Raw genomic sequence first — 226,283 nt, 5'->3', positions numbered from 1 at the left:
GCAGGGGGGACCCTGTGGGAGAGTAGGACGCCGCCGAACAATTTTTAGTGAAAGCCCCTCCCGGGGATACCGGGAGGGGCTTTCCGCATTTCCGGGCAGATCCGGGATCGGGCCGGCGGGCGAGGACGCGGACAGGGCCGGCGGTGTTGGATGTCCGGGACACCGTGAAATCCGTGGACTTGGAGTCTGTGATGCTCAGCTACCCTCTTGCGTCCGGCGCGGAGCTGCGTGCCCTGGAGCCCTGGCGGGCTGCGGAGTTCTTCGCGTTCATAGTGCGGGCGCGCGAGCATCTGGCGCCCTGGATCCCGTGGGCCACCAGCATCACTGACGTGGACGGCGCGCGGCGCTGGCTGAAGCACTGCGCCGAGGAGCAGGCACGGGACGAGGGCCGGATCTACGGCATCTGGCTGGACGGGGAGTTGGTGGGCGGGGTGGTGTTCCAGGCCTTCAGGGCGCGGGCCGGGGTCTGCGAAGTGGGGGCCTGGCTGGCACCGGAGGCGGAGGGACGGGGGCTGGTGACGGCGGGGGTGCGGCGGATGGTCGAGTGGGCCTTCGAGGAGCGGGGGATGGCTCGGGTGGAGTGGCGTACCGAGCCGGCGAACCTGAGGAGCATCGCGGTGGCCAGGCGGCTGGGAATGACCCGCGAGGGGTTGTTGCGGCAGGTGTTCCGCTTCCACGACGGCCGGCGGGACCTGGAGATGTGGTCGCTGCTGGACTCGGAGTACCGGACGCCGTCGGTCGGTGGAGTCGCGGTGTAGCCCGGGGTACTCGTCCCCGGGCGGTCCTCCTCGACCGGTCTACAGCCGTCCGGCGGCCTTGAGCGCCAGATAGGCGTCGGCGAGGGCCGGGGGGAGGGCGGTCGGCGGGGCGTCCAGGACGGTGACGCCGTGCCGGGGCAGGCGCTCCGCGGTGCGGCGGCGATCGGCGCGGGTCTGTTCAGCGGCGGCCGCGTGGTACACGTCCCGGACGGTGCCGCGGGCGGCGGCCAGCTCGTCCAGGCGGGGGTCGGCGACGGAGGCCAGTACGACCTCGTGACGCCGGGTCAGCAGCGGGAGATGGGGCAGCAGCCCCTCCTCGACCGGGCGGGCGTCGAGGCCGGTGAGCAGCACGATCAATGAGCGGTGCGGGGCCATCCGCAGCGCGGTCGCGGTGAGCGCGCGCATGTCGGTCTCGAGCAGTGCGGGTTCGAGGCAGGCCATGGCGTTGGTGAAGGCGGGCAGGATCTCGTTCGGGGAGCGGCCGACGACGCTGCCGCGCCGGCGCAGGTCGTGGGCGAGCAGGTCGACACGGTCGCCGGCCCGGGTGGCGAGGGCGGTGAGCAGCAGGGCGGCGTCGAGGGCGGCGTCCAGCCGGGGGGCGTCGCCGACGCGTCCTGCGGAGGTGCGGCCGGTGTCGAGGATGATCAGGATGTGCCGGTCGCGTTCGGGTCGCCAGGTGCGAACGGCGACCGTGTTGCGGCGGGCGCTGGCCCGCCAGTCGATGGAGCGGACGTCGTCGCCGGGCAGGTACTCGCGCAGCGAGTCGAACTCTGTGCCCTGACCGCGTGCCAGTACCGAGGTGCGGCCGTCGAGTTCGCGCAGCCGGGCGAGCCGGGAGGGCAGGTGCTTGCGGCTGGTGAAGGGCGGCAGGGCGCGGATCGTCCAGGGGACGTGGTGGGAGCCCTGGCGTCCGGCGAGGCCGAGCGGCCCGAGGGAGCGTACGGTCACCCGGTGGGCGTGGTGGTCGCCGCGGCGGGTGGGGGCGAGCCGGGTGGTGAGGCGGCGGCGTTCCCCGGCCGGGATGGTGAGGGTGTGCCGGGAGCCCTGGACGGCGGTGCCGGGCTGCCAGGCGGACGGCGGCCAGGCGTCGCGGAGTTGGGCCCGCAGCCGGCGCCCGGACGGGTTGGTGACGGTCAGTTCGACGGTGGCGCCCTCGCCGAGCCGGACGGCGGTGTCGCCGCTCCGGTCGAACCGCAGGGTGCGGACCGGAGCGGCGAGCGCCAGGTCGGCCAGGACGCCGAGGAGTACGGGCAGGGTGACCGCGCCGATTCCCGCCCAGGAGGGCAGCAGCAGGCCCACGACGAGCGCGCCGAGCGCGGCGAGCAGGGCGGTGCGGCCGGTCAGGGCCATGAAGCGAACTCCCTTGGTGATGCCAGTAGGTGACGGACGTCAGCGCGGTGCGGGGGTCTGGGCGAGGACGGCCTGGATGACCGAGTCGGCGGTGACGCCCTCCATCTCGGCCTCGGCGCGCAGCTGGATGCGGTGCCGCAGGGTGGGCAGGGCGAGGGCCTTGACGTCGTCGGGGGTGACGTAGTCGCGGCCGGCCAGCCAGGCCCAGGCGCGGGAGGTGTTCAGCAGGGCGGTGGCGCCGCGCGGGGAGACGCCGATGGAGAGCGAGGGGGACTGCCGGGTGGCCCGGCAGATGTCCACGATGTAGGCGAGTACCTCGGGCGAGACGGTGAGCTTCGCGATCTGCGCCTGAGCGGCGGCGAGGTCGGCGGGGCCGGCGACCGGGCGGATGCCGGCGGCGGCCAGGTCGCGGGGATCGAAGCCGGCCGCGTGCTTGCTGAGGACCTGGAACTCCTGGTCGCGGTCGGGTAGCGGGAGGACCAGCTTGAGCAGGAAGCGGTCCAGCTGGGCCTCGGGGAGGGGGTAGGTGCCCTCGTACTCGACCGGGTTCTGGGTGGCGGCGACCAGGAACGGGGTGGGCAGGCGGCGCGGTTCGCCGTCCACGGTGACCTGTCGCTCCTCCATGGCCTCCAGCAGGGAGGACTGGGTCTTGGGCGGAGTGCGGTTGATCTCGTCCGCGAGCAGCAGGTTGGTGAAGACCGGTCCCGGCTGGAAGGAGAACTCGGCGGTGCGGGCGTCGTAGACCAGCGAGCCGGTGACGTCGCCGGGCATCAGGTCCGGGGTGAACTGGATCCGCTTGGTCTCCAGGCTGAGTGCGGTGGACAGGGTGCGGACCAGCAGGGTCTTGGCCACCCCGGGGACGCCTTCGAGCAGTACGTGGCCGCCGCAGAGCAAGGCGACGACCAGCCCGGTGACGGCGGCGTCCTGGCCGACCACTGCCTTGGCGATCTCGGTGCGCAGGGCGGTGAGCGCGGCGCGCGGGTCGTCGGGGCTGTCGGCCGGGGCTGCCGGGGTCGTGGAGACCTGTTCGGTCACGGCTGTCGTACCTGCCTTTCCAGGGCGTCGAGGGCGTCGATGAACCGCACCAGGGCGGCGTCGTCGGTGGGTGGGGTGCCGTACAGCAGCTCGTGGACCTCGGCGGCGTTGTGGCCGCAGCGGTCGGCGACGGCGGCACAGAGTGCGACGGGGTCGGCCTCCCCCGCGGTGAGCGGTACGCCCAGCACCGGGGCGAGCCGGTGCCGGGTGGCCTGGCGCAGGGCGTCGGCGGCGCGGCCGCGGGCCCTGGCGCGTTGGTAGAGGCGGGCCCGGCCCTCGGTGGTCTCGGAGGCGCGGACAACCGCGGGGAGGTTCTCGGTGACCACAGGTCCCAGGCGGCGGCCGCGCCAGAAGGCGGCGAGCATTGCGGCGAGGGCGAGTTGGAGTCCGGCCCAGCTCCAGCCCTCGGGGATGTAGTCGGTGAGCGTGCGCTGAGCCCGGGCGGGTGCGCCGGAGGCCGGGGCGGTGTAGTCGGGGAGGTACCAGACGAGTTGCCGGTGGGAGCCGAGCAGGCCCAGACCGAGGGCGGCGTTGCCGTCCTCGGCGAGGCGTTCGTTGCTCAGCAGGCGTCCGGAGCCGAGGACGACGAGTTCGCGGAAGCCGGGGTCGGTGTGCCGGACCAGCGGGTAGCCGCCGGACCTGGGGTAGCAACCGGTGTCGTCGGCGCCGGGCTGGTAGAGCAGGCCGCCGAGCTCGGCGTGGCCGGCCAGTACGGCCTCGGGGAGGCGGCACTCAGCGGGGACGCCGGTGGAGCCGGCGCTCTTCGGGATGCCGCCCGGGGTGGTGGCCACGGTGATGCCGGGCGCGAAGACGGAAAGTGACGGGGCCTCGGGGGAGATCAGCACCAAGCGGCTGTCGCTGCCGCGGCGGACCTGGGCCAGTCGGCGCAGCTGGGTGAGGGACAGCAGGTCGGGTTCGGGGAGGACCACGGTGCTGCCGGGTTCGGCGAGCGCGGCGGCCAGGGCCTCCTCGGTGTCCACCGTACGGGTCGTCAGGCCCTGGTTCTCCAGCAGGTGGACGACGGCGCGGGCGCCGTCCCGGTCGGGGGAGCGCGGGTCCAGTGGTGGGTACTGCGGCGAGCCGCCGAGACCGGCGACCAGCAGGCCGACGAGCAGCAGCAGAACGGCGAAGAGCAGGAACCAGCGTGAGCGGAGCCATAGTTGGCGACGGGTCGGGGAGATGCTGGTGGCGGGCTCGGGGCGGGTGGCGGTGAGCGTCATGCGGTGCCTCCGCCGGTCGGGGCGGCCGTCGGCGCGGGGGCCGGCGCGGCGGTCGGGGTGAGGACGGGCGTGGTCCGCTGCAGGGCCCGGTCGAGGTCGAGCAGCGACTGGTAGGCGGCCTGGTCGGCGATCCTGTCCCCGTAGGCGATGTCGTCGAAGGCGTGGGCGGCGGCGGTGAGCGCGGCGGCGTGGTCGGGCAGCGCGCGGCCCGCTTCGGCGGCGGCCTCGTCGGCGGTGCGCCCGGGGCGGACGTCGAGGACGGTGCGCTCCTCCATGGCCCGGACCAGGGCGCGCATCTGCTCCCGGACTGCGGCGGACCACTCGCCCGCGGCGGCGTGCGCGGCGGCGGCGCTGCGGTGCTGGGCGGCGGTGCGTGGTCCGTCGGCGGCGAACAGGGCCGCGGCGCTGTGGGCCTGGCGGCGGGGGGCGCCCAGGCGCCACCACAGGGCGGCGCCGATCAGCGCGGCCACCACCAGGAAGAAGACCAGGCCGGTGACACCGTTGCCGCCCATCGAGCCGAGGCTGGACAGGGCGCGGTCGAGCTGGTCCTGGATCCAGGTCATCAGCCGCTGGACCAGGCTCGGGTCGTGCTGGTGGTAGACGGGGTTGAGGAGTTCCCGGCGGGCGTCGTCGCGGGCCGGATTGCGCGGGACGGTGACCGGGGCGCCGCCCGCGAGCAGCGCCCCATCCCCCCAGAAGGCCATCTTCGTCAGATCCTCTGCGGTCCGCCCGGAGCGGTCGAGCCCTGCGGGCCGGTCGGAGCGGTGCCGCCGAACTCCGGCACGCCGGCGGCGCGGGCCAGTCCGATGTCCAGGGCCTCGCGGCGGATCCGCTGGTCGATGTAGAGCAGGACGTTGACGGCGGCCAGCACCGGGATGGTGATGGTGGCGACCAGGGTGCCGCCGACGGCGACGCTGGCCAGCATCGCGGGCGGCCCGCCGGCCAGTTGGCCGAACGGGCTGCCGGCCGAGGTCGGGTCATCGGGGCTCAGGACCATGCCGATGACGATGAACGGCATCGCGATCACCGAGCTGAGGATGCCGACCACGATCTGGCTGAGCAGGGTGATGCCGAAGACCCGCCACCAGGAGCCCTTGACGAGCCGTCGGGAGCGCGCGAGGGCGGTCCTCACGCCCTGCTTCTCCAGCATCAGGGCGGGGGCCGAGAAGTTGAGCTGGATACCGAGCCAGAGCGCGACCGGGACGGCCGCCAGGATCGGCAGGAAGGTGAGCGCGACCAGCTCCGGGCCGGGGTCGCCGGCGATCAGCACGGCTATCAGCGGCGCGCAGGCCACCAGGAAGACCCCGCCGATGATCAGACTGGTCAGGAAGGTCACTCCGGCCAGCTTCAGCAGCTGCGGCCTGGCGTCCCCCCACACCTCGCCCAGGGTGGTCGGGCGGCCCAGGACGGCCTTGCTGACCACCATGGTGAGCAGGCCGGCCGCGATGATGCCCAGTACGAAGTTCACCGGGTAGGTGGCGAACAGGGCGACGACCGGGCCCGCGGTGTGCGGGCTCTCGTACGCCCACCAGCGGGCGAGCGCGGAGAGGGTCTGCTCCACGGCGGCGACGCCGAAGGAGAGGCCGAGGGCCGTGCGCCAGTGGCGGCGCACGGTGGTGACGGCGCCGTCCAGGATCTCGCCGAAGGCGAGGGGGCGCAGCGGGATGACTCCGGGCTTGGGGCTCGGCGGCGCGCCCCAGCCGGGGTGGAATCCGCCGGGGCCCGGTTGCCCGTTCCAGCCGGGCTGTCCGCCCCAGCCGGGGTGCCCGTTCCAGCCGGGCTGGGGGCCCGGCGCCGTGCCGTAGCCGTGGTGCGGGCCCGGGGCGCTCCAGCCCTGCGGCGGCGCGTCCTGCGGCCCGCTCCGGGGCGTGTCCGGCCCGGGGGCGGGTGCCGGCGGCCCGGCGGCCTCACGGGGCGCTGCGCCCTCCGGGGCCGGTGTCGAGGGGGTTGCCGACGGCCCGGCGGCCTCACGGGGTGGCTCGGGCGAGCCGGGCGGTGCCCAGCCCGGGTTGTCGGTCATCAACGCTCCTCGTGGCGGCTCTACGGAACATCGCGGGCGCTCGTGGTGATCGCCGAGTGGTGCCCTTGTGCCGCCCATCGTGCCATGGTGGTGCGACGGGCCCCAGAGGTGTTCCCATTGCTGATCGGCAGCGGCTCGAGCAACCAGGCCGAGCTGCGAACTTTGCGACGTTATGACCGAGTTGGCAGTATGCTCCACGCCGAAATGGCACGGCTGTGCGGCAGGTCACAATCCCGTAATGAGAGGATGGACGCATGAAGGGACGCGTCCTCGTCGTTGATGACGACACCGCACTGGCCGAGATGCTCGGCATCGTGCTGCGTGGTGAGGGTTTTGAACCGTTTTTCGTCGCGGATGGGGACAAGGCGCTAGCCGTGTTCCGGGAGACCAAGCCCGATCTGGTGCTCCTCGACCTGATGCTGCCCGGCCGGGACGGCATCGACGTCTGCCGGCAGATCCGTTCGGAGTCCGGCGTGCCGATCGTCATGCTGACGGCGAAGACCGACACGGTGGACGTCGTGGTGGGCCTGGAGTCCGGCGCCGACGACTACGTCACCAAGCCGTTCAAGCCCAAGGAGCTGGTGGCCCGGGTGCGTGCCCGGCTCCGCCGCGCCGAGGAGCCCACCCCCGAGCAGCTGACCATCGGCGACCTGGTGATCGACGTGGCCGGCCACTCGGTCAAGCGGGAGGGCCGGGGCATCCCGCTGACCCCGCTGGAGTTCGACCTGCTGGTCGCGCTCGCCCGCAAGCCGTGGCAGGTGTTCACCCGCGAGGTGCTGCTGGAGCAGGTCTGGGGCTACCGGCACGCCGCCGACACCCGGCTGGTCAACGTCCATGTGCAGCGTCTGCGCTCCAAGATCGAGAAGGACCCCGAGCGGCCCGAGATCGTGGTGACCGTGCGTGGCGTCGGATACAAGGCCGGGCCCAGCTGACGTGACGTACGACGCTGACGACACCCCGTCGGGCTCCGCCGCCGACGGGGATGCCGCTGTCCGCGGGGCCGTGCTGAGCTCGACCGTCCAGGGCCGCGGGCCCAAGCGCGGTCCCGTGGCCCTGCTGGCGCTGGTGGCGCGTCAGTTCCGCCGCCCGCTGCACCGCCTGGCGGCGCTGTACCGCCGGTCCATCCAGGTCCGGGTGGTCGCGACGACCCTGCTGCTCTCGCTGGCCGTGGTGCTGGTGCTGGGCGTGGTGGTGGTGGCCCAGGTCCGCACCGGGCTGTTGGACGCCAAGAAGCACTCGGCCAAGGGCCAGGCCATCGGTGGCTTCCAGATCGAGCAGGAGAAGATCAACGAGGCCATCAACCAGCAGGCGAAGGCCGGGAGCGGCGGCGGCGAGTCGAACGCCGACGAGCTCAGCACCTGGCTGATCAAGCAGGTCTCCGACCTCGCCAGCGGCGGCAGCGGCGTCTACTCGGTGGTCGCCCTGGTGCCGAACAGCGACAAGGAGGAGACCGCCCCGAGCGCCGGCCTGCGCGGTGCCTGGTACTCCGGCAACATCCTGCCAAGCAGCATCCCCGACCAGCTGCGCAAGGACGTGGCCGGCGATCCCTCCGTCGCGCACGAGAAGGTCACCGACATCCAGCGGGGCGACGGCGGCCCGGTCTACCGCGAGCCCGGCCTGGTCATCGGCAAGCAGTTCACCGGTCCGGACGGCCTGCCCTACCAGCTGTACTACGTGTTCTCCTTCGGCCAGGAGACCAAGACCCTCGGCCTGGTCACCGGCACCCTGGCGACCGCCGGTGTGTTCGTGGTGATCCTGCTCGGCGGGATCGCCTGGCTGGTCGTCCGCCAGGTCGTCACCCCGGTCCGGATGGCCGCCGGGATCTCCGAGCGGGTCGCCGCCGGGCACCTGGAGGAGCGGATGAAGGTGACCGGGACGGACGACATCGCCCGTCTCGGTGACTCCTTCAACCGGATGGCCAACGGCCTGCAGGCGCAGATCCGCCAGCTGGAGGAGCTCTCCCGGGTGCAGCGGCGCTTCGTCTCGGACGTCTCGCACGAGCTGCGCACCCCGCTGACCACGGTCCGGATGGCCGCCGACCTGATCTACGACAGCCGCGAGGACCTGGATCCGATGGCGGCCCGGTCCGCCGAACTGCTCCAGGACCAGCTGGACCGCTTCGAGTCGCTGCTCGCCGACCTGCTGGAGATCAGCCGGTTCGACGCCGGGGCCGCGATCCTGGACGCCGAGCCGGTGGACCTGCGCGACATCGTGACCCGGGTGGTGGAGGCCGCCGACCCGCTGGCCCAGGCCAAGGGGAGCGCGGTGATCATCCGGGGCGCCGAGGACCCGGTGGTCGCCGAGGTGGACTCCCGGCGGATCGAGCGCATCCTGCGCAACCTGGTGGTCAACGCGCTGGAGCACGGCGAGGGCCGGGACGTGGTGGTGCGGCTCGGCTCGGCCGAGGGCGCGGTCGCGATCGGCGTCCGGGACTACGGCATCGGGCTCAAGCCGGGTGAGGCGTCCCGGGTCTTCCACCGGTTCTGGCGGGCGGACCCGTCCCGGGTGCGCACCACCGGCGGTACCGGCCTCGGTCTGTCGATCGCGGTCGAGGACGCCCATCTGCACGGCGGCTGGCTCCAGGCCTGGGGCGAGCCGGGCGGCGGCTCGCACTTCCGGCTCACACTGCCCCGCACCAGGGACGGCGAGGTCGGCCGGGCGCCGTTCCGCCTGGAGCCCGAGGACTCACGCCACAACCTCGGCCTGGGCACCCGGGGCGCCCCGTACCGGCGGACCCGTCCGGCGGGTGCGACCGCGCTGACCGCGGCGGAGGAGGGCGCCGTTGCCGCTCCCGCCGCACCGGAGGCGCCGGAGGGCGGCGGGAACGGTCCGGGCGGCGGCCTGGGCGGGATGCTGAACCTTGGCCCGGGGCTGGGCAAGCTGCCCTCGGCCCCGGTCGCGGACCCTTCCGACGTCCGCGCGGCCGCGTCGGGGTACGGTGCCACCGGCGCTCACGTGGTGGTGGACCGGCCGCTGGTCCGTCCGGCGGCGCCGGAGGCCGCGGAGGACACGGCGGGCGGCGAGCCTGCGGACGGCGCCGCGGTGGATGACGCCGCCACGGGCGGTGGAGCGGCTGGGCAGGGTGCCGACAGGGACGGTGCCGCGGACGGAGACACGGAGGGGGCGCGGCATGCCAGGAACGGACGGCAGGACGGCTGAGGCGCGCCTCGGGTCCACCGCCGCACGGGCCGCTGCCGGTGTGGCCGGGCGCGTGGACACCGGCGCCGGGCCGGGTACCGGGCGCGGCCGGATACCGGGCCGTCGGGGCGCCCGCGGGCTCGGCTGGTCGGTGACGGCCGGGCTGGCCGCGACGGTGCTCACCGGCTGCGTGTCGATGCCCGCCGACGGGCCGTCCGAGCGGGTGGAGGTACTGCAGGCGGCCGGGGCGGAGAACCTCCAGGTCCGGGTCTTCCCCGTGCCGCCGCACCCGGGCGAGGACCTGGCCAACCTGCTGACCGGCTTCCTGGACGCCTCCAGCGCCGACGAGCCCGAGTACACCACCGCCTCCAAGTACCTGAGCGCCGCCGCCCGCAGCCGGCACCGGTGGAACCCGGAGGCGGGCGTGACGGTACTGGTCAAGTCCCCGAGCCGGACGATCACCGAGCCCAAGCCCGACGACGTCAGTATCGACGTCCCGGTGTCCGGGACCAAGACAGGGCAGATCGACGCGGCGCACACCTACCGGTCGGTGGCCAACGAGCCCTACCAGGAGAAGTTCACCTTCGTTAAGGAGAAGGAGGGGCCGGACAAGGGGGAGTGGCGGATCGACCAGCTGCCGGACGGGCTGATCGTGGACCAGACCGGCTTCAGGAACGGTTACCGGGCCGCGCACCGCTACTTCTACACCACCGCCGACTCGTCGGCGGGCGTGCAGCGCCCGGTACTGGTGCCGGACCCGATCTATCTGCGGCGCCGGACCGACCCGCTGACCGCCGCCGCCCGGGCGCTCGCCGACGGGCCCTCGGCCTGGCTCGGCAAGGCGGTCTACTCGGCCTTCAACGGCGCGAAGCTGGTCGGCGACGTCTCGGTGAACGACAGCCGGGTGATCTCGGCCAAGGTGGACGTTCCCGACTTCGGCGGGCAGCCGAAACTCTGTCAGCAGATGGCCAGTCAGCTCTACTTCACGCTGCTCGACCAGCAGGGCAAGGGACAGATCGACCGGCTCGACCTGGGCGGGATCAAGGGCGGCTGCTCGGTGAACGCCGCGCAGGCCCAGGCCGTCGCCCCCGGCAGCCTGGCCGTCGGCGGCTCGCAGAGCACCCCGCAGGCCTACTACCTGTCGGATGCCGGGAAGTTGATGCAGACCCAGAGCGCCGGCGAGGGCGCGCCGGTGCTCGGCGAACTGGGGCAGCCGAAGCCGGGTCAGCCGCAGATCGGCGCCGTCGCGGTGCGGCGGGACGGGGCTGCGGCAGCGGCGATCAGCGTCGACCAGCGGCAGCTCTTCGTGGCCGGCCTCGGCCCGAACGAGAAGCTCGGCAGCCCGGTCCTCACCAGTGCCGCGGCCCGGCCCGACCAGGGCCTCACCTCGCCCAGTTGGGACGGGCGAGGAGATCTGTGGGTGGTCGACCGCAACCCGGCGGGTCCCAAGGTCCTTATGGTGCGCGGACGTTCGGTCGTCCCGGTCTCGGTCGGCGAACTCGGCGGACGCGCCGTGCAGGCGCTCAGGATGTCCTCGGACGGGGTGCGGGTGGCGCTCGTGCTGGTGGACGGTTCCGGCGCGCGGACGCTGATGGTCGGTCTGGTGGCGCACTCGGGCACGTCGACCGCACCGGAGGCGCAGATCACCGGACTTCGGCCGGTGGCGCCGCTGCTGAGCGAGATCGCCTCGGTCTCCTGGGCGGACACCGACCAGTTGCTGGTGCTCGGCAAGGAGCCGGGCAAGCTGCAGCAGCTGCACTACGTGGGCACGGACGGCTCGCAGAACACCGACTCTCCGCTGCAGGGCGGCGAGTCGATGATCGCGGTCTCGGCCGCGGAAGTCCGCTCGGGTGACCAGACGCAGGCCCGCCCGGGCGAGCAGACCCTGCCGGTGCTGGCGGTGTCGAAGGACAACGAGATCTACCGGCTCCAGGGCAGCCAGTGGCGCGAGGCCGCGCCGCAGCACCACGGGACCTCGTTCGGCTACCCGGGGTGAGCGACTAGCCCGCCGCGGGTACCGGCCCGGGCGGAACGCCGGCGATACGGGGCCGCGCGCCAGCGCGCTACGGAGGGACGGGGTCTTTCGGGCAACTTCCCGGACCGAGGTCCCGCTCGGCCGGTCGGGTGCCGTGCGGCTCGGGTGGTTCGCCGCGGGCCGTGCGGCCCCCGGCGCCGCCGGGACCATGCCTGGCCGTGCCCGCGCCCGTGCCGGTGCCGCGGATGGTCGCGGCGACGGTCGCCGCGACCAGTGGCGGGCAGCCGGCCGCGTGCAGGGCCCGGGCCGCTTCGGCGAGGCTCGCGCCGGTGGTGACCAGGTCGTCCACCAGGACCGGCCGGCCCCCTGAGAGCCTGGCCGTCAGGCGCGCGGGCACCGTCAGCGCGCCGTGCAGGTTCCGCCGCCGTTCGGCGGCCAAGAGCCCGGACTGGTCGGCCACGGCCCGCCGGTGCCGCAGGACCGGAGCGACCGCAGCCGCGATCCCGGCGCGGCGCAGCTCCCGGGCCGCGGCGCGGGCCAACCGCAGGGTGGGATCGTGCCCGCGGGCCCGGACGGCCCGGCGGGCGGAGGGCATCGGCACCAGCAGCAGGGGCCCGGCGCCCGGCCCCGTCGCGAGCCCGCCCTCCGGGGGCTCGAGCGCGGCGCGGACCGCGGCGGCGAGCGCCTCGCCGAGCGGTCCGGCCAGTGAGAGCGCGCCGCGCTCCTTGTGGGCGAGCAGCAACTGCCGTACCCGGTCCGCGTACGGTGCGGCGGCGTACAGCGGCGGCAGCCCCGGCGGTGGCGGCTGCGGGCCGGCCGGGCGGGCGCGAGCGGTGCGGAGCTCCGCCCGGCAGGAGGCACACAGCGGACTGCATCCGGTGCGGCAGCCCGCGCAGTGGGCGGGGAGCAGCAGGTCCAGCAGCTCGCGCAGGATCCGGAGGGCCGGGTTGGCGGCCGGGGTGGCGGTGGCGATGCGGGCGGTAACGAGATTTGTCACGACTCCTCCCGAGGGGGCTTCCAGGAGCGGAGACTGGGCCTTACGGTGGACGCCCCCGGTGTCGTTGTCCAGCCGTTTACCGATGTTTCACCCGCAAGGGGGTAAACAAGGTAAAGCGGCCGGACCGGCGACACCCCACCGCTACCTTGTTCGACTGGGGAGGCGAAAACCCCTCAGCAGGTGTTCTATAAGGCTCCAAGGGGTTTCAAGCGTTTCTGGTGGGGAGGAAGTGAGGTGAGGGCCAGTCGCGATCGCCGGACCCGGCGAAGCGAGGGGTCGGCGGAAGGACTGGTCCGGCTGGGTCTCAGCCCGATCCGGTGAGCTCTCCGGATCGGCGTCAGCACAAGGGATCGGAGTTCTGCGTGGACATCGTCGTCAAGGGCCGCAAGACCGAGGTGCCCAAGAGGTTCCGCGAGCACGTGGCCGAGAAGCTGGAGAAGGTCCAGAAGTTCGACACCAAGGCGATCAGCCTGGATGTCGAGGTGTCCAAGGAGCACAACCCGCGGCAGGCCGACCGGTCCGACCGGGTGGAGATCACCCTTCGCAGCCGTGGCCCGGTGATCAGGGCCGAGGCCGCCGCCACCGACCCGTGGGCCGCGCTCGACCTGGCCTCGGCGAAGCTCGAGGCGCAGCTGCGCAAGTCCGCTGATCGGCGCCGGGTGCACAAGGGCGGCACCGGTGGCCGTACTCCGGTCAGCGTCTCGGAGGCGACGGCCGCACTGGCGGCGCTCCCCGAGACCGAGCCGGCCGGGAGCGTGACCAACGGCGCGGTCCGCAAGACCATGATGGGATCCCTGGAGGTGGAGGGCGAAGGACCGCTCGTCGTCCGGGAGAAGACGCACCCCGCCGCGCCCATGTCGCTGGATCAGGCGCTGTACGAGATGGAGCTCGTCGGCCACGACTTCTACCTGTTCGTGGACAAGGACAGCGGGATGCCGAGCGTGGTCTACCGCCGGCACGGCTACCACTACGGCGTCATCCACCTGGAGCCCAACGGCTCGGCCGTCGGGGAGATCGGCGGCGTCGGCGGTGCCGGCGGTGCCGGCGGCGCGATCGGTGAACCGGACGAGGAGTGACTCCGGCCGGTAGGCGTTGACCGATGGACCACTGAGCGCACAGCGCCGGTCAACCGCACTCACAGCCGGCTGCGGCTGGGCCCCCGCCGCCGGTACAACGGAACAGATCGACAGTCCGGGTGACCCCGGCGGCGCCCGCCGCCGGGGTCACCCAGCTGGGCGGTCCGGTACCGGAGGGTGACCGTGGGTCGGGTCCGCCGTGGAATGATGGCTCGGACACTGACCGACGAGGGGGGAGGAGCGGATGGGGGAGCACTTCAGGCCCGGTGCGGGGGGAGGCATCGGTGCAGGGCGCAACCGGGAGCGGGCGGGCGAGTTCGCACCGCGGGAGTGCCCGCCGGACCAGGCCGAACCGATCCGGGTCCTGGTGGTCGACGACCATGCGCTGTTCCGCCGCGGCCTGGAGATCGTGCTGGCCGAGGAGGAGGACATCAAGGTCATCGGCGAGGCCGGAGACGGCGCCGAGGCCGTTCTCAAGGCCGCCGATCTGCTGCCCGACATCATTCTGATGGACGTCCGGATGCCCCGGCGCAGCGGGATCGAGGCCTGCACCGCGATCAAGGACGTAGTGCCCAGCGCCAAGATCATCATGCTGACGATAAGCGACGAGGAAGCCGACCTCTACGAGGCGATCAAGGCCGGGGCCACCGGCTATCTGCTCAAGGAGATCTCCACCGACGAGGTCGCCACCGCGATCCGGGCGGTGGCGGACGGCCAGTCGCAGATCAGCCCGTCGATGGCCGCCAAGCTGCTCACCGAGTTCAAGTCGATGATCCAACGGCGTTCGGACGACCGGGAGTTGGTCCCTGCCCCGCGGCTCACCGACCGCGAGCTGGAGGTGCTCAAGCTGGTGGCGACCGGGATGAACAACCGGGAGATCGCCAAGGAGTTGTTCATCAGCGAGAACACCGTGAAGAACCACGTCCGCAACATCCTGGAGAAGCTGCAGCTGCACTCCCGGATGGAGGCCGTGGTCTACGCGATGCGGGAGAAGATCCTCGAAATAGGCTGACCCGCGGCCGTGTTGCGGCGCGCGTCGCCGAGCGCACTCCAGGTCACTGCTCCAGCAGCCGCTCCAGGGCGGGCCGGAGCCTCTCGTCGGCCAGGGTCTCGACCCGGACGGCGTCGCAGCCCACCCACTCGGCGGCCTCGCGAAGCGCCCCGGCCAGCGCCTCGACGTGCTTCGGCGCGTCCAGCGAGACCTGACGGGCCACCAGCGTCCGCCCGGCGCGGGCCGGATCCACCCGCCCGACCAGTCGGCCGCCCGCCAGCAGCGGCATCGCGAAGTACCCGTGCACCCGCTTGTGTCTGGGGGTGTATGCCTCCAGTCGGTGCGCCATGCCGAAGATCCGCTCCGTCCGGGCGCGGTCCCAGATCAGCGAGTCGAAGGGGGAGAGCAGCGTCGTCCGGTGCCGCCCGCGCCCCGCGGCGGAGCCGCTGATCGACCCTTCGCCCGCCAGCGCCGCCGGGTCGGCCCAGGCGGGCGAGTCCCAGCCCGCCACTTCGACCGGCACCAGGCCGGAGTCGGCCAGCACCGAGTCGACCTGGTCGGCCCTGAGCCGGTGGTAGTCCGTCAAGTCGGCCCTGGTGGCAACTCCGAGTGCGGCCCCGGCCTGGGCGACCAGCCGCCGCAGGCACTCCTCGTCAGCGGGCTCCCGCCCGAACAGCTCGGCGGGGACGGCCTGTTCGGCCAGCTCGTAGACCCGTTTCCAGCCGCGTCGCTCGTTGCAGACCACGTCGCCGAAGGCCAGCGCCCGCTCGACCGCGATCTTGGTGTCGGACCAGTCCCACCACTCCGAGGTCTTCTTGGCGCCGCCCAGTTCGGTGGAGGTGAGCGGCCCCTCGGCGCGCAGCCGGTCCAGCACGTGGCGGTACGTCTCGGGCGCCACCTGGTGGCCCCAGAGGTGGCCGCGGTCGCGGTAGCGGCGGCGCCGGAAGGCGAACAGCGGCCATTCCTCCACCGGCAGGATGCAGGCCGCGTGCGACCAGTACTCGAAGGTGCTCCCGGCGCCCCAGTACGCGGACTCGACCGCCCCCCGCCCCACCGCGCCGAGGCGCGCGTACGGAACCAGCTCGTGCGAGCGGGCCAGTACCGAGATGGTGTCCAGCTGTACCGCGCCGAGGTGCCGCAGCACGCCGCGCACACCGGCCCTGCGGTCGGGAGCGCCGAGCAGCCCCTGGGCGCGCAGGGCGATCCGGCGAGCCTGGTCGGCGGAGAGCGTCGCGACGATGGTCATGCCCGCGAGCCTAGGACGCGGCACTGACAACGCCCGCCCCCGGCGGCGATACCCTGAGCGCACCGTACAGAGGGGGAGCAGGACATGGGCTGGCTGTGGGCGGTCATCCCCGCCGTGGTCATCGGCGGTGGCTGGGTCGAGCGGAACCTGCGCTACGTGCTCAGGACCAGGCACAAGCGGAAGTTGGAGCTGTTGCAGGCCACCGAGCGGCAGCGGCGCGAGCTGGAGGCGGCGAAGCGGCCGCCGGAGCCGATCTGCGGCTGCACCCACCACCTCGCCAAGCACGACCGGACCGGCCGCTGCCACGAGGAGGTCGAGGCCCCGGTCGCCTGGGACGCGGAGCGCAAGCCGCTGCGCTACGAGCCGCGGCCGTGCAACTGCCAGCAGTACATCGGCCCGGAGCCGCTCGGCACCGTCTTCGCGGCGGAACTGGTGGATCCCCGTTGAATTCTCATCCGCGTCCTCATCCGCGGCGAACTGCCTTGGCCGGCGCCCCTTTTGTCCACGAGCGGGCGGCTAGGGGGTATTCCTCTCCCGGGTGACACGGGAATAGCGTGCTGACGCACCTCCCACCGGATTGGCCTCCTCGCATACGATGGCCCGTACGGTGGGGTGTCCCGCCTCGCAGTAGTCCAGCGCCGATCCAGGCAAGGAGCCCGCTCTAGTGTCCGTCTTCGACAAGATCCTGCGCGCCGGCGAAGGCAAGATCCTTCGCAAGCTGCAGCGGATTGCTGCCCAGGTCAACTCCATCGAAGAGGACTTCGTCAACCTCACGGACGACGAGCTGCGCGCACTGACCGACGAGTACCGGCAGCGCCTCGCCGACGGCGAGAGCCTGGACGACATCATGCCCGAGGCGTTCGCCACCGTCCGCGAGGCCGCCAAGCGCGTGCTCGGTCAGCGCCACTACGACGTCCAGCTGATGGGTGGCGCGGCCCTGCACTACGGCTACGTCGCCGAGATGCGCACCGGTGAGGGCAAGACCCTGGTCGGCACCCTGCCCGCGTACCTCAACGCGCTGACCGGCAAGGGCGTCCACCTGATCACCACCAACGACTACCTCGCCGAGCGCGACTCGGAGTGGATGGGCCGGGTGCACCGCTTCCTCGGCCTCGAGGTCGGTGTGATCCTCGCCAACATGTCGCCCGCCGAGCGCAAGCGCCAGTACGCGATGGACATCACGTACGGCACCAACAACGAGTTCGGCTTCGACTACCTGCGCGACAACATGGCCTGGTCGAAGGACGAACTCGTCCAGCGCGGCCACAACTTCGCGGTCGTCGACGAGGTCGACTCGATCCTCATCGACGAGGCCCGCACCCCGCTGATCATCTCCGGCCCGGCCGACCAGGCGACCAAGTGGTACGCCGACTTCGCCAAGCTGGTGCTGCGCCTGAAGATCGACCGCGACTACGAGGTCGACGAGAAGAAGCGCACCGTCGGCATCCTGGAGGAGGGCGTCACCCGGGTCGAGGACTACCTCGGCATCGACAACCTCTACGAGTCGGTGAACACCCCGCTGGTCGGCTTCCTGAACAACGCCATCAAGGCCAAGGAGCTCTACAAGCGGGACAAGGACTACGTCGTCATGAACGGCGAAGTCATGATCGTCGACGAGCACACCGGCCGCATCCTGGCCGGCCGCCGCTACAACGAGGGCATGCACCAGGCGATCGAGGCCAAGGAGGGGGTGGAGGTCCAGAACGAGAACCAGACCCTGGCCACCATCACCCTGCAGAACTTCTTCCGCCTGTACGACAAGCTGTCCGGCATGACCGGTACCGCCACCACCGAGGCGGCCGAGTTCCACCAGATCTACAAGCTCGGTGTCGTTCCGATCCCGACCAACAAGACGCCGCTGCGCATCGACCAGCCCGACCTGATCTACAAGTCGGAGCCGGCCAAGTTCGCCGCCGTGGTCGAGGACATCGTCGAGAAGCACGAGAAGGGCCAGCCGGTGCTGGTCGGTACCGTGTCGGTCGAGAAGTCCGAGTACCTGTCCCAGGAGCTGCGCAAGCGCGGTGTCCCGCACGAGGTGCTGAACGCCAAGCACCACGAGCGCGAGGCGCTGATCGTGGCCCAGGCCGGCCGCAAGGGCGCCGTCACCGTCGCCACCAACATGGCCGGTCGCGGTACCGACATCATGCTGGGCGGCAACGCCGAGCACCTCGCGGCGGCCGAGCTGGCCCAGCGCGGTATCACCCCGGACAGCCCGGAGGAGTACGACACGGCCTTCCCGGGTGCGCTGGAGAAGGCCAAGGCGGCCGTCAAGGCCGAGCAGGTCGAGGTCCAGGAGCTCGGCGGCCTCTACGTGCTGGGCACCGAGCGGCACGAGTCCCGCCGGATCGACAACCAGCTGCGCGGCCGCTCCGGCCGTCAGGGCGACCCGGGCGAGTCCCGGTTCTACCTCTCGCTCGGCGACGACCTGATGCGCCTGTTCAAGGCCGGCATGGTCGAGCGCGTGCTCTCGATGGCCAACGTGCCCGAGGACGTGCCGATCGAGTCCAAGATGGTGACCCGCGCGATCGCCTCCGCGCAGACCCAGGTCGAGCAGCAGAACTTCGAGATCCGCAAGAACGTCCTCAAGTACGACGAGGTGCTCAACCGCCAGCGCGAGGTCATCTACGCCGAGCGCCGCCGGGTGCTGGAGGGCGAGGACCTCCAGGAGCAGGTCGGCCACTTCATGGACGACACCGTCGAGGCCTACGTCCACGCCGCGACCGGCGAGGGCTTCGAGGACGACTGGGACCTGGAGAAGCTCTGGGCCGCGCTCAAGCAGCTCTACCCGCTCACCCTCGACCTGGACCAGCTCGAGGAGGAGGCCGGCGGCCCGTCCGAGCTCACCCCCGAGTTCCTCATCCGGGTGCTGCAGGAGGACGTCCAGGCCCAGTACGGTGCCCGCGAGGACCAGCTCGGGTCGGAGATCATGCGTGAGCTGGAGCGCCGGGTGGTGCTCTCGGTCCTCGACCGCCGCTGGCGCGAGCACCTCTACGAGATGGACTACCTGCAGGAGGGCATCGGCCTGCGGGCGATGGCGCAGCGCGACCCGCTGGTCGAGTACCAGCGCGAGGGCTTCGACATGTTCACCGCGATGATGGAGGGCATCAAGGAGGAGTCCGTCGGCTACCTGTTCAACCTGGAGGTCCAGGTCGAGCAGCAGGTCGAGGAGGTCCCGGTCGCCGACCAGGAACAGGCGGAGATCGAGGAGACCGGCGTGATGCTGGACAAGCTCGCCAGGGACTCCGCGCGGCCCGAGATCAAGGCCAAGGGTCTGGAGGCTCCCAAGCCGCAGCGGCTGCACTACACCGCTCCCACCGTGGACGGCGACGAGACGGTGATCGAGGGCGACTTCGACGAGTCCGCGGCCGACTTCGAGGGCGACGGGATGACCCGGGCCGAGCGCCGCAAGGCCGCGAAGGCGGCCAAGGGGCGCCGTCGCAAGGCCTGACGCTTCACCAACGCCGGTTCACCGGGCGCCACCTCCCGCTTGTGCGGGGGTGGCGCCCGGTGGCGTTCGCACCCTGGAGGCTCGGACGGGGTGCTCGGGCGGCCGTGCGTCCCCGGGTGGATCCCGGGCGTTGATCTGCCTTCGGGCGCTCAGCGGGCTTCGACAGCGGCGCACTGCCACTGCTCGGTGCGGCGGTGCTGTTCGAGGCGGAAGGCGACCACGTGGTGCCGGTGCCCGAACTCGACCCGTACGCAGACCTCCAGCGCGCCGGGCGCCGGCGCGGAGTCGTACACCTGGCCGAGCCGGTGGCCGACGACCTGGCCGCGCGGGCGCAGCGGGCCGCTCCTGACCAGGGCGGTGAGCTGCTGGTAGCCGGGGACGGTGGTGTGCCGCTGGAGCTGTCCGGCCGGACGGCGGCCGGTGAGGACCTCCACCAGCCGGTGCGCGAAGCGTGCGGCGAGCTCGCTGTGGCCGCCGCCGTGCGCCGGGGCGCAGGCGGCGCGTGGGTGGCGCGGGCGCCGCGGTTCGCCCGGGACACGCACCGGTGCGGGGGTGTGGAGGGGGGCCGGGGTCGTGGATGGGCCCTTCGAGGCGGCGCCGACGGGGCCGGTCGACACGCTGCCGGTGATCGGGGAGGTGACGGTGGTCGGTGCCGGGGCGGTGCACGTGCGTGGCCGCGGGAGCGGGCGCCGGGAGTGCGGGTGTCCGGCGGCGGTGTGCACCAGGGGGCGTACGCGCGGAGCGCGGAGCGTCGCGAGCTGCGGGACGGCTGCGGGCTCGACCATGGACGGTACCTCCGGCGGATGTCGGTGGGGTGGCTTGGCCTGTCGAAGACCTTGGTACCCGTGCCGCCACGGGGCGGCAATCACCCGTCGGCGCAGCGCCGGGGCCACACAGGGAGTCACCTATCCGGGTGACGTCCCTTGCCGCCCGAGGGCTCCTGGGCCGGGCATCCGGGCCACCGGTTGACGCCAGCGGTAGTTCGGTGGCGCTCGAAGGGGGACGTACGCTGGGTGCCCGATCGCGGCGCGGCCCGGGTGCCGTTCCGGTTGTACCGGTTGGTAGCCGGGAGGATCGGGGAGGACGATCCGGACACCGGAGAGGCGGCAGCGGAATGGTGACTCAGCCCTCGGCCGAGTCGGCGGGGACGGCGGCGGGGTCCGTCAAGGCGACCGGCGCGTCCGCGGCGGCCGCCGCGGCGGGTGCCGGAGCCGGGAGGACCGGGAGCGGCGCCGACGGCGGGGGTGAGCCGGCCCGTGCCGGCAGGGCCGCGGTCGAGCGGGAGCCGGGGCGCGCCGGGGGCAGGGTGGTGAACGGCGCCGCCGTGGACGTGGTCGCGCGGACGGGCGGGGGGCCGGCCGGCCCGGGCGTGGACGGGGTGCGGCGCGGCCTGGTGCTCGGTGGCGGCGGGATGCTGGGCGCGGCATGGACCATCGGGGCGCTGTGCGCGATCGAGGAGAGCACCGGCTGGCAGCCCGGCCGCGCCGAGGTGATCCTCGGGACCTCCGCCGGCTCGATCCTGGGCACGATGCTGGCCGCCGGTGTGCGCGCCGAGGAACTGCGGGACCACCAGCGCGGCCTGCCGATCCGCACCGGTCCGCTGGCCGGAGTGGAGTTCGACTACGACACCGCCGTCGGCGGTGCGCTGCCGCCGCGCCCCCGTCCCGGGATCGGCTCGCCCGGCCTGCTGCGGGACGCCGTCCGGCACCCGCGCGAGTACCCGTTCCTGACCATGGTCTCCGCCGTGGTGCCGACCGGGCGCGGCTCGGTGGCGCCGGTCGGCGAGCTGGTACGCGGGCTGGTGGACGGTGACGGCTGGCCGCGCGGGTCCGGGCTGCGGGTCGCGGCGGTGGACTACCGCACGGGTCGCCGGGTGGTCTTCGGCGATCCGGACGCGCCGGAGGCCGACGTGGCCGAGGCGGTGATGGCCTCCTGTGCGATCCCCGGCTGGTTCGCGCCGGTGGAGGTGGCGGGCAGCCCGTACGTGGACGGCGGCTGCTGGTCGGCCACCAACGCCGACCTGATGGCGGAGCGCGAGCTGGACGAGGTGTACGTGCTGGCGCCGATGGCGCTGCGTCCCGCGTGGGCGGGCTCGGCACGGGTGGACGCGGGCCGCGGGACGGTCGCCGCCCTGCGCGAATGGCGGGCCAGGGACCGGCCGAAGGGCGTCCTGGCGCAGCTGGTCAGCCGCTACCGGCGGACCGTGACCCGGCAGATGCTCCGGGAGGCCCGGCGCCTGCGCGACTCGGGCGTGCGGGTGCGGCTGCTCGCGCCGACCCTGGAGGACCTCGCGGTGATGGGGCCGAACATGATGGATCCGGCGCGCCGGCCGGCGGTGCTGGAGACCGCGCTGCGGACCAGCCGGACGGCCCTCGAGTCCGTACGCTGACGTTCGGTCCGTGCAGGTGTCCGGCTCTCCGCCGCTCGCCCGGCGGGGAAGGCCGGGGTGCGGGCCGTATTCTTGGTGCGCGGTGTTGATCAGCCGTCCGAGGAAACCGAAGAACCGGAGTGCCCCCGATGCGCGTGTACGTGCCCACCACGTTGAACGGTCTGGCGGCGGCGCATCCGGGCGGTGCACTCGACCAGTCGGCGGCGTACGCGGTCACTCCCGCGCTGCGCGAGTGGTACGTCAGCGACGACCTGGAGGAGCTGGAGTACGCGGCGCTCAACCGGGCCGCGCAGGGTTCGCTGCGCCTGCTCGCCGCCGATCCCGAGGCTCCGCGCCGGCGGGTGGTGGTGGCCGTCGAGGTGCCCGATGCGGCGGTGGCGCCGTTTCCCGGCGACGAGTACCAGGACCAGGCCTCGCTCGGCCGGGTGGTGCTGAAGGAACCGGTCCGGCTGGCCAAGGCCGCCGCCGTGCACGCCGATGCCGCCGACACCGAGGTGATCGAGGACGTGACGGCCGCCGCCGAGGCGGTCGAGGCCGCCGACAAGGGCGACGCGGACGCCCAGTTCACCGTGGACGGCGCGGAGGACCACGACCTGCTCTGGTTCGCCACCCAGGAGATCCCGTCCCTGATCGCCTGATCGCCTGATCGCCTGATCGCGTGGCCTCCTGGCCGCCTGCCGGGCGGTCGGGCGGGGACCGGGCGTGCCTGCCTGTCAGGGGGTCCGGCTACCGTTCCCGGGTGCGTACTCACATCATCTGGGACTGGAACGGAACTCTCTTCCACGACATGGAGGCGGTGCTCGAGGCGAGCAACGCCGCCTTCGCCACGATCGGGGTCGCCCCGATGACCCTGCAGCAGTACCGGGACTCGTACGAGGTCCCGGTCCCGCGTTTCTACGAGCGGCTGCTCGGCCGCGCCCCGAGCCAGGCGGAGTGGGACCACCTGGACGGTGTCTTCCACGACCGCTACACGGAGCTGCGCGACCGGTGCGGCCTCACCGACGGCGTGCCGGCGCTACTGCGCGAGTGGCAGGCGGCGGGCAACAGCCAGTCGCTGCTGTCGATGTACGAGCACGAGCAGCTGGTGCCGGTGGTGGACGGCTTCGGGATCACTCCGCACTTCGTCCGGGTGGACGGCCGGGTCGGGGACGCGGGCGGGCGGAAGGCCGGCTTCCTGGTCCGGCATCTGGCGGCGCTGGCCCCCGAGGTCGAGCCGGAGCGCACCGTGCTGATCGGGGACGCGGCGGACGACGCGCTGGCGGCGCTGGAGTCGGGTGCGCACGCGGTGCTGTACACCGGCGGTTCGCACAGCCGGGCCAAGCTGGAGCAGGTCGGAGTGCCGGTGGTGGACACCCTGGCGGAGGCGGTGGAGCTGGCGGCGCGGATCACCGTGTGACGCCATTCGCCGAGCCGGCTCCGCTGCCTCCGGCCACGGGGCGTGCGGTTCCGCATCCGGTTCCGCGCGCCCCCGGACGGGGCTTGCGGGGGAGCGGCGGTTCAGCCGCCGGAAGCGCGGCTCGGGCGCGGCTCGGACCCCTGGAGGCGCGCTGAATCTGACAGCGCCTGACAAGGCGCCAGGTGACTTTGGACAAGATGTCCAGGTGGACTCGGTCTTCCTACGACTTTGTGCCTCGGTGTCCCCTGACACCTTCGTTTGGTGCGGCTAGGCTTTCTGGCGTCGTCGGGTTGGCAATCCAGGCCAATCGACCTCACGTACCCAGATGGAGGGCAAGTCATGCGTGACATGGCCGCCTTTCGTAACCACCCATTAGGGCGGAATCTGGATCATGAGGGAGGATTGCAGACAGACCCGGCGGTGCACACCCGACACCACCGAGTCACGCAACGGCGCGCGACAGGAGCCAGACAGCCATGCAGACCAAGCTGGACGCAGCCAAGGCCGAACTGCTGACCAAGGCAGCAGCAGCCGCTGAGAACAGCCAGGTGGGGGGAGCGGTACAGGGGGAGGGCCTGAGCAACGGTGCTCTGACCGCGTACCTGCACCACTACTACCTCCACACCGCGCCCGAGGACCTGATCGACCGGGACCCGGTCGACGTCTACGGCGCGGCCGCCTCCCACTACCGACTGGGGCTCAAGCGGCCCCAGGGGACCGCCGAGGTCCGGGTGTACACCCCGACCGTCGAAGAGAACGGCTGGTCCTGCGGCCACACCGTGGTCGAGGTGGTCACCGACGACATGCCCTTCCTGGTCGACTCGGTCACCAACGAGCTGACCCGCCAGGACCGCGGCATCCACGTGGTGGTCCACCCGCAGCTGGTGGTCCGGCGTGACATCACCGGCAAGCTGCTGGAGATCCTGGACATCGACGCCTGCGCCCGCAGCCAGGCCGCCGGTGCCGAGTGGCCGGCCGACGCCGTGGTCGAGTCCTGGATGCACATCGAGATCGACCGCGAGACGGACCGCGAGGACCTCCGCTCGATCGAGGCCAACCTGCGCCGCGTCCTGGGCGACGTCCGCGAGGTCGTCGAGGACTGGACCAAGATGCGCGACAGCGCGCTGCGTCTGGCCGACGAGCTCGCCGAGCAGCCCCCGGCCCACCTGGCCGAGCAGGAGGTCGGCGAGGCCTGGGAGCTGATGCGCTGGCTGGCCGACGACCACTTCACCTTCCTCGGCTACCGCGAGTACCTGCTGGCCGAGCACCAGGGCGAGGAGGTGCTGCGGGCGGTCCCCGGCACCGGCCTGGGCATCCTGCGCTCCGACCCGGTCAGCCACGACGCCGACCACCACCCGGTCAGCGAGGCGTTCGGCCGGCTGTCCGCCCCGGTCCGCGCCAAGGCGCACGAGAAGAAGCTGCTGGTGCTGACCAAGGCCAACAGCCGTGCGACCGTGCACCGCCCGGCCTACCTGGACTACGTCGGCGTCAAGAAGTTCGACGCCAACGGCGAGGTCATCGGCGAGCGCCGCTTCCTCGGCCTGTTCTCCTCGGCCGCCTACACCGAGTCGGTCACCCGGATCCCGGTGGTCCGCCGCAAGGTGCAGGAGGTGCTGGCCGACTCCGGCTTCAGCAACGAGAGCCACGACGGCCGCGACCTGCTGCAGATCCTGGAGACCTTCCCCCGGGACGAGATCTTCCAGACCCCGGCCGCGGGCCTGCTCTCCATCGCGTCCAGCGTGCTCTACCTGCAGGAGCGCCGCCGGCTGCGGCTGTTCCTGCGCCAGGACGAGTACGCCCGCTACTTCTCCGCGCTGATCTACCTGCCGCGCGACCGGTACAACACCCGGGTCCGCGAGCGGATCACGGCGATCCTCAAGGACGAGCTCAACGGCGACACGATCGACTACACGATCTACTCGACCGAGTCCGTGCTCACCCGCCTCCACCTGGTGGTCCGGGTCGCCAAGGGCAGCGAGCTGCCCCAGCTCTCCGACACCGACATCGAGCGGATCGAGGCCAAGCTGGTCGAGGCCGCCCGGTTCTGGATGGACGGCCTCCACGACCAGCTGCACCTGGAGCTTGGCGAGGAGAAGGCCGCCGAGCTGGGCCGCAAGTACGCCAACGCCTTCCCCGACGGCTACCGCGCCGACTTCACCGCGCGCACCGCGGTCGCCGACCTCAAGCACATCGAGTCGCTGAGCGGCGAGGGCGACTTCCGGCTCAACCTGTACCAGCCGGTCGGCGCCGGCGACGACGAGCGCCGCTTCAAGATCTACCGGGTCGGCGGCCCGATCTCGCTCACCGAGGTCCTGCCGGTGCTGCAGCACCTGGGCGTCGAGGTGCTGGACGAGCACCCGTACGCGCTCACCCGCGCCGACGGCACCACCGCCTGGGTGGTCGACTTCGGCCTGCGGCTGCGCGAGGTGACCGGCCTCACCGAGGAGGCCCGCGAGCGCTTCCAGGAGACCTTCGCGGCCACCTGGACCGGCCAGGCCGAGAACGACCGCTTCAACGAGCTGGTCATGACCGCCGGGCTGAACTGGCGGCAGGCCATGGTGCTGCGCGCCTACGCCAAGTACCTCCGCCAGGCCGGGAGCACCTTCTCCCAGGACTACATGGAGGACGCGCTCCGCAACAACACCCACACCACCCGGCTGCTGGTCAACCTCTTCGAGGCCCGCCTGAGCCCCGGCCACCAGTCGGGCGCCCGGGAGCTGACCGAGGGCATCCTGGAGGAGCTGGACGGCGCCCTGGACGAGGTCGTCTCGCTGGACGAGGACCGCATCCTGCGCTCCTTCCTCCACCTGATCAAGGCCACCCTGCGGACCAACTTCTTCCAGCACGACGCCGAGGGCAACTGGCACTCGTACGTCTCGATGAAGCTCGACCCCAAGGCCATCCCCGACCTGCCGGCCCCGCGCCCGGCCTTCGAGATCTGGGTCTACTCGCCCCGGGTCGAGGGTGTGCACCTGCGCTTCGGCAAGGTCGCCCGCGGTGGTCTGCGCTGGTCCGACCGGCGCGAGGACTTCCGTACCGAGATCCTCGGCCTGGTCAAGGCCCAGATGGTCAAGAACACCGTGATCGTCCCGGTGGGCGCCAAGGGCGGCTTCGTCGCCAAGCAGCTGCCGGACCCGTCGGTGGACCGCGACGCCTGGCTGGCCGAGGGCATCGCCTCGTACAAGACCTTCATCTCGGCGCTGCTGGACATCACCGACAACCTGAAGGCCGGCAAGGTCGTCCACCCCGCCGACGTGGTCCGCCACGACGAGGACGACACCTACCTGGTCGTCGCCGCCGACAAGGGCACCGCGACCTTCTCCGACATCGCCAACGGTGTCGCCGAGTCGTACGGCTTCTGGCTGGGCGACGCCTTCGCCTCCGGCGGCTCGGCCGGCTACGACCACAAGGGCATGGGCATCACCGCCCGGGGCGCCTGGGAGTCCGTCAAGCGCAACTTCCGCGAGCTGGGCGTGGACACCCAGGCGCAGGACTTCACCGTGGTCGGCATCGGCGACATGTCCGGTGACGTCTTCGGCAACGGCATGCTGCTCAGCGAGCACATCCGCCTGGTCGCCGCCTTCGACCACCGGCACATCTTCCTCGACCCGAACCCGGACGCCGCGACCTCGTACGCCGAGCGCCGCCGGCTGTTCGAGCTGCCGCGCAGCTCCTGGGACGACTACGACAAGTCGCTGATCTCGGCGGGCGGCGGGGTCTTCCCGCGCAGCGCCAAGGCGATCCAGCTGAGCCCGCAGGTGCGCGCGGCACTGGGTGTCGAGGCGGCCAAGCTCACCCCGGCCGACCTGATGAAGGCCATCCTGCAGGCGCCCGTCGACCTGTTCTGGAACGGCGGCATCGGCACCTACGTCAAGGCGGCCGCGGAGAGCAACGCCGAGGTCGGCGACAAGGCCAACGACGCCATCCGGGTCAACGGCTCCCAGGTCCGCGCCCGGGTGATCGGCGAGGGCGGCAACCTCGGCTGCACCCAGCTCGGCCGGGTCGAGTACGCCGCGTCGGGCGGCCCTGAGGGCACCGGTGGCTGGATCAACACCGACGCCATCGACAACTCGGCCGGTGTGGACACCTCGGACCACGAGGTGAACATCAAGATCCTGCTCAACCAGCTGGTGGCCGACGGCGACATGACCGTCAAGCAGCGCAACGCCCTGCTCGCCGAGATGACCGACGAGGTCGGCCACCTGGTCCTGCGCAACAACTACGCGCAGAACGTGGTGCTGGCCAACGCCGTCAAGCAGGCGCACAGCCTGGTCAACGTGCACTCGCGCATGATCAACCGCCTGGAGGCGGACGGCCAGCTCGACCGCGCGCTGGAGTTCCTGCCGACCGAGCGCCAGATCCGTGAGCGCCAGGCGTCCAGCCGCGGGCTCTCCCAGCCCGAGCTGTCCGTACTGCTCGCGTACACCAAGATCGTGCTGGCCGAGGAACTGCTCGCCACCGACCTGCCGGACGACCCGTACTTCCGCACCCTGCTGCAGGAGTACTTCCCGACCGCGCTGCGCACCCGCTTCCCCGAGGCGATCGACAAGCACCCGCTGCGCCGGGAGATCATCACCACGCTGATCGTCAACGACACGATCAACCGCGGTGGCTGCACCTTCGCCTTCCGCCTCCGCGAGGAGACCGGGGCGACCATGGCCGAGATCGTCCGCTCGCACACCGCGGCGCGCGCCGTCTTCGGTCTGGAGACCATCTGGGACGAGGTCGAGGGCCTGGACAACCAGGTGTCGGCCCGGATCCAGACCAAGATGCGGCTGCACTCCCGCCGGCTGGTCGAGCGGGCCACCCGCTGGATGCTCAACAACCGGCGCCAGCCGCTGGACATCGCCGTCACCATCGAGTTCTTCCGCGACGGTGTCGAGCAGGTCTGGAGCAGCCTGCCCAAGCCGCTCCGCGGCGAGGACCTGACCTGGTTCGACTCGGTCTACCAGGAGCTGGCCGAGGCCGGCGTCCCGGAGGGCCTGGCCACCCGGATCGCGGGCCTGTCCTCGGCCTTCCCGACCCTGGACATGGTCGGGGTCGCGGACAGCGCGGGCGCCGAGGTCGCCGAGGTCGCCGAGCTCTACTACGACCTCGCCGACCGCCTGCAGATCAGCCACCTGCTGGACCGGATCATCGACCTGCCGCGTACCGACCGCTGGTCCTCGATGGCCCGCGCGGCCATCCGCGAGGACCTCTTCGCGGCCCACTCCGCGCTGACCGCCGACATCCTGGCGTGCGGCCCCGAGGGCGCCACCCCCGAGCAGCGCTACGAGGCATGGGCCGAGGAGAACGGCACCCTGCTGAGCCGGGCACGCACCACGCTCGACGACATAAGGGGTTCGGACAACTACGAGCTGTCCAGCCTCTCGGTCGCGATGCGGGTGATCCGCACGCTGCTGCGCACGGGCTCGATGCGCTGAGTCTGCCGACGGCCTCACGAGGGCGGTACCGGGTTCTTCCCGGTGCCGCCCTCGCGGGTTTCCGGGGCGGGGCGGATGAGCTGTCAGGGGCGCGGGGAGCGGCGCGGGGCGGAAGGCGGTTGTGCCGCGCTGAACCCGGGTGCGGGAGTTGCAGCCACTCGGGGGCGCGGGGAACGGCGTGACCGGTCCGGTAAAGGAGCTGCAGGGCCTCTCGCGCAGTCCCCCGCGCCCCTGAGGGCTCACGCTCACCCGAGCCTGAGGGCTCACGCTCACCCGAGCCTGAGGGCTCACCCGCGCTTGAGGGCTCACCCGCGCTTGAGGGCTCGCCCGCCCCCCCCCGAGGGGGCGCTGCGCGCCCCGTCAGGGGGCGGCGGCGCGCTGGAGGGCGCTGGCGAGGAGGGCGAGGTCGGTCGGGCCGTTGCCCAGCTCGCGGACCGGTCGGCGGGTCGGCGGAGCGCCGAGCTGTGCCGGGTCGACGGCCACGACGGTCGGCCGGAGGGTCGCGGTGCGCGGGATGCGCCCGCTCACCCTGGCGGCCTGGAAGGCCGCCACCCCGCCGTCGGGCCGCCGCAGGTAGCCCCGGCCGGGGGTGCCTTCGGGGAGGGCGGCGGCATCGCCGAGGTGGATCAGCAGGTCGGAGTCGGCCGGGTCGGCCGTCCGCAGGGCGATCCGCAGCTGGGCCGCCTCGTCGACCTCCGTACCGGCGGTCTCCTCGGGGGAGCCGGTGCTGACCGCCAGGTGCACCCCGAGTCGCCCGCCGCGCCGGGCGACGGCCGCCAGGGCGCGGGCCAGTGGCCGTCCGGCGGGGGAGGTGGGGGCGAGCAGCGCGTCGTAGTCGTCGACCACCACGACCAGCCGGGCGGGTGCCGGCGGCCGGACGTCCGCCCCGGTGAGCGGCCCGGACGCCCGGGAGGTGGCACCGGCGCCCGCCAGGGCGGCCGGACTGACGCCGCCCGCGATGACCAGGGCCGCGCCGGGCGTACCGCCGAGGACGCGGGTGGTGTGCCAGGAGGTGAAGTCGAGGTCGCCGAGGACGGCCTCGCGCCGGTCCAGCTCGTCCAGCAGCCACTCGGCGGTGAGCAGGGCCTGCCGGGGCTCGGCGGCGGCGTCCAGGTGCTCGGTCACATGCGGCAGGTCGGTGCAGCTGCGCAAGCCGGACGGGTCGTCCGGGCCGGTCGAACCGCGTCCCTCGACGACCATGATCCGCAGTCGCTCCGGCCGCTCCGAGACGGCGAGCGAGGCGACCAGCGTGCGCAGTAGCTCGGTCTTGCCGGAGCCCTTGGCCCCGCCGACGATCAGGTGCGGCCCGGTCGTCTCGCCGCCGGTGAAGGACGGCGGACCGGCCAGGTCGGGGTCGGCGAGGTCGATGGTGCAGTGGTCGTCGCGGGTGGTGCCGAGCAGTGCGGTGGCGGTGCCCGGGCTGGCGGGCAGGGCGTCCCAGCGGGCGGAGAGCTTGGCGGGTGTGACGGTGTCCAGCCGCAGCAGGTCGAGCAGGCGCAGCGCGTCCGGCAGCGGGCCGCGGCTGGTCGGGGAGGTCTCGGTGAGCGGGGCGAGGACCCGGGCGAGCCGCTCGGCCCAGGCGGCGGAGACGGCGTCCAGCGAGACGTCCTCGATCACCTCGCGGCCCCCGGCGGCCGGGCGGTGGACGGTGAGCTGGGTGGCGACCTCACCGGTGATGCGTGCGGTGGCGCCGAGGCCCGGCGGCAGCTCGTCGGGGTGCTCGGCCAGGAAGAGCGGGTGGACCGCTCGGCGTCGGGCGAGCAGCAGCTCCAGGGCGCGGCGGGCGGCCGGGCTGCCCGGGTCGCCGTCCACCAGCAGGACGGTGGCGGGCGCCGCGGCGGTGGTGTCCTGGCCGGTGCGGGCGGTGAGTTCGGTGAGACGGGCCTCGGCCTGCTCGGGGCCGAAGCCGACCAGCAGCCGGCAGTCCTGCCCGTGGGCGGGCCGCAGGTGGGGCAGCCACAGGGCCCAGGACCAGTCGGCCGCGGTCTCCTCGGTGCTGAGCAGGACCAGGCTCAGGGCACTCGGCGGGTGCAGGGCGGCGAGCTGGGCGACGGCCGCGCGGGCCAGCCCGAGCAGCCGGGCGCGCGGTCCCGTCAGGCCCAGGCTGCCGGCACCGCGCAGGTCCACCGTGACCGGGACGGAGGGCAGCACGGTGCCCGGGGCCGTACCGGGACCGCCGGGCCGGTCGGCGGTGCCGAGCCGGAGGACGAGCGCGTCGGGGTGGGCCGGGGCGCGCTCCCAGAGCCGCGGGCCGGTGCCGAGCGCGGTGAGCAGTAGCTGGGCCGGGTCGGGCCAGCGCTCGCGCTGGGCGGCGGTCTGCCGCAGCCGGGCGGCGGCGTGCTGCCGGGCGGCGCTGGGCTGCGGATCGGGCGCGGCGGAGCGGCCGAGCGTACGGGAGAGCAGGGCCCGGGCGCGCCCGCCGGGGGAGGGCGGTTCGGGGGCCGGGGGCGCTGCCGGCTCGGCGGGCAGCGGCCTGGTGGGCGGTGCGGGGGCGATCTCGAGGCGGCCCTGCCCGTCCGGTACGGGCTGCCGGGCGGACCCTGACATCTCCCCTAGAGCGGGGTGGGCGGCGGCGCCGGGCCGGGCGACCTGCAGGGTGGACTCGCCGAGCCGGACGAGCCCGTCCTCGGGCAGGTCGGCGGCGGCGCCGCGGAGGAAGTGGCCGTCCACCGTGGTGCCGTTGGTGGAGCCCAGGTCACGGACCGTCACCCGGCCGTCGGGGGCCAGGTGCAGGGCCAGGTGCAGCCGGGAGACGTCGGGGTCGTCCAGTGGTACGTCGGCCTGGCTGGAGCGGCCGACCTGGATCTCCTCGCCGTGCAGCCGGTGCACGCCGCCGGCGTCCGGGCCGCCGACGATCCGCAGCTCGGGCAGGGCCTCGTCGACGGGCTCGTCGGCGTCGGGGTCGGGCTCGTTCAGGGAGAGGACGGTGCCGTCCAGCAGCGGGGGGTGGCCGAGCAGTACCTGGTCGTCGAGGCGCTGGGTGCCCGCGTAGAGGTGCACGTGAGTGGCGGAGCGCGGGCCGCGTACGCCGACCGCGCCCGCGAGGGCGCCCGCGACGGAGCCGAGCGCGGTGCCCGCGGGGGCGGTGACCAGGACGTCGGTGGTGGATCCGGCGGCGGCCGAGCCGCTGCGGGGTCGGAGGACGGTCAGCCGGATCTGCATCTCGCCCGGTCCCTTCTGCTCGTCTAGGCCCTGCCGGTCGACCTCGGGCACGTGATCAGCCGGGCACTGCCCGGAGCCCCGCACCCCGGGTGGTGCCGTCAGTGGAAGATCGACCGGCCGGGGGCTGACCGGGGCCGTACCCTTGCCTGCCGTCACACGTGTGGCGCATGCCATCCTGCCACCAGGGAGGGACAGCGCGCGCCCGGTACCGGATTTGACGATCTTGCGATGATCGCCATGGTGGAGCCGACGGGCAGTCAGGTCAACCTGCCCCCTGTCCCACCCCTAGGGGAGACCCCTGAGCCGTGCCCGGCCCGGTCCGCGGCGCGGTCCGGCGGCTGCCTCGGAAAGCCGAGCGGACGCGGTTAGAGTTTCCGGGAACACGGGCCCGCAGCCCGTCGCGAACGGGCCCCTCCTCGGCCGATGGAGGGCGCGGAGGGAGAGTCACAGGTGCGGCCAGTCGGCAGCAAGTATCTGCTTGAGGAGACCCTCGGGCGCGGGGCCACCGGCACCGTGTGGCGCGCCCAGGTGCGGGAGGACGCCGCGGTACCCGGGATCGAGCCCGGGCGGCCGGTCGCGATCAAGATACTTCGCGAGGAGCTGGCGGCCGACCCGGACGTGGTGATGCGCTTCCTGCGCGAGCGCTCGGTGCTGCTGCGGCTCACCCACCCGAACATCGTCCGGGTGCGCGACCTGGTGGTCGAGGGCGAGCTGCTGGCACTGGTGATGGACCTGGTCGAGGGGCCGGACCTGTTCCGCTACCTGCGGGCCAACGGGCCGTTCAGCCCGGTCGCGGGCGCGCTGCTGATGGCCCAGATCGCCGACGCGCTGGCCGCCAGCCACGCCGACGGCATCGTCCACCGGGACCTCAAGCCGGCCAACGTGCTGCTCGCCACCGTCACCGTGGACGGTGCCGAGCGGATGCACCCGATGCTCACCGACTTCGGCATCGCCCGGCTCGCCGACTCCCCGGGCATCACCCGCAGCCACGAGTTCGTCGGCACCCCCGCGTACGTCGCCCCGGAGTCCGCCGAGGGCCGCCCGCAGACCGCCGCGGTGGACGTCTACGGCGCCGGGATCATGCTGTACGAGCTGGTCACCGGCCGCCCGCCGTTCGAGGGCGACAGTCCGGTGGCGATCCTGGCCGCGCACATGCGCGAGGAGCCGCAGCGCCCGCGCACCATGCCCGAGCCGCTGTGGACGGTGATCGAGCGCTGCCTGCGCAAGAACCCGGCCGAGCGTCCCAGCGCGGTCTCGCTGGCCAACGCCCTTCGGGTGGTCGCCGCCGGGATCGGGGTGCACTCCTCGCCGGCGGCCGTGGACGCTGCGATCGAGGTCGGCGCGCTGCTGCTGCCCGACGCGGCGCTGGCCGCCTCCTTCGCCGCTCCCGACGCTGCCGCCGTCGCCGGGCCCGGCCTCGGTGACGCCGCCCCGACCCAGGTGCTGCCCACCGGCGCGGGCGGCTACGACCCGGCGGCCGCCACCCAGGTCTTCGGCGGGGCGCCCCAGCAGTTCGGGGCGCAGGACCGCACTCAGGTGATGGGCACCCAGCCGGGCGCCGAGGACCGGACCCAGCTGATGGGCACCCAGCCCGGCGGGCCCGCGGACCGGACCGCGGTGATGCCGCCGGTGCCTGGGGCCGGGCCCGCCGCCCCGCCGCAGGCCGAGACGCCGCACCCGTGGCAGACCCAGCTGCGGGCTGCCAGGGACCGCAACCAGCAGACGGAGATCGGCTACTTCGACCCCGAGGAGCTGGCCGCCCCGCAGGTGGCCCCGCCCCCGTACCAGGCACCCCGCCCGGGGCAGCCGCCGTACGGCCCGCCGCAGGGGCGGCAGCGCCCCGGCTACGCCGAGCGGCCGCCCGTCGCCCCGCCGCCGTACCGGGCGAGCCAGGGCGGCCCGGGCGGGCCGCCCTACGGCGGCCCGCAGCCGTACCCGCAGGGCTACCAGCAGCCGAGGCCCCCGCAGGGCTACCAGCAGCCGTACCCGGCGCCCGCGCCCCAGCCCGCGCCTGCCCCCGCGCCCAGCCCGGCCCGGCGTGCCGAGCCCGCGCCGCCGCGCCGGGCCGAGCCGCCGGCTCCCCGGCCGCGCGATCCCCGGCCGCGCGAGCCGCGCGACCCCGAGCCCCGGCGTGAGCCTCCGGCACGCGAGCCGCGCCGCCGCAGCCCGAACAGGATGTACATTCCGGGCCTGGGGTGCCTCAAGGGCTGCCTGATGGTGCTGCTGATCCTCGCCGTGGCGGGGGTGGCGCTGTGGAACTTCACACCGCTCCCGCACTACTGGGACACCGTGCACGGCTGGTACACCAGCGTGAGCGACTGGATCGGCAAGTACACGAAGTAGCTGACGGCCCGGCAGTTCGTGACTCTGTCACTATGTCGACAATTCACGATATTTGTCGTCAACCGGCCTCCCCCGGAGCCCTCCCGGCGTCTCCCGGAGGGCTCCGAGGCGCGTAGGTTGGTCGCTGAGCACCGACCTACCGAGCCCACGGAGCAGCATTGGCACGCAAGATCGGCAGCCGGTACACCGTCCACCAGGTGATCGGCCGGGGTTCCGCGGGGACCGTCTGGCTCGGCGAGGGGCCGGACGGGCCGGTCGCAGTCAAGCTGCTGCGTGAGGACCTGGCGTCCGATCAGGTCCTCGTCGGCCGCTTCGTCCAGGAGCGGGCCGCCCTCACCGGCCTGGACCACCCCCGGGTGGTCGGCGTGCACGACATGGTGGTCGACGGCAGCGACCTGGCCCTGGTGATGGAGCTGGTGCAGGGCACCGACCTGCGCACCCGGCTGGAGCGCGACGGCGTCCTCAGCCCGGAGCGCGCCGTCTCGGTGATCGCCGACGTCGCGGACGGCCTGGCCGCCGCGCACGCGGCCGGGATCGTGCACCGCGACGTCAAGCCGGAGAACGTCCTGCTGGACCTCGCCGCCCCGCCCGCGGCCGGCGGCGCCCCGCGCGCCAAGCTCACCGACTTCGGTATCGCCCGCCTGGTCGACGCCCCGCGCCGCACCCGCGCCACCCGGATCATCGGCACCCCCGACTACCTCGCCCCCGAGATCATCGAGGGCCTGGAACCCCGGGCCGCCGTCGACATCTACGCCCTGGCCACCGTGCTCTACGAGGTCCTGGCGGGCTTCACCCCGTTCGGCGGCGGGCACACCGGGGCGGTGCTGCGCCGGCACGTCACCGAGTCCGTGCCGCCCGTCCCGGGGCTGCCGGACGGCCTCTGGCGGATCATCGCCGAGTGCCTGGCCAAGGCCCCGGCCTCCCGGCTGCGCGCCGCCGAGCTGGCCGAGCGGCTGCGCGAGCAGCTGCCCGCGCTGAGCGGGCTTCCGCCGCTGGCCGTCCCGGCACAGGGCAAGCCGCCCGTCGAGGAGGCGATCACCCTGGGCGAGGCGGTCTACGCCGAGACCGACGCGGGTCCCGGCACCCACCGCCGCCGCCGCGGTCCCGCCGTACCGCTGGTCCCGGGCCCGTCCCCGGACTCCACCCGGGACACCCACACCAGCCTGCGCCGCCCCTCCCCGAACGAGCTGGCCTCGTACGCGGCCGAGTCGGACGCCCAGCGCAGTGCCGCCCCGAGCGCCCCCCGAAAGGGCCGCCGGGCCCTGGTCCGGCGCCGCCGGACGATCGCGGTGCTGATCGCGGTGGTGCTGCTGGTGGCGGGAGCGGCGGCCGCGTTCGCCGCCTTCGCCGGAGGCGGTGGGGGTCGCGGCGGCGGCCGGGCGGGCATGGTGAGCCCGGTGAGGAGCGTTCCGGTGGCCCCGAGCCCCTTGGATGCGCCCTTGATCCCCCGGTTGTAGCCGAGCTTGCCCGCGGAGCCATTAGTCTTGGTTACGTGGCAGCCGTCGATCCTTCCGAAGAGCTCAAGAACCTCGAGTCGACCATGGGGTCGATCGAGGCCGTCCTCGACCTGGACAAGATCCGGGCCGACATCGCACGCCTGGAGGAGGAGGCAGCCGCCCCCGACCTGTGGGACGACGTCGCGAACGCGCAGAAGGTCACCAGCCGGCTCTCCTTCCTGCAGGGAGAGCTGCGCAAGGTGCAGACCCTGCGCGGCCGCGTCGACGACCTGGCCGTGCTGTTCGAGCTGGCCGAGTCCGAGGACGACGCGGACACCCGCGCCGAGGCCGAGGGCGAGCTGGTGGCCGTCAAGAAGGCGGTCGAGGAGCTCGAGGTCCGCACCCTCCTCTCCGGCGAGTACGACGCCCGTGAGGCCCTGGTCAACATCCGCGCCGAGGCCGGTGGCGTGGACGCCGCCGACTTCGCCGAGCAGCTGATGCGCATGTACCTGCGCTGGGCCGAGCGGCACGGCTACTCGACCGAGGTCTACGACACCTCCTACGCGGAGGAGGCCGGCATCAAGTCCGCGACCTTCACCGTGAAGTCCCCGTACGCCTACGGCACCCTCTCGGTCGAGCAGGGCACCCACCGCCTGGTGCGCATCTCGCCGTTCGACAACCAGGGCCGCCGCCAGACCTCCTTCGCCGGTGTCGAGGTCCTGCCGGTCGTGGAGCAGAGCGACCACGTCGACATCGACGAGGGCGATCTGCGGGTGGACGTGTACCGCGCCTCCGGCCCCGGCGGCCAGGGCGTCAACACCACCGACTCGGCGGTCCGGATCACCCACCTGCCGACCGGCATCGTGGTCTCCTGCCAGAACGAGCGCTCGCAGATCCAGAACAAGGCCTCCGCGATGAACGTGCTCCAGGCCAAGCTGCTGGAGCGGCGCCGCCAGGAGGAGAAGGCCGCGATGGACGCGCTCAAGGACGGCGGCAGCTCCTGGGGCAACCAGATGCGCTCGTACGTCCTGCACCCGTACCAGATGGTCAAGGACCTGCGCACCGAGTTCGAGGTCGGCAACCCGCAGGCCGTGCTGGACGGCGACATCGACGGCTTCATCGAGGCCGGTATCCGCTGGCGCAAGCAGCGGGAGACCGCCGCCTCCTGATCGGGAGGACATCGACCCCGACGGACGACCGGCACGGCGTCGGGGCCTGTGGTGTGTGCGGCGCCAGGGTGCCGCAGGTCGAAGCCGTAACGTGACGGGCCCCCGGGTGACCGGGGGCCCTTTCGGCGTCCTGGGGTCTACTGGGCCAGCGCCTGCCTGGCCAGCAGGGCCACCGCGAGCAGCCCGAACAGCAGGGCGATCAGGGTGGCGGGCGTCAGCGCGGCCAGGGGGCCCTGCTCCTGTCGGAGCCGGGCGCGGTTGGCGCGGCACACCGGGCAGCGGCCCTCGCTCACGCGGCCGTTGCAGTTGGCGCATACCAGATGGTCGCAGGTCATGCGATCTCCTCCTTGCTGCTAAGCCAACGCACCGGACGCGGCTTCGGTTCCGCTTCTCTCCACTGTGCCAGGTTCTGGACAGTACGGCCCGTGTGCTGTGAAATCGCTCGCAATTTTTGGGGCAAAACCGGACATTCACCTCAGGCTTCCGGGTGGGGCCTGCGAGTCCTCACGCGGGTCGCGTATGGTCCCAGGCTGAAGGAGGGGCAGACGGCCGCTCCTGCCGACCGAGGAAAGGCGCCACGGGTCGCGCCCTCCGGTCCCTGAGTCTAACGATCGGGTCACGGAGGTTTGACCGGGCCGGACGCCATTCCACCTAGGATGGCCACCGTGATGCAGCCGTGATCAGATTCGACAACGTCTCCAAGACCTATCCGAAGCAGAACCGTCCCGCCCTGTCGGACGTCTCGCTAGAGATCGAGAAGGGCGAGTTCGTCTTCCTGGTCGGCTCCTCGGGGTCGGGCAAGTCCACCTTCCTGCGACTGTGCCTGCGCGAAGAGCGTCCGAGCACCGGCGCGGTGCACGTGATGGGCAAGGACCTCGGCAAGCTGTCCAACTGGAAGGTGCCGCACATGCGGCGCCAACTGGGCACGATCTTCCAGGACTTCCGCCTGCTGCCGAACAAGACCGTCGCGGAGAACGTCGGCTTCGCCCTCGAGGTGATCGGCAAGCCGCGCAGCGCCATCAACAAGGTGGTGCCCGAGGTCCTCGACCTGGTCGGCCTCGGCGGCAAGGAGGACCGGATGCCCGGTGAGCTCTCCGGTGGTGAGCAGCAGCGCGTGGCGATCGCCCGGGCCTTCGTCAACCGTCCGATGCTGCTGATCGCGGACGAGCCCACCGGTAACCTCGACCCGCAGAACTCGGTCGGCATCATGAAGCTGCTGGACCGCATCAACCGCACCGGAACGACCGTCCTGATGGCCACTCACGACCAGGCCATCGTCGACCAGATGCGCAAGCGGGTGATCGAGCTCGACAAGGGGCTGCTGGTCCGCGACCAGGCCCGCGGCGTCTACGGCTACCAGCACTGAGACGCCCCGCCCGCCACGTCGCCCCACCCGCATTGACCCTGGAGTGAGAAAAGCATGCGCGCCCAGTTCGTCCTGTCGGAGATCGGTGTCGGTCTCCGCCGCAACCTGACGATGACCATCGCGGTCGTCGTCAGCGTCGCGCTCTCGCTCGCCCTCGCCGGTGCCAGCCTCCTGGTCAGGGACCAGGTCAACTCGATGAAGGGTTACTGGTACGACAAGGTCGAGGTGAGCATCTACTTCTGTACCAAGTCCGACGCCAAGACCTCCGCCCAGTGCTCGGCCGGTGCCGCCACCGACCAGCAGGTCAAGGACGTCAAGACGCAGCTGGACAAGATGCCGCTGGTGCAGTCGTCCACCTACGAGAGCTCGGCGGAGGCGTACAAGCGCTGGAAGGACACCAACCCGGACAACCCGCTGCTCGCCGCGGTCGGCGCGGACGCGATGCCGCAGTCCTGGCGGGTGAAGCTGAACGACCCGGAGAAGTACGACGTCGTGCAGAGCGCCTTCGCGGGCAAGCCGGGCGTCAAGTCGGTCGAGGACCAGCGCAAGATCCTGGAGAACCTGTTCGGCCTGCTGAACGGCCTTCAGACCGCGGCCTTCGTGATCATGGTGCTGATGCTCTTCGTGGCGCTGCTGCTGATCGTCAACACGGTCCGGGTGTCCGCCTTCAGCCGGCGCCGTGAGACCGGCATCATGCGCCTGGTCGGTGCGTCGAACTTCTACGTCCAGATGCCGTTCATCGCAGAGGCCGCGTTCGCCGCGCTGCTCGGCGCCGTCATGGCGTCCGGGCTGCTGCTGGCCGGGCACTTCTTCGTGCAGAACTTCCTGGCCCAGCGGGTGCAGTTCATCCACTTCATCGGGCTCTCCTCGGTGCTGACGGTGATCCCGCTGCTGGTCGTGGTGGGCATGGGCATGGCCGGCATCGCCGCCTTCATCACCCTGCGGAAGTACCTGAAGGTCTGACCGGGCGTCGACCACGGCCCCGGAACGGCAGCGTGCCGTTCCGGGGCCGTTCCGCGTTCGGCCGCCGCGGCGGGCCGGTGCGCCTAGACTCCGGTGCCATGGCACGAACACCGAGCGGGGTACGGCAAGGCGCCACACTCACCCTGGTGTTCGGCGCCGTGCTACTGGCGGGCGCGGCCACCGGCGCGTGGGGCGAACCGCCCGGGCCGCCCCGGCCGGCCTCGATGGACACCGCGCGCCGGGCCGTCGACCTGACCCCGCAGCAGGCCGAGCAGTTCGCCGCCACCGGGGGCGACCCGTGGGCCGCGTACTACAGCCCGGAGGCGTACCGGGACTTCGTCCAGGGCCGGTACCCGGGGGTGGGCCTGACGGTCGGGCGGCTGCCGGACGGCGGCACCGCCGTCTCCCAGGTGCAGCCCTCCGGTCCGGCCGAGCGGGCCGGGATCGCGGCTGGCGACCGGCTGCTGTCCGTGGACGGCGTGCCGACCGACCGGCTGCCGGTCACCGAGGTGGTGGCCCGGCTGCGCGGCCGGGGCCGCGGCGGCCGTGGGGCGGGCTCCGCCGTCGCGCTCGGTGTACAGCGTCCGGGCGGCCCGGTGCGGCAGCTGGCGCTCCGGCGGCAGTTGCTGGCGGCGCAGGAGGTGGCGGTGGAGCGCCCGCGCCCCGGGGTGGTCAGGGTCGCCGTCCGGGGCTTCACCGACGGCGTGGCCGAGCAGGTGCGGGCGGCCGTCCAAGGCGCCCGCGGCGTGGTGCTGGACCTGCGCGGCAACTCCGGCGGCCTGGTCGAGGAGGCCGCCCGGACCGCCTCGGTCTTCCTGGACGGCGGCCAGGTGGGCTGGTACGAGTCGCGGGGCGAACGGCACGAGCTGACGGCGGCCAGGGGCGGTGACACCGCCACCCCGCTGGTGGTCCTGGTCGACGGCGGCACCATGAGTGCGGCCGAACTGCTCGCGGGCGCCCTGCAGGACCGCTGCCGCGCAGTGCTGGTCGGCTTCCGCACCTTCGGCAAGGGAACGGTCCAGCAGCCCAGCCGGCTCGCCGACGGCTCGGTCCTGGAGCTCACTGTCGGCCGCTACCACACCCCCGCCGGCCGCACCCCGGACGGCACCGGCCTGACTCCCGACGTCCCGCTCCCGGCCGGCGGCACCCCGCAGGACGCGCTGGCGCTGGCCGACACGGTGCTCTCCGGACTGGGCCGGGGTTGAGGGCCTGTCCGGCGGACGTCCCGACCGGGGGCAAAAGGGGCTGCCGAGCGGTCTCGCGAAGTGCGAGAATGTCCGCGCTATGGCAAAGGAAAAGGGACAGAAGCTGATCGCCCAGAACAAGCGGGCGAGGCACGAGTACATGATCCTCGACACCTACGAGTGCGGCCTGGTGCTCACCGGTACCGAGGTGAAGTCGCTGCGCGAGGGTCGTGCCAATCTTGTGGACGGCTACGCGTACATCCAGGGGCACGAGGCATGGATCGACAACGTCTTCATCCCTGAGTACACCCAGGGTACGTGGACGAACCATGCCGCCCGCCGCAAGCGCAAGCTGCTGCTGCACAAGATCGAGATCCGGAAGATCGAGTCCAAGGTGCGGGAGACCGGCCACACCCTGGTGCCGCTCTCCCTCTACTTCAAGGACGGCCGGGTCAAGCTCGAGCTGGCGCTGGCCGTGGGTAAGAAGCTGTACGACAAGCGGCAGACGCTGCGCGAGAAGCAGGACCGCCGAGAGGCCGACCGCGCGGTCGCCGCGGCCCGCCGCCGTCAACGCTGACACGTCCCGGGACTGTCGCAGTTTCGTCCCAAGGGCACCTGCCGGACGGACCCGCGGCGGATCGTAAGTACGATCGCCCGGTGAATGTCTCCCTGCTTCAAGGCTGGCTCCCGGTCACGATGAAGGTCGTGGCCGTGCTGGCGCTGCTGGCGGCGGTCGGCTGGCGCGACTCCCGGTGGCGGCTCCGCCGACTGCCGGTGGCGCTCGGCGTGACCGTGCTGCTCACGGTGCTGGTCGCCCTCGGTGTGCTCTACCTGTCCGGGATCACCGATCCGCTGCCGTTCAGCCTGTGGGTCTGGGCGGGTGTCGCGATCATGGCGCTGACCGTCCTGGTGGTCGGCTGGCGCGGCGGACGCTGGTGGCAGCGCGCCGCGGTGCCGGTGGCCGTCCTGGTCGCGGTCGCCACCGGCGCGAACGTGATCAACCAGGAGACCGGCTACTACCCGACCGTGGGCGATGCCATCGGGGAGCTGACCGACCAGCCGCTGCCGAGCCAGATCACCGTGGACCAGGCGAAGAGCATCACCGGCAAGACCAGCACCGGCCGGATCGTCACGGTGGACATCCCGACCACGGCAAGCAACTTCAACCACCGCCAGGAGCTGGTCTACCTGCCGCCGGCCTGGTTCCGCAGCGCGAGCAGGCCCAAGCTGCCGGTGATCGAGATGATCGGCGGCGAGTTCTCCGCCCCCGACAACTGGATCCGGATCGGCAACGCGGCGCAGACCGCCGACGCGTACGCCAAGAAGCACAAGGGCTTCGCGCCGGTCATGGTCTTCGTGGATCCCAGCGGCGGTTTCAAGGTGGACACCGAGTGCGCCAACGGCCCGGCCGGGAAGGCCCAGGACCACCTGATAAAGGACGTGCCGCCGTACGTCGAGAGCACCTTCGGCACCGCCACCGACCCGCGCAAGTGGGGCGTGGCCGGCTGGTCCATGGGCGGCACCTGCGCCCTCACCATGGCGGTGACCCACCCGGGGGTCTTCGGGCACTTCCTCGACATCTCCGGCGACCTCGGGCCGAACACCGGCAACAAGGAGCAGACCATCGCCAAGCTGTACGGCGGTGACGCCGCGGCCTGGGCCGCCAACGACCCGATGACGGTGCTCGCCCACCACCCGAAGTTCCCGAAGGGTGTCACCGCGGTGCTGATGGCCGGCGACCAGGAGGCCCGGCAGACGACCCAGATGAAGCAGCAGCTGGAACCCGCGCTGCACAAGGCCGGCTATTCGGTCCACCTGACCGTGCTGCCCGGCAAGCACGTCTGGCAGTTCGCCGCCGGCGCCTTCGCGCACGACTTCGCGGTGCTCGCCCAGCAGGTCGGCACCCCCGGCTCCCGGCCGACGGCCGCCACCGCCAACAAGCCGGAGCCGGCGCCGAGCCTGCCGTAATGAGCTGGACCCCTGCCGGTTGCTGCGCGTACCATGGCCCAAGCAACACCGCAGGGGTCCGCTCCTGCGGAGCTGTTTCTCAACAAAACATGGGGATGATCGGTTTCGACAGGGGAAGTCGAAACAGGGGAAGCGAGCCGAGGAACGCGGCAATGATCTCGTTAACCATCTGTCGCAAAAAAATAATCGCCAACTCTAAGCGCGATTCCCAGCAGTTCGCTCTCGCTGCCTGATCAGCGAGTGTGAATGGGTGTCAGCCCGGGGCGTTCCCGACCCGGATCCTGGCATAATCTAGGGAACTCAACCCTCCTCCCGGGCTGCGGGGGAGGCGGGGAAATCAAACAGCAGCTGGGCCTGTTGGCGGCTTGTCCGCGTGACCGCCAGGGCCGAGAAAAGCACAGCGGACTGCGCTCGGAGAAGCCCTGAATCCACTCCACTGGACCCGGGTTCGATTCCCGGCATCTCCACCATCCCATGTGCACATGAGCCGTCCTCCGTTCCGGAGGGCGGCTCTCGTGTTTTCGTTCTCCGTGAGCAGTCGGTCCGACCGGGCCTCCTCGGCGAGCGGCCGGGCGCGACACGGCGGAGCCGGCGGGCGGCCCCGCTCCGGGCGCTCGCGCGGTGTCCCCCGCTCGTACGCCCGACGGCGTCCGAGGGACGTGATCTACTGCGCCTCTGCCGCATATCCCGTTGTGAGGTGGCCTGGCGTAGGATCATCCGTCCGCCTTCTCTCCCGCAGAGCGGCGATCCATCACCCGCAGGACGCACCTCAGGGGGCTCTTTGGGCGCGCACGGCTCAGCCCAGCAGTTCACCGCCGCAACCACCGAGGCCATGCACAGCACCGCCATGCACAGCACCAGCACCGCCGAATCCACTGCCGCCGGCGTCATCGACAACGAGGGCGACACCGTCCGCGACCGTGAGATCGCCGAGGAGCAGCGTCACCTCGACACCGTCTACCACCGTCTCGAGGAGAAGCTGGCCGAGGCCGAGTACATCCTGGAGGACGCCGCGAAGCGGGTCCAGGTCGGCACGCCCGGCGCGCTCGCCGAGCGCGACGCCCAGGTCTACCGCGCCGGAGCCCACCTGCACCGCCTCAACAGCGAGTTCGAGGACTTCCTGTTCGGCCGGGTCGACCTCCAGCAGGCCGACGCGCCCGAGGAGCACGGCATCCCGTCGCAGACCCCGCTGGACCCGGCCGACCCGGCCGTCGCGGAGACCCTGCACATCGGCCGCCTCGGTGTGCTGGATGCCGAGTACGGCCCCTTGGTGATCGACTGGCGGGCCCCCGCCGCCGCGCCGTTCTACCGCGCCACCCCGGTCGAGCCGGGCCGGGTGATCCGCCGCCGGGTGATCCGCTCCAAGGGCCGCAGGGTGATCGGCGTCGAGGACGACCTGCTGCGCCCCGACCTCACCCCCACCCTGGCCGGCCGCGAGCTGGCCGTGGTCGGCGACGGCGCGCTGATGGCCTCGCTCGGCCGGGCCCGCAGCCACTCGATGCGCGACATCGTCTCCTCCATCCAGAAGGAGCAGGACGAGGTCATCCGCGCCGCCGCGGCCGGGGCCACCCTGGTCACCGGCGGCCCGGGCACCGGCAAGACCGCGGTCGCCCTGCACCGCGCCGCCTTCCTGCTCTACCAGGACCGCCGCCGCTACGCCGGGGGCATCCTGGTGGTCAGCCCGACCCCGCTGCTGGTCTCCTACACCGAGGGCGTGCTGCCCGCGCTGGGCGAGGAGGGCCAGGTGGCCATCCGCGCGGTCGGCAGCCTGGTGGACGGCATCGAGGCGGAGCGGTACGACACCCCCGAGGCCGCCCACGTCAAGGGCTCGGCCCGGATGGTGCAACTGCTGCGGCGGGCGGCCCGCGCCGCGCTGGAGCTGGACGCGCCGACCGAGCTGAAGGTCTTCGCCCGGGGCGAGGCGCTGCGGCTGGACGCCGGCCGCCTCAAGGCGGTGCGCGGCAACGTGGTCGGCAGCGGCGGCACCCCGCTCAACCTGCTGCGCCCGCGCGCCCGCCGCCTGCTGCTGGACGCGCTCTGGCAGCAGGCGACCAGGCACCTGCCCAAGCCCGTCAGCCACTTCGAGCGGGAGCAGCGCCAGGAGGAGCGGGAGGCCTTCGACGAGTACGTCTCGGACGAGGCGTCCTTCCTGGACTTCCTGGACGCCTGGTGGCCCGCGCTGACCCCGCGCCGGGTGCTGGCCACGCTCAAGCACAGCCGGCACACCAACCGGATCGCCCGCCGCGCCGTCACCCCGGACGAGGCCAGGCTGCTCGCCGCCTCCTGGCGCCACCTGACCGACCGCGGCGACGGCGCGCTCTCCACCCACGACGCGGCGCTGATCGACGAGCTGCAGCTGCTGCTCGGCGAGCCGGCCCGTCCGAAGGCGCGCGAGGTGGACGCGGTCGACCTGCTGACCGGTCTGGAGGAGGTCACCACCTTCGCCGACCGCACCGGCCGCCAGCGGGATCGGGCGCCGGTCGAGCGCCGCGAGTACGCCCACGTGATCGTGGACGAGGCGCAGGACCTCACCCCGATGCAGTGGCGCATGATCGGCCGTCGCTCCCGGATGGCGACCTGGACGATCGTGGGCGACCCGGCGCAGTCGTCCTGGCCCTACCCCCAGGAGGCGCAGGCCGCGCTGGACGAGGTGCTCGCCGGCAAGCCGCGCCGCCGCCACACCCTGACGGTCAACTACCGCAACCCCGCCGAGATCGCCGAGGTCGCGGCCAAGGTGCTGGCGTTGGCCGCACCGGGGACTCCCTCGCCGAGCGCGGTCCGCTCGACCGGGATCGCGCCGCGGTTCGCCGCCGTGCACGACCCGGCACCGGAGGCGTTCGCCGAGGCCGCCCGGGCCGAGCTGGCCCGGCTGCTGGCCGAGGTGGACGGCACGGTCGCGGTGGTCGTCCCGATGGACCGCCGGGCCGAGGCGGCCCGGTGGGCCGAGGGACTGGGGGACCGGGTGGTGGCGCTGGGCAGCCTGGAGGCCAAGGGCCTGGAGTACGACGCCACGGTGGTGGCCGATCCCACCGGGATCGCCGGCGAGTCGGAGGCCGGTCTGCGGGTGCTGTACGTCGCCCTGACCCGGGCCACCCAGCGCCTCACCGTCCTCTCCGGCCCGGACGACCTCCCGGACTCGGACGGCGTGCCGGCCCTGCTGCACGGTTAGCGGCCCCGGGGCGCGGCTCCCGCGCCCCGGCCCGTCCCCTCTCGGCCGGCCCGCCCGTCCGCGCGGAGTTGACGGCCCGCCAACGACGAAGGCCCCCACCAGTGGTGGGGGCCTTCGCATCACGTAGGTGACACCGACCCGCCATGCTCGCCTCGCGGCAAGTGGTCGCTCGAAGCGACGAAGGTTGGGCCCGGGGGCTTGGATCGAGCCGGTGTCTCGTCCAATGTAACGCATCGCCGGACGAAGGCCAGCCGTCCGCGGCGGTTTTTCCGCGTCCGGGCCCGATGACCGGATAGTCCGTTGTGGGGCCCGTGCAATTAATGACCAATATTTCTGACTACCCACTGGTAGGTGCGACGATCGAGGTCTAGCGTGCGCGGGGCCGACTGCAACGGGATGTTGAAGCCGGGGTCCTGCCGCCAAGCCTCTTGAGTGGATGGAAGAAGGACGTCGATGGCGACGGTGCCAAGTGTCTCGAACTCGATCACGGTGCGTCTGGAGGTCCCGGCCACCGGCAACGCCGTGAGCTCGATCACGACGGCCGTCGAGTCCTCCGGTGGCTCGGTGACCGGTCTGGACGTGACCGCCTCGGGGCTGGAGGCCCTGCGGATCGATGTGACCGTGGCGGCCGCCTCGGTCGCGCACGGCCAGGAGATCGTCGAGAAGCTCCGGACGATCGAGGGTGTCTCGATCGGCAAGGTCTCGGACCGCACCTTCCTGATGCACCTCGGCGGCAAGATCGAGATGTCGTCCAAGCTGCCGATCCGCAACCGTGACGACCTCTCGATGATCTACACCCCGGGTGTCGCCCGGGTCTGCATGGCGATCGCCGAGAACCCCGAGGACGCCCGCCGCCTCACCATCAAGCGCAACAGCGTCGCCGTGGTCACCGACGGCTCCGCGGTGCTGGGCCTGGGCAACATCGGCCCGCAGGCCGCGCTGCCGGTGATGGAGGGCAAGGCGGCCCTGTTCAAGCGTTTCGCGGGCATCGACGCCTGGCCGATCTGCCTGGACACCCAGGACGCCGACCAGATCGTCGAGATCGTCCGTGCGATCGCCCCGGGCTTCGCGGGCATCAACCTGGAGGACATCTCCGCCCCGCGCTGCTTCGAGATCGAGGCCCGGCTGCGCGAGGCCCTGGACATCCCGGTCTTCCACGACGACCAGCACGGCACCGCGATCGTGGTGCTGGCCGCGCTGACCAACGCGCTGCGGGTGGTCGGCAAGGAGATCGGCGACATCCGCGTGGTGATGTCGGGTGCCGGCGCCGCCGGTACCGCGATCCTCAAGCTGCTGCTGGCCGCCGGCGTCGAGCACGCCACCGTGGCGGACGTCCGCGGTGTGGTGCACAGCGGCCGTGACGACCTCAACGACAGCCTGCGCTGGATCGCCGAGCACACCAACCGCTCGGGCCGTACCGGCAGCCTCAAGGAGGCCGTGGCGGGCGCGGACGTGTTCATCGGGGTCTCGGCCCCGAACGTGCTGGACGGCGACGACATCGCCGCCATGGCCGACAACGCGATCGTCTTCGCGCTGGCCAACCCGGACCCGGAGGTCGACCCGGCCGTGGCCCGGCAGAGCGCCGCCGTGGTCGCCACCGGCCGCAGCGACTTCCCGAACCAGATCAACAACGTGCTGGTCTTCCCCGGCGTCTTCCGCGGCCTGCTGGACGCGCAGAGCAAGACGGTCAACACCGACATGATGATCGCCGCCGCCCGGGCGCTGGCCACCACCGTCTTGGACGACCAGCTCAACGCCAACTACATCATCCCCAGCGTGTTCCACCCGGACGTGGCCAAGACCGTGGCCGCCGCCGTCCGGGAGGCGGCGCTGGCCGCCCGCGAGGGCGAGCCGGCCCCGGAGAAGCCCACCCCCGGCATCGTCGGCACGCTCGACACCGCCTCGTTCCCGGCCATCAAGATCTGACCGGAGTGTCGGCCCGGCGTGTCGCACAGCCGGTCAAATGTGCGATTAGCTACCAAAACCTCCCTTACACGCCCCGAACCCTTGCGACACAAGGGGAAGGGGCGTGTTTGGGCTTGTCGGTGCCAGGGCGTACGGTAGCCCTGCACGGGGCGGCGTGTCCGACAAGTACGGAACGTCCCTTCCGGCGTCCCGGCGTGTCGTCCCGACCGCCGCCCGCTCCGGTCCGCCGGAGCCGACGGAGTGTCACAACTCCGTCCGGCGGGCGCTGTTCGGGTCAACCTCGCCGGATCCCGATTGGCTTTCTCAGTGCCGGTCGGGGCAGGATTCGTACCCAGGCAGTGCGGTTTGAGGCGCTTCGGGGTGCAAGCCCGACCCCTGACCAACCCTCGCCTGAACGAGCACAGTGTGCGGACCAGCGGCCCGCCGGGTGCCCCCGGAGGGGGACCGATGGGGCCCCCGCACACGCAACGCGAACAGACCACAGGAGTACACATGAACCGCAGTGAGCTGGTGGCCGCTCTGGCCGACCGTGCCGAGGTGACCCGCAAGGACGCCGACGCCGTGCTGGCCGCCTTCGCCGAGGTCGTCGGTGAGGTTGTTGCCAAGGGTGACGAGAAGGTCACCATCCCCGGCTTCCTGACCTTCGAGCGCACCCACCGTGCCGCCCGTACCGCCCGTAACCCGCAGACCGGTGACCCGATCCAGATCCCCGCGGGCTACAGCGCCAAGGTCAGCGCTGGTTCGAAGCTGAAGGAAGCCGCCAAGGGCAAGTGACGCCGGGCTCCTCGGAGCCGCGTCCAGCACAGACGGCGATGGCCGGTCCCCCCTCGGGGGGACCGGCCATCGGTCGTTGCGGGTGCGGTGATCAGATCGTGGCGAGCTGCTCGGCGGGCAGCTCGACGTGAGCGCCGAGGTCGCGCAGCTTCGCCATGAAGTTCTCGTAACCGCGGTTGATCAGGTCGATGCCGTGCACGGTCGAGGTGCCCTCGGCGGCCAGCGCCGCGATCAGGTACGAGAAGCCGCCGCGCAGGTCCGGGATGACCAGCTCGGACCCGATCAGCTTGGACGGTCCGGAGACCACCGCGGAGTGCTGGAAGTTCCGCGCGCCGAAGCGGCAGGGGGTGGCGCCCAGGCACTCGCGGTAGAGCTGGATGTGCGCGCCCATCTGGTTCAGCGCGCCGGTGAAGCCGAGCCGCGACTCGTACACCGTCTCGTGCACGATGGACAGCCCGGTGGCCTGGGTCAGCGCGACCACCAGCGGCTGCTGCCAGTCGGTCTGGAAGCCGGGGTGCACGTCGGTCTCCAGGGCGATCGCCTTGAGCTCGCCGCCCGGGTGCCAGAAGCGGATGCCCTCGTCGTCCACCTCGAAGGCGCCACCCACCTTGCGGAAGGTGTTGAGGAAGGTCATCATCTCCAGCTGGCGGGCGCCCCGGACGTAGATGTCGCCCTTGGTGGCCAGCGCGGCGCAGGCCCAGGAGGCGGCCTCCAGGCGGTCCGGCAGCGCACGGTGGGTGTAGCCGTCGAGCTCGTCCACGCCGGTGATCAGGATGGTGCGGTCGGTGCCCATCGAGATGATCGCGCCCATCTTCTGCAGCACGCAGATCAGGTCGACGATCTCCGGCTCGATGGCGGCGTTGCGCAGCTCGGTGACACCCTCGGCGAGCACCGCGGTGAGCAGCACCTGCTCGGTCGCGCCGACCGAGGGGAAGGGCAGCTCGATCTTGGTGCCGTGCAGCCGCTGCGGGGCGACCAGGTAGGTGCCCTGCGGGTGCTTCTCGATGGTGGCGCCGAACTGGCGCAGCACGTCGAAGTGGAAGTCCACCGGGCGGCCGCCGATGTCGCAGCCGCCGAGGCCGGGGATGAAGGCGTGGCCGAGGCGGTGCAGCAGCGGGCCGCAGAACAGGATCGGGATCCGCGAGGAGCCGGCGTGCGCGTCGATGTCCGCGACGTTGGCACTCTCCACGTGCGAGGGGTCGAGGATGAGCTCGCCGTCCTCGTCGCCCGTGCGCACCGTCACGCCGTGGAGCTGGAGCAATCCACGCACAACCTTCACATCCCGGATGTCCGGGACATTGCGCAGGCGGCTCGGGCCCTGCCCGAGCAGCGCGGCGACCATGGCCTTGGGCACCAGGTTCTTCGCGCCGCGGATCTGGATCTCGCCCTCCAGCGGGTTGCCGCCGTGGACCAGCAGGACGTCGTCGGTCATCGTTCTCGCAATCACGGGATGCCATGGGAAGGGGCAGGGGCCTGCGGTGGCGCTCTACGGGTGGCAGGCAGGCGCACGGCAACCATGGCTCGATCGAGACAGGGGGCCACCACCACGTAGATGGTAATGGCCGGGCGATTGGTTCCCTTGCGCCCTATTGGTGATCGTGGCCTGTGCGGGCCCCGCATGGCGTCCGAGTTGGTCCGTACGGGTGTTCGGTAGCCGTTGTGGGCTTTCGTGTTGGGCGCCCGCGAAGGCCCCAACTGCGGGATCATGTGGGCATGACACCGGCCCTCTCGCACACCGGCCGACTCCTCGTCGCGACGCCCCTGCTGACCGACCCGAACTTCGCCCGGTCGGTGGTGCTGCTCCTCGACCACGACGCGCAGGGCGCGCTCGGCGTCGTGCTCAACCGGCCGACCCCGATCGAGGTGGGCAGTGTGCTGGACGGCTGGGCGGACCTGGCCGGCCGGCCCCCGGTGGTCTTCCAGGGCGGACCGGTGGCCCTGGACTCGGCACTCGCGGTGGCCGTGGTGCCCGGCGAGCCGGGCCAGGCCGAACCGCTCGGCTGGCGGCGGGTGCACGGGGCGATCGGCCTGGTCGACCTGGAGGCGCCGCCCGAGGTGCTGGCCGGGGAGCTGGGCGCGCTGCGGGTCTTCGCCGGGTACTCCGGCTGGTCGCCGGGGCAGCTGGAGAACGAGGTCGCCGAGGGCGCCTGGCACCTGGTCGACGCCGAGCCCGGGGACATCTCCTGCCCGGAACCCGAGCGGCTCTGGCGCTCGGTGCTGCGCCGCCAGCGCGGCCCGCTGGCGATACTCGCGACCTACCCGGACGACCCGACCCTGAACTGACCCGCCCCCGGGAAGCTGGCCGCCTTCCGAGCCGCCCCCATAGACTAGGCACCTATGAGCACTCTTGAGCCCGAGCGCGGCCTCGGCACCGGCACCCTGGTCGAGCCCGTCCCCCAGGTGTCCAACGGGGACGGAGACCACGAGCGCTTCGCCCACTACGTCCAGAAGGACAAGATCATGGAGAGTGCCCTGTCCGGCACTCCCGTGGTGGCACTGTGCGGCAAGGTCTGGGTACCGGGGCGCGACCCGAAGAAGTACCCGGTCTGCCCGATGTGCAAGGAGATCTTCGACGGGATCGACAAGCCGCAGGGCGACGACCAGCAGTAGGCCGTCCCCGTTGACGCGGTGACCGGGCGGGACCGGTTCCGGTCCGTGCCGGCCGAACCGCGCGGGGCAGGACGGTCCGCACGGCCGGTGTTCCTGCGGATCTCGTCGCTGCCCCGCTGCGTGCTGTCCGTGCCCGGAACGCCGAGGAGTTCCCGCTCGGGCCTGCCACCACCCTGACCGCCGAAGCCGGACCGGCGGACGTCGGGTCCGTGCTGCCCGCTCCCGGCGAGCGGGATCCCGCCGGCTTCGAGCGGCGGATGGCGGCGCACTGCGCGCGACTCGACGCGCTCGGGGTGGAGTGCCGCCCGGGCGACGGGCCCCGTCCCCGGCAGTGCCGCCCCGGCGTGGTCGGCCAACCCCTGGACGGGCCGCCGTCGGCGGTCTGACGGCGATCGGGCCGACTGCCGTGAGCGGGCGCCGGCCTCACCCGGGTCGGCGGCTAGCGCGGAGCGTGCCTGGCCGTGTAGAGGGCGAACGGCTCGATGCCGACCTCGGCGCGCAGCTCGTCCATCCGGTCGGGCTGCTCGCACGGCCACGGGACGGGGGCCCCGTCCACCACCGCGCCGATCTGGGTGCCGTAGATCTGCGGGCGGCCCTCGTTGACCAGGGTGCGGTCGTGCAGGAAGGCGAGATCGCGGGCGTCCGCCAGGCCCTCCTGTACGGCCGCCGTCATCAGTTCGAGGGCCCGCCGCTGGATGTCCGTTCGGCGGTCGGAGTGCTGGGCGATCAGCCAGGCCGCGCGGGCCGCCTCCGGGCCCACCAGGTCGGCCGTGGGCCAGCCGTACGCGTCCATGATCTCGTCCAGCCGCTCGCCGTGGCGGGCGGTCAGCCGCCGCCAGGTCAGCTGCTCGGCCAGGTCGGGGCTGTGGGCGGTGGTGACGGCGGCGTGGTCGGCGGCGGCCATCGCGGTCAGTTCGGCAGCGAGCTCGGCGAGCTCGGCCGGGGCGGGAGGTGTCTGTCGCTGGGTCATCCGGGCTCCTCGGTACGGGGTCGGGTGCCTCCACGCTAGGTCCGCCGAATGCGACCAAGATCATCCCCGGGGACGGTGACACGGGGCGCTCGACTGGGCGAGAATTGATCCACCGGGACGGCCGGTGCCGGAACCCGCCCGGGTGGCAGGACGTCAAGAACTGGTGACCGATCGATCCCGTTCGGACGGCATCGCGGCGGACTCCGGCCGGATTCGTCCGGGAATCGGCCGGCTTGCCCGCGCCGGCCGGGAAATGATCACCACGCTTTGTGTGCCAGAGTTGCCCAAGCCGCACCCATCGCCCGTACCCTACGGGCCAGGCCGCACTGCCGATGGGGCTGAGACCCCGGCCGGAGGCCGCTGGGTGCTTCTCCCGTCCGGAGAAGATCCGGGGGAGGGTCAGGCAGTTTGACGAGCAAGTGGAGCACGGTGGAATCCTGGTGAACCGGACGATCATGCTGCCGGCCTCGGTCGACGAGGCCGTGGAGGCGCTCGCAGTCACCCCCGGCGCGGTGCCGGTGGCCGGGGCCACCGACCTGATGGAGGCGGTCAACGCCGGACGGCTCCGCCCGGCCGCGCTGGTCGGCCTCGGTCGGATCACCGAGCTGCGCGGCTGGCGCTACGAGGACGGCGGCACCGCGGTCCTGGGCGCCGGCCTCACCCACGCCCGGATGGACCGGCCCGACTTCGCCGCGCTCATCCCGGCCCTCGCCGACGCCGCCCGTACCGCAGGACCTCCGCAGGTCCGCAACGTGGGCACGCTCGGCGGCAACATCGCCACCGCCGCGTCCGCCGGCGACACCCTCCCCGTCCTCACCGTGCTGGAGGCGACCGCCACCCTGGCCGGCGCGGGCGGCACCCGCGAGGTCCCGATCAGCCACCTGCTCACCGGACTCGATCCGCTGCGCCCCGGCGAACTGCTCACCTGGGTCCGGGTCCCGCTGCTGCACGCCCCGCAGGTCTTCCTCAAGGCCACCAACCGCAGCGGCCCCGCCCGCGCCGCCGCCTCAGTCGCCCTGGTCCTCGACCCCGCCCGGCGCGCCGTGCGCTGCGCGGTCGGCGCCGTCGCCCCCGTGCCGCTGCGGCCGCTGGAGGCCGAGGCCTGGGTCGCCGGCTGCATCGACTGGGACGCCAGGGGTGCGGAGGGCGTGGTCCCGATCGACCCGGCGGCGGCCGCCGCCTTCGGCGAGTACGTGGCCGCGGCCTGCATCCCCGACGGTGCGCTGGTCGCCGGCCCGGAGGGGGCGGGCGCGGTGGCCGTACGGCTGCGGCGTACCGTATCGGTGCTGGCCCGACGGGCACTGGGAAGGGCGCTGAAGTGACGACGACAGACCCGATCGACTCCGGCTCGGTCGGACCCGACTCCACGGCGGCCGGTGCGGCCGGGGCCGACCCGCTGGACACCGGCGCGACGGTTGCCGCCGCGCTCGATCCGCTGGGCGCCGACCCGCTGGGCGGCGGTGTGCCGACCGGTGCTCCGCTGGGTGTCGACCCGCTCGGCGCGGACCCGCTCGGTCTCGGTGCGATGGAGTACGGCGGCAACGGCCGGCCCTGCGCCTCGTACACCCTGCGCGTCAACGGCTTCGAACGGCCCGTCACCGACGCCTGGATCGGCGAGAGCCTGCTCTACGTGCTGCGTGAGCGCCTCGGTCTGGCCGGGGCCAAGGACGGCTGCGAGCAGGGCGAGTGCGGTGCCTGCTCGGTGCTGGTGGACGGTCAGCTGGTGGCCGGCTGCCTGGTGCCCGCCGCGTTGGCCTCCGACAGCGAGATCGCCACGGTGGAGGGCCTCTCGGCGGGCGGCGCCGCCAGCGACGTACAGCAGGCGCTCGCCGACTCGGGCGCCGTCCAGTGCGGCTACTGCACCCCGGGCCTGGCCATGGCCGTGCACGACCTGCTGCAGCGCAACCACCGGCCCAGCGAGATCGAGGCCCGCCAGGCGCTCTGCGGCAACCTCTGCCGCTGCACCGGCTACCGGGGTGTCCTCGCCGCCGTGCAGGCGGTCGCCGATGCGCGCGGTGCCGAGGAGGAAGTCGCCGAGGAGGAGGCCGCTGCCCCGTCCGAGGCGTCGGTGGCCGCCGAGCCGGAAGGGGCCGCCACCGAGCTGCCCGCCGAGTCAGTCCCGGTCGAGGTCCCGGGCGCGGACGGCGGGCTCGCCCAGGTGACGTCGACGCAGCCGATGCCCGTCCAGCCCGACCCCGCCCAGTCGGCGATTGCCCAGTCGGGGATCGCCCAGCCGGGATTCCAGCCCGGGATCGCCCAGCCCGTCGCCGACCTGCCCGCGCAGACCGGGGAGCTGCCGGTCTACGCCGACGCCGAGGCCTGGGTGGAGGCTGACCCCTGGGTGGAGGCCGATCCCTGGGTGGAGGCCGATCCCTGGGTGGAGGCCGAGGTGCAGTACCCCGTCGAGCCCACCACCGTCGGCAGCGGGACCGGCATCGACTACGGCACCACGACCACCCACCAGACCGGCGTCTACGAGCCGTACCCCGGCTACACCGCCACCCCGGCGCACGGCACGCCGTACGACCCCGGTTACGAGGCCCAGCCCTCGTACCAGGCCCCCTACGACGCGTCGTACGACACCGCCTACGGCCAGAGCCACTACGAGGCCGCCCCGGCCCACGGCACGGCGATGGACGGCCCGCTCTACGAGAACGCGCCCGCCCACGGCACCCCGTACGTCCCGGCTCCCGCGCACGGCACCCCCTTCGCGGAAGGCGCCCCCGTCTACGAGGGCTACGACGGCAGCACCCCCGCCCACGGCATCCGCGAGGACGACCACGCATGAGTTCGCCGACCGACATCTCCTCGCCGACCGACCTGTCCGCGGTCGCCACCGAGGAGCCGAAGGACGCCGAGCCCTTCGGCCTCGGCAGCCCCGCCCTGCGCACCGACGCGCTCCCCAAGGCGCTCGGCATCTACCCCTACGCCGCCGACCTGTGGGCCGAGGGACTGCTCTGGGGCGCCGTGCTGCGCTCGCCGCACCCGCACGCGCGGATCGTCGCCGTCGACACCGCCCCCGCGCTCGCCCTCCCCGGCGTGCACGCCGTGGTCACCGCCGCCGACCTGCCACCGGGCCCCGAGGGCACCCCCGACGGCGCACCGTCCGGACCGGTCACCGCCGACCGGCCGATCCTCGCCTGCGGCGTGGTCCGCCACCACGGCGAGCCGGTTGCCGCCGTCGCCGCCGACCACCCCGACACCGCGCGGCTCGCCGCCGCCTCGATCGTGGTCGAGTACGAGCTGCTGGAAGCGGTCAGCGACCCCGAGCAGTCCTTCAACGTCCCGCCGCTGCACCCGGACGGCAACCTCTTCCGGCACATTCCGCTGCGCACCGGCGACCCGGAGGCCGTCGGCGAGGTCGTCGTCGAGGGCCTCTACCAGGTCGGCCGGCAGGACCCGGCCCCGCTCGGCTCCGAGGCGGGACTCGCCGTACCCCGGCCCGACGGCGGCGTCGAACTCCACCTCTCCTCCACCGACCCGCACGGCGACCGCGACCGCACCGCCGCGTGCCTGGGCATCGAACCCGACCGGGTCCGCCTGGTGGTCACCGGTGTCCCCGGCGCCACCAGCGACCGCGAGGACCTCTCCTTCCAGGTCACCCTGGCACTGCTCGCGCTGCGCACCGGCCGGCCGGTGAAGATGGTCCTCACCCGCGAGGAGTCCTTCCACGCCCACACCAGCCGCCACCCGGCGCTGCTGCGCTACCGCCACCACGCGGACGCCGAAGGCAAGCTGGTCAAGGTCGAGGCGCAGATCCTGCTGGACGGCGGCGCGTACGCCGACGTCTCCGCCGAGGCGCTGGCCGCCGCCGCGGCCTTCTCGGTCGGCCCGTACGTCTGCCCCAACGTCCTCGTGGACGCCTGGGCGGTACGCACCAACAACCCGCCGGCCGGCCGGATGCGCGGCGAGGGCGCCCTGCAGACCTGCTTCGCGTACGAGTCCCAGCTCGACCAGCTCGCCGTGCAACTGGGCATCGACCCGCTGGAGATCCGCCGCCGCAACGCCATGGCCACCGGCGACCCGATGCCCACCGGACAGGCCGTCACCTGCCCGGCCCCGGTCGCCTCCCTGCTCGACGCCATCGCCGAGTCCCCGCTGCCCGCCCTGCCCCTGGACGACCCCGAGGCCGAGTGGCTGCTCCCCGGCGGTCCCGGCGGCGCGGGCGATCCGGCCGCCATCCGGCGCGGCATCGGCTACGCGGTCGGCATGGTGCACATGCTCGGCGCCGAGGGCGAGGACGAGGTCTCCACCGCCACCGTCCGGGTCAGCGGCAACCACGCGACCGTGATCTGCGCGGCGGTCGACGTCGGTCAGGGCTTCGCCACCCTGGCCCGGCAGATCGTGCAGTCGGTGCTGGGCGTCTCCGAGGTCTACGTCGCCCCGGTCGACAGCGACCAGTCGGTCGCCGGACCGTCCGCGCGCGGCCGGCACACCTGGGTCTCCGGCGGCGCGGTGGAGCGGGCCGCCCTGATGGTGCGCCACCAACTGCTCCAGCCGATCGCCGCCAACTTCGGCATGTCGGTCGAACTGCTCACGATCGCCGACGGCAAGATCACCTCCTACGACGGCGTCCTGGGCATGCCCGTCGGCGAGGCCCTGGAGGGCAAGGAGCTCTGGGCCACCGCCCAGTGCCGCCCCCACCCGACCGAACCGCTCAACGAGTCGGGCCAGGGCGACGCCTTCGTCTCCATCGCCTTCTGCGCCATGCGGGCCGTGGTGGACGTCGACATCGAACTGGGCGCGGTCCGGGTCGTCGACGTGACGGTCGCCCAGGACGTGGGCCGCGCCCTGAACCCGCGCCAGATCGAGGACCGCATCGAAGCCGCCGTCGCCCACGGCGTCGGCCTCGCCCTGCTGGAGAACCTCCGCACCGAGAACGGCCGCATCCTCAACGCATCCCTCACCGGCTACCGCCTCCCGACGGCCCTGGACACCCCCGACGTCCGGATCGCCGCACTGCTCGAAGAACGCGACGTCGTCGCCACCTTCGGCGCCAAGGCGGTCAGCGCGGTGCCGGCCGTGGTCGCACCGGCCGCCGTGGCCGCGGCAGTTCGGGCGGCCACCGGACTGCCGGTCGGCCGGCTGCCGATCCTGCCGGAGGACGCGATCGTCGGCTGACGGGGCGGGCCCGCGCGGGACGGCTGACGCCGGGTGCCGACGGGGCCTGCCCGCGTCGGTTCGTCGGGCTCTGGATACGATCGATCGGCTGTCTGCCTGCGCCGGTGATCTGCCGGCCGTGCGGACGGCACGGGTGTTCTGCCGACGGGGGACGGGGAGCGGTGACGCTCAGTAGGGCTGTGCGCGCACTGGGGGCCGTGACGGTGGCCGGGGGGGGGGTCTTCTGGTAGGGGCGCCGGTTGCGAGCGCGGACTACGTCCGCGACGGGCAGTGGGCCAACCAGGAGTTCGACCTGCAGAAGGTCTGGTCGGTCAGCAAGGGTGACGGGGTTGTCGTCGCGCTCGTCGACAGCGGCGTGGACGCGAGCCACCCGGACCTGACCGGCCAGGTGTTGGATGGTTACGACCCGAGTGGCAAGGGGCTCAACGCTCATCCCACGGCCCCCCACGGGACCCAGATGGCCGGTCTGATCGCTGCGCACGGTCACGGCGATGGAGAAGGGGCGGTCGGCCTGGCGCCGGGCGCCAAGATCCTTCCCATCTACCAGGCGAGGGTGCGGGGCATTGATGCCGTCCCCGAAGACATCAAGTGGGCAGTGGACCATCAGGCCAGGGTGGTCAACCTCTCGCTGGGTGGCGCTGAGTACAGAGACCCCAAGCTAGCGGATGCAATTGCCTATGCTGCCGAGAAGGATGTCCTGCTCGTCGTGGCAGCCGGCAACGAAGGTGGGCCAGTGGCCGCGCCGGCGAATCAACCGGGCGTGCTGGCGGTCGGCGCAGTGGACAAGAACAACACCGCGTGGGACATGTCGAACCATGGTCCGGAAGTGATGCTTACCGCCCCGGGTGTCCGTATCGTCAGCACCGGCTCATGTAACGGCAATCAGTACTGCATCGGGGACGGAACCTCTGATGCGACCGCCTACGTGTCCGCAGCCGCTGCGCTGGTCCGGGCCAAGTTTCCGAAGCTGACGGCTGGCCAGGTGGCCAACCGGCTGGTGAAGTCGGCGTATGTCCCATCGTCGCTGCAGGGCGTCAAGTCGCCAGATCAGCACTATGGTTACGGCATCGTCCGCCCGTATGAGGCGCTCACCCAGGACATCCCCGAAGGCCCGGCGCAGGGTCCGCTGGCCAAGCCTGTTGGTGCCGAGGACGCGGGCAGCGGTGGTCAGGCTGCTGGTGCGGCGTCCCCCGGTGTGACGAATCCTGGATCCACTGGGCGGGCGCTGGCTGCCGACTCTTCCTCGCACTCCAAGGCCGTCATTGTCCTTGCGGCTGCTGGCGGCGGCATCGTGTTCCTGATCGCGCTGATCGTGGTGATCGCGACGGTGTCCCGTCGCCGGAACTCCGTTCAGAATCTGGCAGGTCAGGCGCCGTACGTTGCCCAGCAACAGTGCGGCGCCCTACCTGTCTGGCCGCAGCAGGTGCAGCCGCCGTACGGAAGCCAGGCCCCGCCAACGGGCTACCCGCCCCAGCAGTCGCACCAGGGAAACCCGTACTACGGACAGGGCGGGACGCATCCCTAATCCTTCGCATTCCGGGGTCAATTAGGCATGTTGAAGCTGGATCGCCCCGTTGCGCGGGCATGTGACGTGTCGACACCGTCGGCTGTCGGACGGTCCGGCGGTACCAACTTCGGCGTGCAGAAGCGGCGCAGAGGCGCGGGGCCCTGCCCGAGTCGGCAAGTCGGGCGATACGATCGAGCTGCCGTCTGCTTGTACTCACGCCGTGCAGGCGGGCATCGGATGTCTACTGACGGGGTGACGGGGAAGCGATGACGCTCAGCAGGACCATGCGCGCACTCGGCGCCACGACACTGGCCGGTGGCCTTCTTCTGGCGGGCGCGCCTGTTGCTAGTGCGGACTATGTCCGCGATGCGCAGTGGGCGAACCAGGAGTTTGACCTGGCGAAGGTCTGGTCGGTCAGCAGGGGCGATGGTGTCAAGGTTGCACTCATCGACAGCGGTGTGGACGGCAGCCATCCGGACCTGACCGGTCAGATCGTGGATAGCTACGATCCGAGCGGTAAGGGGCTCGCGACCCATCCAACCAATGACCATGGAACCAATATGGCCAGCATGATTGCCGGTCACGGCCATGGTAGCGGGAACTCGGAAGGCGTGGTCGGCTTGGCCCCGGGGGTGAAGCTTCTGTCGATCTACAAGGGGACTGCGACTGGAAATAGCGCCGAGGCCGAGGACATTCGCTGGGCCGTGGATCACGGTGCCAAGGTGATCAATATGTCGATCGGCGGAAGTAGCGAAGGGGCTGGGACAGATGAAGCTGTAGCCTACGCCGCGGCGCACGATGTCCTGATCGTGGCGGCAGCCGGCAACAGTGGCATCACCCCTGTTGAGTATCCAGCGAAGGTGCCTGGCATCCTTGCTGTTGGTGCGACCGATAAGAATCGTACGATCTGGTCGCAGTCGAATTACGGCCCAGAAGTCCTGCTGTCGGCGCCTGGCGTGAGGGTCGCCGGCGCTGGAACCTGCGATGGCGGTCAATATTGCATCGGCGACGGCACCTCCGGTGCTACCGCCTACGTGACTGCTGCTGCTGCCTTGGTTCGCGCCAAGTTTCCTAAACTGACGGCCGGTCAGGTGGCTAATCGGCTGGTGAAGTCGGCCTATGTCCCGCCGTCGCTCCAGGGCGCCGAGTTGCCCGACCCGCACTATGGTTTCGGCATCATCCAGCCGTATGAGGCGCTTACTCAGGACATCCCTGACGGTCCCGCACAGGGTCCGCTTGCCAAGCCTGCGGGTGCCAATGGCGCGGGAGATGGCGGTCAGGCGTCCGATGTGTCGTCCCCTGGCGCAACGGGTCCTGGATTGGCCGGGCCGCAGACCGTCGAGCCGGCGACGCACTCCAAGGCCTCTACCATCATCTTCGCTGCCGGTGGCGGTGTTGTGCTTCTGCTTGTGGTGATCGCGGTGATCGTGGCGGTGTCCCGCAGGCGAAAGTCCGGCCAGACGCAGGCTGGTCAGGTGCAGTACGGCGTTGGTGTTCAGCAGTACGGCACTCCACCTGCTTGGTCGCAGCAGGCGCAGCCACCGTATCCGAACCAGCCTCAGTCGCCCTACGGCAATCCGGTGCCGCCGCCTGGCCATCCTTCCCAGCAGCCGTACCAGGGCAACCCGTATGGACAAGGCGGGAGCGAGCAGCGCTGATGGTGTGTCAGCAGCCTTTGGGTAAGCGATACCATCGAACGCCCTAGCTATCGGCCTGTAGCCCGAGCGCGAGGGCGCCATCACCACCCGCCGGAGCCAGTGCCAGACGGGGAAGCATCAACACTCCAGGGGGAGAGAGGCGTATGTCCGACGGATTCCGTGTCAACACCGATGAGTTGGAGGCGGTGGTCAAGCGATTGCGGGACCTCCAGCAGAACCTCGGCCAGACCGCGAACAAGTCCAAGTACAACACCGTCATCGCACGCTCAGACTACGGTGGAGACTTTCTCGAGGCTCAGAGCCTCTACACGGCGCATGACCGGATGCAGCAATCTCTGGCACAGATGACCGCTGACCTGGAGTCCTTGATCAACGACTTCGGGGACAAGGCGAAGGCGGTGCATGACGGGTACCGCAACGTCGAGGCGCAGCACGCTGCGGACATGCAGAAGCAGCAGGAGGGGCACTGATGGCTGCGGACAACGGACCCAAGACTGACTTCGATTGCTTCAGCTTCAGGAACCTCAAGCACATGCTTGAGATCTCCAATGCGGGGCGGCTCAGGGAGGTCAGCGACCACTGGAAGAGCGTGGAGGCGGAGCTCAGCAGCGCAGCCGCCGACCTGCAGCAGGCGGTACAGCATGCGACTCAGAACTGGGAGGGCTCGGCCTCGCAGGGTTTCGTGAGCCGGGCCAATGACATCCAGACCAGGTTGACGACTACGGCGGCTCACGCCAGCAACACCTCCAATGCGATGAGCTTCGCCGGTACAGCGCTTGAGACGGCTGCCGCGAGCATGAAGGGGCTCCACGAGCCCAGCGCGCTGGAAAGGGGCGTGAAACTCCTCAACGACCTCGGAGACCGCTCTGACGCAGGGTTCAAGGCTGATCTCAAGAGTGGCATGCCGCGCTCTACTGCCCTCCAGAAGCACGCTGACCAACTGTCGGCAGGCGAGGTCGCGCATCAGAACGCGATCGTCGTCATGGAGTACGTGGGTAAGAACTACAACCAGGCGGCCCAGTGGCTGGGGGACGAAAAGGATGGCCGCGAGGGCGGCGAGGGGGGTATCCCGAAGCCACCCTCCAACCCCGCCCCCGTAGGCGTAGCCCCCGAGCCCATGCCCACCCTCCCGAACCCGCACTCGCCGAACCCCGGCGGTCCGGGTGGTCCCGGTTGGACGGGGCCGGGCGGTGGCCCAGGTGCGCACGACCCGGGTATGCCCACTCTGCCGGACCCGAACATCCCCGCTCCGCCGTCCCCTGGGCACCCGGGTGGGCCTGGGCACCCGGGTGGGCCGGGGCCTGGTCTGCCGACCCAGCCGGGCATTCCGAACCTGCCGCCGAACCTGCCGCCGAGCACCGGGATCGACTCGCTTCCGCCCACATCTACCGTGCCTCCGGGTAACGGTGGCGGTCTGCCGGGTGGCGGTCTGCCCGGCGGTGGCCTGCCGGGTGGCGGTCTGCCCGGCGGTGGCCTGCCCGGTGGTGGCGGAGGCGGCGGTGGTGGTTACACCGGCGGTCTGCCGGGCAGTCTCGGCGGCGGAAGTCTCGGGACCATCCCGACCGGTGGTGGCCGTGCCGGTGGCGGTACGGCCGGCGGTCTGGGTGCCGGGTCGGGCGCGGGCCGCGGTGCGGCCGGCGGCGCCGGCGGCTCGGGCGCAGGGGGTGCGGCCGGTGGTGCCGGCGGGACCCAGGGCCGTCCCGGCATGCCCGGTATGGGCGGAGCGCACGCCGGCGGTGCCGGCGGTGCCGGCGGCAAGGGCGCGGGCGGCGGCAAGAGCGGCCCGGGTCTGGTCCGTCGGGCCGGCGGTACGGTGGGCGGCGCCCGTTCGGGTAGCGCGAGCGGCCGGAGCTTCACCGAGGGCGGTTCGGGCCTGGGCAAGGCGCGTGCCAACGGCCAGCAGGGCGCGGCCGGAGCCCACGGGGGTCCCGGCAGTGCGGCGGCCAACAAGAAGAAGGGCAAGAACGGCAACCGCCCGGACTACCTCGTCGAGGACGAGGACACCTGGCGTACCGGAGGAGCGGCCAACCCGCCGGTCATCGAGTAGCCGTCGTCCGTAGGGCCGAACCGTGGGGCGTTCTCCAGTCGGGGGAACGCCCCACGGGCGTTTCCGGCGAGAGGCGAGGAATCGATGCGGGCCGCTGTCCGAGATGGAGCGAGAAAACCTTTGCGCGGGGAAGGGGAAATGCCGAACGGCCGACCGGCATGAAATTCCGGTCGGCAATTCGGAAAGGAGGCCATGACGGGGATCGAACCCGTGTAAACCGCTTTGCAGGCGGTTCCCTAAGCCACTCGGGCACACGGCCGTGAACAGCGGCGGAGCGGACTCCGCAGCCGCAGAGCAGGGGAGGAGCGGCGAACGCTCAGGCCTGACGGCCGAGGCGACAGCGGCCGAGGTGACAACGGCGGCCGAGGCGACAGCAGTCGGGAGCGGCGCAGGGGCGGGGCGTCCGGGTGGTCGCCGTCCTCCTGTTCATGGCCTGCTCCTCTCGCGCCGCGCGGTGTCGCCGGTGGCCTCCGAATCGATCGGAGCGCCCGTCGGTGAATTCATTTTATGAGCAGCGGGGCGGCGGGCGTCAATATCCGAATATGAATTCTGTGTTTCGTCGCGTGCTACCGTCGGGGGCAGGTGAGTTGATCGCCCCGGACGAGGCGCGTCGTACCCGGTATGACAAGACGGCGCAGTAATCGCGGCAGAGCCAGGCCAGGCTCGGCCGTCCACTACTGCGGAGGAGAGTCCGGTCATGGCCTGGGTGGTACTGATCGTCGCCGGTGTGCTGGAAACGGTGTGGGCGGTGGCGCTGGAGGCGTCCAGGGGGTTCTCGCGGCCGGTGCCGGGCCTGGTGTTCGCGCTGGGGCTGGCGCTGAGCATGGGCGGACTGGCGTACGCGATGCGGAGCATCCCGCTCGGGACGGGGTACGCGGTGTGGGTGGGGATCGGCGCGGTCGGTACGGCGCTGTACGGGATGGCGGTCATGGGGGACGCGGTGACGACGGCCCGGGTGAGCTGTCTGGTGCTGATTCTCGGTGGTGTGGTCGGGCTGAAGGTCCTGCACTGACGCCTGCGCCGGCAGTGGCTCTCAGGGTCGGTAGCAGGCCCGATGACCGGCGGTGGGTCCTAGGGTCGACGGGGGAGGGACTCGGGACCGCAGGTCAGGAGTAAATCGGGTGATAGGCACTTACGATGATGGGCATGACCACGGCCCCCACCACCTCCGCGTCCTCGTCCATACCCACCCCGACAGCCGAATCGGACACCGGAGGCGTGCTCAGCGGCCCGTACCGGGCACTGACCCTGGGGATCGTCTCGGTCGTGCTGCTGCTGGCCTTCGAGGCGACGGCGGTGAACACCGCGATGCCGGTGGCGGCCCGTCAGCTCGACGGCCTCGGCCTGTACGCCTTCGCCTTCTCCGGCTACTTCACCAGCACGCTGTTCGCGCTGGTGGTGTCCGGTCAGTGGTGCGACCGCCGGGGGCCGATGGGGCCGCTGTTCTCCGGGATCGCGGTGTTCGGGGCCGGCCTGGTGGTGGCGGGCACGGCGGCCAACATGTGGCTGTTCGTCGCGGGCCGGGCGATCCAGGGGCTCGGCGGCGGGCTGGTGATCGTCGCGCTGTACGTGGTGGTCGGACGGGCGTTTCCCGAGCGGCTGCGGCCCTCGGTGTTCGCGGCGTTCTCGGCGGCCTGGGTGCTGCCCTCCATCCTCGGCCCGGCGGTCTCCGGGGCGGTGACCCAGCAGCTGGGCTGGCGCTGGGTGTTCCTCGCCGTGCCGGTGCTGATCCTGCTGCCGCTGGTGGTGATGGGACCGGCGCTGCGGCGCAGTGAGCGGGCGCAGCGCGAGCTGGAGACGGCGCCGGGCCCGGAGTTCGACCGGCGACGTTCGGCGCTCGCGGCGATGGCCGCGCTCGGGGCGGGCCTGCTGCAGTACGCGGGCCAGCGGCTGGACCTGCCGGCGCTGGTCCCCGCCCTGGCGGGGGCGGGGCTGCTGCTGCCGGCCGTGCTGCGGCTGCTGCCCGCGGGCACGCTGCGGGCGGCGCGCGGACTGCCGACGGTGATCCTGCTGCGCGGGGTGGCGGCGGGGGCGTTCTTCGCGGCGGAGGCCTTCATCCCGCTGATGATGGTGACCCAGCGGGGGCTGAGCCCGACGATGGCCGGGCTGACCCTGACCAGCGGCGGGCTCTCCTGGGCGCTGGGTTCGTGGCTGCAGGGTCGGCCGGGCGTCCAGCGGTACCGGGAGGCGATGATCCGGCTCGGCTTCGTGCTGACGGCCGTGGCGATCGCGAGTGCGGCGCTGGTGCTGGTACCGGCCGTCCCGACCTGGGCGGCGGCCGCGGCCTGGGCCGTCGGCGGGCTGGGCATGGGCCTGACGGTGGCGAGCGTCAGCGTGCTGATGATGAAGCTGTCCGCTCCCGAGGAGGCCGGTGCCAACTCGGCCTCGCTGCAGATGAGCGACGCGCTGGGCAACGTCCTGCTGATCGGCCTGTCCGGGGTGCTCTTCGCCGGCCTGGGCGGCGGCTCGGTGGCGGCGGCCCAGGACTCGCCGGTACCGGCCTCGGCGTTCGCGGTGATCTTCCTGGTGATGACCGGGGTGGCGCTGTTCGGCGCGCTGGTCTCGGGCCGGGTACGGGCCAGGGCCTGAGCAGGCGGGGCGCACCCTGGCGCGAGCCGGCCCCGGGTACGTGGCGTCAGGAGCCCGGGACGGGGACCGCCCGGGGGACGCCGAGGAAGGTCTCCCAGCCGTCGGCCGGCGCCTCGCCCGGGCCGAGCGACTGCGGCTTGCGCAGCACCGCCGGATCCTGCGCCCCCAGCCAGTGCGCCAGCTGACGGAACGGCACCATCCGCACGCCGGGCCGTTCGGCCATTGCCTCGAAGACGTCCTCGGCTCACCCGGCCGGACCAGCGGCCGGACCAGCGGTCGGCCGCGGCTGCGGCCAGGGGTGCCGGGGCGGGCCCGGCCGCGGCGGCCCATAGGATCGGTGGCCCGCGAAACCGCAGGGCCGCCGGAGCGCGGTGGCCCGCGTCCAGCACACCCGGAGGTGCGCCCGTCATGTGGCAGTCGGTACTCGGCGCTTACCGGGAACGGATCGTCGAGGCCGGTCGCCAGCCGCTCTTCCTGCTGCTGCTCGGGCTGATCGGCTCGTTCCTGTTCATCCGCTTCAGCGTCCGGATGATCCGGCGCGGCACCAGCTGGTGGCCGGGCAACGTCACCCCGGGCGGGCTGCACATCCACCACGTGGTGTTCGGCCAGGCGCTTATGCTGGTCTGCGGGGTCGGCGCCTTCACCGTCCGGGGCGACGGCGGGGTGCTGCGCGAGGTGATGGCGACCGGCTTTGGGATCGGCTGCGGCCTGGTGCTGGACGAGTTCGCCCTGGTGCTGCACCTGGAGGACGTCTACTGGAGCGAACAGGGCCGCAAGTCGGTGGACGCGGTGATCATCGCGGTGGCGATGATCGGGCTGCTGCTGTTCGGCGCGCTGCCGCTGGGCGGCTTCTCCGGACACCTGACGCTCGGCCAGCTGGCGCTGGCCGCACTGGTGCTGCTGGTGGTGGTGGTCAGCCTGTTCAAGGGCAAGATCTTCACCGGCCTGCTCGGGGTGATGGTCTGGCCGCTGGCCCTGGTCGGGGCCGTCCGGCTGGCCAGGCCGCGCAGCCCGTGGGCCCGCTGGCGGTACCGCTCGCGGCCCAAGCGGATGGCGCGGGCCGAGCGCCGCGACGCCCGGATCCACCAGCGCCTGGAGGCGGTCAAGCTCTCCTTCTACAACGTGCTGGCCGGCGCGCCCGACGTGGTCGCTGCTCCGCCGGTCGAACCGCCGCTGGCGGAGGCCGCCGCGCCGGTGGCGGAGCCCGCCGTCCCGTACGTGCCGGGACCGGTGCCCGCCTGGCGCGGGCGCTGCGTCGCGTTCGCCGAGTGGTACCTGCGGATCGCCGCCCTGCTCAACCTGGTGACCGGGCTCATCGCGCCGTTCCGCAACCGGGTGCACCGGGCCAACACCGGCGAGTTCTTCACCCCGGTGCTGATGACCGCAGGGTTCACCGCCGCGCTGTTCGCCGGGCTGCTCGCGCTGATGCTGCGCCGCCGCAAGCGGGCCGCGTGGATCGTCGCGACCACCGTGGTCGCCGGGTACGCGGCGCTGATCGCGCTCGCCCTGGCCCTCGCCCCCGAGGACCGCTCGCACCCCTTCAACTGGGGCTCGGCCACCCTCACCGCCGCCGTACTGGCCGCCCTGCTGCTCGGCCGGCCCGCCTGCCGGGTGCGCGGCGAGCGGGGCAACACCGTGTTCGGGCTCGCGGTGCTACTGGTCGGCGGGGCCGCGGTCACCGCGATCGGCGCCGCCCTGGTACGGGTCGGCCACGCCGGGGCGGCACCCGGCTGGGGCGACAGCGCGGTCTACGTACTGCTCCGGCTGGTCACCCTGTCCGGGCTCGTCGAGTACTCCGACCTCGACGTGCCCGGCTGGGTCGCGCTGACCGTCAACGTCCTCGGCGCGGCACTGCTGCTGCTCACCATCCGGGTCTTCTTCCGCTCGCCGCGCAGCCGGGTGCACCTGGAGCCCGAGGACGAGCGGCGGCTGCGCGCCCTGCTGGAGCGGCACGGCGGCCGGGACTCGCTCGGCTACTTCGCACTGCGCCGGGACAAGTCGGTCTGCTGGTCGCCCTCGGGCAAGGCGGCCGTGCTCTACCGGGTGGTCAACGGCGTCGCGCTGGCCTCCGGCGATCCGGTCGGCGACCCGGAGGCCTGGCCGCAGGCGATCGCCCGCTGGCGCGAGGAGGTCCGCGACCACGCCTGGGTGCCCGCGGTGACCGGCGCCGGCGAGCAGGCGGGGATCGTCTACCGGCGGGAGGCGGGCCTGCGGGCACTGGAGTTCGGCGACGAGGCGGTGGTCGAGGTGGAGGGCTTCACCCTGGCCGGCCGCTCGATGCGCACGCTCCGGCAGACCCACCAGCGGGTGGCCAGGGCCGGCTACCGGGCCGTCATCCGCCGCCACCGGGACATCCCGGCCGAGGAGCTCACGGCGCTCGCCAGGCTCGCCGACGCCTGGCGGCACGGTCGGAGCGAGCGCGGCTTCTCGATGGCGCTCGGCCGCCTCGCCGACCCGGCCGACGGCGACTGCCTGCTGATCGAGTGCCGGGACGAGCACGACCGCACCAACGCCCTGCTCAGCTTCGTCCCGTGGGGCGCGCACGGCCTCTCGCTGGACCTGATGCGCCGTGACCGGGAGGCCGACAACGGGCTGGTGGAGTTCATGGTCGCCGAGCTGCTGACCCGCGCGGCGGCGGGCGAGCTGCCCGTCACCCGGGTCTCGCTGAACTTCGCGATGTTCCGGTACGTCTTCGAGTACGGCGCCCGGATCGGCGCGGGCCCGGTGCTGCGGTTCTTCCGCGCCGTGCTGCGCTTCCTCTCCCGCTGGTGGCAGCTGGAGTCGCTCTACCGCGCCAACGCCAAGTACCAGCCCGTCTGGGAACCGCGCTTCCTGCTGTACGAGAAGTCGTCCGAACTGCCCGCCATCGCGCTGGCCAACGCGCTGGCAGAGGGGTTCTTGACCCGGCCCCGGCTGCGCCGCTCGGCCGGCGAGGGACGGGAGTCGCTCGCCCGTTCGGCGCAGGGCGTTCCCGGCGCTTCGACTGACCGTAAGTCAGCACGCTGACCTGCATTCATCACCCGGAACCCGGTCGAACGGCGGGCCCGGATTCCGACCCGTTGCGGATGTCACGCGCCGACCAGGGCGTTTGACTTGGGACAGCGGACCGACGAAGGGGTGAGGTGAGGAGTGGGCGCGCAGCCGGGCAAGAGCCCGTGGCCGGGGACGCTGGCGACGAGTGCCGTGCTGGTGCTCGGCGCCTGGATGATCCACGGCGGCAACGGCCTCCACCTGCCCCCGCTGCCCGGCCTCTCCCAGGGCTTCGGCAGCGCCACTTCGCCCGCGATGCTCGTCCCGCCCCGCCCCCGGGCCGTCCCGACCAGGGTCAGGATCCCGTCGATCGGGGTGGACGCCCCCGTCACCAGCCTCGGCCTGGACGCCGCCGGCCGCCTGCAGGCGCCACCGGCCGGTGAGTCGAATCTGACGGGCTGGTACCGCGACGGTGTCACACCCGGTCAGCGCGGGACGGCGATCGTGGCCGGGCACGTCGACACCAGCCGGGGGCCCGCCGTCTTCTACAACCTCGGCACCCTGCACCGGGGCGACCAGGTGGAGATCACCGGCGCGGACCGGGGCACCGCCTTCTTCCTCGTGGACGCCGTCGAGGTCTACCCCAAGGACGACTTCCCGGACGAGAAGGTCTACGGCCCCGCCCAGGACTCGCAGCTGAGGCTGATCACCTGCGGCGGGGGATTCACCGCGGGCACCGGGTACGACGCAAATGTCGTTGTGTTCGCGCACCTGGTCCGTAGCCTGTCCTAGTTGTCCCGGCGGCGGCCGCCGGCCGTGTCACCGAACGTCGTCCGATCCCATGTCGGCTGATCCCGTGTCAGCCGACTCGACCATGCGAGGAGCACGATGAGCAGCCGGCCGCTGGCGGCGCCGAACCCGCTCGACTGGCCACTGACCCACGGTGCGGTCCTGTTCGCCGTCATGACGGTCGGCATCGCCGCCCTGCTGGGTCTCGGGGTGCCGGGTGGCCGGCGCTGGTGGCGGCGGCGCCTACCGGGTGCCGTGGTGGCGGCGGCGGTGCTCACCGTACTGCTGCAGATAGCCGTGGACGACTGGTGGCAGCCCTTCCCGGAGGAGCTGCCGATCCAGGTGACCGCCTGGATCGGCGTCGGCCTCCTCGCGCTGGCCCTCGCGGTGGCGCGGCTGCTCCCGCCCGGCCCCGGGCGCCGGCGCGGCCGGTTCGGTGTGGTGCTTGCCGCGGTGCTGGTGCTGCTGATGTCCTCCGACCAGGTCAACGGGTTCTTCGAGCAGTACCCGAGCGGCCGGGTGCTGCTGGACTCCTGGTTCGGCCGGGCCCACCCGCTGACCGTCGCCAGCTCGTCCGACACCGTCGCCGCCCCGTCGGGCAGAGCGCTGGCCGAGGTCTGGCGGCGGCCCGAGGGGCTGCCCGCCAAGGGCACCGTCTCGAGCGCGCCGGTCCCCGGCGCGAAGTCCGGCTTCAAAGCCCGCGACGCCTACGTCTACCTGCCGCCCGCCTACCAGGCCGAGCCCAGGCCCCTGCTGCCCGTCCTGGTGCTGATGGCCGGTCAGCCGGGCACACCCGCCGACTGGGTCAACTCCGGCCGGCTCGCCGAACTGCTGGACGACTTCGCCGCCGGGCACGACGGGCTGGCGCCGATCGTGCTGGTCATCGACCAGATCGGCTCGGCCTGGGGCAACCCGCTGTGCATGGACTCCAGGATCGCCAAGTCGCAGACCTACCTCGCCGAGGACGTCCCCGACTGGATCCACACCCACCTGCAGACCGCCACCGGCCGCGGCTCCCTCGCGATCGGCGGGATGTCCCTCGGCGGGACCTGCGCGCTCCAGCTCGCCGTCAACGCACCGCAGGTCTACGGCACCTTCCTGGACATCTCCGGCCAGCAGGAGCCGACGCTCGGCAGCCACGGCAAGACCGTCAAGGCGACCTTCGGCGGTGACGAGGCCGCGTTCGACGCGGTCGACCCGATGCATCTGATGGCCCGCAGGAAGTTCCCCGAGACCGCCGGCGCCTTCGTGGTCGGCGAGGGCGACCGGAAGTACGGGCCGCAGCAGCGCCGGGTCTACGCCGCCGCCGTCGAGGCCGGGATGAGGGCCACCTTCACCGCCATGCCCGGCGGCCACGACTGGAAGGCCTTCCAGGGCGGGCTGGTCCACAACCTCCCCTGGCTCGCCCAGCAGATGGGACTGATCCGATGAGCGCCGCCGCCCTCGAATCCGTCCCGAGGACGCCCGAGGCCGAGCCGGACGGGCGGCGCCGGCTGCGGGTGCTCGGCGCGGCCGTCGCCCGGCTGCGGACCGCGCCGCTCACCGTCGCGCTGCTGGTCGTGATGTGGGCCGTCGGCTGGGCCACCGGCAGTGTCGGCCGGGGTCCGTCCGAGTGGCTGCTCGGCCATGTCGGGGTGGGCCTGGCCAGCCTGAACGACGGCCACTGGTGGGCGCTGGCGGGCTCGCTGCTGTGGTGCTCGGGCATCGGCGCGTACGTGGCGACCAGCGTGATCCTGCTGGTGATCGGGCCCGCCGCCGAGCAGCGGCTCGGCACGGCGGTGACCGCCGCCGTGCTGCTGGCCGGGCAGGTGCTCGGCGCGCTGCTGGGCACCGGCGCCGTCCGTCTGGGCATGGGCGCCGACATCGGCTGGACCCTGGACATCCAGGACCAGCTGGCGATCGGACCGATGACCGGACTGGTCGCGGTCGCCGCCGTGCTCGCGCACCGGCTCACCGTGCTCTGGCGCCGGCGGCTGCGGCTGGTGCTGGTGCTCGTCCCGCTGGTGATGATGCTCTACGTCGGGAACCTGCAGGGTGTGCAGCGGATGGCCGGGGTGCTGGTCGGCTTCGGACTCGGCGTGCTGATGCACCGCCGGCTGCCCGGCCGGGCGCAGCGGGTCTCCCGCACCGAGACCCGGGTGCTGGTCGCGCTCTGTCTGGTCGCCACCGCGCTCGGGCCGCTGGTCGCCTCGCTCTACCAGGACGCCATCGGTCCGTTCAACACCCTCGGCGACCTGTACTTCTCGCACGCCACCACCGGCCGGGACGTGGTCGCCGCCTGCCAGGAGGCCGCCGCCGACTGCGCCCGCGCGCATGCGATGCAGCGCTTCTTCGGCTCCCCGGGCAGGCTGATGGCGGCCCTGGTCCCGGTCCTGCTGGTGGTGCTCGCCGAGGGGCTCCGCCGGGGCCTGCGGGTGGCCTGGTGGATCACCGCGGTGACCGAGCTGCTGTGGATCGGGGTGCTCGGCCGGCTGCTGGCCCTCAACTACGACGACTTCCGGGTCATCGACGGCGTGGCCGACCTGTACGAGCTGATCGGCGAGGCGGTGCTGCTGCCGGTGCTGATGCTGGCGCTGCTGCTGGCCACCCGGCGGCGCTTCGACCAGCAGCTGCCGCGCCGGGACCTGCGCCGGCTGGCCGGAGTGATCGGCGGGGCGCTGCTGCTCAGCGGCGGTGCGTACATCGGGCTCGGCTGGCTGGTCAGGAAGGAGTACGAGCCGACCGCGACCCTGGGGAAGCTGGCGGCGGGCCTGCTCGCCGAGCTGCTGCCGCCCGCGTACGGCGAGCTGCTGCCCGGCTCCCCGATCGCGGCCGGCGACACGGCGCAGACCCTGGAGATCTACTGCGGGCTGCTGTTCTGGACGGTCGCGCTGACCTCGCTGCTGCTGGCCTTCCGCCGCCCGGTGGTGCACGCGGACGCGGCGGACGCGGTGCGCGCCCGGGAGCTGCTCACCCGGTACGGCGGCTCGACGCTCTCCTACATAGCCACCTGGGAGGGCAACCACTACTGGTTCGACCGGGACGGTACGGCCGCCGTCCCGTACCGGGTGATCGCGACGGTGGCGCTCACCACCGGCGACCCGTTCGGCGAGCCGGAGGCCCGGCGGCGCGCGGTGGCCGGGTTCGCCAGGTACTGCGACACCAGGGGCTGGACGCCCTGCTTCTACAGCGTCACCCCCGAGACCGCGGCGGCCGCCGAGGAACTGGGCTGGCGCTCGCTCCAGGTCGCCGAGGACACCGTGGTGCCGCTGCCCGGGCTGGCCTTCACCGGCAAGAAGTGGCAGGACGTGCGCACCTCGCTCAACAAGGCGGCCAAGCAGGGCATCACCGCCGAGTGGTGGCGCTACCAGGACGCGCCGCTCGCCATCACCGACCAGATACGTTCGATCTCCGAGGAGTGGGTCTGTGACAAGGGCCTGCCCGAGATGGGGTTCACCCTCGGTGGGCTGGCGGAGCTGGCCGACCCGGAGGTGCGGTTGCTGATCGCGGTGGACGGCGACCGCACCGTGCACGGGCTCACCAGCTGGATGCCGGTGTACGAGAACGGCGAGACGGTCGGCTGGACCCTGGACTTCATGCGCCGCCGGGCCGAGGCCCGCGGCGGAGCCGCCTATCAACCCTTCCGGGGCGTGATGGAGTTCCTGATCGCCTCCGCCGCGCTCGGCTTCAAGGAGGAGGGCGCCCGTTTCCTCAGCCTCTCCGGGGCCCCGCTGGCCCGCGCCAACCGGGGGGAGCCGCCCACCGCGCTGCAGCGGATGCTGGACTGGATGGGCGGGGTGCTGGAACCGGTGTACGGCTTCCGTTCACTGCTCGCCTTCAAGGCGAAGTTCCAGCCGGAGTACCGGCCGATGTACATGGCCTATCCCGACCCGGCCGCGCTGGCCAGCATCACCCGGGCGATCGGCAAGGCGTACCTGCCGCATCTGACGGCGGCGCAGGGGGTGCGGCTGATGCGCAAGCTCTCCTCGTGAGCCGGACGGCGGGCCGGTTGCGGGAGCTCGCCGAGGGGGCCGTGCACGGGGTGTGACGGGCCCGCGTCAGAGGTCGAAGCGGGGGGAGTACCGGTAGGCTGGGCGGGTTGTCCGCTCGCCGACCAACTGCGGGTCGGAGTCGTGATCATGGCTCTGACCTGCGACGATCCCCCCTTCGGAGACCGTGAGTACTGCCGCCGCTTCAGCCATGGCCCCGCTGTTCTCGGACGCCGAACCGCAGACTTCCGTCCGGGCAGCCGCAACTCCCTCGTCCCACCTGTCCCCGGCCTTCCCCGGCCGTGCCCCCTGGGGTACCGCCGGCAAGCTCCGGGCCTGGCAGCAGGGTGCGCTGGACAAGTACATCGAGAAGCAGCCCCGCGACTTCCTGGCCGTCGCGACCCCGGGCGCAGGCAAGACCACCTTCGCGCTCACCCTGGCGTCCTACCTGCTGCACAACCACCTGGTGCAGCAGGTCACCGTCGTCGCCCCGACCGAACACCTGAAGAAGCAGTGGGCCGAGGCCGCCGCCCGGGTCGGCATCAAGCTCGACCCGGCCTACTCCTCGGGTCCGCTGTCCAAGGAGTACGACGGCATCGTCGTCACCTACGCGGGCGTCGGCGTCAACCCGATGCTGCACCGCAACCGGACCGAGGCCCGCAAGACCCTCGTGATCATGGACGAGATCCACCACGCCGGTGACTCCAAGTCCTGGGGCGAGGCCTGCTCCGAGGCGTTCGAGCCCGCCACCCGCCGGCTTGCGCTGACCGGTACGCCGTTCCGCTCGGACACCAACCCGATCCCGTTCGTCCAGTACGAGGCGGGCGGCGACGGCATCCGCAAGTCGGTCGCCGACTACACCTACGGCTACGGGAACGCGCTCGCCGACCACGTCGTCCGCCCGGTGATCTTCCTCTCCTACAGCGGCAACATGCGCTGGCGCACCAAGTCCGGCGACGAGCTGGAGGCCAGGCTCGGCGAGCCGCTGACCAAGGACCTGATCGCCCAGGCCTGGCGCACCGCGCTCTCCCCGCAGGGCGAGTGGATCCCCGCCGTGCTGCAGGCGGCCGACCGCCGGCTCACCGAGGTGCGCAAGGCGATCCCGGACGCCGGCGGCCTGGTGATCGCCACCGACCAGAACGTGGCCCGCGCCTACGCCAAGATGCTGCGCGAGATCAGCGGCGAGAAGGTGACCCTGGTCCTCTCGGACGAGGCCGAGGCCTCCAAGCGGATCTCCGAGTACTCCGCGGGCGACTCCCGCTGGATGGTCGCGGTCCGGATGGTGTCCGAGGGCGTCGACGTGCCCCGGCTCTGCGTCGGGGTCTACGCCACCTCGATCTCCACCCCGCTGTTCTTCGCACAGGCCGTCGGCCGCTTCGTGCGTGCCCGCAAGCGCGGCGAGACCGCCTCGGTCTTCCTGCCGACCATCCCGATGCTGCTGGGCTTCGCCAACGAGATGGAGCTCCAGCGCGACCACGTGCTCGACCGGCCGAAGAAGGAGGGCGAGGGCCTCTTCGACGAGGAGGACCGCCTGCTCGCCGAGGCCAACCAGGCCAAGGACGGCCCTGATGCGGCCGGCGGTGAGGAGTTCAGCTACGAGGCGCTGGGCTCGGACGCGGTCTTCGACCGGGTGCTCTACAACGCCATGGAATTCGGCATGCAGGCGCACCCGGGCAGCGAGGAGGAGGAGGACTACCTCGGCATCCCCGGTCTGTTGGAGCCCGACCAGGTGCACATGCTGCTGCAGAAGCGCCAGCACCGGCAGATCCAGCGCAGCAAGGGCAGGCCCGCCGAGGAGGCCGACCTGCTCGAACTCCCCGCCGAGGACCGCCCGGTGGTGACCCACCAGGAGCTGCGTGAGCTGCGCAAGGAGTTGAACGCGCTGGTCGCCGCCTGGCACCACCGCACCAACCAGCCGCACGGCACCATCCACAACGAGCTGCGCCGCCAGTGCGGCGGCCCGCTGACCGCGCAGGCGACGGCCAACCAGCTCAAGGCCCGGATCGCCAAGATCCGGGAGTGGGCCAAGTAGCCCGGAGAGCAGGGGCGTTCAGCTCTCGCCGGCCGGGGACCGGAGCAGCAGCTCCAGTCCCCGGCGCAGTCTCTCCGGGCTGAACTCCGCACCGAACGGCACCAGTTGCCCGGTGTCCAGCAGCGCCGAGTGCAGGGCGTTCGCGTCGGCCAGCAGCACCGCCGAGCCGGTGGCGGAGTACAGGTGGAGCTCCACCAGGCCGCCGGGGACCGGGCGGACGTGCACATCGCCGGTGCCGCTCGGTGCGCTGAGCCCGGCCAGCAGCAGATCGCGGGAGACAGCCCAGGTCACCGGGGTGTCGCCGGGTGCCGGGAAGGTGAGCCGGACGACCAGTGGGTCGTCCTCCAGGTAGTCGCACTCCACGTCCAGCGGGAAGCGGGGGCCGAGCGGGCTCTCCAGATCCATCGCGAGCCGGGTGCGCAGGTACCGCCGGGTCGGCGGCCCCGACGGAGAGAGATCTTCCGGTTGCTCGCGAAAACGCATATCGTCCCTCGTCGTTGGAGTTTTCCGGCTGACCGGTTTGTTCGGGTGGCCCTGTCGACCAGACTCCCTCTTTGGTCGAACAGCCGCATCCGCCGACCGTCTGGGACGGAAATCGCCAATTGGGTGGGTGGAAACCATCGGATCGGCGGTGGTCCTCGATGGCGAGTCGATGGTATGGGGGCCTGGTGCGGCGACTGGCGGGTGTGCTGCTGCCCGGACTGGCCGGCGCTGCCGTCCTGGCCGCCTGCGGGCGGCTGTACCGTGACCGGGCCGGCGGGCCGAGCGCCGCACGGCTGGAAGTCGCCTACGAGCAGGGGCGGTTGGCCGAGCGTGAGCGGATCGGCCGGGACGCCCACGACACCGTGGTGCAGGGCCTCGCCGCGATCACGCTGCTGGTCCGTGCCGCCGACCGGGCACTGCCGGTCGGCGCGCCCGGATTCGAACGCGCCAGGGAGCGGCTGGCGGCGGTGCACGACACCGCACTGCTGAGCCTCGGTCAGGCGCAGGACCTGACCGCCGGGGTGGCGCTGAGTCAGTTGGCTGCCGGCGGCCTCGTCCCGGCGCTGACCGGGTACGTGGAGCTGAGCCGGCGCAATCTGGACATCGTGCGCGGACTGCTGGAACTCGGCCCCGCCGGATCGTCCTGCGCCTCGACCCTGCGGGCGCCCGAGCTCCGGCTGCGGATCACCGGCACCGCCCGGCGGCTCGGCCTGGTGGCCGAGAGCGCCGCGCTGCGGCTGGTCCAGGAGGCGGTCGCCAACGCGGTCCGGCACGCCGGCGCGGAGACCGTCACCGTCGAACTCCGCCACCTGCCCGACCGGGTGCGGCTCCTGGTGCGGGACGACGGGGCCGGGCTGCCGGCGGAGCGGAGGCCGGGCCCGGGCCTCGGGCTCGCCGGGCTCGAGGAGCGGATCGGGCGGATCGGCGGGCGGCTGACCCTGGACTCGGTGCCCGGCGGCGGAACCACCGTGGCGGTGGAGTTCCCCGACCGGGAGGCGGGCGATGCCGCCCGGGGGCGCCGGCTTCGGCCGGTCCGGCCGTGGTGGCGGCCTTCTGCCGGGTAGTCAACTCCCCCTGTCATACTGGGGCTCCGGCGAGGTGGTTCGTCTGATCGCGCCCCGTCAGGCCGAGCAGTGCGGCGCGGCGGCGCCAGGACGGGGGGCGGGCTGGTGTCCGGAGAGGTGGTCCGCGTACTGGTGGTCGACGACCACCCGGCGCTGCGGCTCGGGGTCCGGGTGATGCTGGAGGACCAGCCCGACCTGCGGGTGGTCGGCGAGGCCGACGGGGTCGACCAGGCGCTGCGGTTGCTGGCGGGGTCGCCCGCCGAGGACGTCCCCGACGTGGTGCTGCTCGACCTCAACCTCGGGGCGGGGCAGCTGCAGGGCGTGGACCTGGTGCAGCAGCTGGCCGGGCGGGCGGACGCGCCGGCCGTCCTGGTGTTCAGCGCGTACGACGCCGCCCAGGAGGCCTTCGCGGCGCTGGACGCCGGGGCGATGGGCGTCATCGGCAAGGAGGCCGGCGCCGAGGCCCTGGTGTCCGCGGTCCGGGCGGCCGCGCGCGGCGAGTCGGTGCTCGGGCCGGCGGCGGTCGGCCGGCTGCTTCAGCGGATGCGCGGTGCGATCCCGGTGCTCTCCCGGCGGGAGGCCGAGGTGCTGCGGCTGCTGGTGGACGGGCTCTCCAACCGGCAGATCTCGGCCCGGCTGTTCATCAGCGAGGCGACCGCGAAGAGCCACCTCACCAACATCTACGCCAAGTTGGGTGTCGAGAGCCGGGGCGCCGCGGTCGCGGTGGCGCTGCGGGAAGGGTTGCTGCGGGTCGGCTGAACGCACCCGGAGGGGCTGCCGCGGGTCGGCCGGGGGGCTGTCACGGCTACGGGGGCGTCCGGAGTGCGGTGAGGTATCGAACTGGTGATCGATGAGGTCGGGGAGAATGCCCCGATATGTCCCGATCCGAGATGGGAGGTGCCGAGAAAACCTCCCGGATTTTGGACAAACTCTTCCGCACCGGGTCCGCCTTCACTACGTTCTGCCCATCGCTCGCCGACGGTCCACCCAACCCAGGCGGGCGCCGCACGGTCGTGCGCTCGTCGACGATGCCGGCGCACCGCTCAAGCGCGGACACCCATTCCTGCGCGCTACACCTCCACCCTCCCTCCCGGCGCTCCGTCCGGTGCTCCCCTCCCGCCGGGCGCCGTCGGTCACCGCCGCAGAAAGGAATGTGCGCGTGACCACCGAGACCTCCCAGACACTGGACCGCGGCGTACGGGTCCTCAAGCTCCTGGCAGACGCGGAACGCGGGCTGACCGTCACCGAACTGGCCACCCGGCTCGCGGTCAACCGGACCGTGGTCTACCGGCTGCTGGCCACCCTGGAACAGCACGGCCTGGTCCGCCGGGACATCGGCGGCCGGGCCAGGGTCGGCCTCGGCGTGCTCGGACTCGCCCACCGGGTCCACCCGCTGCTGCGCGAGGCCGCCCTGCCCGCGTTGCGCAGCCTCGCCGAGGACCTGGGCGCCACCGCCCACCTCACCCTGGTGGACGGGAACGAGGCGCTGGCCGTCGCGGTCGTCGAACCGAGCTGGACGGACTTCCACGTCGCGTACCGGACCGGCCTGCGGCACTCGCTGGCCGAGAACGCGGCCGGCCGGGCGATCCTTCAGGCGCGTGCCTTCCCGGGGCAGCGCCGCCCCGAGCAGGGCCTCGCCGTCACCCAGGCGGACGAGCAGTCCGGTGCGAGCGGGGTGGCCGCCGCCCTGCTCGGACTGAGCGGGATCGAGGGCAGCGTCGGGGTGGTGATGCTCAGCGGGCTGGTGCCCGAACGGGTCGGACTCCGGGTGGTGGAGGCGGCGACGGAAGTCGCGGACGCGCTCCGGTAGACGACCCGTCTGCGGGGAGGGGAGCGGGTGTGTTTGGATGCCTGTGTGCCTGATGTGAAGCTGCCTGCGGCGCTGACCGCTCCGAGGACCCGCGCCCTTACTCTCTGCGGTGTGCTGGTCGGCGCGCTGCTGGGGACGGCCGCCTTCGCGCCGCTGCCGTTCACCCGGACCATGCCCGGCTCCACCGCGGACGTCCTCGGTGACTTCCAGGACCAGCCGGTCCTGAGCATCACCGGCGCGCCGGTCCGCCCGACCCAGGGCCAGCTGCGGATGGTGACCATCACGGCGACCAGCCCGGGTGAGCGGATCAGCCTCTGGGAGGCGCTCTCCTCTTGGGCGAGCCCCAAGGAGGCGGTGCTGCCGTCCGAGGCGGTCTACCCGCAGCAGAACCCGGTCAAGGCCAACCAGGCGACCCAGCAGGAGATGGCGGAGTCCCAGGACAGCGCGACCGTCGCGGCGCTCGGCTATCTGCACCTGTCACCGGAGAAGGTCAAGGTCAGGGTGGACCTCGGCGACATCGGCGGCCCGAGCGCCGGTCAGCTGCTCGCACTCGGGATCATCGACAAGCTGGCCGGTGACGGCAGCGGCGGCGACCTGTCCGGCGGCAAGGTGATCGCGGGCACCGGCACCATCGACGACCAGGGCAACGTCGGTGCGGTCGGCGGCGTGCCGCTGAAGACCCAGGCCGCGGCCAGGGACGGCGCCACGGTGTTCCTGCTGCCGACGGCCGAGTGCTCGGACGCCAAGGTGAACACCCCGTCCGGTCTGCGGCTGGTCCCGGTCAAGACGCTGTCCGGCGCGGTGGACGCCCTGAAGGCGCTGAAGACCGGCGGGTCCGTCCCCAGCTGCTGAGACCAAGGGCCCGGCTACTCCCGGGCGGCCTGCTCGACCAGCGGCAGGATCCGGTACGGCACCGGGTTCTCCAGCGCGATCGCCGTGGACGCCCGGACGATCCCCTCGAAGTCGACCACCCGGTCGATCACCCGCTGCAGATCGCCGTTGGACCGCGCCACGATCCGGACCAGCATGTCCCCCTGGCCGGTGATGGTGTGCAGCTCCAGCACCTCGGGCACCGAGGCCAGATGTGCCCGTACGTCCACCCCCTGGCCCTGCGAGATCTCCAGTGTGGCGAAGGCCGTCACCGGATAGCCGAGCGCCGCCGGGTCGACCTGCGGACCGAAACCGCCGATCACCCCGCGCGCCTGCAGCCGGTCGAGCCGGGCCTGGACCGTCCCCCGGGCCACCTGCAGACGGCGTGAGCACTCCAGCACCCCGATTCTGGGTTCCTCGCTGAGGAGTCTGATCAACTTTCCGTCGAGCGCGTCGATGGCGTCGTGGGGGGTGTGCACGGCGGGCTCCGTCCGATGGGCAACCTGTCCAGCTGGGGCTGTCATTCTCCGGCGCCGCCGCGCAGCTTGCCCAGGAAGAACCGGAACAGTTGCGCGCCGGCGTGATGGGCGCCACGCTCCCTGCACAGCCCCGTGGCGCGGGCCCCCCACACCGCGCCACGGGGCCGGGGACCGCCGGCGGACCGGGGACAGGGGGAGGCGCTCTTGACCGACGTCTTCGTCCCGGACCGGCGGAGCGACGCCGTCGTACTCGCCGCCATCGGCACCGCCGGGCCCGCCCGGCACGTCCTGGCCGAACGCACCGGCTGAGCGGGCCTGTTCCTGCCCGGCCACGTGCGCCGCCCGTCGAGGTCCTGCCGGCAGGCCGCTCGGTGCACGCCTGACCCGCCGGGGGCGTCCTAGCGCACCACGGTCTGGACGTTCGGCGGGTGCCCGTTCCAGGTGGCGAACACCGAGTTGACCCTGCCTCCCTGGGCGAAGTCCACCCGCAGCCAGCCCTCCTGGCGCCAGACCTGCATCTGCCAGCCCGGTTCCGGGGCCGCCGAGACCAGGTCCGCCCGGTCCGGCCGCATGTCCAGCGCCACCCGCCCGCCCGGGACCAGGTAGCTGCGCACCGAGGTGTCCGCCGGCTGCGAGCTGTGCGCGACACCCGGAGCGGGGGAGGACGGCGACGGGGGCGCGGACGGCGTCGGCGAGGCGGAGTCCGGGCCGGCGGAGCCTGACGCGGCGGCCGTGGGTTCGCCGATGGCCGGCGGCGGAGTCGACGGATCGTCAACAGGCCGTCCGCTGGGCGACGGCAGCGGTACGGCCCGGGGCTCCTCGAAGGCGGCGTCCGCCAGAACGGCGTGCACACCGAGCCAGGACAGCGCCACCGCCGCCGACGTGGCCGCCACCCAGGCGGTGAGTTGCACCAGTCCGTTCCGCATCGCGAGCACATCCTGCCGCATTCCGCCGCCCGGTGGCCCGCCGGCCCGCGAACTCGCCCGGCACTCCCCGGAAGCGGGCCGGTGAACGGCCCCGAGGGCCCCGCCCGGCCGCCGAGGTACAGACCACCACACCCGAATGGCGTACCGTGCAGGCCCATGGCAACAGTGCTCGTGGTCGAGGACGACCCCTTCGTACGCTCCGCCCTGATCCGGCACCTGGCCGACTCCGGCCACGCCGTCCGCAGCGTCGGCACCGCGCTGGAGGCGCTCCGCGAGGTCGCCCAGGTCGGCTGCGACCTGGTCATCCTCGATCTCGGCCTGCCCGACCTGGACGGCAGCGAGGCCCTGAAGATGATCCGCGGGCTCACCGACGTCCCGGTGATCATCTCCACCGCCCGCGACGACGAGGCCGAGATCGTCCGGCTGCTCAACGACGGCGCCGACGACTACCTCGTCAAGCCGTTCTCCGTCGAACACCTGACGGCCCGGATGGCCGCCGTGCTGCGCCGGTTCGGCAACGGCAGCGCACCGGTGGCGCAGGTCCTGCGGGTCGGCGGTCTGGTGGTGGACGTCCAGCGCCGCGAGGCCGCACTCGACGGGCGGCTGCTCGACCTCACCCGCCGCGAGTTCGACCTGCTCGCCTTCCTGGCCGCCAAGCCCGGCGTGGTCGTCCCGCGCAAGGAGATCCTGGCCGAGGTCTGGCGCCAGACGTACGGCGGCGACCAGACCATCGACGTCCACCTCTCCTGGCTGCGCCGCAAGCTCGGCGAGACCGCCTCCCAGCCGCGCTACCTGCACACCGTGCGCGGGGTCGGGGTCCGCCTCGAAGCGCCGTCAGGTGACCCCACGTGACACGGAGCGCCGGCCGGCCGGAGCGCCGCGGGCACTCGCTGCGCCGGGCACTGATCAAGGCGGCCGTCGCCGGGACCACCATGGTCGCCCTCGCCTTCCTGATCCCGCTCGGCCTGATGGTCCAACAGACCGCCAGGGAGCGGGTGTTCACCTCCGCCGAGCGCCAGGCCGCCGCCCTCGCCCCCGCGCTGGCCATCACCACCGACCAGGACTCCATCGCCCGCGCGCTCGCCAGCACCGATGCCGGAGCCCGCGGCCGGGTCGCGGTCCACCTGCCCACCGGGAGCGGCGCCGACGCCGTGGTCGGCACCGCCCGGGCCGACGCCCTCGACGTCTCCACCGCCGCCGGCCGGGCCGATCCTGCGGGCCGGACCTCCGCCGGCGGGCCGGCCCGCTCCTTCACCGTCCACGTCACCGGCGGCTTCGCACTGCTGCAGGCCGTCGCCGTGGAGGGCGGCCGGATCGCGGTGGTCGAGGTGTACGTCGCCGACGGCGACCTCACCCGGGGTGTCGGTACCGCCTGGCTGGTGCTCTCCCTGGTCGCCCTCTCCCTGGTCGCCCTCTCGGTCCTGGTCGCCGACCGGATGGGCGCCCGGATCGTCGCCTCCGCCCGCCGGCTGGCCGCCGCGGCCCGCTCGCTCGGCGGCGGGAACCTCGCGGTGCGCGTCCCCGTCGAGGGCGACCGGGCCGAGGGCACGCCCGAGGAACTCCGCGAGGCCGCCCACGCCTTCAACGCCATGGCCGACCGGGTCGTCCACCTGCTCGCCGCCGAACGCGAGCTCGCCGCCGACCTCTCGCACCGGCTGCGCACCCCGCTCACCGTGCTCCGGCTGAACGTCGCCGGGCTGGGCGAGGGCGATGCCGCCGACGCCACCCGGCACGCGGTGGCCCAACTGGAGCGCGAGGTCGACCAGATCATCCGCTCGACGCGGCGGGCGCCCGACGGCGTACCCGCGGTCGCGGTGGGCTGCGACGCCGCCGAGGTGATCCGCGAGCGGGTCGGGTTCTGGTCCGCGCTCGCCGAGGACGAGGGCCGCAGCTGGCAGTTGGCCGGGGCCGAGGGGGCGGCGCCGGTACCCGTCCAGCGCGGCGACCTCGCCGCCGCCGTGGACGCGATGCTCGGCAACGTGTTCCGGCACACCGCGGTCGGCACCGCCTTCTCGGTGGACGTCCTGGTGACCGAGGCCTCCGTCATCCTCCTGGTCGGGGACGCCGGAGGGGGCTTCGCGGACCCGGTCGCCGCCCTCCGCAGGGGCGAGGGCCAGGGCGGCGAGGGCTCCACCGGCCTCGGCCTCGACATCGTCCGCAAGCTCGCCGAGGGCACCGGCGGCGATCTCGCCCTCGGTCGTTCGGCGGTCCTCGGCGGTGCCGAACTCCGCCTCCGCCTCCGCACCCACCCGGACGGTGACCCGCCGCGGCCCTCCCGCCGCCGCAGACGGGCCTGACCGTCCTTCAGGGTGGCCCGGCCGTACCGATCCCGGGTGCCCCCGCGCTCCTGACGAACCGTCGAGAGGCCGAGTGCCGGGGCGAGTTCCTTAAAGGCGCCCTAACGGAGGCGTTGGAGTGGCTGAGGTGGGCCGATCCGGTGGGAACGCGCCGTTAGCGTCGGCGGGGCCGGGGCCGGGGAGCTCCGGCCGATCTGTCGTCCAGCGGAGGTAAACGGGTCATGGCGTCCCAGCGGAGCCGGCGTTCAGGCAGTCACCGGAGGAGTCGGAAGGGAACGGTCATCGGGGCGTCGGCGCTCGCCGCCGTGGTCGTCGCGGGCGGTGCGATGGTCCTCGCCTCCTCCGCGAGCGCGGCCTCGGTCGGTGCCGCCTACAGCCGGACCAGCACCTGGGAGAGCGGCTACACCGGCCGGTACCTGGTGACCAACCCCGGCGGCAAGGCGCTGGAGGACTGGACGCTCAGCTTCGACCTGCCGTCCGGAGCGAAGATCGACTCGCTCTGGAACGCCACCTTCACGGCGTCCGGGCAGCACGTCACCGTGAAGCCCCAGCCCTGGAGCAGGCGGATCGACCCCGGCAGGACGGTCGAGGTGGGCTTCGTCGTCCAGGGCTCCGGTGCGGCGCAGGCCGAGCCGGCCAACTGCCTGATCGACGACACCTCGTGCACGGCGGGCACCGGCCCGACCCCGGTACCCTCCGGCCGCCCGACCACCACCGCGCCGACGCCCAGCGCCACCCCGACCACGGCCAGGCCCACCCCGACGACCCCGACGCCCACGGCCACACCGACGTCCACGGCCACCGCCACGCCCGCGCCGGCCGGCGGCGCCCGCTTCGCCCCGTACGTGGACACCTCGCTCTACCCGCCCTACGACCTGGTCGCCACGGCCAAGGCCGGCGGGGTGAAGAACTTCAACCTCGCCTTCCTGGTCTCCGGCGGCGGCTGCACCCCCAAGTGGGGCGGGGTCAGTGACCTGTCGGCCGACGCCGTCGCGGCGCAGATCGGCGCGCTGCGCGGGATCGGTGGTGACGTCAGGGCCTCCTTCGGCGGTGCCAACGGCAGCGAACTCGCCACCGTCTGCTCCTCCCCGGCCGAGCTGGCCGCCGCGTACCAGCGGGCGGTGGACGCGTACGGTCTCACCAAGCTGGACTTCGACATCGAGGGCGGCGCGCTCGCCGACACCGCCGCCAACACCCGCCGCGCCCAGGCCGTCGCCCAGCTGCAGCGGACCGCCGCCGCCAAGGGCCGCACCCTGGACGTGTCCTTCACACTGCCCGCGCTGCCCACCGGCTTGACCCAGGACGGCATCAACCTGGTGGCCGACGCGAAGCGCAACGGGGTCGCGATCGCCGCCGTCAACATCATGGCGATGGACTTCGGCGACGGGGTCGCCCCCAACCCGGCCGGGAAGATGGGCACGTACGCGATCGCCGCCGCCACCGCCACCCAGGCGCAGGTCAAGAGCGTGCTCGGCCTCGACGACGGCGCCGCCTGGGCGAAGGTCGCCCTCACCCCGATGATCGGCGTCAACGACGTCGCCACCGAGGTGTTCACGGTCGCCGACGCCAAGCAGCTCGCCGCCTTCGCCGCGGGCAAGCACCTGGCCTGGCTCTCGATGTGGTCCGGCACCCGGGACAAGGCGTGCCCGGGCGGCGCGAAGCCGTACGCTGACGCGACCTGCAGCAGCATCGTCCAGCAGCCGCTGGACTTCGCCCGGGCCCTCGGCGGCTACACCGGCTGAGCCCGCCGCCCGCTCGCCCGTCCGCCGGCCGTACCGGACCGGGGCGTTCCCGCAGCCGGGGGCGCCCCGGGCTCAGTCAGGTAGTGTCGCTAGCTGGTCAACCGGCGGACGGAGCGGAACGTGACAACGGTGCAGGAGCAGCAGCGGGCGCCTCGGCGGCAGCTCGGCCAGAACGGCGCTGCCCCGACGGGACGGCCGCGCGCCCGTACGGTCGGCGCCGCCCTCTCCGCGCCCGTCGACGCCCTGCGCGCGGCCCCGCGGCAGGCGCTGGTCAGGGCGGGCGGTGTGGCGCTGTTCTCACTGCTCGCGTACGCGATCGTCCGGCACTTCGTCGGCACCTCGATGGTGGACATGATCGTCTACCGGGCCGAGGGCTCCGCCGTCGCCCACGGCCAGGACCTGTACGCGTTGCGGGTCACGAAGTGGAACCTGCCCGCGACCTACCCGCCGTTCGCCGCGATGCTCTTCGTGCCGACCGCCTACCTCGGCGTCGGTCTGCTGCGGGTCGCGGTCACCGGCGGCAACCTGATCCTGCTCGCGCTGCTGGCGCACCTGTCCTTCAAGCTGGCCGGCTGGCCGCGCCGTGAGCTGCGGCCGGTCGGGATCGTCCTGGTCACCGGCCTCGGGGTCTGGCTGGAGCCGGTCTTCACCAACCTTCGCTACGGCCAGATCAACCTGGCCCTCGCCTGCCTGATCCTCTGGGACCTGACCCGGCCCGACGGGCGCCGCAGCAAGGGCGTCGCCATCGGCATCGCCGCCGGGATCAAGCTCACCCCCGGCCTGTTCGCCGTCTACCTGCTGATCACCGGCCGGATCCGGGCGGCCTTCGTGGCCGGCCTGACCTTCCTCGGCACCTTCGCGATCGGCGCGGCCGTCCTGCCCGACGCCACCCACGGGTTCTGGACCAAGTACCTCTACGACTCCTCCCGGGTCGGCAAGACCGAGATCGTCGACAACCAGTCGCTCCGCGGCGCCGTGGCCCGGCTGATGCACACCGCCGACCCCGGCACCACCGCCACCGTGATCGCCGGCCTCGCCGGACTCGCCGGACTCGCCATCGCCACCTGGGCGTACCGCAGCGACCGCTGGCTGCCCCGCTCCGAGGCGTGGGGCGTGTGCACCGCCGCCGTCACCGCGGTCCTGGTCTCGCCGATCAGCTGGACCCACCACTGGGTCTGGTGCGTCCCGATGCTGGTGCTGCTCGCCGCGGAGGCGGCGCACGAGCGGTCCCGGCCGGCCGGGATCCGGCGCGCCCGCTGGCGGTGGATCTTCGGTGCGACGCTGTTCGGCTTCTTCTCCTTCGCGATGTGGATCATCCCGCACAAGGGCGACCGGGACCGGTTCATGCCGTACGTCTTCCAGATCCCGGCCGACGTCTATCCGCTGATCGGGCTCGGGTTCCTGGCGGTGTCCGCGCTGCGGGTGCACTCCCGCCGTCGGGCGGCGGGGGCACCGCTGGTGCCGCTGCAGCGGGCCGACAGCGCGCCGACGCACCGGCCGGTGAAGGTCGGCGCGGAAGGCCGCTAGGCGCAGCCCCGCGCCGGCACGGGGCAGCGCACGGCGGACCCGCCCCGCCCCGGGACGCGGGAACCGTGCGAGCGGGCCACCGCCGACCCGGGACAGACGACTGCGTCCGGCTCGCTCTGCCGGAGGCCGAGTACGGCCGGCCGTGCGCTCCCGTGCGCCTGACGGCTTTCAGCAGGCCCCCGCGGCCCGCTGAGGCCCCCGGGAGCGCGCGGAGGCGCCACGGCTGATCACGCGAGCAGCTCGGCGAGGGAGTTGTCAAGGTCGACGGTCGCGAGTTCGGCGCCCGGCGGGACCAGCCGGTGCGCCCGCTCCAGCCACGCCGCCACGGCCGGGAGGGGGGCCTCCAGCAGGGCGTCGCCCGCCGGGGAACTGAGCGCCAGGCACAGTATGCTCTGCCGGCCCGACCGCGTGGGCCACACCCGGACGTCCCCGTGCCCGCACGCCCTGAAGGTCCCCTCGACCAGCAGCTCACGGGCGAACACCCAGGTCACGGGCGCGCCGCTGTCCAGGTGGAAGGTGATGTACACGGCGAACGGGTCGTGACTGTTGTACGACAGCCGGGCCGGGACCGGGATGCTGTGTTCCGCGGAGAGCACCAGGCTGAGCTCGAGCTCCTGCTCGACGACGGTGGCGGACCTGTCCATGACCGGCTTCCTCCCAGGTACGTGGGGCCGCTTCCGGGCCCCTTCACCTGGAGAGAGCACGCCGGGCGTCAGGTCTTACACACTTTTTCGCGGATCTCCCGGGATTTTCCAACTGCCCGCCGTCACGGCGCGAAGGTACTACCCTTTGTGACTGCCTGACGACTGTCCGCCGCACGCGCGGCGGCTCGTCCGCGCCCGCCTGCGCTGCTGCGCCGGTGCCCCAGCGGCACCACCCTGCTCCGCTGTGCTCCCGCCCGCGGCCTGCTCGCCCCGTAACGCTCCTGCCCGCAGTCCTCTGCTTTGCCGTCCCCCGGCGCTGCAACGAAAGAAGAACCACATGACGGACCGGCCCTTCGACGGCGGCGCGGACACCGCCGTCGACCCGACGCCGGGCTACTACCCCGACCCCTCCGTTCCGGGATTCGTCCGCTACTGGGGTGGAACGGCCTGGGTGCCCGGCACCAGCAGACCCGCACCCGAACCGGGCGAGGTCCTGGAGCCCCCGCGCTTCACCGCCCGCCAGACCGCGCCGTCCGCCGGCCGCTACGCACCGCCGCCGGCGCCCGCCCGGGTACCCGCCCCGGCTCCGGCGGCGCCTGCTGCTCCGGCCTCGCCCGCTGCCGGCTCGGCGGGTGCCGTCTCGCCCGTTGCCGCCTCGGTGAGTGAGACGGGGCCGTTGTTCTTCGACCAGACCTCCGGCGGGGCCTCGTTCGTGCTGGCGCCCGAGGCGGAGCAGGAGCTCGAGTCGCGGACGCGGTCGACGGCCGGACCCGTGCCACCCGCGTCACCCGCGCCACCCGCAGCCGCCGCCCCGGAGCCGGTGACGCCGCCAGAGCCGGAGCCCGAGCCGGTCGGTGCGCCGGTCGTGCGGCCCGAGCCGGTTCCGCGGAGCGGGAGCACCGGGGCCGAGGGCCGCCAGGCGGATTCCGAGGCCCGGCGTGACGCGGCGGAACCCGGTGCGGCGCCGCAGCGGGTGTCCTGGGACGCCGTCCCCGCGTGGTCGAAGCCGAGCGAGACGCGCGCCCCCGCGGCCGCTCCGGCCGCGGCACCGAAAACCGCCGCGGCACCCAAATCCGCCGCGGCACCGAAGTCGGCATCGGCAGCGAGGGTTACAGCCCCCGCCCCGGCCCGGAAACCGAAGCCGACGCTCCCCGCGTCGCGCGGTGCCGGCGCCCGGAGGCCGGCGGAGCGCCAGGCGCGCCCGTCCGCTCCGGCGGGTCTGGGTCGCAGGATCGCCGCCCGGCTGTTCGACAGCGCGGTGATCGCGCTGGTCGCGGTGGCCGCCGGGGTGCCGCTGGTCTCCTCGGCCGTCGCCCACGTCCAGGACCGGTTGCAGCACGCCCAGATCGTCGCCAGGGTGACGCACCGCGCGGTGGACGTCTGGCTGCTCGATGCGGTGGTGCTCGGCAAGGCCGGGGTGCTGCTGGGCCTGCTGGCGCTGGTGGGCCTGCTGTACGAGGTGGTCCCGACGGCCCGGAACGGGCAGACCTTGGGCAAGCGGCTGCTGGGGATCAGGGTGGTCCGCGCGGCGGGGCCGTCCGGTCCGCCCGCGCTCGGGCGGTCGCTGCTCCGGTGGGTCGTCAGGCAGCTCTCGGTGGTCACGGTGGTCGGCGCGCTGTCGCCGCTCCTCGACCCGGCCGCGCGGCGCGGCTGGCAGGACCGTGCCGCCCGGACCAGGGTGGTGCGCTCCTGAGGGGTGGTCACCGCTCGAGCCGATGCCGCAAAACGGGCTAAATTTCCCAACATCATAGGAATGCTGATGTTCTACTCGAATCCATGAGCAGCCACGACTCCGCAGGCCAGGAGCCGGAGGGCGGCGGCAAGCCCTCCTTCGACAAGCAGCAGCCCCCGGCGGAGGGCACGCCGGGAGCCCCGTCAGAGCCGTACGGCGAGCCCCGGCAGCCGCCGCCCGGCGCGGGGCCGACCGGCGCGCCCCCGCCGTCGGGCAGTCCGTACGACACCCCGCCGTCGGGCAGCCCGTACGACACCCCGCCGTCGGGCAGCCCGTACGACACCCCGCCGGGCTACGGCGCGCAGTACGGCGCCCCGCCGCCCGGGTACGGAGCGCCGTACCCGCCGGGCCCGGGCGCCGCTCCAGGCCCGGTGCCCGGGATGCCGCCGCTCGGCAGCTGGCCCAACCGGATCGTCGCCAAGCTGATCGACTACATCGGGATCCAGGTCATCGCCGCGCTGATCGTGCTGCCGTTCGCCAGCCTGGGCAGGCAGGACGGCTATGTCGGCGCGACCTGGCTCGGGTACGCGCTGTACCTGGTCTACGAGGGCGTCATGCTGAGCCGTGACGGTCAGACGGTCGGCAAGAAGCTGATGAAGCTGCGGGTCGCGATGCTCATCGACGGGAGCGGCCCGACCGGCGCGGCCGCGTGGACCCGGGCGGCGGTCTTCGTGGTGCCGGCGCTGGTCTGCTGCGGGCTGCTCTGGTGGCCGGTCAACGGTCTGTTCGGGGTGTTCGACAAGCCCTACCGGCAGTGCATCCACGACAAGGCGGCCAAGACGGTGGTCGTCTCGACCGCCTGACGCCTGACGCCGGGACGCTGGGACGCCGGGACGCCGGGACGTCGGGACGCCGGACACGCGGGCCGTGGCGACCGGGACCGGGCCCCGGTCGCCACGGCCCGTCCGTCCAGGGGGCGTCAGCGCTGGCGGGCGTACTCCGGGGCGGTGGGCCGAGCGGCGGGCCGGGGCTCGGGGCGGGGCTGGTCGGATGTCGGGTGGGCGGGCGGGCGCCGCCGTCGGTCGGCGGTCATCAGCAGGGCCGTGACCAGTACGCCGAGCGCCACGGCGACGGCGACCAGAGCCACGATGCCCACCACCCCCGTCGCCCCCGACACCGCGAGCAGCCCCACGGTGGTGGCGACGATGATCAGGGTGCCGAGGCAGAACTGGGCGAGTGTGGGGCGCGGCATGGCGGTCAGTCCTTCGCGCGGGATTCGGTTTCCGACGGTCGTGCAGAAGGTCTACCCCGGGCTTCGGCCCGGTAAGTAGAGCCTAATAAGGCATATGCGGGGCATGCGGGGGCGCATGGGTTCACCGCCGGTTCCGGGCCGTGCTGCCCGAGGCGACGGTTCACCCGGACCAGTACGGGTCCGTCGCCGAGGCGCAGCTGCGGCCGCCGTCACCGCCGCGTCCGAACGGGTGGGTCTCGAAGCCGTCCGCCCCGCCGGTGTCCTCGACATCGGCCACCGAGCTCTCCAGCCGGACGCACCCGGTGGCGGCGTCCAGCCACCACAGCCGCGCCGTGTGGCCGGCGGCCCGCACGACCACCTCCTGGGCGCGGCGCTCGACCGGGTAACCGTGTTCGGTCCAGCTCCGGGCCACCTGGTCGAGCAGGGCGGAGTACCGGGCGGCCGAGACCCGGGTCCTGACCCAGCGGACGCCCTGGAGTTCGGCCCGGCCGGTGCGGTGGCAGCCCTGGGTGCCGCAGAGCCCCGAGAGCGCGGGGAATCCGGTGTACGCCGGGTCGGTCCACTGGACCGGGGGCCGCACGGCCGCCGAGGCCTCGCCGAAGAGGTCCTCCAGCCGGCCGTGTGCGGTGGCGAGCGGCACCACCGGCGCGGGGTCGGGCGAACAGGCGCCGCAGAGCAGCAGCGCGCAGACGGCGAGCAGCGCACTGAGGACGGGCGGCCGAGGCATCCTGCCGGTCGGTGCGCCAGTGCGGGTGCCGCTCGTCCGGGTACGGGGAAAGCGGCGGACCGTCACCGGCCGAGCGTGGGGAGAACAGTGGACCGTCACCGGCTGGGCGCGGGGCAGTCGTTGGAGCGCCACCGGACCGGGAAGGGAAGGCCGGGGGACCGTCACCGGCCCGGCACCCGGGTGATCTGGTCGGGGTGGCCGCCGACGATCCGGCCGATGTTGGGCAGTGAGTCGCCACCCTTCCCGTCCTTGCCGAAGTAGTTGCTGTGGGAGTCGGTCGGCGTGCCGTCGTCGACCTTGAACCGTCGGGCGCCGAACTCCGCGCTCGCCGGATCCTGGCCGAACCACAGCCCGTGCGGGTCCACCTGGTGCCCCGTCACGGCGGCGAAGGGGCTGGTCACCACGGAGCCGCCGATGGCGAGACCGGTGGCGGCGGCATCGGTCCGGGACGGCAGGTGGCTCACCGGGTCCGCCGCCGCGGAGCCGACGTAGACGTGGTCGGCGCCGACGCTCAGCTGCGAGGCATGGTCGGCACCGACACCGGGACTGCCGACCAGGACCACGTCGTCGGCGGGGACGCCGCCGGGGCGCTGCGCCGCCTGGCCGACCAGGAGCGAGCCGTAGCTGTGCCCGATCGCGGTGACATGGGCGGGGGCGTCCCCCTGGTGCGTACTGCGCAGGCCGGACAGGAACCGGTCGTACCCGGCGGCTCCCTCCACCGCGCGGTCCTTGGTGAGGACGGAGCCGCCGTCCCACAGGGGCGCGTCGTAACCGAGCCAGATCATCGAGGCGGTTCCGGTGGCCTCCTCGCCCGCGGCCTGGCGGATCCGCAGGGCGGTGGTCGTGTCGCCGCCGGCCGCACCGGCGAGGGTGCTGTCGAGGCCGGGGACGAGGGCCGAGACGTGCCGGGCGGTGTCGGGGTCTCCCCAGCTCAGGACGGCCCGGCCCTGGCCCTGGTCGCCGAGGCCGATCAGCAGCAGCGGCGGATCGCTGTCCGGCCCGCCGCCGTCCGGGAGTTCGCCGGCCAGGCGCCTGCGGATGGCCTCGAAGCCGTCGAGCTTCCGCTGGTCCGCCGCGGAGAGCGGGGACGGCTTGCGCCGGTACGCGTCGAGGAGCCGGGGCAGCATGATCCGGTTGGCCTGGTCGCGGGCGGCGCTGGGGATGCCGTCGCGGTTGCCGAGCAGTTCGGGGTGCTCCTTGACCAGCCTCTGCTGCTCGGCCGGGGTGAGGCTCCGCCACCAGTCGTGCACCTGGGCGGGCGAGGCGTCGTCGGGCGGCCAGGCCGCGGCGGTGAGCTTCCGGCCGAGGTCGTTGATGCTGTCGAGGCGGGTGGTGGCCGCGCCCCGGTTGATGCCGTAGCCGGACCGCGCGCTCTGAGCCAACTGGTCCAGCAGCGCGGCGATCTGCTGGTCGGCGGCGTCGGCCTCGGCGACGGCGCCGCCGATCCGTGCCGCCAGGGCGTTCACCCGGGCCTGCTGCGGGGCGCCGAGCGCGGCGTAGTCGGGGTCGTGCCGGTCGGCCTCGGTCGGCGGCGGGCAGTCGACCGAGCCGTCGGGGCCGACGGAGAATCCGGCCTGAGCCGCTTCGTCGACGGCCTCCAGCAGCTTGGCCTGGGCCAGTTCGAAGGCATCGGCGGCGTCGCGCAGCAGGATCCCCATCCCCTGCATCGCGGTGTGGGAGCCGTCGAGGCGCTTGTCGGTCCGCTCCAGTGCCTTGGTCGCCGCCTCGGCCGCCGAACCGGTCCAGTTGCCGCCGTGGACGATCCAGCGGACGGCCTCCTTGATGACCTCGTGGTGCGCCGCGTTCGCCCGGCCGAGCTCGTCGTACGCGTCCGCAGCGGGGCCGAGCCCGGACGGACGGGCGTCGCGCAGGGCGGTGAAGTCGACCATCAGCGCGCTCCGTTGGGGGCCGTGGCGCAGGACAGGCTGCCGTGCACGGCAGCATCGGTGGCGGTGTAGTTGTCGGCCGTGGCGATCAGGCTGGCGCCGTTGGCGTCGACCTCGGCGGCCAGCGTGCGGAGGCAGTCCTCCCAGGCCTGGGTGCAGCGGGTGAGGGCCTCCTGGGTGCGCCAGCCGCGAAGCCCGGCGGCCGCCTCGTCGGACGGCCCCTGAATGCGGACGATCTCGGCGGGCATGGCGGCCGCGACCTCCCGGCTCTGCCGGCCGACCTGGGCCAGGCCGTGCGGGTCCACGCTGATGGCGGCGGTCATCGCTCTCCCTCGTGGCCTACCGCCGGTCCGGCAGGCCGCAGTTGGGTCATTTGCCCACCACCTTACTGAGCGTCGATGAGTGGTTGCGCTCGGTCTCCGTCGACGGGGAGGCGTTCCGATACGGTGGTTTCGAGTTGTGTTCAGGTGTTTCTCGGGGGAGTCGAGCCGTGTCCAACAGTGTTGATCCGCCTGCCGGGTGGCCCGCCACCGAGGCCGAGGCGCTGGCCGAGCAGCAGCGGCTGAGGGGGCTGGTCGACGCCGGGCCGTGCGGGCCCGCGCTCGCCGGTCTCTCGCTGGTGGCCGGTGTCGACGTCGCGTACGACGACGAACGGGACGTGGTGGCCGCGGCCGCCGTCCTGCTCGACCGCCACAGTCTGGAGGTGGTGGAGGAGTCCACCGCGGTCGGGCGGATCAGCTTCCCGTACCTCCCGGGGCTGCTGGCCTTCCGCGAACTGCCCACCGTGCTCGCCGCCCTGGCGGGCCTCGGACGCACCCCCGACCTGGTCGTCTGCGACGGCTACGGCCTGGCGCACCCGCGCCGCCTGGGCCTGGCCAGCCACCTCGGGGTGCTCAGCGGCCTGCGGACGATCGGCGTCGCCAAGACCCCGTTCACCTTCACCTACGAGCAGCCCGGCCCCGAGCGGGGCGCGTGGACACCGCTGCACGACGCCGAGAACGGCGAGGAGGTGGGCCGGGCACTCCGCACCCGTCGCGGCGTGAAGCCGGTCTTCGTCTCGGTCGGCCACCGCATCGGCCTCGCCGAAGCCGTCCACCTGACCCTCGAGTTGGCGCCCGCGTACCGCCTGCCCGAAACCACCCGGAAGGCTGACTCGCTGTGCCGCCGGGCGCTGTCCGCGGCCGTGGAACGGTGTTGACGGGTCCATTGACGGACCTGCTGACAGTTCGCTGACGGCATCCCGTGGGCCGGGACGGGGTATGGGGTCTGCGGCGTCCCTGGCGATCGGAACCGGGGCAGTGGTAGACGTCTCGGGTCCCGGTCGTACGGCGGCGTTCTGACGGTCTCTGGCATGTGTTAGACATGAGGGTCAGCGTCGGGGCGCGGTGCGTGACGGACAGGTGTCCGACTGGTGCGAGCGCCGAGGACGCTGGCGGTACGGAAGTTGCCGAGGGTGCACAAGGTGTACGGGGGAGGTACGAGGTCGTGAGCACAGGGACCGGTTCAAGCGGGGGCGCCGGGGCCGGCTACCGCGTGGAGGTGGACAGCCTGCGGGCTTTCGCCACGCAGGTGCGTGGGCTGCTGAGCGAGTTCGAGACGAACGCGGGTGGCAACCGGGCGCACGGGCAGAGTGGGGTCGGGGCCAACGCGTTCGGGGACTTCGCGGAGGCTCAGGCGCTGCACGCCAAGTACGAGGCCATGCGCGACGGTCTGCGCGACGTGCTCAACGTCATGCAGGACGCGATCGACGACGCCCAGCGGAAGGCCGATCTCACCGCCAACAACTACGAGGAGCAGGAGCAGGAGACCTCCCGCAGCCTCAGGGTGAACACCGACGGCTGGTCGGTCGGCGGTACCCCCACGACTGCCACCCCGGCCGGGTACACCTCCAAAGCTGCTTCGACCGGTGCGTCCAAGGCTCCCGCGAGCGGGCCCTCGACGGGCAGCAGTCAGCCGCACCCGACGTGGTAGGCGAGGGCATGTTGACGGTGGCCGAAGCGGTGCAGCGATGGGGATCAGGACGGGGACAGGAGGCGTCCGAGCATGAGTGACGCGAACACGAACTTCAGCGGATACAGCCACGGCGACATGCGGCGCATGGTCCAGTCTATGGACTCCGGTGCGGTCATGGCCGCCAGCGATCCGTGGCGCAAGGCTGCCGCCACTCTCAAGCAGATCCGAACCGCTCTCAACACAGCTGCGGGCGATGCCACGCACTCGTGGGAGGGTGCCACCAGCGACGCCTTCTACAGCAAGATGACGAAGCTGGCCAACAGCGTCAACAACGTTGCCGCCTATGCCAACGATGCCGCGGTCGAGCTTCAGGGGATCTCTGAGGCCATCGACCAGGCCAAGCGCGACATGCCCGAGGAGCCCGACTTCCTGGACAAGGTCGGCGACTCCATCGGCGATGCCGCCAAGTCGATGGTGGGCGAGAAGACTACGCCCATCGCTGACGAGCGGAAGGCGCAGGCTGTTGCAGTTATGGATACGCTGGCGGTTAAGTACCGTGCTAGCACTGCGGCTTTGAAGACACCGCGGACCGGCAATGTTGATGATCCGACGGACATCCCGCCGCCGGGAGACTCGAGTGGTGCTGAGGCCATCAGCGGTTTGTTTGTTGGCGCTGGTCTGGGCCTCGCAAGTGCGGGTAGCACTGCCGAAACTACCCGCCCGAGTGGCCGAGAGTCGGCCTCATGGTCATCCGGTCAAACTGCAACGCCTCCGAAGCCAGTTGTGGCTCCGCCCACCGATCCCGGCGTCTGGGGCGGTACAGCTAATCCGGCTCCTCGCCCGCAACAGCCTGGAAGCCCCGGAGCTGGTACCGGGATTGACGGAGGTGTAGTCGCACCCAAGCCGGGAAAGGTCGGCGGTGGACCGATTGTCACCGGCGGGGGCGGGACCGGTACCACTGGCACCGGCACTCTCCCGGGTACGGGCGCCTGCCCTCCCGTAGTTGGCGGCGGAGGCATTACCGGCAGCTCCAAGGGGGGCTTGACCAGCGGCGGTTCTTCGTTGGGCCGTGGTGGCCTCGGTGCCGGTGGCGGTCGAGGCGCGGTCCGTGCGGGCGGCGCGTTCGGGGCCGAAGGTATGGGTGGCGCCGAGGGCGGAGCCGGTGGGGCTGCGGGTGGCGGCCGCATGGGCCGGGGACTCGGACAGCGTTCCGGCGGGGCAGCGGGTGAGGCCGGGGCCGCTGGTGCCGGGCGCCGCTCGTTCACCGAGGGCGGCTCGGGTCTCGGCCGGGGGCGTGCACAGGCCGGGCAGTCTGGACAGTCTGGTAACGGCAACGGTAACGGCAACGGCGCGCATGGGGCGCCCGGCGCCGGGGGGAAGGGCGCCAAGAAGGAGAAGAAGGGCAAGGACCGTCCCTCCTACCTGGTGGAGGACGAGGAAACCTGGAAGTCGGGGGAGAAGGCCAACCCGAACGTGGTGGAATGATTCTCGCCAGCAGGACAGTCTGACCTGACCGGCCGTCCCGCAGATCGCTTCTGCGGGACGGCCGCTTCGATGAGTGGGGTGACGTGGCTTGACGACCAGCCGACCGATGCGCGGTGTGGCCGCGCTTGCAGCAGGAGCCCTTCTCTGGGGTCTGGGCGCTGCACCGGCCAGTGCGGACAGCATTCGTGACGATCAGTGGGCCCTCGTGAACTACGAGGCCGCGACTAAGGTCTGGCCCATTAGCCAGGGCGAGAATGTAGTGGTCGCTGTCATCGACGGTGGGGTGTCGGCCACCCATCAGGACCTCGTGGGGCAGGTTCTCCCCGGGAGGGACTTCACGGACGGGAAGGGCGACGGAACTGCCGACCAGTATGGTCACGGCACAGGAATGGCTAGTCTTATTGCCGCGCATGGGCACGGGGACGATGCCGGAGTCATCGGTTTGGCGCCCAAAGCAAAAATTCTCCCCGTAAAGATCGGGGTTACGCCTTCCGATGACCCAGTCGCGGCGGATGACACGCTTCCGCAGGCTTTGCGGTATGCGGTTGATCACGGGGCCAAGGTGATCAACATGTCTATCACGGGATTTTCGAGCGCGGAAGATCGTGCAGCCGTCAAGTATGCCACTGACAAGGATGTTGTCCTGGTGAGTGGCGCTGGTAACCTGGGGAATCATGATTCCCCTGTGGGCTACCCAGCGGCATTTCCTGGAGTGGTGGCTGTCGGTGCTATCGACAAGCAGGGAAATATCTGGAACAAGTCGAACCGGGGGCCGGAGGTCACACTGGCGGCCCCGGGCGTGGGAATTCGTTCTGCCGGGAACAAGTCTGCGACTGATTACCGCGCCGCCGATGGAACCTCCGACTCCACGGCCTATGTCTCCGCCATCGCGGCACTTATTCGGTCCAAGTACCCGAACCTGTCGGCAGGACAAGTCATCAACCGCATGATCAAGACCGCGGTGGCGCCGCCCGACGGCTCGAAGGTGCCCAACGACAGCTACGGATACGGGATTGCGTCGCCTTCGAAGGCATTGGCGCCCAACCCGGAGGTCGACAACGGGCCGAAGGAGAACCCGCTGCTGAACCGGGTCGAGTCGCACCCCACTGACGGCGGAGCGTCGTCGGCAGCCCCCTCACCCGGGGCGAGCACAGCCACCGGGCAGCCACAGCCCGCGCCCGAGAAGAAGGACAGCGGTAAGAGCTCGATGGTGCTCTACGCGGGCATCGGTGTTGTCGCGCTGCTGGTGATCGGTGGCGTGGTGCTGCTTGTGGTGCGTCGTGGGCGCGGATCCGGTGGATCCGGCGGCCCTGGGGGCTCGGGTGGACCGGGTGGGCCCGGGGGTTACGCGCCGGCGGGCGGCCAGCCGCCGTACGGCGCCGGTGGGCAGCAGCACCCGCCGTACCAGCAGGTGCCGCCCACGGGTGGTGGTGCACAGCCGCCGCAGTACTACCAGCCGCAGCCGCCGGCCTCGGAGAACCCGTACCGCTGACACACTCGCGCGAAGCATCCGTGGATGCGAACGGCCCTTCGGGCAGGTGATGGCTCGTCTATCACCTGCCCGAAGGGCCGTCACATTTTTCTGTGTTGTCGGGCCGGGTAGACCACCGTTCCGCAGGCCAATGGGTGTGCGACAGCCTCGGTAGGCCATTCGGCCGATACTGTTGCCGAGCCAGGGGGTCAGCTCATCTGCAACTGCCTGGGAACTCCCCCGCCTTGATCCCGGCAACGAACGCCGACCACGCCTCGGGCAGGAAGACCAACGCAGGCCCGTCAGGATCCTTGGAGTCACGCACCGGTACTACGCCGGGGGCGCCGTCAGCAACTTCGACACACTCGTTGTCGGGTCCACTGAATGTGCTCTTCCGCCATATGGCGGTTGATCGATGTAGCGAACCGCTGAGATCCGGCGTCATGTGCCGCACTCCTTGATTGAGTTGATCAGTTCCAGGGACTCCACGGGGGACAGCGCTTTGGTTCGGACGTCATTCCACAAATCGACATACACCTCGACTTCCGGCGCCCGTTCCAACCACATCGAGCCGGACGGGTTGTCCACCAAAACGACATCCAGTGCGGTGTCCGAGGGGAAGCCGAGGAGCACATACGGTCCGGCCATGCTCGCGTGAGCACCGACCCGGAACGGCACGACCTGGACCGTCACGTTGGGCTTCGCCGCCATCCTGGCGAGGTGATCCAGCTGATCACGCATGACGGACGGTCCGCCGACCTGCTGCCGCAGTGCGCCCTCGGCGAGTACCGCCCAGACGCTGAGCGGGTCATCCTCCGTCAAGCGATTCTGGCGCGTGAGACGGACCGAGACGAACTGTTCAATCTCTTCAGGCTGCTTCCAGCGCCGACTGGCCACCGACAGCGCTCGCGCGTAGTCACGAGTCTGAAGCAACGCAGGGACCGTCTGGCTCTGGAACGTACGAACCGACGACGCGACGGCTTCCAGGGCGATGAAGTCGCGGTAGGTGTCGGCCAGGACATCGCCGTACTCGTTCCACCACCCTGTCCGGCGCCGCTTGTTCGCGGCACGCGCCAACTCGGTCAGCCGCGCCGTCGTCGCAGGGTCGTCCACAGCGTAGAGGCGGAGCATTGCGGCGAGGTCCGGTGAACGAACAGGGGTGCGGCCGTTCTCGATACGCGAGATCTTGCCCTTGGTGCAGTCGAGACCCGAGGCCACGTCGGCGGTCGTGAGGCCGGCGTGCTCTCGCATCGTCCGCAGTTCATCGCCCAGCTGACGACCAAGCACAGTCGAGGGAGTGTTCGACGGCTTCTCTCCACCCATGAGACCTCCCGTGAGTCTCCGTCAGTCTGCTACTTGATCGGCAATCCAAGCAACAAGGTTCGGTATTCACCGTTCTCTCGCGCAACGTTGCAAATGATCAAGAGTTGGATGCATGCTACAGAGAGTAGAGAGGCGACGACGCAGAGCGATTAACCGAGCTCGTCGTCCGGGCATCCCCATGCCCGATTCAGGCCGTTGTCAAGGCCGTTGACCGGCTCAGGCTCACGTCCACCACCCATGTCCAGGAGGGGAATCGCCATGCCCGAAGCGCTGGAGAGATCGCCCGTCGCACCCGATGAGTACTCGTGCTGGCTGCCGCGCCACCGAAAGTCGGGAAGCGCCGCCCGGAGACTGCTCCGAGGCTTCCTGGCTGGCCTTGCCGGCGGCGAACTCTACGTGACTGCAGGCGAGTTGGTTCTGACCGAGCTGGTGAACAACGCGGTCCAGCATGCCCGCACGCCGCCGGGCCGACTGCTCATGGTCCGCTTCGAGCTGTGGCCGCGAGAGTTGCGGGTCGAAGTGCATGACGCGAGCACCGCGCGCCCGGCCGTGCAGGCGGCGGGTCCCGATGACGAGCGCGGCCGGGGGCTCTGGCTGGTCGAGCAGCTGACGACCGGCTGGGGTTGCGGCCCGCGCGAGGGCGGAATCGGCAAGCTCGTCTGGGCGGCCATCGCACCGGCGGCCGGGGATGCGGAATGAGCGCGACAGGGCCGGTGGTGGCACACCGTCAGATGGATGCACATGTGCGCTGCGACGTCCGGCCGGGGGATGGAGCGGCGGTTCGTCCCGGCCGCAGTGTCATGGAGGTGGCGCGGTGATCCGTAAGCGCAAGGCGGTCGGGGTCGGTGATGGCGGACCGGTCGTGGTCGAGATCGAGGACGTGTGCGGCCCGGCGACGTTCGAGCGCCTTCCGGACGCCCTGTCGGCACTCTGGGGCTCGCTGCGGTTGCTGCCGCTGGGGGCGGTGCAGGCCGACGCGTTCCGGTACTTCCTCACCCGACCCCAAGCAGCTGATCACGTAGCGGAGTTCATCCGGCGCGACGGCCGGATCGACCTCGCGTTCGCCATGGACGGCCGCTCGCACTACGTGCGGATCCGCCCGGCCGACAAGGCCGAACCCAACTGACCCGACGCGTTCCGAACCGGCTGCGCCCGGCGGGCGGGTGCGGGGAAGTGCAGTCGCTCCGACCGGTCCACACCTCGTGAGCGACCGAGCCACCTCAGCACCTGCCCGGACCAGCCCGCCTGCGGGATCGCACCGCTGCAACTACGACTAGTTCGAACTTCCCTGGCCGTTCGTCCGGCCGGGGCCGTCACTGGGCCGGGTGATCAGTAGCCGCCCGGGAACTCTCCAGCCTTGACCCCGGCGACGAACGCCGACCAAGCGTCTGCCGAGAAGGACAGCGTCGGACCGTCCGGGGCCTTGGAGTCGCGGACAGCCTGACCTTCGCCAACGGTGCGGGCAGTCTCCACGCATTCTCCTCCCTGGCCCGAGTAGGACGACTTCCTGAACGGGGTCACCACGTCGGATCGACTCACTGTTGCTTCTCCTCGCCATCGTCGTGCGGGATGTCCCGGATCGCCTTCGCAAGGAAGGCCGAGGTCTGTTCGGGTGTCCAGGCAGCTGATCCCAGGGCTTCTGGCGCGTAGACATATCCTGATCGCTCTTCAGCAGCTCCTATTGTCACGAAGTTTGTGAAGCCCAACGTGAACCTGCCGCACTGGCGCTGGACGGCCCCTGCCGCGCTCCTGGCCATCCTCGGTGCAACCGTCTGCGCCTCCTGCGCTTCCACAGCGGCCTACGACTGGCGGAGCCTCCCGCGACTCATCTGCGAGAGCCAACCCGCTCCTCCCGTACTGGTCCAGGTGGCTGCCTGGACCAGCCCGCTCCTCGGAGCCCTTGCCGTGATCTGCATCCAGATGCTGCTGCGGACCGCTTCCCGCGTGCAACGACCCGTGCGGCCGTGGCTTGTCGCGAGCCTGACGGTGGTGTTCGCCATCAGCCTGCTGGGTGTCGCGTTGGACGTGGTCACCCTCAACCAGCTGGTCCCGGATTTCCAGACCCGACCCGGATCCACTCTGGGATGTGGGTCCTGATGGGTCGTGAGGCGGAGGTAATGAACCCGGTTCTGTCCCTGACCCCCGCGCAGTGGCGTCGAGTAGCTGTCGCCACGCTCCTGGGCAGCCCTCTCGCGCTCGTCAGCGTGCTCTACGCACGGTGGGCGGATTTTCGTTACGTGGACATCCCCCTGGGCAACTGCCTGGACAGCCCCGGCCTGCCTCTGGCAGCTCGGCTGGCGGCCTGCGGGGGTGGGCTCTCGGGATCGCTGTCGTGATCCTGATCACCGTCCTGCTCCGGAGCGCGACTCGCGGCCCGCGGCCCGTCGAGTCCCTTCTCACTCCGGCGTTGAAGGCAATGCTCTTCGTCAGTCTGGTGTTCCTCCTGGTGGAGGTGTACGACCTGTCCGAACTCCTCGGGCACTTCCACCCCGTGCATCCACGCCGGGACTGCGACCTCTGATGCCGGACTCCGAGACCGCACGGGATCCATAACTGCTGCTCCGCCGTTGACACGCTCACGGATGGCTCAGAATCTGCGGAAGCCAACGGCCCTTCGGATAGGGATGGCTCGTCCATCGCCTAACCGAAGGGCCGACATGTTCTCTGCGTCATCGACGTCGAAGTCGAACTCGAAGCTGAAGAAGCTCACCACCCGCGCGCTGTGCTCCGCGGTACTGCTGGCGACGCCGTTGCTGGCGGCGCAGCCGGCGGCGGCCGAAGGGCCGAAGACTCCGCAGGAGGCCGCGGTCTGCAGGGGGCTGCTGACAACGTTCTTCGGAGGGGCGGCCGGATTCACCCAGCAGAACGTCGGTGCGGTCTGCGCGATTCAGACGGACGCCGACACGAGCGATTGACGGATCGTCGGATGGCGGGCCCCGCTCACTGGGCGGGAGCCCGCCATTCGCCGCGCAGCGCGGCCATGCAGAACACGTCGTAGCGCCGGCCCTCCCACATGTGGGCGTCGCGCAGGTGGCCTTCGAGGACGAACCCGGCCTTCTGGTAAGCGCGGATGGCGCGCAGGTTGAAGGAGTAGACCTCCAACTGGACGCGGTGCAGCCGTACTTGGTCGAAGGCGTAGCCGAGCAGGAGGCGTGCTGCCTCGGTGCCGTAGCCGCGGCCGGCGAGACCGGGGCTGAGGGCGATGCGGAAGGCGGCGGACTCGCTGTCGTGGTCGACGTCGATCAGGGCGAGTTCGCCGAGGTAGTCGCCGGTGGTGCGGTCCTCGATCGCGAGGTCGAGCCGGCCGGGCTGGGTGGCGCGGTCGGCGCACCAGTCGCGGACGAAGTCGAGGGTGAACTCCCGGCGGGTGCCGGTGAGTCGACGGTTCTCCGGGTCAAGGGTGGCCTGCCAGAAGGGTTCCGCGTGCTGAGGGCCCAGGGGTACCAGGCGGACTCGTTCGCCGATCACGGTGGGTTTGTCGTTCAGGGCGTGGTCGTTGATCACTCAGCAGTTCTACTCGGGCCGTCACCGGTCGGCCAAACCGTCTCCGGACGTCCGGTGGCGCGTGACACCATTTCAGACATGTACCTCGAAGAGGGCCGCGTCCTGCGGTGGAACTTCTCCTTCGGCGGGCAGTTGCTCGCGGTGGTCCCGGTGCGGGTCGTGGCGCACGGCGCCGACGGTCTGTGGCTGTGGATGGCGGGCGGATCGCCGGTGTGGGAGGCGGAGTTGCCCGCGGGACGGCACATCCGCGACATCGATCCGGCGCAGTGGCCGCCCGGCGGGTACCGGCTGGTGCCGGGGCGCTGGTACGAGGGCGGTTCACTGATCTTCCAGCCGAGCGGGGCCGGGCACGCGGTGTGGTGGAAGTTCGCGCCGGAGCCCGGGTGTGCCTTCGACGGCTGGTACGTGAACCTGGAGCGCCGTACCCGCCGGGGCGACGACATCGACGTCGCGGACCAGGAGTTGGATCTCACCGTCGCGCCGGACGGTACCTGGCGGTGGAAGGACGAGGAGTCCTTCGCGGCCAAGACCGGCCATCCCGCGTACTGGACCGCGGAGCAGGCCGCGGAGGTGCGGGCGGAGGGGGAGCGGCTGGCGCGCCTGGCCCAGGGCCGGGAGTTCCCGTTCGACGGGAGCCGGTGCGACTACCGGCCGCCCGCCGACTGGGGCAGGCCGCCCCTGCCACCCGCACCGGCACGGCGGCTCTCGGGCACCGCCGTGCCGCCCCAGCGCGGCACCGTGGCCGAGGCGGCGGCCCACGGTGAGCACGACGGTCCGGCCCAGGGGAGGTGAGGGTCGCCGACAGCACCGCCGCACCGCTCAGGCGGCCGCAGCGCCGACGAACCACCCGGTGGTGCGGCGCTCAGGAGTACACGCTGATCTGCGTCCGGTGCCGGCTGGGGCGCTCGATCTGGTCCAGCACCGCGATGGCGTAGTCGGCGTGCGAGATGTGCCCGCCGCCCTCCGGGAAGGCGCGGCCGTCCAGCTGGTACCGCCCGGTGCGTACGCCGTCGTGGCCGAGGTCCATCGGAGGGGTGAGCACCAGCCAGTCCAGGACGGCCGGTGCCCGGGTGGCCAGCAGGTCGAGGGCGAGGGCATGGCCGAGCGAGAAGGTGCGCCACTCGGCGGGGAACTCGGGGCCGTCCATGACCCGGACACCGGGTGCGGTCTCCAGGGTGGCTGCCATGCCGACGCTGACCAGCCGGCCGGCGCCGGCTCGCCCGAGGCCGGCGAGCAGGCCCTCGGTGACGGCACCGTAGAAGTCCTGCGAGGGCACGTCGGCCCGGTACAGCGAGCTGACGGCCGCGCCGTGCCCGGCGGCGGCCTCGGCCACCGCCTCCGCATCGCTGACATCGCAACCCACCACCGTCACCTGAGGACCCGCCAGGTCGGCATGCCGCTCGGGTGAGCGGACCGCGGCGGTGACGGACAGGCCGCGTGCGACGGCCTCGGCGGTGACGGCACGGCCGACCCGGCCGCCCGCGCCGAAAACGACAAGGGTGCTGCTGCTCATGGGGACTCCTACCGGTGAAGGGCGCCGGGCCGCGCCTGGCCCGACGGTAGGACGAGGGGTGCCGGTTACTTCAAGGAAACCGCCGGCTCACCCCGCTGCCTGGAACTGCTGCGCCGGGACAGGCCGTCCGAGTGCCGAGCCGTCCGGCTCGGAGGAGGAATCTCAGCCGACCAGTCCGCCCGGCGCGGTGCGCCGTACCGGCCCGCCGGGTGCCTGCCGGAGGACCCCGCGCGGGGACGCCCGCCGGACGGCCCGCCGACGCGCCGGTCGGTGACCGTGCGTCCCCCATCCGCGCGGCCCGGCGCGACAACAGTGCGACCGGCCGCCCAGACTGAACACCGTCCGGCACCGGACAAACCCTCTCTGCCGTGGCTCTTTCGGGCAGAGCAGGGCCACCGACGATCCGAGCCGATGATCCGACGGACAGCAAGGCATGATCACTCTCCGCACTCGCAGACCGATCACGCCGGACGATCCGCGGTCCTCGGCCCGGCGACTCGGCACCCCGCCGCACACCCGCCACCGGCACCGTCGGGGTTCACACCGGTCTTCGAGACCGCACCGTGTCAGATCGGCGCCCCGGCACACGAGTTCGGCCCCGACCTGCTGCGCCGAGAGGTCGCGGCCGGGCGCTCCGGGGCGACGTCGCAGCGGTCAGCCTCATGACCCGCACCGGCCTTGACGGAACGAGCGGCCGGCTCGGAGGAGTGCTCCGAGCACCCCTTGTCCGATCCGGGCGGCCTGCGCGCCACTGCCGGCCGTCCCGGGGACACCGCTGCGACCCGCCGGACACCGCAGAGCCCCTTCCAAGACCCTTCCCGAGGAGAACACTCCGATCATGCGCACGTCGTTCGTGAACCTGGCCAAGACGCTCTGCGTCGGTCTCGTCTCCACCACCGGGGCGCTCGTCGCGCCCGCCACGGCCCACGCACAGACCACCGTCCCCTGCAACACGGCTGCTCTGGCCGCCGCCATCACGGCAGCCAACGGGGCGACCGGACCGGTGACGCTCACTCTCAAGCCCGGTTGCACCTATGGCCTGACCAGCCCGTTGCCGGACATCCTCGGCGACCTCACCATCAACGCGCGCAACAGCACGATCACGCGCAACTCCGCGACGCCGTTCCGCATCCTCACGGTCAGGAACTCCCTCCGCCTCCGTGACGCCACCATCAGCAACGGCGACGCCGGCGGGGACTTCGGCGGGGGCATCGCCAACTTCGGAACGCTCACCGTCACCAGCAGCCGGATCCGCGACAACCGCGGCAACTTCTCCGGAGGCATCGGCGGGTTCACCGGCACCACGACCACGATCACCGACAGCATGCTCACCGGCAATCACGCAGTGCACAACGGCGGCGCCGTGGCCAACGACGGCAACATGACCATCAACCGCAGCCGGATCATCGACAACTCCGCCGACCAACTGGGCGGTGGCGTCGCCAACGACGGCAGGCTGCGCATCGACGACAGCAACCTCAACGAGAACCAGGCCGGCACCGGCGGCGGCGGGCTCGCGACCTTCGGCAACGTGACGGTCACGATCGTCCGGAGCAATGTCAACAACAACCGGTCCACCACTGCCCCGGGCGGCATCTACAACAACGGCAGTTCCGTGACCCTCACCATGAGCCGGGTCAACGGCAACAGTCCCACCAACTGCCTCGGCAGCCCGACCGCAGTACCAGGCTGCTCTGGCTGACGCCACATCGAGGCTCCGGTGCAGGGCGACTGAGCAAGTCGCCCCTCCAACCGGAGCCTCGTTGCGTCGGCAACCGCCCGACCAGCCGCATCACACCGTCACGACCGGCAACTCCCGGACTTCGAAACACCACTGGCGTTCATGCAAGCACCTTCAACGAGCCCGTCTTTCTCGGCAGCGACGGTACGACCGGCTTCCTACGGACCTGGGCTTGAACGCCACCGACACCACCGCAGTACCGTCAGGTCATGATCGAGCTTGAGCCGCTGACCGCGGACTTCTTCGGACCGCACTGCCCGGTCCCCGCACTGCCCATCACCGGCGGGGCGAAGTGGAGTTGGAAGATCATGCGCTGTCTGGAGGCCGGGCCGCGCCGCTTCTCCGAGCTCAAGGTGCCGCTGCGCGGCATCACGGCCAAGGTGCTGGCCGAGACGCTGCGCGCGATGGAACGCGACGGCGTGCTGACCCGCACAGCCCACGACGAGAACCCGCCGCGCGTGGAGTACGAGCTGACGCCGCTCGGCCGTTCGCTGTTCGGGCCGATGGACGCGGCCTGCGCCTGGGGCCGCGAGCACCTGGCCGACCTGCTGGCGGCCCGTGAGGCGTACGAGCAGGGGGAGCGGGAGGTGGCGTAGGGCGCGGCGACTGGCAGGATCTTGGCGCTGTGCGGCGGTCCGGCCGCTGGCGGAGCCGAGGGCGGCCGGGCCACCCTGGACGCATGATCACTCCTGACACCAAGGACTGGACCTGGGTCCTCCAACGCCCCTGCGCCGACTGCGGGCTGGACACCCCGTCGGTGGCCCGCGAGGACGTCCCCGCGATGGTCCGCGCCAACGCCACCGCCTGGGTGGCCAGGCTCGCCGAGCTTCCCGACGAGCGGTTGCGCCGCCGCCCGCGCCCCGACGTCTGGTCGGACCTGGAGTACGCCTGCCACGTCCGGGACGTGTTCCGGCTCTTCGCCGTCCGGCTCGACCTCATGCTCACCCAGGACGATCCGCTGTTCGCCAACTGGGACCAGGACGAGACCGCCGCCGCCGAGCAGTACGGCAGCCAGGATCCGGGGCTGGTCGCGGTGCAGCTGGCCGAGGCGGCGGAGCGGCTGGCGCAGGCCTTCGAGGCGGTCGCCGGCGAGCAGTGGCAGCGCACCGGCAGCCGCAGCGACGGTGCGCGGTTCACCGTGGAGTCCTTCGCGCGCTACCTGATCCACGACCCGGTGCACCACCTCTTCGACGTCACCGGGACGCGGGTCTGACGCCCACTCGGGCAGTCGGCGTTCTCGGGCGGCCTCAGACGGTCCAGGCGGGGAGCCCGTGCGGCACGGCCTCGGCGAGCACCCGCTCCACCGCGAAGTCGGACCCGTCGCGCACGACGAGCAGGAAGCGGTGCCCGTTGTCGGCCCGGCGCGGTTCGAAGGCGATGTGGGCGAACGGGGCGGTGGCGGTGCTCACCGCGGCCAGCCGCTGCAACTCGCCCTCCACCCGGGCCCATTCCTCGGCCGGGACGTACTGGCGCATGACGGAGTGCCAGACCACCGTCAGCGTGCCCTCCCGGGGCTGGACGTCCGCGAGGAAATCGGCGGCGCCGACCGGGTCGACCCGCGTCGGAGTCGTGCCGGCGAGCCGGAGCGCCCCGTTCAGCCGGGCGGCGCGGGCGGGCTGGTCGGCCCAGACGTAGGCGCGCAGCGCGAGCGCGCCCTCGGCGGAGACGGGGTCGATCGGGGTCGGGTCGCAGCCCCGCCGCTCGGTGACGACGACGGGCGGCTGCTCCTCGTCGAGCCAGGCCGGCGGGGCGCCGCGCCAGGCGCCTGGGAGCAGTACGGGCGAGTCCTCGGGGCCGTACCCGAAGCCGGCGGACTCGTAGCGGAAGCGGTCGGCGAGGAGGTTGAGCCCGGCGCTGGAGCCGAGTTCGAAGAGCCGTACGGGGAGCGGGCGTCCGGCGAGGGTGTGCAGCAGGCCGGTGATCAGCAGGTTGGCGCGGCCGACCTCGTTGGTCTGCGGGGGCCGGGTCATCCAGTCCCTGATCCACGGGAGCTCGGCCGCCACGGTGGTGCGGAAGGCGTCCCAGGCCCGGTCGGTCGCGGCCGGGTCGAACGTGCCGCCGGCGCTCGGGAAGTGCACGGCGAGTTCCGGGGCCCGCCCGGTGAGCACCAGCGCGTGGACGCCGCCGATCAGGCGCAACGCGATCGCGTCGGGGCCGGGTGCGCCCTCGTACCCGGCGATGGCGTCGGCGCACGGGCCGCCGTCCCGGACGTCCTGGGCGGCCCGCCTGAGCAGCGCGGCGTACAGCGGGGAACCCAGCTCCTCACAGGCGTCGGCCTGGAGTCCGATCATCGCGACGGCGTGGTCGATGGACATGCGAAGGTGACTCCTGCCTGCTCGGGACCCGGACAGAGATCATCCTTCGCCTGGTGGGGACCGGTGAGTAGTGGCCGGGCAGGTGATAACGATCACGGCCGCGGGAGCCGGCTCACCAGTCGGCCGCCTCGTGCCGGAAGGCGTGCCGCAGCTGGCTGGCGATGCTCGCGCTGTCGCTGCCGACCACGTCGGCGATCTCGGGGGTGGCCAGGCCGACCACGTAGTGCAGGATGGCGAGATCCTCGTCCATGGCCGCGCTCCGCTGCTCCGGGAGGTCCGGCCGCTCGGAGGCGGTACGGCCGGCCGGGCCGTCGCGGTGCGCGATCTGTTCGGCGACGGTGGTGCGGAGGATCTGCCAGGCCGCCGCGGCGGGATTGGGGCTGCCCAGCACCTCGCGCCACACTCCGGCCAGGGCGCGGAAGGCCTGCTCGACGATCGCCGCCGCCTGGGCCGGCTCGTGGAACCAGACCCGGGCGTAGCTCAGGTACCGCGGGTGGTGCAGCTCCCGGAACGCGGCGAACTCCAGTGGCATGGCGGAGAGTTCGGAGGAGTCGAGCTCGGTGGAGCCGTCCGGACTGCCCAGGCCGGTGGAAGGGACATGACGGTCGGTCACATCGGCCTCGCGATCTGGTCTCGGCGGCAAGGGAGCACCCTGTGCTCACTCTAGGCCCTTGAGTGGCTGCTTTGAGTGACAAGTCCCATCAGATTCCCGGAATGGGCTTGATTGAGCCGCTATTTGACGCTGTGTCAGCCGTGGTGTCGGATGAGTGTACCTGCAAGCGTGTCGCAGCTGGTTGGGATAGGTACAACGGCAGTGGCTGCAAGGGAGTTGGTGTGCCACCGTGGGTCTCATGGAGGCACACGCGGACCACCACCACGGCCCTGGCACCGGCCGCAGCCACACCCACGCAGCCGCCGATCCGCTCACCGGCGGGCCCGCCGGCGGGCGCACCCACAGGCATGATCACGTCGGACGAGGAGACGGCCACGGTCACAGCGGGCACGGTCACGACCACGGTCATGGCGCGCACAGCCACGACCACAGCCGCGACCGCGACCGCGACCGCGACCGCGATCACGACCACAGCCGCGACCACGACCACGATCACGGCCACGCGCCGGAGCGCTCCTGGCGCGGTGCCGTCCACCGGCTGGCGCATCTGGTCAGGCCGCACTCGCACGAGGCCGCCGACCGCCTCGACAGCGCTCTGGAGTCCTCCGCCCGGGGCCTGCGTACGCTCTGGGTCTCGCTGCTGGTCCTCGGGCTGACCGCCGCCGCGCAGGCGGTGATCGTCGGGCTCTCCGGCTCGGTCGCCCTGCTCGGCGACACGGTGCACAACTTCGCCGACGCCCTGACCGCGGTGCCGATCGGACTCGCCTTCCTGCTCGGCCGCCGGGCCGCCAACCGCCGCTACACCTACGGCTACGGCCGGGCCGAGGACCTCGCCGGGGTGGCCGTGGTGCTCGCAGTGCTGGCCTCCTCGGTGCTGGCCGCGGCCACGGCCGTGGACCGGCTGCTGCACCCGCAGCCGGTCACCCACCTGTGGGCGGTCGCCGGGGCGGCGCTGGTCGGCTGCCTGGGCAATGAGTGGGTCGCCCACTACCGGATCCGCACCGGGCGGGCGATCGGCTCGGCCGCCCTGGTCGCGGACGGTGTGCACGCCCGTACGGACGGGTTGACCTCGCTGGCCGTACTGCTCGGCGCGGCGGGCACCGCGGTGGGCTGGCACGCCGCGGACCCGATCGTCGGCCTGGTGATCACCGGTGCGATCCTGCTGGTGCTGCGAACCTCCGTGCGCGAGGTCGGCCGGCGGCTGATGGACGCGGTCGATCCGGTCCTGGTGGACGCGGCGGAGCGGGAGCTGCGGACGGTCGCGGGTGTGCAGGGGGTCGGGGCGCTGCGGATGCGCTGGATCGGGCACTCGCTGCGGGCTGAGGCCGAGGTCGTGGTGGACGGCGGGCTCACGGTGGTCGCCGGACACCAGGTGGCGGAGGCGGCCGAAAGGGCGCTGATCAGGGCGGTTCCCCGGCTGCTGGCCGCCACCGTGCACATCGACCATCCGCCGGTCGGGGTGAAGCCCTGACGGTGGATCATGGTCGGCTCAGGGGCCGGGCAGGGGTGTCACCGATGGCCGCGGAGGTGCGCCGGACGGCAGGCTGACGATCATGAAGATCATCGCCGCCGCCATCGAAGCCGAAGCCGCCGCGACCGGAGCTGAGGCTGCCGAGGCCCGGGCCATCGGCGCCCGCCCCTTCCTCGCCCGCAGGGCGGTGAACGCGCTCGCCGGTGCGGCCGTCACGGTCGCCATAGTGGCGGCCTACGCGCCCGGCTTCGCCCACCCGTAGCCGCCGGCACCTGTCCGGGCGGGCACCGACCGGAGGAGTTGCGGGGGGCGTACCGCTCCGACCGCTGCACCGGGCGGCTCGGCCGGCACCAGGGCGGGAGGGCGCCGGACGACGCCGGGGGCGGCCACCGAGTCGTGGTGCGAAGGCGGTTCGGACTGCTGTGCCGGACGACCCGGCATGGATTTCGAGCTCACCGGCCCGCTGCTGCCCGGGGCCTGCGGCATCGGCGCGGACGCCCCGTCGACCTCCGGCCGAAGCGCTCAGGCAGGTCGGTACGGCTCTCCCCGGAAACCCCCTTCGATCTTGTTCTCGGCGTACGCGGGCGGGTTCACCGCCCCTGTCGCCGAGGACCGGGCCCATTCGTCCGGTCCGCTGGACCCCCGCCTCGGCCTCCCTTCCCCGAGCGGCGACCCGATGGCCTACGACGCCGAGTGCGCCGTCAGGACGTACGACCGGCCGCCGGCCCGTTGACCTGCGGGTCCGCGGTCTGGGCGGGTTCCGCCGCCTGGCGGGCCCGCAGTGCGGCCGCCGCTGCGGCAGCAGAGGCCGCGGCCGCGGCGGTCGAGGCGGCACCGGTGCGGTGCTCGCGTTCGGCGCGGCTCCGGTCGGTGCCTCTGCGCTGGGTCGGGGTGCGCTGGGCCGACTCGGCCCGGCACTGCTCGGTGACGCGCGGCGCGCCGCTTCTGGTGCGGGCCGAGCCCTCGACCGCCTCGCGCGCCGCGAGGTAGGCCTGGACGGCGGCGATGCCGTAGACGGGCTGGATCAGCTGGTGCCCCTTGAAGAAGGGGCGGGCCGGGGCGAAGCCCGCGGCGACCACCAGGTCGCGGATCTCGGCTATCTCCTCCTCGGTGCGAGCGGTGAAGCGGACCTCCCACCCCTTCTTGTACGTGCGGCCGTCCTCGCCGTTGCGGCGGGCCAGGTCTGGCTGGCGGACGTAACCGGGCAGACGGCCGAGACGAAGTTGGGCGGCACGCAGGCCGGCGGACTCATCGCGTGGCATGAGCTGATGGTAGGCAATCCCGGAGGGCGGTCATGACCTCGGGGCAGTGCTTCACCGTATGTCCTTCGTCACTGTCGGTCAGTCGCCGCAGCTCAGCGCGGGGTGTCGGGCGGGCGTCACCGAAGGTCGTAGACGACGAAAAACCGGATGGCACATGTCAACTGCGGTCGAAACCGGCAAGGTGCTGAACGTCCATTACGCCGAATGAGTGAGGGTATGGGGACTTTAGTGCGGGGCAGTCCCGATTTCGCGACGGTTGGGTAACAGTGCGTCAGGTCATGGGTGCAGTGGGCGAGCTGTTGGGGAGGGTGTCGGCATGAGCTACCAGACTCCTCCTTCGCATCCGTCACTCGAAGAGTTGGCGCGCCGTCAGCAGAACGTCATCACGGCCAGTCAGCTGCGCGCCCGGGGAGTGCCGACCAGGTTGGTCAGTGAGCACTGCCGGCGGGGCGGTCCGTGGCAGCGGGTGCTGCCCCGGGTCTACCTGCTGCAGGACGGTGAACCCACGCCCGAGCAGCGGATGTGGGCGGCGCTGCTCTACGCGGCGCAGAACGGCCGCGAGGAGGGCCGCCGCGAGGGTGCGGTGATCACCGGTGCGGCGGCGCTCGCTCTGTACGGCTTCGCCTCGGCGCCCCGGCTGCCCGCGGTCACCGAAGTGGACGTCCTGGTGCCCAGGCAGCGGCGGTTGCGGGACGTCGGGGAGGTGCGGATCCGGCGCACCGAACGGGAGTTGGAGGCGCGTTCGGTGCACGGCCTGGCCTGCGCCCCGGTGGCGCGGGCGGTCGCGGACGCCGTGCGCGAGTGGACGGACGAGGGCGTGTTCGACCGCGGCGAGGCCCGGCCCGAGCTGCTGCGCGACGTGCTCAGAGAGGCCGTCTCGCCAACCCCGGCGACGCCGGGGCTGGTGAGCGGCGAATTCCGCTGCACGCTGCGGGAGTTGGTGGCCGAACTGCAGGAGTCGGACCTGCTGGGGGAGGCCCGGGTGCGGGCGGCGCTGGACGAACTCCTGGCCGTCGAGCGGGAGTCGGTGCTCGACCGGATCGGCGAGTTGGTGGACGAGTGGCTGCTCCCGGTGCCGCTGGCCGGCCCCGAGCTGCGGATGCGCGGCGGTACCTACATCGCGGTGCCCGACCTGTACTGGCCGGCGGTGGCCGTGGCGGTCGAGGTGGATTCCGAGCTGCGCTGCGTCAGCGAGGGCGAGTCCGCCTGGGTCAGGGGCGGGCAGCACCGGATGGAGTACCTGGGGGTGCGGGTGGTCTACGTCTCGGGGGAGCGGGTCCTGCGGGAGCCGGACGCGGTCGGGGCCGAGCTCCGGGAGGCGTTCGTGGCGGGTGGGGTCGATGTGGTGGAACTGCTCGTCATCGAGCGCTGAGGCTGCCGTCGGCGCGGGACCGGCCGGGCGGGGGCCAGGGGTGCAGGGCCCTGCGGCCGACCGTCGGTGCGGCCGGCTCCCGTGGGGCACGGGCTTCTCGCCCGAGGTTCCCGCACTCACTCCCGCAGGGCGGACATCCCCGCCCCGGCCGGGGCGGCCCCGGCAGGCCGAGCGCTGGAGCGGCACCGGGCCGAAGGCCGCGCCGTCAGGCCGCCGGGCCGAGCCCGGCTCCCCGCGCCGCCGGTGGCTCACGCCACGACGACGGGGGTCCCGGTCAGTTCGACGCCTGAGCTGCGGAGTTCGGTGAGGGCGGCCTCGGTGGTGGCGGGGGCGACCCCGGCGGTGAGGTCCAGCAGGACGCGGGTGGCGAAGCCCTCCCGGGCGGCGTCCAGGGCGGTGGCCCGGACGCAGTGGTCGGTGGCGATGCCCACCACGTCCACCTCGGTGACGCCCCGCTCGCGCAGCCAGCCGGCCAGCGTCTCCCCGTTCTCGTTGCTGCCCTCGAAGCCGCTGTAGGCAGCCGAGTGGGCGCCCTTGTCGAAGACCGCCTCGATCGCACCCGAGGTGACCGAGGGCGCGAAGTTGGGGTGGAAGCCGACGCCCTCGGTGCCCGCGACGCAGTGCGCGGGCCAGGAGTCGACGTAGTCGGGCTCGGCGGAGAAGTGCGGGCCCGGGTCGATGTGCCAGTCCCGGGTGGCGACGATGTGCGCGTACCCGGGGGAGGCCTCGGCGATCAGGTCGGTGATCGCGGCGGCCACCTCGGCGCCGCCGGCGACGGCCAGGCTGCCGCCCTCGCAGAAGTCGTTCTGCACATCGACGACGATCAGTGCCCGGTGCATGGGGTGCTTCCTTGGGTGGATTCGGTGGTGCGGCGGCTCGGTGCGGCGGCCCCGGTGTGGCCACTCTAGGGAGTGACGCGCGTAGGCGGAAGCCCGGCGGCAGATGCCCGGCAGGGCGGTGACCCGGCGGCGCGGGGCCGCGGCGCGGCCGGACCGCCACGGCTTCGGCGGCGGCCGCGCAGGCTCTCGCCCGCGCCCACGGGGTGTCAGGAGGTGAGCAGTTCGGTGGCCAGTACCGGCTCGCCCTTGGAGAGCTGGGTGGCCGACAGCGGGAGGGCGGCGCGGGCGCGCTTGTGGCGCTCCCTGGCGGCGGTGAGCGGTTCGCGGCCCACCACCTCGCCGCCGGTCACCAGCGGGACGTGCAGCAGGTGCGGCGCCAGCGCCTCGGGCACCGGCCCGGTCCCGACCACCTCGGCCTCGGCCACTCCGTCCGCGTCGGGCCGCCGGGCGGCCCACTTGCGGCCGCCGACGCTGGTCTTGCCGCCGGCCGAGCGCTTGGCGACCGAGACCAGCGGACCGTCCGGCGTGGTGGCCCGGGCGACCAGCTTGTACACCATCGCGCAGGTCGGGTGCCCGCTGCCGGTGACCAGGCTGGTGCCGACGCCGTAGCCGTCGACGGGGGCGGCGGCGAGTGCGGCGATGGCGTACTCGTCCAGGTCTGAGGTGACGATGATCCGGGTCTTCTCGGCACCCAGCTCGTCCAGTTGGCGGCGGACCCGGTGGGCGAGCAGGGTGAGGTCGCCGGAGTCGATCCGGACGGCGCCGAGGGTCGGCCCGGCCACCTCGACGGCGGTGCGGACCGCCTCGGCCAGGTCGTAGGTGTCCACCAGCAGGGTGGTGCCCCGGCCCATCGACTCGACCTGGGCGGTGAAGGCGTCCCGCTCGCTGTCGTGCAGCAGGGTGAAGGCGTGGGCGGCGGTGCCGGCGGTCGGGATGCCGTAGGTGTAACCGGCCTCCAGGTCGGAGGTGGCGGTGAAACCGGCGATGTACGCGGCACGGGCGGCGGCCACGGCGCCGCTCTCGTGGGCCCGGCGGGCGCCCATCTCGATGCAGGGGCGGTCCCCGGCGGCACTGGTCATCCGGGACGCGGCGGCGGCGATCGCCGAGTCGTGGTTGAGGACCGAGAGGATGACGGTCTCCAGGATGACCGCCTCGGCGAAGCTGCCCTCGACGGTGAGGATCGGCGAGCCCGGGAAGTAGACCTCGCCCTCGGGGTAGCCGTGCACATCGCCGGTGAACCGGTAGTTCGCCAGGTACTCCAGGGTGTCCTCCTCGACGACGCCCTGGTCGCCGAGCCAGTCCAGTTGGGCGCCGGTGAAGCGGAAGTTCTCGATCGCGTCCAGCAGCCGTCCGGTCCCGGCCACCACGCCGTAGCGGCGGCCGTTGGGCAGCCGCCGGGTGAACACCTCGAAGACCGAGCGGCGGTGTGCCGCTCCGCTGCGCAGGGCGGCCTGCAGCATGGTCAGCTCGTAACGGTCGGTGAGCAGCGCAGTGGAGTGGTGCGCGGTGATGGCGTCCATGAGGATGATGCTACTACCACTTAGCGTCAAAGTGACGATTTCTGTCCGGGTGGGGTGACCCGGATTCGCCGGGACCTCCCTCGGATGGAAGCATGAGAGGCGGAAACCGTGTCCTGATGAGGAGTGTCCGCCGTGAGTGTCGCGCCCGTGGAGATCGAGCGCCCGGAGGTAGAAGGCATTCCGGCGGTGGAGCCGGACACCCCTTGGGTGACGATCGTCCACAACGACCCGGTCAACCTGATGAGCTACGTCCAGTACGTCTTCCAGGCCTACTTCGGCTTTCCCAAGGACAAGGCCAGGAAGCTGATGATGGAGGTGCACACCAGGGGCAGGGCGGTGGTCTCCAGCGGCTCCCGCGAGGAGATGGAGCGGGACGTGCAGGCGATGCACGGCTACGGACTGTGGGCGACCCTCCAGCACGATTGACCGCACGCTCCACCTGCCGGGACCTGCGGGCCGCAGGGTCTGCCGACGTCGGCGGGCGGGTCAAGGGGTGCTCCCGGTCGTGGTCGGGAGCGCACCGGAGCGGGGCCTTGCAGCCCCCGCCCGGTGGCTGGGAGGGGAGTGAGCGTCGGCACCGGACAGGATCGCCCGGAGTCGAACGGGCGGTAACGACATACGACGAAGACGGGCTGATAGGGACTCATGGCTGGGTTGTTCGAGAGTGCCGGCGACGGCGGCGCGGTGATCGTGCTGGACGAGCTGGAGGCGTCCATCCTGCGCTCGCTCGAGGTGCAGATGCTGGAACTGATCGGGCCCGGTCCGGGCGAGGGCGGCGGCGACCCGCTGGCGGCGCTGTTCGCCGAAGGGCCGACCGAGGCGCCCGTCGACCCGGCGCTGGCCCGGCTGTTCCCGGACGCGTACGGCGAGCCGGGGGCGGCGGCCGATCTGGAGACCAGGGCGATGGCCGGCGAGTTCCGCCGGTACACCGAGCCGGACCTGCGGACCCGCAAGCGGGACGACGCGCTGAACGTGATCAAGGCGCTGGACGGGCTCGGCGGCGAGGGCGGCGCGGTGGAGGTCGAGGCGGCCGACTGTCGGCACTGGCTGGGCGCGCTGAACGACCTGCGGCTGACCCTGGGCGCCCGGCTGGAAGTCGCCCAGGACGACGAGGACTTCTACGGGCTGCCGGACAGCGATCCGCGCAAGCCGCTGGTGATGGCCTACCTCTGGTTGGGCGGCATCCAGGAGTCGCTGCTCGCCGCGATGGCCGACTGAACGTTAACGACCGGTAACCCCCTGTCCACCTTTTGGACAGGGGGTTATCTCATTTCCGGCGAACTATCGCAGAACCGGACATGCCATGCTCAAATAACGCTCAGATGGGCTCGGTATTCGGGCACACCGTGGTATTTCTCCTTCTTTCCCCCACGAACCAAGGACGGTGGCCATGGCCGATCAGGCGTACGACGAAGTCGTCGATACCGAGCCGGACGAGGAGGGCTACGCCCGCGGGCTGGGCAGCCGCCAGATCCAGATGATCGCCATCGGCGGCGCCATCGGTACCGGCCTCTTCCTCGGCGCGGGCACCGCCATCTCCAAGGCGGGCCCCAGTCTGATCCTGAGCTACGCGGTGGCCGGCCTGGTGATCTTCGCGATCATGCGGGCGCTGGGGGAACTGCTGACCTATCGTCCGGTCTCCGGCAGCTTCGCCGAGTACGCCCGGGAGTTCCTCGGCCCCTTCGCCGGGTACGTCACCGGCTGGACGTACTGGCTGTTCTGGGTGGTCACCGGCATGGCCGAGACCACCGCCGCCGCCGTCTACGTGAGGTACTGGCAGCCCGGAATCCCGCAGTGGGTCAGCGCGCTGGGCTTCCTGGTGGTCCTCTACGCCGCCAACCTGATCTCGGTGAAGGTCTTCGGGGAGATCGAGTTCTGGTTCTCGATGATCAAGGTGACGGCGATCATCGGCATGATCCTGATCGGCATCGGGGTGCTCACCCTCGGCTTCAGCAAGGCGGGTGACACGGCATCGGTCACCCACCTGTGGCGTGACGGCGGCTTCTTCCCCAAGGGCATCGGCTCGACCGTGATGACCCTGCAGATCGTCATGTTCGCCTACCTCGGTGTCGAACTGGTCGGCGTCACCGCGGGGGAGAGCGAGAACCCCGAGAAGACCCTGCCCCGGGCGATCAACACGCTGCCCTGGCGGATCGCGCTGTTCTACATCGGCGCGCTGATCATCATCCTGGCCCTGGTCCCGTGGACCGAGTTCCAGCCCGGCGTCAGCCCGTTCGTGGCCGCCTTCGGCAAGATCGGGATCCCGGCCGCGGCCGGCATCATCAACTTCGTGGTGCTCACCGCGGCGCTCTCCTCCTGCAACTCCGGCATGTACTCCACCGGCCGGATGCTGCGCGACCTCGCCCTGCGCGGCCAGGCCCCCGCGCGGCTGACCCCGCTCAACGCCCGCAAGACCCCGGCCGCCGCGATCACCGTCTCCTGCGCGCTGATGGGTCTGGGGGTGGTGCTCAACTACGTGACCCCGGCCAATGCGTTCGAGTACATCACCTCGGTCGCGACCGTCTGCGGCGTCTGGACCTGGGCGATGATCCTGATCTGCCAGATCCGCTACCACCGGGCCTGGAAGAACGGGCACCTGCCGCCGCCCAGCTTCAAGGCGCCCGGCGGTGTGGTGGCCAGCTGGGCCGCGCTGCTCTTCCTGGCCCTGGTCGTCGTGCTGATCGGCTTCGACCCGGACAACCGGATCTCGCTCTACGTCTTCCCGGGCTGGGCGGTGCTGCTGGTGGTCGGCTACCAGGTGCTCAAGCGCATCCGCCCGGAGGCCGTCCACGCCCAGGCGCACGACCACCTGCACGTCGGGTCCGGCAGCTGAGACGGGGCTCAGATCCGGCGAGGGGGCGTGGCTATCCTGACCGCATGCTGACCATCACCCGAGAGCTGCACGACGCGATCATGGCCCACGCCCGCGCCGACCATCCGGACGAGGCTTGCGGCGTGATCGCCGGACCGGCCGGCAGCGACCGCCCCGAGCGCTTCATCCCGATGCTCAACGCGGCCCGCTCGCCCACGTTCTACGAGTTCGACTCCGGTGACCTGCTGAAGCTCTACCGGGAGATGGACGACCGGGGCGAGGAGCCGGTGGTGGTCTACCACTCGCACACCGCCACCGAGGCCTACCCCTCGCGCACCGACGTCAGCTACGCCTCCGAGCCGAACGCCCACTACGTCCTGGTCTCCACGGCCGAGGGCAACGGCGAGGGCGACCCGTTCGAGTTCCGCTCGTTCCGCATCGTGGACGGCGTGATCACGGAGGAAGGCGTCCAGGTCGTCGACGCCTGACAGCCCGCCTCGACAGGGGCCCGCCGCACCGCCCACGGACGGTGCGGCGGGCCCTTCCGTTTGGGGCGCATCTCAAGTGGAGGAACGGAAACATCCGTATCGCAAGACGGAGATGCCGCTGCCGGGCCGGGAATCTATACGATGAGCCCATGCGTTCCGTCGATGTGAGCAACCAGGCCCCGGGCATCCGCCTCGTGGCGCGCCTGCACATCGACCTGTGCCGGCTCGCCAGTTCGATCTGTCCCCCCGCGGCGGAGCCGCTCATCGACACGACCGCCGACGCCAGCTGACCTCGGCACCGAACCGCCGCCCCACCCGGGGCCACCCCTCCTTGCCGCGAGCCCTGCGGCACCCCGACCGACTCCACAGGAGCGCAGCCATGGCCATCGAGGTCCGCATCCCGACCATCCTCCGCACCTACACCGACGGCGCCAAGGCCGTCGAGGGCACCGGCGGCAACCTCGGTGAGCTCTTCGCCGACCTGGACACCCGCCACACGGGCATCGCCGCACGCCTGCTGGAGGAGACCGGCGAGCTGCGCCGCTTCGTCAACGTCTACCTGAACGACGAGGACGTCCGCTTCCTCAGCGGTGTCACCACGGAGCTCTCCGACGGCGACAGCATCACCATCCTCCCCGCCGTGGCCGGCGGAGCCCGCTGAGCTTCCCCCCGCCCGCCCGACTCACCGCCGCCGGAGGCCCCGTGCGCTACGACAGTCCGCTCGAAGCCGTCGGCAACACGCCGCTGGTCCGCCTGCCCAGGCTCTCCGCCGCCATCCCCGGCAACACGGAAGGCCTGGTCAGCCTCTGGGCCAAGCTGGAGGACCGCAACCCGACAGGCTCGATCAAGGACCGCCCGGCCCTGCACATGATCGAGCGGGCCGAGGCGGCCGGCCGGCTCACCCCCGGCTGCACCATCCTGGAGCCCACCAGCGGCAACACCGGGATCTCGCTCGCCATGGCGGCCAGGCTCAAGGGCTACCGCATGGTCTGCGTGATGCCGGAGAACACCAGCGAGGAACGCCGCGAGCTGCTGCGGATGTGGGGCGCCGAGATCATCTCCTCGCCCGCGGCCGGCGGTTCCAACACCGCCGTGCGGATCGCCAAGGAGATCGCGGCCGAGCACCCCGACTGGGTGATGCTCTACCAGTACGGCAACCCGGACAATGCCGGTGCGCACTACGCCACCACCGGCCCCGAGATCCTCGCCGACCTGCCGACCGTCACCCACTTCGTCGCCGGACTGGGTACCACCGGCACGCTGATGGGCGTCGGCCGCTACCTGCGGGAGAAGGTCCCCGGCATCCGGATCATCGCCGCCGAACCGCGCTACGACGACCTGGTGTACGGGCTGCGCAACCTCGACGAGGGCTTCGTCCCCGAGCTGTACGACGCCGAGGTGCTCTCCACCCGGTTCAGCGTCGGCTCGGCCGATGCGGTGCGCCGTACCCGTGAACTCCTGCAGCAGGAGGGCATCTTCGCGGGTGTCTCCAGCGGCGCGATCCTGCACGCCGCGATCGGCGTCGGCCGCAAGGCGGCGCAGGCGGGCGAACGGGCGGACGTGGTCTTCGTGGTCGCCGACGGCGGCTGGAAGTACCTGTCCACCGGTATCTACACCGCCGCCACCACCGAGGAGGCCGTCGAGGCGCTCCAGGGGCAACTCTGGGCCTGACGGCACGTCGGTCCTGTTGGAGGGCGCGGCACCCGGCGGGTGCCGCGCCCTCCTGGTGCGTGGATCCGTGACATTCCGGAAATTGTCCGTGTCTGACCTCCGGTCGGTCACAGGACGGTGACGGGGCGCGGGTGGTGCGCCGGAGCGCGCGGGCGGGCCGGAAGGGTCTGGTCTCCACGCCCCCCGAGATCGGCCTCGGAGAACCTCGCCCGAAGGTGGTCCACGATGAGCCCGCGCAGCTGTGAACTGTGGTCCTACGCGGAGATCGCCCGGCATATCAACGTCCAGCCCGACAGCGTCCGCAACCTCCGCCGGCACGGACTGCTCCCCGAGCCGGACCTCGTCGACGCGGGCGGCCATCCGCGCTGGTATCCGGAGGGCATCCGGACCTGGGCCCGCAACCGGCCGGGCCGTCGCTGAACGAGCGTGTGTGCGACCCGGGTCGAGGGTCTGTGCGGGCGGCGGCGCGGGCCCGGCCCGTTCTGGTGATTCCAGCCACAGCCCGGCACGGGGACGGGGACAGAGTGCCTCCGCGCCCGTACTCTCGACAGGCGAACACAGCGCTACCGGCAGGTAGTGGCAGCGGATGCGGACCATGACCCAGCGGGGCGGAGGGGCTCGGCATGAAACTGACCGTGGTGGGGTGCTCGGGGAGCTTCCCGTCCGTCGACTCGCCCTGCTCCAGCTACCTGGTCGAGGCCGACGGCTACCGCGCCGTCCTGGATCTCGGCAACGGCGCCCTCGGTGCCCTGCAGAACTACTGCGGACTGTACGAGGTCGACGCGGTCCTGCTCACCCATCTGCACGCGGACCACTGCATCGACCTGTGCGCGTACTGGGTCGCCCGCAACTACCGGGTGGAGGGGTGCCCCGTCGCCATCCCGGTGTACGGCCCGCACGGCACCGCCGAGCGGCTCGCCCGGGCGTACGACATGCCCGAGGAGCCGGGGATGAAGGAGGTCTTCGACTTCCACACCCTGAACTCGGGCAGTTTCCAGCTGGGCCCGCTGCGGGTCACCGCCGTACCCGTGAACCACCCGGTCGAGGCGTACGCCTTCCGGATCGAGCACAACGGCCGCAGCCTGGTCTACTCGGGCGACACCGGGGAGAGCCCCGAACTGGTCGAACTCGCCCGAGGGGCCGACCTCTTCCTCTGCGAGGCCGCGTTCACCCACGGCAAGGAGGAGATCGAGGCCGTCCACCTCAACGGCCGCCAGGCCGGCGAGCACGCCGCGGCCGCCGGGGTGGGACGCCTGGTGCTCACCCACATCCCGCCGTGGACGGACGCCGAGGGCAACCGGAGGGACGCGGCCAAGGAGTACCACGGCCCGATCGAACTGGCCCGCGCCGGCGCGACGTACGAGGTCTGAGCCCCCGCCGGTGCGGGGTGCCCGGTGAACGGACGGACCCCGCCTCGCGTGCGCGGGGCGGGGTCCGTGGCCGGTCGGGGCTGCTGCTCGCCTCCGGGCCCGCTGGCCCGGCGCCGACGCTCTTCGGCTCGGAGCGTCAGGCCTTGGTGACGTCCTCGATCTCCTCCTCGGGCTCGCGGCCCGGGGTGGGGAGGTTGAACTTGGTGATCGCGAAGCGGAACAGCACGTAGTACAGCGCCGCGAAGACCAGGCCGATCGGGATGATCAGCCAGGGCTCGGTGGCCTTGCTCCAGGACAGGCCGTAGTCGATCAGGCCGCCGGAGAAGGTGAACCCGTCGTGGACGCCCAGCGCCCAGGTGATGCCCATCGACAGGGCGGTCAGTACGGCGTGGATCGCGTACAGGACCGGGGCGATGAACATGAAGGAGAACTCGATCGGCTCGGTGACACCGGTGGCGAACGAGGTCAGCGCGAGCGAGATCATCATGCCCAGCACGGCCGGCCGGCGCTCGGGACGGGCGCAGTGCGCGATGGCGATGGCGGCGGCCGGGAGCGCGAACATCATGATCGGGTAGAAGCCCGACATGAACTGACCGGCGCTCGGGTCGCCGGCGAAGAAGCGGGTCAGGTCGCCGTGGACGACGGTGCCGTCCGCCTTGGTGTAGTCACCGGCCTGGAACCAGGCGTAGGAGTTGACGAACTGGTGCATGCCGACCGGGATCAGGGCGCGGTTGATCAGGCCGAACGCACCGGCGCCGACGGCCCCGGCACCGATCAGGGTGTTGTTGAGGCTGCCGATGGCGTCGCCGACCGGCCCCCAGCAGAGGGCGAAGAGCACACCGACGGCGGTGCCGACGAAGGACATGATGATCGGGACCAGTCGGCGGCCGTTGAAGAAGCCGAGCCAGTCGACCAGCCTGACGCGGTGGCACCGCTGCCAGATGACCGCGCTGAGCAGGCCGATGACGATACCGCCGAGCACACCGGGGTTCTGGTAGGTCGCGGCGACCCACTTTCCGCCTGCGATGTGGCCTTCGGTGATCGGGAACGCGGTCAGCACGTTCTTGTAGGTCAGGAAGCCGACCAGGGCGGCGAGCGCGGTGGAGCCGTCCGCCTTCTTGGCGAAGCCGATCGCGATGCCCACGGCGAACAGCAGCGGGAGGTTGTCGAAGACGGCACCGCCGGCGGTGGAGAACACCGCGGCGACCTTGTTCCAGCCGAGGCCGTCCTTGCCGAAGACGTCATCCTGGCCCAGCCGCAGCAGCAGGCCGGCCGCGGGCAGGACAGCGATGGGGAGCTGGAGGCTGCGTCCCATCTTCTGCAGGCCCTGCAGCAGGTTCTGGCCGAACTGCTTGGCGGGGGAGGGGGCCGGTGCCGCGGCGGGCGACGATGCCTGCGCAGTCGTACTCATGGGGGATGGTTCCTAACGACAGGGCGGATCGGACAGGGGGGACGTCCATTGGGGGCCGAACCGCGAACTGGTCTACACCACTAGTGGTGTAGACCAGCTTTGTAGCACGTGCGGACGAGGGGGGAAAGGGTCGAAAGCCGCACCGCCGGGAAGCGCTATGAAATCGAAACCTTGTTGCGGATCAATGATCGCGACCACCCGGGGTGGCCGTGATTTTGGAGAGTTGCGCAACAAAAGCGGCGCCCGTCGCCGAACGATTCGGGCCGGGAATTTCCCCGGCCGCATCAAGGGTCCGCTCAGGCCTTGGCGACGTCCTCGACGTCGGCCTCGCCCTCGCGCCCCGGGGTCCTCAGGTCGAACCCCGTCTTCTGCAGGCCGCCGTAGAGGTCGTGCCACCGCCGGCGCTGCGGGACGGCGGCGCCTGCTGAGCCCATCCTCGCCCTCCAGGAGCGGTGGCGGTCGCGGAACCCTGGGGTTCGGTCCCGCGTTGTGCGAAGTGCACCTAAGATTGGTGTAGACCACTATCGACGGGGTTGACGCGCCGGGCCGCAGGCCCCACTGATCGTTCATTCTCGGGTGAAGATCAGTACCGTGCGCGCCGGAATGCTCCATAAGTGGCCTGACATGGCACACCGGGCAGTCCCGGGTGATGCTGGTCGCGCTGCCCTACGGCGCAACACAGCTGAGCCCGCATCAACTCCGGCAGCCACCCGCCCCGGCCCCCGGCCGGGGAACCCCAGCACCGAGCAGCACGGCACCCGGCAGAGCAGCCGACGCGCCGAGACAGAGGGAGAAAGACATGGCCAGCAAGGCTGAGAAGATCGTCGCCGGCCTCGGCGGGATCGACAACATCGAAGAGGTCGAGGGCTGCATCACCCGCCTGCGCACCGAGGTCGTCAACCCCGAACTCGTCGATGAAGCCGCGCTCAAGGCCGCCGGCGCCCACGGTGTCGTGAAGATGGGCACCGCGATCCAGGTCGTCATCGGCACCGACGCCGACCCGCTCGCCGGTGAGATCGAGGACATGATGTAACCCAGCCCACAGGCTCCAGCCACAAGGCCCGCCGGCCCCACCACCGGCGGGCCTTCGCACGTTCTTCGCACACACCGGGAACGACTACGCTCGGAAGCTATGTCACGCATCGACGGCCGCACCCCCGACCAGCTCCGCCCCATCACCATCGAACGAGGCTGGAGCAAGCACGCCGAAGGCTCCGTCCTCATCACCTACGGCGACACCAAAGTGCTCTGCACCGCCAGCGTCACCGAAGGCGTCCCCCGCTGGCGCAAGGGCACCGGCGAAGGCTGGGTCACCGCCGAATACTCCATGCTCCCCCGCGCCACCAACACCCGCGGCGACCGCGAATCCGTCCGCGGCAAGATCGGCGGCCGCACCCACGAAATCAGCCGCCTGATCGGCCGCTCGCTGCGCGCCGTCGTCGACCACCGCGCCCTCGCCGAGAACACCATCGTCCTCGACTGCGACGTCCTCCAGGCCGACGGCGGCACCCGCACCGCCGCCATCACCGGCGCCTACGTCGCCCTCGTCGACGCCATCTCCTGGGCCCGCGACCGGAAGCTCCTGCGCGCCAAGAGCCAGCCCATCACCGGCGGCGTCTCCGCCGTCAGCGTCGGCATCGTCGGCGGCACCCCCATGCTCGACCTCCAGTACGAGGAAGACGTCCGCGCCGAGACCGACATGAACATCGTCTGCACCTCCGACGGCCGCTTCGTCGAAGTCCAGGGCACCGCCGAAGGCGCCCCCTTCGACCGCGACCTGCTCAACCAGCTCCTCGACCTCGGCACCCTCGGCTGCGCCGAACTCGACCAGATCCAGCGCAAGGCCCTGGAGACCCTGGAGAGCTGACAAACCGCCAGGACCGCCACGGGTTCCGGGAACCGCCGCCGTACCGGCCCACGCTGTACAGGCCCACCCGGAACCCGTAGCGTTCCGCACAGTGGTCCGGACCCGGGAACCGGCCGAACCCACCCGACCGTCCTCCCCTACCGGACCAACCACAGCGCCACCACCGGAGGACCAGCGATGCAGCACAGCATCAACCGCTCCACCACCCTCGCCGCAGCCGCACTCATCCTCCTCCTCCCACTCAGCGCGATCAGCTGCTCCGCAGCCCAGAAAGCACTCGACTGCGGCAACACCGCAGTGAAGATCACCAGCGACGTCGCCGACGCGGGCAGCGCCTACAACAACGCCGACAAGGACCCGCAGGCCGCCGGCAAGGCCCTGCAGAAGCTCAAGCAGGGCCTCGACCAGATCGGCCGCAACTCCAGCGACACCGACCTCGCCAAAGCCGTCGACGACCTCCGCACCCAGGCCGACAAGGCCCAGCAGGCCATCGACAACAAGCAGACACCCGACCTCAAGCCGCTCGGCGACGCGGCCGCCCAACTCACCAAGGTCTGCACCAAGTAGGACCGTCCGGCGACCGGAGCGAACGGCCCGGGCAGGCCAGGTCAGTAGGGTGGACGGCATGACTACCCGACGCCTCGTCCTCGCCACCCGAAACCAGCACAAGGTCTCCGAACTGCGCGCCATCCTCGGCGACGCCGGCCTGGACGTCGAACTCGTCGGCGCCGACGCCTACCCCGAGATCCCCGACGTACCCGAAACCGGCACCACCTTCGCCGAGAACGCCCTCCTCAAGGCACACGCCCTCGCCCGGGCCACCGGACTGCCCGCCGTCGCCGACGACTCCGGCCTCTGCGTGGACGTCCTGAACGGCGCCCCCGGCATCTTCTCCGCCCGCTGGGCCGGAAAGCACGGCGACGACCGCGCCAACCTGGAGCTGCTGCTCGCCCAGCTCTCCGACATCGCCGACCCGCACCGCGGCGCCCACTTCGCCTGCGCCGCCGCACTCGCCCTCCCCGACGGCACCGAGCGCGTGGTCGAGGGGCGGCTGCCCGGCACGCTGCGCACCGCCCCGGCCGGCGACGGCGGCTTCGGCTACGACCCGATCCTCCAGCCCCTCGGCGAGAGCCGCACCTGCGCCGAGCTCACCGCCGATGAGAAGAACGCCATCAGCCACCGAGGCCAGGCCTTCCGCGCGCTGGCGCCGGTGGTCCGCGAGCTGCTGGGCTGACGGGACGTCGACACGACGAAGGCCCACTCCGCGATCACTCGGGAGTGGGCCTTCGATTCCAAGGCTCGTACGGCCGGAGGGATTCGAACCCTCATGGGGAATACCCCACTGGGACCTAAACCCAGCGCGTCTAACCAGCTCCGCCACGGCCGCCCGTACTGCTGACCATCATGCTACTTGGCTCGAAGAACGGATGGCACCTCCATTTCCCTTGAGCCGGACCTTGCCTCGGTTTCCGCCGCACCAGGTCTCCGTGCGGGCATGGCAGTTGGGGCAGAGGAAGCGGAGGTTTTCCGGACGGTTGTCGAGCCAGTCGCCGTTGACGTGATCGATCTGGAGCGTGATCGGCCCGCCCATCCACTCACCGGGATTACCGCAGGAGTTGCACTTGTAAGGCATGCCGATCGATTCCATCGGTCGCCGTAGACGGGGATGGTTGAGCCGGGTGGACCCGGGTGGCAGCAACCGGAGGACGTCGCTGGGCTGCCGCTGTGTCGGCACTCGGGGCGGAAGGTCGGTCGACCGCCGGGTGAAGTGGGAGGTGTCCAGCCCCAGCTTGTGTACGTGAGTGCGGACTTTGCGATGGTTCGCAGAGTTTGTGACGAGCCCGAACCGGCGCATGATCTGCGCGAAGCTGGTGGATTCGGCAACAGCCGTGCGCAGCTTCGCCTCGTCGAAGCCCGTGCTGGTGCGATGCGAGAAGTGAGCGGTGTCAAGCTTCAGTTGCACGATCGCCTGGCCGAGCAGGCGACGGGTGTCGCTGTCCCCGTCGGCTATCCCGAGCAACCTTGCCGCTTCACGCACGCTGCATGCTGCGTGGACAGCCTGTTCGACCTCTTCTCGGGTGAAAGGGAGATCGGGGCTGGTGATTCGTTTCATCTGCGGGAAGTGGCTGACGTCGATGCCCGCCCGGGCAATGCGCCGCCGCAAGTGGGAGAGGGTGCCACTGGCGGGGATGGCGCCCAGCTTCTGCGCGGTCTCGCGCAGGTTGGTCGACTCGGCCACCGCGGTGGCGATGGCCGAGTCGGAGTACTTCACCCAGGGGCTGGTCCGCATGAAGTGGCCGGTGTCGAGATCGAGCGTCTTGGCGACCTTCTGCAGCTGCTTTCGCCTGCCGCCGCTGATCTCGACGCCGAGGTTGCGCATCAGGTCGTTCCAGTTTCGCGAACGCGCGACCTGCGCGGCGACGTTGGTCGGCTCGTAGGTGTCGCTCATCGGGTGCCTCCGCGAGTGGATTGGGCGCCCGTCCCCCACGCGTACAAACGAGCGCCAGGCGAGCGGGTCACGGGCATCCAGAGGATGAGGATGCGACAGCAGTTACCGCATGGACTCGACAACGGTTGGCTGCCAATTGGTACAGACCTATTGACCCCGTGTGGTTCAGATCAAATGCCGTCCCGTCAACTTCGGCGAGTTGACCGGAAGTCAGCTGCGAGGTTTCCCCCGAACCTCCACGCGCGCGCCCCCCACGGGCGTGCCGGCACCCACTCCTGGAGGCCGAGTGTTGATCAGAACCAGGGCGGAGCAGCGCCCACCGCTGCCACCGGTGTGCGGGTGGCGTTCGCGGCCGCGGCGGCGGCCGGGTCGGCTGGGCTGCTGGTGGCCACGCTGGGGCGGTGCCCTCGCAGGCGTCGGCGGCGGTGGACAACCGGTCCTGTCGGCCCGACGGGATGTGTGCCACGCCCGGGGGTTCAACAACGCCACGGGCGGTACAGGGACGGCGGCCCTCTTCGCGCTGATCCGGCGGCTTCGCGAAAAGGGGGGACCGTGCGCCGCCGTACCGCTCCCCGCACCCTTGAACCATCCCCCTGAGCCGCTGCCCGGCCGGGCTGCGTTCTCGCGCCGTCCGGCCGTGCAGCGCGCAGCCGGGTCAGGCCGCGGCGATCTTCAGGTCGCGGAGCAGCTTGGCGACGTGGCCGGTGGCCTTGACGTTGTACAGGGCGTGCTCGACCTTGCCCTGCTCGTCGACGATGACGGTGGAGCGGATCACGCCGACCACGGTCCTGCCGTACATCTGCTTCTCGCCGAACGCGCCGTAGGCCTCCAGCGCCGACTTGTCCGGGTCGGAGAGCAGGGTGACCTTGAGGTCCTCGGTCTCGCGGAACTTGCCGAGCTTCTCCGGCTTGTCGGGCGAGATGCCGATGACGTCGTACCCGGCGCCGGCGAAGACCTCCAGGTTGTCGGTGAAGTCGCAGGCCTGCTTGGTGCAGCCGGGGGTGAGAGCGGCGGGGTAGAAGTAGACGATCACCTTGCGGCCGAGGTGGTCGGCGAGGGATACCTGCTTGCCGTCGGCGTCGGGCAGGGTGAAGGCGGGGGCGGTGTCGCCGGCCTTGAGGCGCTCGCTCACGATGGGGATCTCCTCGTGGATGGACTGGTGGTCGTACCACGGTCAACTTACCTCTCGATGGTGGGTGGGCCGCGCGGATGGCTGGGGCAGCTGACAGACTGGCCTTGACGGACAGGACGAGTGATCAGATAAGGGGTGGCCCGAGTGGGCAAGGCCGGCACTGAGGGCAAGGCGGCGCGGACGACCGCCCAGATCGAGGCCGACATCGAGCGGACCCGCAAGCAGCTCGCGGTGAACCTCGATGAGCTCGCGATGCGTGTTCACCCGAGCACGGTGGCCGCGCAGACCAAGGCGAAGATGCTGGCCTCGGTCGAGCAGAAGGCCGGGCGCGCGTACGTGGCGGCGAACGGTGCCGTGGAGCAGTTGAAGGGGCACTTCACGGACGCGAACGGCCGTCCGCGGCAGGAGCGGATCGTGCCGGCCGCACTGGTGGGTGTCGGGGTGCTGCTGCTGATCGCCTCCGCCCGCAGCAGGCGTAAGCAGGGCTGAGGCCCGTATTCGGGGTCGGCGTGACAGAGGGGGCCGGAGGTTCCGGCCCTTCCCCTCTGCCCGCCTGCTTACCGGGTCAGCGTCACGGTCGCGGCACGCGCCGGGTACCGTCGGGGGCGTGAGCACGAATGCAGAGCAGAGCCAGCGGCACGAGGAGCCCCGTCACGACCGGCTGGGCGAGAAGCTGCCGATCAAGATGTTGCACGACCGGGTGCTGGTGAAGACCGAGGCGGGCGAGGGCGAACGCCGTTCGACCGGCGGAATCCTCATCCCGGCGACCGCCGAGCTGAGCAAGCGGTGCGCATGGGCGGAGGCCGTCGCCGTCGGCCAGAGCGTACGCTCCGTGGAGCCCGGTGACCGGGTGCTCTACGACCCGGAGGACAAGCTGGAGGTCGAGGTGCGCGGCGCCACCTACGTGCTGCTGCGCGAGCGCGACCTGCACGCGGTCGCGGCCACCCGTTTCGGCGACACGGAGGGCTCGACCGGTCTCTACCTGTGATCGGGCGGCAGTTCGCTCGGGCCCTTCCCCGCTGATCGGGGGAGGGCCCGATCTCGTGCTGCCGACGACCGCGGCCCGACCGGGGCGCGGGAAGGCTTGCCGTGGACGGCTGTTCCGGGGCCCGCGTTGTACGGTCGACCGGTGCCGTGCGGCCGGTGTGCGGCCTTGGGCTGCGAGGAGGGAACGATCGTGATCGTCGCGTTCAGTGTCACGCCGTTGGGCATCGGCGAGGACGTCGGGGAGGCGGTTGCCGCGGCCGTCAGGGTGGTGCGGGAGAGCGGTCTGCCGAATCGGACCGACGCGATGTTCACCAGCATCGAAGGGGAGTGGGACGAGGTGATGGACGTGGTCAAGCGGGCGGTGGACGCCGTACGCGAGAGGTCGAACCGGGTCAGCGTGGTGCTCAAGGCGGACATCCGCGACGGGGTGACCGACGGCCTGACCTCCAAGGTCGACAGTCTGGAGCGGTATCTGAGTGGTGATCAGACGCCGGGCGGACGAGCGGGAGGCTGACCCGCCGGACGGGCTGCGGCGACGGCGGGCGGGATTTCCCCGGCTCGATCGTCGGTGGGTTCGTGCTGCTGCAACCGGGTGAAACCAGGACGATTGCGTAACTTCGCGGTGATCGGGGGGCGATGCTGGGGCGGACAGGTAAACCTCTCACGAACGAGGTGGCTTCGTGCGTTCTTCTTCGAAGGCATGGCGTGCTCTGACCGTCCTGGGCATGGCGGTCGCCGCTCTGGCGCCTTTCACCGCGGCTCAGGCCGCACCGGCCGTGGACGTCCGGCAGGGCGGTGAGTTCGAGATCCGGACGTTCGCCGACAAGTGCTTCGACGTGAAGGGGCGCAGCCCGGCGGATGCCACGCCGATCATCCAGTACGCCTGCGATGGCCAGTTCAACCAGCGGTTCAGGATCCTCCCGGTCGGGGGCGGTGAGTACGAGATCCGGACGTTCGCCAACAAGTGCTTCGACGTGAAGGGGCGCAGCCCGGCGGATGCCACGCCGATCATCCAGTACGCCTGCGATGGCCAGTTCAACCAGCGGTTCAGGATCCTGCCGGTCGGGGGCGGTGAGTTCGAGATCCGGACGTTCGCCAACAAGTGCTTCGACGTGAAGGGGCGCAGCCCGGCGGATGCCACGCCGATCATCCAGTACGCCTGCGATGGCCAGTTCAACCAGCGGTTCAGGATCGTGGCGTAGCAGCCGCTCCGTGGCCGGGGACCCGCACTGCCCGCCCGGGCGGTGCGGGTCTCGGCTTGCTGTCCGGCGTTTTCCAGGACATCTCTCCGCCCGACAGCGGGTCCTGCATCCAGATCGCGCGCACCGATTCCCGGCCCGCACGCTCGTAGGCGAGCCGGCCTCCCGGGCGCGGCACGGCGGACGCGCCCGGGAGGCCGGGACTCGGGTTACCGCGCGGCGGGTGCCGGGCGGGGGCGGACGGCGAGCCGGGCCTCGGTGAGGGCGAGGCCGGTGACGGAGGCCAGCAGGACGGCGGTGCCGGCCACGGTCGCGGCGGTGAGGTGCTCGCCGAGCAGGGCGACCGCGATCACGGTGGCGCTGACCGGTTCGATCAGGGCGATCACCGAGGCGGTGGTGGCCCGGACGATCGCGGCGCCGGCGAAGTACAGCGCGTACCCGAGTGCCGTGGGTACGGCGGCGATGTACAGCAGCAGGGCGAGGGTGCGGCCGAGGCCCGCCGAGTGCGGCCACAGCCCCTCGGCGGCGGCCGGCGGGAACAGGCAGAGGGCGCAGACCGCGAAGGAGCGGACGGTGGTGGCGAAGGCGTCACGGGGCCGGCCGGCCCGGCCCTGTGCGCGGGTGTAGAGGGTGATGCAGGCGTAGCCGGCGGCGGAGAGCAGTGCCCAGGCGATCCCGTCGGGGCGGACCTGGCCGCTGCCGCCGCCGAGGGCCAGGACGGCGAGGCCGGTCAGCGCACCGGTCACGGCGACGCTGCCGGTACCGCCGATCCGCTCGCCCATGGTGATCCGGGCGCCGATGGCGATCATGACGGGTGCCGCGCCGAGGGTGACCACGGTGGCCACCGCCAGGCCGGTGCCCTGGACGGCCTCGAAGTAGCCGGCCTGGAAGAGGGTCAGGCCGAGGCCGTTGACCAGGGTGTCGGTGATCCGGTGACGGCGCGGCTGTGGGGTCGTGGCCGACAGGCGGCGGCCCGTGGTCTTGGCGGCGGCCAGCAGCAGCGCCAGGCCGCCGAGGGCCCGCCAGAAGGTGAGGGCCATCGGGCCCAGGCCGCTGCCGTCGAAGCAGAGGGCGGCGGCTGCGCCGGCCGTGCCCCAGGAGGTGGCGGCGACGGTGATGTAGAGCATGCCCCGTCCGGTGGACAGGGCGGGTACGGCAGAAGACACGGGGGTTCTCCCACGGAAGACTTGGCTGTCGGTCGTGTGCTTCCGGCTGCGGGCAGCAACGACCGTCCCGGGGGCTGTGGCGCCCGGGTCGGGTCAGGTCCTCAGTGGCCTGCCGCCCGCTCAGGCGGCAGGAGGTGGCAGAACTCCGCGATGCATGGCGACCACCCTACTCCTCGGTGGATCACCGGTGTTCCCCACCGGATCACCGGCAGGCAAGCCGGCTCCGGGGACGGCCGACGGGCCGGCTCACAGGCCGGGGAGGAGCGGAACGGCGGTGGCGGTCGGCGGGCGGGACGGCCGGCCGGTCGGGAGGCGGGCCGGCGGCGCGGTGGGGCTGGGCGTGGGGGAGGACGCGGGCGCGGGCATGCGGGGGGCGGAGGGCGCGGGTACCGGGGAGCGCGGCCTGCCGGGTGCCGTCCGGGGCGGCGGGGCTTCGGCGGGCTGGTTGTCGCGGTCCAGCTGGAGGTCGAAGTGCTTGACCGGGGTGCCGCGCAGCGCGCCGCCCATGTAGGCGGTCCAGATCGCGGTGGGGAAGGCTCCGCCGTTGATCCGGGCGTAGCCGGCCGTTCCGGCCAGCGGCAGCTTGGCGTGGGTCTTCGGATCCTCGCGGAACAGGCCGACGGCGGCGGCGAGTTCGGGGGTGTAGCCGGCGAACCAGGCGGAGCGGTTGTTGTCGGTGGTGCCGGTCTTCCCGGCGGCCGGGCGGTCGAGGCCCAGGGCGAGGGCGCCGGTGCCGCTGGGGCTGACCACGTCCTCCAGGACGTCGGTGACGGCGTCGGCGGTGCCCCGGGCCACGGCGGCGCGGGCGGGGTGGCCCGGCAGCTTGGGGACCTCGCTGTCGCCGGGCCGCTCCAGCTTGAGGACCGGCCAGGGGGTGATCGCCTGGCCGTGGTTGGCGAACGTCGCGTACGCGGCGGCGAGGTCGATCGCGCTGGGGGTGGCGGTGCCCAGCGTCATCGAGGTGTTGGCCGGGTCCATGCCGGGGACGGTCTCGGGAATGCCCAGTTTCACGGCGGTCCGCCGGACTTCGGCCAGCCCGATGTCCACGCCCAACTGGGCGTAGACCGAGTTGACGGACTTCATCATGGCGTAGCGGAGGGTGACGTCACCGTAGTTGATGTCGTCCTCGTTGGACGGCGCGTAGGCGGTCGGGCCGCCGGTGATCGAGAGGCGGCTGTCGCCGTCGTACAGGGTCTCGGTGGTGATCCGGTGGCCGTACTGGGTGCTGTGGTTGCCCTCCAGTCCGGCGGCCAGGTCGATCGGCTTGAAGGTGGAGCCGACCTGGTTGTCCTGGCGGGTGGCGTCGTTGAAGGGTTGGCCGGCGTAGTCGGGGCCGCCGTAGACGGCGACGATCCGGCCGGTCGCCGGGTCGATCGAGGCTCCGGCGACCCGGACGTGGGTGTCGGCGTCGGGGCGGGCCTTCGGGTCGAGCTGGGCGGTGAGTTCGCTGCGGACGGCGGCCGCGAAGGCGTCCTGCTTGGCCTTGTCGAAGGTGGTGGTGATCTTCCAGCCGCCGGCCTTGAGGCTGGCCGCGCTCAGTACGCCGGTGTTGGTCAGGTAGTCGTCGACGACGCCGACCAGGTAACCGGCCTGGCCGCTCAGGCTCTTGGTGGGCTTCGGGTCGAGTGGCTCGGGGAAGGTGAGCGAGGCGCGTTCGGCGGGGCGCAGGAAGCCCATCGAGACCATGCCGTCCAGGACGTAGTTCCAGCGGGCGACGGCCTTCACGCGGTTGGCGGGGGTGCTGGTCTTGACGTCGTAGGAGCTCGGGGCCTGCAGCAGGGTGGCCAGGTAGGCGCCCTGGGCGAGGGTCAGTTTCGCGGCGTCCACGCCGTAGTAGGCGTGGGCGGCGGTCTGGATGCCGTAGGCGTTGCGACCGAAGTAGCTGGTGTTGAGGTAGCCGGCCAGGATGTCGTCCTTGCTCTGCTGCCGGTCGACCTTGAGCGAGATGAACAGTTCCTTCACCTTGCGGGTGATGGTCTGGTCCTGGGTCAGGTAGAAGTTCTTGACGTACTGCTGGGTGATGGTGGAGCCGCCCTGGGTGCCCTTGCCGCTGGCAGCCATGCTCTGGAGGTTGCGCCAGGCGGCGCGGAGCATGCCTTTGAGGTCGACGCCCTTGTTCCGGTAGAACGAGCGGTCCTCGGCGCAGACCACGGCGTGCTGGATGGCCGGCGGGATCTGGCCGATCGCCACGTCCTGGCGGTTCACCTTGCCGGTGCGGGCCAGCTCGGTGGTGCCGTCGGCGTAGTAGTAGACGGTGCTCTGGGCCACCGCGCGGGCGTTCGGGTCCGGTACGGGGACCAGCAGGTAGAGCGCCACGAAGGCGGCGGTGCCCAGCAGGAGCAGGGAGAGCAGGCCGCCGACGGCGATCCGCCAGGTGGGCAGCAGGCGCCGCAGACGGGGGAGCGCCCGGCGGCGGGCACCGCGGATGGCGCGCCTGGCGCGGCGGCGGTCGCGACGCGAGCCCTCGGCGCGGTCCTCGCCCTCCAGCGAGTCGTGCGGGCTCGGGGGATGTGATGGCGTGCTCCCGGCGACGGGGTGGTCCGGCGGCTCCTTGCTCATGGGTGGATTATGGGCGATTTGGCGCGTAATCAGCTGGTTTTCGGGGCGAATTGGAGTAAGGCATGGCCCTTCGCGCCCCAAAGGGCTTGCGGACGCGGAAAAGCTGCTGCACCGCCTGCGCTGCGGCGCTACGGTGAAAGGTGACAACCGCATAGCGCACCTGAAGAGCCGCCAGCTCCGCCCGCACCCCGCCACCCCCGGGGTCTGCCGGTCGGAGTCGTTCGGCGCTGCGCGCACGCCTGCGCGAGTGCGTGCGGGCAGTCGCAGAGTGCCGTGCCCAGAAAAGTCGACAAGGAGACAATATGGATACCCCGGTGGACATCTACGTACGGCCCAGAGCCGAGAGCGCGGTGCGGGGGCCGGGCCCCGGCCACCCCGAGGAGACCGGGCGGCGCGGTACCGCACGGCTCTACCTGGCCATCGCCAAGGGCGCGTTCCGCCGCTACTCCACCTACCGTGCGGCCACCGTCGCGGGCGCCGTCACCAACACCGTCTTCGGCTTCATCCTCGCCTACACCTTCCTCGCCCTCTGGCAGGCCAGGCCCGGACTCGGCGGCTACGACACCGCCCAGGCCGTCAGCTACATCTGGATCAGCCAGTCCCTGCTGGTCACCGTCGCGGTCTGGGGCGGCGGCTTCCAGGACGAGGTCCAGGAGCGCTTCCGCAGCGGGGACATCGCCGTCGACCTCTACCGCCCGGTGGACTTCCAGGGCTGGTGGCTGGCCACCGACCTCGGCCGGGCCGCCTTCCACCTGTTCGCCCGGGGCGTGCTGCCCACCCTGGCGGGCTCGCTCGCCTTCGACCTCGCGCTGCCCGCCGACCCGCTGGTCTGGGCGGTCTTCCTGCTGGCCGTCCTGCTCGCCGTGGTGGTCAGCTTCGGACTGCGCTTCCTGGTCTCGATCACCGGCTTCTGGCTGCACGACTCGGAGGGCATCCGGGCGGTGATGCTGGTGGTCGCGATGTTCTTCTCGGGCATGCTGCTGCCGATCGGCCTCTTCCCCGGCCGGCTCGGCGAACTCGCCCATGGGCTGCCCTGGGCGGCACTGATCCAGATCCCCACCGACATCCTGCTGGAACGGCGCACCGGCACCGCCCAGCTCACCGGACTCGGCTTCCAGCTGCTGTGGGCCGTCCTGCTGCTCGCCGCCGGCCGCGGAGCCCAGCTGCTGGCGACCCGCAAGGTGGTGGTCCAGGGTGGCTGAACTCCTGCCGGCCGAGAGCAGGCCGGCCCGGCTGCGGTGGGCGCTGCGCTCCTGGCGGCTGGTCGCCGCCATGTGGATCCGCGCCACCATGGCCTACCGGGTCTCGTTCTGCCTGATGCTCGTCGCCAACCTCGCGACCACCTCGCTGGACTTCGTCGTACTGCTGCTGATGTTCCGGCACACCGACCGCCTCGGCGGCTGGTCGCTGCCCGAACTCGGGTTCCTGTACGGGACTTCGGGCCTCGCGCTGGGGCTGGCCAACATGTTCGTCGGCAGTGTGGACGCCCTCGGCGAGCGGATCCGCACCGGCACCCTCGACGTCATGCTGATCCGGCCCGCCCCCGCGCTCGCCCAGCTCTGCGCCGAACGCTTCTCGCTGCGCCGCCTCGGCCGGCCCCTCCAGGCCGCCGCCGTACTCGGCTGGTCGCTCGGCGCCCTGTCGGTGCACTGGACCGCCGACCGGCTGCTGCTGGTGCCGGTACTGCTGCTCTGCGGAACGGTGATCTTCGGTGCCGTCTTCGTCGGCGGCGCCACCCTGCAGTTCTGGTGGGGCGAGGCCAGGGAACTCCAGAACTCGCTGACCTACGGCGGCGCCACCCTGATCCACTACCCGCCGACCATCTTCGCCAAGGAACTCGTCGCCGGCGTCGTCTTCGGCGTACCCCTGGCCTTCGTCAACTGGCTGCCGGCACTGCGCATCCTCGACAAGCCCGACCCGCTCGGCCTGCCCACCGCCTTCCAATACGCCTCCCCCCTCGCCGCCGCGCTCTGCGTCCTCGCCGCCGCGCTGCTCTGGCGGGCCGGACTGCGCGCATACCGCGGCACCGGCAACTGACCCAGCACCGAAAGGAATCCAGATCATGAGCCTGATCGAACTGCGGGACGTCCGGCGCAGCTTCACCATCCGGGCCAAGGCCGGCCGGCTGCGCCGCGAGAAGCGCGAGGTGCACGCCGTGGACGGGCTCACCTTCGGCATCGGCGCCGGCGAGTGCGTCGGCTACATCGGCCCGAACGGGGCCGGCAAGTCCACCACCATCAAGATGCTCACCGGCATCCTGGTCCCCAGCAGCGGACACCTGCGGGTCGCCGGGGTCGACCCCGCCCGGGAACGCGCCAGGCTGGCCAGGCGGATCGGCGTGGTCTTCGGTCAACGCACCACGCTCTGGTGGGACCTACCGCTGCGCGACAGTTACGAACTGGCGCGCCGGATCTACCGGATCCCCGACGCCCGGTACCGGGCCAACCTCGACCGCTGCGTCGAACTGCTGGACCTGGGAAGCCTGTTGGACACGCCGGTGCGCCAGCTCTCGCTCGGGCAGCGGATGCGCGGAGACCTGGCCGCAGCGCTGCTGCACGACCCGCAGGTGCTCTACCTGGACGAGCCGACCATCGGCCTCGACGTGATCAGCAAGGCCCGGGTGCGGGAGTTCCTGCGCGAGGTCAACGCGGAGCGGGGGACCACCGTGCTGCTCACCACCCACGACCTGGTCGACATCGAGCAGCTGTGCGGCCGGGTGATGGTGATCGACCACGGACGGGTGGTCTACGACGGCGGCCTGGACGGGCTGCACGCCGCCGGACAGAGCGAGCGGACCCTGGTGGTCGACCTCGCCGAGGCCGGGCCCGTGATCGAGGTCCCCGGGGTGCGGGTGGTCAGGGTCGAGGGGCCGCGCCAGTGGCTCGCCTTCCCCGCCCAGGCCAGTGCCGCCCCGATCGTCGCCGCGGTCGCCGACCGCTACCCGCTCGTCGACCTGTCGGTGCGGGAGCCCGCGATCGAGGACGTCATCGCCCGGATGTACGCGGAGTCGGCGATCGGCTGATCCCCGCGCGGCACGGCGCGCCGGCCGTGGCGCGGGAGACCGCGCCCGGAAGGCGCCCGTGCCGCGCGGTCCCGCGCGTCCTTGAGCCGTGATGGCGGGCCGTCCGGACTGGCACGCGCGCTCCTGATGCGCCTACGCGCTCTCCTCGCGCCCGGTGAGGCGCCGGGCCGCCGTACGGATGGACTCGCGCAGGCGCATGTCGTCGGCCTCGGTCTCGCCGACCAGCATGCGGCGCAGCTGGGGCGCCGCCGACGACCAGCCGGCGAGCGCGCTGATGATGAACACCAGATCCTGCGGCGGCAACACCGGCTTGAGCGTGCCCTCGCGCTGGGCGGTCTCGAACCGGGCGGCCTTCGCCCGGTAGTGCTCCTTGCGCTGCTCCTCGAAGGGGATCTCGCCCTGGCCGTACTCCAGGCCCTCCCAGAGCAGCAGCCTGAGCAGCTCGGGGTGGGCGGCGTGGTACTCGATCAGCCGGTCGACGTAGGCGTCCGGGTCCTCGGGGTCGACGGGGACGGCGGCGGCGAGGCTGACCAGTGCCTGCTGCAGGACCTGGCCGAAGAGCTGCGCCTTGTCGCCGAAGTAGGCGTAGATGAGTTGCTTGTTGGCCTTGGCCTCGCGGGCGATGCGGTCGATCCGGGCGCCCGCGATGCCGTGGGCGGCGAATTCGGCGGTGGCCGCCGCGAAGATGCGCGCCTTGGTGGCCTCGGGGTCCCTGGTTCCTGCCATGGGAACAGGATAGTCGCCAACCAACTGGTTGGTTGACAGTTGTCGAGCGCCCCTGCCAGGGTTGTAACCAACCAGTTGGTTACAACTTCGCCGCACCTGGAGTCCCCGTGTCCGCGCCCACCGCCTCCCCCTCCCCTTCTGCTTCTCCTTCTGCTTCTCCTTCTCCTTCTCCTTTTCCTTCTGCCTCTGCCCTCGCCCCCGCCGTTGCCGCGTTCTTCGAGGGCTCCCGCTCCGGCGACCCGGACGCCTGGGCGGCGCCCTTCGCCCCGGATGCCGAGTACCACGACCCGGTCGGGACCCCCGTGCTCGCAGGCCGCGCCGCGATCCGGGACCAGTTCGCCGCCGTCCTGCCGCTGTTCGGCCGGTTCGACGGCATCCGTCCCGACCGCGTCCACGGGGGCGGGGACGAGATGGCCGTCACCTGGCGGGGGGCCGGCGAGACGCCCGACGGGCGGCCGGTCGCCTGGGAGGGCGTCAACGTCTTCGCGCTCGGTGCCGACGGCCTCATCGCGCACTGTCGCGCGTACTTCGACCTGGCGTCGGTGCTCGCGCAGCTCGCGCCGGAGGTGTCCGAATGACCACCGCCACCGGGCAGGACGTCCCCCCGCTGCGGACCGCAGGCTCCGAACCCGCCGCAGCTGATCGAGGCCCCGCCGCCGGGCGCGGGTGTCACGGGACGCCGCCCGCCGTTCTGCTGGCGGTCGTGACGCTCTGCACCACGATCACCGTCGCCAACGTCTACCTCGCCCAGCCCCTGCTCGGCCTGATCGCCCGGAGCTTCGGGGCGCCCGCCTCGGCTGCGGGATGGGTCGCCTCGGTGGCCCAACTCGGCTACGCCGCAGGCCTGTTGCTCTTCGCTCCGCTTGGTGACACGGTCCCCAGGCGCAGACTGGTCGGCGGACTGTCCGTCGTCGCCGCCGCCGCCCTGGTCGGCGCCGGAGCCTCTACGGGCCTGCCGGTCCTCGCCGCCGCGGTCTTCGCGGTGTGCGCGGCGACCGTGATCCCGCAGCTGCTGGTACCGCTGATCGCCGAGCGGGCCCCGGCGGCGGACCGGGCCCGCCAGGTGGGGATCGTGGTTTCGGGCCTGTTCACCGGCGTGGTGGCCGCCCGGGTGCTCGGAGGGCTGGCTGGACAGGCGTACGGCTGGCGATCGGTCTACTTCGGCGCGGCGGTGCTGACCCTCATCGTCGGGCTGACCACCGCCGCGCTGCTGCCCCCGGAGGCCAGGGCCCCTCGGCGGAGCTCGCCGCTGCGGGCGATCGCCTCGCTGCCGCGGCTGCTCGCCGGTTCGGCCGAGCTGCGCACCGCCTGCCTGCGGCAGGCCGGGCTCTACGGCGGCTGGAGCGCGGTGTGGACGACACTGGCCCTGCTGCTGACCGGGCCGCGGTACGGGCTCTCCACCGCCGCGGCAGGCATGTTCGGCCTGTTCGGGCTGGCCTCTTCGGTGGTGGCGCCGCTGGCCGGCCGATGGACCGGACGGCTCGGGGCGGCCCGGGTGGTCGCGCTGTCGTACGGGGCCGTGGCGCTCTCCCTGCTGCTGTTCTGGTGGGGCGGGCAGCGGATCGCGGCGCTGTGCGCGGGAGCGGTCCTGGTGCACGCGGGACTGGTGGCCGGCCAGGTCGCCAACCAGACCAGGGCACTCGCGGCGACCGACACCCCGTCCACGGCCAACACCGCCTATGTGGTCGCCGCCTTCGCGGCCGGCGCCACCGCCTCCGCGCTGGCGGGTGCGGCGTTCGGGCGCTGGGGCTGGCCGGGAGTGTGTGCGGTGGCCGTCCTCTGGGTCGTCATGGGTGCGCTGGCACCGCTGGCGGGGGGCCGTCGGGCCCGCTGAGCGGCCGGGTTCGGCGGAACGATCCCGCCAAGGCCGGTCCGGCGGTTCCCGCCAGGGACGAATTGCCGGACCGCCATCGGGTTGTCAGGTGGTGGGCGGCGACCGGGCCGCCCCAAGGCCGTTGGATCCCTTGTGACTTCACGAGAGGCGACGGCCTCCCGAGGGGCGGTGCGGCCGAGCGCACCACCCGACGTCAGCGTGGTGATCGCGGTCTACAACACCATGCCGTACCTCAGCGCCTGCCTGGACCCGTCGGGCGGCCATCGCCCGTATCCCGCCCGAGCTGCCACGGGGGTCATCCCCCTGAGGGCGTCCCCGGTTTGACCCGGATATCGGCGGGGTGGACGGATCCCCTTCGGGGCCTGCGGGGCAGACTGGACGGGTGAGTGTGGATCAGAGGGTCAGGGCGGCCGCCGGGATCAGCTTCACCGCGGCCGACGAGGAGAAACGCCGGGGCGTCCGGCGGATGAAGACCATCGCGACCGGCCTGCTGGCCTTCGCGACAGCGGTGTTCGGCCTGGCGACCTGGGCCCGGGGCGTGGGCGCGGGCGCCTGGTCCGGGTACGTCGCGGCGGCCGCCGAGGCCGGCATGGTCGGCGCCCTGGCTGACTGGTTCGCGGTAACCGCGCTGTTCCGCCGCCCGTTCGGCCTGCCCATCCCGCACACCGCGATCATCCCCACCAAGAAGGACGCCTTCGGCAAGTCCCTGGGCGACTTCGTCGGCGAGAACTTCCTGTCCGGCCATGTGGTGCGCGAGCGGCTCGCCGTGATCGGGATCGCCCGGCGGCTGGGTGAGTGGCTGGCCGCCCCGGGCAGCGCCGAGCGGGTCACCAAGGAGAGCGCGGCCGCCTTGCGCGGCGTACTCGCGGTGCTGCGCGACGAGGACGTCCAGGCGGTGGTGGCCGAGGCCGTGACCAGACGGGCCGCCGCCACCTCGATCGCGGAACCGGCCGGGCGGCTGCTCGGCAAGGTGGTCTCGGACGGCGGCCACCGGGGGATGGTCGACCTGATCGCCGTCCGCGCGCACGACTGGCTGACCGTGCACCACGAGGAGGTGGTGCAGCGGGTCACCCAGCGGACGCCGCTCTGGACGCCCAAGTTCATCGACCACCAGGTCGGCGAACGGGTCTACAAGGAGCTGATGCGCTTCGTCACCGACATCAGGGACGACCCCGAGCACCCGGCCCGGGGCGCGATCGACAACTTCCTCGCCGACTTCGCCACCGAGCTCCAGCACGACCCCGCGATCATCGCCCGGGTCGAGCGGGCCAAGTCCGACCTGCTCGCCCGCCCCGAGGTGCAGGACCTGATCGCCTCCTCCTGGGCGGCCGTCCGTACCCTGGTCCTGAGCGCCGCCGAGGACGAGCACAGCGAGCTGCGCCGCCGGATAGCGGCCGGGCTGCGCTCCTTCGGACACCGCCTCGCCACCGACGCCAGGCTCCAGGCCAAGACCGACGGCTGGCTCCAGGACGCCGCCCAGTACGTGGTGGAGACCTATCGGAGGGAGATCACCTCGCTGATCTCGGAGACCGTGGCCGGCTGGGACGCCGACGAGGCCTCGCGGAAGATCGAGGCCAACGTGGGCCGGGACCTGCAGTTCATCCGGATCAACGGCACGGTGGTCGGTGCGCTGGCCGGTCTGCTGATCCACACCGTGGCGGTGGCGCTGGGCGGTTAGCATGCAGGATCGAACCAATGCGCGAAGAGGAGTGTCCGGTGGTCGAGGGCAAGAGCGGGATCGAGGCGTTCATCGCCGGCATGCCGAAGGCGGAACTGCACGTGCACCACGTCGGTTCGGCCTCGCCCCGGGTGGTCGCGGAACTGGCCACCCGCCACGCGGGGAAGACCAAGGTGCCGACCGACCCGGCGGCGCTCGCCGAGTACTTCACCTTCACCGACTTCGCGCACTTCATCGAGGTCTACCTGAGCGTGGTCGACCTGATCAGGGACGCCGAGGACGTCCGGGCGCTGACCTACGGCGTGGCCGAGGACATGGCCCGCCAGCAGATCCGCTACGCCGAGCTGACCGTCACCCCCTACTCCTCCACCAACCGCGGCATCCCGGACGTCGCCTTCATGGAGGCGATCGAGGACGCCCGGATCACCGCCGAACGCGACCTCGGCGTGGTACTGCGCTGGTGCTTCGACATCCCCGGCGAGGCCGGACTGGCGAGCGCCGAGGAGACCGCCCGGATGGCCGTCGAGCTGGCACCCGAGGGCCTGGTCAGCTTCGGGCTCGGCGGACCGGAGATCGGCGTGCCGCGCCCGCAGTTCAAGCCCTACTTCGACCGGGCCCGGGCGGCCGGCCTGCACAGCGTCCCGCACGCCGGTGAGACCACCGGACCGCAGACGGTCTGGGACGCCATCCGGGTGCTGGGCGCCGAGCGGATCGGCCACGGCACCCAGGCGGTCAAGGACCCGGCGCTGCTGGACCACCTCGGCGAGCACCGCATCCCGCTGGAGGTCTGCCCGACCTCCAACATCGCCACCCGGGCCGTCGATCGGATGGAGGACCACCCGATCAGGCAGATGGTCGACGCGGGCCTGCTCGTCACGGTCAACAGCGACGACCCGCCGATGTTCGGCACCGACCTCAACACCGAGTACGCGGTCGCCGCCCGCCTGCTCGGCTTGGACGAGGCCGGTGTCGCCGCCCTCGCCCGGAACGCCGTCGAGGCGTCCTTCCTGGACGGGAGCGGCAAGGCCCGGCTGGCCGCCGAGATCGACGACTACCTCGCGGGCTGGACCGCCAGGGGCTGACGGGGCCGGCTGCCTCGGTGCAGCCAGGCGCGCTCGGCGACGCTCCACGCGGTGGTGGTGAGCAGGTAGATCCCCGCCGCGAGCGGGACCAGCGCGGCGAACAGCACGGTGCCGAACGAGAGATACGGCATCAGCGCCGCACCGGGCGCCGTCGGATCCGTCACCGACCGCCGGGCGCTCCGGAAGGACAGGAAGCCGACACCGGCCAGGGCCGCGTACAGCAGGCCGAAGACCAGCAACTGGCCCTGGCCGTGCGCGGCGCCCACGTGCAGCCCGAGCGGAACGCCGAACACCGTGTGGTGCAGCAGGTCATCGGGTGTGGTGAACAGCCGGTACATCACCGAGAAGAAGGGGGCCTGTGCCAGGGCCGGCAGGCAGCCCGCGACCGGTGAAACCCGCTCCGCGCGGTACAGCTCGGCCAGCGCGGACTGCAGCTTCTCCGGCTGCGCGGCGTGCTTGCGCCGCAGTTCGGCGATCCTGGGGGCGAGCCGCGCCTGCGCCTTGTGGCCGCGCGCGGCGGCCCGGGCCAACGGGTGCAGCGCGAGGCGTACGCAGAGGGTGAAGACGACGACCGCGAGCGCGGTCGGCAGGAACGCGGCCAGGGCCGCGACGGCGTCGTGGGCCAGGTGTACGGCAGGGTCGAGCAACGCGAAGACGGACATGGTGGTGCGAGCCCTCCGGGGTCTCGTGGGATGAGATGTCGGCGGAGGGCGGCCGCGCGGGCCGTTGTCTGGAGCGGGAGTTACGCGGCCGCCAGGGCCGCACCCGGTGCCCTGGGGCGACGGCGGCCCCGGGCGTCCGGATCACGCTGCGGGAGGAAGGCCGTCGTGAACGCGCGCCTGCGCAGCGCGCCGGAGCGGACCAGCACCGGGGCGCTCGCCCCGAGCAGGCGGCCGGTGGCCAGCACGGCACCGGCGACACCGGCCAGCAGCACCAGAGTGGCGGCGGCCGCGACGGCCGTCAGGGGCGCGGGCCCGAGCAGCAGATCACCCGTCAACACCCGGAGCAGGCCGAGCAGTACGGCGACGAACGGCACGGCGACCTCCTTCGGGGCTGGGACGGCGTTCAGCGCGATCGTACGGGAAGGGCGGGGGCGCGGGGAACCGGGTACGAGGCCGGGCACGTCCGCGGCCGTGTGATCGCCGCGGTTCCCCGCACCCGCCGCTACGGCAGCCGGACGACGTTGCCCGTGGCGGCGGAGGCGCGGGCGGCCTCCAGGACGGCCAGGGTGGTGACGGCGTCCCGGGGGTCGACCGGCGGCGGGGTGCCGTCGGCGAGGGAGGCGGCGACGCCGGCGTAGTAGGCGGGGTAGTCACCCGGGTCGGTGGGGATCGGGGCGGAGGACTCGTCGGTGCCGAGGGTGCCGTACGCGGCGGGGTCGTCCGCGCCCCAGGCCCCACCGTCGTCGGGTCGCCGGCCCGCCCGCAGATCGGTCTCCTGCGGGTCCATACCGAACTTGACGTACCCGGCCGTGTCGCCGAGCACCCGCAGCCGCGGACCGGCGAGCGGGGCCAGCGCACTGGTCCACAGGTGCGAGCGGACGCCGGATGCGTGGGTGAGGGCGAGGAAGGCGTCGTCGTCCACCACCGCGCCGTCCCGCCGGACGTCGATCTCCGCGTACACCGTGTCGATCGGGCCGAACAGGGTGAGGGCCTGGTCCACCAGGTGGCTGCCCAGGTCGTACAGGGTGCCGCCGGCCTCGGCCGGGTCGGCCAGTTCGCGCCAGCCCGCCTTGGGCTTCGGGCGGAACCGCTCGAACCGGGACTCGAAGCGGTGCACCCGGCCCAGCGCGCCCGACTCCACCAGCCGGCGGGCAGTGCGGAAGTCACCGTCCCAGCGGCGGTTCTGGAACACCGAGAGCAGCACCCCGGTCCGGTCCGACAGCTCGCAGAGTTCGCGAGCCTCGGCGGCGGTGGCGGCCAGCGGCTTGTCAACCACGGTCGGCAGGCCGGCCTCCAGCGCGGTCCGGGCCAGCGGGACATGGGTGCGGTTGGGCGAGGCGATCACCACCAGGTCGATCCGGTCCGCCTCGGCGAGCAACTGCTCGGGGGTGTCCAGCGGACGGGCACCCGGGTGCTCCTGCCGCAGCTGGTCCCGGCGCTCGGGGTTGGCGGTGACCACCGCTTCCAGCCGCAGGCCGGGGGTGGCGGCGATCAGTGGGGCGTGGAAGGCGGAGCCGGCCAGACCGTAGCCGATCAGACCGACGCGGAACGGGGGGTGCGACGTGCTGCTGCTCATGCCCCCTACTCAATCACGCGCCCCTCCTGCCGCGGTCTCAGGCAGCGCCCGCCGTCCGTCGCATGGCAGCCGGGCACGCGTCCGCCGGTCCGGGACTCGGCCGCGCCCGGGGCGGGGCAGGGTCCGCGGACCGGCGGAGCGGTCGAACCCGGGTACCGGGCGCGCCGGGGAGGGGGGATCGTGGGCGCGGGCCGGTACCCGGGGGTCGGAGGTGAACCGCCCGGTCGGCGCGGGCGGTTCAGCGGGCGCGCGCTGCCGCGGCGCGGCGACGACGGCCCAGGTGGAGGACGGTGCCGCCGGCCAGCAGGAAGGAGGCCCCGACGGCGGCCATCATGCCGGTCGCCCGGCCGGTGCCGGTCTCGGCGAGCTGCGCGCCGGCGGGCCGGGCGGGGGACTGCGCGGGTACGGCGGCCCGGGCCGGTACGGCGGCGGCCGCCGCGGGCTCGGCCGAACCGTGCTGCGCGGCGTCGTGCACGTGCCGCACACCGCTGTCCGAGGCCGGGACGGCCGCCGTGCCGGCGGTGCTGCCCGAGCCGTCGAAGACCACGTCCGAGCAGGAGTAGAAGGCCTCCGGGCTGTCCGAGCGCTGCCAGATCGCGTAGATCAGCTGACGGCCCTTCTTGCCCGCCGGGACCTTGCCGGGCAGCACGTACTGGCCGTCCGCCAGCTTCGGGTCGGTGATCGTCAGGAAGGGCTTGGACTCCAGGTCGGACCAGCTCAGTGGCCGGGACGGGTCGTAGCCGCTGTTGGTGATGAAGAGCTGGAAGGTGCCCCGGTGCGGTGCGGTGGCACGGAACCGGAAGGTGAAGTCGGCGCCCGAGGTGAGGTTGGTCGCCGGCCAGTCGGCACGCGGCAGGTCGAGACCCGCGAACTCGTTGTCGCCCGCGCTGCACAGGCGGCCGTCCGGGATCAGCTGCCGGTGCCGCCCGGCGGCGTTGCCGATCCGTACGCCGTTCCAGTCGTACATGGCCTGGGTGCCGCCGAGCGCGATGGCGGCCTTGCAGGCGTTTGACTTCGGGTGCTCGGGGCCTTCCAGGTAGCAGCCTTCGACCCGGCTGAGCGGGTTCTGCATCGAGCCGTGCGCGTACGCGGCGCCGGAGCCGAGGGCGCCGGCCAGGGTGCAGCCGGCCAGCGTGAGGGCGGCGGCGGTGGCGGTGGTGCGGCGGACGGACATGGCGGGGGACGCTCCTTCGGGTGGGACGGGACTGCGGGGCTCGGGGAGCCCGGCGTGCTTGGTCGCGACGCACCTTCGGCGGTGCACGAGCGGCGGGGGAACGCTCTGTGTCCGTACGCTATCCGTGCCGCACACGGGAGTTGACGCGGAATCAGTGCGCTTAGGGGTGGCTTAAGCCTCCGTTGAGGCAGCGGGGTGCCGGCCGGGCCGGGTGAAGGCTTCGGATACGGCGGGTGGACAGTGGGGTCCGGCAGGCGGGACGCGCTTCAGTCGGGCATGCGTGCGGATTAGGCTTGAGCCGTTGGGGCAGCCAGTAACACCCCCGATCGCCGGCTGTGCCCGGGCGGTCGGGTTCGCAGTTCCGTACGGCCGGATGACGTCCGTACCACCACGCACGACCTCTGGAGACATGCACGTGGCAGACCGCAAGCCCATCGAGTCCTGGCTGACCGACATGGACGGCGTCCTCATCCACGAAGGCACGCCGATCCCGGGCGCGGAGGAGTTCCTCCGGCGTCTGCGCGAGTCCGGCAAGCCGTTCCTGGTGCTGACCAACAACTCGATCTACACCCCTCGCGACCTCAGCGCCCGGCTCGCCGGGATGGGCCTGGAGGTGCCGGAGGAGTGCATCTGGACCTCCGCGCTGGCGACCGCGAAGTTCCTCAAGGGCCAGCGGCCCGGCGGCACCGCGTACGTCATCGGCGAGGCCGGACTGACCACCGCGCTGTACCAGGCCGGCTATGTGCTGACCGACAACAACCCCGACTACGTGGTGCTCGGCGAGACCCGCACCTACAGCTTCGAGGCGCTCACCAAGGCGATCCGGCTGATAAATGCGGGCGCCCGGTTCATCTGCACCAACCCGGACGAGACCGGCCCGTCCACCGAGGGCGTGCTGCCGGCCACCGGCTCGGTCGCAGCGCTGATCACCAAGGCGACCGGGGTGGAGCCGTACTTCGTGGGCAAGCCCAACCCGCTGATGATGCGGGAGGCGCTGAACACCGCCGGTGCGCACTCGGAGAGTACGGCGATGATCGGCGACCGGATGGACACCGACATCGTGTCGGGCATGGAGGCCGGTCTGGAGACCATTCTGGTGCTCACCGGTCTCACGGCCGCGGAGGATGTCGAGCGGTTCCCGTACCGGCCGGGCCGGGTGGTCGCCTCGGTCGCGGACCTGATCGAACTGATCTGACCGGGCGGATCCTTGTCCTTGCGCCGGCCTCCGGCCGGGGTGTTCCACCGTGAGCTCCCTCGCGCCCCGGGCGGCTTCCCGCCCGGGGCGGGCGTTGTCGGTGGGTCTGTGTAGCGTTCTCGGTGCAAGTGGACGTGCGGTCCGGGCGCGGCCCGGTGGGAGGTTGAGTCGTGACGGAGCTGGCTGAGGTGGCCGTGGGCACGGAATTCGAGGTGCCGGAGTCCTGGCACGAGGCGCTGGCGGGGGAGCTGGAGAAGCCGTACTTCGCGGAGCTGGCGAAGTTCGTGGCGCAGCAGCGGGCCGAGCACCAGGTCTTCCCGCCGAGCGGTCAGGAGTTCTCGGCGCTGGAGGCCACGCCCTACCAGGACGTCCGCGTCCTGGTGCTCGGTCAGGACCCGTACCACGACGACGGCCAGGCGCACGGCATGAGCTTCTCGGTGCTGCCCGGCACCAAGACCCCGCCCTCGTTGCGGAACATCTTCAAGGAGCTGCACGCCGACCTCGGCGTTCCGGCGCCGGACAACGGCTATCTGATGCACTGGGCCGAGCAGGGCGTGCTGCTGCTCAACGCGGTGCTGACGGTCCGCGCCCACGAGGCCAACTCGCACAAGGGCAAGGGCTGGGAGAAGTTCACCGACGCGGTGATCAAGGCGGTCAGCGACCGTGAGCAGCCCTGTGTCTTCGTGCTCTGGGGCAACTACGCCAAGAAGAAGCTGCCGCTGATCGACACCTCGCGGCACGTGGTGGTGCAGGGGGCGCACCCGTCGCCGCTGTCGGCCAAGCTGTTCTTCGGCAGCCGTCCGTTCTCGCAGATCAACGAGGCGCTGGCGGGCTTCGGTTCGGAGCCGATCGACTGGCGGGTGCCGGACCTCGCGTCCGCCTGACGCCGCCGCTCGACAACCCCGACCCCCGCTCGCCGCACACTTGTCGGCGATAGCGCCCCGGTCGGCACCGGCTGTGCGAAGCTGGTGCCGACCGCGAAGGTGGGGAGGGGCAGTCGTGGGGCGCCTGGGGTGGCGAGTGGTTGCGGCGGCCGCACTGGCGGCGCTGTCGGCGGGTGCGGTGGCCGGGTGCGGCGATGTGGCGTCGGGGGGCGCGAAGCCGGCCGCCGGTCCCGGCAGGCTGCTCGGGCAGCAGCCGGGGCAGGCCTTCTACGTCTCCGACCAGAGCTCCGCCGCAATGGAGTTGGCGAAGGTCAAGGGCTCGGACGCGAAGACCCTGACCAGGATCGCCGACCAGCCCTCCGCGCTCTGGCTCGGTGGCCAGGACGCCCGGACCGAGGCCGAGGAGCTGACGATCAAGGCCGCCGCGGCCAGCCGTACCGCCCTGATCGTCGCGTACGACATACCGCACCGCGACTGCGGGCAGTTCTCGGCCGGCGGCGCCGCCGACGCGGCCGCCTACCGGGACTGGATCGCCGCCCTCGCCGCCGGCCTGGCCGACCGGGCCGCCTGGGTGATCCTGGAGCCGGACGCCGTGGCACACACCCTGGACGGCTGCGGGGTGACGGCGGCGGCCGCCGCCGAGCGCTACGACCTGCTGGCGTACGCAGTAGGCGAGTTGAAGAAGCACTCCAAGGTCCGGGTGTACCTGGACGCGGGCAACGCGGGCTGGCTCAAGGACCAGGACCGGCTCGCCGACGCGCTGCGCCGCTCCGGGATCGCCGAGGCCGACGGCTTCTCCGTCAACGTCTCCAACTTCTACACCACCGAGCAGAGTTCGGAGTACGGCGACAAGCTGTCCGGACTGCTCGGCGGCAAGCACTACGTGATCGACACCAGCCGCAACGGCAACGGCCCGCTCGGGGACCGCGACTGGTGCAATCCGGCCGGGCGGGCACTGGGCGAGACGCCGACCACCGGGACCGGGCGGCCGGGGGTGGACGCCTACCTCTGGATCAAGAACCCGGGCGAGTCCGACGGCGACTGCGGCCGGGGCGAGCCCAGGGCAGGCGAGTTCTGGCTCCCGTACGCCCTGGGGCTGGCCCGCAGCTGACCGGGCGGCGGCCGGTCCCAGGGAAGCGGACTGCCCCCGAACCGGCCGCCGTCGAAGGTCAGTCGGTGACCTGGATCCAGCGCGCCACCGAGGGCGTCCCGTTGTGGTCGGTGGCGAAGAGCATGTACCAGCCCGGCGGCAGCAGGTCGGGGTTGCGCGGCAGCGAGAGGGTCATCCCGGTGGCGCCGCGTCCGGTGATGTCCAGGGCGACCGAGCGCTGCTCGACGTCGGTGGCGTGGGTGACCGAGCTCGGCCGGATCAGCTTGGCGGTGGCGATCTGATCCGGGGCCGGGGTGGCCACGGTGATCTCGCTGCCGAGGCTCGCCCGGCCGGGCGCGGCGGTGATCTCGGGCCGCTGCCCGTGGTACAGGTACGCCGGGGAGTAGATCTCGATCCGCTGCTCGAACTCGGCCGGCTGGGTGTCGGCCTTGTCGGCGAACAGCGGGTTGGAGCCGAGCACGACCACCCGGCCGTCGGGGAGCAGCAGGGCCTCGGAGTGGTAGTCCCGGCCGACGGTCGGCGCGGCGGCGGTGCTGAAGGTGTTGCTGTCGGGGTGGTACGTCTGCGCCTTCAGCAGGTCGCTGCGGTGCTTGCCGCGGTAGTCGCTGGAGCCGCCGGTGGTGAAGACGGTGTCGTCGGGCAGGATCACGCTGTTGAGGTAGCGGGTGCCGCCGGCGGGAAGGTCCGGGCCGGGGACGAAGCGCGGCTCGGCTGCGCCCAGGTCGGCGATGCCGGTCCGGGCGGTGGAGGCCGGGGACTCGCCGACCCCGCCGCCGCCCAGCACCATCACCTTCTGCGACTGGGCGGGCGGCAGCAGCACCGAGGAGGAGGTCTCCAGCTGGTCCGGGTCGCGCAGGCCGTCGACGGTCTGGAAGCTGTTGTTCTTCAGGTCCCACAGACCGGGGGTGCGGCCCTTGTCGGCCGGGCCGTAGCCCGCGTTGGAACCGGAGTAGAAGAGCTTGCCGGAGGCGGTAAGGAAGAGCGACGGGTAGGTCGGGAAGTACCGGTCGGGGGCCTTGGACCAGGTGCGGGTCGCCGGGTCGAACAGCTCGTTGTCGTTGCCGCTGAGGATCTGGCCGGTGTCGTCCAGGCCGGAGACCGTGACGACCTTGCCGTCGCCGAGCCCGGTGAGGGTCGGGTACCAGCGGGCGTACGCCATGTCCGGGACCTGCTCGTAGAGTTCGGTGTCCGGGTTGAACTCGTAGGCGCTGCGGATGCCCTGGAAGTCCTGCTTGTCCAGGGTCATCTTGCCGCCCATGCCGTAGAGGTTGCGGGCGTCGGCGCCGGTGAGGCCCTTGATCCGGTACTGGGTCGGGTTCTGGTCGACGTAGGAGCCGCCCTCGGCGACGGCCTCGACGAAGACCTGCCGCTCCCCGGCGGTGACGGTGACTTCGGTCCGGCCGTCCGCGGTCCTGGCGACCGTCTTGGTGGCGGCGGGGACGGTGACCGGGGCGGTGGAGGCGTAGTCGCGGCCGCCCGGGCCGGTGAAGACGGTGCCCTTGGGGAAGGTGCGCGGGGCGTCCGGGTTCTCGTTGCGCACCCGCATGGTGCCGGCGGCCTTCTTGACCGCGCCGTCCAGCTGTTCGTAGCGCAGGGTGCCGCCGGCCACCAGGACCCGGCCGTCGGGGAGCGAGGTGTGTCCGCCGCAGAACATGTCCACGGGGGTGGGTATCAGTTTGTAGGTGCTCTTCACCGGGTCCCAGAGCAGGGTCTTGAAGGTGCCGGCGTCGAAGGCCTGCTGGTCGTTGCCGGAGCCCGCGACGATCAGGATCTTCCCGGTGCGCAGCAGGGTGGCGTGGATCGCGTCGACCCGGAACCGGGTGGGCAGTTCGAGGGTCTGCCAGTGGCCGTACTCGGCCTTGTAGCCGGGCTGGTTGATGACGTACTGGTGGTACTGGTCCCCGGCGAAGCCGAGGACGGCCGGCGCGTTCATGCCGGCGACGACGAGCGCGACGGTGCTGCCCAGCGCGTAGCGCCTGGTCCGGCCGCCGGTGTGGCGGATCTTCATGACGGGTCCCCCCAGGGGAGCTGGTGCGGGTGGTGTGAACGGGCGGAAGGCGCCGGATCAGGCGCGGTCGCGGCGGCGCAGCCGGTCGTACGCCCGGATGAGCATCGGCAGCAGGCTGAAGAACAGCGCGATGCAGGCCCACGTCCGCATGGCGACGTGGTCGTGGCCGGTGAAGAAGGAGGCGGCCACCGAGCCGCCGAAGACCAGCACCCAGAACAGGTGGATGCGGAAGGTGGCCGCCCGGTCGGGGCTGGCGGAGTCGCCCTTCGGGGTGACCACGAAGCGGCTTCTGCGGCGCAGCGCGGCCTGCAGCAGCGAGGCGGCGTAGACGGGCCCGCAGAGCGCGGACATCACCATCCCGGCGACCCCGGAGGACCCGGCCGGTTCGTGCGGGCTGACGTTGTGCTTGCGGTTCCAGGTGTAGAGCAGCACCTGGAGGGCGGCGGCGTCGCTGTAGAGCATCATCCAGATCTCGGAGGAGACGTGCACACCCGAGGCCCCGAAGCCGAGGTAGAGCACGCTGGAGAGGCCGCCGAGCAGCCAGGTGAGCGCCGCCATCGGGTAGAAGCACACCATCAGCGTGTAGTTGAGCAGCCGGCCGGGCGACAGCCGCCAGGCGGCCCGCCAGTACTGGGTGAGGATGGTCTCGTAGGTGCCGCGGCTCCAGCGCAGCTGTTGCGAGAAGAAGTCCGTCCAGGAGGACGGCCCCTCGCCGACGGCCAGCACGTCCGGGGTGTAGACCGACTTCCACCGCGCGCCGGTCGCGGGGTTGCGCCGGCGGTGGAACTCCAGGCCGGTCGCCATGTCCTCGGTGATCGAGTCGTAGAGCCCGCCGATGGACCGCAGGGCCTTGAGCCGTACGGCGTTGTTGGTGCCGACGAACATCGGTGCGCCGTAACGGTTCCCGGCCCGCTGGATCAGCGCGTGGAAGAGGAACTGCTGGCTCTCGGAGAACCTGGTGACGGCCGACGGCGAGCTGCCGTAGTTCCCGTACACCTGCGGGCCGACCACGAACGCGACGTCCGGGTCGCGGAAGTAGCCGAGCATCCGCTCGCAGAAGTCGGGCAGCGGGACGTGGTCGGTGTCCACCGAGACCCAGAAGTCGTAGTCCTCGCCGTGCTCGTCGAGCCAGCTGTTGTAGTTGCCGTGCTTGGTGCGGGCGCGGAAGCGCCCCTTAGGCTGGTTCCACCGCCCGATGCCGTGGCGGCTGAAGTGGTGCACCCCCAACTCGGCGCACAGACTTCGCATTTCGGCATCGTCGCCCTCGTCCAGCAGCCAGACGTCGTAGGGGCCGTCGTGCCGGACGGCGAGTGCGGCGGTCAGGGTCGCCCGGACCGTCTCCGGCGGCTCCTTGCCCGGCACACAGGTGGTGAGGAACGCGACCCGGGTGCCGGTCTGCGCAGCCACCGGGACCGGATCGCGGGCGACGAGGGTGGCGTGCGCGTTGGAGACCACGTTGACCAGCCGGAAGGCCTCGATCAGGGCGATGATCACGATCATCACCTTGTCGGCGGCCGGCAGCCACGGCTGGGTCTCGCCCGGCCGCAGCGGCCAGTGCCCCGGCAGCAGCAGCCAGACCAGCAGGACCGCCTCGACCACGGGCGCGGCGATCAGCAGCAGGGCGGCGCGGATCCGGTGCGGCTCCTCGCTCAGCAGACTGCGGTACTGGACCTGGTACGGCGTCCCGGCGGGCGGCTCGGTCAGCGGGCCGGCGAGGCGGCTGAAGCGCTCGTAGTCGTACGGCGGTTCGATGCGGCCGATCGACCCGGATGAACGGTGGTGTTCCTGGAGTGTCTGGTGAGGCGTGTGGGTCCGGGTGTGCTCCGGTATCGGTGGTTGCGGGTATGCCTCGGTCGTCGGCATGGCGGTGACTCCCCCCGAGGGCCGTGCTGTCGCGGCCCTGTTGCTGCCCCTGAACTAGGTGCCGGCGAGTCCCCCCGGACTCGCCGTCTGGAGCTGCGGTCTCCAGATCGAAGCACGTCTGGCGAACCGCCGAGGCCGCGACGGCTGAAGGGCCGTCACCGCTTCGGCTCGGAACGAGCGCGCCACCCCGCCGGAGGCATGGCCCCGGTGGCCGGTGCTGATTCGGAGTTGTGGCGAATCGGCTTGTCGCCGCAGCCGAGGAGTGGATGTGGTTCGGCGGCTCGTGACTACCTGTCAACTCTCCTCAGTGCCAAGAGTGATCGCAACCAATCCTGGAAGCGACCTTGCCCTGGGAGTGAAGATCTGGCGGAATCGGTACGCTTCGCGGCTGATCGGTGCTAGTGGCGGGCAACCGGGACCGGCCGTGACGCATCGGGGCGGCGGCCGGTGGCACCGGGGGCACGGGAGGCGTCGGGAGCGTCGTGGGGACGACCGGGGGCAGTACGCGCCCGGCGAGGGCTCGGGACCTCGTCCGGTGTGTGCCCGGCGGCCACCTCGACGGTCCAACGGACCGCAACGCCGTACGGGCCACCGGGTATGGCTGACGAACACACAGCCGCTGTCGCCGAAGCGGTGTCCTGCCACATACTGCGGCAGACCGGCCCCGCCTACGGTTCCGGCCAGACCCGCAGCACTCCAGGACCCCGACCGACCCCGGAAGGTGTGTACCGCGTGAGCCCCGAGACCCCCGCACCCGAAGAACTGACCGTCGCCGTGCCCGGCGGAGACCTGGCCGTGGTCCGGTGGCCGGCCACCGTGCCCGGCGCGCCGACCGTGGTGGCGGCCCACGGCACCACCGCCAACGCCCTGGCCTGGGGGCAGGTGGCCCGTCAGCTCGCCGGCCGGGCCACTCTGATCGCCCCCGACCTGCGCGGCCGGGCCGCCAGCCGGACGGTCCGCGCGCCCTACGGTATCGCCCGGCACGCCGACGACCTGTCCGAGCTGATCGGCGCCCTGGGCTTGGGCCGGGTCAGGCTGGCGGGGCACTCGATGGGCGCCTGGGTGGCCGCGCTGACCGCCCTCCGGCACCCGGCGCTGGTGGAACGGCTGCTCCTGGTGGACGGCGCGGTCAGCTTCCCGCTGCCCGTCGGCGCCGACCCGGACGAGGTGATGGCCGCCGTGCTCGGCCCGTCCCTCGCCCGGCTGTCGACGACCTTCCCCGACCGGGAGGCCTACCGCGGCTTCTGGCGCGGCCTGCCGGCCTTCGCCGCCGAGTGGACGGCCGAGAGCGACGCCTTCGCTCAGCGGGACCTGGTCGGTGCGGAGCCCGAACTGCGTTCCTCATGCGTGCCGGAAGCCATCCGGGAGGACAGCCGCCAGGTCATGCTCGACGCCGATGTGACCACCGCGATCCACCGGGTCTCCTGCCCCGTCCGGCTGCTCTGGGCGGAACGCGGGCTGCAGGACGAGCCCCAGGGCCTCTACGACCAGACCCGGCTCGAAGCCGCGGCACTCGATCTGGCCGAGGTCTCGGTCTCGCCGGTCCCGGGGACCAACCACTACACGATCCTGATGGGCCAGGACGGGGCGGCGGTGGTGGCCGAGCATTTGCTGGCGGAGGACGAACCGCGCGGCTGACGCGCGGACCGTACGCGCGGGTTCCGCTTCGCCTGCGCCCGGCGGGCTCAGCCCGCGCCGCTCACCCGGCCGAGCCCAGGAAACTCTCCCAGCCGCCCGCGGGCTCCTTCCCGACGCCCAGCGTCCGCAGCTTGCGCAGGGTGGACTCGTCCTGGACCTCCAGCCACTCCACCAGCTGGCGGAAGGAGACCAGCCGGACCTCGGGCTTGCCCGCGATCGCCTTCAGGGTCTCCTCGACGGCGTCCATGTAGATGCCGCCGTTCCACTGCTCGAAGTGGTTGCCGATGAAGAACGGCGCCCGGTTGGTGGTGTAGGCGCGGTTGAAGCCGGCCAGGTACGCGCCCTTGGCCTGGTCGCGCCACTCGTCGTACTTGCCCGGGTCGCCCTTGGTGCTGCCGCTGGACTGGTTGGCCAGGATGTTGTAGTCCATCGACAACACCTGGAAGCCGTGCCCGGGGAAGGGTATGCCCTGCAGGGGGAAGTCCCATATCTTCCCGCCCTGGACCTTCTGCGGCCAGATCTGCTGGCCGCCGGGCGAACTGGCGTCGTACTTCCAGCCCAGCTTGGCGGCGGTCGGCAGCAGCGCCTGCTGACCCTCCAGGCACGGGGTGCGGCCGCCGATCAGCTCCTTGCGGTAGTCGAAGGGCAGCGGATCGACGTCGGTGAAGCCGGTGTTGGTGCGCCACTGGGTCACGAACGAGACGGCCTGCTCGATCTCGCTCTCCCAGTCCTCCGGGCTCCACTTGTTGACCCCGTTGCCGTCCGGCCGGCTGGAACAGAAGTGCCCGTTGAAGTGGGTGCCTATCTCGTGCCCGGCCAGCCATGCCTGGGTGACCAGCTTCAGCGTGTTCTTCACCGCCCCGTCCGACAGGTACGGGATGTCGGAGGCGCCGACCGAGTGCTTCGGCGGGTGGTAGAGGCTCGACTTGCCCTTCGGCAGCGCGTAGATGCCGGAGAGGAAGAAGGTCATGGAGGCCTTGTGCTCCTCGGCCAGCTTGAGGAACCGGGGGAACTGCCCGTCGTCGGTGCCGCCGGCGCCGTCCCAGGAGAACACCACGAACTGCGGCGGACGCTCACCCGGCCCCAGCTTCTCCGGCTTCGGCTGGCCCGGCTGGGCCCCGGTGTCGGAGGTCGAACCATCCCCGATCGGCGTGGCCTTGACCGCGGGAGCGCTCGGCTTGCCGCTTCCACCACCGCTCCCGCCGTCCCCGGAGCCCTTCGCGTCCGAGGCGGGGCCGCTGCCACTCGAACAGGCTGTCACGGCTCCCAGCGCCGCGGTGGCGGCCGCGGCGCTCAGCATGGCCCTGCGCGAGATGGTGCTCATGGTCTCCCCTGCCGGTTGGCGTCCGAGCCCAGAACAAAGTCCGGAGGCCCCGGCGAGGGCATCCGGACGTCCAGGAGAAAACGGACATAGCTGACTATTACCTCTTCAGGATGTCATAGGTACAGACCACCATCCAAGGGGCTCTACCTACTACCGGTCATTACGCAGCGGCGGCCCGGGCGGATCCGGCCACGGGGTCACTGTTGCCGTCCTGAGACACTTCGCCCGCCCCGCCGGGCGGGCATCGGTGCAGGTGGGGGCTGGTGAGGATGATGTGAAGCGGGAGGTGGCGGCGGGTGTCAGACCGACTGCCGGCGGTGCCGGCGGATCATCCGGGCCACGGTGGAGCTGATCGCGGTCGCCGCGCAGCAGGAGACGGCCAGGCTGAGCCAGGCGGTGTCGAACCAGTGACTGTTGAGCCAGCCCAGTGTGACGATGTACCCGGCCCAGACCACCGCGGCCAGCGCCGACCAGCGCAGGAAGCCGCGGGACTGGCCGGGGGAGTGTCCCACGGCGAGATCGAGGACCGTGCGTCCGGCCGGCACGAAACGGGCGATGATCACCATGGCGGCCGCGGCGCGCCTGCTCCGGCCGGACAGGTTCTGCCGGACGCGCTCGACACTGGCCGCCAGCTGCGGCTTGCCCGCCAGTCGGCGGTCCACCAGCGGTGCGCCCCGGCGGGCCAGCGACAGCAGCAGAAGATCACCGAGGAAGGATGCCAGCGCCACGCCGAGCGCCAGGAGCACCGGGGCGCCCGCGACCTGCGAAGTCCTGAGTACGGCCAGGATCACCAGCGTGCCGCTCGGCAGGAAGGGGAGCAGTGCGTCGCCGAGGACGGCGCAGAGTGCCAGGACGCATATCCAGGCAGGGCCGATCAGCGCTATGGCACCCAAGGTCGTTCTCCCTCCAGACCGCCCGGAGGAACAGGTGGCTGCGAGGGACAACGCTAACGCTTCGACACTTCATGCCTTGAAGCGCCCCGGCGTGGGCGGGATCACAGGCGGGTGGGGCGTCCTGGGTCGGAACTTCCGCGGCCGGACATTGGGAGAGCCCCCGGAGCGGGGTGCCGCTCCGGGGGCTCGTCGGGGTCAGGCGGAACTGGTCCAGCCCGCCTGCCTTGCCGATGGGTGAGACCCGACTGCTCGAACCTCACTGACCAGTAGGTTGCCCGAACCCGGACCGCTCGCGCGACCCGTTCGCCTGGCGAGTTCCTGCGTTGGCGAAAAGCCGCCATCTGGACCCGCGGCCCTCCGGCCCGAGGGGCTGGTCCGAGCTCCGCGCCTCGAGGTGGCGAGGTTCGCCGGAGCAACGGGAAGGCGGTGCGGTGAACGGATGTTGACGATGCCTCATGCCACGCGCCCCCGCGAGTCGGGCGCAGCGCCGACAGAAGCGGTTCCCGTGGCCGGGACGGTCGCGGGAACAGCCGGAGCCGCACCCGGGTTGACCCCGCAGGCGGGAGCGGAGCCCCGCAGCCGATCAGGTCGAGCAGGAGGAGCGAGGCATGGCCATCGAGGACGAGCAGGCGACCGGCGCGGCACAAGGCGGCGGGCAAGCACGCCCCGACCTGATCCGCGGCGTGGCCCGCGGCGCCGCACCCGCACCGCTGTCCATCCTCGACCTGGCGACGGTCGGGGAGGGCTACACACCCGGTGAGGCGCTGGCGGCCACCACCGAACTCGCCCGCACCGCCGAGAGCCTGGGCTACCACCGCTTCTGGGTGGCCGAGCACCACGGCATGCCGGGGGTCGCCAGCTCCACACCGGCCGTCCTGCTCGCCCACCTGGGCGCGCACACCCGTACGCTGCGGCTCGGCTCGGGCGGTGTCATGCTCCCCAACCACGCCCCGCTCGCCATCGCCGAGCAGTTCGGCCTGCTGGAGGCCCTCCACCCGGGCCGGGTGGACCTCGGCCTCGGCCGGGCCCCCGGCACCGATCCGGCCACGGTCCGCGCGCTGCGCCGCGGCATCACCGAGGACCCCGAGGACTTCCCCCGCCAGCTGTCCGAGCTCACCCACTTCCTGGACGGCGACTTCCCGGACGGCCACCCCTACGCGCGGCTGACCGCGGTGCCCAGGAGCCAGACCCGCCCGCCGGTCTGGCTGCTGGGCTCGTCCGGCTTCAGCGCCCGGCTGGCGGGCCGGCTCGGCCTGCCCTTCGCCTTCGCCCACCACTTCAGTGCCGCCAACACCGTCCCCGCGCTGGACCTCTACCGCTCCACCTTCCGGCCGTCCGCCGTACTGGACGAGCCCTACGCGCTGATCGGCGTCGGCGCGGTGGCCGCCGACAGCACGGCCGAGGCCCGGCGCCTGGCGATGTCGGGGGCGCTGGCCATGCTGCGGCTGCGGCGCGGCACACCGGGTCTCGTCCCGACCCCCGAGCAGGCGGCCTCCCACCCCTACAGCCAGGCCGAGGCGGACTTCCTCGACAGCTGGCTCGGCAACGTCGTCCTCGGCTCGCCCGGCGAGGTGGCCGACGGCCTGGAGGCCCTGCGCAAGCGGACCGGCGCGGACGAACTCATGGTCACCTCGAACATCCACGGCCACGAGGCCCGGATCCGCTCGTACGCCCTGATCGCGGAGGCATACGGCCTCGGCTGATCGGCGCCGCCCCGGCCGGGACGCTCAACCGGCCTTCCTGGCGCGGAGCATGGCGGCGACCCGTTCCGCCTCACCGGGCTTGGCGAAGTACCAGCCCTGGGCCGTGTCACAGCCGGTGAGGCGGAGCCGTTCGGCCTGCGAGGCGTTCTCGATGCCCTCCGCCGTCACCGTCAGCCCGAGGGCGTGGGCGAGCTGCACCATCGCGCCGACGATCTGCTCGTCCGCGTCGGCGCGCCGGAACCGGTTGTCCGGGCGCCCGCCCGGGGCCGGGTCGCGGAAGCCCTCGATGAAGCTGCCGTCCAGCTTCAGCACGTGGACCGGGAGCCGGGAGAGGTAGGCGAGGTTGGAGTAGCCCGTCCCGAAGTCGTCGATGGCGATCCGGACGCCCATGTCGGCCAGCGCCTGGAGCGCCTGCACCGGGCGGCCCCCCGGCCCGAGCACGGCGCTCTCGGTGATCTCCAGCTGCAGCAGCCGGGGCGGCAGCCCGGTGTGCTCCAGCACCTGGGCGACATCGGCCACCACATCGGAGTCCCAGATCTGGCGGGCCGCCAGATTGACGCTCACGAAGGTCTCGGTGTCCGGGAACTCCGCCATCCACTGCCGGGCCTGCCGGCAGGACTCCTCCAGCACCCACTTGCCCAGCGGCACGATCGCGCCGGACTCCTCGGCCAGCGGGATGAACCGGTCCGGCGAGAGCGTCCCGTACCGGGGGTGGCGCCAGCGGACCAGCGCCTCCGCGCCGTGCACCGCACCGTCCGCCAGCCCGACCAGGGGCTGGTACTCGACGGTGAACTCGCCGCGCTCCAGGGCCGGGCGCAGCGCGGTGGCCAGGCGCTGCCGGGTGAGCTGGTGGGCGCCGCGGTCGGGGTCGTAGAGGGTCCACCTGGCCCGGCCGTCCGCCTTGGACCAGTACAGGGTGGCGTCGGCGTCCTTCAGCAGGTCGGCCGGGGTGGTCTCCTGCACGGGCCGCTCCACCACGCCCACACTGGCGGTGACCACCAGCTGCTGCCCGGCGATGTCGAAGGGCTGCTCGAGCGCGGCGATCAGTTCGCCGGCCAGCCTGGTCAGCTGCTCACTGCTGGAGCTGTCGGCGACCAGGAGGGCGAACTCGTCACCGCCGAGCCGGGCCACCAGGCTGTCGTTGTCCCGGGAGAAGCCGCGTTCCAGGCGGGCGGCGACCGCGACCAGCAGCTGGTCGCCGACGTGGTGCCCCAGGGTCTCGTTGATGGCCGCGAAGCCGTCCAGGTCCACGTAGCACAGCCCGACCCGGCGGGTGGGGCGGCCGCCGCCCGGCGTGGCCGCCGGCGTCGTGGCGGCGGGCACGGTCACCGTCGCGGTGGCCGCCCCGGCGGCGGGGCCCCCGAGCGCGAGCGCCTCGGTGCTGAGGGTCACCGGTGCGGACCCGGCCGGCTTTCCGGTCTCGGCGCCGGCCGCCGGGGCGCCCGTCGACGTCTCGTCACCGGCAGGCATGAAGGCGGCGTTGAGGCGCTCGAAGAACAGGGTCCGGTTCGGGAGCCTGGTGAGCGGGTCGTGCAGGGCCTGGTACGCCAGGCGGTCGCCGAGCAGGCGCTGCTCGGTGACGTCCTCGACCATGGCCAGCGTGTAGAGCGGGCGGCCCGATCCGTCGCGGATCAGTGAGATCGTCACATTGCTCCACACGGCCCGGCCGTCGCGGTGCTTGAGCCGCTTCTCCACCCGCAGCCGGTCGCGTTCGCCGCGCACCAGCTCCAGGTAGTGCTGACGGTCGGTCTCCTCCGGGTCGATGATGTCGTGGATGTGGGTGCGGACGAGGTCCGGCAGCTCGCGGCCGATCATCGCCGCGAACGCGGGGTTCGCCTCGATGATCCGGTCCTCGGCGTCGATCAGCGCCATGCCGATCCCGGCGTCGGCGAACGCGGCCCGGAACCGGGACTCGCTGGCCCGCAGGGCGGCGAGCAGCTCCCTCGTGGTGCCGCCCAGCGGGGCCGAGCAGGTGGGGCAGTATACGCACGACTGCTCGTCGGAGCGGGTGGGGAGGCGGTGGGCCTCGTGCCGCTGGTACCTGGTGTCGGCGCCCTCGGCGGTGGCGGTCTGGGCGGGGTGGCACAGTTCCGCGTGCCGCACGCGCTGGCGGTATGCGTCGGCCCCCTCGTTCCGGCCCGGCACGGCTTGCTCCCGTCCGCTGCTGACGCTGATTCCGGCCGGCTCTCCGCACCCGCGGTGGCCGGCATCCCGCACTGTCGAGGCCCCCGGAACTCGGTTCAAGAGCGCTTGCTTGTGGCGCTCGGCGGAGAACGGGGCACTGCCGCTGATCATAGGCCGCGCACGGATCCGGCGGCGACCGCCGGCAGGGTGATTCGTCGGACGCGCCCCGGCCCGGGAACAGGCGGCGGCACCCGTTCGGACACGTGCCGCGCCCCCGGGACACGTCACGGGACGCGGACCGGGGGCGCCTGACGCGCTGTCGCGCGGAAGGGAAGGAAAGGAGGTGTCAGCCCGCCAGCTTGGCGGTCAGGGTGATGGTGGTGCCGGCCAGGGCCTTGCTGACCGGGCAGTTGGCCTTGGCGTCCTCGGCGGCCTTGACGAAGTCCGCCTCGTCGAGCCCGGGTACGCGCCCGGTCACGGTGAGGTGGATGCCGGTGATGCCGGTGCCGGGCTGGAAGGTCACGTCGGCCTGGGTGTCGAGCTTGACGGGCGGCGTACCGGCGCCGGTCAGGCCGTGCGAGAGCGCCATCGAGAAGCAGGAGGAGTGCGCGGCGGCGATGAGCTCCTCGGGGCTGGTCTTGCCGTTCGCCTGCTCCGCACGGGACGCCCAGGAGACCGGGTACTCGCCGATGCCGGAGGAGGCGAGGGTCACCAGCCCCTTGCCGTCGAGCAGGTTGCCTTCCCAAGCGGTGCGTGCGGTGCGGATGGTTGCCACGATCAGGTACCTCCTGTGCTGGGGGAACTGCTGGGTCGTCACGTCCGGCCGTGCGGTGCGGTGGTGGTGCGGCGTGGTGCGCCGTCAAGCCTACGGGGCCGCGGGCGGCGCAGGGCCGAAGGAGCGGAGCGCGTCCTCGGACCGCCCGGCAACAGGGAGCGCGGCGTGCTGTCCGGATGGTGGACGGATGTCCGGAATACCACGGATGGGCCAGTCCTCTCCTGTTAGATTTGCGAAGGCTCGGGGAGGTCCAGCAGGAACGTGGGCCGCCCGGGCGCCGTTCACGCAGCCAGCCTCCGGAGCCGCCCCGATGACTGATCAGCCCACCCAGCCCGCGAACTCTGCCGCCGCGTCCCTCGAAGCGATCGACGAGGCCGTGCGGGCGGAACTGACCAGTCTGCGCGAGAGCATCGACAACATCGACGCGGCCGTGGTCCACATGCTGGCCGAGCGGTTCAAGGCGACCCAGCGGGTCGGGCGGCTCAAGGCCGAGCACAAGCTTCCGCCAGCCGACCCGGAGCGTGAGCGGGACCAGATCACCCGGCTGCGCGCCCTGGCGGCGGGCGCCCACCTGGACCCGGTGTTCGCCGAGAAGTTCCTGAACTTCATCATCGCCGAGGTCATCCGCCACCACGAGGCGATCGCCCGCGCCTGAGCCCTGCAGGGCCGGTCGGACGGGTCCGGCCGGGAGGGCCGCGGGCCCGTCCAGGGCCGGCCGCGTGAGCGCCGGCTAAAGGCCTGATTTCCCGCCGCTTCCCGGACGGCGTTAGCGTGCTGTCTTCCCCCACTCCCCTGGAGGTGGTCCGGCGGTGGCACGCACACCACGGCAGAGCAAGGCCTGGAGTACCGGGCGGCGGCACGGGCGCGAGGACGCGCGGTGCCGTGCGCGCGGCGGCGGTGTGCCGCCGGTGCGATCGCGGTCGGCTTGCGGGCGGTCCGGCCGGTGAGCGCGGGAGCACAGGCGGCCGCTGCTGCCCCGCAGGACGGCCGGTCCGCCGAGGAGGGCCGTCGGCTCCGCCCGGTGCGCCGTACCCGCCCGCCGCGCCGGCGCTGGCCGTGGTGGGTGGAGCTGCCGGTGATGGTGGTGGTGGGCCTGCTGGTGGCGCTGCTGGTGAAGACCTGCCTGTTCCAGGTGTTCACCATCCCTTCGGGTTCGATGGAGAACACGCTGCGGATCGGCGACCGGGTGGCCGTCAACAAGGCGGTGTCCCTCTTCGGGTGGAAACCGAAGCCGGGTGAGCCGGTGGTGTTCAAGGACCCGGGCGGCTGGCTGCCCGCGCAGACCACTGACACCGGCCTGACCTCCGGCGCGGTCGGGGACGCTCTCAGCTTCGTCGGCCTGCTGCCGCCCAAGGGCGACAAGTACCTGGTCAAGCGCGTGATCGCGACCGGCGGGCAGACCGTCCAGTGCAACGGCTCGACGCTGCGGGTGGACGGCAGGCCGGTGTCGGAGCCCTACCTGCACCCCGGCAACGACTCCTGTGAGGGGCTGGACTTCGGTCCGGTGACGGTGCCCAGCGGCTACGTCTGGGTCGAGGGCGACCACCGCAGCGACTCCTCCGACTCCCGGTACCACCAGGAGGGGCCGGGCGGCGGTGCGGTGCCGGTGGCCGACGTGGTCGGCCCGGCGTCAGCGGTGATCTGGCCGCTCGGCCACGCCGACTGGTTCGGCTGGACCGGCAACTGACGCTGACACCAGCGGGGCGCCGCCGAATGCCGCCGTCTCGCCCGTGCGGTCCCCGGCCGGAGCGACGGCGGGGCTGTCGGCCTCGACGGCCTCGACGGCCTCGGCGGTCTCCAGAGAGGCCGGCTTGCTGGTCTGCGCGGCGAAGGCGCCGACCAGTACCAGCAGCCCGCCCACCAGCTGCGGGGTGCCGAGCCGCTCGCCGAGCAGCACCCACGCGGCCACCGTCGCGACCACGGCCTCCAGATTGGCCACCACCCCGGCGACCGGCGGGGACAGGTGCTGCACCGAGGCGACCCCGGTCAGGTAGGCGATCACGGTCGCGACCAGGATCATCCAGGCCGCGGGCAGCAGGGCGGGCAGGCTGAACCCGTTCATGACCACCCGTCCGCCCAGGACGCCCCAGTCGGCCTCCCAGGGCCGGGTGACCGCGGTCAGCACGATGGCGCCGATCAGCAGTCCGTACGCGCTGACCGCCATCGGGTCGACCGGGCGGTCGCCCTCGCGGCCGGCGTCCGCGAGCACGAAGTAGCCGACCTGGCAGCAGGCCGCGGCCAGGCCGAACAGCACGCCGAGCGCGTCGAAGGCCAGGCCGTTCCAGACCTGCACCACGCAGGCCAGGCCGGCCACCGCGACTCCGGCACCGATCATGGCGGCCCGGGTGACCGGCCGGCGCTGGACGTACTTGACGTACCCGAGCAGCAGCAGCGGCCCCAGGTACTCGATCAGCAGGGCCACCCCGACCGGGATCCGGGATATCGCGGCGAAGTAGCACGCCTGCACGCCGGCCACGGCGAGCAGGCCGAAGCCCACCAGCAGGCCGGGGCGCTCCCGGAGGGAGCGCCGGTGCCGGTAGGCGAGCGGGAGCAGGACGAGTGCGGCGCCGGTGACCCGGAGCCAGACCACGTGCACCGGTGACAGGCCCGCCTCGATCAGCGGCTTGGCGGCCGTGCCGGAGCCGCCGAAGGAGAGCGCGGAGACCAGTGCGAGCGGGAGCCCGAGCCTTCTGGCTGTGGCACCGCCGGCGGACGTAGAGCTGTACACCGGGGCATTGTGTCAGCTCGTGGCGACCTTTGTAAGGTGCCATCTCGCCTTTTGGTCCTGCTCTCGGGTGGTTCCTGTACCGGTTGTCGCTTGCCGGTTCAGGGGCCGTCGCCCGGGGCTATCCGGCGCTCTGCGCCCGGCCGCCCGGCTGTCCGGTCGAGCCCGGCGCCGGCTGGGTGGGCGCGGTGGTCGGCTGGGTCGTCGGGTTCGGCCCGGGAGTCGCCGTGCGGGTCGGCGCGGGCCGGGTGGCCGTCGGCCGGGAGGTCGGCGACGAGTCCGTGGAGGGAGTGCCGTCGCCGCCCGGGCCGGTCGGGGTCGCGGTGGGGGAGGCGGTGGCCGAGGGCACGGTCGCGGAGGGCGAGGGCGTCCCCGGGGCGGTGCCGCCCGACGGCGTCGCCGTGGCGGCCGAGTCGCCGGAGGGGCCGGAGAGCAGCGGGTTGTCCGCCGAGGACCCGTCGAAGTCGCTGATCGGCTTCCCGGCCAGGGCGGACTTCATGTAGGCGGTCCACACCTGGGTCGGGAACTTGCCGCCGGCCGCGGCCGAGACGCCGCCGACCCCGTCCAGGGTGACTTGGGCGCCGGTGGCGGGGTCCTGGCCGAACAGGGCGACGGAGGTGACGAGTTCGGGCGTGTAGCCGACGAACCAGACCGACCTGGAGTTGTCGGTGGTACCGGTCTTGCCCGCCACCGGTCGGCCGAGCGCCTGGGCGCGGTAGCCGGTGCCGCCCGGGTCGCTCACCACGCCCTGCAGCATCGTGGTGACCGCCTGCGCGGTCTGCTTGCCGACCGCCTGGGCCGTCTCGGGCGCGGGCAGCTTGACCTGCTCGCCCTCGTGTTCGAGTGACTTCACGATCCAGGGGGTGATCTGCTGGCCGTCGTTGTCCAGGGTGGCGTACACGCCGGCCATGTCGAGCACGCTGGGCGTGGCGGTGCCGAGCGGGATCGACGGGTGGGCCGCCAGCCCGGGGGTGTCGGCGGGCAGCCCCAGCGCGACGGCGGTCTGCCGGACCTTCTCCAGCCCGGTGTCCTGGGCGAGCTGGGCGAAGACCGAGTTCACCGACCAGTCGGTGGCCTGCTGCAGGGTGATCCGGCCGTAGTCCGTGCCGCCCTCGTTCGGCGGGGCGTACGGCGTGCCGGTTCCGCCTGCCACCGGGCGGCCGCTGGTGCCGTCGTAGAGCGTGTCCGGGCTGATCCGGACGCCGTTCTGGGTGCGGGCGCCGCTGTCCAGGGCGGCGGCCAGCGCGATCGCCTTGAAGGTCGAACCGGCCTGGTAGTCCTGCCGGGTGGCGTTGTCCACCCAGTGCCTGGTGGCGTCGCTGCCGCCGTACAGCGCCACCACCGCGCCGGTCTTCGGGTCCACCGAGGCGGCACCGGCCTGGGCGTCCGCGTCCTTCTTCCGCCTGTCGGGGGAGAGGTTGTCGGTGAGCTGCTGCTGGACGGCGTCCTGCAGGTCCTGCTCGCGCTCGGCGTCGACGGTCAGGGTGATGGTGTAGCCGCCCCGGGCGAGTTCGGCGTCGGTGACGATGCCGTGCGAGGTCAGGTAGTCGGTGGCCGCGCCGACCAGGTACCCGGCCTGGCCGGAGAGACCGGGAGCGCTCTTCGGCTCCCGCACCTGGGGGAAGGTGACGGCGGCGCGCTGGTCGGCGGTGAGCCAGTTCTGCTGGACCATGCCGTCCAGCACGTAGTTCCAGCGGTCGATGGCGGCCTGCTTGCCCTTGGGCGTCGCGGTCGAGACGTCGTACGCGCTCGGCGCGTTCAGCAGGGTGGCGAGGTACGCGCCCTGGGCCGCGTCGAGCCGGCCGGCGTCGACGCCGAAGTACGCCTGGGCCGCGGCCTGGATGCCGTAGGCGCCCCGGCCGTAGTACGAGGTGTTGAGGTACCCGGCGAGGATCTCGTCCTTGCTCTGGGTGGCGTCCACCTTGAGCGAGATGAAGAGCTCCTTCACCTTGCGGCTGATGGTCTGCTTCTGGGTCAGGTAGGTGTTCTTGACGTACTGCTGGGTGATCGTCGACCCGCCCTGGGTGGTGCTGCCGGTGGCGGTGTTGAACGCGGCCCTGGTCAGGCCCTTCAGGTTGACCGCGCCCTCGTGGTAGAAGTTCCGGTCCTCGGCGGCGAGGGCGGCGTGCTGGGCGGCGGGGGAGACCTTGTCGAGGCCGACGTTCTGGCGGTTGGTCTGGCCGGTGCGGGCGATCGGGGTGCCGTCCTGGTAGACCCAGGTGTTGCTCTGCGCGGTCGCGGCGGCGTGCGCGTCCGGGACCTTGACCACGATCATGCCGAGCGCGAACAGGCCCACCCCGAGCAGGAGGGAGGTCACCAGGCCGAGCAGGGTCAGCCGCCAGGTGGGTACCAGCCGGCGCCATCCGGTCCGGCGGGGGCGCCGGGGCAGGCGGCCGGTGCGACGGGCGAGCGGAAGCGGGCGGAGGCCGGTGGGCGATATGCGCGGCAACGTGGCGCCTTTCCGGCGAGCCCGGTGACGGTTGCTCACACGATCTGGGACGGACGGCAGACCGATTCAGCCTGCCTGATGCCGATGTGTGCCGTTAGGGACCTTTGTCCTGTTTTGTTTCACGATCCTGTAACCGGGGTTTCCGGGGCGGCGGGAGGAACGGAAAAGCCTCAGGGCCTCCTCACCGTAGTGAGGAGGCCCTGAGGCTTGTCTGTGCGCCGCCAGGGACTCGAACCCCGGACCCGCTGATTAAGAGTCAGCTGCTCTAACCAACTGAGCTAGCGGCGCCTGCTGACAGGGAAAACAATACACGTCTCGTGCGGGCGTTCCGAATCGGTCCGCTCGGGCACATGGCGGCGAATGTCCGGCTTGTCCCTGATTGGGACGGCTATCGGTCCGGCTGTCCCGGGTTCGGGCGTCCGAATGTGGCGCGGCTCACCGTCATCCTGGTCGGCCGGGGCGAGGAAGGCCGGAGGGGGAGCCGAACCGCGGGTCGACCCAGAAGGGTGAAGCGATGGGCCGGCGCGCGGAGGCGTGATCGGAACGCCGAAACGCCCGAGGGCCTCCCCGTCGAAACGGGGAGGCCCTCGGGCTGTCTGTGCGCCGCCAGGGACTCGAACCCCGGACCCGCTGATTAAGAGTCAGCTGCTCTAACCAACTGAGCTAGCGGCGCCTGCTGACGTGGAAGACTCTACGCGACTTCGCCCGAATCTCCGAATCGTGATCGGCCGATCACGGCCGGTCGAACGTCAGATGTCCGGGAAGTGGCAGGCGGCGGCGTGGTCCCGGCCCCCGGCGGCGGTCGCGAGAGCGGGGGGCTCGGTCTCGCAGCGCCCGCGGCGGTCAGCCGGGACGGCGGCGTAGACGGGGCAGCGCGCCCGGAAGGGGCAGCCGGCGTGCCGCTCGGTGGGAGAGGGCGGGTCGCCGGCCAACAGGATGCGCTCACGACCGCGTTCGGCGGCGGGGTCGGGCAGCGGGACGGCCGAGAGCAGGGCCCGGGTGTACGGATGCCGGGGCCGCTCGAAGACCTCCCGGGCCGCGCCGGACTCCACCGTCCGCCCGAGGTACATCACGCTGACCCGGTCGGAGAGGTGCCGGATCACCGACAGGTCGTGCGAGACGAAGAGGTAGGCGAGTTGCAGCTCTGCCTTGAGCCGCTGGAGCAGGTTGAGCACGCCGGCCTGCACCGACACGTCCAGCGCCGACACCGGTTCGTCCAGCACCAGCAGCTGCGGCCGGACCGCGAGCGCCCGGGCGATGGAGATCCGCTGCCGCTGCCCACCGGAGAACTGGTGCGGGTAGCGGGTGGCGTGCGCCGGCTCCAGTCCGACCTGGCGGAGCAGTTCGGGCACCCGCCGTCCGATCAGTTCGCGGGAGGCCCTCTGGGCCAGCAGCGGCTCGGCGACGATGTCGGAGACCGGCATCCGCGGGTCCAGGCTGGCCATCGGGTCCTGGAAGACGATCTGGATGTCGGAGCGCAGCCGGTGCGCGGCCGCGCGGTCGAGCCGTGCGGTGTCCTGGCCGAGGAGTTCGATGGTGCCGGCCTCCGGCCTGGCCAGGCGCAGCAGTTCGAAGAGCGTGGTGGACTTGCCCGATCCGGACTCGCCGACCAGGCCCAGGGTCTCGCCGCGCCGGATGTCCAGCTCGACGCCGTCCACGGCGTAGACCTCGCCGACCTTCCGCTTGAAGACGCTGCCCCCCAGTACCGGGAAGGTCTTGGCGAGTCCGGTCACCCGCAGGACCGGCTCGCGTTCGTCCCGGGCCGTCTGGTCCGCCGGTCCGGCCGGCAGCTCCGGCACAGGGTAGACCTCGCTCGGTGCGGGGGCGCGTTCGGCCAGCTCCGCGGCCTTGACGCAGGCCGCGAGGTGGCCGTCGGCGCCGGTCAGCGGTGGTTCGGTGGCGCGGCAGCGGTCCTCGGCGAGCGGGCAGCGGGCCGCGAACGGGCAGCCGGGCGGCAGGGCGGCGAGCGAGGGCGGGCTGCCGGGGATCGGGACCAGCGGGCCGCCGCCGCCGTCCAGCCGGGGCACCGCGCCGATCAGTCCGAGCGTGTACGGGTGCCTGGGGCGGGCGAACAACTCGTCCACGCCTGCCGTTTCGACCACGCGCCCGGCGTACATCACCGCGACCCGGTCGGCCATCCCGGCGATCACGCCGAGGTCGTGGCTGACCAGGACCAGTGCTGCGCCGGTCTCGCGCTGCGCGGTGCGCAGCACGTCGAGCACCTGGGCCTGGATGGTGACGTCCAGGGCGGTGGTGGGCTCGTCGGCGAGCAGGACGTCGGGGTCGTTGGCGATCGCCATCGCGATCATCGCGCGTTGGCGCATGCCGCCGGAGAACTCGTGCGGAAAGCTGTCCAGCGCGCGGTCGGGGGAGGGGATGCCGACCAGGTCGAGCAGTTCGGCGGCCCGTCCGCGGGCCGTCGGCTTGTCCAGGTCCTGGTGGATGCGCAGGGCTTCGACGATCTGGTCGCCGATCCGGTAGACCGGGGTGAAGGCGGAGAGCGGGTCCTGGAAGACCATGGCCACCCGGCGGCCCCGGATCGCGGCCAGTTCCCTGGCGGGCAGGCCGACCAGCTCGCGCCCGTCCAGCCGGACCGAGCCGCCGACGGTCGCGGTGGACGGCAGCAGGCCGAGGACCGCCAGCGAGGTGACGGACTTGCCGGACCCGGACTCGCCGACGATGCCGAGGGTCTCGCCGCGCCGCAGCCGCAGGTCCACCCCGCGTACCGCTGGGGTGCCGTTGAACTCGACGGTCAGGCCGTCGACCGTCAGCAGGTCCGTTTCCACGGCCGCCTTCACTTGCTGCTCCGGGGGGTGCGACGGGACTTGCGGGGCTCGCGGGCCCCTTCCGAGGTCGGGTCCAGGGCATCGCGCAGCCCGTCCCCGATCAGGTTGATCGCCAGGACGAAGAGCACCAGCAGCCCGGCGGCGAAGTAGAACAGCCAGGGGTAGACGGGTGCCTGGTCGGTTCCGGCGGCGAGCAGGGTGCCGAGCGAGACGTCCGGGGCGCGGACGCCGAAGCCGAAGTAGGAGAGCGCGGTCTCGCTCATCACTGCGCCGCCGACCGCGATGGTGGCGTCGGTGATCAGGAAGGAGGCGACGTTCGGCAGGATGTGCCGCAGGATGATCCGCAGCGGCTTGACCCCCATGAACTGGGCCGCCCGGACGAACTCCCGCTCGCCCAGCGAGCGGGTCATCGAGCGGACCACCCGGGCGGTGATCATCCAGTTGAAGGCGGCCAGCAGCGCGACGAAGGCGATCCAGCCGGCTCCGCGAAGCTTTGGCGAGACGATGGTGATGATCAGGAAGCTGGGGAAGACCAGCATCAGGTCGACCACGAAGGTGAGCGCGCGGTCGGTCCAGCCGCCGAAGTAGCCGGCGCAGGCGCCGACCAGCGAGGCCAGCCCGGTGGAGCAGAGCGCCACCAGCAGGCCGATGATCAGTGACTTCTGCAGGCCGCGCACGGTCTGCGCGAAGACGTCCTGGCCGAGGCCGTTGGTGCCGAACCAGTGCTGTCCGGACGGCGGTTGGCGGATCGCCAGGTAGTCGGGGGTGGCGTAGTTCCAGGGCGTCAGGTACGGGCCGCCGAAGGCGAGCAGGAAGAGCAGCAGCACGATGGCGCAGCCGACCAGCACCCCGCGTGCGGCCAGCATCCGGCCCAGGACGAGTCTGAGCCGGCCGGCGGGAGCGGCCTCCTCGGGTACCTGGAGGGGAGGGTTGTCGGCGAAGACGGCGGTCATGTCGATCGGCTCCTCAGGGCCGTACGCGCGGGTCGAGCGCGGCGTGCAGCAGGTCCGCGAGGAAGCCCGAGGCCAGCACCACCACGGCGGCGAACAGGTTGACCGCGACCACCGAGTTGACGTCCTGCTCGTTGATCGCCTGGATGAACCACTCGCCCATGCCGTGCCAGCCGAAGATGGTCTCGGTGAAGGTCGCGCCGGTGAAGATGCCCAGGAAGCTGTAGGCGAACATGGTCGACATCGGGATGATCGCGGTGCGCAGCCCGTGCTTGAGCAGTGCCCGGCTGCGGGTCAGGCCCTTGGCCTCGGCGGTGCGCAGGTAGTCGGAGCCGAGCACGTCGAGCATGGTGCCGCGCTGGTAGCGGCTGTACATCGCCAGCCCGCCGAGGGCCAGCGAGAGCGTGGGTAGCAGCAGGTGCAGCGCCCAGTCGCCGAGATGGGCCCCGATCCCGCCGGCCAGCCCGGGGGTCTCGTACCCGGTGAACGGGACGACCTCGTGGCCGAGTGCGTCCTTGGCGGCGATGGCGCCGTTCTTCAGCAGCAGGGCCACCAGGAAGACCGGGGTGGAGAGCAGCACGAAGGAGAACAGGGTCAGTGCCCGGTCGGAGATCCGGTACTGGCGGATCGCGCTCCAGGCGCCGCCCGCCACGCCGAGCAGCATCCCGAGCAGGCTGCCGATCAGCAGCAGCCGCAGCGACACCAGGATCCGGCGCCCGAACTCGGCGTTGACCGAGGTGTTGTGGATGGTCCGGCCGAGGTCGGCGCGCAGCACCAGATCGCCCGCCCAGGTGCTGAAACGTTCCACCACCGGGGTGTGGTCGTTGATGTTCAGCTCCGTCAACTGCCGGTCCACCGAGGCGGTGGACGGGCGGGGCTGCTTGGCCTCGAAGTACGCCCTGGGGCCGAGCGCGGTGCTGGAGAGCGCGTACGCCAGGAAGACCGCGACGACCAGCAGGACGACGTAGTACCCCAGGCGCTTGACCAGGTAGCGGATCACCGCCCACCACCGGGGGAGCTGTTCGGGAGCCTGCTGGACATGATCAATGGCCTTCGGTGAGCGGGTACTTGACGCACGTTCGCGCAGCAGTTGTACGACAGATGCGGTCGGTCGTCCAGGGGGTGCGGCGCCCGCGGCTTCGCCCCGGCGGGGGAAGTCGCAGGTCAGAGTCTTGCAGGCCGGTGCTTACGGAGTATTGCGGCAGTGTTTCGGCCCGTTGCGATTCGATCAGTCGCCAACGCGCGCCTCTGGTGGCCGAGTTGATCGCCTGTTACGTTCCTCCTCACTGGACGCCCGAGTTGGCTGCTCACCTTCAAGGCTTGCCATGCCCGGCCGCGCCCAATCATTCGAAGACTCTCCGGGGGAGCCCCTCATGGACGCATCCACCACTGCCCGCGGCCTCGGTCGGGCCGCCGTCGCCGCGATCGCCCTGGCGCTGACCGTCACCGGCTGCAGCTCCGGTGGCTCGGGCTCCACCGGTGATGTGGCCAAGACGGTCGCCCCCGTCCAGGACGCCGACGACATCAACGCCCAGCCGCTGGACAAGATCAAGGACGGTGGCGAGCTGCGGGTGGCCCTGCCGCAGTGGATCACCCAGTGGAACCCGTACCAGGTGGACGGCCGCTACGGCGACGCGGTCGACATCATGGGCTACGTCGAGGCGAAGATCTTCCGCACCGACGCCAAGGGCGTCTTCCACCCGGTGCCGGAGTACCTGGCCTCGGCCGAACTCACCTCCACCTCACCGCAGGTGGTGACGTACAAGATCAACCCCAAGGCCAAGTGGTCCGACGGAAAGCCGATCTCCTACCAGGACTTCAAGGCGGTCTGGCAGTCCACCAACGGCAAGGCCCAGGGCTACAACATCGCGGACTCCTCCGGCTACGACCAGATCTCCGGTGTGGAGAGGGGTGCGGACGACCAGGAGGTCAAGGTCACCTTCAGCACCCCGTACGCGGACTGGCAGAACCTGTTCAACCCGCTGGTGCCGGCCTCCATGCTGGCCACCGCGGACGTGTTCAACACCGGCTCGGTCGAGAAGGTCGCCGTGTTCGGCGGGCCGATGAAGATCGGCAGCATCGACAAGAGCGCCCAGACCGTCACCCTGGTGCGCAACCCCGACTGGTGGGGCACCCCGGCCAAGCTGGACAAGATCACCTATCGGGCGATGGACTACCCCGCGATGACCCAGGCCTACCTCAACAACGAGATCGACGAGGCCCCGGCGAGCACCTCGACCGCGTACAACCAGCTCAAGGACGCCAAGGGCACCCGGATCAGCACCGGCACCCCGTGGGACGAGGTGCACATCTCCTTCGGCGGCAACGGCGCGCTGGCCGACCAGACGGTCCGTCAGGCGATCGGCCGGGCGATCGACCGCGACGCGCTGATCAAGGTGGTCAACCAGGGCATGCCGATCCAGTTCAAGAAACTGGACAACCACCTCTACATGCTCAACCAGGCCGGCTACCGGAACAACTCGGGCGACTGGGCCGCGTACTCGCCGGACGTCGCCAAGCAGCTGCTGGACAAGGCGGGTTGGAAGGAGGGCGCGGCCGGAGCGCCGCGCACCAAGGACGGCCAGTCGCTGGAGCTGCACTTCGTGGTCAGCGACGGCAGCACCCAGCAGCAGTCGGACATGGTCTCCGCGGTGCAGAACATGCTGCAGCAGGTGGGGATCAAGATGGACATCGACAAGGTGTCCAGCAAGGAGTACTTCGCCAAGTACGTCGACCAGGGCAAGTTCGACCTGGCCAGCTGGCGGAACACCGACTCCTTCCCGCTCTCCCAGGGTGTCACCAACTTCCGGGCGCCCGAGGGCGACAACGTGTTCGGCAACTACTCCAAGCTCAGCACCCCCGAGATCGACTCGCTGCTGAAGAAGGCCGCCGCCACCCTGGACAAGGCCGAGGCCGACAAGCTCTACAACGAGGCCGACGCCAAGATCTGGGAGCTCGGGCACACCATCGAGATCTACCAGCGGCCCAGCATCCTGGCCGTCCGCAAGGACCTGGCCAACGAAGGGGCCAGCAGCCTCGCCAACTCCGACATCACCAAGATCGGCTGGTTGAAGTGATCCGGAGCCGCCGGGCCGGTCGAGGGCATGACGAACGGCAGGCGGAGCTGGCGAGCAGCGCGGTGATCACGAGGCCGATGGTACGGACACGGGAGGGCGGTGGCTCCGCCTCCAAGTCCCGCCATCGGCCTTGACCTTCCGCGTTGCTCGCAGACCGCCCGTGTCGTCTTCTCGTTCCAACGTTGGGAGGGAATCTATCCGGCGGCCCGGAGTCGACCGGGCAGCTTCCACAGGGCACGCCCGGGAGCCGGCGGGCTGTCACCCGGTTCGCGCACTGCGCCGTCAACTGTCGCTGACACCAGGGCAAAACGGCTGGAAGTAGCCCGTACGGCGTGCCGCAGCGGTGCGTCCGCCGCCCGTTCCGGGGTGCCCGCCGCCGCGCCGGCCACGCTGCTGTGCACCCTCGCGGGCAGCAGCGGGGTCCTCGCGGCCGGGCTGGTCACCGCCGCCGCGGTGGCCGCGGGGATCACCCTCAGTGCACGGCGGGGCCGCTGAGGCCTGCGCGCCGCGCTTCGGGTGCTTTGTCGGCGGGTCGTGCGAGCATGGCCCGTTCCGTCGTCCCGAGGAGAAGAGAAGCCATGCCCTCCGCCTACGAACAGCTCTCCGACCTGCCGTACGGTCACCTGCTCCGCCCGCACACGGGTCCGCTCCGCGGGGACGAGCGCTACGACACCGTCCACTTCGACGGCGGCTGCTACCAGGACCAGGCCGCGGGCGGCGCGAGCTTCCTGGAGTGCGCCTTCACCGGCGTCGAGTTCAGTGGCGTCAAGTTCCGCCAGGCCGGCTTCAACGAGGTCTGGGTGCAGGGAAGCCGCTGGGTCGCGGTCGCGGTGCCCGAGAGCGAGTGGCAGGACAGCGAATTGCTCGGCACGGTGCTCGCGGGCGTTTCGGCGTACGGCTCCGCGCTGCGCCGGGTGGTCTTCCGCCGCTGCAAGCTGGAGTCGGTCAACCTGCGTGGTGCCGTGCTGCGCGACGTCCTCTTCGAGGACTGCCTGCTGCGCGACGTGGACTTCGGCGAGGCCAGGCTGACCGACGTCTCGTTCCCCGGCAGCACCCTGGAGGAGGTCCGGTTCGGCAGCGCGCAGCTGCGCCAGGTGGACCTGCGCGGCGCCGTCCGGCTCGGCCTCGCGGACGGACCGGACGGGCTGCGCGGAGCGCTCATCTCCACGACCCAGCTCTTCGAACTGGCTCCGCAGTTCGCTCAGGCGCTGGGCATCACCGTCAAGGACCGCTGACAACCCGTTCACTTCTGCTCAGCCGGGCGAAGCGAGGCTGAACAGTCCGACAATCCTTGCTGCACGGCCATGGGCCCCCGGACCTGCGCAGATATGCTGCACGATCGGTGGCGTGGACACAACGTGTGTGCACAACATCGAGACTGAAGGGACGGTCGGCCCCAGATGGCTGAGCTGAGTCGTAGGAAGTTCATGTCGCTGTCCGCCAGTGCGGCGGCGAGTGCGGCGGTCGCCGGAACGGTGGCCGGTGCCGACGCGCCGTCCGCTGCGGCGGCCACCGGTGCCGGCCTGAGCACCACCGGCACGATCACCGACGCCCGGCACATCGTGATCCTGATGCAGGAGAACCGCAGCTTCGACCACTACTTCGGCACACTCAAGGGCGTCCGCGGCTTCGCCGACCGCAGCGCCATCCAGATCGCCGGCGGCTACAGCGTCTTCAACCAGCCCAACGGCCTGTTCTCCCGCCAGTACCCGTGGGCCTTCAACGCCGCCGACTCCGGTGCCACCTCCGGCGCGGAGATCAAGGCCCAGTGCAACGGCGACCTCGCGCACTCCTGGTCCGACCAGCACAAGGCGTGGAACGGCGGCAAGATGGACTCCTGGGTGTCCGCCAAGTGGACCGACCGCACCCTGGGCCACCTGCAGCGCTCCGACATACCCTTCCACTACGCGCTGGCCGACAACTGGACCGTCTGCGACGCCTACCACTGCTCGATCCTCAGCGCCACCGGTCCCAACCGCACCTACCACTGGAGCGGCATGATCGACCCGGCGGGCACCGCCGGCGGCCCGGCGTACGACGGCGGCGACGAGAAGGGGCTCCACTGGCAGACCTACGCCGAGGCGCTGGAGAACGCCGGGGTGAGCTGGAAGGTCTACCAGAACGCCGCCGACAACTTCGGTGACAACGCCCTCGCGTACTTCAACCAGTTCGCGAGCGCCCCGGCCGGCAGCGCGCTGGCGGTCAAGGGCATGGGCTCCGTTCCCAAGGTCACCGGCAGGACCCCGGACGACATCGCCGCCGCGATCAGGGCCGACGTGCTGGCCGGCGCCCTCCCGCAGGTCTCCTGGATCGTCGCCGACCAGCAGTCCTCCGAGCACCCGTACGCCACCCCCGAGGACGGCGCGCACTTCGTGCACATGGTGATGGACGCGCTGAACGCGGACCCGGACGTCTTCAACTCCACCATCCTGCTGCTCAACTACGACGAGAACGACGGCTTCTTCGACCACGTCCCGCCGCCGGTCGCCCCGGCCGGCACCCCCGGCGAGTTCTACAACGGCACCAACATCGGCCTCGGCTTCCGGGTCCCACTGATAGCCATCTCGCCCTGGAGCCGCGGCGGCTGGGTCAACTCCGAGGTCTTCGACCACACCTCGGTGCTGCGCTTCCTGGAGGTCTGGACGGCTGCCATCGGCTCGCCCGCCGGCTGCGTCAACATCAGCGACTGGCGCCGCAAGGTCTGCGGCGACCTCACCGGCGTCTTCGACTTCGCCAACCCGGTGTACGGGATGCCCTCGCTGCCGGACACCTCGCAGACCATCGGCCTGGCCACCTGCGGCCCGCAGTTCAACCCCTCGCCGAGCAACAACGCGCTCCCCGCCCAGGAGCCCGGCACCCGCCCGGCCCGCGCCCTGCCCTACCAGCCGGGTGCCAACCTCGACCACCTGGAGTTCGGCTCCGGCGGTGTGATGAAGGTCTGGCTGAAGATGGCCAACGAGGGCGCCCCGGGCGCCACCTCGGCGCACTTCGCGGCCTACGCCAACGCCTACCGCAGCGGCGGCCCGTGGCAGTACACCGTCGACCCGGGCGGCAACACCAGCGACTTCTTCAACTGCGGCACCAACTTCGGCAACGGCGCGTACGACCTCAGCGTCATCGGCCCCAACCGCTTCCTGCGCCGCTTCCAGGGCGACGCCACCAAGCCCGGCAAGTCGGTCACCGTCACCGCCTCGTACGCGCCCGCCCCCGACACCGGCCGGCTCGCCGTCTGGTTCAGGCTCGACAACGCGGACAGCGCCCCGGTCACCTTCACCATCGCTTCCAACGCCTACCGCACCGACGGCCCCTGGACCTACACCGTCCAGCCCGGCGGCAGCACCAGCGACTACTTCAACGCCGTCGCCTACACCAACGGCTGGTACGACTTCACCGTCACCGTCAGCTCCGACTCCACCTGGTCCCAGCGCTTCACGGGTCACCTGGAGACCGGTAGCCCGAGCGTCTCCGGCTGAGCCGACCACTGCCCGACTCCGGCCCCTGTCCGCGAACTCGCGGGGCGGGGGCCGGAGTCGGTGCGGCTGCCGGTCGCGGGCGCGGGGGGCGAAGCGGCGGGTGGATGCGACGGTCAGGGCCTGCAGCGGCGCAGCATGGCGATCAGCGGCGGCGCGTCCGGGCTCGGCTGCGTCCGGTTGATGGCCCGGTAGCCCCACGACTCGTACAGGGCGAGCCCTCGCAGTCTGACGCGCCATACGGGTGGTTCCTGAAGTCACAAGCCTCGGAGGCCGTCGGGCCTGCCGCCGCCGTTCACTCGCTGCTGCGCCGCCCGGCGGCGAGGCGGGCCTCGAAGCCGTCGAGGATGGCCTGGAGGCCGAACTCGAAGCTGCTGTCGGGTGCTGCGGAGTAGTCGGTGGCGGCGGTGGTGTCGAGGCGCTCGCGCAGCCGCGGGAACCGCATGGCGATCTCGGTGGCCCGCGTCATGGTGTCGGTCAGCAGTTGTTCGACGTCGCCGCCGTTCTTGCCCAGCCGCCGGGTCAGTGAGACCTGCGCGGCGGGGGCGAGGGCGCTGCCGAGCACGTAGATGAACACCGTGGCGGCCGCCCGGTCCGCGTCGGCGGCGGTGAATCCCGCCTTCTCGTAGACGGCGAGGCTGTGGTCGTCGTGGCGGGCCTTGCCGGGGCCGTAGTGCAGATGGCTGCCGAACGCCTGCCCGAGCCACGGGTGCCGGGTGAGCATCGCGTGCATGCCGGTGGCCATGGCCGTGGCGGCCGTCCGCCAGTCGGTGGTGGCGAGATCCGGCAGTTCCACCTCGTCCCAGATCGCGTCGCCGGCCAGTCGGACCAGGTCGTCCTTGGTCTTGATGTGCCAGTAGATCGCCGTGGCGGCCGAGCCGAGCCGTTTGCCCAGGCTGCGCATGTTGAGGCCGTCCAGTCCCTCGTCGTCCAGCAGCTCGATGGCGGCACGGACGATCTGGTCTGCGGTCAGGATGTCTCGTGGCATGACCGCCAGTTTAGTTGAACTAAGTTCAGCCAGATACTTGCACTTAGTTCAAGAGTGCCCCTAGGGTCAGAGCCGTACTTAGTTCAAGTCTCCGAGGGGGAAACGATGTCGCAGGAGAAGCTGTCGGAGTTCGTCGAAGCGACGGCCGGGGAGTTCGGCATCCCGGGCGTGTCCGTCGGGGTGCTGGTGGGCGGCCGGGAGATCCGTGCGTCCCACGGCGTGACGAGCCTCGACAACCCGCTGCCGGTCGACGAGAGGACGCTGTTCCACATCGCCTCGACGACGAAGACCTTCACCGCGACCGCGCTGATGCGCCTGGTCGAAGAAGGAAGGGTGGAGCTGGACGCGCCGGTGCGCCGGTACGTTCCCGAGCTCGAACTCGCCGACGAGCGGGCCGCGGCGGAGATCACCGTGTTGAACCTGCTCAACCACACCGCAGGGCTGGACTGGAACCTGGTCGACGCCGACGAGGGGGACGGGTCCCTGGCCGCCTTCGTGGCGAAGCTGGCCGAGCTGGACATGATCGCGCCGCCCGGTGCCCGGGCCTCGTACAGCCAGGCCGGCTACAACCTGGCCGGGCGGATCATCGAGAAGGTCACCGGCCTGACCTACGAGAAGGCCGTGGCCGCGCTGGTCCTGGAGCCGTTGGGGCTGTCCAACACCTTCTTCGACCTGGACGAGGTCATGGTCCGGCGGTTCGCCGTGGGGTACAACCGCGGCGAGGACGGGACAATGCGACCCGCGCAGCCGTGGAAGTCGTGGCGCGCCGGCGAACGCGGCAACAACCCCGGCGGGGGCATCGTCTCCTCGGTGAGCGACCTGCTGAGCTGGGCCCGGTTCCATCTCGGCAGCGGGGACGGCGTCCTCTCCGCCGAGGCGCTGCGCCGCATGCGGGACCGGACGGTCGAGCTGCGTGCCAGTTCGCTCGGTGACGGTTTCGGCATCTGCTGGTTCCTGCGCGAGGTGGACGGTGTCCACACGATCGGGCACGGCGGCTCGGGCAACGGCCAGTTCGCCGAGCTGCTCATCGTGCCCGAACGGGACTTCGCGGTGGTCTCCCTGGCCAACGCCGGCCCGGACGGCTACCTCTTCAACCAGGCCGTGGCTCGCTGGGCGCTCGAGCACTACCTCGGCGTGGTCGAACAGGAGCCGGAGCCGGTTCCCCACGACGAGGCGCGGGCGCGGGAGGTCGTCGGGCGCTACGAGATCGACGCCATGAACCTCGACATCGCCGCCGACGGCCACCGGCTCACGCTGGCGGTCGGGATCAAGCCGGAGATCCGCGAGGCGTCGGACGCCGACATGCCCCCGGACTACCCGGCGGCCGCCATGGGCTTCCTGCCCGGTGACGGCGACGAGTACATCCTCACCGGGGGCGGTCTGAAGGGACAGCGCGGCTTCTTCACCCGCGACGAGAGCGGCGCCGTCGTGGGCGTCGACCTCGCAGGCCGGCTCTTCGGCCGGGTCCCGGACGCATCCTGACGAGACGGGTGGAGGGCGGTCCGGAGCGGGCCGCCCCTGACGCCTCGCCGGCTTGCCGTGGCGGCCTGACGCGCCGCACGGGTGGTCGCGCGGAGAGCGAGTGCTTTCGGGGCCTCGCCCGTTCCGCGGGGTCGGAGGGCGATCGCCGCCTCGGCGGGCCGGTCTGCGGGTTTTTGGTCCCGAGCTGATCGGATCCGTGGGATCGTCGACCAGCGCGAGGTCGCGTCGTCATCGTCCGCTCCTGTGGGCTCCGGCCGATCTCGTGGGTTTGCGGCGCTGCCACCTTGGGGGAACGTTGCTCGGCTCTTTCATCGGCGGAATAGTCATCGGCCTGCTCCTTGCGGCCGGTTCCGTGGCGGGGTTCGTGGTCGGCACGAAACGTGTCTCCCGGCCAGAAGGGCATGCGGCGGCGGATGGCGACTTCGCCACCGCGGTGCAGCCGTCGGCACCAGATCCTGTGAAGGCGCCGGCTCCGGTGAGACAGGGCCGACGCGCCACGAGCGGCCTCGCCGAGGAGTTGCGGCTGGAGATCGACGCGCTGAGCGTGGACCTGGACCTCGTGCTGGCGAACCCGCTCACGGCCGATGCCGACCCGGCCGAACTCGCCGCGCGTCGCAAGGCCGAGGCGGCGCTCAAAGCCGCCGTGCGGGTCCGGGATGATGCCGGTGCGTCCGGTCGGCAGCAGTCCATCGCCTCGATCCTGCAACAAGGCCGTTCCTCGCTCGACGAGTTGATGGTCCGTCGCCAGGAACTCCGCGACGCGGAAGCCGTGATCGGCGAGTTCCGCGACCAACTGGCCGCACTTCCGGTCGACACGGGGGCGGCGACGCCCGACCCCGCCGTACTCGCCGAGTACCGCAAGGCGGAGGCCGCGCTTGAGCGGGCGGTGGAGGCGGCCCGGGGGCTGGAGCGGGAGAGGCTCAAGCGGGTGCTGGGCGCCGTCGGGACCGGCCGGGTGGCAGTGCTGCGCCTCGAAGCCCTCCTCGCCGGTCGGCCGGTGCCGTTGGAGCTGATCACGCCGGAGGAACTCGCGAAGTCCGAGTGGGACCTGCGGCCGGGGCTCACCCCCGATCGCTTCTACTACGAGGGGCGGGGACCGGCCGAGATCGTGATCGACCGGCCGGTGCCGGGGAAGGCCGCCCTGCTAGACCTGGTGTGCGAGGGCGCCGACTACAAGAAGCTGGCCCTGATCACGCGGTCCGGGGCGAAGACCACGGAGGAGCGATTCTTCAGCGATTCGGACCCCTACCGGGGTCGGGAGCTGGTGCCGGCTGAGCGGACGCACGTCCGGATCGAGACCGAGCCCAAGTGCCAGTGGTCGCTGCGCTTCCGCCCGCTCCGCGACGCTCGCCCGCTGACCGGGAGCCTGCGCGGCCAGGGCCCTGAGGTGCTGCTGTGCCCCGAGTCCGGCAGCCTGCGCCTCACCGCGCACCTGAGGCAGCCCGGGGAGAACGGAGAGGTCCGGTTCGTCGACGAGTCCGATGTCGAGGGCGGTGTGGAGATCGACTGGTCCGGGGACGCGGGCCGCATGGTTGCCCACGGCCTGGGGACCTTCCGTCGTACGGAGTCCGTGGACGGGCCGGGTCTGCTGGTGGTGAGGACCCCGGGGACCTGGGAGCTCAAGCTCGCACGATCCTGAGCAGTCACCAGTCATGGGAGGCGCGCCGAGCACCGCGCGGTGGGCCGCCCACCCGGGTGGCGCCATCGAATCCCGTCCCCGGCTGCCATCGGCCCTGCCGTCGGTGCGATCGACCCTGGCGAGGGCGGCTCGATCCCCCGTACCTTCGGCACCCTGCTGACACCCCGGACGGCCGCCCGCCCGAGTGCCCCGCCCCGCGCCCCTGCGGCCGTGGCGCCGCAGTGGCCGGATCCCTTGCCACCGCCCGGAGCGGCGCGGAGCCGGGGCCGCACCGGTGGCATACCCGGCGGCGTAGTGTGACAGTGAGGGAGGCCCATCGTCCGATCAGGACCCGAGGAGGAGACATGGGCATCTTGGACAGGCTGCGTGGCAAGGCCCACCAGCACCACGAGAGCCAGCAGGAGCGCGCCGCCCTCGCCCACGAGCGTGAGGCTCTCGCCCACGACGAGGCCTCCGATGCCTACAGCGCCGAGACCGAGCGGGCCCGCGAGGAGGCCCAGCGGGCGGCGGAGCTCAAGGAGCAGGACGAGAGGCGCGCCTCGGACATGACCTCCGAGGGCGACCCCTGGGACTGATCGACCCAGGACCGACCGGTGGGACCGATCTGTCCCATCGGCCAACCAGCGCACAGCGGGGCGCACCCGACCGGACAGGGCGCGCCCCGCTGTGCCATGCCCCTTCTGGCGCCAAGCCCTCGGCCCGGTCGGGGCTCAGCGCGGCGGCAGCGGCGGGCGCCGCAGGTCCGGTCGCGGTACGTCGGGCGGCGGCGGCACGGTGGCGGGGTGGTCCTCCAGCAGGTCCATCGCCATCCGGACCGCGGTGACCAGCTCGGTGTGCTCGCCCCTGGCCCAGTCGTGCGGGGAGCGCAGCACCTGGACGTCCGGGTCGACCCCGTAGTTCTCCACCGAGAAGCCGATGCCCCCGAGGAAGTAGGACGCGTTCTTGGGCACCGAGATCGCGGTCCCGTCGCCGAGCACATGCCGGCCGGTCATCCCGACCACCCCGCCCCAGGTGCGGGTGCCGACCACCGCGCCCAGCCCGAGCAGCTTGATGGCGGTGATGATGACGTCCCCGTCCGAGCTGGTGGCGTGGTCCGCGAGTGCCACCATCGGGCCGCGCATCGCGTCCCTGGGCCAGCGGACCGGCTCCCTGCCCCGGCTGAAGTCCCAGGCCATCACCCGGCGCCTGAGCTTCTCCAGGACGAGCTCGGAGACGTTCCCGCCGGCGTTCCCCCGGACGTCCAACACGACCGCCGGGCGGTCGAGTTCACGGCGCAGGTCGCGGTTGAACTGGGCCCAGCCGGAGCCGCCGAGGTCCGGGATGTGCAGATAGCCGCACCGGCCGTCGCTGAACTCCCGCACCAGGTAACGGCGTTTGATCACCCAGTCCTGGTAGCGGATCGGCCGCTCGTCCGTCAGCGGGGTCACCGCGATCCGCCGTACCCGCTTCTGCGGCCCGCTGCGGAAGGTGAGTTCGACGCTGCTGCCTCCGGTGCCGGCCAGCAGCGGCCCCACCCCGCGCACCGGGTCGGGCGGCCGCCCGTCGACGGCCAGCAGCTCGTCGCCGTCGCGCAGGCCGAACCCGGCCAGCGGGGCGCGCGCCCGGGGATCGGAGGACTCGCCGGGCAGGATCCGGTCCACCACCCACCGCCCGTCCGGCGTCCGATGGACGTTGGCGCCCAGCAGGCCGAACGGCTGTTGGACCGGCGCCGGACCCTCGCCGCGCCGGGACGGGGTGACGTACGCGTGCGAGGTGCCCAGCTCGCCGAGGAGCTCGCGGAGCACGTCGGCGAAGTCGTCCGGACTGGCGATGCGTTCGAGTAGCGGCTCGTACTGGGCGATCAGTTCGGGCCAGTCCAGGCCGCACATGTCGGCGTCCCAGAACTGGTCGCGGACGATCCTGGCCGCCTCCCGGTACGACTGCCGCCACTCGGCGGCGGGGTGCACGGTGTGCGTGATGCGGCGCAGGTCGACGGAGAGCGGCGGCGCGGCCGAACCGAGCTGGTGGAGGGTGAGCGAACCGCCCGAGTACACCAGGACGGCGCTCCCGTCGCCGGAGACCGAGAAGCCGTCCAGCCGGTCCACCACGGTGCTGCGGACGCCGTGCGCCAGGTCGAAGTACTCCAGCGACGGGCGGCCCGAGATGTCGGCGGGGTTGGCGAAGGTCTGCCCCAGCGCACCGGAGATCGGCCAGCGCAGCCAGAGCACGCCGCCGCGCACCGGCGCCGTGGCCGAGTACTTGGAGGCGATCACCGGGAAGGCCACCAGCCGGGAGGCGAGTCCGGCCGGATCCACCCGAACCGTGCCGTCGCCCCGCGCCATGCCGGGGTCGAGGCCGACCGGGGGCCGTCCCTCCGCGGCCGCGGCGAACGGTGACGGGGTGTCGTCCGCCAACGGCACCAGATAGGGGCGGCAGCCGAGCGGGAAGGACATGTCCCCGGTGTGCACGTCGTGCACCGGGTCGAAGCCGCGCCAGGACAGGAAGACCAGGAACCGCCCGTCCCGGGTGAACACCGGATGCTCGTCCTCGAACCGTCCGCCGGTCACCTCGACGACGTGCTCGGGCGCATCCACCCGGGCCAGCTTGATGCTCCGCAGCGAGCGCCCGGCCACCGGTTGCGACCAGGTCAGCCAGAGCGAGTCCGGCGAGAAGGCCGGGCTGCTCACCGGCCCGTAGGAGGAGGCGGCCACCTGGCGGACAGCGCCGTCGACGGCCGAGACCAGCAGCAGGCGCCCGTCCGAGGCGGACACCGCCAGGGTGTGGCCGTCGGGGGTGGCGGCCAGTTCGAGCGCCCGGCCGATCCGGCCGGCGGCGATCCGGCGGGGCGCGGCGGCCCACGGGCCGTCCGGGCCGTCCTCGGACCGGCCGGGCGCGGGCAGTACGGCGATCTCGATAGCGTCCTCGCCCTCGGCGTCGGTCACCCAGGCCACCTGGCCGGTGTGGCCGAGCATCACCGGAAGCCTGGTCCGCACCCCGGGTCTGTCGGCGAGTGCCCTGGCGGGGCCGTCCCGGTGGCTCAGCCAGTACTGGCTGCCGCGCACGGTGACCACCGCGGCCCGGCCCGTGGCGTCGCAGACCAGGTCCTTGACCTGCAGGGCGGCGCTGACCTGGTACGACCGGCGCCCGGCCCGCGAGCCGCCGAGCGGGACGTCGAGCCGGTGCGGATGCGGGGCGTCCAGGCTCTCCAGCAGCCAGAGATCGCCCGCGTGCTGGTAGATGATCCGGGTTCCATCGGTGGTGGCCTCGCGGGCGTAGTACGAGGCGTGGTCGGTGTGGCGGCGCAGGTCGGTGCCGTCCGGACGGACGGAGTAGACGTTGCCGACGCCCTCGTGGTCCGACAGGAAGGCGATCCGGTCGCCGACCGGCATCGGGGAGGCGAGGTGCCCCTCGTGGTCGGGCAGCAGCTGGGTGCGGTCCAGCCAGAGCCGGCCGGTGGCGCCGCCCCGGTAGCGCTTCCACGAGGCGGGTTCGTGCGGGGCGGCCGCGGTCAGCAGCACCGTGTGCTCGGCCCCGACCTGGGCGTCGTTGACCGGCCCCCAGGGCATCCGGCGGCCCGGCGAACCGTCCGGCGGCAGCGCGTACGCCCAGGTGTAGTGGCTGAACGGCTGGTGGTACGAGGTGACCGCGAGAACCTCGCCGTCCGGCAGCCAGCCGCGCACCCGGGTGTCCTGGCTGCCCCAGTAGGTGAGCCGGACGGCCTCGCCGCCGGCGGTCGGCGCGGTCCACACCTCGGGGGTGAGGGTCTGCCAACTGGTCCAGGCGATGGTGGAGCCGTCGGGGGAGAGCCGGGGGTGGCTGACCCTGGTCCGGTCGCAGCTGACCCGCCACGCCCGGCCGACCGTACCGTCGGTGGCGAGCGGGGCGGCCCAGACGTCGTCCTCGGCGGTGCAGGTGAGCAGGCCGCCGTGCAGATGGGGAAACCTCAGATAGCCGGGCGCGGTCACCACTCCATGCTTCGGTGGGCTGCTGCGGGCCGCAACCGGGACTGCTCCCCGTGCTCCGGTCGGCCGACGGCGTGGACGGTGCGCCAGGAGACCGCCGCGGTCAGGTCGTTGGAAGCAGGCGGGACGGCCCGTCCCGGGCGCGTCGGGGCGGGAGTCCCGGCCTCATGACAAGCGGCACCGGAACCCGCCGCCGAGAACGCCGGAAGGCCCCTCGCTGCTGCGAGGGGCCTTCCGACTGTCTGTGCGCCGCCAGGGACTCGAACCCCGGACCCGCTGATTAAGAGTCAGCTGCTCTAACCAACTGAGCTAGCGGCGCCTGCTGACGAAGAGAACATTACCTGGTCAGCGGCCCGAAGTCCTAATCGGCCCCGAACGCCGGGTGTCAACCGGCCGACCACGGGGTGATCGCGGCCTTGCGCCGGACGGGGCCGTCCCCGATCGGGCGGTGGGATCCGGCCGCCCGCGGTGCCTCGGGCCGCCGGGCGCGTCGAAAGCCGATGGCGGCATGTCCGTGCGTCCGTGCCCCGGGACGGCCCCGACCTGCACGGTGAAGCGCGCCTGAGATCAAGGGCAGGCTCCGGATGCAGGACCCGAAAACTACGGTTTGTCAGATTTATGCTGAATCGGTGAACCAACTGTCGCTGCTGTTCGTGGTGCTGCTCGCCTCGATCGTGACCATCCCGGTGGCGCGGCGGACCGGCGTTCCGCAGCCGGTGCTGATGACGGTGGTCGGGCTGGTGATGGCCCTGGTGCCGCAGATCCCCAACGTGAAGGTCGAGCCGGAGCTGATCCTGCCGCTGGTGCTGCCGCCGCTGATCTTCGCGGTGGCCAGACGCTCCTCGGTGCGCTACTTCCGGGCCAACATCCGTTCGATCCTGCTGCTCGCCGTCGCCCTGGTGGTCATCACCACGGCGGCGGTCACGGGCGTCCTGCACTGGCAGGCCCCCGCCCTTCCGCTTGCCGCAGCGGTCGTGCTCGGCGCCCTGATCTCCCCGCCCGACCCGGTTGCGGCAGTCGCGGTGGCCGGCAGCATCGGCCTGCCGCGCCGGCTGGTGGCGATGCTGGAGAGCGAGGGCCTGTTCAACGACGTCACCGCGATCGTGATCTACTCGCTGGCCATCGAGGCCCAGGTCAGCGGTGACTTCTCAGCCGTCCACGCGGTGCTGCGCTTCATCCTCTCCGCGGTGGTCGCCGTGGTCCTCGGCATCGCACTCGGCTGGCTCAACACCAGGCTGGCCGGAATTCTGGACGACCCCACCGAGCAGGTCGCGCTCAACCTGCTCGTCCCGTTCGCCGCGTACGTCCTGGCGGAGGAGGCGCACGGGTCCGGCGTGCTCGCCGTGGTGGTCTGCGCGCTCTACCTCGCCGACCGGGCCGCCGGCGCCGACGACGTCTCCTACCGGCTGGTCGGCAACGCCTTCTGGGAGATCGTCGAGATCCTGATCACCGGGGTCGCCTTCGGCCTGATCGGGCTCGAACTGTCCACCGTGCTCGCCGACGTCGGGCGCCGCTGGTACGGCATGCTCGGCGACACCGCCTGGGTGATCGCCACCGTGCTACTGGTCCGGCTGGTCTGGCTGCTGCCGGCCGCCTGGATCTCCAAACGGGTCAGCCGCGGGGAGGAGGACACCCCGATCAGCTGGCAGGAGACCGTGGTCCTCTGGTGGTCGGGCATGCGCGGGGTGGCCACCGTCGCGTTGGCGCTGGGCGTGCCGCTGCTGCTGGCCGACGGCAGCGGCTTCCCCGGCCGCAGCGAGATCGTCTTCATCGCCTTCGGTGTGGTGCTGTTCACCCTGCTGGTCCAGGGCCTCACCCTGCCCTGGCTGGTTCGCCTGCTCCACCTGGACGCCGGCCACGACCGGCACGAGCGGGAACTCAGGGAGATGTGGTGGCGGGCGGCGAAGGCCGGCCTGGACCGGCTGGCCGAGCTGGAGGAGGAGCGCCGGCTGCCGCTCGAGGTCGCCGAGCGGCTGCGCGACCGCCAGCACGACCGGCTGGCCAGACTCTGCCCGGAGAAGTACGAGGAGGAGGAAGCCGCCGAGGTCCGGCTGCGGGCCAGCCAGTGGCGGGCCGCGGCCGCGGTCGAGCAGGAGATGATCGCCGCTTCCCGCCGCGAGGTGCTGGCAGCCCGCAGTGAGGTCGGTGCCGACCCGGAGATCGTCGACCGGGTGATGCGCGGCCTCGACCTGCGCAGCAGGCGGGTATGACGCCGCGGTGGATGCCCGCGTGACGGCCCGGCGGAGCCTCGGCGACGTGCAGGTGACGGCGTTTCCGAGGCGCAGGTGACGCCGCGCCAGACGGGCCGGTCGGGCGCGTAGGCTGTGCCGGGGCAGGCCGTCAACGGAGTCGGCGCACACAGCACCCCGTACCGCCAGACCCTCGCGCAACCCTCCCCGCTGGGCCCTGCCGGTATCCAAGAAACCGGATGAGTCAAGGAGCAACCAATGACGGAGAACCCTGTCGGCGGCCGTACCCCGCTGGACCGGCTGCCGCAGTGGGCGGCACTGGCCAAGCACCGGGAGGCGATCGGGCAACAGCACCTGCGTGAGCTGTTCGCGGCGGACCCGGAGCGCGGCAACCGCTACGCACTCCAGGTCGGTGACCTCAGGGTGGACTACGCCAAGCACCTGATCAACGACGAGACCCTGCGCCTGCTCCGGGAGCTGGCCGAGGCCACCGGTGTCGCCGAGCTGCGGGACGCCATGTTCCGCGGCGAGAAGATCAACATCACTGAGAACCGGGCCGTCCTGCACACCGCGCTGCGCGCCCCGCGCGAGGCCGTCATCGAGGTGGACGGCGAGAACGTCGTCCCCGCCGTGCACGCCGTACTGGACAAGATGGCCTCCTTCGCCGACCGGGTCCGCTCCGGCGAGTGGAAGGGCCACACGGGCAAGCAGATCAGGAACATCGTCAACATCGGCATCGGCGGCTCCGACCTCGGCCCCGCGATGGCCTACGAGGTGCTGCGCTCCTACAGCCGGCGCGACCTCACCGTCCGCTTCGTATCCAACGTGGACGGCGCCGACCTGCACGAGGCGGTGCGCGACCTGGACGCCGCCGAGACCCTGTTCATCGTGGCCTCCAAGACCTTCACCACGATCGAGACCATCACCAACGCCGTCTCCGCCCGCGACTGGCTGCTCACCCAGCTGAACAGCGGCACCGAGGCGGTCGCCAGCCACTTCGTGGCCCTCTCCACCAACGCCCGGGGCGTCGCCGACTTCGGCATCGACGTGGCGAACATGTTCGAGTTCTGGGACTGGGTCGGCGGCCGCTACTCCTACGACTCCGCGATCGGCCTCTCGCTCATGATCGCGATCGGCCCGGACAACTTCCGCCAGATGCTGGACGGCTTCCACCTGGTCGACGAGCACTTCCGTACCACCCCGGCCGAGCAGAACGTCCCGCTGCTGCTCGGGCTGCTCGGCGTCTGGTACGGCGAGTTCTTCGACGCCCAGTCGCACGCGGTGCTGCCGTACTCGCACTACCTGTCCAAGTTCACCGCCTACCTCCAGCAGCTGGACATGGAGTCCAACGGCAAGTCGGTGGACCGCCAGGGCAACCCGGTCTCCTGGCAGACCGGCCCGGTGGTCTGGGGCACCCCCGGCACCAACGGCCAGCACGCCTACTACCAGCTGCTGCACCAGGGCACGAAGTTCATCCCGGCCGACTTCATCGGCTTCGCCAAGCCGGTCGCCGACCTGCGGCCCGGCCTGGTCGCCCAGCACGACCTGCTGATGGCCAACTTCTTCGCCCAGACCCAGGCGCTCGCCTTCGGCAAGACCCCCGAGGAGGTCGCCGCCGAGGGGGTCCCGGCCGAGCTGGTCCCGCACAAGACCTTCAAGGGCAACCACCCGACCACCACCATCCTGGCCGCTGAGCTCACCCCGTCGGTGCTCGGCCAGCTGATCGCGCTGTACGAGCACAAGGTCTTCGTCCAGGGTGCGGTCTGGAACATCGACTCCTTCGACCAGTGGGGCGTCGAGCTCGGCAAGGTGCTCGCCAAGCGGATCGAGCCGGTGCTCCTGACCGGTGCGGGAGCGGAGCAGCTTGACAGCTCCACCGCGGCTCTGGTGGCCAACTACCGTTCGCTGCGCGGCCGCTGACCGCCCTCCCGGGTGGGCCGCCGGTTCACGGCGGCCCACTGCAGGGGCTGCCGGTGGCCGAAAACGCCGGAAGGCCCCTCGCTGCTGCGAGGGGCCTTCCGACTGTCTGTGCGCCGCCAGGGACTCGAACCCCGGACCCGCTGATTAAGAGTCAGCTGCTCTAACCAACTGAGCTAGCGGCGCCTGCTGACAGAGAAAACTCTAGCAGTGGCCCCGGGCGGAACCAAAATCGAATACCGGCCGGTCCGGGTTCAGGCCGAGGGCAGGGGGTCGGGCTCGCCGTCCAGGTCCGCGGGCGCCGGGAGCGGGCCGTCGCAGGCGGCCTGCCCCCTGGAGGCGCGGACGCAGGCCCAGAGCACCGTGGCGGCGCCGGGCAGCCACGGCTCGCGGGTGTCCGGCGCCACGATCCAGCGGCCCGCGCCCTGGCCGGGGGAGTCGGGCGCGTCCACCATCCGCTGGACCGGCGGGACGGTCACCGCGTCGCCGGCCCCGTGGCAGAGCAGCGGCGGCACCTCGCGGGCCCACTCCTCCCAGGCCAGCAGCGTCCGCAGCCGGGGAGCCGCGCCCGGCTGTACGAAGAGCAGGGTCCGCCCGCGGAACAGTGCCACCGGCCCGCAACCCGGGCCGGACGCCCACAGCTCGTCCAGGACCCGGCGGCCGAACAGCGAGGGCATGCTGATCACGTCGAAGACCCGTCCGCACGGCAGTACCGACGGCGCCCACGGCCGGGACTGCCACAGTGCCCGCATGCTGCGCGGGTACTCGCTCGCCGAGGCCAGCCACGCCTCGCCGGCGACGGTGACGTACTCCACGGATTGATAGGTCCAGATGTCCACGTGCAGCAGCCTGACCGCCGAACCGCCCCGTGCGGAAGAAAAGCCCCATTCGCCGGACAGTGCCGACCCGGCAGGCGTACCCTTCCCGCCTGCATATGCCACTGGCTACACCGGTTGGGGCGGAGCCTGCCGCGACGGGCGGTGGGGCTCAAGGGGCGCCGGAGGGTGCCGCCGGTGTAGCCGTGGGTACGGCGGGGTGGCTCAGTGCTCGCCCACGGCCTGCTGCTTCAGCAGCGTCTGTCCGTACTCGACCATCCGCGCCGCGTAGTCGGGTGTCCAGTCGGCCTGGTCGGCGATCTCGGCGGGTGAGAGCGCGTCGAACCGCCTGGTGTCGGCGAGCTGTGCCGCCGCGATCGCCTGGAAGTCGGTGGCGCGTTCGGCCGCGGCCCTGAAGGCCAGGGTCAACTCGGTGGCGCGGCGCAGCAGTTCGGACGGGTCCTCGATGGCCTCCAGGTCGAAGAAGCGCTCCGGTTCGGGCTCGCTCGCCTGCGGCTCGAAGAGCAGGTGGGCCGGGCGCAGCCGGCGGACGGGGGTGCCCGGACCCGGTACGGCCGGCTCGGTGGGGCCGCTCGGGACGTGCTGGCCGCTCTGGCCGGAGACCGGCGAGTGGCGATCGGGCATGGGGGGACACCTCCGGGGTGTGGGGCGGTTCGCTGCCTCGTGGCACGGGCGGCCGGTATGGGCCACCGGTATCGGCCGCCGTCCATTGTCGCTCGGCGGCGGCCGGTAGCGGAACGGTGTGAGAGCAGAGCGCTATTCCCGGCCCGCACGCCGGGGTGGCGAATTCGATCGCCCCGGCCGACACCCCGGACACCTACCGCCCCCGCCGGGGCCCCGGGTCACAGCCGGACCCGGTGCTCCTCCAGGTGCTGCAGCATCCGGTAGTTGGCCTCCCAGCCGTCCGGGAACTTGACCGTGACGCCGAGCTGGACCGGCTCGGTCGCGGGGTGCTCGTCCAGGACCTCGGCGATGCCCGCGCGGGCGACCACGATGCAGGCGTGCCGGTGCCGGGAGGCCAGCACGCACAGCCGGCCGGTCTCCAGGTGGAAGGCCGTCGCGTCGGGGCGGCCGGAGAGCGGGTGGAGCACCACGGTGACGTCGTACTCCCGGCCCTGCAGCCGGTTGGCGGTGTCCACCGTGACGGCCGGACCGGCGGCCGGATCCACCGGTACGCCGAGCCCGGCCAGTGCCGTGCGGACGGCGGAGGCCTGGTCCCGGTGGGCGGTGCCGACCGCGATCCGGCCGGGGGTCAGCGGCGTGGAGCCCTGCTCGGAATGGGCGGTGAGACCGCGCTCCAGCAGCCGCCGGACCGTCGCCCCCACGGCGGCGACGGCCTGCGGATCCGTCCGGACGGTGTGCCGGGCGGGCAGCTCCAGCAGGGCCCAGCCGCTCTCGGCGGCCTCGTCGATCGCCGCGTCGAACGCCGAACCGTCCGCCGCCACCGCCGCCGTCAGCCGCCGCTCGCCGGACCCGGTGCCCGAGCGGAACGGTGCGTAGGGATAGAACGCCGAGGAGATCAGCGGCGCCGCCGAGGCGGGCAGCCGCCAGGAGACCGGCAGGCGGTGCGGCTCGATCTCCGGGTTGTGCGCCAGCAGCGTGACCACCGCGCTGCTGGACGGGTCGTACGAAAGCCCGGCCCACTGGTCCGTGCCGACCACCGTGAACGGGTCCAGCTGACCAGGGTCGCCGACGAACAGCGCCCGCTCGAACAGCCGGGCCACCGCGAGCAGCGCGTCCGAGCGCATCTGGTACGCCTCGTCCACGATCGCGTGCCGCCACGGCGCCTCCGTCTTCACCCACTGCCACTTGGCGGCCGTGGAGATCACCACGTCGTGCTCCAGCAGGGTGCCCACCTTGTCGGACGGCGTGACGTTGCCGTGGCGCAGCGCCTCGGGCGACGGGCGGGAGTCGCTCGCGTGCAGCCGGCCGATGCTCAGCTCGGGACCCTTCTCGGCCAGCCGGTCGACCAGATCGTCCACCTGGCTGTTGGTCTGGGCCACGATGATCAGCCGCTCACCCGCGCCGACCAGCTCCTTCGCCGCCTTCACCACCAGCGTCGACTTCCCGGCGCCGGGGGGCGAGTCCACCACCACACCGCGCGGCGCACCGGGGGCCGGGCGGACGGTGGCGGCCAGGATCCTGGCCACGGCGGCGTCCGCCGCGGCGCCGGGAGAGAGGGCCGATGGTTTGCCGGGGACGGCTGTGGAGCCCGGGTCGAGGGTCATGGTGTCGGTCATTCCCACTCTTCGGCAGCGGTGAGCGAATGATCGGCGGCGCCTGGAGGTCCACCGTGTGTCCAAGGGGTGTCGTCCGGCTCGGGCAGCGGGGCGGACTGGCGCGACGTCAGCTCGAACAGGGTGAAGACGATCTGCTCGCCGGGCTCGGGCAGGCTGCCGGGCTCGGGCTCCTTCTTCCGACCCATCCCGGACAGCACCCGGACCGTGACGGTGCCGCCGGCCGGGTCGGACTCGACGATCACGGCCTTCTGCGCGACCGGTCCTCCACCAGCCTCCGGCCGGGGGGACCCCCCTGCCCGGTGCACCTCGCGGCCCGGATCGGCGTGCGGACGGTCGTCGGTGCGGACGGTGACCAGCGGGCGGGGCTTGGGCGAGCGGCCGGAGGTGTCGTAGTCCAAGGCCACCCCGACCACGGTGCCCGCGAACGCCTCGCCCGCCAGCCGGTGTTCGGCCATCGCCAGCGGGTCGTCCAGTGCCTCCTGGACCGCCAGCCTGGCTTGCTCGCGCTCGCGCTGGGCGAGCTTGCGGGCGGCGGTCACCGCGTCGTCCTGCCGGGGCTGCGGCGGCTCCCCGGCGGCGAGCCGGTCCCGGTGGCCGGTGTAGGACCAGCGGTCGGACTCCCAACGCTCCCCGAGATGGGCGGCCGGCGGCAGCGCGTACAGCAGGTCGAGGCCGCGCCAGACGTCCCGCCAGGTGGGCAGCAGCTCCTGTTCGAGGACCGAGCGCAGCTGCTCCGACGCCTGCTTGACGTGGAGTCGGGCCTGCTCGACCTGCTCCGGCCGGCCCGGCGCCTGCTGCAGCCCGGCCAGGGCGGCGAGGGCGGAGTCGTGGCGGTTGATGGCGGGGGCGAGCAGCAGCTCGTCGAAGCGCGGATCGGTGACCGGCCCGGCTGGCGGATGGGTGAGCCGCCCGTGGACGTCCCGCTCGGTCTCCGCGAGCAGGGCCGTCTCGGCGCCGGTCAGGCCGGGGCGCGGGAGGTGCCAGGCCAGCTGGGCGGCGAGGTGCTGGTCCTCCAGGTGGCTCTGGCCGGTCGCCCAGTGGCGGGCCAGCAGTGCCGTCATCGACAGCAGCAGGCTCGATCCCGGCACCTGGGCCCGCTCGGTGAGATGCGTCAACCAGCGCCCCAGCAGCGGGACCTGGGTCGGCGCCGGGTACAGCCCCGGGTCGGCGTCCTCGGCGGTACGGCGGAACCTGGTGGACCGGCCGAGCAGGGACAGGTGCTGGACGGACGCGCCGTTGGGGACGATCAACTGGGGTGCGTCGGTGCAGAGTTCCCGGAGGACCTGGGTCTTCTCGCCGGTCCCCGAGTCCTTCTCGGAGCCCTCGATCTGCTCGACCTCGGTACCGAAGGACTCCAGGTAGGGGAGCAGGTCGGCGGCGACCCGGGCGAGGAAGTCGAACCGCTGGGTGCGGTTCAGCGGTTGCGGAACGATGTGCAGGTGCGGTGCGGCCCGGTCCGTGCCCAGCAGCATGGCCAGCGGCGCCCCCGACTCACCGGCGGCGGCGAACGGGACCAGCACCATGGGGCGCTGCGAGAGGTGTCGGTGCCGCACGGTCGCGAGCGGTTCGGCCCGGCCGCTGCGGACGGCCTCCAGCCGGGCCAGGGTGCTCAACAGGCTCATCGGGTGGACCTCCTGACAGCCCCGGCCCGGTGCGGGGCCTCGAGCGCGGCGGGGTACGGAGTCATCCAGCGCTCCTGCCCAGGGCCTCGGCGCGCAGCGCGGCGGCGTGCGCGAGCCGGGCGGCGGCCTCGGCCTGCTCGGCACCGTCGGCGTCGGCGGGCTCGCCGGCACCCCGGCCCGCCGCGGCGGCCAGTGCCTCGGTGACGGTTCGCAGGCTGCCGAGCTCGCCCCGGACAGTACGGCCGAGCTGCTCGACCGAGTCGGCGCAGCGGGCCTGCGCGCGGCAGTGGAAGCCGAGTTCGCAGCTGGAGAGGCAGTCCGGGCTGTATGCGGCGGTCAACGCCTCGAGGGCGGCGGCCAGTTCACCGACAGGGCGGGTGAGGCAGCCGGCCTCGTCCGGGGCCAGGTCGAAGGTGGTTCCGGACGGCAGCGCGGCCAGCAGCTCCTCGACCCGGGTGAGCCGGTCGAGCTGACGGCGGGTGGTGGCCAGCTCGCGCCGGATGTCCACGGCGACGGCCGTCGGACGGTTGCCGAAGTCCTTCGGGCAGACCAGCAGCACGCTCGACTCCGGGCTGCCGGGCAGCTTCTGTTCCGCGTACGGCGAGTCGTCCACCGGCTGCCCGGCCGCCGCGGCCGCGGCCTCCTGGAGCGCCAGCACGTACACCGCCGCCTGCCGGGCCGCGGCCCCGACCTTCGCCGGGTCGGCGGAGCCGTCCAGGACCGGGAACGACTTGATCTCCACGACGGTGCAGCGGCCGTCGTGCACCACCACCGCGTCCGGCTCCAGGTACGCCGGGCCGCCGGCCACGGTCAGCCGAAGCATCGGGTGGTCGAGCAAGGTCCAGGCCCCCGGTGCGGCCGCGGCCTCGGCCAGCACCTCGCGAGTGCGCTCGGCCCGGACCGCCGGGGCGGAACGCGGCAGCAGGTCGGGCACCGCGAGCGCGGTCGCGTCCGGCGGCAGCCCGAGCCGCCGGCGCAGCGGTTCGAGCAGCGCGGCGTAGCCGTTCTCCTTGAGCCGGGACTCGAAGACATTGCCGCGCGCTATCGCGAACGGCGACTGACCGAAGGGCGCCGGATGGCCGAGGTGCCCGGCGACGGCCGCCTTGTCCACCCCGGCGGCGTCGAGTACGGCGCGGCGGCGGCAGCCCGGGTTGGCGGCGAGCGCGGCGAGGGCACGGGCGTCGAAGCTGCGCTGCGGCGCCCGGCCGCGCAGCTCGGAGAGCCGCTGTGCCAGCGGCTCTGCCTGCCCGATGGTCGAGACGTTCATGGTGCGGCCCAGTGTCGCATCCGGGTCTGACAAATCCGGTGCGGCCGCTGCTTTCCACTGCTTTCCACGCGATGCCGGCACTGCGGGGCGGGCCGGCGCGGCGGCTGCGTCCGGGCGGCCGGGTCCGGGTGGGCGGTGCGCGGTCGCCCGGCAGGGGACTTTGGATCGTCCGCACGGGGTTCGTCATGGGCGCGCGGGCCGGGTGGCCGCTGTCACGGCACCGTCCGTGGCGGCGCGGCGCGCCCGCCGGAAGGCGCGTGCACTCTCGCGGAGCGGGTGGGACGTTGGCGAACCACCGGGGTGGGGCGGGTGGTCGCGGGCCGCTGCCGGACGCCGGCCCGGAGGTGGGGGATCATGGTCCCCGGCGACTCGATGGCGAGCCCGGCCGCACCCACCCTGGCTAACCGCCACCCCAGCTGCGAGGAGTTCCCCCATGCCCGCTCGAATCGTGCTCGTTCGGCACGGCGAAACCGAGTGGTCGGCCACCGGCCGGCACACCGGCCGTACCGACATCCCGCTCACCGAGGAAGGCCGCGCGATGGCGCGCGCCCTCGGGGCCCGGTTGGCGAAGGCGCCGTGGAACGGCCTGCCGGACGCCGTCGTCTACACCAGCCCGCTCTCCAGGGCCCGGGAGACCTGTGAACTGGCCGGCTTCGGCGACCGTGCGGTGGACCGCCCCGAGCTGATGGAGTGGGACTACGGCCAGTACGAGGGTCGCACCGGGCAGGACATCAGGGCCACCGACCACCCCGGCTGGCTGATCTGGCGGGACGGCGTCCCCGGCGGTGAGAAGCTCTCCGACGTGGCCAACCGGGTCGACGCCTTCATCGCCGGACTCAACGAGGAGCACGGCGTCCCGCACCCCGACACCACCACCATGCACTGCGCGGACCGCGATGTGCTGCTCTTCGCCCACGGCCACCTGCTGCGCATCCTGACGGCCCGCTGGCTCGGCCTGGCGCCCGAGTACGCCCAGCGCTTCAAGCTGGGGACGGCGGCGCTGTCGGTCCTCTCCTGGGAGTACGGCCTGCCCGCGGTGGAGGTCTGGAACGACCTCAGCCACCTCGACGCCCACTGAGCCGAGCGGTCGGGCGGAACAGCGCCCCGGGGCGTGGCGGCGCCCCGAGGCGGAAGGGCTGTGCGGGCAGCGCGCCCCAGGAAGACTCCGGCGCGCCGTCAGCGGAGCGCGGCGTCCCGGTGTGGGAAGAGCCGTGCGATCAGCCCGTCACGGTAGTGTGCGGCCGGTCGCGCGGCCCCGGTCGCGCGACCCCGGGGCCGGACCCGGCGGCCGTCAGGCAGCCACGGCATGGTGGTACGCCGTCAGGAAGTCGGCGACCTCCGCCACCGACCGGTGCGGCCGCAGGTTCTCGGCGGAGTCGGCGAGCATGTTCCGGATCCGCGCCGAGCGGACCTCGCCGAGCAGCGCCACCGCCGCCGAACCATGGCTCGCCGCCCCCGCCAGATCCCCCTGGCCCAGCCGGTCGTGGGCGAGTTCGGCGGTGTAGAGCACCCGGTTGCGGACGAAGTGCGGGTCCTGGAGCGCTATGGCCCGCCCGGCCCGTTCGCTGGCCCGGTCCCACTCACCCAGGGCGGACCAGCACTGCGCCTCCAGGCCGGCGATCTCCGCCTCGCCGAAGAACGACATCCACTCCGGGTCGGCCTCCGACTCGCCCCGGTCGAACAGCGTGTGCGCGCGGGCGAGCGCCCGTTCGCAGGCCGCCCGGTCCTTGAGCAGCGCCCAGCCCCCCGCCTCGCGCATGGCGAGCAGCGAGAGCAGTCGGTCCGAGTCCAGTTTGCGCGCCGCGGCCTGGCCGGCCTGCGCAGCGCGCAGCGCCTCGCGCGGGCGGCCGGCGTCCCTGGCGAGGAAGGCGCTGTTGCAGAACACGTGCGCCTCCAGTGCGGTGTCGTCGGCCATCCGGGCGGTGGCGAGCGCTTCCGAGTAGAACGAGCGGGCGTCGGCCAGCCGGTTGGAGTCGTGGGCCAGCCAGCCGACCGAGATGGCCAACTCCCCGGCCCCGGACTGCAGTCGGCGCTCGGTGGCGCTGCTGTACTCGCCGTCGTTGAGCAGGGCGTACGCGCTGCGCAGCGACTGGCCGGCCAGCTCGAAGAGGGTGTCCGCACCATGCGCGTCGTCCAGCAGCCTGATGTCCCGGACGGCCTGCTCGACTCCGAGCACCTCGGCGGCGCCGACCCGGCGCAGGGATGGGAGTTGGCTCACCTGTCGGGCCGTTCCGACCTGGGCCGCGGCGAACTCGCCCGGTACCGGCAGTGCTTCCGCGGAGACGGCGGATGTGGGGGCTGCGGCGTGGGCCGGCCGGTCAAGGCCGAGTGCTGCCGCCAGGGCGGTCGAGCCGCCGCTCAGGAACGTACGGCGACGCACGTCGTCGTTCTCCTCGTGGGGATGGTGCGAATCGGTGAGCGGGGCCCGGCCGTCGGGCCCCGGGGCGGGCGGCCCGGCTGCAGCGCCTCGCGTGCTGCGGCGGCGGACCGCCGTCCGCGGGGCGAAGCCGAGATCCTGTAGTGAGCGGTCCGGCCACATGTGCCGGAACACCCGCTCGTACGCGTAGTTGGGGCAGCGGATCTCACCGGACTCGACCCGCCCCACGTAGCGGGCGTCGCAGGACACGTGTTCGCCGATCTCGCGGGCGGCCCGCCGGATCGCGGTGGCGAACTCGCCGGGGGAGCGGTCGCCCCGCAACTCCCGCATCACAGCGTTGGGGGCGGCGGCTCTGGGGATGGCGACGTGGGGGGTGACGGCGGCGGTCGGCGTGGACTGCGTTCCGCCGGGTCGCTTGGCTGCCATGGTCTGCGCTCCGAGCTCGTGCTGTGAAGGTCGCTGTCGCTGTGGGCTGTCCCCGGGGGCTGTCGCCGCGGGCTTGTTTCTGGAGGCTTGTTTCTGGGGGCTGTCGTTATGGCGGTTCGGGAGGTCGGTGGGGCGGCTGGTCCGGAGTGAACGGGGGCCGGGTGCGGCCGCGGTCGGCAGGTGGCGATCGGTGGCGGCGATCGGGGTCGGCCGGGGCTGGGTGGGTCAGCGGGGTTGGGGCCCGTGGGGGTGGTTGGTGTCGCGGACGGCCGCTGTGATGGCATGTGCTCGTGGGTCGGACGGGGCGCCCATGACAGTACCCGGAGTCATCCGGCGAATACGGTGAGTTGCCGGATGATGTACCCTCAATTCCCCACATTTCGGACGTCATTGCCGAGATCTGCCATGAAATGCCATGGCTTGCTGTAGGCGGCCCCGTGGCTTCAGGGGCACTCTTCGCGTTGTCCTGATACGTGGAAGCCCCGATCCGCACCCCCACCTGCCCGAGTGACTGGGCTTCCGACCTGACGAGGTGACAGGAGGGCCGCCATGGTCATCGGAGTGCCGCAGTACCGACGGACGGTCGCCGGCGGGGTCGCCCAGGGGCTGGCGCCCGCGCTGCTCCCGGACGGCCCGCGCGGCGCCGAGGGCGCCCGAGGGGCCGGAGCGGCCAGAGGCGTCGAGGGTGAACTCTCGGCCTGTACCGGCGGGGGCGGCGCGACCGCCCCGCCCCCGGCCGGCTACGACACGGTCACCGTCGCGGTTCGGCACGGCCTTGAGACGGTCGACATCCTCCGGCTCCGCCGCGCCTGCGGGGCGGTGCTCCAGACCGCGGGCGGCTCCGCGATCGCGTTCCTGGTCCCGGCCGGTACCGCCGACCTCTGGCACCTGCCGGGCAGCAGCTGTACACCCGGTGCCGTCCTCTACCCGCCGACCGACCCGCGCTGGGTGATGCCACCGTCCGGCCCGGACTCCGCGGCCCGCCCCACAGACGCCTGGGTGCTGCGCTCGGCACTCTGCGAAGCTGCCTGCACGCTGACCGCAGGCGGCTTCGGGCCTTTCTGAGGCCGTGCCGCACAGCCGCCCGAGCTGCACAGCCGTGTCAACGCGTGACCGCACACCCGCGCTGCCGCCCGCGCCCCACGCCGCGTAGTCGCACGCGCCGCCCGCCGCGTAGTCGCACGCCCGCGCTGCCGTCTCCGCTCCGCCACGAGGAACGCGGTGCACTGTCCCGCCAGGCCCGGCCGAACGGCCTACCGGGGAGTTCGCGTCCGCAGCCGGTCGCGGCGCCCGTCCCCCCCAGACCTTCCCGTCCCCTCTCGTTCCCCCCTGCCCGACCGCCGCTGAGCTGGGGCGCTGTCCGTCACCTTGGCGATAATGAGGGCCATGGGACGCAGCAACAGGGCCGGCAGGGCTCGTACCGAGACCGAGCCGAACCCCGCCGCCCCGGGCGGACCGTCCGGCGCGGCCCGTACCCGTTCCCAGGGCCCGCTGGCCCGCCAGGTGGGCTCCGGACTGGCCGAACTCGTCCCCGACCGGGACCGCCCGCACGCCTGGACCCTACTGGTCGACGGTGCGCCGCAGTCGCTGGTGGACCTCGCCGACCCCACCTATCTGGGCTTCGAGTACCAGCGCAGGCTCGGCCATGTGATCGACCTGGCCGCGGCTCCCGGAAAGCCCGTCACCGTACTGCACCTCGGCGGCGGCGCCCTCACCCTGGCCCGTTACGTCGCGGCCACCCGCCCCCGCTCGCGTCAGCAGGTTGCCGAGATCGACACCGCGCTGACCGAACTCGTCCGGGCGGAGCTCCCGTTGGAGCGCGGCTGGCAGGTCAAGGTCCGCGGCGCGGACGCCCGCGCGGTGCTGGAGCGCACCCCGGAAGGGGCGGTGGACCTGGTCATCGCCGACGTCTTCGCCGGGGCCAGGGTTCCGGCGCACTGCGCGACGGTGGAGTTCGCCACCCTGGCCGCGCGGGCCCTGGCGCCCGGCGGGCGGTACGCCGTGAACATCACGGACGGTTCGGCGCTGCTCTTCGCCAGGTCCCAGGTGGCCACGCTGCGTGCGGTCTTCCCCGAGGTCTGCCTGGTGGCCGATCCGGCGGTGTTGCGGGGCAAGCGGTTCGGGAACCTGATCCTGGTGGCGGCCCAGCAGCCGCTCCCGCTGGACGAGTTGAGCCGCCGGGTGGCCTCGGACTCCTACTTCGGCCGGGTGGAGCACGGCCGCTCGCTGGCCGACTTCACCGCCGGTGCGGTACCGGCCACCGATGCCACGGCAGCCCCGTCGCCGGCCCCGCCACCCGGCGTCTTCCACTGATCCCCGCCACCCGGCGTCTTCCACTGATCGCCGGTGCGCCGGCCCCGATCCGGCGCGCTTCCGTGCCCCGGTCCGTTCCGCGTGCTCAGTGTCCGCGCGGCAGCCCCCGGTGCTTGTACATCGCGGCCCCGCTGAGCAGCATGCCGCCCGCGATCGGGACGAGTACGGCGGTGAGGTCGTCGTCCGGCTCGACGGGAGTGGCCGCGGTCAGGCTGAGCGGATCATCGGCGACCGGCTGCGCCGGATCCTGGAACCGCACCGGCACCATGCCCGTCCGGCGCCCCGTCGTGGCCGCACCCGGGACAGCGGCGCCACCGCCGGTAGCGGCGCCGCCGGGCGGTAGCGGCGGTGGTACGGCGGCCGGGTCCGTGGCGACGTCGGCGCCCGGCCGGGCCGCTGCGCCCGCGTTGGAGGGGGAGCGGTCCGCGCCCTCCTCCGGTCTCGACCGCGAGGGGCGCAGGGCGTCCCCGCGAGGCTGCGGCGGAGCGGCGGGCAGCAGTACGGCGGCGATCGCGAAGGCGTCGGGCACACCGGCCGCCTGGCCGGGGAGCGGCAGCCCGCCGGCCCTGATCCGGTCCTGGAGCACCTGCTCGACCGGTGCGGCCGGATGCCGCAGGGCCGGTGCGGTGGTGCCGGTCAGCCCGTCCAGCAGGGCGGGGACGTCGGCCCTGCCGACCAACGCGCTGTCGGGCTCGGCCGTCGCGGCGTACGCGCCGGTGGCACCCAGCCCCAGGCCCCACACCTGGGCCAGCGCCACGCCGCCTGCCGCGAGGACGTGAGGGCGGGGCAGCCGTCCACCCGCCCGCCGCGGGTTGCGGCCCGGGCCGTCGGAACGGACGGAGACGGCCTGCGGCTGCACCGGGATCGCGTGATTGGCTCGCACGTGAAGCGAGAACGAGCACCCGGGGCGTCAGGTCACGCGCGTCGGTGACTTTCCGTCATCGCGGTGGTCGGCGTCTCGGTTTGCCGGCGGTCCGGAGCCCTCGGCACCAGGCGGCGGCAGCGAACGAGAAGGCAGGTTTCGGACGAACTGACGCGGCTTCGGGCGGGCGGCGTACTTCTCGTTCCGATGCCTCGGAAAGGTCCGGCTTCCGAGAGGGCCGGGCTTGCGAGAGGGCCCGGCGACGCGGGCAGGGCCAGACTTCGGGGCACGGCCGGCGTCTTGGTCGGGGCCAGGCCCTGGGGGCGGGACGGGCGTCGCGGGCAGGGCCCGATGCCGAGGCGCGCCGGTGCGTCCTGGCGGCCCCGGCCCGCCGGGCGGGGGTCTCCCGCACGAGCACTCGTGCGCGAGGCCGTTGCTCCCCCACCCGGCGGCTCCCCGCCGGGAGTCCAGTAAGCGCCAGGAGCTCCGGAGTTGGAACTCAGGAGTTGGGGCGCAGGGTCCAGGTGATGGTCATCACGCCGGTGACGGCGCCGTCGGCGCGGGTGATCTCGACGGTGACCGGAAGCTCCGGGCGCTCGCCCTTGTCCAGCTCGGCGACGACGTCGGCGGCCGGCCGGCCGAGCGTCGCGGTGGCGGTGACCGGGCCCATCGCCAGCTTCTTGTACGAGACCTCGGCGTTCACGACCAGGGGCACGGCGCGCGACAGCTGGTCGCTGAAGGCCGCGAGGACGATGCAGCCGCTCGCCGATTCGGCCAGCGTGAACATCGCACCGGCGTGCGGGCCGCCGACGTGGTTGTGGAACTCCGGCTGGTCCGGCAGCCGGAGCACGGCCCGCTCGGGGCTGGTCTCCAGGTACTCGAGCTTCAGGGTGTGGGCCATCGGCACGGTGGAGTCGAGCAGCTGGCCGATCGAAGGTGTGGTCATGGCGATGATGTTACTAGTGGGTAGCTTTCTCGGGGAGGGGGACCGGAGATCTTTTCGAGCCAGCCCCGCCCTGGTGGGGGTCGGGTCAGGCCGGGCGGGACCGAGTCGGGTCGGCGCGGCTCGGATCGGCGCGGATCAGGCCGACCGGGGCGCGAAAACCCGCAACGCAGAAAAGCCTTGAGGGGCAGATCTCCAAGAGATCTGCCCCTCAAGGCCGTTGGGGTGAGCGACGGGACTCGAACCCGCGACCACCTGGACCACAACCAGGTGCTCTACCAACTGAGCTACGCCCACCATCTGTCCGGCGCTTTCCCGCTTCCGCGTTCCCGCTCCGACACAGAGAACTCTACAGGATCCGAAGGGATGCTCGCGCCAGGGTTGCCGCTCGGGTCGTCGCTCGGGTCGCGACGGCGGGCGCCCGGCCCGGGTCAGCCGGTCGGCAGCTGGTGCTTCGCGGCGATCGCGCGGGCGGCGTCGGTGTCCGGTCCGGGCTGCTCGACGAACACGGCCTCGCGGTAGTAGCGGAGTTCGGCGATGCTCTCGCGGATGTCCGCGAGCGCCCGGTGGCTGCCGCCCTTCTGCGGGCTGTTGTAGTAGGCGCGCGGGTACCAGCGGCGGGCCAGCTCCTTGATCGAGGAGACGTCCACGATCCGGTAGTGCAGGTGGCCTTCGAGCGTGGGCATGTCGCGGGCCAGGAAGCCCCGGTCGGTGGCGACCGAGTTGCCGCACAGCGGGGTCTTGCCGGCCTCCGGTGCGTACTGCCGGATGTAGGCGAGGACGCGCTCCTCGGCCTCGGCCAGCGTCATGCCGTGCTCCAGCTCGTCCAGCAGCCCGGACGAGGTGTGCATGGTGCGCACGATCTCGGGCATGCCGGCCAGGGCCTCGGCGGGCGGGCGGATGATGACGTCCACACCCTCGCCGAGGATGTTCAGCTCGGAGTCGGTCACCAGGGCGGCGACCTCGACCAGCGCGTCCCGGCCGAGGTCGAGCCCCGTCATTTCACAGTCGATCCATACCAAACGGTCATTCACGCACTCACCCTACGGCGCGGTCGCGCGAGCCGGACAGTTGACGGTCCGCCTCGGGAAGGCGTGCCGTGCCGCCGGTGTCGGCGCTCCCGTCGGCGGGGTCCTCCGCCCGGTCGGCCTCGTGGACCGCGTCGTCGACCTTGTGGTGTTCGACTCCGGGGCCGCCCGTACGGGCGCCGTCGGAATCGTCGTCCGCGAAGCCGCTGCCCGGATGGTCCCCGACACCGGGCCTGCCGGGCGCCGGAGCCCCGGACGCATGGGCGTGCGGAAGAGCGCTGCCATCGGCACGGTGCCGCTGGCCGAGGCCCCGAGCGGAGGGCCGGCCGTGGGCCTCGTCCGCCGCGGCCGCGTGCTCGACGGCTCGTTCCGGCGACCGATCGGCCAGACGGTCCGTCAGCTGGTCCGCCTGCCGCACCGGTCGCGCCGGCCGTTCCTGCCGCTCCGTCGGGCGGTCGCCGGGCCTGGACGTCCTGCCGAGGCCCGTGCCCGGCTGCGGCGGAACGCCCGGACGGAACCGTCCCCGACCGAGTGCGCCCGCGGTCGGGGAGCCTCCGGCCCCCGGCGCGCCCGGCGAGTGGTACGCGGGTGGCGCACCCGCCGCGGCGCCGGCCGGCGAAGTCCCGCCCGCCGGACCCACGCCCGCCTGGCTTCCGGCGACCGCCGTCCCGGTCGCCCCGGCCTGAGCGCCGAATCCGGCACCCGGAGCACCCCCGGCCGGTCCGGCGGCCCCAGGAGCTCCGGCGGGCATGCCCGCCGGAGCGGAGGCCGCACCGAGCGGACCGGTGGCACCGGCCAGACCCGACAGTCGCTCGGCCGGGTAGCCGCTCGCCGCCGGATGCCCCGGTGCGTGATGGCCGTGGCCCTGGGCGGGGTGCCCCTGCGGTGGCACGGTGGCGCCGCCCGAAGCGGGCCGCCGGGCGCGGTAGCTGGTCCGGTACGCGGCGGGCGAGACCCCCAGTTGGCGCCGGAAGTGGCCCCGGAGCGCGACCGGTGAGCGGAAGCCGCAGCGGCGTGCGACATCGTCCACGGACAGCTCGGAGGTCTCCAGCAGCCGCTGCGCCTGCAGCACCCGCTGAGTGATCAGCCACTGCAGCGGCGCACTGCCGGTCAGGGTGCGGAAGCGCCGGTCGAAGGTCCGGCGGCTCATGTAGGCGCGGGCGGCGAGCACCTCCACGTCGAACTGCTGGTTGAGGTTTTCGAGGGCCCAGGTCACGACCTCGGCGAGCGGGTCGTTGCCGATCTCTTCAGGTAATGACTGGTCGATGTACTGGGCCTGTCCTCCGCCGCTGCGTCGGCTCGGCACCACCAGTCGGCGGGCCAGCGCGTTGGCCGCCTCCGCGCCGTGGTCGGTCCGTACGACGTGCAGGCAGAGGTCGATCCCTGCCGCCGTGCCGGCCGAGGTGAGCACATCGCCGTCGTCGACGAAGAGTTCGCGCGGGTCGACGTGGACCCGGGGGTAGCGCTTGGCCAGCGTCGGCGCGTACATCCAGTGGGTGGTGGCCGGCCGGCCGTCCAGCAGACCCGCGGCTGCCAGGACGAACGCACCCGTGCACAGTCCGATGATCCGGGCGCCCTCGTGGTGCGCCTTGCGCAGGGCGGCGATGGCCTCGACCGGTGGCGGCTGGGAGATGGAGCGCCAGGCCGGTACGACGATCGTGCCGGCCCGGGCGAGCGCCTCCAGGCCGTACGGCGCGGTGAGGGTGAGGCCGCCGGTAGTGGCGAGCGGGCCGTCCTCGCCGGCGCAGACCAGCAGCCGGTACCGGGGCACTCCCGCGTCCTGACGGTCCACCCCGAAGACCGAGAGCGGGATGGAGCTCTCGAAGATGGGGGCGCCGCCGAAGATCAGCACGGCGACGGTCTCGCGCCGCCGACGTCCCGACAGTTTCCTTGGTGCGGAGGCCAGTACGGTCGAGGAGGAGCCCGCGGAACCGGCTGCGCCCACGGCGCCTGCCGAACCGGCGGCCGCTGCGGCAGCCGTGGCGACCATCGATGCCGTCGACGCCGCGCCGGTGGCGGTCGCGATGCCGACGGTCGGGCCGTGCTGGCCGCCGGCATGACCGGCGAGCTGGACCGGGAAGTGGCCGGCGCCGGATCCCGGAACCAGTGGCGCGCCGCCCTCCGACGCCAGGTCGGCCAGCGGACCTGTGGTCGAGTACTGGGGTGCGGTGGTGGCCGGGTAACCTGCCTGTCCCGCAGACGGGTTGGCGGAGGTCGTGATGCCCGGGCGGGATGCGAGCGGGCCGTGCGGGCCGTAGTAGGGCTTCGCGGACTGGGCGACGTTGGTGGAACGGGGGACGGCGGTGGGCAGGCCGGCCTGCGGTAGCCGAGGCAGTCTGGTCGCCGGAGTCGGCATCGGCGGCTGCGCGGGTACGCCCCCTCCGGCGGCCCGGCTCGTGCGACCGGTCGGCGACTGGCCGCCGTCAGGACCCGCGTCGCTCCTGCTCACCCTGCTCAAGGCGCTCCAGCCCCCTCGGTGGTGTGGTGTGGTGGTGCCGTGGTGCCGCACTGTTCGCCAAGATCGAATCTACTGGGTGGACCGTTGCGTTGTGACAAGTTCACCATCCGACGCTATGTCGACATGGCAATTTGGCGTGATGCATTCGATCACGAAGCGTGGCATCCCGCGACCCCTCTGGGAAGGGGGCAGGAGGAACGGTGGCTTGTTGTTGCACGACCCGCCACTCGGGATCAGGGCGGGCTGTGCAGCGCGGAACGGTCTGGACTGCGGCTTTGCCCAAGGGGTAGCGGGTGGGCTGAGATTGACTGAAAACAGACGGTTCAAGAAGGGGGCGCGCGCCCTCTCAACGTGCGCTGCTGCGAGCCCGTTGCGCGGCCCACTTCCCTGCCATCAAGCGCCTGAACGGGCCATCATGACATGTGGTCAGGGTCGCCTCGTGGGACTCGCCGCAGGGCCTCGACGCAGGCTCGAACAGGCCAACGACGACACGGTGGACTCCTGACTCGTGGCGGTGCCGACGTACGGCTCAGGTCGCCGCCGCCGTCCGGGGGGTGCCGGCCGTGCGGTGGTGTGTGGCGAGGTGCGGTGGTGCATGGCGCTCTGGATAGTTGCGGCTCGGTCGCGACGGTACTGGTGACCCGCGAAGCCGATGTGCCGGCGGGGCCACCGAGTCGATGCGACGCCGGGGCCGCCCGATCGACGTGGCGCACGCTCCCGGATCTCTGACGCTGGGTGGGACAGCCGGCTGCCCGGATGGACAAAGGTGACGGGCGGTCGCTTCACAGCGGTCGACGGGCCCGCCGCGCTGTGATCTCGCGAGCCCCGGCGACCCGCCCGGGTAAGGGCGTGCGCTCCGCCACCATGTTCGGTGAACCCGCTGTATTACCGACTCGGAAGTACCGCCGTAGCGCCCTGCCGCCGTGCCCCCGATTGGGTTTGGCCTCGTGGGCGATGACGCGCTGGCGGGGTCTTCGGTGGCCTGTGTGAGCGCGGTGCGCGGCTGTGAGCGCGATGGGCGGCGCCCTGGCGGCCCTGGCCGCCTTTGGAGGGCTCCAGGGGGGCCCGCAAGCCCCAGGGGGCCGCGGAGGCCCTTGGCGGGGCCGTGTCACCCTCCATCGAGCCCCGGTGGGCTGGTGGGGCAGCCCGCCCGAGGTCGGCACCGCCGCCGTACCTCACCGATGCGGTGTGCTCCGTCCGACCGGAGTCCGGCACGGTCGACGCACCGCTCGCCGGTCCGCCCGGTCCAGCCCGCCTCGGCCGACCGTGCTGCCTCAGCCGGTCGTGCCGTCGGCCGGTTCGGCCAGCCGGGAGAACGTGGCGTACCGGCGCGCCGACGAACCGTCGCCGCTGAGCGAGAGCCGTTCCCCGGCAACTGCTGCCCGTGGTGACAGACTTGAGGCTGGCGTGGCGAACTTCCTCCGGCCGACCGGTCGTTGGCGGGGCTTGGGGGAGGGGGCGTTGCTCGCGCTCAGGACCAGGCCGACGGCCTCCGGCAGGCCCCCCGCGCTGAGGGTGGGACGGTAGCCGCCCTCGGCCCAGGGGCGGCCGTGGTGCAGCCAGACGCTGCGCAGCCCGGTTACTTCCGCACCCGCGATGTCGGCGGGTCCGTAGTCGCCGACCATCCAGGTGCGGGAGGTCCAGCCGTGGGTCGGCGGGACGCCGCAGCGATTGGCGGCGATCTCGAAGATCTTCGGGTCCGGCTTCACGCACCGGGCCTCCTCGGAGATCACCCAGCCGTCCACCAGCGGGCCGAGCCCGGTGCGGTGGATCTTCTCCAACTGCGGCCGGGTGTTGCCGTTGCTGACGATGCCGAGCGTCCAGCCCGCCGCTCTGGCGGACTTCAGGGCCTCGATGTGCGAGGCGGGGCAGTGGATGTGGGAGTTGATGCCTCGGCGGTAGTGCGCGAGGAGGAAGTCGAGGGAGTGGTCGAGTCCGTAGCGGCGCTTGGCTGCGCCCAGGACGGTGCTGCGCGGCACGTAGCCGCCACCGTCAATGGTGGCGAACCAGCTCAGGTCGCCGGTGGGTAGCCGGTGTTCGTCGAGGAAGTCCTGGGCCCAGGCCATGAACGCGGCATCCCTGGGCAGCAGCGTGTTGTCGAGGTCGAACAGGAGCAGGGGCATGCGCTGCATGCTGCCAGTGCTCCGGGGTATGCATCAGGCACTTGCCAGAGGTAGTCCCGAACCGAACGTAATTGGCTGGAATCGGAGCGTCATGGGCCAATGGGACAGCTGGGATGTATGCGGTGGTACGGGCGCCCGGGTGCCAACTGCCCCGGGAGCCATTGGCGGAGCGAAGGTGCTCGATGACAGTCGGGTCACGTTGTGTGGTGGTCCTGTTGCGTCGACGCGTCTCCTCGGCGAAGCTCCAGGGAACCTCTTTCTCGGCAGGCGCGAGATTGCCGATCGGGGGCGCGAAATGCCCGGTGCACGCATCGCCCGTTAGCGGGATCGTCGCCGTTTCAACGCTCTGCTGCTGGGCCGGGCCTCACACCCGTCGTACTCTGAAAGGAACAGGTCACAATCGGTGCTGCTCTGCGGAGACCGAATAGGTGTCATGGGCGGGCCTGTTGCCTCGATAACCACGTCGTTTCCTGTTGGCCAACCCTTCTCGAAGAGCCTTGAGCCATGGCCGGTTTTGAGTCCTCCAGATCTCCTGACGCAGATCTTGCCGCGCGGCCGGTGGACGCGGTTCCGAACGTCCCCGCGCCCACTGGGCCAAGGCCCCCTGAATCGAGTGGGGTCACCGCCTCAGGCCAGTCCGCTGCGCCCGGGTCTTCCGGTGTGCCCGCGGCTTCCGTTGCGCGTGGACAGTCCGCCGGCCAGGAGGGCCCTGCTGGCCGTGGGGCGCAGACGGGACATGCCGAGACTGCTGGGCACGGCTCGTCGGCTGGGCCCGCCGAGCCCGACGAGTCCGCCGAGCGCGCTGGGGCGCGTGAGTCCATCGCACGGCCCGGACCGGGCAACTGGCGGCCCGGGGCGGCCTTCGTCAGCGATGTCGTCCGCAGAGGCTGGCCGAAGCCCCGGCAGCGCAGGGGTGAGCACAGGGGAGAACAGATGGGAGACGCCATGACGGATGGCGCCGGGGCGCCCGTCGGCCGGCCGCGTGGATCTCGCGGAGCGGGTAGCGCCGACGGGGAGGACGGCCCGATCCCGCAGGAGCAGCCCGTCCGCTCCTGCGACCCGGCCTTCCAGCACGGTGTCGTGGTGGGTTTCGACGGCTCGCTCTCCAGCGAGCGCGCGTTGGCGTATGCGGTCGGGATGGCACGCCGCTCGCAGTGCGGGCTGGTGATCGTCCACGTCGCCAACCGCCTGCCGGCCACGGTCTGGGCCGGCTGTGAGCCCCCTGTCTTCGTGGACCTCCCCGACCACCGCACGGAGGTCCTCGGCCTGGAACTGGCCTGCGCCGACTTCCTCGCCGGGGTGCCCTGGATCCTGGTCGAGCGCGGCGGTGACATCTGCCACGAGATCGAGGAGGTCGGCCGGGAGTACGCCGCGGACGCGATCGTGGTCGGCAGCACCCACGGCCTGCTCGGCAAGCTCTTCGGTTCGGTCTCCGGCCGCCTGGCCAGGCGGGCCAACCGGCCTGTGATCGTGATTCCCTGACGAAGGGTCGGCCTTGCTCTCCGGCAGCCCCCAAATCGCGGGCTACCGGAGAGCCTGGAGGCGCAGGATGTAATGCCCAGGGGCGCAGTACCTCCGGATCCGGATGCGGCAGATCGGGACCCGATGCCCCCGGGTGCGGCGCCCCGAGCCTGGTGTCCTGAGCGAGCTCGGCGTCCTGGAGCGGGCCGGGCCCGGTGTCCTGGAGCGCAGTGCCTTGGGACGTGGCGCAGCGCCTTGGGACGTGGCGCAGCGCCTCAGGACGTGGCACGGCTCCTCAGTGCGTGCGCCGCACCCCGGGACGTGACGAAGTGTCTCAGGGCGTGACGCCCAACTCCCTTGCGATCAGCATCCGCTGAACCTCGGAGGTGCCCTCGCCGATCTCAAGGATCTTGCAGTCGCGCCAGAACCGTGCGACCGGGAACTCGTTCATGAAGCCGTACCCGCCGTGGATCTGCGTGGCCTCCCGTGCGTTGTCGACGGCGGCTTCGGAGGAGTAGAGCTTGGCGATCGCCGCCTCCTTCTTGAAGGGCTCGGAGTGCAGCAGCCGGGAGGCGGCGTCCCGCCAGGCGAGGCGGGAGGTGTGTGCGCGCATCTCCATGTCGGCGAGCTTGAACTGGATGGCCTGGTTGGCGCCGATCGGTCGGCCGAAGGCCCGGCGGGTACCGGCGTAGAGGACTGACTGGTCGACGCAGCCCTGGGCCAGGCCGGTGGCCAGGGCTGCGATGGCGATACGGCCCTCGTCGAGGATCCGCAGGAACTGGGCGTAGCCGCGGCCGCGCGCGCCCAGCAGGTTGGCTGCGGGGACTCGGCATTCGGTGAAGGACAGTTCGCGGGTGTCGGAGGCGTTCCACCCGACCTTGGAGTACTTCTTCGAGACGGTGAACCCCGGGGTTCCGGTGGGGACGATGATGGAGGAGATCTCGCGTCGTGGCGAGAGATCCGAGCCATCTTCACTCGAACGGGTGATCGGTTCGGTCAGTGCGGTCACGGTGACCAGGCCGGTGATCTCCGTGCCGGAGTTGGTGATGAAGCACTTCGTACCGTTGATCACCCATTCGTCGGTGGCCTCGTCGAAACGAGCGGTGGTCCGCGTGGCGCCCGCGTCCGAGCCGCCCTCGGGCTCGGTCAGCCCGAAGGCGCCGAGCATCTCGCCCGAGGTCAGCCGGGGCAGCCAGGTGCGCTTCTGCTCCTCCGTCCCGAAACGGTAGATCGGCATCGCGCCCAGCGAGACCGCGGCCTCCAGGGTGATGGCGACCGACGAGTCCACCCGGGCCAGTTCCTCCAGCGCGAGGCAGAGCGCGAAGTAGTCACCGCCCATGCCCCCGTACTCCTCGGGGAACGGCAGGCCGAACAGGCCCATCCGCCCCATCTCCCGGACGATCTCGTACGGGAACTCGCCCTGCTCGTAGTACTCCCCGATCTTCGGGGCGACCACGTCCTGCGCGAACTCGGCGACAGTGCGCCGCAATTCCTCGTACTCGTGGTCCAGACGGTGGTCGAGCATGGTGATCCTCCTGGGTCGCGGCTCGGAAGGCCGACGGTGTCGACTGTGTGGCGGCCGCAGCGGCCGGTGGTTCATGGGCGGAGCCCCGGGGGATCCGGAGCCCGGGAGGGGCCGGTGGCCCGGGACGGACCGGAACGGTCAGGCCGGTCGGTGGTACAGGGCCTGGACGGCACGGGACGGGCTCGGACGGCCGAGCTGCCGCGCCATCCAGGCGCTGGCCGCGACCAGGGCGCGCAGATCGACTCCGGTCTCGATGCCGAGCCCGTGCAGCATCCAGACCAGGTCCTCGGTGGCGAGGTTGCCGGTCGCGCTCTTGGCGTAGGGGCAGCCCCCGAGACCGCCGGCGGAGGCGTCCACGACGGTGACCCCGCTGCGCAGCGCGGCCAGGGTGTTGGCCAGCGCCTGGCCGTACGTGTCGTGGAAGTGGACGGCGATCCGCTCGACGGGCACCCCGGCCCGCGCGAAGCCGGCGAGCAGTTCGGTGACCTGACCGGGGGTGGCCACGCCGATGGTGTCGCCGAGGCTCAGCTCGGTGCAGCCGAGATCGAGCAGGCGCAGACCGAAGTCGATCACCTGCGACTGCGGGACCGGTCCCTCCCACGGGTCGCCGAAGCACATCGAGAGGTAGCCCCGGGTCGGGACGCCCGCCTCGGCGGCCCGGCCGATGACCGGCCGGAACATCTCCAGGGCTTCGTCGGCCGACCGGTTGAGGTTGCGCCGCGCGAAGGTCTCGGTGGCGCTGGCGAAGACCGCGATGTCGGTGGCGTGGTGGGCGAGGGCGCGGTCGAGGCCGCGCTCGTTCGGCACCAGGACCGGCAGCCGCAGGCCCGGGTGGCGCTCCGCGAGTCCGGTCAGCCTGGGCATCAGTTCCTCGGCGTCGGCCAGCTGCGGTACCCACTTGGGGTGGACGAAGCTGGTCGCCTCGACGGTCCGCAGCCCTGCGGCGGCGAGTCGCTCGATGAACTCGGCCTTGACCTCGACCGGCACGAGCGACTTCTCGTTCTGCAGCCCGTCGCGCGGACCGACCTCGTGGATGCGCACCTCGGCGGGCAGCGAAGGGTCCTTCACGGCTTGCGGCAGGCCGAGGTCGATGGTGTCGGGCTCTCGGGCCTCGGACGGCGTCGCAGCCGCGGTCGCGGCCGGAATCGGGGCGGAGGTCATGGTGTCACCTCGGTGGAGTCCTCGTCGGAAGGCGCGACCACGGCCAGCAACTCCTCCATGGCGACCGTGGTTCCGGCGGTGGCGCGCAGCTCGCTGACCGTGCCGTCGTGCGGTGCGGCGATCACGTGTTCCATCTTCATGGCCTCCAGGACCAGCAGCGGCTGGCCGCGCCGGACCTGTTCACCGACGGTGACCTTGACCACCGTCACGGTGCCCGGCATCGGTGCGGTGAGCGCGCCGTGGTGGGCGGCGGCCGCCGAGGTCCGGTCGGCGACCGGGTCGTAGGGGTGGAGCGGCCAGGCGTCGCCGTCGATGCCCAGCCAGGTGACCGGGCCGGCAACGTTGCCGGGGCCGGTGTCAGTGGCGTGTGTGAAGGTGCTCTGCAAGCCGTCCACGGTGAGGTGCAGCCGGTTGTTGGTCCTGGCCGCGCGGGCGCGCCTGGTCGGGCCCTCACCGAGGCGGACGTACAGGTCGGAGGTGGTGTCCGGGGATTTGTCAGTGGTGTCCGATACGTTGCGGTCGGCCACTGGGCGGACGAGAACGGAGACGGGCTCGTGCCCCGGGAGCCGGAGCCGGTGCGTGGTCCAGGCGGGCTCGCCACCCAGGCGCCAGCCGGAGGGGACGGAGAACGGGTCGGTCCAGCCGTCGGAGGCGACGGCGGGCACCAGGTCCAGATGCCGGCTGAGGGCGGCGGCGTAGTAGAGCGTCTCGACGGGGGAGGCGCCGACGGGGGCGGCGGAAGCGCCGCCCGTGGCGGAAGGGGGCGCACCAGCGGAACTGTCGATGTGTGCCGTCTCCGACGGTCCGCCGACGGCCGGGTGGGCGGCGTACGGGGAGGCGAGCAGTTCGGGGTGCTGCTCTGCGGTCCGTTCGACCAGGCCGGTGTCGAGCCTTCCGGCTGCGACATCGGGGTGGCCGAGCAGCCGCCGCAGGTAGCCCGTGTTGGTGGTCACTCCGAGGATCCGGGTCTCGGCGAGCGCGGCGCGGAGGCGGCGCAGCGCGGTCGGGCGGTCGGGGCCGTAGGCGATGACCTTGGCCAGCATGGGGTCGTACCGGCTGCCGACCTCGGTGCCGGGGCCGATGCCGGAGTCGACGCGGATACCGGGGCCGTGCGGCTCGTCCAGCAGCAGGATCCGCCCACCGGTGGGCAGGAAGTCGCGGTCTGGGTCCTCGGCGCAGATGCGGGCCTCGATCGCGTGGCCCAGGAAGGAGATGTCGTTCTGGTCGAAGGTCAGGGATTCGCCCGCGGCGACGCGGAGTTGCCACTCCACCAGGTCGAGTCGCTCGGGCTGTCCGGCGTCGGCGCCGATGGCGATGGCCAGTTCGGTGACGGGGTGTTCCACCTGGAGACGGGTGTTCATCTCCATGAAGAAGAAGTCGAGGACGCCGTCGGGGGCCGGCCCGTCGGGGTCCACGCCCGGCACGATGAATTCCACGGTGCCGGCGCCGGTGTAGCCGCAGGCCTCGGCGGCCCGGACGGCGGCCGCTCCCATGGCCGCCCGGGTTTCCGGGTTCAGCAGAACGGAGGGTGCCTCTTCGATCAGTTTCTGGTGGCGGCGCTGCAGACTGCACTCGCGCTCACCGAGGTGAATGGTTCGGCCGTGGGTGTCGGCCAGGACCTGTACCTCGATGTGCCTCGGCCGGTCCACCCAGCGTTCGAGTAGCAGGGTGTCGTCGCCGAAGGCGGTCCGGGCGACCCGTCGGGCGGCGGCCAGTTCGGCGGGCAGGTCGTCCGGGTCGCGGACCAGGCGCATGCCCTTTCCGCCTCCGCCGGCCGAGGGCTTGAGCAGTACCGGGTAGCCGATCTCCGCTGCGGCTGCGGTGAGTTCGGCGTCGGTCGGGTTGCCGCCCTGGCTGCCGGGGACGACGGGCACCCCGGCGGCGCGGACGGCCTCCTTGGCGTTGATCTTGTCGCCCATCAGCTCCACCGCGGTGGGCGGCGGGCCGACGAAGACCAGACTGGCCTCGGCGCAGGCTCGGGCGAAGGCCGGGTTCTCGGCCAGGAAGCCGTACCCGGGGTGGACGGCCTGGGCGCCGGCGCGGCGGGCGGCGGCCAGGATCTGGTCGGTCCGCAGGTAGGTCTCGATGGCCGAACTGTCGCTGTGCCCGGCCGGCCCGAGCCGGACGGCGACATCGGCCTCGCGGACGTGCGGCGCGTCGGCGTCGGCGTCGCTGAAGACGGCGACCGAGCGGACACCGAGCTTCCGGAGGGTACGGATCACCCGTACCGCGATCTCGCCTCGGTTGGCAACCAGAACTGTGTCGAACATGGGAGGCGTTCCTCCGGGTCGAGGGGAACCGTGGGATGGGGCCGGGCGTCGGCACCGGGGGCAGGCCCGGCGGACGATTGGGCGGTCGTCGCCGGGCCGCCGGCTGACAGTGCGGCTGCTGGTTCGTGCCTGCTCGGATGCGGCAGGCCGCACGGGGCAGGTCGCGTCACGGGGAGGTCACATGCGGAAGACACCGTATGGACGGGGGTCGGCGAGCGGGGCGTTGGCGCAGGCGGTGAGGGCGAGGCCGAGCACGGTACGGGTGTCCATGGGGTCGATCACGCCGTCGTCCCAGAGGCGGGCCGTCGAGTAGTAGGCGTTGCCCTGCCGCTCGTACTGCTCCCGGACGGGCCGCTTGAACTCCTCCTCGGCCTCGGCGGGCCAGTCCTCGCCCTGTGCCTCCAACTGGTCGCGGCGCACGGTGGCCAGTACCGAGGCCGCCTGTTCGCCGCCCATGACCGAGATCTTCGCCCCGGGCCACATCCACAGGAAGCGAGGTGAGTAAGCCCGGCCGCACATCGAGTAGTTGCCCGCACCGTACGAGCCGCCGATCACCACGGTCAGCTTCGGCACCCGGGTGCAGGCGACGGCCGTGACCATCTTGGCGCCGTGCTTGGCGATGCCGCCAGCCTCGTACTGCCGCCCGACCATGAAACCGGTGATGTTCTGCAGGAAGAGGAGGGGGATGCCGCGCTGGTCGCACAACTCGATGAAGTGGGCGCCCTTGAGGGCCGACTCGGCGAAGAGCACGCCGTTGTTGGCGACGATCCCGACCGGGTGACCGTGGATCCGGGCGAAGCCGGTGACCAGGGTGGCGCCGTACTCCGCCTTGAACTCGGCGAAGCGGCTGCCGTCCACGATCCGGGCGATCACCTCGCGGACGTCGTACGGGGTACGGGGGTCGACCGGCACCGCGCCGTACAGGCTCGTCGGGTCCAGCGCCGGCGGCTCGGCCGGGGCCAGAGGCCAGGGCTTGGCGGGCCGGGCACCGAGTTCGGACACGATGGTCCGGACGATGGAGAGGGCGTGGGCGTCGTCCTCGGCCAGGTGGTCGGTGACGCCCGAGGTGCGGGAGTGCAGTTCGCCGCCGCCCAGCTCCTCGGCGGTGACGACCTCGCCGGTCGCGGCCTTCACCAGCGGCGGCCCGCCCAGGAAGATGGTGCCCTGATTGCGGACGATCACCGCCTGGTCGCTCATCGCCGGGACGTACGCGCCGCCCGCGGTGCACGAGCCGAGCACCGCCGCGATCTGCGGGATCCCGGCGGCGGAGAGGCGCGCCTGGTTGTAGAAGATCCGCCCGAAGTGGTCGCGGTCCGGGAAGACCTCGTCCTGCATCGGGAGGAAGGCCCCGCCGGAGTCCACCAGGTAGATGCACGGCAGCCGGTTCTCCAGGGCGACCTCCTGGGCCCGGAGGTGCTTCTTGACCGTCATCGGGTAGTAGGTGCCGCCCTTGACGGTGGCGTCGTTGGCGACCACCACCACCTCGCGACCGGCCACCCGCCCGATCCCGGCGATCACGCCCGCCGCCGGCGCGGCACCGTCGTACAGCCCGTCGGCCGCGAGCGGGCACAGTTCCAGGAAGGGGGAACCCGGATCGAGCAGGGTGTCCACCCGGTCCCGCGGCAGCAGCTTGCCCCGGGAGGTGTGCCGGGCGCGGGCCTTGGCCCCGCCGCCGAGGGCGGCGGCCCCCAGTTTCTCCCGCAGTTCGGCCACCAGGGCCTGGTGTGCGGCGGTGTTCGTGCGGAACGCCGCCGAGCCGGTGTCCACCGAGCTCTCCAGCCGGGGGGCGGGAGCAGCGGCCGCGGGCGAGGCGACCGGCTCGAACGGACCCGTGCCTGCGCCGGTGAAGAGTCCCGGGGCCGCGCCTGCGGATCGGGCTGCGGCCGGGCCGACGGTTGAGAAGACCATCCCAAGAGCTCCCTTGCCCTCGGAGCCAGGTGGGCACGCGGACAGGAGGGTCCGCCGCCCTGTTAATGAGCGTTAACTCCTGTCGCCAGGTTAACCGTCGATAACTCGACTGTCTACGATGGGCGGCATGCTGAACGCCCAGGTTCCCTCCGCGCTCTCACGCCGCGACCAGATCCGGAAGGAGGCCGCGCGCCTCTTCGCGGCGCGCGGGTTCCTCGGTGTCGGTGTCGATGAGATCGGCAAGGCGGTGGGCATCAGCGGCCCGGGCCTGTACCGGCACTTCTCCGGCAAGGACGCCATGCTCGCCGACCTTCTGGTCGGCATCAGCGAGCGGTTGCTGGAGGAGGGCCGCCGGCGGGCGGGTGACGCGCCGGACGCCCTCGGCGCGCTCGATGCCCTGATCGGCGGCCATGTGGACTTCGCGCTGGACGACCGGGACCTGATCATCCTGCACGACCGGGAACTGCTCCATCTGAAGGAGGAGGACCGGCGGCGCGTGCGGCGCCTCCAGCGGGGCTATGTCGAGCTCTGGGTGGACGTCGTCCGCCAGGCGTTCCCCGCGCTGGCCGAGGACGGCGCCGAGCAGACAGCCCGGGCGGCGGTGCACGCGGTCTTCGGCCTGCTCAACTCGACCCCCCACAGCGCAGGACCGCAGTTGGCGCAGGGGGAGCGGTCCGGCCTGAGCCGGGACGGTATGGCGGCGCTGCTGCACAGCCTGGCCCTGGGCGCCTTCGCGGCCGCGGCCGGCGGCGCGGCAGATGTGACCGGCTGACCCGGACATTCGGCCGATCGGTCCGGCCGCCGCCGGATGCGCTCGACTGATCGGCGGGTTCCGGATGCGGTGTCGGCCGGGCCGGCCGGGGTAATCGGCTGATCGGGCCGACTGCCGCCCCGTCCGCGGCGAACCGGCCGGGATCCGGGCAACCCGGCCGGGTGCGCGGTGCGGCGCCCGCCCTGCAGCAGGCCTAGGACCAATGGCGGTCCCCGTGGAGACCGCCCGACCGGTGTCGCGCGACCGTCGGTTCGTCCAGTCTGGTGGGAGGCGGGAAGCAGCTCGAGCCGCGCGCTGTTCGAGTCACTGCACGCCCGTCGGGCTTCCGTCGGGCTCCCGTCGGAAACCCGATGGACTCCCGCTCGACCGAATGGTTAGTATCCCTAAATATGCCTGAGACTCACGGATCCACAGCGGAGCTTTCGCCAGGTGGCAGGGCGGACCGAGACCTGTCCGGTACAGGCTCGGCATCCACCCGTTCGGCGAGCGGCAACCACCCCCGTCCCGAGCCGGCCCGGCGGCAAGCGGCCGAGCCCGGCTGGCTCACCAGGCTCGCGCACTACTGCTGGCGCTACCGACGGAACGTGCTGCTCTCCTTCGGAGCCTCGCTGGTGGGCATGGCCGTCACGGCCGTCGTACCGCTGATCACCAAGCTGATCATCGATGACGTCATCACGGCCCACACCCGTCCGCTCGCGCCGTGGGCGGGCGTGCTGCTGCTGGCTGCCGTCCTCGTCTTCCTCTGCACCCAGGTCCGCCGCTACTGCGGCGGCCAGCTCGCCGTGGACGTCCAGCACGACCTGCGGGCGGACCTCTTCCGCTCGCTCAGCAGGCTGGACGGCACCCGACAGGACTCGCTCGACATCGGCCAGGTGGTGGGCCGGGCGACCTCCGACCTCCAGTTGATCAACGGCCTGCTGTCGATGCTGCCGATGATGACCGGCAACTTCCTGATGTTCGGCATGTCGATCCTGGTGATGTTCTGGCTCTCCCCGCCGCTCACCCTGGTCGCACTGGTGATGGGTCCGGTCCTCTGGTGGATCGCGACGTTCAGCCGCAAGCGGCTCTTCCCCGCCACCTGGGCGGCGCAGCAGGAGGCGGCGGCCGTCGCGGGCGTCGTGGACGGGGCCGTCGGCGGCGTCCGGGTGGTCAAGGGCTTCGGCCAGGAGGCGCAGGAACGCGGGAAGCTGGAGCAGGCCTCGCGCAGCCTGTACGGCGCTCGCCTCCGCTCGATCCGGCTCACCAGCCGCTACACCCCGGCGATGCAGGCGGTGCCCGCGCTCGGGCAGGTCGCCGTGCTCGCCCTCGGCGGCTGGCTCGCGGTGCGGGGCCAGGTCTCGCTGGGCACCTTCGTGGCCTTCTCCGCCTACCTGGCGCAGATGACCGGTCCGGTCCGGATGCTCACCATGCTGATCACCGTCGGCCAGCAGGCCCGTGCCGGTGTGGAGCGAGTGTTCCAGTTGGTGGACCAGCAGCCCGTGGTGAGGGAGCACACGGACGCGGCCGACCTCGTCCTGCCCGGAGTCCTGCCCGGTGCGGACCGGCCCGAGGCGTCGGACCGGCCGGTGGTCCGCGCCGTCCCGGGAGCCCCCGCGCTCCAGTTCGACCAGGTGGACTTCAGCTTCGGTGCCGTACGGGACGACGTGCAAGAGGATGCACCGGACGCCGCACGGGACGGCGCGCCAGCCACCTCGCAGGGCGACTCCCGGGACAGCGGACCGAACGGCTCGCCGCACGGCGAGCTCGTGCTCAAGCAGCTGAGCCTGGAACTCGCCGAGGGTGAGACGCTGGCACTGGTCGGTGCCTCCGGCTCGGGCAAGTCGACCGTCGCGCAGCTCGTACCGAGGTTCTACGACCCGACCGCAGGCGCCGTCCGGCTGTACGGCCACGATCTGCGCGAGCTCACGCTCGACTCGGTGCGGGCCACCGTCGGGATCGTCCCCGAGGACAGCTTCCTGTTCTCCGAGAGCGTCCGGACCAACATCGCGTACGGTCGGCCGGACGCGACCGATGCTCAGATCGAGGCGGCCGCCGTGGCCGCCCGGGCCGACGGCTTCATCCGCGAGCTGCCCGGGGGCTACGACACCAAGGTCGGCGAGCAGGGGCTCACCCTTTCCGGCGGTCAGCGTCAGCGGATCGCCCTCGCCCGGGCCATCCTGAGCAACCCGCGGGTACTGCTGCTGGACGATGCCACCTCCGCGGTGGACCCGCAGATCGAGGCGGAGATCCATGAGGCGCTCAGCGGGGTGATGGCGGGCCGGACCACCCTCCTCATCGCCCACCGCAGGTCCACCCTGCACCTGGCCGACCGGATCGCCGTGCTCGACCACGGCCGCCTGATGGACGTCGGCACCCACGAGGAACTCGAACAGCGATGTCCGCTGTACCGCGCGCTGATCACCGATCCGGACGCCGAGGCCCCCACCGGGTCCGGCCACCGCACCCCGGCGCCCACCGCCATCCGTTCCGGTGGGCCGGCCGAGCAGGTCAACGGGGCCGAGCAGGTCAACGGGGCCGAGCGCGTCAACGGAGCCAAGCAGGTCAGCGCGATCGAGCGGGTCAACGGAGTCAAGCGGGTCAACGGCGTCGAGCACCCCGAGGGAGGCGAGCGGCACATCGGGGCCGGGCGCCCCAGGGCCGGCCGGTCCGGGCCGTCCGCCCCGGCGGACCAGGACAGGGCGGACCTGCTCACCAAGGTGGCCGCGCTCCCGCCGGCCACGGACACCCCGGACATCCCGGTCTCCGAGGCCGAAGCGAGCGACCCGGACTTCAGCCTCGTCCGCCTGCTGAAGCCCTTCCGCCGCCAGTTGGCGCTCGCCCTCCTGCTGGTCGCCCTGGACACCGCGGCCGGACTCGCGCTCCCGGTCCTGATCCGGCACGGTATCGACGACGGTGTCAGCAAGGCCGCGATGTCCGGGGTGGCAGCCGCCGCGCTGGCAGCCCTCACGATCGTGCTGCTCGACTGGCTGGTCCAGAGCACGGAGACCAGGGTCAGCGGACGGACCGGGGAGCGCGTGCTCTACACCCTGCGGCTCAAGATCTTCGCCCATCTCAACCGGCTCGGCCTGGACTACTACGAGCGCGAGCTCTCCGGCCGGATCATGACGCGGATGACCACCGATGTGGACTCCATATCGTCGTTCCTGCAGACCGGTGTGGTCACCGCCGTGGTCAGCGTGCTGACCTTCTTCGGGATCCTGGTCGCGCTGCTGTTCATCGACGCCGGCCTGGCGCTGGTCGTCTTCACGGTGCTCCCGCTACTGGTGATCGCGACCGTGGTGTTCCGCCGCAAGTCGACCGTCCAGTACCAGATCTCCCGGGACCTGATCAGTACGGTCAACGCCGACCTCCAGGAGAACGTGGCCGGCATGCGGATCGTCCAGGCGTTCCGCCGGCAGGAGACCAACGCCACCCGGTTCGTGGCGCGCGGCCTCGAATACCGCGACGCCCGGGTCAAGGCGCAGCTGTACATCTCGCTGTACTTCCCGTTCGTGCAGTTCCTGTCCAGCGCGGCGGCCGCCCTGGTGCTGATCGCCGGCGCCTCACGGGTGGACTCGGGGACGCTGACCATCGGCGCGTTGGTCGCGTACCTGCTGTACATCGACCTCTTCTTCGCGCCGGTCAACCAGCTCTCGCAGATCTTCGACGGATACCAGCAGGCGTCCGTCGGCCTCGACCGGATCCGCGAACTGCTGCGGACACCGACCAGTACGCCCGACGCGGACGATCCCGTGCGGGTGGCGGAGCTGCGCGGCGAGATCCGGTTCGAGAACGTCGGCTTCGCCTACAACGGCGGCGGCGACGGCAACCCGGACGTCCTGTCGGCCGTCGACCTGCACATCCCGGCCGGGCAGACCGTCGCCCTGGTCGGTGAGACCGGCGCCGGGAAGTCCACCCTGGTCAAGCTGGTCGCCCGGTTCTACGACGCGACCGGTGGCACCGTCCGGATCGACGGCACCGACATCACCCGGTACGACCTCACTCAGTACCGGCAGCGGCTCGGCGTCGTCCCGCAGGAGGCGTACCTGTTCGCCGGGACGGTGCGGCAGGCCATCGCGTACGGCCGGACCACCGCCACCGACGCGGAGGTCGAGGCCGCCGCCCGGGCGGTCGGCGCACACGAGATGATCATCGGACTGTCGGGCGGCTACGACCACGAGGTCACCGCCCGGGGCCGGAACCTATCCGCCGGGCAGCGCCAGCTGATCGCGCTCGCCCGCGCCGAACTGGTCGCCCCCGACATCCTGCTGCTGGACGAGGCCACCGCCGCGCTCGACCTGGCCACCGAAGCGGCGGTCAACAACGCGGCGGACCGGCTGGCCGGCGGGCGGACCACCCTGGTCATCGCCCACCGCCTGACAACCGCTCAGCGCGCCGACCGGATCGTGGTACTGGACCGCGGCCGGGTGGTCGAGGACGGGACGCACGAGGAACTGCTGCGCCGGGACGGCGCGTACGCCGGGCTGTGGCGCGCCTTCATCGCGGACGGAGAGCTCGACCGGGAGCAGCCTGCTGCGGCGATCCCCGCAGCAGGCTGACGGCATCGACGCCGCCCCGCTGCTCACCTCTGTTACCCCGCCCGACTGTTCACGCGGCGAGGAGCGAGCTCAGCAGCGGGGCGGCGTCGATCCCGTGCGGCAGGCCGCTGACTTGGCCGTCGCCGACCTCGACCACCCGCCAGCCGGGCCCGTCCGCCCGCTGGGCCAGGTCGGTGGTGATGAAGCGGCAGCCCAACGCGCGCACCAGCGGCTGGGTTTCGGAGAGATCCGGGTCAACCCTGGCCTGGGGGCAGTCGGGGTGCGGGCCGACCAGGACCGGTTCGCCGTCGACCCACCAGACCCGGGCCTCGACGGCACGCCCGTCCGCGTCCCGCACGAACTCCTCGTACCGGCGCAGCACCACGCCGCCGGTCAGGAACTCGCCCTGCAGTTCCACGAACCGGGACACCACCCGGCCCAGCGCGTCCAGATCGGCCAGCTCCGGTACGTAACAGGCATCGTGCCACTCGTGCTTACGGGACTTGACGTAGTCCTTGACGACGGCCGGACCCCGCCCGCCGATCCGCCGTGCGGCGTCCGCGAGTGCCGAGAAGTCCGGTTCGCCGCCGGGAATCCAGGCGCTCGGCGGTGTCGCACCCTCGAAGACCGAGTACCAGCCAGGCAGTTCGTGGGCGTCGGCGTACGCGGCAGGCGGGGTCAGCAGCGAACAGCCGCGTGCCGTGAGGGCGGTGGCGAGCGCGGTGTAGGCCGGTACGGGCACCATCCAGCCCCGGTACCAGAGCGGTCCGTGCCCCTCCGGCACCCGGCGGACCGCCGCGACGGCGTCCCCGGAGACCAGCGCATCATGGTCGATGAGTGCGTACTCTCCACCCAACTCGCGGATGAGCTGGGCCTCCCACACGAAGTGCGGGTCCGGTCGACGCGGTGTCAACGGATCGGAGGGCAGGAGGATCAGAGGTGCGGGCATGGGCACAGCGTAGAACCGCGGTGCCGCCCGAGGAGCCCGGGTTTCCCGCCAACCGCCGAGGGCAGGGCGCTGATCCTGCTCGACAACGACAGCGGTCCCTGCGAGGGTGATTCGATGCGAACTCCGAGGCGAGCAGCGCGAACCGCGGTACTGGCATCCGACGGCGCGGTCTTCCTACTGAGATCCGACAACGTCGAGGTGGGCGTGCACTGGACCATGCCGGGCGGCGGGATCGAACCCGGCGAGTCGCCGGCCGAGGGAGCGCGTCGCGAACTGTGGGAGGAGACGGGCTGGACGGATCTCGCGCCCGGCCCGCTGCTCTGCACCTGGGAACACGACTTCACCTGGCACGGCACCCCGGTCCGTCAGCACGAGCACATCTACTTCACCAGCGGACCCCGGCGCGGCCCGCTGGGCGATGTCAGCGCGGCGCACGCGGTGGACCGGATCCTGGGTTGGCGCTGGTGGAGCCCGGCCGATCTGGCGGACGAACGGGCCGAGGCGCTCTGGCCACCGCAACTGCCCGCACTGCTCTCGGCGCTCAGGGAGAGCCTGGCGCAGCCGGCGGCCGGTGCCGCCGCGCAGCCGCCGGCCCCGGTGCACCTCGGGTACGTGCCGAACGCCGGGTGCTGACGGACGTCATCCCCCGGTGGCCGCCGGCCCGCGTTCCGTCTGCCAGGCGCGCAGGTCCAGCTCGCGGTCGTGCAGCGCGTCCGGGTTCATCAGCACGGTGAGCCGGGCGCCGGTCAGGTCCTCGAAGGCCAGCCCGGTCTCCGCGAGCAGTTGTTCGGTCGGTACCGACACCGCGATGGCGGTGCGCCAGGAGGGCAGTACGACCAGGCTGGTGCCCCGGCTCATCCGCACCAGGTCGACCGGTACCCGGCGCGGGGCCGAGGAGCTCGGGGCGCTCGGCGGTTCCGCGTAAGCGGGGGAGGCGCCGATCAGGACCCCCAGCGGGGCGGCCGTGTGATCGTGCGGCTGCATGTGCGTCGGCGCTTCGGCCGATGCGGGTGCATCTTCCGCCGGATGGCGCGATCCGCCTGCGGGTTCCTGATCGGGCATCGTCGGCGCGGGTTCCGGTGCCGGCTCGGGTTCGGGCGCCGGCTCACCGCGCGGGTGCAGCCGGCTCAGTCGGCGGGAGGGCGTCGGCCGGCGGATCCGCCGGAACTCCTGCCACTCCGGGAAGGGCGCCGTCGGACCGGCGGCGCGACCCGCCGTTCGGGTGAGCGGAAGTCCGCCCGGCCGCAGGCCGGTCCTGGCCCCGGCGAATTCCAGTAGTCGCCGCACCTCCGACTCGGGTTGCCGGCAGGCCTCCGCAAGCAGCCGGATGTCGGCGCCCTGCTCGTACGCCGTGCGGAGTCTGCTCGCCAGGCCGGCGAGGAGCCAGGCCGCCGTGGTGGCCTCGGCGTCCGCTACGTCGCGGTCTGGCGTTCTGGACCGGTCCGGGGAGTCGTCGGATGCGGACTGGTCGAGCGAGGTCATCAGTACGGGCCCTCCGAAAGCTGGTCGGATGATCCTGCCGTACCAGCGCATGGCCAGCCAAGGGGAATCGGAAGACTGACAAGCCGTTACCGACCGGGCGGACGGCCGGTCAGGTCATGGCTGCCGAGCTCTTCCGGAGCGATGCCCGCGCGAGGAACCCCGGCAGTGATCGTTCGAAGTCTGACCGGCGACCGGCAGCCCGGAAAGGCCTTGGCGGCCACTGGCGGCGAAGCGCTAACCTCGCAGCCATGAAGCATCTTCCGTGCCTGAGCTGGTGGCCGTCCTAGGGCGGCTCCCACTCATGCATGACCACAGGGCCGTCCGTACGGGCGGCCCTGTTGCTCTGTCTCCCTCGCGGGCCGCACCGACGGACGTGCCCCACCGGCACACCGCCGCCGGCAGGCGGCGCAGTCGTGCCGACGTACCGCCAGCCACCGGCAACCCGCCGTCGGCCCGCCCGAAGGAGAACCAGCAGTGCAGACCAGCACCGCCCAGGTCCAGCAGGACCCCAGCCGCTACCGCATCCTCACCGGGGACCGTCCCACCGGACCGCTCCACCTCGGCCACTACTTCGGCACCCTGCAGAACCGGGTGCGGCTGCAGCGGCTCGGTGTCGAACTGTTCGTGGTCATCCCCGACTACCAGGTACTCACCGACCGCGACACCGCCGACCGACCCGCCGAACGCGCCGAGGAGCTCGTCCTCGACTACCTGGCGGCAGGCATCGACCCCGAACGCGCCACGATCTTCACCCACAGCGCCGTGCCCGCCCTCAACCAGCTGATGCTCCCCTTCCTCAGCCTGGTCAGCGTCGCGGAACTCCAGCGGAACCCCACGGTCAAGGACGAGATCGTGCACTCCCGGCAGAACTCGGTCAGCGGACTGATGCTCACCTATCCCGTGCACCAGGCCGCAGACATCCTCTCCTGCAAAGGGAACCTGGTCCCGGTCGGTCGGGACCAGCTGCCGCACCTGGAGACCGCGCGGACCATCGCCCGCCGCTTCAACGAGCGGTACGGCGCCGCAGTCTTCACCGAACCCGAGGCCCTGCTCTCCGACGCCCCGCTGCTACTGGGCACCGACGGCGGAAAGATGAGCAAGAGCCGGGGCAACGCCATCGCCCTCGGGATGGACGAGGACCACACCGCGCGCCTGATCCGGGGCGCCAAGACCGACACCGAACGGCGGATCGGCTACGACCCCGAGCAGCGCCCCGAGGTGTCCAGCCTGCTCCTGCTCGCGGCCCTGTGCGAGGGCGGCGAGCCGCAGAAGATCGCCGAGGAGATCGGTGACGGCGGCTCGGCCGCGCTGAAGCGGCGCGTCACCGAGGCGGTCAACGAGTGCTTCCGCCCGATCCGCGCCCGCCGAGCCGAGTTCGCGGCCGACCGGGCCCACCTGCGTGCCGTCCTCCGCGCCGGGAACGAACGAGCCAACGCCTGCGCCGACACCACGCTGGCCGAGGTCCGGCAGGTCATGGGCATGCGCTGAAGGCTCCGCCTCGGCACAGCGGTCCTCGCGCCGGTTCTCATGTCGGCGCTCGCTCCGGCTCGGCCGTCGCCTGGCGGCCGGGCCGGACCACCGCGCCGGACCACCGCGCCGGACGGTACGGGTGCGCGGCTGTCGGCATGCAGGTCCGACGACCGGTCAGTCCGAGAGTGGAAGACTCGGCAGGGGAGCGCTTCTGTTCCGGACTGTCTCTGTCGACGACATGCTCCGCGGACGACCCGGCTGGGCCGTTTCCGTCCACGAAAGACTCTGCCGTCGACATGACCGGGCCTCGTCTGTCCACGAGTTGCTCTGCCGACGAGAGACCGGGACCAGACGGGTGATCAGGAACCGTCCGAGCGGGCATACGGTTGGTGGCTGAACGCCATACGCCGCCTCCCCGAGAGAGGACCTCGCCCATGGTTCGGTTCCAGCCTCCCACCCCGGACCGACGGCCGCGCCGCCTGGTACCCGGGGACCGGGTCGCACTGGTCGCTCCGAGCGGCCCGCTCGAACCCGACCGGCTCTCCGCCGGCACCGAGATCCTTCGCAGCTGGGGCCTCGAGGTCGTGCCCGCCGAACACCTCCAGGACACCCATCCGACCATCCGCCACCTGGCCGGCACGGACGCCGCCCGTGCCGCGGACTTCCAGCGCGCCTGGCTCGACCCCACCATCGCCGCCGTCATCTGCGCCAGAGGCGGATTCGGCGTGCAGCGGATGGTCGACCTTCTCGACTGGGAGGCGCTCCGCAGTGCGCCTCCGAAGGCACTGGTGGGCTTCAGCGACATCACCGTCCTGCACGAGACCATCTCATGGCGCCTCGGCATCCCGACGTTGTACGGGCCGATGGCCTCGGGCGCAGCCTTCATCGCCGACGGTCCGACGGCGGAGCACCTGCGCCGCACCCTCTTCCACCCCGCGGACACCCTGCGGCTCACGTCGCCCACCGTTGAAGCGCTGGTGCCCGGTCGGGCCCGTGGTCTCACGGCCGGCGGCTGCGCCTCCACCCTCGCTGCGGACCGGGGTGCCCCGACCGCCCGCCCGTCCTTCGCAGGAACGATCCTTCTCCTGGAGGACGTCAACGAACACCTGTACCGGCTGGACCGCGTCCTCACCCAGCTGGTCCGCTCCGGTGCCCTGGACGGCGTGGCGGGCATCGCGCTCGGTTCCTGGGAAGGCTGCGGTCCGCTCGACCAGGTACGCGAGCTCATGCTCGATCGGCTCGGTCCGCTCGGCGTACCGGTCCTCTGGGAACTCGGCTTCGGCCACGGCCCCAGCAGCCTCACCGTGCCGCTCGGCGTCGCCGCCCGATTGGATGCCGACGCGGGCACGCTGACACTGGAGACTCCGGTGCTCAGCAACAACACCGATGACTCGGGTTCCCAGCGCCAACGCTGATGAGTGATGAGTAGGGTGCGACCATGCACGTGGACGGCGACAGCGGCAGCAGTACCCCACCCGACGTCTCCGCTCTGATCAGCTCTGTTCCAGATACTGCGGAGCCCCGCCGTGTGGCGTCCGAAGACACGGGACAGTCGCCCATCGGACCGTCTCCGCTCAACGGCCGCGCGGAACTGGTCGCATCGGCCCTCCACCTGCTGCACGGTCGCACCCGCGCCGTCGGCCGCACCATCCTCGGCTTGGCCGGCCCGCCCGGCGCCGGAAAGTCGACACTGGCCCGCTACCTGGTCGACGAGATCAACCGCCGGGAGGGCGCCGAGACAGCGGCCTACCTCCCGCTCGACGGCTTCCACCTCTCCAATGCCCAACTCGAACGCCTCGGCCTGCGCGACCGCAAGGGATCCCCGCCCACCTTCGACGCCGGAGGGTACGTAGCCCTACTGCGCCGAGTCCTCGCCGAGCGCTTCCGCGACATCTACGCCCCTGACTTCGACCGGACACTCGACGAACCGGTCGCCGCTCGGCACGTGATCCGACCGCACACCCGACTGGTCGTGACCGAGGGCAACTACCTCGCCAACGCCGACGCCCCCTGGTCCGAGGTCCGCATGCTGCTGAGCGAACTCTGGTACGTGGATGCCGCCGACCACGTACGGGACACCCGACTCATGCGCCGCCACGCCGAGAACGGCCGGGCCCCCGAAGCCGCCCGCCACTGGATCGTGTCCAACGATCACCCGAACGGCGAGTGCGTCAAGGTCGGCCGCGAGGCATGCACCCGGATCATCGGGCACTGGGATTTGCCCACGGCCTCCGACAGGGGTAGTGTTCTCTAGTCGCTCGGCAGGGAGCACCGGACACGCATCGGCGCGGACGGTCCCGGGGCGGCCAATCCTCTGAAACACCACTTCTTCT

Annotated in this window: 187 protein-coding genes, 7 tRNA genes, 1 other RNA gene, 2 pseudogenes and 1 riboswitch; of the genes and pseudogenes, 118 read left to right on the top strand and 79 right to left on the bottom strand. The window is 72.2% G+C overall.

Annotated features, from left to right (window positions below):
• Positions 1-191 precede the first annotated feature (191 nt).
• Positions 192-758, top strand: a complete 567-nt coding sequence (locus ABD369_RS12350) for a GNAT family N-acetyltransferase (RefSeq protein ID WP_344636376.1) — start codon at positions 192-194, stop codon at positions 756-758.
• Positions 759-797: 39 nt separating this feature from the next.
• On the opposite strand, the gene ABD369_RS12345 is transcribed toward ABD369_RS12350, so the two are convergent.
• From ABD369_RS12345 to ABD369_RS12325, 5 genes are read right to left on the bottom strand one after another with little or no spacing between them, the layout of a single operon-like run.
• The gene (locus ABD369_RS12345; RefSeq protein ID WP_344636363.1) at positions 798-2,108 is read right to left on the bottom strand and encodes a DUF58 domain-containing protein; all 1,311 of its coding nucleotides are present in this window, start codon (positions 2,106-2,108) and stop codon (positions 798-800) included.
• A 39-nt stretch (positions 2,109-2,147) separates the two neighbouring features.
• Positions 2,148-3,143 carry an AAA family ATPase gene (locus ABD369_RS12340; protein WP_344636362.1) on the bottom strand — a complete coding sequence of 332 codons (996 nt, stop codon included), beginning with the start codon at positions 3,141-3,143 and terminating at the stop codon, positions 2,148-2,150.
• A complete protein-coding gene (locus ABD369_RS12335; RefSeq protein ID WP_344636361.1) occupies positions 3,140-4,363 on the bottom strand; it encodes a DUF4350 domain-containing protein in 1,224 nt (407 codons plus the stop codon). Before ABD369_RS12335 ends, ABD369_RS12340 begins: the two co-directional genes overlap by 4 nt.
• On the bottom strand, positions 4,360-5,067 hold the full coding sequence (locus ABD369_RS12330; RefSeq protein ID WP_344636360.1) for a DUF4129 domain-containing protein: 708 nt from the start codon (positions 5,065-5,067) through the stop codon (positions 4,360-4,362). The genes ABD369_RS12335 and ABD369_RS12330 overlap by 4 nt, the downstream gene beginning before the upstream one ends.
• Before the next feature lie 5 nt (positions 5,068-5,072).
• Complete coding sequence (locus ABD369_RS12325; protein WP_344636359.1) at positions 5,073-6,383, bottom strand: DUF7847 domain-containing protein; 1,311 nt, start codon at positions 6,381-6,383, stop codon at positions 5,073-5,075.
• A gap of 254 nt (positions 6,384-6,637) precedes the next feature.
• Between ABD369_RS12325 and mtrA the strand changes: the two genes are divergently transcribed.
• The 3 genes from mtrA to ABD369_RS12310 are packed head-to-tail and all read left to right on the top strand — an operon-like array spanning position 6,638 to position 11,517.
• Complete coding sequence (gene mtrA / locus ABD369_RS12320) at positions 6,638-7,315, top strand: MtrAB system response regulator MtrA (RefSeq protein WP_344636358.1); 678 nt, start codon at positions 6,638-6,640, stop codon at positions 7,313-7,315.
• Between the two features lies 1 nt (position 7,316).
• The gene (mtrB, locus tag ABD369_RS12315; protein WP_425557599.1) at positions 7,317-9,542 is read left to right on the top strand and encodes an MtrAB system histidine kinase MtrB; all 2,226 of its coding nucleotides are present in this window, start codon (positions 7,317-7,319) and stop codon (positions 9,540-9,542) included.
• The gene (locus ABD369_RS12310) at positions 9,514-11,517 is read left to right on the top strand and encodes an LpqB family beta-propeller domain-containing protein (protein ID WP_344636357.1); all 2,004 of its coding nucleotides are present in this window, start codon (positions 9,514-9,516) and stop codon (positions 11,515-11,517) included. The genes mtrB and ABD369_RS12310 overlap by 29 nt, the downstream gene beginning before the upstream one ends.
• A 67-nt stretch (positions 11,518-11,584) precedes the next feature.
• Here ABD369_RS12310 and ABD369_RS12305 read toward each other — a convergent pair whose 3' ends face one another.
• Positions 11,585-12,493, bottom strand: coding sequence for a ComF family protein (locus ABD369_RS12305; RefSeq protein ID WP_425557598.1), 909 nt, complete (start codon positions 12,491-12,493; stop codon positions 11,585-11,587).
• 362 nt (positions 12,494-12,855) lie between these two features.
• Between ABD369_RS12305 and hpf the strand changes: the two genes are divergently transcribed.
• Both hpf and ABD369_RS12295 read left to right on the top strand, forming a co-directional pair.
• Entirely contained in the window at positions 12,856-13,569 is a 714-nt protein-coding gene (gene hpf, locus ABD369_RS12300; protein WP_344636356.1) for a ribosome hibernation-promoting factor, HPF/YfiA family, read from the top strand.
• A 244-nt stretch (positions 13,570-13,813) separates the two neighbouring features.
• On the top strand, positions 13,814-14,581 hold the full coding sequence (locus tag ABD369_RS12295; protein ID WP_344636355.1) for a response regulator: 768 nt from the start codon (positions 13,814-13,816) through the stop codon (positions 14,579-14,581).
• A 43-nt stretch (positions 14,582-14,624) separates the two neighbouring features.
• Here ABD369_RS12295 and ABD369_RS12290 read toward each other — a convergent pair whose 3' ends face one another.
• Positions 14,625-15,806, bottom strand: a complete 1,182-nt coding sequence (locus ABD369_RS12290) for a winged helix-turn-helix domain-containing protein (RefSeq protein ID WP_344636354.1) — start codon at positions 15,804-15,806, stop codon at positions 14,625-14,627.
• 84 nt (positions 15,807-15,890) lie between these two features.
• Between ABD369_RS12290 and ABD369_RS12285 the strand changes: the two genes are divergently transcribed.
• Together ABD369_RS12285 and secA are read left to right on the top strand one after the other, a co-directional pair.
• Complete coding sequence (locus ABD369_RS12285) at positions 15,891-16,253, top strand: hypothetical protein (protein WP_344636353.1); 363 nt, start codon at positions 15,891-15,893, stop codon at positions 16,251-16,253.
• Between the two features lie 217 nt (positions 16,254-16,470).
• Positions 16,471-19,254 carry a preprotein translocase subunit SecA gene (secA, locus tag ABD369_RS12280; protein ID WP_344636352.1) on the top strand — a complete coding sequence of 928 codons (2,784 nt, stop codon included), beginning with the start codon at positions 16,471-16,473 and terminating at the stop codon, positions 19,252-19,254.
• 149 nt (positions 19,255-19,403) lie between these two features.
• On the opposite strand, the gene ABD369_RS12275 is transcribed toward secA, so the two are convergent.
• The gene (locus ABD369_RS12275; RefSeq protein WP_344636351.1) at positions 19,404-20,039 is read right to left on the bottom strand and encodes an Rv3235 family protein; all 636 of its coding nucleotides are present in this window, start codon (positions 20,037-20,039) and stop codon (positions 19,404-19,406) included.
• A gap of 329 nt (positions 20,040-20,368) precedes the next feature.
• Between ABD369_RS12275 and ABD369_RS12270 the strand changes: the two genes are divergently transcribed.
• From ABD369_RS12270 to ABD369_RS12255, 4 genes are all read left to right on the top strand, one after another.
• On the top strand, positions 20,369-21,643 hold the full coding sequence (locus ABD369_RS12270) for a patatin-like phospholipase family protein (protein ID WP_344636350.1): 1,275 nt from the start codon (positions 20,369-20,371) through the stop codon (positions 21,641-21,643).
• Positions 21,644-21,771: 128 nt separating this feature from the next.
• Complete coding sequence (locus ABD369_RS12265) at positions 21,772-22,281, top strand: DUF6912 family protein (protein ID WP_344636349.1); 510 nt, start codon at positions 21,772-21,774, stop codon at positions 22,279-22,281.
• A gap of 101 nt (positions 22,282-22,382) precedes the next feature.
• Positions 22,383-23,039 (top strand): HAD family hydrolase, encoded by a 657-nt coding sequence (locus ABD369_RS12260; protein WP_344636348.1) that lies wholly within the window; start codon positions 22,383-22,385, stop codon positions 23,037-23,039.
• Between the two features lie 476 nt (positions 23,040-23,515).
• Positions 23,516-28,462 carry an NAD-glutamate dehydrogenase gene (locus ABD369_RS12255; protein WP_344636347.1) on the top strand — a complete coding sequence of 1,649 codons (4,947 nt, stop codon included), beginning with the start codon at positions 23,516-23,518 and terminating at the stop codon, positions 28,460-28,462.
• 360 nt (positions 28,463-28,822) lie between these two features.
• Here the strand turns inward: ABD369_RS12255 and ABD369_RS12250 are convergent, their stop codons facing one another.
• Entirely contained in the window at positions 28,823-31,675 is a 2,853-nt protein-coding gene (locus tag ABD369_RS12250) for an FtsK/SpoIIIE domain-containing protein (RefSeq protein ID WP_425557597.1), read from the bottom strand.
• A 399-nt stretch (positions 31,676-32,074) separates the two neighbouring features.
• Between ABD369_RS12250 and ABD369_RS12245 the strand changes: the two genes are divergently transcribed.
• The 3 genes from ABD369_RS12245 to prfB all read left to right on the top strand — a co-directional run bounded on the left by ABD369_RS12245 (position 32,075) and on the right by prfB (position 36,572).
• Positions 32,075-33,967, top strand: coding sequence for a serine/threonine-protein kinase (locus ABD369_RS12245; protein ID WP_344636346.1), 1,893 nt, complete (start codon positions 32,075-32,077; stop codon positions 33,965-33,967).
• Positions 33,968-34,125: 158 nt separating this feature from the next.
• Positions 34,126-35,424 (top strand): serine/threonine-protein kinase, encoded by a 1,299-nt coding sequence (locus tag ABD369_RS12240; protein WP_344636345.1) that lies wholly within the window; start codon positions 34,126-34,128, stop codon positions 35,422-35,424.
• 35 nt (positions 35,425-35,459) lie between these two features.
• Positions 35,460-36,572 (top strand): peptide chain release factor 2, encoded by a 1,113-nt coding sequence (gene prfB / locus ABD369_RS12235; RefSeq protein ID WP_344636344.1) that lies wholly within the window; start codon positions 35,460-35,462, stop codon positions 36,570-36,572.
• 137 nt (positions 36,573-36,709) lie between these two features.
• On the opposite strand, the gene ABD369_RS12230 is transcribed toward prfB, so the two are convergent.
• The gene (locus ABD369_RS12230; protein ID WP_344636343.1) at positions 36,710-36,907 is read right to left on the bottom strand and encodes a hypothetical protein; all 198 of its coding nucleotides are present in this window, start codon (positions 36,905-36,907) and stop codon (positions 36,710-36,712) included.
• Positions 36,908-37,248: 341 nt separating this feature from the next.
• Between ABD369_RS12230 and ftsE the strand changes: the two genes are divergently transcribed.
• The 9 genes from ftsE to ABD369_RS12185 all read left to right on the top strand — a co-directional run bounded on the left by ftsE (position 37,249) and on the right by ABD369_RS12185 (position 47,922).
• Positions 37,249-37,938 (top strand): cell division ATP-binding protein FtsE, encoded by a 690-nt coding sequence (ftsE, locus tag ABD369_RS12225; protein WP_344636342.1) that lies wholly within the window; start codon positions 37,249-37,251, stop codon positions 37,936-37,938.
• Between the two features lie 54 nt (positions 37,939-37,992).
• Positions 37,993-38,901: a permease-like cell division protein FtsX gene (ftsX, locus tag ABD369_RS12220; RefSeq protein ID WP_344636341.1), complete on the top strand. Its 909-nt coding sequence runs from the start codon at positions 37,993-37,995 to the stop codon at positions 38,899-38,901.
• Between the two features lie 98 nt (positions 38,902-38,999).
• Entirely contained in the window at positions 39,000-40,106 is a 1,107-nt protein-coding gene (locus ABD369_RS12215; RefSeq protein ID WP_344636340.1) for a S41 family peptidase, read from the top strand.
• A gap of 79 nt (positions 40,107-40,185) precedes the next feature.
• Positions 40,186-40,662, top strand: a complete 477-nt coding sequence (gene smpB / locus ABD369_RS12210; RefSeq protein WP_344636339.1) for an SsrA-binding protein SmpB — start codon at positions 40,186-40,188, stop codon at positions 40,660-40,662.
• A gap of 80 nt (positions 40,663-40,742) precedes the next feature.
• The gene (locus ABD369_RS12205) at positions 40,743-42,053 is read left to right on the top strand and encodes an alpha/beta hydrolase (RefSeq protein WP_344636338.1); all 1,311 of its coding nucleotides are present in this window, start codon (positions 40,743-40,745) and stop codon (positions 42,051-42,053) included.
• Between the two features lie 91 nt (positions 42,054-42,144).
• Positions 42,145-42,523, top strand: a transfer-messenger RNA (tmRNA) gene (gene ssrA, locus ABD369_RS12200).
• 377 nt (positions 42,524-42,900) lie between these two features.
• On the top strand, positions 42,901-45,222 hold the full coding sequence (locus ABD369_RS12195; RefSeq protein ID WP_344636337.1) for a HelD family protein: 2,322 nt from the start codon (positions 42,901-42,903) through the stop codon (positions 45,220-45,222).
• A gap of 453 nt (positions 45,223-45,675) precedes the next feature.
• A complete protein-coding gene (locus tag ABD369_RS12190) occupies positions 45,676-47,148 on the top strand; it encodes an NAD-dependent malic enzyme (protein ID WP_344636336.1) in 1,473 nt (490 codons plus the stop codon).
• Positions 47,149-47,640: 492 nt separating this feature from the next.
• Positions 47,641-47,922 (top strand): HU family DNA-binding protein, encoded by a 282-nt coding sequence (locus ABD369_RS12185; RefSeq protein ID WP_045303480.1) that lies wholly within the window; start codon positions 47,641-47,643, stop codon positions 47,920-47,922.
• A 91-nt stretch (positions 47,923-48,013) separates the two neighbouring features.
• Here the strand turns inward: ABD369_RS12185 and murA are convergent, their stop codons facing one another.
• Positions 48,014-49,354, bottom strand: a complete 1,341-nt coding sequence (gene murA / locus ABD369_RS12180; RefSeq protein ID WP_344636335.1) for a UDP-N-acetylglucosamine 1-carboxyvinyltransferase — start codon at positions 49,352-49,354, stop codon at positions 48,014-48,016.
• A gap of 281 nt (positions 49,355-49,635) precedes the next feature.
• Here murA and ABD369_RS12175 point away from each other — a divergent pair, with 281 nt between their 5' ends.
• The 3 genes from ABD369_RS12175 (at position 49,636) to ABD369_RS12165 (ending at position 50,918) form a co-directional block, all read left to right on the top strand.
• Positions 49,636-50,205, top strand: a complete 570-nt coding sequence (locus ABD369_RS12175) for a YqgE/AlgH family protein (RefSeq protein WP_344636334.1) — start codon at positions 49,636-49,638, stop codon at positions 50,203-50,205.
• A 54-nt stretch (positions 50,206-50,259) separates the two neighbouring features.
• Positions 50,260-50,532 carry a DUF3039 domain-containing protein gene (locus tag ABD369_RS12170; RefSeq protein WP_344636333.1) on the top strand — a complete coding sequence of 91 codons (273 nt, stop codon included), beginning with the start codon at positions 50,260-50,262 and terminating at the stop codon, positions 50,530-50,532.
• Between the two features lie 209 nt (positions 50,533-50,741).
• Complete coding sequence (locus ABD369_RS12165; protein ID WP_425557596.1) at positions 50,742-50,918, top strand: hypothetical protein; 177 nt, start codon at positions 50,742-50,744, stop codon at positions 50,916-50,918.
• A gap of 53 nt (positions 50,919-50,971) precedes the next feature.
• On the opposite strand, the gene ABD369_RS12160 is transcribed toward ABD369_RS12165, so the two are convergent.
• A complete protein-coding gene (locus ABD369_RS12160; RefSeq protein WP_344636332.1) occupies positions 50,972-51,502 on the bottom strand; it encodes a DUF6624 domain-containing protein in 531 nt (176 codons plus the stop codon).
• A gap of 455 nt (positions 51,503-51,957) precedes the next feature.
• Here ABD369_RS12160 and ABD369_RS12155 point away from each other — a divergent pair, with 455 nt between their 5' ends.
• The 7 genes from ABD369_RS12155 to ABD369_RS12125 all read left to right on the top strand — a co-directional run bounded on the left by ABD369_RS12155 (position 51,958) and on the right by ABD369_RS12125 (position 61,835).
• Positions 51,958-52,824 (top strand): FAD binding domain-containing protein, encoded by an 867-nt coding sequence (locus ABD369_RS12155; RefSeq protein ID WP_344636372.1) that lies wholly within the window; start codon positions 51,958-51,960, stop codon positions 52,822-52,824.
• On the top strand, positions 52,821-54,290 hold the full coding sequence (locus ABD369_RS41100; protein ID WP_425557595.1) for a (2Fe-2S)-binding protein: 1,470 nt from the start codon (positions 52,821-52,823) through the stop codon (positions 54,288-54,290). The genes ABD369_RS12155 and ABD369_RS41100 overlap by 4 nt, the downstream gene beginning before the upstream one ends.
• Positions 54,287-56,623: a xanthine dehydrogenase family protein molybdopterin-binding subunit gene (locus tag ABD369_RS12145; RefSeq protein ID WP_344636331.1), complete on the top strand. Its 2,337-nt coding sequence runs from the start codon at positions 54,287-54,289 to the stop codon at positions 56,621-56,623. Before ABD369_RS41100 ends, ABD369_RS12145 begins: the two co-directional genes overlap by 4 nt.
• Before the next feature lie 223 nt (positions 56,624-56,846).
• Positions 56,847-58,148 (top strand): S8 family serine peptidase, encoded by a 1,302-nt coding sequence (locus ABD369_RS12140; protein ID WP_344636371.1) that lies wholly within the window; start codon positions 56,847-56,849, stop codon positions 58,146-58,148.
• 266 nt (positions 58,149-58,414) lie between these two features.
• A complete protein-coding gene (locus ABD369_RS12135; RefSeq protein WP_344636330.1) occupies positions 58,415-59,788 on the top strand; it encodes a S8 family serine peptidase in 1,374 nt (457 codons plus the stop codon).
• Between the two features lie 143 nt (positions 59,789-59,931).
• A complete protein-coding gene (locus ABD369_RS12130; protein WP_344636329.1) occupies positions 59,932-60,258 on the top strand; it encodes a hypothetical protein in 327 nt (108 codons plus the stop codon).
• A gap of 62 nt (positions 60,259-60,320) precedes the next feature.
• Complete coding sequence (locus ABD369_RS12125) at positions 60,321-61,835, top strand: WXG100 family type VII secretion target (RefSeq protein ID WP_344636328.1); 1,515 nt, start codon at positions 60,321-60,323, stop codon at positions 61,833-61,835.
• Positions 61,836-62,022: 187 nt separating this feature from the next.
• Here the strand turns inward: ABD369_RS12125 and ABD369_RS12120 are convergent.
• A tRNA-Cys gene (locus ABD369_RS12120) sits at positions 62,023-62,094 on the bottom strand.
• Positions 62,095-62,411: 317 nt separating this feature from the next.
• A riboswitch (guanidine-III (ykkC-III) riboswitch) is annotated at positions 62,412-62,474 on the top strand.
• 58 nt (positions 62,475-62,532) lie between these two features.
• Here ABD369_RS12120 and ABD369_RS12115 point away from each other — a divergent pair.
• Both ABD369_RS12115 and ABD369_RS12110 read left to right on the top strand, forming a co-directional pair.
• A complete protein-coding gene (locus tag ABD369_RS12115; protein ID WP_344636327.1) occupies positions 62,533-62,847 on the top strand; it encodes a DMT family transporter in 315 nt (104 codons plus the stop codon).
• A gap of 134 nt (positions 62,848-62,981) precedes the next feature.
• Positions 62,982-64,424, top strand: a complete 1,443-nt coding sequence (locus tag ABD369_RS12110) for an MFS transporter (protein WP_344636326.1) — start codon at positions 62,982-62,984, stop codon at positions 64,422-64,424.
• 46 nt (positions 64,425-64,470) lie between these two features.
• On the opposite strand, the gene ABD369_RS12105 is transcribed toward ABD369_RS12110, so the two are convergent.
• Positions 64,471-64,647: a hypothetical protein gene (locus tag ABD369_RS12105; protein ID WP_344636325.1), complete on the bottom strand. Its 177-nt coding sequence runs from the start codon at positions 64,645-64,647 to the stop codon at positions 64,471-64,473.
• Positions 64,648-64,832: 185 nt separating this feature from the next.
• On the opposite strand from ABD369_RS12105, the gene ABD369_RS12100 reads away from it, so the two are divergent.
• The 5 genes from ABD369_RS12100 (at position 64,833) to ABD369_RS12080 (ending at position 74,183) form a co-directional block, all read left to right on the top strand.
• A complete protein-coding gene (locus ABD369_RS12100; RefSeq protein WP_344636324.1) occupies positions 64,833-67,430 on the top strand; it encodes a phosphatidylglycerol lysyltransferase domain-containing protein in 2,598 nt (865 codons plus the stop codon).
• A 123-nt stretch (positions 67,431-67,553) separates the two neighbouring features.
• Positions 67,554-68,186 (top strand): class F sortase, encoded by a 633-nt coding sequence (locus ABD369_RS12095; RefSeq protein ID WP_344636323.1) that lies wholly within the window; start codon positions 67,554-67,556, stop codon positions 68,184-68,186.
• Between the two features lie 96 nt (positions 68,187-68,282).
• Positions 68,283-69,614 carry an alpha/beta hydrolase gene (locus tag ABD369_RS12090; RefSeq protein WP_344636322.1) on the top strand — a complete coding sequence of 444 codons (1,332 nt, stop codon included), beginning with the start codon at positions 68,283-68,285 and terminating at the stop codon, positions 69,612-69,614.
• The gene (locus ABD369_RS12085; protein ID WP_344636321.1) at positions 69,611-72,154 is read left to right on the top strand and encodes a phosphatidylglycerol lysyltransferase domain-containing protein; all 2,544 of its coding nucleotides are present in this window, start codon (positions 69,611-69,613) and stop codon (positions 72,152-72,154) included. The genes ABD369_RS12090 and ABD369_RS12085 overlap by 4 nt, the downstream gene beginning before the upstream one ends.
• 208 nt (positions 72,155-72,362) lie before the next feature.
• Positions 72,363-74,183: a DEAD/DEAH box helicase gene (locus ABD369_RS12080; protein ID WP_344636320.1), complete on the top strand. Its 1,821-nt coding sequence runs from the start codon at positions 72,363-72,365 to the stop codon at positions 74,181-74,183.
• 18 nt (positions 74,184-74,201) lie between these two features.
• Here the strand turns inward: ABD369_RS12080 and ABD369_RS12075 are convergent, their stop codons facing one another.
• A complete protein-coding gene (locus ABD369_RS12075; protein ID WP_344636319.1) occupies positions 74,202-74,588 on the bottom strand; it encodes an SsgA family sporulation/cell division regulator in 387 nt (128 codons plus the stop codon).
• Between the two features lie 236 nt (positions 74,589-74,824).
• On the opposite strand from ABD369_RS12075, the gene ABD369_RS12070 reads away from it, so the two are divergent.
• The 4 genes from ABD369_RS12070 to ABD369_RS12055 all read left to right on the top strand — a co-directional run bounded on the left by ABD369_RS12070 (position 74,825) and on the right by ABD369_RS12055 (position 78,392).
• A complete protein-coding gene (locus tag ABD369_RS12070) occupies positions 74,825-75,730 on the top strand; it encodes a sensor histidine kinase (RefSeq protein WP_344636318.1) in 906 nt (301 codons plus the stop codon).
• Positions 75,731-75,835: 105 nt separating this feature from the next.
• Positions 75,836-76,489, top strand: coding sequence for a response regulator (locus ABD369_RS12065; RefSeq protein WP_344636317.1), 654 nt, complete (start codon positions 75,836-75,838; stop codon positions 76,487-76,489).
• Between the two features lie 400 nt (positions 76,490-76,889).
• Positions 76,890-77,540 carry an IclR family transcriptional regulator gene (locus tag ABD369_RS12060; protein ID WP_344636316.1) on the top strand — a complete coding sequence of 217 codons (651 nt, stop codon included), beginning with the start codon at positions 76,890-76,892 and terminating at the stop codon, positions 77,538-77,540.
• A gap of 45 nt (positions 77,541-77,585) precedes the next feature.
• Positions 77,586-78,392, top strand: coding sequence for a S16 family serine protease (locus tag ABD369_RS12055; protein ID WP_425557594.1), 807 nt, complete (start codon positions 77,586-77,588; stop codon positions 78,390-78,392).
• A gap of 14 nt (positions 78,393-78,406) precedes the next feature.
• Here ABD369_RS12055 and ABD369_RS12050 read toward each other — a convergent pair whose 3' ends face one another.
• Both ABD369_RS12050 and ABD369_RS12045 read right to left on the bottom strand, forming a co-directional pair.
• Positions 78,407-78,889 (bottom strand): Lrp/AsnC family transcriptional regulator, encoded by a 483-nt coding sequence (locus ABD369_RS12050; protein ID WP_344636315.1) that lies wholly within the window; start codon positions 78,887-78,889, stop codon positions 78,407-78,409.
• Positions 78,890-79,287: 398 nt separating this feature from the next.
• Entirely contained in the window at positions 79,288-79,815 is a 528-nt protein-coding gene (locus tag ABD369_RS12045) for a hypothetical protein (RefSeq protein ID WP_344636314.1), read from the bottom strand.
• A gap of 156 nt (positions 79,816-79,971) precedes the next feature.
• Here ABD369_RS12045 and ABD369_RS12040 point away from each other — a divergent pair, with 156 nt between their 5' ends.
• The 4 genes from ABD369_RS12040 (at position 79,972) to ABD369_RS12025 (ending at position 85,381) form a co-directional block, all read left to right on the top strand.
• The gene (locus ABD369_RS12040) at positions 79,972-80,667 is read left to right on the top strand and encodes a response regulator transcription factor (RefSeq protein WP_344636313.1); all 696 of its coding nucleotides are present in this window, start codon (positions 79,972-79,974) and stop codon (positions 80,665-80,667) included.
• Between the two features lie 38 nt (positions 80,668-80,705).
• Positions 80,706-82,112, top strand: a complete 1,407-nt coding sequence (locus tag ABD369_RS12035) for a sensor histidine kinase (RefSeq protein WP_344636369.1) — start codon at positions 80,706-80,708, stop codon at positions 82,110-82,112.
• A 221-nt stretch (positions 82,113-82,333) separates the two neighbouring features.
• A complete protein-coding gene (locus tag ABD369_RS12030) occupies positions 82,334-83,854 on the top strand; it encodes a glycoside hydrolase family 18 protein (protein WP_344636312.1) in 1,521 nt (506 codons plus the stop codon).
• 120 nt (positions 83,855-83,974) lie between these two features.
• Entirely contained in the window at positions 83,975-85,381 is a 1,407-nt protein-coding gene (locus ABD369_RS12025) for a glycosyltransferase 87 family protein (RefSeq protein WP_344636311.1), read from the top strand.
• Positions 85,382-85,608: 227 nt separating this feature from the next.
• Here ABD369_RS12025 and ABD369_RS12020 read toward each other — a convergent pair whose 3' ends face one another.
• Positions 85,609-86,025: an SsgA family sporulation/cell division regulator gene (locus tag ABD369_RS12020; RefSeq protein ID WP_344636310.1), complete on the bottom strand. Its 417-nt coding sequence runs from the start codon at positions 86,023-86,025 to the stop codon at positions 85,609-85,611.
• 337 nt (positions 86,026-86,362) lie between these two features.
• Between ABD369_RS12020 and ABD369_RS12015 the strand changes: the two genes are divergently transcribed.
• Together ABD369_RS12015 and ABD369_RS12010 are read left to right on the top strand one after the other, a co-directional pair.
• Positions 86,363-87,718, top strand: coding sequence for an RDD family protein (locus tag ABD369_RS12015; protein ID WP_344636309.1), 1,356 nt, complete (start codon positions 86,363-86,365; stop codon positions 87,716-87,718).
• A gap of 83 nt (positions 87,719-87,801) precedes the next feature.
• Entirely contained in the window at positions 87,802-88,560 is a 759-nt protein-coding gene (locus ABD369_RS12010; protein WP_344636308.1) for an RDD family protein, read from the top strand.
• A 116-nt stretch (positions 88,561-88,676) separates the two neighbouring features.
• Here the strand turns inward: ABD369_RS12010 and ABD369_RS12005 are convergent, their stop codons facing one another.
• The 4 genes from ABD369_RS12005 to ABD369_RS11990 form a co-directional block, all read right to left on the bottom strand.
• Positions 88,677-88,949, bottom strand: coding sequence for a hypothetical protein (locus tag ABD369_RS12005; RefSeq protein ID WP_344636307.1), 273 nt, complete (start codon positions 88,947-88,949; stop codon positions 88,677-88,679).
• Between the two features lie 160 nt (positions 88,950-89,109).
• Positions 89,110-89,676, bottom strand: a complete 567-nt coding sequence (locus ABD369_RS12000; protein WP_344636306.1) for a hypothetical protein — start codon at positions 89,674-89,676, stop codon at positions 89,110-89,112.
• Positions 89,677-89,837: 161 nt separating this feature from the next.
• Positions 89,838-91,565 carry an alpha/beta hydrolase gene (locus ABD369_RS11995; RefSeq protein WP_344636305.1) on the bottom strand — a complete coding sequence of 576 codons (1,728 nt, stop codon included), beginning with the start codon at positions 91,563-91,565 and terminating at the stop codon, positions 89,838-89,840.
• Complete coding sequence (locus tag ABD369_RS11990; RefSeq protein ID WP_344636304.1) at positions 91,565-91,885, bottom strand: type VII secretion target; 321 nt, start codon at positions 91,883-91,885, stop codon at positions 91,565-91,567. The genes ABD369_RS11995 and ABD369_RS11990 overlap by 1 nt, the downstream gene beginning before the upstream one ends.
• 167 nt (positions 91,886-92,052) lie before the next feature.
• Between ABD369_RS11990 and ABD369_RS11985 the strand changes: the two genes are divergently transcribed.
• From ABD369_RS11985 to ABD369_RS11970, 4 genes are all read left to right on the top strand, one after another.
• The gene (locus ABD369_RS11985) at positions 92,053-92,760 is read left to right on the top strand and encodes an endonuclease V (RefSeq protein WP_344636303.1); all 708 of its coding nucleotides are present in this window, start codon (positions 92,053-92,055) and stop codon (positions 92,758-92,760) included.
• A gap of 287 nt (positions 92,761-93,047) precedes the next feature.
• Positions 93,048-93,533, top strand: a complete 486-nt coding sequence (locus ABD369_RS11980) for a hypothetical protein (RefSeq protein ID WP_344636302.1) — start codon at positions 93,048-93,050, stop codon at positions 93,531-93,533.
• Between the two features lie 72 nt (positions 93,534-93,605).
• Positions 93,606-95,000: a WXG100 family type VII secretion target gene (locus tag ABD369_RS11975; RefSeq protein WP_344636301.1), complete on the top strand. Its 1,395-nt coding sequence runs from the start codon at positions 93,606-93,608 to the stop codon at positions 94,998-95,000.
• Positions 95,001-95,088: 88 nt separating this feature from the next.
• Positions 95,089-96,492: a S8 family serine peptidase gene (locus ABD369_RS11970; protein ID WP_344636300.1), complete on the top strand. Its 1,404-nt coding sequence runs from the start codon at positions 95,089-95,091 to the stop codon at positions 96,490-96,492.
• A 193-nt stretch (positions 96,493-96,685) separates the two neighbouring features.
• On the opposite strand, the gene ABD369_RS11965 is transcribed toward ABD369_RS11970, so the two are convergent.
• The gene (locus ABD369_RS11965) at positions 96,686-96,916 is read right to left on the bottom strand and encodes a DUF397 domain-containing protein (protein ID WP_344636299.1); all 231 of its coding nucleotides are present in this window, start codon (positions 96,914-96,916) and stop codon (positions 96,686-96,688) included.
• Positions 96,913-97,794 (bottom strand): helix-turn-helix domain-containing protein, encoded by an 882-nt coding sequence (locus ABD369_RS11960; protein ID WP_344636298.1) that lies wholly within the window; start codon positions 97,792-97,794, stop codon positions 96,913-96,915. Before ABD369_RS11960 ends, ABD369_RS11965 begins: the two co-directional genes overlap by 4 nt.
• 258 nt (positions 97,795-98,052) lie before the next feature.
• Between ABD369_RS11960 and ABD369_RS11955 the strand changes: the two genes are divergently transcribed.
• Positions 98,053-98,493 carry an ATP-binding protein gene (locus ABD369_RS11955; protein ID WP_344636297.1) on the top strand — a complete coding sequence of 147 codons (441 nt, stop codon included), beginning with the start codon at positions 98,053-98,055 and terminating at the stop codon, positions 98,491-98,493.
• 115 nt (positions 98,494-98,608) lie between these two features.
• A complete protein-coding gene (locus ABD369_RS11950; protein ID WP_344636296.1) occupies positions 98,609-98,920 on the top strand; it encodes a hypothetical protein in 312 nt (103 codons plus the stop codon).
• Between the two features lie 203 nt (positions 98,921-99,123).
• Here ABD369_RS11950 and ABD369_RS11945 read toward each other — a convergent pair whose 3' ends face one another.
• Positions 99,124-99,315, bottom strand: a complete 192-nt coding sequence (locus tag ABD369_RS11945; RefSeq protein WP_344636368.1) for a DUF397 domain-containing protein — start codon at positions 99,313-99,315, stop codon at positions 99,124-99,126.
• Between the two features lie 174 nt (positions 99,316-99,489).
• Here ABD369_RS11945 and ABD369_RS11940 point away from each other — a divergent pair, with 174 nt between their 5' ends.
• From ABD369_RS11940 to ABD369_RS11930, 3 genes are all read left to right on the top strand, one after another.
• On the top strand, positions 99,490-99,891 hold the full coding sequence (locus ABD369_RS11940) for a hypothetical protein (protein ID WP_344636295.1): 402 nt from the start codon (positions 99,490-99,492) through the stop codon (positions 99,889-99,891).
• A 235-nt stretch (positions 99,892-100,126) separates the two neighbouring features.
• Entirely contained in the window at positions 100,127-100,315 is a 189-nt protein-coding gene (locus tag ABD369_RS11935) for a hypothetical protein (protein ID WP_344636294.1), read from the top strand.
• A gap of 136 nt (positions 100,316-100,451) precedes the next feature.
• Positions 100,452-100,709 (top strand): hypothetical protein, encoded by a 258-nt coding sequence (locus ABD369_RS11930; RefSeq protein WP_344636293.1) that lies wholly within the window; start codon positions 100,452-100,454, stop codon positions 100,707-100,709.
• 25 nt (positions 100,710-100,734) lie between these two features.
• On the opposite strand, the gene ABD369_RS11925 is transcribed toward ABD369_RS11930, so the two are convergent.
• The gene (locus tag ABD369_RS11925; protein WP_344636292.1) at positions 100,735-101,298 is read right to left on the bottom strand and encodes a GNAT family N-acetyltransferase; all 564 of its coding nucleotides are present in this window, start codon (positions 101,296-101,298) and stop codon (positions 100,735-100,737) included.
• Positions 101,299-101,376: 78 nt separating this feature from the next.
• Here ABD369_RS11925 and ABD369_RS11920 point away from each other — a divergent pair, with 78 nt between their 5' ends.
• Positions 101,377-102,090 (top strand): ribonuclease FAU-1 family protein, encoded by a 714-nt coding sequence (locus ABD369_RS11920; RefSeq protein WP_344636291.1) that lies wholly within the window; start codon positions 101,377-101,379, stop codon positions 102,088-102,090.
• Positions 102,091-102,160: 70 nt separating this feature from the next.
• On the opposite strand, the gene ABD369_RS11915 is transcribed toward ABD369_RS11920, so the two are convergent.
• Positions 102,161-102,811 carry an NAD(P)-dependent oxidoreductase gene (locus ABD369_RS11915; RefSeq protein ID WP_344636290.1) on the bottom strand — a complete coding sequence of 217 codons (651 nt, stop codon included), beginning with the start codon at positions 102,809-102,811 and terminating at the stop codon, positions 102,161-102,163.
• A gap of 838 nt (positions 102,812-103,649) precedes the next feature.
• Between ABD369_RS11915 and ABD369_RS11910 the strand changes: the two genes are divergently transcribed.
• From ABD369_RS11910 to ABD369_RS11900, 3 genes are all read left to right on the top strand, one after another.
• Positions 103,650-104,513 (top strand): hypothetical protein, encoded by an 864-nt coding sequence (locus tag ABD369_RS11910; RefSeq protein WP_344636289.1) that lies wholly within the window; start codon positions 103,650-103,652, stop codon positions 104,511-104,513.
• Between the two features lie 248 nt (positions 104,514-104,761).
• A complete protein-coding gene (locus ABD369_RS11905; RefSeq protein ID WP_344636288.1) occupies positions 104,762-105,148 on the top strand; it encodes a winged helix-turn-helix transcriptional regulator in 387 nt (128 codons plus the stop codon).
• Between the two features lie 83 nt (positions 105,149-105,231).
• Positions 105,232-105,765 (top strand): DinB family protein, encoded by a 534-nt coding sequence (locus ABD369_RS11900; RefSeq protein WP_344636287.1) that lies wholly within the window; start codon positions 105,232-105,234, stop codon positions 105,763-105,765.
• Positions 105,766-105,799: 34 nt separating this feature from the next.
• On the opposite strand, the gene ABD369_RS11895 is transcribed toward ABD369_RS11900, so the two are convergent.
• Both ABD369_RS11895 and ABD369_RS11890 read right to left on the bottom strand, forming a co-directional pair.
• Entirely contained in the window at positions 105,800-106,867 is a 1,068-nt protein-coding gene (locus ABD369_RS11895; RefSeq protein WP_344636286.1) for a DUF2332 domain-containing protein, read from the bottom strand.
• 112 nt (positions 106,868-106,979) lie between these two features.
• Positions 106,980-107,480: an RNA polymerase sigma factor gene (locus ABD369_RS11890; RefSeq protein ID WP_344636285.1), complete on the bottom strand. Its 501-nt coding sequence runs from the start codon at positions 107,478-107,480 to the stop codon at positions 106,980-106,982.
• A gap of 238 nt (positions 107,481-107,718) precedes the next feature.
• Between ABD369_RS11890 and ABD369_RS11885 the strand changes: the two genes are divergently transcribed.
• The 3 genes from ABD369_RS11885 to ABD369_RS11875 all read left to right on the top strand — a co-directional run bounded on the left by ABD369_RS11885 (position 107,719) and on the right by ABD369_RS11875 (position 109,684).
• Positions 107,719-108,951 carry a cation diffusion facilitator family transporter gene (locus ABD369_RS11885; protein ID WP_344636284.1) on the top strand — a complete coding sequence of 411 codons (1,233 nt, stop codon included), beginning with the start codon at positions 107,719-107,721 and terminating at the stop codon, positions 108,949-108,951.
• 82 nt (positions 108,952-109,033) lie between these two features.
• Positions 109,034-109,213 (top strand): hypothetical protein, encoded by a 180-nt coding sequence (locus tag ABD369_RS11880; RefSeq protein WP_344636283.1) that lies wholly within the window; start codon positions 109,034-109,036, stop codon positions 109,211-109,213.
• A gap of 177 nt (positions 109,214-109,390) precedes the next feature.
• Entirely contained in the window at positions 109,391-109,684 is a 294-nt protein-coding gene (locus tag ABD369_RS11875) for a hypothetical protein (RefSeq protein ID WP_344636282.1), read from the top strand.
• Here the strand turns inward: ABD369_RS11875 and ABD369_RS11870 are convergent.
• Positions 109,653-110,213: a hypothetical protein gene (locus tag ABD369_RS11870; protein WP_344636281.1), complete on the bottom strand. Its 561-nt coding sequence runs from the start codon at positions 110,211-110,213 to the stop codon at positions 109,653-109,655. The genes ABD369_RS11875 and ABD369_RS11870 overlap by 32 nt on opposite strands.
• 316 nt (positions 110,214-110,529) lie before the next feature.
• On the opposite strand from ABD369_RS11870, the gene ABD369_RS11865 reads away from it, so the two are divergent.
• On the top strand, positions 110,530-111,585 hold the full coding sequence (locus ABD369_RS11865; RefSeq protein WP_344636280.1) for a type IV toxin-antitoxin system AbiEi family antitoxin domain-containing protein: 1,056 nt from the start codon (positions 110,530-110,532) through the stop codon (positions 111,583-111,585).
• A 248-nt stretch (positions 111,586-111,833) separates the two neighbouring features.
• Here the strand turns inward: ABD369_RS11865 and ABD369_RS11860 are convergent, their stop codons facing one another.
• Both ABD369_RS11860 and ABD369_RS11855 read right to left on the bottom strand, forming a co-directional pair.
• Complete coding sequence (locus ABD369_RS11860; RefSeq protein ID WP_344636279.1) at positions 111,834-112,424, bottom strand: isochorismatase family protein; 591 nt, start codon at positions 112,422-112,424, stop codon at positions 111,834-111,836.
• A gap of 206 nt (positions 112,425-112,630) precedes the next feature.
• The gene (locus tag ABD369_RS11855; protein WP_344636278.1) at positions 112,631-113,944 is read right to left on the bottom strand and encodes a nicotinate phosphoribosyltransferase; all 1,314 of its coding nucleotides are present in this window, start codon (positions 113,942-113,944) and stop codon (positions 112,631-112,633) included.
• 132 nt (positions 113,945-114,076) lie between these two features.
• Here ABD369_RS11855 and clpS point away from each other — a divergent pair, with 132 nt between their 5' ends.
• The 9 genes from clpS (at position 114,077) to ABD369_RS11810 (ending at position 120,285) form a co-directional block, all read left to right on the top strand.
• Positions 114,077-114,370 carry an ATP-dependent Clp protease adapter ClpS gene (clpS, locus tag ABD369_RS11850; RefSeq protein ID WP_344636277.1) on the top strand — a complete coding sequence of 98 codons (294 nt, stop codon included), beginning with the start codon at positions 114,077-114,079 and terminating at the stop codon, positions 114,368-114,370.
• A gap of 219 nt (positions 114,371-114,589) precedes the next feature.
• Complete coding sequence (locus ABD369_RS11845; protein ID WP_344636276.1) at positions 114,590-115,162, top strand: DUF2017 domain-containing protein; 573 nt, start codon at positions 114,590-114,592, stop codon at positions 115,160-115,162.
• Positions 115,163-115,334: 172 nt separating this feature from the next.
• Entirely contained in the window at positions 115,335-116,777 is a 1,443-nt protein-coding gene (locus ABD369_RS11840; RefSeq protein WP_344636275.1) for an amino acid permease, read from the top strand.
• A 44-nt stretch (positions 116,778-116,821) separates the two neighbouring features.
• Positions 116,822-117,244, top strand: coding sequence for a M67 family metallopeptidase (locus tag ABD369_RS11835; protein ID WP_344636274.1), 423 nt, complete (start codon positions 116,822-116,824; stop codon positions 117,242-117,244).
• 149 nt (positions 117,245-117,393) lie between these two features.
• Positions 117,394-117,534, top strand: coding sequence for a putative leader peptide (locus ABD369_RS11830; protein WP_344636273.1), 141 nt, complete (start codon positions 117,394-117,396; stop codon positions 117,532-117,534).
• A gap of 89 nt (positions 117,535-117,623) precedes the next feature.
• Positions 117,624-117,905, top strand: coding sequence for a MoaD/ThiS family protein (locus ABD369_RS11825; RefSeq protein WP_344636272.1), 282 nt, complete (start codon positions 117,624-117,626; stop codon positions 117,903-117,905).
• A 41-nt stretch (positions 117,906-117,946) separates the two neighbouring features.
• On the top strand, positions 117,947-118,915 hold the full coding sequence (locus ABD369_RS11820) for a PLP-dependent cysteine synthase family protein (protein WP_344636271.1): 969 nt from the start codon (positions 117,947-117,949) through the stop codon (positions 118,913-118,915).
• Between the two features lie 225 nt (positions 118,916-119,140).
• Positions 119,141-119,335 (top strand): MarR family transcriptional regulator, encoded by a 195-nt coding sequence (locus ABD369_RS11815; RefSeq protein WP_344636270.1) that lies wholly within the window; start codon positions 119,141-119,143, stop codon positions 119,333-119,335.
• A 203-nt stretch (positions 119,336-119,538) separates the two neighbouring features.
• A complete protein-coding gene (locus ABD369_RS11810) occupies positions 119,539-120,285 on the top strand; it encodes an MBL fold metallo-hydrolase (RefSeq protein WP_344636269.1) in 747 nt (248 codons plus the stop codon).
• Between the two features lie 136 nt (positions 120,286-120,421).
• Here the strand turns inward: ABD369_RS11810 and ABD369_RS11805 are convergent, their stop codons facing one another.
• A complete protein-coding gene (locus tag ABD369_RS11805; RefSeq protein ID WP_344636268.1) occupies positions 120,422-121,696 on the bottom strand; it encodes a PTS transporter subunit EIIC in 1,275 nt (424 codons plus the stop codon).
• 296 nt (positions 121,697-121,992) lie between these two features.
• Positions 121,993-122,130: a hypothetical protein gene (locus ABD369_RS11800; protein ID WP_344636267.1), complete on the bottom strand. Its 138-nt coding sequence runs from the start codon at positions 122,128-122,130 to the stop codon at positions 121,993-121,995.
• A 365-nt stretch (positions 122,131-122,495) separates the two neighbouring features.
• Between ABD369_RS11800 and ABD369_RS11795 the strand changes: the two genes are divergently transcribed.
• The 4 genes from ABD369_RS11795 (at position 122,496) to rdgB (ending at position 124,797) form a co-directional block, all read left to right on the top strand.
• On the top strand, positions 122,496-122,729 hold the full coding sequence (locus tag ABD369_RS11795; RefSeq protein WP_344636266.1) for a PTS sugar transporter subunit IIB: 234 nt from the start codon (positions 122,496-122,498) through the stop codon (positions 122,727-122,729).
• A gap of 99 nt (positions 122,730-122,828) precedes the next feature.
• A complete protein-coding gene (gene rph / locus ABD369_RS11790; RefSeq protein ID WP_344636265.1) occupies positions 122,829-123,563 on the top strand; it encodes a ribonuclease PH in 735 nt (244 codons plus the stop codon).
• Between the two features lie 177 nt (positions 123,564-123,740).
• Entirely contained in the window at positions 123,741-124,130 is a 390-nt protein-coding gene (locus ABD369_RS11785) for a hypothetical protein (RefSeq protein WP_344636264.1), read from the top strand.
• 58 nt (positions 124,131-124,188) lie between these two features.
• Positions 124,189-124,797: an RdgB/HAM1 family non-canonical purine NTP pyrophosphatase gene (gene rdgB, locus ABD369_RS11780; protein ID WP_344636263.1), complete on the top strand. Its 609-nt coding sequence runs from the start codon at positions 124,189-124,191 to the stop codon at positions 124,795-124,797.
• 68 nt (positions 124,798-124,865) lie between these two features.
• On the opposite strand, the gene ABD369_RS11775 is transcribed toward rdgB, so the two are convergent.
• The 3 genes from ABD369_RS11775 to bcp form a co-directional block, all read right to left on the bottom strand.
• Positions 124,866-124,950 (bottom strand) — tRNA-Leu (locus tag ABD369_RS11775).
• 15 nt (positions 124,951-124,965) lie between these two features.
• On the bottom strand, positions 124,966-126,012 hold the full coding sequence (locus ABD369_RS11770) for an HNH endonuclease signature motif containing protein (protein ID WP_344636262.1): 1,047 nt from the start codon (positions 126,010-126,012) through the stop codon (positions 124,966-124,968).
• 655 nt (positions 126,013-126,667) lie between these two features.
• Positions 126,668-127,144, bottom strand: coding sequence for a thioredoxin-dependent thiol peroxidase (gene bcp / locus ABD369_RS11765; RefSeq protein WP_344636261.1), 477 nt, complete (start codon positions 127,142-127,144; stop codon positions 126,668-126,670).
• Between the two features lie 144 nt (positions 127,145-127,288).
• On the opposite strand from bcp, the gene ABD369_RS11760 reads away from it, so the two are divergent.
• The 4 genes from ABD369_RS11760 (at position 127,289) to ABD369_RS11745 (ending at position 129,333) form a co-directional block, all read left to right on the top strand.
• The gene (locus ABD369_RS11760; RefSeq protein WP_344636260.1) at positions 127,289-127,633 is read left to right on the top strand and encodes a DUF3618 domain-containing protein; all 345 of its coding nucleotides are present in this window, start codon (positions 127,289-127,291) and stop codon (positions 127,631-127,633) included.
• Between the two features lie 196 nt (positions 127,634-127,829).
• Entirely contained in the window at positions 127,830-128,132 is a 303-nt protein-coding gene (locus ABD369_RS11755; RefSeq protein ID WP_145797298.1) for a GroES family chaperonin, read from the top strand.
• 189 nt (positions 128,133-128,321) lie between these two features.
• Positions 128,322-128,645, top strand: a complete 324-nt coding sequence (locus ABD369_RS11750) for an MTH1187 family thiamine-binding protein (protein ID WP_344636259.1) — start codon at positions 128,322-128,324, stop codon at positions 128,643-128,645.
• Positions 128,646-128,811: 166 nt separating this feature from the next.
• Positions 128,812-129,333, top strand: a complete 522-nt coding sequence (locus ABD369_RS11745; protein WP_344636258.1) for an RICIN domain-containing protein — start codon at positions 128,812-128,814, stop codon at positions 129,331-129,333.
• A 206-nt stretch (positions 129,334-129,539) separates the two neighbouring features.
• Here the strand turns inward: ABD369_RS11745 and ABD369_RS11740 are convergent, their stop codons facing one another.
• The gene (locus ABD369_RS11740) at positions 129,540-130,457 is read right to left on the bottom strand and encodes a DMT family transporter (protein WP_344636367.1); all 918 of its coding nucleotides are present in this window, start codon (positions 130,455-130,457) and stop codon (positions 129,540-129,542) included.
• Positions 130,458-130,742: 285 nt separating this feature from the next.
• Positions 130,743-133,055, bottom strand: a complete 2,313-nt coding sequence (locus ABD369_RS11735; RefSeq protein ID WP_344636257.1) for a transglycosylase domain-containing protein — start codon at positions 133,053-133,055, stop codon at positions 130,743-130,745.
• Between the two features lie 302 nt (positions 133,056-133,357).
• Here ABD369_RS11735 and ABD369_RS11730 point away from each other — a divergent pair, with 302 nt between their 5' ends.
• Genes ABD369_RS11730 through ABD369_RS11720 form a run of 3 tightly spaced genes read left to right on the top strand, consistent with a single transcriptional unit; the run spans position 133,358 to position 136,077 of the window.
• Positions 133,358-134,257, top strand: coding sequence for an ABC transporter permease (locus ABD369_RS11730; RefSeq protein WP_344636256.1), 900 nt, complete (start codon positions 133,358-133,360; stop codon positions 134,255-134,257).
• Entirely contained in the window at positions 134,250-135,092 is an 843-nt protein-coding gene (locus ABD369_RS11725; RefSeq protein WP_344636255.1) for an ABC transporter permease, read from the top strand. Before ABD369_RS11730 ends, ABD369_RS11725 begins: the two co-directional genes overlap by 8 nt.
• A gap of 25 nt (positions 135,093-135,117) precedes the next feature.
• Positions 135,118-136,077, top strand: a complete 960-nt coding sequence (locus tag ABD369_RS11720; protein WP_344636254.1) for an ABC transporter ATP-binding protein — start codon at positions 135,118-135,120, stop codon at positions 136,075-136,077.
• A gap of 132 nt (positions 136,078-136,209) precedes the next feature.
• Here the strand turns inward: ABD369_RS11720 and ABD369_RS11715 are convergent, their stop codons facing one another.
• Positions 136,210-136,803, bottom strand: coding sequence for a TetR/AcrR family transcriptional regulator (locus tag ABD369_RS11715; RefSeq protein ID WP_344636253.1), 594 nt, complete (start codon positions 136,801-136,803; stop codon positions 136,210-136,212).
• 107 nt (positions 136,804-136,910) lie between these two features.
• Between ABD369_RS11715 and ABD369_RS11710 the strand changes: the two genes are divergently transcribed.
• From ABD369_RS11710 to ABD369_RS11695, 4 genes are all read left to right on the top strand, one after another.
• A complete protein-coding gene (locus ABD369_RS11710; protein ID WP_344636252.1) occupies positions 136,911-137,381 on the top strand; it encodes a nuclear transport factor 2 family protein in 471 nt (156 codons plus the stop codon).
• Positions 137,378-138,637, top strand: a complete 1,260-nt coding sequence (locus ABD369_RS11705) for an MFS transporter (protein ID WP_344636251.1) — start codon at positions 137,378-137,380, stop codon at positions 138,635-138,637. The genes ABD369_RS11710 and ABD369_RS11705 overlap by 4 nt, the downstream gene beginning before the upstream one ends.
• A gap of 382 nt (positions 138,638-139,019) precedes the next feature.
• Positions 139,020-140,315: a DUF445 domain-containing protein gene (locus ABD369_RS11700; protein WP_344636250.1), complete on the top strand. Its 1,296-nt coding sequence runs from the start codon at positions 139,020-139,022 to the stop codon at positions 140,313-140,315.
• 17 nt (positions 140,316-140,332) lie between these two features.
• Positions 140,333-141,397, top strand: coding sequence for an adenosine deaminase (locus ABD369_RS11695; protein ID WP_344636249.1), 1,065 nt, complete (start codon positions 140,333-140,335; stop codon positions 141,395-141,397).
• Here the strand turns inward: ABD369_RS11695 and ABD369_RS11690 are convergent.
• The 4 genes from ABD369_RS11690 to ABD369_RS11675 all read right to left on the bottom strand — a co-directional run bounded on the left by ABD369_RS11690 (position 141,367) and on the right by ABD369_RS11675 (position 144,809).
• Entirely contained in the window at positions 141,367-142,059 is a 693-nt protein-coding gene (locus ABD369_RS11690) for a YidC/Oxa1 family membrane protein insertase (protein ID WP_344636248.1), read from the bottom strand. The genes ABD369_RS11695 and ABD369_RS11690 overlap by 31 nt on opposite strands.
• A gap of 80 nt (positions 142,060-142,139) precedes the next feature.
• Complete coding sequence (locus ABD369_RS11685) at positions 142,140-142,433, bottom strand: DUF6412 domain-containing protein (RefSeq protein WP_344636247.1); 294 nt, start codon at positions 142,431-142,433, stop codon at positions 142,140-142,142.
• 128 nt (positions 142,434-142,561) lie between these two features.
• The gene (locus tag ABD369_RS11680) at positions 142,562-143,635 is read right to left on the bottom strand and encodes a Gfo/Idh/MocA family oxidoreductase (RefSeq protein WP_344636246.1); all 1,074 of its coding nucleotides are present in this window, start codon (positions 143,633-143,635) and stop codon (positions 142,562-142,564) included.
• Between the two features lie 238 nt (positions 143,636-143,873).
• Positions 143,874-144,809, bottom strand: coding sequence for a lytic polysaccharide monooxygenase auxiliary activity family 9 protein (locus ABD369_RS11675; RefSeq protein ID WP_344636245.1), 936 nt, complete (start codon positions 144,807-144,809; stop codon positions 143,874-143,876).
• A 415-nt stretch (positions 144,810-145,224) separates the two neighbouring features.
• Between ABD369_RS11675 and ABD369_RS11670 the strand changes: the two genes are divergently transcribed.
• The 3 genes from ABD369_RS11670 to ABD369_RS11660 all read left to right on the top strand — a co-directional run bounded on the left by ABD369_RS11670 (position 145,225) and on the right by ABD369_RS11660 (position 147,999).
• Positions 145,225-146,004: an HAD-IIA family hydrolase gene (locus ABD369_RS11670; RefSeq protein ID WP_344636244.1), complete on the top strand. Its 780-nt coding sequence runs from the start codon at positions 145,225-145,227 to the stop codon at positions 146,002-146,004.
• Positions 146,005-146,174: 170 nt separating this feature from the next.
• A complete protein-coding gene (locus ABD369_RS11665; protein WP_344636243.1) occupies positions 146,175-146,888 on the top strand; it encodes a uracil-DNA glycosylase in 714 nt (237 codons plus the stop codon).
• 115 nt (positions 146,889-147,003) lie between these two features.
• On the top strand, positions 147,004-147,999 hold the full coding sequence (locus ABD369_RS11660; RefSeq protein WP_344636242.1) for a glycoside hydrolase family 6 protein: 996 nt from the start codon (positions 147,004-147,006) through the stop codon (positions 147,997-147,999).
• A gap of 58 nt (positions 148,000-148,057) precedes the next feature.
• Here the strand turns inward: ABD369_RS11660 and glxA are convergent, their stop codons facing one another.
• Both glxA and ABD369_RS11650 read right to left on the bottom strand, forming a co-directional pair.
• Positions 148,058-150,007, bottom strand: coding sequence for a radical copper oxidase GlxA (gene glxA, locus ABD369_RS11655; protein ID WP_344636241.1), 1,950 nt, complete (start codon positions 150,005-150,007; stop codon positions 148,058-148,060).
• Between the two features lie 57 nt (positions 150,008-150,064).
• Positions 150,065-151,870, bottom strand: coding sequence for a glycosyltransferase family 2 protein (locus ABD369_RS11650; protein ID WP_344636240.1), 1,806 nt, complete (start codon positions 151,868-151,870; stop codon positions 150,065-150,067).
• Between the two features lie 732 nt (positions 151,871-152,602).
• On the opposite strand from ABD369_RS11650, the gene ABD369_RS11645 reads away from it, so the two are divergent.
• Positions 152,603-153,508: an alpha/beta fold hydrolase gene (locus ABD369_RS11645; RefSeq protein WP_344636239.1), complete on the top strand. Its 906-nt coding sequence runs from the start codon at positions 152,603-152,605 to the stop codon at positions 153,506-153,508.
• Positions 153,509-153,569: 61 nt separating this feature from the next.
• On the opposite strand, the gene ABD369_RS11640 is transcribed toward ABD369_RS11645, so the two are convergent.
• Both ABD369_RS11640 and ABD369_RS11635 read right to left on the bottom strand, forming a co-directional pair.
• Positions 153,570-154,832, bottom strand: coding sequence for a polysaccharide deacetylase family protein (locus ABD369_RS11640; RefSeq protein WP_344636238.1), 1,263 nt, complete (start codon positions 154,830-154,832; stop codon positions 153,570-153,572).
• A 299-nt stretch (positions 154,833-155,131) separates the two neighbouring features.
• Complete coding sequence (locus ABD369_RS11635; protein WP_344636237.1) at positions 155,132-155,725, bottom strand: DedA family protein; 594 nt, start codon at positions 155,723-155,725, stop codon at positions 155,132-155,134.
• Positions 155,726-156,333: 608 nt separating this feature from the next.
• On the opposite strand from ABD369_RS11635, the gene ABD369_RS11630 reads away from it, so the two are divergent.
• A complete protein-coding gene (locus ABD369_RS11630; protein WP_344636236.1) occupies positions 156,334-157,428 on the top strand; it encodes an LLM class flavin-dependent oxidoreductase in 1,095 nt (364 codons plus the stop codon).
• Between the two features lie 24 nt (positions 157,429-157,452).
• On the opposite strand, the gene ABD369_RS11625 is transcribed toward ABD369_RS11630, so the two are convergent.
• Complete coding sequence (locus ABD369_RS11625; RefSeq protein WP_344636235.1) at positions 157,453-159,531, bottom strand: putative bifunctional diguanylate cyclase/phosphodiesterase; 2,079 nt, start codon at positions 159,529-159,531, stop codon at positions 157,453-157,455.
• 367 nt (positions 159,532-159,898) lie between these two features.
• Positions 159,899-160,327: an OsmC family protein gene (locus ABD369_RS11620; protein ID WP_344636234.1), complete on the bottom strand. Its 429-nt coding sequence runs from the start codon at positions 160,325-160,327 to the stop codon at positions 159,899-159,901.
• A gap of 310 nt (positions 160,328-160,637) precedes the next feature.
• Between ABD369_RS11620 and ABD369_RS11615 the strand changes: the two genes are divergently transcribed.
• Complete coding sequence (locus ABD369_RS11615) at positions 160,638-160,982, top strand: chorismate mutase (RefSeq protein WP_344636233.1); 345 nt, start codon at positions 160,638-160,640, stop codon at positions 160,980-160,982.
• 288 nt (positions 160,983-161,270) lie between these two features.
• Entirely contained in the window at positions 161,271-162,014 is a 744-nt protein-coding gene (gene lepB, locus ABD369_RS11610; protein ID WP_344636232.1) for a signal peptidase I, read from the top strand.
• Here the strand turns inward: lepB and ABD369_RS11605 are convergent.
• The 7 genes from ABD369_RS11605 to ABD369_RS11575 form a co-directional block, all read right to left on the bottom strand.
• On the bottom strand, positions 161,958-163,055 hold the full coding sequence (locus tag ABD369_RS11605; RefSeq protein WP_344636231.1) for an EamA family transporter: 1,098 nt from the start codon (positions 163,053-163,055) through the stop codon (positions 161,958-161,960). The genes lepB and ABD369_RS11605 overlap by 57 nt on opposite strands.
• 118 nt (positions 163,056-163,173) lie before the next feature.
• The gene (locus tag ABD369_RS11600; RefSeq protein ID WP_344636230.1) at positions 163,174-165,501 is read right to left on the bottom strand and encodes a transglycosylase domain-containing protein; all 2,328 of its coding nucleotides are present in this window, start codon (positions 165,499-165,501) and stop codon (positions 163,174-163,176) included.
• A gap of 214 nt (positions 165,502-165,715) precedes the next feature.
• A tRNA-Lys gene (locus ABD369_RS11595) sits at positions 165,716-165,789 on the bottom strand.
• A 311-nt stretch (positions 165,790-166,100) separates the two neighbouring features.
• Positions 166,101-166,174: transfer RNA gene (locus tag ABD369_RS11590), tRNA-Lys, on the bottom strand.
• Positions 166,175-166,250: 76 nt separating this feature from the next.
• Positions 166,251-168,287, bottom strand: a complete 2,037-nt coding sequence (locus ABD369_RS11585) for an ABC transporter ATP-binding protein (protein ID WP_344636229.1) — start codon at positions 168,285-168,287, stop codon at positions 166,251-166,253.
• 8 nt (positions 168,288-168,295) lie between these two features.
• A complete protein-coding gene (locus tag ABD369_RS11580; protein WP_344636228.1) occupies positions 168,296-169,240 on the bottom strand; it encodes an ABC transporter permease in 945 nt (314 codons plus the stop codon).
• Between the two features lie 13 nt (positions 169,241-169,253).
• Positions 169,254-170,237, bottom strand: coding sequence for an ABC transporter permease (locus ABD369_RS11575; RefSeq protein ID WP_344636227.1), 984 nt, complete (start codon positions 170,235-170,237; stop codon positions 169,254-169,256).
• A gap of 373 nt (positions 170,238-170,610) precedes the next feature.
• On the opposite strand from ABD369_RS11575, the gene ABD369_RS11570 reads away from it, so the two are divergent.
• The 4 genes from ABD369_RS11570 to ABD369_RS11555 all read left to right on the top strand — a co-directional run bounded on the left by ABD369_RS11570 (position 170,611) and on the right by ABD369_RS11555 (position 175,787).
• Positions 170,611-172,314, top strand: coding sequence for an ABC transporter family substrate-binding protein (locus tag ABD369_RS11570; RefSeq protein WP_344636226.1), 1,704 nt, complete (start codon positions 170,611-170,613; stop codon positions 172,312-172,314).
• 366 nt (positions 172,315-172,680) lie between these two features.
• Positions 172,681-172,809: a hypothetical protein gene (locus tag ABD369_RS11565; protein ID WP_344636225.1), complete on the top strand. Its 129-nt coding sequence runs from the start codon at positions 172,681-172,683 to the stop codon at positions 172,807-172,809.
• Positions 172,810-172,892: 83 nt separating this feature from the next.
• A complete protein-coding gene (locus tag ABD369_RS11560) occupies positions 172,893-173,549 on the top strand; it encodes a pentapeptide repeat-containing protein (protein ID WP_344636224.1) in 657 nt (218 codons plus the stop codon).
• Positions 173,550-173,714: 165 nt separating this feature from the next.
• Positions 173,715-175,787, top strand: a complete 2,073-nt coding sequence (locus ABD369_RS11555; protein WP_344636223.1) for a phosphocholine-specific phospholipase C — start codon at positions 173,715-173,717, stop codon at positions 175,785-175,787.
• 292 nt (positions 175,788-176,079) lie between these two features.
• On the opposite strand, the gene ABD369_RS11550 is transcribed toward ABD369_RS11555, so the two are convergent.
• Complete coding sequence (locus ABD369_RS11550; RefSeq protein WP_344636222.1) at positions 176,080-176,772, bottom strand: TetR/AcrR family transcriptional regulator C-terminal domain-containing protein; 693 nt, start codon at positions 176,770-176,772, stop codon at positions 176,080-176,082.
• 105 nt (positions 176,773-176,877) lie between these two features.
• Between ABD369_RS11550 and ABD369_RS11545 the strand changes: the two genes are divergently transcribed.
• The 3 genes from ABD369_RS11545 to ABD369_RS11535 all read left to right on the top strand — a co-directional run bounded on the left by ABD369_RS11545 (position 176,878) and on the right by ABD369_RS11535 (position 180,468).
• Positions 176,878-178,254 (top strand): serine hydrolase domain-containing protein, encoded by a 1,377-nt coding sequence (locus tag ABD369_RS11545; RefSeq protein ID WP_344636221.1) that lies wholly within the window; start codon positions 176,878-176,880, stop codon positions 178,252-178,254.
• Positions 178,255-178,729: 475 nt separating this feature from the next.
• Entirely contained in the window at positions 178,730-179,893 is a 1,164-nt protein-coding gene (locus tag ABD369_RS11540) for a hypothetical protein (protein WP_344636220.1), read from the top strand.
• 344 nt (positions 179,894-180,237) lie between these two features.
• Positions 180,238-180,468 (top strand): hypothetical protein, encoded by a 231-nt coding sequence (locus ABD369_RS11535; protein WP_344636219.1) that lies wholly within the window; start codon positions 180,238-180,240, stop codon positions 180,466-180,468.
• Positions 180,469-180,603: 135 nt separating this feature from the next.
• On the opposite strand, the gene ABD369_RS11530 is transcribed toward ABD369_RS11535, so the two are convergent.
• Together ABD369_RS11530 and ABD369_RS11525 are read right to left on the bottom strand one after the other, a co-directional pair.
• The gene (locus ABD369_RS11530; RefSeq protein WP_344636218.1) at positions 180,604-183,837 is read right to left on the bottom strand and encodes a S41 family peptidase; all 3,234 of its coding nucleotides are present in this window, start codon (positions 183,835-183,837) and stop codon (positions 180,604-180,606) included.
• A gap of 242 nt (positions 183,838-184,079) precedes the next feature.
• Positions 184,080-184,153: transfer RNA gene (locus ABD369_RS11525), tRNA-Lys, on the bottom strand.
• 310 nt (positions 184,154-184,463) lie between these two features.
• Between ABD369_RS11525 and ABD369_RS11520 the strand changes: the two genes are divergently transcribed.
• Both ABD369_RS11520 and pgi read left to right on the top strand, forming a co-directional pair.
• Positions 184,464-186,044, top strand: coding sequence for a Na+/H+ antiporter (locus ABD369_RS11520; RefSeq protein WP_344636217.1), 1,581 nt, complete (start codon positions 184,464-184,466; stop codon positions 186,042-186,044).
• A gap of 237 nt (positions 186,045-186,281) precedes the next feature.
• Positions 186,282-187,943 (top strand): glucose-6-phosphate isomerase, encoded by a 1,662-nt coding sequence (gene pgi / locus ABD369_RS11515; protein WP_344636216.1) that lies wholly within the window; start codon positions 186,282-186,284, stop codon positions 187,941-187,943.
• 109 nt (positions 187,944-188,052) lie between these two features.
• On the opposite strand, the gene ABD369_RS11510 is transcribed toward pgi, so the two are convergent.
• The 6 genes from ABD369_RS11510 to ABD369_RS11485 all read right to left on the bottom strand — a co-directional run bounded on the left by ABD369_RS11510 (position 188,053) and on the right by ABD369_RS11485 (position 193,905).
• Positions 188,053-188,126 (bottom strand) — tRNA-Lys (locus tag ABD369_RS11510).
• A gap of 68 nt (positions 188,127-188,194) precedes the next feature.
• Positions 188,195-188,779: a bifunctional DNA primase/polymerase gene (locus tag ABD369_RS11505; RefSeq protein ID WP_344636215.1), complete on the bottom strand. Its 585-nt coding sequence runs from the start codon at positions 188,777-188,779 to the stop codon at positions 188,195-188,197.
• Positions 188,780-188,980: 201 nt separating this feature from the next.
• Entirely contained in the window at positions 188,981-189,400 is a 420-nt protein-coding gene (locus tag ABD369_RS11500; protein WP_344636214.1) for a hypothetical protein, read from the bottom strand.
• Between the two features lie 218 nt (positions 189,401-189,618).
• The gene (locus ABD369_RS11495) at positions 189,619-191,004 is read right to left on the bottom strand and encodes an AAA domain-containing protein (RefSeq protein WP_344636366.1); all 1,386 of its coding nucleotides are present in this window, start codon (positions 191,002-191,004) and stop codon (positions 189,619-189,621) included.
• 8 nt (positions 191,005-191,012) lie between these two features.
• Positions 191,013-192,638 carry a hypothetical protein gene (locus ABD369_RS11490; protein ID WP_344636213.1) on the bottom strand — a complete coding sequence of 542 codons (1,626 nt, stop codon included), beginning with the start codon at positions 192,636-192,638 and terminating at the stop codon, positions 191,013-191,015.
• 61 nt (positions 192,639-192,699) lie between these two features.
• The gene (locus ABD369_RS11485; RefSeq protein WP_344636212.1) at positions 192,700-193,905 is read right to left on the bottom strand and encodes a hypothetical protein; all 1,206 of its coding nucleotides are present in this window, start codon (positions 193,903-193,905) and stop codon (positions 192,700-192,702) included.
• Positions 193,906-194,338: 433 nt separating this feature from the next.
• Between ABD369_RS11485 and ABD369_RS11480 the strand changes: the two genes are divergently transcribed.
• Positions 194,339-194,983, top strand: coding sequence for a histidine phosphatase family protein (locus tag ABD369_RS11480; protein ID WP_344636211.1), 645 nt, complete (start codon positions 194,339-194,341; stop codon positions 194,981-194,983).
• Positions 194,984-195,196: 213 nt separating this feature from the next.
• Here the strand turns inward: ABD369_RS11480 and ABD369_RS11475 are convergent, their stop codons facing one another.
• Complete coding sequence (locus ABD369_RS11475; RefSeq protein ID WP_425557590.1) at positions 195,197-196,708, bottom strand: NsdA family TPR-like regulatory protein; 1,512 nt, start codon at positions 196,706-196,708, stop codon at positions 195,197-195,199.
• Between the two features lie 549 nt (positions 196,709-197,257).
• Here ABD369_RS11475 and ABD369_RS11470 point away from each other — a divergent pair.
• Positions 197,258-197,773: a hypothetical protein gene (locus ABD369_RS11470; protein WP_344636210.1), complete on the top strand. Its 516-nt coding sequence runs from the start codon at positions 197,258-197,260 to the stop codon at positions 197,771-197,773.
• Positions 197,774-198,094: 321 nt separating this feature from the next.
• Complete coding sequence (locus ABD369_RS11465; RefSeq protein WP_425557589.1) at positions 198,095-199,021, top strand: spermidine synthase; 927 nt, start codon at positions 198,095-198,097, stop codon at positions 199,019-199,021.
• Between the two features lie 85 nt (positions 199,022-199,106).
• Here ABD369_RS11465 and ABD369_RS11460 read toward each other — a convergent pair whose 3' ends face one another.
• The 6 genes and pseudogenes from ABD369_RS11460 to ABD369_RS11435 all read right to left on the bottom strand — a co-directional run bounded on the left by ABD369_RS11460 (position 199,107) and on the right by ABD369_RS11435 (position 206,435).
• Positions 199,107-199,904, bottom strand: coding sequence for a hypothetical protein (locus tag ABD369_RS11460; RefSeq protein ID WP_344636208.1), 798 nt, complete (start codon positions 199,902-199,904; stop codon positions 199,107-199,109).
• A 478-nt stretch (positions 199,905-200,382) separates the two neighbouring features.
• A complete protein-coding gene (locus ABD369_RS11455) occupies positions 200,383-200,829 on the bottom strand; it encodes a DUF4442 domain-containing protein (RefSeq protein WP_344636207.1) in 447 nt (148 codons plus the stop codon).
• Between the two features lie 218 nt (positions 200,830-201,047).
• Positions 201,048-201,123, bottom strand: a tRNA-His gene (locus ABD369_RS11450).
• 134 nt (positions 201,124-201,257) lie between these two features.
• A complete protein-coding gene (gene orn / locus ABD369_RS11445; RefSeq protein ID WP_344636206.1) occupies positions 201,258-201,860 on the bottom strand; it encodes an oligoribonuclease in 603 nt (200 codons plus the stop codon).
• A gap of 904 nt (positions 201,861-202,764) precedes the next feature.
• Positions 202,765-203,844 (bottom strand): annotated as a pseudogene (locus tag ABD369_RS11440) (helix-turn-helix domain-containing protein); the annotation flags it as partial.
• A gap of 1,742 nt (positions 203,845-205,586) precedes the next feature.
• Complete coding sequence (locus ABD369_RS11435) at positions 205,587-206,435, bottom strand: HAD family hydrolase (protein ID WP_344636205.1); 849 nt, start codon at positions 206,433-206,435, stop codon at positions 205,587-205,589.
• Between the two features lie 1,041 nt (positions 206,436-207,476).
• On the opposite strand from ABD369_RS11435, the pseudogene ABD369_RS11430 reads away from it, so the two are divergent.
• Positions 207,477-207,917 (top strand): annotated as a pseudogene (locus tag ABD369_RS11430) (universal stress protein); the annotation flags it as partial.
• A 313-nt stretch (positions 207,918-208,230) separates the two neighbouring features.
• On the opposite strand, the gene ABD369_RS11425 reads toward ABD369_RS11430, so the two are convergent.
• The 4 genes from ABD369_RS11425 to ABD369_RS11410 all read right to left on the bottom strand — a co-directional run bounded on the left by ABD369_RS11425 (position 208,231) and on the right by ABD369_RS11410 (position 214,760).
• Positions 208,231-209,421: an acyl-CoA dehydrogenase family protein gene (locus tag ABD369_RS11425; protein ID WP_344636204.1), complete on the bottom strand. Its 1,191-nt coding sequence runs from the start codon at positions 209,419-209,421 to the stop codon at positions 208,231-208,233.
• Between the two features lie 138 nt (positions 209,422-209,559).
• Complete coding sequence (locus ABD369_RS11420; RefSeq protein ID WP_344636203.1) at positions 209,560-210,582, bottom strand: hydroxymethylglutaryl-CoA lyase; 1,023 nt, start codon at positions 210,580-210,582, stop codon at positions 209,560-209,562.
• Complete coding sequence (locus tag ABD369_RS11415) at positions 210,579-212,852, bottom strand: acetyl/propionyl/methylcrotonyl-CoA carboxylase subunit alpha (protein WP_344636202.1); 2,274 nt, start codon at positions 212,850-212,852, stop codon at positions 210,579-210,581. Before ABD369_RS11415 ends, ABD369_RS11420 begins: the two co-directional genes overlap by 4 nt.
• Before the next feature lie 177 nt (positions 212,853-213,029).
• The gene (locus ABD369_RS11410; RefSeq protein WP_344636201.1) at positions 213,030-214,760 is read right to left on the bottom strand and encodes a carboxyl transferase domain-containing protein; all 1,731 of its coding nucleotides are present in this window, start codon (positions 214,758-214,760) and stop codon (positions 213,030-213,032) included.
• 127 nt (positions 214,761-214,887) lie between these two features.
• Between ABD369_RS11410 and ABD369_RS11405 the strand changes: the two genes are divergently transcribed.
• Positions 214,888-215,532 (top strand): SACE_7040 family transcriptional regulator, encoded by a 645-nt coding sequence (locus ABD369_RS11405; protein WP_344636200.1) that lies wholly within the window; start codon positions 214,888-214,890, stop codon positions 215,530-215,532.
• Between the two features lie 389 nt (positions 215,533-215,921).
• Positions 215,922-220,070, top strand: a complete 4,149-nt coding sequence (locus ABD369_RS11400) for an ABC transporter ATP-binding protein (RefSeq protein ID WP_425557587.1) — start codon at positions 215,922-215,924, stop codon at positions 220,068-220,070.
• Positions 220,071-220,119: 49 nt separating this feature from the next.
• Here ABD369_RS11400 and ABD369_RS11395 read toward each other — a convergent pair whose 3' ends face one another.
• The gene (locus ABD369_RS11395) at positions 220,120-220,998 is read right to left on the bottom strand and encodes an ATP-grasp domain-containing protein (protein WP_344636199.1); all 879 of its coding nucleotides are present in this window, start codon (positions 220,996-220,998) and stop codon (positions 220,120-220,122) included.
• A gap of 114 nt (positions 220,999-221,112) precedes the next feature.
• Here ABD369_RS11395 and ABD369_RS11390 point away from each other — a divergent pair, with 114 nt between their 5' ends.
• Complete coding sequence (locus ABD369_RS11390) at positions 221,113-221,631, top strand: NUDIX hydrolase (protein WP_344636198.1); 519 nt, start codon at positions 221,113-221,115, stop codon at positions 221,629-221,631.
• A gap of 6 nt (positions 221,632-221,637) precedes the next feature.
• Here ABD369_RS11390 and ABD369_RS11385 read toward each other — a convergent pair whose 3' ends face one another.
• Positions 221,638-222,480, bottom strand: a complete 843-nt coding sequence (locus tag ABD369_RS11385) for a hypothetical protein (RefSeq protein ID WP_344636197.1) — start codon at positions 222,478-222,480, stop codon at positions 221,638-221,640.
• A 474-nt stretch (positions 222,481-222,954) separates the two neighbouring features.
• Here ABD369_RS11385 and trpS point away from each other — a divergent pair, with 474 nt between their 5' ends.
• From trpS to ABD369_RS11370, 3 genes are all read left to right on the top strand, one after another.
• Positions 222,955-223,968, top strand: coding sequence for a tryptophan--tRNA ligase (gene trpS, locus ABD369_RS11380; RefSeq protein WP_344636196.1), 1,014 nt, complete (start codon positions 222,955-222,957; stop codon positions 223,966-223,968).
• Positions 223,969-224,384: 416 nt separating this feature from the next.
• A complete protein-coding gene (locus ABD369_RS11375) occupies positions 224,385-225,365 on the top strand; it encodes a S66 peptidase family protein (RefSeq protein ID WP_344636195.1) in 981 nt (326 codons plus the stop codon).
• Positions 225,366-225,478: 113 nt separating this feature from the next.
• Positions 225,479-226,204, top strand: a complete 726-nt coding sequence (locus tag ABD369_RS11370; RefSeq protein WP_344636194.1) for a nucleoside/nucleotide kinase family protein — start codon at positions 225,479-225,481, stop codon at positions 226,202-226,204.
• The last annotated feature ends 79 nt before the right edge of the window (positions 226,205-226,283 follow it).

It is taken from the genome of Kitasatospora cystarginea (assembly GCF_039533515.1).
In the GTDB taxonomy this organism is placed as follows: domain Bacteria; phylum Actinomycetota; class Actinomycetes; order Streptomycetales; family Streptomycetaceae; genus Kitasatospora; species Kitasatospora cystarginea.
The sequence above is the reverse complement of the archived record's forward strand: the minus strand, read 5'-3'. Positions and strand labels throughout refer to the sequence as shown.

Bases quoted from the DNA above. Each gene is read 5' to 3' on its own strand.
- ABD369_RS12350 (WP_344636376.1), top strand. From the start codon at position 192: ATGCTCAGCTACCCTCTTGCGTCCGGCGCGGAGCTGCGTGCCCTGGAG.
- ABD369_RS12345 (WP_344636363.1), bottom strand. From the start codon at position 2,108: ATGGCCCTGACCGGCCGCACCGCCCTGCTCGCCGCGCTCGGCGCGCTC.
- ABD369_RS12335 (WP_344636361.1), bottom strand. From the start codon at position 4,363: ATGACGCTCACCGCCACCCGCCCCGAGCCCGCCACCAGCATCTCCCCG.
- ABD369_RS12330 (WP_344636360.1), bottom strand. From the start codon at position 5,067: ATGGCCTTCTGGGGGGATGGGGCGCTGCTCGCGGGCGGCGCCCCGGTC.
- ABD369_RS12325 (WP_344636359.1), bottom strand. From the start codon at position 6,383: ATGACCGACAACCCGGGCTGGGCACCGCCCGGCTCGCCCGAGCCACCC.
- mtrA (WP_344636358.1), top strand. From the start codon at position 6,638: ATGAAGGGACGCGTCCTCGTCGTTGATGACGACACCGCACTGGCCGAG.
- ABD369_RS12310 (WP_344636357.1), top strand. From the start codon at position 9,514: ATGCCAGGAACGGACGGCAGGACGGCTGAGGCGCGCCTCGGGTCCACC.
- ABD369_RS12295 (WP_344636355.1), top strand. From the start codon at position 13,814: ATGGGGGAGCACTTCAGGCCCGGTGCGGGGGGAGGCATCGGTGCAGGG.
- ABD369_RS12290 (WP_344636354.1), bottom strand. From the start codon at position 15,806: ATGACCATCGTCGCGACGCTCTCCGCCGACCAGGCTCGCCGGATCGCC.
- ABD369_RS12285 (WP_344636353.1), top strand. From the start codon at position 15,891: ATGGGCTGGCTGTGGGCGGTCATCCCCGCCGTGGTCATCGGCGGTGGC.
- ABD369_RS12275 (WP_344636351.1), bottom strand. From the start codon at position 20,039: ATGGTCGAGCCCGCAGCCGTCCCGCAGCTCGCGACGCTCCGCGCTCCG.
- ABD369_RS12270 (WP_344636350.1), top strand. From the start codon at position 20,369: ATGGTGACTCAGCCCTCGGCCGAGTCGGCGGGGACGGCGGCGGGGTCC.
- ABD369_RS12265 (WP_344636349.1), top strand. From the start codon at position 21,772: ATGCGCGTGTACGTGCCCACCACGTTGAACGGTCTGGCGGCGGCGCAT.
- ABD369_RS12255 (WP_344636347.1), top strand. From the start codon at position 23,516: ATGCAGACCAAGCTGGACGCAGCCAAGGCCGAACTGCTGACCAAGGCA.
- ABD369_RS12230 (WP_344636343.1), bottom strand. From the start codon at position 36,907: ATGACCTGCGACCATCTGGTATGCGCCAACTGCAACGGCCGCGTGAGC.
- ftsX (WP_344636341.1), top strand. From the start codon at position 37,993: ATGCGCGCCCAGTTCGTCCTGTCGGAGATCGGTGTCGGTCTCCGCCGC.
- ABD369_RS12215 (WP_344636340.1), top strand. From the start codon at position 39,000: ATGGCACGAACACCGAGCGGGGTACGGCAAGGCGCCACACTCACCCTG.
- smpB (WP_344636339.1), top strand. From the start codon at position 40,186: ATGGCAAAGGAAAAGGGACAGAAGCTGATCGCCCAGAACAAGCGGGCG.
- ABD369_RS12195 (WP_344636337.1), top strand. From the start codon at position 42,901: ATGCACAGCACCAGCACCGCCGAATCCACTGCCGCCGGCGTCATCGAC.
- ABD369_RS12190 (WP_344636336.1), top strand. From the start codon at position 45,676: ATGGCGACGGTGCCAAGTGTCTCGAACTCGATCACGGTGCGTCTGGAG.
- ABD369_RS12185 (WP_045303480.1), top strand. From the start codon at position 47,641: ATGAACCGCAGTGAGCTGGTGGCCGCTCTGGCCGACCGTGCCGAGGTG.
- murA (WP_344636335.1), bottom strand. From the start codon at position 49,354: ATGACCGACGACGTCCTGCTGGTCCACGGCGGCAACCCGCTGGAGGGC.
- ABD369_RS12175 (WP_344636334.1), top strand. From the start codon at position 49,636: ATGACACCGGCCCTCTCGCACACCGGCCGACTCCTCGTCGCGACGCCC.
- ABD369_RS12170 (WP_344636333.1), top strand. From the start codon at position 50,260: ATGAGCACTCTTGAGCCCGAGCGCGGCCTCGGCACCGGCACCCTGGTC.
- ABD369_RS12160 (WP_344636332.1), bottom strand. From the start codon at position 51,502: ATGACCCAGCGACAGACACCTCCCGCCCCGGCCGAGCTCGCCGAGCTC.
- ABD369_RS12155 (WP_344636372.1), top strand. From the start codon at position 51,958: ATGCTGCCGGCCTCGGTCGACGAGGCCGTGGAGGCGCTCGCAGTCACC.
- ABD369_RS12145 (WP_344636331.1), top strand. From the start codon at position 54,287: ATGAGTTCGCCGACCGACATCTCCTCGCCGACCGACCTGTCCGCGGTC.
- ABD369_RS12135 (WP_344636330.1), top strand. From the start codon at position 58,415: ATGCGCGCACTCGGCGCCACGACACTGGCCGGTGGCCTTCTTCTGGCG.
- ABD369_RS12130 (WP_344636329.1), top strand. From the start codon at position 59,932: ATGTCCGACGGATTCCGTGTCAACACCGATGAGTTGGAGGCGGTGGTC.
- ABD369_RS12125 (WP_344636328.1), top strand. From the start codon at position 60,321: ATGCTTGAGATCTCCAATGCGGGGCGGCTCAGGGAGGTCAGCGACCAC.
- ABD369_RS12115 (WP_344636327.1), top strand. From the start codon at position 62,533: ATGGCCTGGGTGGTACTGATCGTCGCCGGTGTGCTGGAAACGGTGTGG.
- ABD369_RS12110 (WP_344636326.1), top strand. From the start codon at position 62,982: ATGACCACGGCCCCCACCACCTCCGCGTCCTCGTCCATACCCACCCCG.
- ABD369_RS12105 (WP_344636325.1), bottom strand. From the start codon at position 64,647: ATGGCCGAACGGCCCGGCGTGCGGATGGTGCCGTTCCGTCAGCTGGCG.
- ABD369_RS12100 (WP_344636324.1), top strand. From the start codon at position 64,833: ATGTGGCAGTCGGTACTCGGCGCTTACCGGGAACGGATCGTCGAGGCC.
- ABD369_RS12090 (WP_344636322.1), top strand. From the start codon at position 68,283: ATGAGCAGCCGGCCGCTGGCGGCGCCGAACCCGCTCGACTGGCCACTG.
- ABD369_RS12085 (WP_344636321.1), top strand. From the start codon at position 69,611: ATGAGCGCCGCCGCCCTCGAATCCGTCCCGAGGACGCCCGAGGCCGAG.
- ABD369_RS12080 (WP_344636320.1), top strand. From the start codon at position 72,363: ATGGCCCCGCTGTTCTCGGACGCCGAACCGCAGACTTCCGTCCGGGCA.
- ABD369_RS12075 (WP_344636319.1), bottom strand. From the start codon at position 74,588: ATGGATCTGGAGAGCCCGCTCGGCCCCCGCTTCCCGCTGGACGTGGAG.
- ABD369_RS12070 (WP_344636318.1), top strand. From the start codon at position 74,825: ATGGCGAGTCGATGGTATGGGGGCCTGGTGCGGCGACTGGCGGGTGTG.
- ABD369_RS12045 (WP_344636314.1), bottom strand. From the start codon at position 79,815: ATGCGGAACGGACTGGTGCAACTCACCGCCTGGGTGGCGGCCACGTCG.
- ABD369_RS12040 (WP_344636313.1), top strand. From the start codon at position 79,972: ATGGCAACAGTGCTCGTGGTCGAGGACGACCCCTTCGTACGCTCCGCC.
- ABD369_RS12030 (WP_344636312.1), top strand. From the start codon at position 82,334: ATGGCGTCCCAGCGGAGCCGGCGTTCAGGCAGTCACCGGAGGAGTCGG.
- ABD369_RS12020 (WP_344636310.1), bottom strand. From the start codon at position 86,025: ATGGACAGGTCCGCCACCGTCGTCGAGCAGGAGCTCGAGCTCAGCCTG.
- ABD369_RS12015 (WP_344636309.1), top strand. From the start codon at position 86,363: ATGACGGACCGGCCCTTCGACGGCGGCGCGGACACCGCCGTCGACCCG.
- ABD369_RS12010 (WP_344636308.1), top strand. From the start codon at position 87,802: ATGAGCAGCCACGACTCCGCAGGCCAGGAGCCGGAGGGCGGCGGCAAG.
- ABD369_RS12005 (WP_344636307.1), bottom strand. From the start codon at position 88,949: ATGCCGCGCCCCACACTCGCCCAGTTCTGCCTCGGCACCCTGATCATC.
- ABD369_RS12000 (WP_344636306.1), bottom strand. From the start codon at position 89,676: ATGCCTCGGCCGCCCGTCCTCAGTGCGCTGCTCGCCGTCTGCGCGCTG.
- ABD369_RS11995 (WP_344636305.1), bottom strand. From the start codon at position 91,565: ATGGTCGACTTCACCGCCCTGCGCGACGCCCGTCCGTCCGGGCTCGGC.
- ABD369_RS11990 (WP_344636304.1), bottom strand. From the start codon at position 91,885: ATGACCGCCGCCATCAGCGTGGACCCGCACGGCCTGGCCCAGGTCGGC.
- ABD369_RS11975 (WP_344636301.1), top strand. From the start codon at position 93,606: ATGAGTGACGCGAACACGAACTTCAGCGGATACAGCCACGGCGACATG.
- ABD369_RS11965 (WP_344636299.1), bottom strand. From the start codon at position 96,916: ATGACGCCGGATCTCAGCGGTTCGCTACATCGATCAACCGCCATATGG.
- ABD369_RS11960 (WP_344636298.1), bottom strand. From the start codon at position 97,794: ATGGGTGGAGAGAAGCCGTCGAACACTCCCTCGACTGTGCTTGGTCGT.
- ABD369_RS11955 (WP_344636297.1), top strand. From the start codon at position 98,053: ATGCCCGAAGCGCTGGAGAGATCGCCCGTCGCACCCGATGAGTACTCG.
- ABD369_RS11930 (WP_344636293.1), top strand. From the start codon at position 100,452: ATGTTCTCTGCGTCATCGACGTCGAAGTCGAACTCGAAGCTGAAGAAG.
- ABD369_RS11920 (WP_344636291.1), top strand. From the start codon at position 101,377: ATGTACCTCGAAGAGGGCCGCGTCCTGCGGTGGAACTTCTCCTTCGGC.
- ABD369_RS11915 (WP_344636290.1), bottom strand. From the start codon at position 102,811: ATGAGCAGCAGCACCCTTGTCGTTTTCGGCGCGGGCGGCCGGGTCGGC.
- ABD369_RS11910 (WP_344636289.1), top strand. From the start codon at position 103,650: ATGCGCACGTCGTTCGTGAACCTGGCCAAGACGCTCTGCGTCGGTCTC.
- ABD369_RS11905 (WP_344636288.1), top strand. From the start codon at position 104,762: ATGATCGAGCTTGAGCCGCTGACCGCGGACTTCTTCGGACCGCACTGC.
- ABD369_RS11900 (WP_344636287.1), top strand. From the start codon at position 105,232: ATGATCACTCCTGACACCAAGGACTGGACCTGGGTCCTCCAACGCCCC.
- ABD369_RS11895 (WP_344636286.1), bottom strand. From the start codon at position 106,867: ATGTCCATCGACCACGCCGTCGCGATGATCGGACTCCAGGCCGACGCC.
- ABD369_RS11885 (WP_344636284.1), top strand. From the start codon at position 107,719: ATGGAGGCACACGCGGACCACCACCACGGCCCTGGCACCGGCCGCAGC.
- ABD369_RS11880 (WP_344636283.1), top strand. From the start codon at position 109,034: ATGAAGATCATCGCCGCCGCCATCGAAGCCGAAGCCGCCGCGACCGGA.
- ABD369_RS11875 (WP_344636282.1), top strand. From the start codon at position 109,391: ATGGATTTCGAGCTCACCGGCCCGCTGCTGCCCGGGGCCTGCGGCATC.
- ABD369_RS11870 (WP_344636281.1), bottom strand. From the start codon at position 110,213: ATGCCACGCGATGAGTCCGCCGGCCTGCGTGCCGCCCAACTTCGTCTC.
- ABD369_RS11865 (WP_344636280.1), top strand. From the start codon at position 110,530: ATGAGCTACCAGACTCCTCCTTCGCATCCGTCACTCGAAGAGTTGGCG.
- ABD369_RS11860 (WP_344636279.1), bottom strand. From the start codon at position 112,424: ATGCACCGGGCACTGATCGTCGTCGATGTGCAGAACGACTTCTGCGAG.
- ABD369_RS11855 (WP_344636278.1), bottom strand. From the start codon at position 113,944: ATGGACGCCATCACCGCGCACCACTCCACTGCGCTGCTCACCGACCGT.
- ABD369_RS11845 (WP_344636276.1), top strand. From the start codon at position 114,590: ATGGCTGGGTTGTTCGAGAGTGCCGGCGACGGCGGCGCGGTGATCGTG.
- ABD369_RS11840 (WP_344636275.1), top strand. From the start codon at position 115,335: ATGGCCGATCAGGCGTACGACGAAGTCGTCGATACCGAGCCGGACGAG.
- ABD369_RS11835 (WP_344636274.1), top strand. From the start codon at position 116,822: ATGCTGACCATCACCCGAGAGCTGCACGACGCGATCATGGCCCACGCC.
- ABD369_RS11830 (WP_344636273.1), top strand. From the start codon at position 117,394: ATGCGTTCCGTCGATGTGAGCAACCAGGCCCCGGGCATCCGCCTCGTG.
- ABD369_RS11825 (WP_344636272.1), top strand. From the start codon at position 117,624: ATGGCCATCGAGGTCCGCATCCCGACCATCCTCCGCACCTACACCGAC.
- ABD369_RS11815 (WP_344636270.1), top strand. From the start codon at position 119,141: ATGAGCCCGCGCAGCTGTGAACTGTGGTCCTACGCGGAGATCGCCCGG.
- ABD369_RS11810 (WP_344636269.1), top strand. From the start codon at position 119,539: ATGAAACTGACCGTGGTGGGGTGCTCGGGGAGCTTCCCGTCCGTCGAC.
- ABD369_RS11805 (WP_344636268.1), bottom strand. From the start codon at position 121,696: ATGAGTACGACTGCGCAGGCATCGTCGCCCGCCGCGGCACCGGCCCCC.
- ABD369_RS11800 (WP_344636267.1), bottom strand. From the start codon at position 122,130: ATGGGCTCAGCAGGCGCCGCCGTCCCGCAGCGCCGGCGGTGGCACGAC.
- ABD369_RS11795 (WP_344636266.1), top strand. From the start codon at position 122,496: ATGGCCAGCAAGGCTGAGAAGATCGTCGCCGGCCTCGGCGGGATCGAC.
- rph (WP_344636265.1), top strand. From the start codon at position 122,829: ATGTCACGCATCGACGGCCGCACCCCCGACCAGCTCCGCCCCATCACC.
- ABD369_RS11785 (WP_344636264.1), top strand. From the start codon at position 123,741: ATGCAGCACAGCATCAACCGCTCCACCACCCTCGCCGCAGCCGCACTC.
- rdgB (WP_344636263.1), top strand. From the start codon at position 124,189: ATGACTACCCGACGCCTCGTCCTCGCCACCCGAAACCAGCACAAGGTC.
- ABD369_RS11770 (WP_344636262.1), bottom strand. From the start codon at position 126,012: ATGAGCGACACCTACGAGCCGACCAACGTCGCCGCGCAGGTCGCGCGT.
- ABD369_RS11755 (WP_145797298.1), top strand. From the start codon at position 127,830: ATGTTGCACGACCGGGTGCTGGTGAAGACCGAGGCGGGCGAGGGCGAA.
- ABD369_RS11740 (WP_344636367.1), bottom strand. From the start codon at position 130,457: ATGCTCTACATCACCGTCGCCGCCACCTCCTGGGGCACGGCCGGCGCA.
- ABD369_RS11735 (WP_344636257.1), bottom strand. From the start codon at position 133,055: ATGAGCAAGGAGCCGCCGGACCACCCCGTCGCCGGGAGCACGCCATCA.
- ABD369_RS11730 (WP_344636256.1), top strand. From the start codon at position 133,358: ATGGATACCCCGGTGGACATCTACGTACGGCCCAGAGCCGAGAGCGCG.
- ABD369_RS11720 (WP_344636254.1), top strand. From the start codon at position 135,118: ATGAGCCTGATCGAACTGCGGGACGTCCGGCGCAGCTTCACCATCCGG.
- ABD369_RS11715 (WP_344636253.1), bottom strand. From the start codon at position 136,803: ATGGCAGGAACCAGGGACCCCGAGGCCACCAAGGCGCGCATCTTCGCG.
- ABD369_RS11705 (WP_344636251.1), top strand. From the start codon at position 137,378: ATGACCACCGCCACCGGGCAGGACGTCCCCCCGCTGCGGACCGCAGGC.
- ABD369_RS11695 (WP_344636249.1), top strand. From the start codon at position 140,333: ATGCGCGAAGAGGAGTGTCCGGTGGTCGAGGGCAAGAGCGGGATCGAG.
- ABD369_RS11690 (WP_344636248.1), bottom strand. From the start codon at position 142,059: ATGTCCGTCTTCGCGTTGCTCGACCCTGCCGTACACCTGGCCCACGAC.
- ABD369_RS11680 (WP_344636246.1), bottom strand. From the start codon at position 143,635: ATGAGCAGCAGCACGTCGCACCCCCCGTTCCGCGTCGGTCTGATCGGC.
- ABD369_RS11675 (WP_344636245.1), bottom strand. From the start codon at position 144,809: ATGTCCGTCCGCCGCACCACCGCCACCGCCGCCGCCCTCACGCTGGCC.
- glxA (WP_344636241.1), bottom strand. From the start codon at position 150,007: ATGAAGATCCGCCACACCGGCGGCCGGACCAGGCGCTACGCGCTGGGC.
- ABD369_RS11650 (WP_344636240.1), bottom strand. From the start codon at position 151,870: ATGCCGACGACCGAGGCATACCCGCAACCACCGATACCGGAGCACACC.
- ABD369_RS11640 (WP_344636238.1), bottom strand. From the start codon at position 154,832: ATGAGCACCATCTCGCGCAGGGCCATGCTGAGCGCCGCGGCCGCCACC.
- ABD369_RS11630 (WP_344636236.1), top strand. From the start codon at position 156,334: ATGGCCATCGAGGACGAGCAGGCGACCGGCGCGGCACAAGGCGGCGGG.
- ABD369_RS11615 (WP_344636233.1), top strand. From the start codon at position 160,638: ATGACTGATCAGCCCACCCAGCCCGCGAACTCTGCCGCCGCGTCCCTC.
- ABD369_RS11580 (WP_344636228.1), bottom strand. From the start codon at position 169,240: ATGACCGCCGTCTTCGCCGACAACCCTCCCCTCCAGGTACCCGAGGAG.
- ABD369_RS11570 (WP_344636226.1), top strand. From the start codon at position 170,611: ATGGACGCATCCACCACTGCCCGCGGCCTCGGTCGGGCCGCCGTCGCC.
- ABD369_RS11560 (WP_344636224.1), top strand. From the start codon at position 172,893: ATGCCCTCCGCCTACGAACAGCTCTCCGACCTGCCGTACGGTCACCTG.
- ABD369_RS11555 (WP_344636223.1), top strand. From the start codon at position 173,715: ATGGCTGAGCTGAGTCGTAGGAAGTTCATGTCGCTGTCCGCCAGTGCG.
- ABD369_RS11550 (WP_344636222.1), bottom strand. From the start codon at position 176,772: ATGCCACGAGACATCCTGACCGCAGACCAGATCGTCCGTGCCGCCATC.
- ABD369_RS11545 (WP_344636221.1), top strand. From the start codon at position 176,878: ATGTCGCAGGAGAAGCTGTCGGAGTTCGTCGAAGCGACGGCCGGGGAG.
- ABD369_RS11535 (WP_344636219.1), top strand. From the start codon at position 180,238: ATGGGCATCTTGGACAGGCTGCGTGGCAAGGCCCACCAGCACCACGAG.
- pgi (WP_344636216.1), top strand. From the start codon at position 186,282: ATGACGGAGAACCCTGTCGGCGGCCGTACCCCGCTGGACCGGCTGCCG.
- ABD369_RS11500 (WP_344636214.1), bottom strand. From the start codon at position 189,400: ATGCCCGATCGCCACTCGCCGGTCTCCGGCCAGAGCGGCCAGCACGTC.
- ABD369_RS11495 (WP_344636366.1), bottom strand. From the start codon at position 191,004: ATGACCCTCGACCCGGGCTCCACAGCCGTCCCCGGCAAACCATCGGCC.
- ABD369_RS11490 (WP_344636213.1), bottom strand. From the start codon at position 192,638: ATGAGCCTGTTGAGCACCCTGGCCCGGCTGGAGGCCGTCCGCAGCGGC.
- ABD369_RS11485 (WP_344636212.1), bottom strand. From the start codon at position 193,905: ATGAACGTCTCGACCATCGGGCAGGCAGAGCCGCTGGCACAGCGGCTC.
- ABD369_RS11480 (WP_344636211.1), top strand. From the start codon at position 194,339: ATGCCCGCTCGAATCGTGCTCGTTCGGCACGGCGAAACCGAGTGGTCG.
- ABD369_RS11475 (WP_425557590.1), bottom strand. From the start codon at position 196,708: ATGGCAGCCAAGCGACCCGGCGGAACGCAGTCCACGCCGACCGCCGCC.
- ABD369_RS11470 (WP_344636210.1), top strand. From the start codon at position 197,258: ATGGTCATCGGAGTGCCGCAGTACCGACGGACGGTCGCCGGCGGGGTC.
- ABD369_RS11465 (WP_425557589.1), top strand. From the start codon at position 198,095: ATGGGACGCAGCAACAGGGCCGGCAGGGCTCGTACCGAGACCGAGCCG.
- ABD369_RS11455 (WP_344636207.1), bottom strand. From the start codon at position 200,829: ATGACCACACCTTCGATCGGCCAGCTGCTCGACTCCACCGTGCCGATG.
- ABD369_RS11435 (WP_344636205.1), bottom strand. From the start codon at position 206,435: ATGCCCCTGCTCCTGTTCGACCTCGACAACACGCTGCTGCCCAGGGAT.
- ABD369_RS11425 (WP_344636204.1), bottom strand. From the start codon at position 209,421: ATGCTCGACCACCGTCTGGACCACGAGTACGAGGAATTGCGGCGCACT.
- ABD369_RS11420 (WP_344636203.1), bottom strand. From the start codon at position 210,582: ATGACCTCCGCCCCGATTCCGGCCGCGACCGCGGCTGCGACGCCGTCC.
- ABD369_RS11415 (WP_344636202.1), bottom strand. From the start codon at position 212,852: ATGTTCGACACAGTTCTGGTTGCCAACCGAGGCGAGATCGCGGTACGG.
- ABD369_RS11410 (WP_344636201.1), bottom strand. From the start codon at position 214,760: ATGGTCTTCTCAACCGTCGGCCCGGCCGCAGCCCGATCCGCAGGCGCG.
- ABD369_RS11405 (WP_344636200.1), top strand. From the start codon at position 214,888: ATGCTGAACGCCCAGGTTCCCTCCGCGCTCTCACGCCGCGACCAGATC.
- ABD369_RS11400 (WP_425557587.1), top strand. From the start codon at position 215,922: ATGCCTGAGACTCACGGATCCACAGCGGAGCTTTCGCCAGGTGGCAGG.
- ABD369_RS11395 (WP_344636199.1), bottom strand. From the start codon at position 220,998: ATGCCCGCACCTCTGATCCTCCTGCCCTCCGATCCGTTGACACCGCGT.
- ABD369_RS11390 (WP_344636198.1), top strand. From the start codon at position 221,113: ATGCGAACTCCGAGGCGAGCAGCGCGAACCGCGGTACTGGCATCCGAC.
- ABD369_RS11385 (WP_344636197.1), bottom strand. From the start codon at position 222,480: ATGACCTCGCTCGACCAGTCCGCATCCGACGACTCCCCGGACCGGTCC.
- ABD369_RS11375 (WP_344636195.1), top strand. From the start codon at position 224,385: ATGGTTCGGTTCCAGCCTCCCACCCCGGACCGACGGCCGCGCCGCCTG.